Origin of the sequence: Facklamia lactis, from assembly GCF_015863205.1 — a bacterium.
Lineage (GTDB): Bacteria > Bacillota > Bacilli > Lactobacillales > Aerococcaceae > Facklamia > Facklamia lactis.
This window is the reverse complement of sequence record NZ_JACBXQ010000001.1, coordinates 403,701-623,380: the sequence shown is the minus strand read 5'-3', so window position 1 is coordinate 623,380 and position 219,680 is coordinate 403,701. Positions and strand designations below refer to the sequence as shown.

Here is a 219,680-nt window from a genome sequence, read left to right as displayed (position 1 = left end):
CATTGGATCCGCCAACGGATGACGATGACGATGAAGTGCCAGGTACACCAACTCCAGCCATTGAGCTCGTGAAGGAATCCGATGAAGATGCCTTTGTCAAAGAAGGCGACGTGATTCATTATGTCTTTACGGTTACCAATACAGGTAACGTTGCCTTAAGCGATGTGAAAGTAACTGACCCAATGTTGAATGACTTAGGAATTGAGATTGTCTTAGATAAGACAGACTTAGCTCCAGGAGAATCTACAACGGGTCGTGCCGAATACACTGTCACTGCAGCGGATGTGGCAGCTGGTAAGATTTACAATACAGCGACGACAACTGGAACACCGCCAGATGATGGAGATGAGTCAACGCCACCATTGGATCCGCCAACGGATGACGATGACGATGAAGTGCCAGGCACACCAACAGAAACAACTGAGGAATCAACCGAGGAATCGACTGAGGAATCAACTGAAGAAACGACTGAAACGTCAGAAGAGTCTACCGAGACCACAGAAACAACAGAAACAACGGAAGTGGTAGATCCTCCAGCACCAAAAGGGGATGTGACTTTAAACAAAGTAGATTCAGAAACAAAAACAGCGTTATCTGATGCTAAATTCAGCTTAATTCAAGAATCGGCGATTCTTTCAATTTACTTGGAAGATAAGACAAAAGATCAAAGTGCTTCAAATCTGGATGTTACTCTGACAGGTGGTGGACAAGGCCAAACTGTTGCGATTCAAAGTAATATCGTAAATAAAGTTGAAGTCACCCAGGCTGGCGATTACCAACTAGATCTTCCAGAAATAGAGGGGTATCAGTTATTGTATCGACTTGCTGATGATCAAAACGGCTTTATTGTGAGTATCGAAAGTGTGGCGGAGGAGACAACAACTACTCAAGAAGAAACGACTGTTTCTTCAGTTGACAATTCCGAATTAGAGGCACAAATTCAAGCGAAGCAAACTGAGATACAAGAGTTAGAAACAGAGCTTTCGACTTTGACAATTCCAGATGTTCAATACTCAGAGCCAGTCGAAGAAACGATTCTTCATGAGATTTTACCTGAATCGACGAATGAATTAGGTGAAGTAATTCCTGCTGAAACATCAATCGAAACGATTACAACAGAGCCGACGGTTGTTAATCAGGAAGAAATTGATGCTGTAACAGCTGAAAGACAAGCTTTAGAAGAACGAATAGCACAAGCGAAGGCAGAACTCAATACTCTGGAAGAGCAAAAGAACTCTGTTTCTGAAGAGGTATTGACCACGCTTGAGATGACTGCGGAAGAGGGTGAACAACTTCTCGGAGAAAGTAATGAGGTTAGTCCTGTGCTTACTATTAGCTTTGTTTCTGAAGAGCATATCACAGATCAGAGCGGACAAATCGTCCTTACTGGCCTTGATCTTGGGAAGTATTATTTCCAAGAAATTGAAGCTCCAAAGGGATATGAATTCGATACGGAACAAACATATCCATTTGAAATCATTGAAGGAGCATCTCAAACAGTAGTGGTGGAAGTGGAAAATACGCCTTTAGAGCCAGTCACATCAACTGAAGAGACGACAGAAACTTCTGAAGAAACAACCGAAGAAGAAACCGAAGAAGAAACGACTGTGACAACCGAAACTTCTGAAGAGACAACAGAAGAGGAAACGACTGAGACGACTGAAACTTCTGGAGAAACAACCGAAGAGGAAACGACTGAGACGACTGAAACTTCTGAAGAGACAACGACAACCATAACTAATCCAGGTAATCCTGGCACTCCGGGAAGCCCGGGACAACCAGGAAAACCAAGCAACCCAGGAAGTCCTTCTTCACCAGGTGGAAGTCCTTCTAAACCAGTAGGTGGTAGCCCAAGCAAACCGACTGGTAAAGGTAACTTGCCGACCACCGGGGAGAAAAAATCGGTTTATATCACCTTATTAGCCGGGACTTTAATATTAGCGGGAACAGTTCTTGTTGGAGAACGTCGAATGAATAAGTAAACTTTGATAAAGTGCTTTAACAGTCTTTGAATAGCGATCTATCCAAGATACAAGTCTTGGGTGGATCGTTATTTTGTATTTTATTAAATAAAAAGAACATTAAGTTTAGAATGTTATTTCTTATTAGTAGTAATACTTTGCTTTCGTAGAACAAGGTTGTAGAAGATTTCGTTTAATTTATTTTATAAACATTGACAACTGTTATGTGGTGTTATGTACTGTTATACATAAAGGAGATGCCTATGAAAATAATCTTAATGAATGGCTCGAGTATCCCGTTATATGAGCAAATAAAAAATGCTATAAAAGAAAATATTATGACTGGTATTTTACATGAAGATGAACAATTGCCATCGGTCAGAGAACTTTCCAAGGATCTTAAAGTCAGCATTTTAACTGTCAAAAAAGCTTATGATGGATTGGAAAAAGAAGGCTTTATCGTCAGCAGGCAGGGACTAGGAACCTTTGTTTCCAGTCATAATTCAAGTCTGCATCGTGAGGAAAAGTTAAAAAAAATAGAAGCTCACCTTTTAGAAGCGGTGCTTATCTCCAAGGCCATCGAACTTTCTGAAGAAGAATTTAAAGAATTAGTGGATTATTTATATAGAGGGGAAGATCAACGTGAATAAAATGGAAGTGGCTCATTTAAATAAATCATATGAAACATTTAAACTTGATGAGGTGTCATTTGAAATTCCACAAGGCTACGTGACAGGATTCATTGGTAGAAATGGGATGGGAAAAACGACGACCATTAAGGCCATGTTAGGTTTAATAAAGTATGAAGGAACAATCAGCATTGATGGAAAGAGTGCCTATGATTTGCAAGACATTGGCATTATTATGGATGATTCCTTTTTGGCTAAAGATTGGACAATGGAACATGTGAATGAAGCGATGAAGATTGGTTATAATCATTGGGATGAGGCCTTGTTCTTTTCCTATTTAGATCGGTTTAAGATTAATAGACACTTAAAAGTAAAAGCCTTATCGCGAGGGATGAAAATTAAAGTGATGTTGGCAATTGCCCTGGCGCATGAAGCGAATCTCCTGATTTTTGATGAACCTACCAGCGGTCTCGATCCTAGTATGCGAGAGGAATTTAAGGAAATCATTCTTGACTATATGGAAGATGACCAGAATACGGTTCTTTTCTCTTCACATATCACTCAAGATCTTGAAGATATTGCCGACTACATCTTATTTATTGATAACGGAAAAACAGTGCTATCTCTTCCTAAAGAGGAGTTTATGGATTATTTCATGATCTTAAAAACGGACAAAGCACAAATAGAGACCATTGATTCCTCTCTTATTTTAGGAAGAAAAGAAAACAAATACAGTGAGGAACTATTGGTAAAGAAAGCCGATTTCAATACTATTCCAGAGGGATTTATTGAAGACCAGGTGACGCTAGATCAGATCATGATTTTATATGGGAGGGAACAATAATGACGATACAGAAAGTGATGAAGTTAGATATTCTATCAATCAAGCCCTATCTAACCATAAAAAATTTAGTTCTTTTAGTAGGCTTGAGTATTCTTTATTCCGTGCTCTCACAAAATATACTTTTTGTCGCGAGTATGACTCAAATCTTTTCGATTATGTTTGCTTCTTATCCTTTTCTAGTTGGGGAAGAATCGGGAATCGATCCTCTCTATAAGATGTTTGGCATTAAAGCAGATGAAGTCGTAAAGGGAAGATATGGGGTGGGTATTCTGTTTGTATTAACAATGCTCTTAGTAGGTGCCTTACTCTTGTTTTTCATTTCAATCTTTTATCCGCAAGAACACTTATTGGAAAGTTTACTTGTCATCATTCCCTCCACCTTTATTCTTTCTACCTTGGTTATCTTTATCCAGTATCCTTTATATTTTAAGTATGGGTATACAAAAGGGAAACAATTAGCCATGATTCCTTTCTTATTAATTGCGATTATCATGCTGGTTTCAAATCTCTATCAGAAAGAAATGGTATCCTTTGTTGGGTATCTAGCAGATAAGAAAATACTTTTGATGGTCATAGTAGTGGCATTCTGGTTGATTAGTTTAGGAATATCATTTAAACTTTCCAAAAAGTATTATACTCAAAGAGAATTTTAAGAGGTTAGTAGAGAGTGTGTTGGATCTTTACTTTCAAGCGCTTAGCAGGTAATGTTAAGCGTTTTTTACTTTGAAAAAGGTTCTGCGAATTTGCTTCTTGGTCTGGAAACGAAAGATTGATGAGAATCTAATGATAGGTTTAATTTAAAATTAAAATATGCTAAAATTTAATTATAAAAATTTGTTTCAAATTAGAAGGTTATTTCATTCAAAAAGAGAAAGGGTTGTTAAAATGAAAAAAATTGCTTCTTTACTTCGCAGGTTAATGGTGGTGATGTTCTTGTTTGTTCTTGGAATGGGGCCAAGTGTGAGGGCAAATGATTCTGAGATTTATCAAGCGAGTGATGAGAAGAGTCCGATTAGCCAAATTGTGTTCCAGAATGATCAAATATATCTCACGATCAATGGGGAATCTGATCAAGCCCATGAAACAATTTTATTCCTCTCTAAATTTATAGAGACGACGGTTGGAATGCCAAACCCTGAAACCGAAAATGTCGGTCAAGTATCTAAGGATTTAGGGCTTGACTACGGTACAGTCAGCGCAGACATTGAGCTAGAAGAGGACTCAAGTGTTTATGCGGTCATCTCTCAACTCCAAGAAGCGACCCCCGGAATTTATACAGAAGTCGATGGCATGGGACAGTTGGTGTTTATGATTTCCCAAGCTGAAAAAACTGAAAAAGAGGACTCATTGGATATTAAACTTTTTGAAGAAACCTTATTAAGTCTGGGACGGAAAGATGAAAAGACCTTGACTTATGAGGGATATGACTTCAATTTAAAATAAGGATTTGTTAACTTTTTACCCCCTAACGTTACTTGTTAGGGGGTTTTTCATTGATAGAAGTTACCTTACTTGATCTCAGGAAGAATAAAATCAAACTGGGATAAAAAATTTGTTTATAATCTTGGATTAATTCCAGTTCAAGTGAGGTCATATATTTTTAGTTTACAAGGAAACCTGTTATCCACAGAAGAAAAGCATAGAATCTTAAGTTCAAGCGTATTATTAAATCGTTTAAGAATTCCAAAAGGATTACAGCTAGCCATCAAAGAATCACGCGATTGGTTCATTGATTAAATAAATTTTTCTTTTTCTCTAATAATATGAATGAACAATTATTTTTAGTAATCCTTTGAAATAGGGTAAATCTTTTGGATAGCCGTCATTTTTATAACGATATCGCTAAGAGTTCTGCTTTGATTGATACTTTTTGTAATAAAAAATGAAAGATAGGACCTATTCTATAACAAAATAGGCCTACCTTTCATTAGGTACTAAGTATATGTAAATTTCATTTGCTTAACTATTACGTTTAAGAGATCAGTTTTAACAAATACAATATTCCAAAAATTACAATCATAATAAAGGATAAAATATGATGGTGATATTTATTGTTTTTATAAATTTTTTTATATTGTATTGATAAGTAGACTACTATACCCCATGTAATTAACTGAAGAATCAAACAGAATATTGCTATCATTAAAAGTATTTGAAATAATAAACTGGGCGCAGAAATATTCATAATCCATATTGATAAAAAGCATACAATAAATATACTTGTTAAAAGAAATATGACATAACTTAATTTTTTTATTAATCTATCCATTTTATTTTTATCCATTTTACCTATCCTTTTAAAATCTCCAATCTATTGTTTCTTCTTGTACATAAAAATTGGGGGAGAAGTATTACATTTAATTATTTTCACTTATCAATATTATAATTAAATTAACTTCTAATGTAAACGGTTCATTTTTATAGCTATTACTCTTATTATATGGATTGATATTCAAATGATAAATTTTAAATTTTTATTGTTTTAATCCTAACCATTTTTGTTGGAAATATTCTGGCGCAATAATGGTATTTATTTGAGAGTATTAATTTTTCTTTGATTTTTATGAATAAGAGAAGAAACTTTTTTTGGATTAAAAGATCCGTATACATTTCTTCGATCTTCTCGAACTCATCCAAGAATGGCTTTAGTATTTGTTAGGTAAATTGTTGGATAAACTTTTTATTAAAGATAAGAGTTGTCAATAGAAACCATACTCGATTAACCAATCAAAAAGAAAATTTTTACCACGATAGAAGGCAAGGGTTTGAATTAAAAGAATCTAGCGATTGGTTCATTGATTAAATAAAATTTAATCAAATTAAAATTTTCTTTTTCTATAAAAAAACGTTAAAATGAACTTAATAGAAAAATAGGGAAGTGGAGTGAAATTCTCCCGCGGTCTCGCCACTGTGATACAAGGAAACTTGTTAAGCCAGAGCACTTATTAATTGTCTTTATCTCTACGATGTATAGAGAAAGATTCTGTCTCCGGTTGGAGCATAGATTCTCTCTATGCTTCATCCGGATTTTTATTTCTCTAAAAGGGGGATTTATGAAACAAATAATGATCGCTGGGGTTTCCAGTGGAGTAGGGAAGACCATTCTAACGCTCGGAATAATGAAAGCGCTTAAAAACAGAGGGTTATCCGTACAACCATATAAAGTAGGACCAGATTATATCGATACAGGCTTTCACCGGAGAGTCTGTCAGCAACCGTCTATTAACTTGGATGAATTCTTAATCACTGATGATGATGTATTGCGTTCCTTATATTTGAGAGCTTTACAGGGAAAGGATATTAGTGTCATTGAAGGGGTCATGGGCTTGTATGATGGGTTTGGCGTGGATAAACGTTACGGTTCAAGTGCGGGAATGGCCTATAAGCTCAATGTGCCAGTCGTCTTGGTAATCGATGGAAAGGCGACTTCGACGAGTGCAGCGGCTGTGGTCAAAGGCTTTCTAGCATTGGATCCAGCTATTAACATTGCAGGCGTCATTGTGAATCGTGTGGCTTCAGAAAGTCATTATCAATTAATAAAAGAAAGTATTGAAAAATATAATGCGATTAAAGTTTTAGGTTATCTAAAGAAAAACGTTAACCTTGAGCTTCCTTCTAGGCATCTTGGTTTAGTGCCAGAATCTGAATTATTCGATCTAGATGAACGATTAGATAGATTAGCGATTGAAATTGAACAAACGATTGATTTAGATAGTTTATTAGATCTTTCAGAAAGTATGACGATGGATGAAGCTTCTATTGATGACTATGTTCATCATCACTTAGCTCCTTTTGAAAAGAGCGACAGAGGTCAGAATTTGACCTTAGCTTATGCTTTAGATTCAGCTTTTTCGTTTTATTATCCTGATAACTTAAGTTTATTTGAAAGAAATGGTATAAAGTTGATCTCTTTCAGTCCACTGTTTGATTCAAAATTACCCAAAGCGGATGCCTATTATTTTGGTGGAGGTTTTCCTGAGCTTTTTGCCGATCAGCTATCCATTAACAAGACCATGAGGCAAGAGATTTGCTTAGCCTTCGAGCAAGATATTCCTATTTTTGCAGAATGTGGGGGACTGATGTACTTAGGAGAATATTATGAGAATCAAGAAGGTGATGAATTCTCAATGGTGGGAGTCATTCCCGGCAAAAGTTATATGACTTCTCGATTGAAGCGTTTTGGTTATTGTAGCTTTACACCCCAGACAAATATTGTGATTGGGAAGAAGGATTGGCTAATCAGGGGACATGAATTTCATCATTCTGAATTTGAAAGTAGTCAAGCCTATGCGGGTTATTCAGTAAAAGAAAGAGAAGGACAAGTCATTCAGCAATGGCCATCAGGCTTTGCCTCACAATCAATGTTCGCGAGTTACTTACATGTTCATTTCTATCAAGATCCACAATTAATTGATTGCTTCATTAAGAATATGAAAGAGAAAAAAAGCTAATGAACGTTCTGCACTTTTACTTGATGGATACCTATTTTTCAGTGAAATGTTTGAACAGGGAAGTATTTGAAAGTTCTGGGATTAGCAGATGTTGTGGGTGCTTTAGGCATTCAATTAGGAGGAGGCATTATGTGATAAAGATCATCCCCACGATTGGAGGCTTTAGTAAAGAAGTAAGTCAAGTAGTAGTTCGACGTGCAGGACGTATCTTATAGGTTGCTTTTGCACTTGGATTGACATGAGGGCAGTGATTGACATTTTAGGAGGATTGTATGGATCAATATATTAAAGTTCCACACCAGATAACGGATAAAAGTTTTGAGATTATTAGTGATGAAATTAAGGAGTTGGACCCAACTTTTCAATTTCAAACGCCTCTGCAAGAAGACATTATTAAAAGAGCCATTCATACGTCAGCTGATTTTGATTATTTAAAGAATTTAGTGTTTACCGGGAAGGCAGAAATACTAATACAAGAGGTGATCAAACAAGGGGGGCATATTATAACCGATACCAATATGGCTTTAGCCGGTATCAACAAAAAAATATTGGATCAATATGGTTGTCACTATCATTGTTTTGTGAATGATGAGCGTGCATTTAAGATTTCGAAAGAGAAGGGGATCACACGCTCCATGGCTGCCATTCAGCTAGCAAGTCAATTGGAAGGTCCAAAAGTGTATGTGATTGGCAATGCGCCGACAGCGATTTATCAAATCCTGGAAAGTGTTGAAGCAGGAAAATTTGAAATCGAAGCGGTTATTGGGGTGCCAGTGGGCTTTGTGGGTGCTGCAGAATCTAAAAAAGCCTTACATGAATCTGAAATTCCAAGTATCGCTGCTCTAGGACGTAAAGGTGGAAGTAATGTAGCTGCAGCTATTGTCAATGCGATTCAATACAATATTAAAGGAATCATACACCAGCATTAGGGAGGGAGGCGCGATGGAAGAATTTGTATCATATAATGGCAAAAAGTTAAGGAAAGGTTATACCACAGGATCTTGCGCAACAGCCGCCACCATCGCAGCTGTTAAGATGCTTCTTTATCAAAAAGCGGTTGACCAAGTTAAGCTGATTCCGCCAGCAGGTGTCGAATTGGTCATTCCAATTCATCATGCTCAATTTAATGCTCAAGAAGCTTCGTGCTCTGTCATTAAGGATGGCGGAGATGATGCGGATGCGACTCATGGACTTCATATTTATTCAACCGTTCGTTGGCGAGAAGATGGAAAAGTCAAGATTGACGGTGGCGAAGGAGTCGGAAGAGTAACCGAAGAGGGGTTAGCCGTTGCGGTCGGAGAAGCCGCCATTAATCCAACACCACGAAAAATGATTGAAGCAGAAGTTAAACAATTATTAAGTGAGGGTCAAGGGGTTGAGATTATTATTTCAGCTCCTGGCGGTGAAGACGTGGCCCTTGGAACCATGAATCCACGACTGGGTATTATGGGCGGGATTTCTATTTTAGGGACTTCGGGCATTGTAACACCGATGTCAGAAGAAGGTTGGAAACAAGCGATCTCCATTGAAATGGAGCAGAAACAGAAATTAGGCTTCAAACAAATTATTTTAACGCCCGGAAATTATGGTGAAGATTTTATTCTTGAGCGTACGAAACTTAACGAGAAATATATGGTTCAGATGAGTAATTTTGTGGGTTATGTGTTACTTGAAGCGATGCGGTTACAATTTGAGAAAGTATTATTGGTGGGACATTTAGGTAAGTTTATAAAAATTGCCGGCGGTATTTTCTCAACACACAGTAAAGATGCAGATGCTCGAAATGAAATAATGATTGCGAATCTAGCGCTATTAGGAGCTCCTTTAGCATTACTTCAAGAAGTTGAAAAGGCACTCACGACCGAAAAGCAGGCCCAGTTGGTGATAGAGGCGGGATATTCGCAAGTCTATCAAAGAATTGTCGATAAAATAAAAGAAAGGGTACTAAAGTTATACCAATTTAGAGCCCCTGATATTGAAGTTGAAGTCATCACATTCTTAACGAAGCATGATGTAGTGGTAAGTACAAAGGCCTTAAAGGAGCTAGAAAAAGAATGGCAATGATTAATGTATTCGGAATTGGACCTGGCTGTCCAAGGTTTGTGTTGGCCAATCTTGAAGAGCTTTGTCAAGAAGTCGATCTTATTATTGGGAGCCAGAGACAATTAGAAATAGTAGAGCCTCAATTTGAAGATAAAAAAGTCGCCTTACCTCGCTTAAAGGAGTTATTAAAACTAATCAATGAAGCGTTGGCGTCACAACAAAAAATCTTATTGTTAGCTTCTGGCGACCCGATGTTTTATGGCATTGGAACGTTTATTTTACAGCATTTTGATAGGAAGTTGGTGCAAATTTATCCTGGAATATCATCGGTTCAATATCTGTTTAGTCGCCTAGGTTTGACCATGAATGATTGTTATCTGACAAGTAGTCATGGTCGACAACCTGATTTTGATCGATTAGCCAGAGAGTCTTGTGTGGGGATGGTCACGGATGAGGGCTGTGGGCCTTATCAGATTGCACAGGCTTTACTGGAACGGCAAGCCGTAAATAAGGTGATGTACATTGGAGAAAATCTATCTTATCCCAATGAAAAAATGATGAAATATAAACTTCAAGAAGTTCCCAATCAAAAATATGAGATGAATGTGGTGATACTAAAAGATGAAAGATGAGATGTTTATACGCGATAAAGTCCCCATGACTAAAGAAAGCATTCGTTCAATTTCAATCGACAAATTAGAATTAAATAAGGCGCAAAGATTTTTAGATGTGGGGGCCGGGACAGGAAGTGTTAGTCTCCAAGCCGCAAAATTATATCCTGAAATAGAAGTGGTAGCCATTGAAATGAAGGAATTAGCCATTGATTTAATTCAAAGAAATTGCCAACATTTTGATCTAAATAATATAGAAATTATCCAAGGAAAAGCCCCCTTGGATAAAGAGTTAGGAAAGTTTCAAGCAATATTTATAGGTGGAACGGGTGGGAATTTAAATGAGATGATTGATTGGTCTTATCAACTGTTAGAGGCAGAGAGACCTTTAGTGATGAATTTCATTTTGATTGAAAACGCTTTAGAAGCCTTTGATTATTTAAATGACAATGATTGGACAGATATTGATATGATCTCAGTTTCCGTGTCAGATTATACGTCATTAGGCAAAGGGCATTATTTTAAGCCACAAAATCCAACTATTATATTAAGCGCAAAGAAGGGAAGAGATCAATGAAAGGTAAAGTAACTTTTGTAGGAGCAGGGCCTGGAGATGTTGAGTTAATTACTTTAAAAGGATATAAGGCTTTAAAAGAAGCCGATATGGTTATTTATGCTGGATCACTGATTAATACGGACTTATTAGATTATTGTAAAGAAGGCTGTAAACTTCATAATAGTGCCACTTTGGACTTAAAAGAGATTCTTGAATTAATGAAGCGAGGGACAGACTTAAATTATTCAGTGGTTCGCTTACATACAGGGGATTTTTCTCTCTATGGCTCGATTCGTGAACAAATTGAAGAGTTAAAAAAATTGAACATTGAATTTGAAGCGATTCCTGGAGTGAGTTCTTTCTTAGGAGCGGCTTCCAGTGTGGGGACAGAATATACCGTTCCAGAAGTGTCACAAAGTTTAATTATTACACGAATGGCTGGACGCACGCCTGTACCAGAAAAAGAATCATTGAGATTATTAGCACAACATCAAACCTCGATGGTGATCTTCTTATCGATACAAGGTATTGATGCGGTGGTATCTGAATTAAAAGAGGGTGGCTATTCCGATGAGACGCCCGTGGTAGTGATTTATAAAGCAACTTGGCCAGAAGAAAAGATTGTGAAAGGAACTTTAGCGGATATTGCTGAGAAAGTGAGAGCTGCTAATATTACCAAAACCGCCCTGATCATGGTGGGGGATTTTCTCGGAGAAACCTATTACTATTCAAAGCTCTATGATAGCGAGTTTAAACATGAGTATCGTCCGTAATATTTATCATAAATATGAAGCTGTGAAAGCACCTAAAGTCGCCATTATTTCGTTGACAACAGAAGGACGAGCATTAGCTCAACGTCTTCAAAGTACTATTTTTCCTGAGGGGATTTCTTATGTGAAGGAAAGTAAGCAGCAGAAATTATTAGACAAAGAAAAAATGCTGATTGAAGAGAGTGCTTTTAAAACGATTCAAACAATGATGCAAGCGTCTTGTGATTTAATCATCAGTATTATGGCAACTGGGATTACAGTCCGTGCCATTGCTCCCTTCATTCAAGATAAAACGATCGATCCAGCTATTATTGTGATGGATGATCAGGGTGAATTCGTTATTTCGCTATTAAGTGGGCATATTGGACATGCTAATCAGTGGAGCCGTGAGATTGCAGAGACGATCGGGGGTCAAGCAGTGATTACCACCGCCACTGATGTTAGAAAGCGAATGGGGCTTGATGATTTAGCCAAGAGCATTAATGGCTATTACCGGCAATTTAAAGTAAAAACACGTCAATTTAATCAAATGATTGCAGACAATCAAAAAATTGCCTTGATGAATCAGGCAGGGATTAGTTTACCAGAGAACAGTCAATGCTTTTGTGAACTTGATGCGATCGAGTGGCAAAATCATTCTCAAGATTATCAAGGTTTAATCGTCATTAGTTATGAACCCTTAGCTATTGAAAAATATTGTTTAAATGTTTCACCCCACCAGAAATACGTTCAAATCATACCAAGAAAGTTCGTAGTGGGGGTCGGATGTAGAAGAAATACTTCCATTGAAGTTTTGGAACGCAATTTTCAAATTTTTATGAAAGAAATGAATTTAGATACCTTGGGTGTCCAGAAAATCGTAAGTATTGATGTAAAAAAAGACGAACTAGCGATTATTTCTTTAGCTAAAAGGATAGGAGTTAACTTTGAGACCTTTAGTAAAGAGGAATTGCTAGCTTATGAACCTTTATTTGAAGGATCAGATTTCGTCAAGAAGGCAGTCGGAGTGGCCAGTGTGGCTCAAGCATCTGCATATCATGAAACGAATGGAAATATTATGAGCGAACGTTATGCCAATGAGGGAGTGACTTTTGCTCTCGCAAAATATGAATAGGGAGTCGATAGGATGTTATATATTGTAGGATTAGGACCGGGGTCACTTGACCTAATGTCTCCAATGGCGCAAGAAGTGTTACAAAAGGTAGATACCATTGTGGGATACACGACCTATATTAAATTAGTCAAAGACTTTATTCAGGACAAGGAAGTCATTAATACCGGAATGAAACGAGAGATTGACCGATGTGAGAAGGCAATTGAGTTAGCTCAAGCGGGGAAAGAAGTTGCGGTCATCTCGAGTGGAGATGCTGGGATTTATGGAATGGCAGGGCTCATTTTAGAGCTTTTATCAAGTCAAGGCAGTGATTTAGAGGTCAAAGTGGTTCCGGGAATTACTGCTAGTATTGGAGGCGCCGCCTTATTAGGGGCCCCTTTAATGAATGATTTCTGTCATATTAGTTTAAGTGATCTGATGACACCATGGGAAATGATCGAGAAACGGTTACATGCGGCAGCACAGGGAGACTTTGTCATTTGTTTATATAATCCTAAAAGTAAAGGCCGGCCTAAGCATTTAGAGAAGGCTTTAAAGATCATTGCGGGCTATAAAGGGGAAGAAACGATTGTAGGGATTGCCAAAGATATTGGACGTCCAAAAGAAGAGACGATCATCACCACGATTAAAGATTTAGATGATCGCTTAGTAGACATGACGACCACTGTTATTGTGGGGAATCGCTTTACTAAAGTTTACAACGGAATGATGTATACCCCACGAGGTTATAAGCTATGATTTTATTATTGGGTGGGACGTCAGAAAGTTTGGTCTTGATGACTAAATTACTAGAAAAGAAAGAAGAGGTGGTGCTATCCGTTGCAACGGAATATGGGAAAGTTTTCTCGAAACAATTTGAACCCCATGTTGTTCAAAAAAGAATGGACCCGTTTGAAATGGAAGCCTTTATTTTTGAGAAAGGTGTCCACTTGGTCCTGGATGCCACTCATCCATTTGCTGATTTGGTATCTAAAAATGCGATTCAAGCTTGTGAAAAAACAGCGGTTCCTTATATTCGTTTTGAAAGACCTCAAATAAAATGGAATGACAAGGTTGAGTTAACTGATTCGGTGGAGGAGGCCTGTCATTTAGCTTTGGAAAAGATCCAGTCAGAAGAAACGATCTATTTAACCACTGGAAGTAAGACCCTGTCAGAATATTTGACCTATATTCCCGTTGAAAAACTAATGATTCGTGTCTTACCAACTGCTGAGGTTCTAGCGAGTTGTGAAGCGCTTGGTTTTGAAGCACAGCAGATTCATGCACTAAAAGGGCCTTTTAGCACTGAATTAAATCAAAGTCTCTATCAGAAGAATCACTCGCGTGTATTGATCACAAAAGAAAGTGGATTACGCGGAGGAATGGAGAGTAAATTAGCGGCCGCTCAGGCGTTGAATATGACAGTTATCGTCATTCGGCGTCCTAAAGTCAATTATCCCATCTTCTTTGAAGAGGTGTCTGACCTTCTTACCTATCTAGAATCATTAAGAAAGCGAGATAAACATGATGAGTCAAAGTAGAGTATTTATTGTTGGAGCAGGAACAGGTCGAGTAGAGAATTTAACGGTGAAAGCGAAGCGTTTAATAGAAACGGCGGACATTATTTTTTATGATCGCTTGATAAACCAAAATATTTTGATGTTAGCTCAATCAACATGCAAAAAAGTTTATGTGGGTAAAGAACCAGCAGGGCATTTTACCCCACAAGATCAAATCATTCAGTATCTAAAGGAGGCAAGCCAAGAGTATCAAACGATCGTACGTTTAAAAAGTGGCGATCCTTATGTATTTGGCCGCGGGGGAGAAGAAGCGATGGCATTAGCTCAAGAAGGGATTTCGTTTGAAGTTGTACCAGGAGTGACTTCTTCAATCGGAGGTTTATCCTATGCTGGAATTCCGATGACCTATCGCGAGGTGGCTCTAGATTTCCACGTGTTTACAGCTCGTTCTAAAGAGGGGGATGCTGAACATGATTGGGGAGCCATCAGTCGCTTAAAGGGAACACTAGTATTTTTAATGGGGGTAAAAAATTTACCTAAAATCACCCAAGCCTTGATTGATAATGGCAAGAATCCGGCTACCCCCGTAGCGGTTGTTGAATGGGCAAGTCGTAGTCAACAGAAATTAGTAGTAGGGACGCTTGAAACTATCTATCAAAAAAGCCTCGCTGCAACGATAAAACCGCCCTCATTAATCGTGGTGGGAGATGTGGTGAAATTTAATGAATCGTTAAATTATTTCATGAATAAGCCCTTATTTGGTCGGCATTTTGCTATTCCGCAATCCCAAGCACAATTATTACTACCTCTTTTAGAAGATTTAGGAGCTGAAGTTATTTTATTCTCTTCGCCCACCAAAGTAAAAGCAGAACTTTCCTTGCCTTTATCTGATGAAGAAATGGATGTTTGTTTGTTAGATGGATCGGCGCTTACTGCCTTTATCAATTGGATGAATAAACATCAAACCGATTGGCGTCATCTAAAACTTAAGAAGTTAACTGTTGTGGGCGAACATACCCAATCGGCCTTAGAATCGATCGGGATTCATCCGGATCAGTATTATAAAAATTTTGATGTACTATCCCATCAGTCTATGAATCCGGATCAGATCTATATTGGTAGTCAAGAATCCTTTAAACAATTGATTAGGATGAATCAAGTATTTGAAAAGGCTGAATTTTATTCCTCAAGTTCAGAAGTGTTTGAGAAGTTAGAGAATGAGTCCTCTCTTGAAGCGTTAGACGGCATTATTTATTCCAATACCAAGGCGGTCAGAAGTATTGAGCAGTATTTTAAAGATGAAAAACTAAAACGTCAACTTCAACAAACGACCGCCTATTGTTTAGGTGAACAAGCCTATCGCGAATTAAATCGATTAGGATTTCATTCGATTATTCAGACGCAAGAACCTCATTATCAAAGTCTTCAAGCCTTATTAATTCAAATATTCAACAAATAGAAGGGATGAGCAAATGAAAAAAGCAATTATCGTGACAAGTTTTGGAACGACCCACCAAGATACACGTGAGAAAACAATCAATGCCTTATGTGCTGATATCCAACAAACTTATCCAGAATATGAAATGAGACAAGTCTTTACATCAAAAATTGTTCGGCAACGAATTTTAGAAAATGAAGGGAAGACGATTAATAATTTAGGGGATGAATTAGAGCGGCTAGTGTCGGAAGGCTATCAAGAAATCGTGGTTCAATCGACGCATATTATCCCTGGGAGTGAATTTCATAAAATTTACATGTTTATGAAACGGATCAAAAAAGAAAACGTCAAAATCAAAGTGGGTAAACCGCTCTTAACGAGTCTTCAAGATTACGAAAAGGTGGTGGAATATTTAACCTCAACCTTTACGCCTGAATCAGCCAATGAAATCACATTATTTATGGCACATGGAACAGAACATGCTAGCTTTACTTCTTATGTGACCTTAGCCTATATGCTTTCTGGTTCTTCAATTTATATGGCGTGTGTTGAGGGTTATCCGAGTCTATCCACCTTATTACCGCAGTTAAAGGCGGCTAAGGTTGAGAAAATAAATTTACGTCCCTTTATGTTGGTTGCGGGAGATCATGCCAAAAATGATATGGCTAGCGATGAAGGGGATTCATGGAAGACACAACTTATTCAGGCTGGCTTTGAAGTTGAAACGTATGTCCAAGGTTTAGGAGAACTTAAACCGGTCAGAGCGATCTATCTTGAACACTTAAAAGAAGCGATTCAAACGGAGAGACGGTGTAAGCATGCTCGGTAAATTATTTGCGATTGGAGTCGGACCTGGCGACCCCAAATTAATGACGGTAAAAGCGATTGAAACGATTCAAACATTGGATGTTATCTATACACCCCAGGCAGATGTAGCCAAAAAAAGTGTTGCTTTGACGATTGCGGAAGCATACTTGCCTGAAGAGATTCGGATTGAGGCTCGCCATTTTCCAATGGTCAATGACTTGAAAAGTAAAATGCAGCAATGGGAATCAATTAGTAAAGAAATTCAGGTCGAGTTAGAAGAGGGGTTTAATGTAGGTTTCTTAACCTTAGGTGATCCCAGTACTTACAGTACCTTTTCTTATTTACTTGAACGAATGGATTTTAAATTCAATGTGGAAGTTATTCCGGGTGTTACTTCTTTTGCACAAATTGCTGCGATTAGTCAGAAACCACTTGTTTTGGATCAGGAGAAATTATGCATCTTGCCAGCTACTGCAAGTCAAGAAGAGATTCATCATTGTATCGAACTGTATGAAAATCTTGTGATTATGAAAGTTAAGCGTCATTTAAAGAAAATTCTTCCAATATTAAAAGCCTTTGATTTGTTGGGAGCGTCATATTTAATAAGTGATGCGAGTATGCCCAGTCAAAAAATTTATAAAAATTTAGAAACCTTTACAGGCGATGAGAAGTTGTCCTACTTTTCAACCATAATCGTTCAAAAGAAAAGAGAGGAGGCATCGATATGAAAGCGAAAAGATTAATGATTCAAGGCACTTCTTCTGATGCTGGGAAAAGCTTGATCGTTGCTGGATTATGTCGAGTTTTTGCTGATCGAGGGCAGAAGGTTTTTCCCTTTAAGTCACAAAATATGGCACTCAATTCTTATATTACAGCTTCAGGAGACGAAATGAGTCGAGCGCAAGTGGTCCAAGCAGAAGCCTCTAGACGCTTACCTGATCCACGGATGAATCCCATCTTATTGAAACCTGTTGGAGAAGCGCAGTCACATGTTGTTATTAAGGGTCAGTTTGTAGCGAGCACCACTGCTGCGGAATATTATGATTACAAAATTAAGTTAAAACCAGTCATTCATGATATCTTTCAGGAAATCTCTCAAGAAAATGAGGTCATTCTGATTGAAGGAGCAGGAAGCCCTGCTGAGATTAATCTTAACGACCATGATATTGTGAATATGGGGATGGCGCGCATTGCAGATGCTCCCGTGCTCTTAGTGGCAGATATCGATCGTGGCGGCGTTTTTGCTCAAATTTACGGCACCATTGCCTTGATGAATGAAGAAGATCGTGCGCGAATTAAAGGGGTCATTATCAATAAGTTCCGAGGCGATATTTCCTTATTGCAAAGTGGGATTGAAATGATTGAAAATTTAACCCATGTTCCGATTGTCGGGGTGGTTCCCTACATCGACTTAGCCATTGATAGCGAGGATTCGATCGCTTTAGAAAGTGTCTCCACTCAAATGGATCCACAAAAAGCCATTGATGTTGCCATTCTGATGCTGGATAAAATGAGTAATTTCTCTGATTTTCAAAGTTTGACTGTCTATGAGGATGTTTCGGTACGCTATGTAAAGCATATCCAACAGCTAAAAAACCCAGATGTATTGATTATTCCAGGGACCGAGGATATTCATTCAAATGGTCAGAAAATACAAGCGTACAAGGAAGCGATGGGTCAATTGCTCGCGCAAGGAACAAGAGTGATCGCCTTCAATACTGGAATGTGTTTCTTAGCTGAATCCGTGCAATTGAGTCACGATCGTGTGATTCCAGGGCTAGGTCTAGTATCAGGACAAGCAACATTATTAGAGACGGTTGAAATCACCCAAGTGGATCCTGATGATAATCAACAAGCTTTAGGAGGATCTATCACGCAAAGAGTGCAACTTGATCATGATGGAGATGGGGAACCCTTTATTCAAGCGGACGATTATCAAGAAGGTTTAAATTATCACAATCACTTAATCATGGGCACACAGTTAAATGGTCTCTTTCAAAATCTCTCTTGGTCTCGGCACTATTTTAACCAAATTCGAAGGACCAAAGGTTTAGAAGAGATGGAACAACCTAAGCTGTCTTACATGGAATTTAAAAATCGTGAGTACGATAAGCTAGCTAATCATTTATTAGAACACTTAGATATGAAAGTAATTGAAGAGATGATGGAATGTTCAGAGGAGGGATAAGATGAATTATTATACAAGAACTGGAGATCAAGGTCAGACGCGAATCATAGGGGGACATGTGTATGATAAAAGCCATATCCGGATATCCACTTATGGCAAGACAGATTCGCTCAATTCTTTAATCGGCTATACCGTGAGTCTACTTCAAGAGGAAGATCTTATTCAAGAGATTCAAGAAATACAACAAGATGTTTTTGATTGTGGGAATGACTTAGCGCAAATCAATCAAGAACGTGAGTATAAGGTGAAGGCAGACCGGATAGAATGGTTGGAAAGATTAATTGACCAGTATGCTGAGGAATTACCTGCCTTGGAAAGATTCATCATTCCAGGAGGAAGCGCACCGGCTTCATTACTTCATATGTGTCGAACAGAGACGAGGGAAGTAGAGCGTCATATCGTGCAATTATTTCATGAACAGGATTCTGAAATAAATAATGAACAAGTACTTAAGTATATCAATCGATTATCCGATTATTTTTTCGTTATTGCTCGTTTAATGAATCATCGTTTAAATGTTGAAGATGTTCAGTATCGAAATAGTAAGCCGGTCTTTAGACAGGGAATTTTAAGAAATAAAATGCAGGCCAAAAAAAGCAAAGAATAAGGAAGTGTTCTATGTACCCTGTTTTATTAAATTTAAGCAATAAGTCAGTTTTAGTAGTGGGTGGAGGAAAGGTCGCTTCCAGAAAAATAAAAGCCTTGTTAGAAAATAATGCCAAAATAACGGTGATCTCGCCAGAATTAAATCAAGCGATTGATAGAAATCAGATTCATTGGATTCCACGAAAATTTAAATTGGAAGATGGCAAGAACTTTGACTTAATTTTTGCTTGCACGGATGATCCGCGCTTAAATTCAGCAATTTACGAACGAGCCGAAGTTGGGCAATTTGTCAATAATGCCAGTGATAAAGAACATTCTGATTTCTATAATATGAAAGTTATTGAATCGAATGATTACCTATTTAGCGTGTCCAGCCTTGGAAAAGACTATCGAAACACTAAGAAAATTGGAAACAACTTAAAACATTGGTTAGATCACCATTTCAATCAATTACTAAAGTAGGGAGAATATATGAATATTGTATATGTTGGGATAACGCATGATAATACCCCCCTCTATTTGAGAGAAAGAACTTCTTTTGCGAAAGACAATTTGAATGAAGCTTTGCTAGCCTTGCAAAGAGAAAAATCTATTCTGGAAAATGTCATCGTATCAACTTGTAATCGAACCGAAATCTATGCATTATGTGACCAGATTCATACGGGGCAGTATTATATTAAGCATTTTTTGGCTAAATGGTTTGATTTAACGTTTGAAGAAATTAAGCCCTATATTGAAATAAAAATAGCAGAAGATGTGATTGAGCATTTATTACTATTATCGACGGGTATGAAGTCACAAATAATGGGTGAAACACAAATTTTAGGGCAGATTAAAGAGGCTTATCAAGTGGCTTTAAATAGTGGAACCACGGGGATCTTCTTGAATCGACTGTTTCAACAAGCACAAAGGTTTGGTAAGAGACAACAAACCGTTCACCAGTTAAATCAGAAACCGCGATCCATTTCTTTTCAAACGATGAAAATGATTCAAAAGGATCCCTTATTAGCGAAGAAAAAATTGCTACTAATAGGCTTAGGTGAGATTGGACAATTACTGCTGAAATATGCTCTAGCAAGTGATCTTCAAACGATCTATCTGCTTAATCGGACGTTTGACAAAACGGTAAAATATTCAAGGCAAGATCCTAATCGGATTATAGCGGTTCCGATGAGTCGCTTAGAAGCATTGCTGCCTGAATGTGATTATATTGTGACGGCTGTTGGGACTACAACCCCCATCATTACCGAAGAAATGGTAAAGGCAGAGAAACCACAAGCATTCTTTGACCTAGGATTGCCGCGAAATATAAAAGGGATCAAAACAGATAGTAATCATACCTACTATAATGTCGACACCATCAATCAATGTATAGAAGAGAATCGAGCAGAGCTATCAGCTCTCTATGATGATATTAGAGATGAGGCTTACAAGGAAATTATCGAATATTACAAATGGAAAGCCACCCTAAATGTTACGCCAGTCATTGATGCTCTCCGACACAAAATGGGGACGCATTATGATCAAGTTCAAGCGAGTTTGTTTAGTAAAGTCCATCATTTATCCCCCCATGATCAGAAAGTTATCAATAAACATTTGAAGAGCCTAGTAAACGCGATGCTTAAGGAACCGATTATGACGATCAAGGAGCTGGATGTTGATGCCTATGGTTCTCATAAATTAGATTTTGTAAAAACCATGTTTCAATTAGAAAAAGAGAGTGATCAATTAATGGATACAAATAATCAAACGAACATTATTACGGTCGGAACTCGTGGGAGTAAATTAGCGACCATTCAAACTCAAATGGTGATCGATCAATTACAATCTATCTTTCCTTCCTATCATTTTGTAACCAAAATTATTACGACAAAGGGCGATAAAGATCAGACCTCCTCCTTATCAAAAATTGGGGGTAAGGGAGTATTTATGAAGGAACTAGAACGTGAATTGTTAAATGGAAAAATTGATATGGCAGTTCACAGTTTAAAAGATGTACCGAGCCAATTGGCTGAAGGAACGATGATTGCTTGTACTCCTAAAAGAGCATCAGTACAAGAATGCTTACTGATGAAAGAATATAAATCGTTCCAAGATTTGCCATCAGGGGCTCGGATTGGAACAGGGAGTTTGCGGAGGGTAAGACAACTCAGACAAATGCGACCTGATTTGGAATATGTTGATATTCGAGGCAATATTGATACACGAATCAATAAATTAACCACTGAAAATCTGGATGGTGTAGTCCTAGCGGTCGCTGGACTTGAAAGAGCAGGATTCTACAAAGACAATTTAAACTTACACACAGAAATTTTCAATGAGCATCAGATTATTCCTGCCGTTGGTCAAGGCTCACTAGCGATTCAATGTCGCAGCAATGAAACAGCCTTGATTCAGTTATTACGCGCGATCAATCATGAATCGACCGAGACATGTATTCAGTTGGAAAGGCAGTTTCTTGCTTGTTTAGGTTTAGGATGCAACTTCCCTATCGCTTGTTATGCCAGAATTGAAAATGATGGCCAGATTACCATTACGGGAATGTTAGCTTCAAGGCAAAGCGAATTAATGGTGGTTGAACAGTTAAAAAGTGACCCTCAAAAAGCCCAGAATTTAGGGAGAGACTTATATCAAAGAATGATGGCCAAGGGTGGACTTGACATCATGAAAGAATATGCGCAAGAGTCTGGTGAGATTCATGAAGGGTAAATATGTTTGGTGGTTAGGATCGGAAGTGCCGAAAGACTACCTACAAATGTGGAAGGAACTCCCGCATCTATCCTTATCGCCTTTATCACTCATTGTGACTAGATCGCTGCAAAAGGATGAACCATGCTCACTTTCAAACATTGACAGCATATATTTTGTCAGTAAAGCGGCCGTAAAAGCGATGTTTGAAAATTATTCAATCACAAACTTATCGAAGCTAACCATCATAGCGACAGGGGAAGCGACTGCTAAATACATTGAGCAACACTATCCACTATCCGTTGATTATATTAATCCATACTCCTCTTCAGAAATGTTTTTTAAGAATTTTAATGATTCCCCCCTTAAGATTAGCAAACTATTCATCCCAATCAGTCAAGAAAATCAAGGAAAGTATCGAGGTTTTATTGAACGATATCAAGTAAATGTTGAGCTTGAAGAGGAGGTGATCTATCAAAAAATAGAGTCAATCAAGGCGCGAGAAGACCTCGATTTTTTCGGTCGAAATTATCAAAGGGGTGATTATTTAGTCGTGACCAGTACCACAAGTTGGAATTATTTTATCTCAAAATTAAGCAAAGAAATTCGGTCACACCTATTCCAGCAAGTGCAAATTATTTCGATCGGACCGGTTTCCAGCCAAGCCATTAGGGAAGTATCACCAAGCGGATTGATCGAAGCTAACCCATCCAATTATAAAGCTATTTTTCAAATGATCATGCAAAGAGAGAGGGAAGAAAAATGTCAGACTACAGACGGAATAGACGGACAAGATTAAATCACACTATTAGAGAATTGTTTCAGGAACATCATATTACAACGGCAGATTTAATTTATCCCTTATTTATTTCTGAAGAAATTGAGGAGCTCCAAGCCATTAAAAGTATGCCGGGTATCCATCAAATTCCCATCCATTACTTAGCGAAGGAAATTGAAGAAATACAGTCTTTAGGGATTAAAGCTGTTCTTTTATTTGGAATTCCGAAAGTAAAAGATGCTGAAGGCAGTCAAGCTTATGCCCAAGAAGGCATTGTTCAACGAGCAATCCGCCATATTAAACAAATCGCACCGGATTTAATTGTGATTGCAGATACTTGCTTATGTGAGTATACAGACCATGGACACTGCGGCCACATTGATGGTGAAGGCTTCTTGGTTAATGACGAGTCCGTTGAGCTGAGTGTGCGAACTGCTGTGTCTCAAGCTGAAGCAGGAGCGGATATCATTGCACCTTCAAGTTGTTTAGATGGGGTTGCCTATGAAATTAGGAAAGCATTGGATGCAGCGGGTTATGCTAATGTGTCAGTGATGGGCTATTCGATTAAGTTTGCCTCAGCCTTTTATGGCCCTTTCCGAGATGCAGCGGATAGTGCTCCTAAAAAAGGAAACCGAAAGACTTATCAAATCCCTATTAGTAACCAAAGAGAAGCCTTAAGAGAGTTATCCAGTGACTTAGAGGAAGGCGTGGATATGGTCATCGTGAAACCAGCTATGGCATTTATGGATATGATTTATCAAACGCGTCAAATGACTCATTTACCACTTGTGGTGTATAGCGTCTCAGGGGAATACTCAATGATTGAGGCGGCATCAAATAACGGCTGGATTAGTAAAGAACAAATTATTATGGAATTAATGTTGAGTTTCAAACGGGCAGGGGCCGATTTAATTATCACCTATCATGCCAAAGAAATCGCGAAGTGGCTTCAATCATAAAGGTAAGGGAAAGGAGGGAATAGATGGCGAGTGCGCTGATTGTTTATGCAAGTCTGACGGGCAACACAGAAGAAGCAGCTGAAATCTTTGGCCAGGCTTTAGTTGAACAAGGAATCGAGGTGACGATTAAAGAAATTGGAAGCACTGAAGTGATAGATTTTTTAGCCTATGATGTTTGTATTGTCGGTTCATATACTTATGGGCCGGGGACTAAAGGTGAATTACCAGAAGAAGCACAGGACTTCTATGAAGAGATGATGAATGTGGATTTATCTGGCAAATGGTATACCATCTTTGGCTCAGGGGATGATTGCTATCCAGAATGGTGTACGGCTGTTGATGATTTTGACCAGCAATTTCAAAAAACTGGGGCAAAATTGGCGGTTCCTAGTTATAAATTTAATTTGAATCCAGAAGAGCAGGAAATGGAAGATCTATATGAGCGAGCAAAAATTTTATCAGAAGTCATTAATCAAAAGGAGCGATCATAATGAAGAACAAGATGTCGTTAGCTTTATGCATAGTAGGGGTAGTCAGTTTGGTCATTGTCCCAACTGCTCATGCGATGCATATCATGGAGGGTTATCTCCCTTTAAAACATGCCTTGATTTGGGGAGCCTTGTGTATACCGTTTATTGGGATGGGTATTAAGAAATTATCGGATGTCCTTGCTAATAATCGAAAAGTTATTATTGTTTTAGCCATGGCAGGCGCTTATGCATTTGTGCTTTCCGCTTTAAAAATTCCTTCCGTTACAGGGTCCTCCAGTCACCCGACGGGGACAGGTCTAGTGACGATTTTCTTTGGACCGAGTATTGGGGCCGTTGTTTCATTCGTTGTCCTTATATTCCAAGCCATTCTATTGGCGCATGGCGGATTGACCACTTTAGGTGCCAATACATTCAGTATGGGGATTGTAGGTCCCTTGGTAACCTATGCCATTTATAAAATAGGGAAAACTTCAAAATTGAATAAACATTTTGTGATTTTCTTAGCAGCAGCTTTAGGTGACTTAATGACCTATGTCGCCACAAGTATTCAATTAGCTTTAGCGCATCCAAGTGCTGTAGGTGGAGTGATGGAGTCCTTTACAAAATTTGCAAGTGTTTTTGCGGTCACTCAAGTTCCGATTGCAATAATCGAAGGAATTCTAACGGTCGTTGTGATTATGAGTTTAGAATCCGTAGCAAAATCTGAATTAACTTTATTAGGTTATAGCATGGAGGGATAAACATGAAAAAAACAAGTAAAATGATCCTATTATTACTTTTATGTGTAGTGATTGCGGTGATTCCATTATTAATGATTCAAAATTCTGAATTTGGTGGCGCAGATGGTGCGGCGGAAGAGCTTATTACCGAAATTAATCCGGAATATGAGCCTTGGTTTGAAAGTCTGATCGAATTACCTGGCGGGGAAACAGAAAGTTTACTATTTGCTCTTCAAGCGGCCTTAGGTGCAGGCGTTATTGGAGCAGGCTTTGGCTATTTTGTGGGACGTAAAAAGGGAGCGTAGTCAACGATGTTGGTCTCAATTTTAGGGATAATCTTTTGGCTCTTAGTAACTTATGGAAGAGTCTCTGAACTTTATATAATCTTGGGAGTTTGTGTACTAGTGGGGGAAAATATAGTCCAATGGCATAAACCGTCACAGCAGCATGGAATGATGACGATGGAAGTCCTATCGTATCAATCAAAGCTGCGAAGGATTCATCCCACTATAAAAGTTATCTTTACTTTGGTGATGCTAGTGCTTGTGATTGGCTCTAAACAGCTGACGGTCAGTGGCTTAGTGCTCGTATCAGTGCTTTTGTTTATGACACTGTATCACAAGTTACCCTATCAAAAAATAAGAACTTTATTCACAGCGCCTTTAACTTTTATCTTAATGAGCACGATTGGGCTGTTGATTGCTATTTCGACCTCTTCTCAACCGAATGCTTTGAGAATTGGAGCATTCTATTTATCAATCAATCATCCGTCTCAAGAACAAGCGCTCAATTTAGCGATGGTCTCGATCTCCAGTGTGGCTTTATTACTGCATTACGCTATTTCGACTCCTATTGGTGATGTGATCTTCTCTTTAAAACAACTTCATGTGCCAAAGGTTGTCATAGAGATCATGTATTTTATTTATCGTTATATTATTACGCTTTCAATTCAGCTCGATCATTTACAACGAAGTTCCAAGTCTCGCTTGGGATTTATTAACCAAAAAAGAACCTTGCGAAGTTCTTTATGGATTGCGTCACAATTATTTCGTCAATCCCTAAAATTGTCCTTAGAATCATTTGATGCCATGGAGTCTCGCATGTATCAAGGAGAGTTAAATTTTATTGAACGAAGCTTTGAAGTTAAGCATCATGTCATCACCCATGTTTTACTAGTGTTGCTTGTTTGGGTCGTTCATTATTTAGGAGGTGTATAATGATGAATTTAAACATGAAAAATATCACCTTCAAATATGAAAACAATGACCAACCTACAATTCAACACTTGTCATTTCAGGTATCCAAAGGTGAAAAAGTCGCAATGTTGGGAAAGAATGGTATGGGGAAATCGACCTTGTTTCTCTTGGCCAATGGCGTATTAACAGCTCAATCGGGAGATCTTTACATCGATGACGTCAAGATCAAAGCCCATTCCAAGCAAATCTATTTACTTCGCCAAAAAGTGGGTTTAGTTTTTCAAAATCCCGATAGTCAATTTATAGCCCCCACTGTGATGGAAGAAATATCATTTGCCGCATTAAATCGAGGGCTCACGAATGAAGCCACTTTAAAATTAGTCATGGAGATTATGAAGGCTTTAAAGATTGACCATCTAAAAGATCGGCCTCTGCATTCTTTAAGTGGTGGAGAGAAGAAGATGGTGAGCATTGCCAGCATTCTCTCTTTGGAACCTGAAATTATTTTTTTGGATGAACCAACTGCAGGGTTAGATTATATCAATTCCCAGCAATTATTATCAGTATTAGAGCAACTTCATCAAGATGACTATGGCCTTGTGATTTCAACGCATGATATTGATTTTGCATGGGAATGGGCGAGTCGAGTTGTGATTCTAGAGAAAGGTAAAATTGTAGCCGATGGGGCAACGGAAGAGATTTTAACCAATCAAACGTTGATGGAAAAGGCGAGTCTTAGATTACCATATCTGGTCGAATTTATGCAGATGAATGGGAAAGAATGGGAACATGATCAATATCCCAAAACCGTTCAAGAGTTAGGCGACCTATTAAAAGAACAAAAATAGAAGGAGTGTTTAGAAGATGATACAAATACGCAAATTAACGTTAATCAGTCTTTTGATTGCCATGTCAGTGATGGGGGCTAATATCAAGATCTTAGGTTCCATTGCCCTTGATTCATTTCCGGCTTTTATTGGAACTGCTTTGCTGGGACCTGTTTGGGGCATGGCGTTAGCCTTTATTGGCCATATGCTATCGGCCTATTTAGCAGGCTTTTCTTATTCGTACCCAGTTCATCTCTTAATTGGCATCATGATGATGGTCACCATGTTTGCATATGGTTTGATTCGAAAGAGACGCATCCATCTCGAGATGAAAACGATGATTTTTAGTAATGTGTTGGCTTATATTTTTAATGTTCCTGTGTCTTTAATGACGCTAATACCCTTTTATGGCCTAGCAGGGGTCCTGCCTCTTGTGATACCATTAACCATAGCAACTGTTGCAAATTTATTATTAACCGAGTTTGTATTTATGTCTTTACCAGAAACATATAAGAAGAGAGTGGCCACATTATAAGTTATCTTAATAGAAGGGGAATCAAAAATGAATCATTATAAATCAAAACAAGCGTTTGAAGAAGCGAAAGGATTATTTCCAGGTGGTGTAAACAGTCCGGTTCGAGCTTTCAATGCTGTAGAGCTAACACCACCTTTTATCAAAGGAGGGAAAGGTGCTTACTTATATGATATCGATGATAATCGATATATTGACTTTGTTTTATCATGGGGCCCCTTAATTCTAGGCCATGGCGATTCAAATGTGGTTGAGTCGATTTGTCAACAAGCACAGAAGGGTGTCACTTATGGAGCTCCGACCTTAATGGAATCAGACTTGGCGAATCTTCTTTGTCAACGCTTTAAATCAATTGATAAGATCCGTTTTGTTAATTCAGGAACAGAAGCAACAATGAGTGCGGTTCGATTGGCGCGAGGCTATACTCATCGTCCCTATATCTTAAAATTTACAGGCTGTTATCACGGTCATGCGGATACTTTTCTTGTAAAAGCAGGATCTGGGATTGCGACCTTCGATTCAGCTGATTCAGCAGGAGTTCCAGAATCCTATGCCAAACTTACCCTGTCCTTGCCTTATAATGATAGATCGGCAGTCGAATCAATATTTGATCAAATTGGCGAACAAATTGCGGCAGTGATCGTGGAACCTGTTGCGGGAAATATGGGATTGATCCCAGCCGACAAAGAATTTTTGGTTCAATTAAGGGCAATCACCGAGCGGTATCAATCCCTATTGATTTTTGATGAAGTGATGTCTGGCTTACGCTGTGATTTTGTGGGAGCTCAAAATTATTATGAGATTGAGCCAGATTTAACCACTTTAGGTAAAGTGATCGGTGGCGGGATGCCTGTAGCTGCCTATGGCGGGAAAAGCAAAATTATGAATGCGATCGCGCCATTAGGTGATGTTTATCAAGCCGGAACTTTATCAGGGAACCCACTAGGAATGGTTGCAGGTGCTACGACCTTAATGAGTTATGATGAAGAACAATTTGAACGAAGTGTGGCTTTGTTAGAAGATTTCTGTCAGACGATTTCAAATCTGGCCGATCAATATCAATATGAGGTCCAAGTTCCGCATATGGGCACAATGTTTAGTATTTTCTTTAGTTCCAAGCCCGTTAAGAATTTTGACGATTCTAAAGCCTGTGACCAAGTCTTATTTAAACGCTTCTTTACTAAAATGTTAGAAAAAGGAATCTACTTTGCTTCTTCACAATTTGAAACGAATTTTATCTCTTTGAAACACACTCAAGAAGATCTTCAGACAACGGCACAAATTATTGAGCAAGTATTCTCTGAAATGAGGCTAGAAGATGGCGCTTAATCATCGTAAATATCGAGATTTGTCCTTAGAAGCCATTTCAACAACTGAGACATTAGTCATTGCTTGTGATATTTCGGCTTCGATTGGATTAAAACCCCATGACTACTTACAAGTCGATCCTTATATCACTGCGAGATATGCGATGCGAGTCCCTATGCTAGAACTATTAGCGGTGAATGCCCAACCTTTTTTGGTCATGAGTTTATGTAGTAATGAGTGGGAAAATACCGGAAAACAATTTGATCATGGTATTAAAGATGAGCTGAAACAGGCCGGATTCTCGCATTTGCCGGTTTCTGGTAGTACTGAAGAGAACATGGAGACAAGCATGTCGAGCATTGGGATTACATTGATAGGACGAGGGCACTATTCTCAATTGCTCATGAATAAGGTACAAGTGGGGGATATTTGTTACCAATGTGGCTATCCTTATGTTGGAGCAGAAATGTTGGAACATCAAGAAGAACTACCAACATATGAAGACATCGCATACCTTCACTCATTGCAATCAGTCGTTAATGAAATGGTTCCGATTGGTTCGAAGGGGTCATTGAATGAAGCCCAGCAAGTTGCAGAAGTGAACGGCTGCCAATTTATCGTCAAAGAAAGCGATAAATGTCAAACCGTTGGCAAGTTATCGGCAGGTCCTGCGACGTCCCTATTAGTGGTGGGCCAAGAGGATCTTTTACCCCATTTACAACAACGCTTTGACTTTGTCATGGAAGTAGGACATATGCAATAAAGTGAAAAAGGAAAAGTGGAGCTGGTGGTTTATAGTTTAAATATTATCAGATACTTGTTAGTTGTCTGCTCTAAATTTTGGGTAGTTTTCTTGTGAGGATGTTTTTCTATTGATATAATGAGCCTTAACAAACGACTAAGGAGGAATAAAAATGAAAAACCTATATAAGAAAAATATGTCTAAGAACAATGTGAGAGGTGGCAGATTTTTCTAAGCTTTATCCCTTGAACATAAGAAGAGGTATTATGCCACCTATATAAAAAGCCAACTGAAATATAGGAGAAAATAATATGAATAATACCCAAGTAGAATTAGTAAAGTTTAATGATGATTTATTAGCTGAAATTTGGAAGCAGGGGTTCTCAGAAGAGAAACCTGAATGGAAAAATTGGGATGGACCATATTTTGAAAATGACTATCGTTCTTATGATAGCATTGATCAGTTTATTCAGTCAGATAAATATTCTTTTTTTATGGATGATCAACGAAGATGCATTCTATTCAATGGCGATCCAGTGGGGATGGTTGGACGCTATTGGAAAGATGAGAACACGCGTTGGTTAGAAATAGGGATAACGATTTATAATCCTCGTTTCTGGAGTGGTGGGATTGGAAGCCTAGCACTGAAATTATGGATCAGCGAAATATTTAATCATCTATCTGAACTTGAGCATATTGGTCTAACTACTTGGAGTGGTAATCAGAGGATGATGCGAGCAGCTGAAAAATTAGGAATGAAGAAAGAAGCACATGTTCGCAAAGTCCGCTTCTGGAAGAATCACTATTTTGATAGCCTTTCTTATGGAATATTAAGAGAGGAATGGGAGGCAGAGTTACTTAAAGATTCTGAAATAATGCCTCGAGAAACTGAGATAACTGATTTAAATTAACGATAAGGCTAACCCTCTCTTAAAGTTAAAAGATTGCAAGCTATTTCTTCAACCCCTCTCGTCTCTATTCGAGAGGGGTTTTTGAGTGTTGACCGTTAAGGTTAGGTAGAGCGTATAAATAGGCGGGTTATTATAATTGGATGATAAAGAGGGGGGGTTCTAGCAGCCTGTTTATTTTTGTTTGGCATTTTGTATGTGGTTGAACTCTAACTTGTATTTATACTTGAGTCTAATATAAAATTCGTTGTCTCTATTGATGATTAAGCAATACATCAGTGATGCTGTTGTTTTTGGATTAAGTTTCTCCAATCAAAATTATAAGTATAAGTTATAGAAGCGATAAGCTAAACGTATTTGTAAACGGTTCCATTTTAGATTAAACTTTTACTCATAATATCGAGATGTTGCTCTTAAATTAAGTTTGAGGTGATGAAAGCAAAACGGATACCGAAGAACTTGTAATGCACACTGAAAAAAATTTAAGTGAGGTAAATTATGGAGAAAAAAGTGAATCGATGGATTATTTTGTTGGCTGCGATTATTACGAATTTATGTTTAGGTGCCGGTTATGCTTGGTCAGTCTTTCAAGCTGCTTTGTTAGAGGCTAATCCTGCTTGGGCACAGACTCAAACAGCGATTGCGTATTCTATTTCATTTGCGATGGTGCCGATTGGAATGATTATTTTTGGACCGAAATTGGATCAATTTGGTCCAAGGCGTTTTGTTTTTTTAGGAGGTATCTTGTTTGGACTAGGAATGTTCTTAACAGGATTTGTTAACTCGGTTCTAATGCTTTATATCACGTATGGTTTGATTTTGGGATTGGGGATTGGAGCGGCTTATGGAGCGGCGACTTCGGTTGCTTCCAAGTGGTTTCCAGATAAGAAGGGCTTAGCAGGAGGCTTAACGGCAGCTGGATTTGGCTTAGGTCCTTTGATCTTTGCGCCAGTAGTAAAATGGATGTTACAGACACAAGATATCTATTCGATCTTCAGAATTCTGGGGATCATTCTCTTAGTGGTGATTTGCTTAGCCTCTATCTTGATGTCTAAAGCACCTGAAACTGAGACAAGTTCAGGTCAGACTCTTGTTGAAGGAAAAGATTATAAAGAAATGATTAAAGAGAATAAATTCTGGTTACTATGGTTCGTCTATACACTTGGGGCGACAGGGGGCATGATGATTATTTCCTCGGCTGCCTCCATTGCAAGTAATTATCAATTAGGTGATCCAGTCGCGGTGGTGATGGCGGTTTCGATTGCCAATACTGTGGGCCGTATTTTCTGGGGATCGGTTTCTGATAAGCTTGGACGCTATACAACCGTGATTGCCATGTTTTTAGTAGTGGCAGGAGGATTATTCTTAGCGATCAGTAGTGGTAAGATGGGAGCCTTAGCGGGTACGATTGGTCTCATGATGGTCGGTTTATCCTTTGGTGGCTTCTTAGGTTCCTTCCCGGGTATCACTGCAGAGAATTGGGGAGTTAAAAATGTAGGAACCAACTATGGCTGGATGTTTACGGCATATGGGGTAGCAGCTGTCTTTGGTCCAATGATTGGCTCGATGATATTAGATGCAACAGGTTCTTATTCTACCGCCTTTATCATTGTGATTGGCATGACCTTAGTAGGGATTTTGTTACAGCTCTACTATATGAAGAAATATAAAAATGGCTAGTCGATAAATACATTAAGTTAACATATTAAAAACGTTGTGGGGGTCTGAAGACTTTTGAAAAATCCCACAACGTTTTTTTGTAAATGAAATATAAAAGACTTGTTTAGAAGAGTTTTCTTATTGGAAATTTTCTGAAAAAATGGTTTTAAGTTGATCTATTTGCTGATAATCAAATCCCATTTCTAAAAAATAATGATTAATTGATTTAAAATTTGTTTTTAAATATGAAAGGGCATTTTGCATTAATTCTGGATTAGAATTAAGAAGATTCATATTTAAAGTTTCATTTTGACCATTAGATGTGTTTAATAAAACGGGGTCATATGAGGGGTTGGTGAAACTAACTTTATAATTGGTTATAATATTTTGATCTTCAATACCGCACAGAGCTAGAATTAACATGGAAATGATGTCAGTTCGATCTTTCCCAGCTGTACAATGAAATAAAACTCTATTTACTGGATGCGACAGAAAAATATCAAAGACTTTTTGATGCCTAATAAATTATTCACTAATAAAAAGAAAAGCTCTTGGATAAAATTTTCATTATGATTAATGTTATTTTAAGATTACCAAATTTAGTAGGTAAATTATAAATCACTTCGCTCCCTTTGGGTTCTAATAAGTTAATTGAGCAATTTAAAAGGAGAGAGTTTTTAGATTGTAAGTATGACGGGAAGTTATAATAACAAGCTATATAAACTTTCTATTCATAATCTGGTGGTCAATAAAACCAATTCGATGGAAACAGTTGTTAATAATACGAATGACCTTATCTATAAAGTCTTTTTAGATGTAATATGCATTTATGTGGACTATAAAATGAAAAATGCAAATAGAAGTTAATAAATAAAAGCAAATTAGTTCAAAAATGATGAGTATTACTACTTCTTAAAGACTGATTGGAAGGAGGAAAGATTTTATTAATAAGAAAAGTTAAACTTATAGTGAAACATTGGTGGCTGTAAAATCTATGAATGGACGTTTGTATCTGTCTCAGAGTTCAAACTCTTTTTGACTGGGATCGCTTAAATTTACAGGTTATTGATGAGGCAACTTGTATAATTGATTAATAGGAAATGAGTAGAGCTTTATGATTATAATGTATGAATTGTTTACATTATTTAGAAGTATGCTATTCTAATAAAAAAGAAAAGAAAGCTGTTTGGGGCACTCTTATCAAAAAGGTTATGCAATAGCTTTGATAAATAGCTTAATACAGTAAAGATGAGCAATACTTTAGGGTGCATCTAGTAGCTTAATAGAGGAATTACTAAATGAATAATTATTTTAACCAAACAAAAGAGTTTATTCATCACAATTTATTATTTATAATTGTGCTCTTTCTTATGATTATTTTCAGATTATTTGTTTTCCCCATTTATCAAGTAGATGGCGATTCGATGGAACCCATTCTCCACCATCAAGAAAAAATACTTTCAACTAATTTTTCTGAGTTAGACAGATTCGACATTGTGATTGCTAAAGATAAACGTATCAATAAATTATATGTGAAAAGAATCATAGGGCTCCCTAACGAAGTGGTTGAGTATAGAAATAATAAATTATTTATTGATGACAAGTTTGTAGCGGAAGACTTTTTATCTTCCGATTCTATTACGGAGGATATGACTTATCAACTAGCAGATAATCAATATTTTATTGTTGGTGATAATCGCAATAATTCACGTGATAGCAGAGATTATGGAGGGGTTGATAAAGCTCAAATTATCTCTGAGGCTAAATTGAGAATTTGGCCAATAAATGAATTTGACTCTTTTGCAAACGAGCATTAAAAGAGTAGATGAATAGCTGACAGGTAGAGAATACCTTGTGAGCTTTTTTTTGTTGAAATTATTTAGGCGCAATAATTGTGTTTATTTGAGAATATTAATTTCTCCATTGATTTTCATGAATAAAAAGAAGAAACATTTTTTAATGTTAAAAGATCCTTATATAATTTTTCAGCCCCTCTCGAACTCATTCGAGAAGGGCTTTTGTATTTACTAAATAAATTGTTGGACAAACTTTTTGTTAAAGATAAGAGTAGTCAATAGAATCCAAACCAGATTAACTAATAAAAATGAAAGAATATTTGATTCGCCACGATAAAAGGTGAAAGCCTGAATTAAGGGCAGAAAATTCCCGATTAAGTTAAAGAAGGGTGAAACCATTCGTAATTGGGCAATGATTAAAGGGATAATATAAGAAATAAAGATAAATATTCCAGTAGCTGCAATTTTATTTTGGGTAATGGACTGAAGTCCGTACAACAATGAAATACTCGTAAAAATTAAGAGTAGGATCACTCCCATCATTTGGAGGTAGTTAAGTTCTGTAATATAGGCTGTTTCTTGAGTAAGTTGATTGTTCATTTGAAAGAAGATCCTCGCAAATATACTACTCGATAAGTAAAAAATGATGAGATAAGTAAAGGCTACTAAGCTTGATAACAGGATATCTGTTAAAAAAATATTCTTAGGAAGGATATCGTTTGAAATGATTTGATAATTAAGTGGTTGAGATTTACTGATATGTCCAGTGATAAGAAAAGGGTAAATGAGATAAAAACCTACGAGAAGTAGCATTAAACAAGCATAAAGATAATGATTTCCGTACATAGTAAAGTCTTGAAGTTGTGCGATACTTTTGAAAAAGAATCCAATACAAAGAGTAGTCAAAACGGTGGCAAGAGCTAAAAAATAAAAGAGTTTAATTTTTGTAATACGGAAGAGTTCAGATTTAAGATAGGTGGTCATCTTTCTAGTGTTCCTCCTTCATGAGATTTAAATAGTATTGTTCAATGTTTTCATGGTCGAGTGCATGAATGAGATTTTCTTTTGAAATATCTTGAATGATTCTACCTTGCTTAAGGAAAATAAAACGATGGGCAATGGTATAGAGTTCATTTAAGTTATGACTACTGATAATTTGAGTGGTGTTTAATTTCTGATTCAAGCTTACAAAGACCTTCCGTAAATCTACTAAACCTTGTACATCAATGCCATTTGTAGGTTCGTCAAGAATCATGACTCTTGGTTGCCCTAGCATGGCTAGACCTACTGCTAGTCTTTGCTTCATTCCCATAGAATAATTTTTGTACTTTAAATCTTTTGCAGATTCGAGATTCACCTGTTGAAGAATTTGCGTAATTTGATTCTGATCATAAATTTGTCTTTGAATCGCAAAATATTGAAGTATTTCATAGCCAGTAAGATAGGGGAAAAGATCAGGATTTTCAATAATATTGGTTTTAAGTGTTGCTTGAGCGGAAGATTTTCCATTAAACGACCAGGTATAAGTTCCGGAGGAAGCTTTAGCTAAATCACAGATGATTTTCATAAGAGTGGATTTTCCAGCACCGTTGGGTCCAATTAAGGCAATGATCTCACCTTGCTTAATTTGGAGATTTATCTCATGAAGGGCTTGTTTCTTGGGATATATTTTTGACAGGTTTTTGATGGATAAGATAGTCATATAAGAGTTCCTCCTAGTCGTCCAATTCAAATAACTGCTCTATTGAGCGATTAAGTGATCGTGCTAATTTCATTGCTAAAGGCAATGAGGGATCATATTTATCATTTTCAACCATATTGATGGTTTGTCTGGAAACGTCACATAATTGTGCTAATTCCTTTTGTGACAAGTTAAGTGCTAGCCGTATTTCTTTGATATTATTTTTCAAAGCAATCACCTACTTATCCGAAGAATTGATAGTGTGCTTTAACTTAATAAGGTGATACAGATAGGTGATAGTCGCAATGATTAGATACTTGGCATCATGTTTAATGGCAACTAGTAAGGTTTCTTTGGGGATGTTTCCATGATAGGTATTGAGAATTACTAGATTGATAAAAAGCGAAATGCCAATAATAACCATGAGAATAATCCCTATTTTTTTAAAAGTATTTCCGTAGAAGAAACGATACATCTCATCTTTATTCTGGTAGCCCGAAAGTTTAATAATCGAACGCGCGTAGAAGTAAGCAATGAGTATAAGAATAACGTTAAAGATAATAATAAAAACAAAATCCATTTTAATCCCTCCTTGATATGTCAAGAGCTCTTGACACAAAAAGCGTAACATCTTTTTGAATTGGTGTCAAGAACTCTTGACACCAAGGTTAGATTTTATGTTTTTCTCTAGGATGTTTATTTAATTTATGAAGATACAGAATCAGTAAATTAAAATTTGCTTTTAAATATGAAAGGTGGTTATTTTTATTCAAAATATTTGTGTACATAGTGGCGTTTTGTGCATGATATCGAAATTTCTTTTGAGGAAACTATTTATCCGCATATCAACGATAAAGAAATTTAATTTCCTATTCATAAACCATATAATATAAGTAAAGGAGGGGAAATCATGAACATTGGCGAAAATCTATATAAATATCGAACCCAATTAAATATGACTCAAGATGAGCTAGCCAATTATTTGAATTTAACCAAAGCGACTATTTCAAAATGGGAGAATAATCTCTCGATACCAGATGTTCCATATTTAGTTACATTAGCAAAGCTTTTTAACGTGTCAGTTGATGATTTAATTAATTACCAAAAAATGTTGACTCATCAAGAGAGAATAACATTATTCAGGCGTCTGCGTTTAGAATTTATGAAGGATGAACCTCAAGCTCAATATGAAGAAATCCAAAAGCTTTTCAAAATGTATGCTAATGATTACAAGACTTTAATGATTCTGATTCAATACTTAGCTAATTATTACTTATCACTTGAAGATTATGGGTCTCAAGTGTCAGACTTCTGCATAAAATGGTTAAATCATATTATTGAACATTCTAATGCTGAAGTAGATTTACAGATGGCCATTAGTCTTAAATTGATGTTTTTATTTAACAGACAGGATTTTGATACTATCATCAAAATATGCAATCCTCGACCTTATAAATTAGGTGAAGAACTGATTTTGTCTAAAAGTTATGCCATGAAAGGGGATTTGACCAAAGCTACGGAAGTATTGCAAATTGAACTCTATCAACAAACAGTCTTGATCGTACAATATTTATATTCATTGATCGAGATGGGAGGACTCCGTGACAATCAGGTAGCAATTGGTAGGTCCCAAGCACTCATTGATGCGTTTGATTTGGAACATTTGCATCCACTGACAGCCTTAAATTTCTACTATGTAGCTGCTAAACAATCAGTAAGTCATTCTGAAAAGTTAACGTTGAAGTATCTCAATAAGTATCTTGACTGTGCTGATAATTTATTAACGTCATTTGAGTTACATGGGGATGAGTTCTTTGATGCAATTGATGATTGGCTCGTTAATTTACCGACAGGCAAGGAGGCCCCTTTTCGACCGAATCAAATGATTAGTGCGGTTAGAGACAGTATCCTTGGTCATCCCTGCTTTGATCGGTTGAAAACTCAATCAGAATACCAAAATATTTTGGATAGAATCACTGAGATAGAGAGGAAGTTTAACCATGATGAATTTAGAATTCAGTGAATATTTACCTTTTTTGATCCCTTTAATTGTTTTGCAGATTATTCTTGTTGTGATAGCGATTCGGAAATTGATAAGTATATCGCACACTAAATATCTCAATAAGTTGTTATGGGGAGTGATTATTGTTTTCATAAATATAATAGGTCCCATCCTCTTTATAGCTGTGGAGGGTAGAGAGTCATGACCATACTCAAATTAGAAAATTTAAGTAAGTCATTCAGCAATCATCAAATTATAGATGGAGTAAATTTAGAGATTGACGCGCATAAAATTTATGGTTTTATTGGTCCCAATGGTTCGGGTAAAACGACTACCATCAAAATGATTCTGGGCTTACTCAAAGCAGATCGAGGTTCTATTTCTCTAATGGGGCAAAAGGTCAAATATGGTGATATGGTTACCAATCAAGAAGTTGGTTATTTGCCGGATGTTCCTGAATATTATGCTTATATGAATGCTAGAGAATATTTAGAATTGTGTGCTGGTCTGATTGTTCAAGGAAAGCAGACGGCTTCAATTGATGACTTATTGAATAAAGTTGGGATTACGGATGATAAATTACTGATTTCTAAGTATTCACGCGGGATGAAGCAACGTTTGGGGATTGCTCAAGCTCTCATTAATCAGCCGAAATTACTGATTTGTGATGAACCGACTAGTGCACTTGATCCAAAAGGGAGACAAGATATTTTGCAGATTCTTCAAGAAGTGAAAAAGGAGACGACTGTGATCTTCTCGACACATATACTATCTGATGTTGAACGAATTTGTGATGAAGTGTTGGTCTTGACTCATCAGAATATCAGAAATTTGAAAGATATCGAGCAAGATCTTGCAGATCGAAAGAATCGAATAATGATTTCTTTAATGGTAGAGCCCGTTGATGAAGAGCGACTAGCAAAGAAATATAAACTGAGAAAGGCTAATCAACTGGTCACCATTGAAATTCCTATTCAAAAATTTGAAAAAACAGAGATTGCTGTTAAAGCTTGTTTGAATGATTTGATAGAGATGGAAATATATCCGAGTTATTTTGAAGTGGTTGATCGTTCGCTAGAAGACCTATACATTGAGGTGGTATCATGAGTTCATTTCAAGTGCTGTTGAAGAAAGAATGGATGGAAAATTATCGGACACACAAAATCATTTCACTTTTACTACTCTGTATTATTCTGGGGATTATGGGGCCACTGAATGCTCTCATCACTCCAGATATTTTAAAGAATTTATTACCAAGTGATGCACAGATTAGCATACCGGACCCCAGCTATATTGATTCGTATATGCAGTTCTTTAAAGGGATTAACCAGATAGGTTTAATCGCATTAGTGATTATTTTTAGTGGAAGTCTAACCAATGAATTGACAAATCAAACTTTAATTAATCTTGTAACGAAAGGATTATCTCGAAGAATAATTATTTTGGCAAAATTTATAATGATCATCAGTATTTGGACGGGATCATATTTTATCAGTTCATTAGTTCAGTATGGTTATACATTGTATTATTTTTCAGCTGATGGTACGAATAAAGTATTTACTTACATTTTAACTTGGGGATTTGGAATTTTTTTAATTAGTTTATTGCTATTATTCTCAAGTTTATTTAAAAAAAATACAGGTGTGCTGCTTGGTGTGTTAATTGTTGTAGTGATTTTGTTCATAATAAGCCTTTTCAATCCTTTGAAGAATTATAATCCATTATTTTTGATTCAAAATCAAAGTGAAATTTTATTAGGGAAAGTAGACCTTGAAGCTTATTTCAAGCCGCTAATGACCACCCTGATTCTTATTGTAATTAATTTATGGGCAAGTATTAAGATCTTTGAAAGAATTAATTTGTAGACAAAGGATTATTTGTAAAGATGCCGATGCAGATCATTTGATTTCTTTTACAAACATATCGAGTCAATAGTAGCTGCTAGATTACACAAAGCAGAAGTATCAATATCTTTCAAAATGAATAAACCTTATGCACTTAACTAAAAATGAACTGGTTAACAGAAATAGGTTTTAAGCACTTCAAATGATGGGCTTCTTTATTTATTCTATCCTTACCTATAAAATATTATGTTTTTACTTATCATCTGGAAGAATACGCTTTCTTGTGCTAAGCTAAAGGTAATATTAAGAACAAGTGATGGAGATGACGTAAAATGAATCTGTTAACGGAAGGTATGTTTGGCAACGAAGTGATGGGGGAGATCAACATTGGTGAGGAATCGGAGAGCCTCTTGATGGATCCTGATTGCACCTTGATTACGATTTACCCTGCTAAGGTAAATGGGAAAGCCTGTAATTATCTGTTACTAGATTATAAGGGGGAACTTCAGGTCTGGATGACAGCCGAAGCGAATATCGGGGTCATATTAGACCGATATTTCGTGGGGAATGGTGAAATTCAGAAATTTTATGAGGAAACCCATGCTTCAGACTCTAACCGGTCGTCAGGAAATTATTAATAGAATCACGTGTTAAACAACCCGGTCATTTTTTGATCGGGTTGTTTGTTATATACATTACCCCTCCATAAGAGTATTCTTTTTCTGATGTAAATTATGACGAGAACTTCATAGAGATCCTTAAAGATAAGAGTGTTAAGCAGATGGAAATAGAATATTAAAAAAGTTGAAGCGCTGAGTCCAGATATATCATCGAGACTATTGAAACAAGAAGTTAAAGAGGTTAAAAAATTTATAAACTGAGTTTTGCTACATGACAAACGAATGATTATAAAATTGATTTAGGATTGTATTAATATTGTGAGTAAAATTAGATTGAAGCACTTCATGTCTGAAGTGTTTTCTAGTTTGTTGTCTATTAAATTTAATGAATGACTATTTTACCGCTATCCATCTCCTTTATAAGGAGTAAAATGGTAGGTAATTAAACAGGCAGTGATAGAGATTGTTTTATTCTCATAATTGTTTTGAAACTCTGCAATTAGATGCAGTGTTCTGGGGCTATTTTAAGAGAAATGTTCAATCAAAACGAGTAACCGAAAAATTGGGATTCCAATATTTGTTGGATCACTCTATAAGTACTAGATATGGAACTGAAGAAGATTTAATATCATCCGTTTTGTATAAAGAAGAATGGGTGAGACGATAAATTTTTTCAAGAGGATTATCTTAATTAGCTGCTTATAAAAGTTTAGATAACTCTTTATGAAGAAGACTAAGAACACCAGAACATAAACTAGAGATTATAATTTATCTATTACTGTGAGAGATTTAACGAAGAGGGAAGAATGACTGTGGGGAAGTTTCTGTCTATTAATCGTGTCTATTTAGGGTGTCCGAAGCTTTCAAAACGATCTTATTTTTGAATAAGGGGAAATAAAATGAAAATGCAGTTATATATGTTCATGGTAAAGGAGGTAATGCTGAGGAGGCTAACTACTATAAAAAGTTTTTCAGTAATGATTTTGAAATGATTGGATTCGACTATAAATCAGGTAAACCTTGGGAGGTAAAAATAGAGTTTACCGATTTTTCAACTATATTATTCCCAATTATAATAAAATTTTATTGATTGCTAATAGTATAGGAGCCTATTTTTCGCTAATATCTTTATCAGATAAAAGTATTGAAAAAGCGATGTTTATTTCTCCAATTGTTGATATGGAAAGATTGATTTTAGATAGGATGGCTTGGGAAAACATTTCAGAAGATGAGCTCAGTATTAAAAAGAAATTCAGACTTCATTTGGAGAAATTTTATCTTGGGAATATTTGATCGATGTAAGAAAAAATCCTATTCATTGGGATACACCTACTCATATACTTTTCGCTGAAAACGATAATATGATTAATTTTGTGAATCATACAAATTCAACTCTAACAGTAATGAAGGAAGGGGAACATTGGTTTCATACAGAGGAGCAAATGAAGTTTCTTGATAATTGGTTTAAGAACTTTATCAACTAATTAGAAGTTCACTAGGTTATAAAAGTTTTGCGTTTTAGAGAATTAGATAATGGATGTTTATGACAACGGCAAATAGTAACGAAGAACACTGGCTTTCAAGCCTTCTACTGGAAAGTAATAAAAAGAAAATGGGCAATATTTTAAAGTACAACTTGAAAATAATGCCCAATTTAGGAGAGAACATGGATATTAGCTTTATTCACAATAATGAAAAATTTAATTATATGGTATGTGCTGTCATAATAAATGACAACAATATTTTGGCAATGAAAGATGAAAGGTCTCCTTATTATTATTTGCCAGGTGGCAGAGTTATGATGGGGGAAACAGCAGAAGAGGCAGTTATACGTGAAGTAAAGGAAGAACTTAAAATTAAAGTTTCTATAGATAGACCTTTGTGGCTTAATCAAAGTTTTTTCACGGAAGATGGTGATCATCTTCAATATCACGAGATTTGCATTTACTTTTTAATAAATATTGAGGATACCATACTTTTAGAGAGAGGAAATAAGTTTTATTTACAAGAAGATGTACATTTCCATCAGTTTGAATGGTTAAAGTTTGATTCATTAAAAGATTTATATTTTTATCCGTTGTTTTTAAAAGAGGAAATTTATAACCTACCAGAGGTATTTACATTACGAACAGATATGGAGTAGTAGATGTTCATGTTAGATACATGGCTAATAACCTACCAGCAAAAAATATATATCAGAACCCTACCGCTTGATAGTGCTTGGGACTTTTACCCGAGTTTCGTATAATAATGATGTCAACGGCAGATAGTAGTGATAGATACGGGATTCAAGCCCTCTATTAGAGAAGTAAAAATTAATTTACAACTTATATGGGCATTATTTTCAAGTTCAACTTGAAAATAATGCCCGTATTTTGTATTGTATAATGAGTTAGGGGGAAAGTATATGATTAGAAGAAATATTTCACAAAAGTTAATTTCTTTAAGTAAGCAAGTGCCTGTTGTAACCATTATCGGGCCAAGGCAATCAGGGAAAACGACTTTGGTAAAAAAATGTTTTCCAGAATATAACTACGTAAACTTAGAAGATCCTATAAATAGAATGTTAGCAAAAGAAGATTACAAAGGTTTTTTTGAAACATACAAAGAACCATTAATTATCGATGAAGTCCAAAGAGTACCAGAACTTCTTTCTGCCATACAAGTAATGGTTGATGAGAATAGAGAAGAGAATGGTCGTTTTATACTTACAGGGAGCCATCAACCAAGTTTACAAAAAGGAATTGCTCAATCGCTTGCTGGAAGAACAAGTATTATGACCTTACTTCCTTTGAGCATGAATGAACTTATTCAGGAAGGACTATTAGAAGACTTATCTACTGATGAATTATTACTTAAAGGCTTCATGCCTGAATTATACAAAGAAGGATCTAGAGAGCCTTCAATTTATTATCGAGACTATTTAAATACCTATGTTGAAAAAGATTTGAGAGAAATGTTAGAAATCAAAAATCTAGATAGATTTTTACGATTTTTAACTTTACTAGCAGGCAGAGTAGGACAAGTAGTTAATTTGTCTACTTTGTCGGGTGAAGTAGGTGTTTCATCTACAACTTTATCTGAATGGTTATCTGTGCTAGAAGCCTCTTATATCATATATCGACTTAGACCCTATTTCTCTAATGTTACAAAACAACAAATTAAATCCCCAAAACTTTATTTTACAGAGGTAGGATTGGCAGCTTATCTTTTAGGAATAGAAACTGAGAATCAGGTTAATAGAGATCCTCTACGTGGTAATTTATTTGAAAATTTAATTGTTACAGAAGTCTTAAAATCACGATTAAATGATAATAAAGATCCGAATATCTATTTTATGAGAACTGCCAAGGGAGTTGAAGTGGACTTAATTGTTAAGAAAGAAGATAATTTATATCCTTTTGAAATAAAAACATCAATGACGCCAAACAAAACATTTGCTAAGCATTTACTATCTTTTGTAGAAGCAGAAGAAAATGCAAAGAATCCAAGGATTATTTATGGAGGGGACTCCTATCCAAAATTTAATGGTGCTGAGTATGTGAATTTCAGGGAGTTGGATAAATATTTGGAATTGTAAATGAATTATATTTCATATCCGATTACCATAATTATACCAACGGCAGATAGTAACGATAGAATAAGAACTTTAGGGCACACTATAATAGTGGAAAAGGAAAATTATCATGTTAGAAACAGATAGATTAATACTGAGAAATTTAAAAGAAAGTGATTTGGATTTCATATTTGCATGGGATCAGACGAAGATGTTACAAGATTTTTAACCTTTCCTATTCATAAAACTAAAGAAGATACAAAAAAGATATTAGATATTTGGTTGAGTAAATATAACGAAAAGGGCACAAATCGGTTCGCTATAGAGAACAAAAAAGCATCTGAAGTAATAGGGATGATCGTTGTAGTAAAAATCACACCCGAGAGACATCCTGAAATAGGTTATGTTTCATCTAAAAAATTCTGGGGCATGGGTTATATGACAGAAGCTTGCAAAGCCATGGTGAATTATTTGTTTGGACTAGGATATAAAAAAATATTAATAAGAATAATGACTGAAAATACAGGCGCTAACAAAGTTATAGAAAAAGGCGGATTTTCTTTTATAAAAATGAAGAAAGTTTATTGTGAAAAATTAGATAGAAATGTCCCTTTAAATTTCTATGAGATAGTCAATAAAAACTAGACTTTATACTTGGATTTCGTGCCATAATGATGACAAGAGCAAATAACAATCTTTATGGCTGGGTTTCGGGCATTCTAATAGAGGAAGATCACTTTGAATTTGCGGAGATGAGGATGTTGAGAATTCTGTGTGATGATAGATGCATTGCCACAAGAAAGAAAAGCTTATAGTTGGAAGTGGAGTTTTTTTAACCAGGTTACTGGATGAATTATCAATAACTATATTTCCTAAAAGCAAAGATTGGTTTGCAAAAATAAGAGGATTAGTTCAGACTGTTGATGGAGTACATTTTAGCTCAATTACGGCAAAATTACTAGCAAAAGAGATTGAAGGAAAGATGATCAAGAATTGGAGCTAAAAGTGATGCATAAATTTCAGTTTGTAGGGTTAATAATTCTACTTAAACAATAGAAAATAAATACAATATTTACTCCTAAACATGAAACCTGCTCTTCTTATTCAGAAGGGCTTTTCTTCTATACTCAAGACAAATCTTTTGGTTTGACTTATAATGATATCAAGCTGTTTCAATAGAAAGAGACTTGCATCCTTAAACTGCCAAGCATACAAAATTGAGTATAAGGGGAGCTTGTATGAAAATATTAATCGTGGAAGATGATAAGGTAATTGCAGATCGTATCAGAAATCATTTAGAAAAATGGGGCTATGATGCAAAAGTGGCCATGGATTTCAGAAGGATTCACCATCTTTTTATTGAATATGATCCTCAGTTAGTTTTGATGGATGTGACCTTACCTTTTTATAGTGGTTATTATTGGTGTGAAGAGATTCGGAAGCTTTCTAGTACGCCGATTATTTTTGTTTCATCTGCTATTGATGATTTGAATATTGTCAGAGCTATTGACAATGGAGCAGATGATTATATTACCAAACCTTTTAATTATGAGGTGTTGATGGCTAAAATCCAAGCTATTCTGCGTCGAACGTATGATTTTGGTGAGAATGTCCATTTGTTAGAGCATCCACAATTGTTTTTCAATATGGATACTTTTACCATTCGAGCCGGAGATCAGACAATAAATTTGACCAAGAATGAAGCGATTATCTTTCAGAAATTAATGGAACATAAAGGTAAAATTGTTAAACGTGAACAATTAATGAGAAGTTTGTGGGATTCGGAGAGTTTTGTAGAAGAGAGTGCACTTTATACTAATATCAACCGCTTAAGAAAAAAATTACAGACTCTCGAGCTTGATGATTTTATTACGACCATCAAAGGTGAAGGCTATATGATTGAGGTTTAATATGAATATTTTCTTAAAATATCTATCGGATCGAGTAGTTTTTCTTCTTTTTTTGCTTGGCTTGTTTTTAGTCAATATCATCATTGATTTTCTTTATCGTGTCAGTTTGGAAAGAACCATCCTCTGGCTCTTGCTGTGCTCTTTTGTGGGAGCGATTTTGATGGTGGTTGATTACTTTCATTACCGGAAAAAATATTTAGCATTGAACAAATTAAAGGAAAAGGTCCATCTTCTTAGTACGATCCCATTACCTGCGACACGGAACAAAGTAGAAAAAGGATATAGTGAACTGATTTCCAAGCTGGCCGCTTTGCTTGTCAAAAATGAGACCGCTTCTCTCGCCAATGAACAAAGTATTCTGGAGTATTTTACGATCTGGGTTCATCAGATCAAAATCCCCATTTCTGCGCTCTATCTTATTTTGCAAGATCAGGAAGTGGATGACGAGTCTAATGAAGAGATGAAAACACAGTTGTTTGAAGTTGAAAAATATGTCGAGTCTGTTCTACAGTATATTCGACTTGAAAGTTCCACGACAGATTATATCTTTCAAGAAACTGACTTAGATGACATTTTGGTCGAAACGATCAAAAAATATGCACTGTTTTTTATTCGTAAAAAATTGCAGCTTCATTATACGAAAGTCGATTATCAACTCATTACGGATTCTAAATGGTTATCATTTGTCATCGAACAAATACTGTCGAACGCGCTAAAGTATACTGAACAAGGAAGTATTTCTGTCTATATGGAAGATCCTGATAGGTTAGTGATAGAAGATACGGGGATTGGCATTAATTCAGAAGACATTCCAAGAATTGGTGAGAAAAACTTTACCGGTTTTGTGGGCCGTCAACACAAAAGTGCGACGGGTATCGGCTTGTATTTGAGTAAAAAAATCTTAGCCAAATTGGGTCATAGCTTAAGGATTGAATCTGAGCCAGACAAAGGGACGAAAGTCTTGATACAATTCAATTCTCCAAAATAAATTATGCTATCTAACAAAAATGTTAGAAACTCTTGAGAAATGATAGATTCAAATATAGAATCGCATTTCTCTTTTTTGTTATGCTTAATTCATCAATGGAGGAAGTCACTATCAGAAATGAGGGAATAATATGAATATACTCCAAGTCAATCATCTTAAAAAAATTTATAGTACCCAATTAGGTGGGAACGTCGTCGAGGCACTTTCAGATGTTTCTTTTACAGTTGGAGCGGGAGATTACGTTGCGATTATGGGTGAATCCGGTTCAGGTAAAACAACATTGCTTAATATTCTAGCAGCATTAGATCACTCCACTAGTGGGGACGTGATTTTAGATGACCAAAGTTTGGAAGAAATTCCAGAAAAAGACTTATCCCATTTTAGACGAAATAATTTGGGGTTTGTGTTTCAAGACTTTAATTTGTTAGACAATCTGACGCTAAAGGATAATATCTTTCTTCCATTGGTCTTATCGGGAATCAAAGTGGCCGAAATGAAAGAAAGGGTGGAACCTCTGGCCACGAAATTAGGGATTTCATCTCTATTAGATAAGTATCCTTACGAGGTGTCAGGAGGGCAAAAGCAGCGAACAGCTGTCGCAAGAGCCTTAATCAATGATCCGAAACTTGTCTTGGCAGATGAGCCTACTGGGGCATTAGATTCAAATTCAGCAGAAGGACTTTTAAAGATCTTTAATGAAATTAATCAAGAAGGACAAACCATTTTAATGGTGACACATAGTGTCCATGCAGCGAGTAAAGCGCGCAGAGTTTTATTTATCAAAGATGGTTTAGTCTTCCATGAGATGTATAAGAAAGAACTGACGGATGAAGAGATGTTCCAAAAAATATCGAACACTCTGACAGTCATGGCTTCGGGAGAGAAAAATTATGTTTAACCAACTCTATATCAAAATAGCCTTTAATAATCTTAAGAAGAATCCAAAATTGTTTCTGCCCTTTATCATATCAGGTGTTTTTACGATTATGACAACTTATATTGTCATGTCGCTCTCAGTCAATCCAGGTTTATCAGAGATTCCAGGAGGGGATAATTTACAAACGATCCTGTCTTTGGGAAGTGTTTTACTGATATTCTTTGCAGTCCTTTTCCTTCTCTATATCAATAGCTTTATGATCAAAACGAGAAAAAAAGAATTTGGGCTCTACAATGTTCTGGGCATGGACAAAAAACATATCATGCATGTCCTTTTCTATGAAACGACTTTTTTATACCTGATCAGCATGGTATTGGGGATTATAGCGGGTATCCTGTTAAATAAAGTGACGATTTTATTCATCAGATATCTCATGAATGCTCCTGTATCATTTGGTTCGGAATTTTCTTTCCAATCGATGATCTGGACCCTGATCTTTTTTGTGGCGGTTTTTATTTTTGTCTTTTTAGGCAATATCTTCCAAATTCATAGGTCCAGCCCCATCGAACTATTAAAAGGCGGAAATATGATTGAGAAAGAACCCAAAGCCAATAGCTTAGTCGCTTTATTGGGAGTATTAGTGACCATAGTGGGTTACTATTTATGTTTTAAAATTATTTCTCCTATTACAGAAATTCAGAAAGTTTTTCTGGCTGGTTTACTGATTATTGTTGGAACCTACTTTATTTTTACTTCTATCAGTATTGCTGTTTTAAAATTGATGAAAAATAGGGAGAAATTTTATTACCAAACCAATCACTTTATTCCGATTTCAGGCATGCTTTCTAGGATGAAAAAGAATGGGGTAGGCTTAGCCAATATATGTATTATGCTATTTGGCACGATCATGCTTCTTTCAATGGGCTTATCCATGCTTTCGACCCCCAAAGATCAGATTGAGACCCAATATCCTAGTGATGCTTTTATCGAATTACAAGTTGATGAAGGCGAGAACGTTGAGGCTAATGAAGCACAATTAAAAGAAGAAATGCATCAAGCGAGTGAAGAAGTGGCCTCAATGGTTAATGTCACTTTAGAAAGCGTTCGATCCTATGCTTACCTCTCCATATTTGCCAAGCCTACTGAAAAAGGATTTGGTGTGAAAGAGGGAATGTATGAAGGTGAAAAATTAACCAACTTAATTTTAATTGATAAAGCTAATTATCAAGACTTAACAGGCGAGAAAATCGAGATGAAGGAAGGAGAAGTATTGATCTATGGGGTCAATGAAGCTTATCCGAAGAGTGAAATAGAGATCATGAATACTTCTTACCAGGCGATCCCTAAGGATAATATGGAGAAGTTTTCACTAGGAAATGAAGTTACCTCTTTAATGAACGAGGTATACTATGTTATTGTCAATGACCTTCATAGCTTAACTGAGATAGCTGCTAGCCATAATAGTGTAGTAGGGAAAAACTTCGCTCGAAATATGGTCATCTTTAGTGAAATAAATTTAGCAAAAGATACGACTAAGGAAGCAGAATTGAAATATGGTGAATCGCTTCAATCATACCTAGAATCAAAGAATCGAAATGCCATCGTTGATACCAAGACAGCCGGATCAAGTGAATTATATGCGCTTCACAGTGGTGTTTTATTTTTAGTTCTAAACCTTGGTTTACTTTTATTGTTAGCAACCATTCTGACAGTCTATTTCAAACAAATTTCAGAGGCGTATGATGATCGGGAACGTTTCAATTCGATGAAGAAAATTGGTTTAAGTCGAATAGAAATAAAAGCTCTTATTGAGAAACAAACCCTCTCAATCTTTTTCTTGCCTCTGATTGTATGTGGAATCCATGCTGTAGCTACGTTTAGTTTACTGAAGAAATTCATGTTTATTATTCTGTTAAATTATGTGGATGTGTATCTTTTATCAGTCATCGCTTCATTTGTAGTATTCTCATTGTTATACTTTGTGATATACAAAATTTCAGCCAAGTCCTATTATGAGATTGTCAACCAATAAAAAAGGAGGAGAAAAATATGCCATTAAAAATGACTGATTTATTACTCATTATCATCGTCATTTTTTCAGTCTTGGGTTTGCAAGTATTCTTGTCAATGAAAAAAGAAAAATACTTTGGGCTAATTTTACCCATCCTAATAGGGATTTACTCCGTTTACAATGTATTAACCAGTGATTTCTATTCGGAAATGACTTCCAGGTATTACCGTTATAGTTCGATTGTTCAAGCCTGTATACCTAGTATCCTGTTACTTGTTGTCTATTTTATCTGTCGTTTTGTTCGAAACAAAAAGGAATAGGAGTTAGAAAGACACTCGCGGTAGAAGTGAAAAGTCTCCATTTTGAAAGGTGAAAATTCACCATCCCTTGGCTAATGAGCTGGGGGATTTTTTATAGACTTATAGAAAATGTGAGCGGTGGGGTGTCGATTTGGGATTTATGCGGCTTATAAAGTTAAGGATTTTGTCATGATAAATTGTTATAACTTAAAAAATATTGATAATTTAGAATTATATAGGGTTACCGTAGATTGTGTTAAAAATATGAATGATCATTCTCAGTTGCTAGAATGGCTAAAAGAAAATGTGTATTACACTACAGAAATTTTAACAGTGGAAACTTTGAATAGATTGTTGGTATAATAAACAAAAGGAGGTTCTTTTATTAAAACTATAAAAGTGAACGTCATTAATAATAGTAAATCTGGTAAGATTGTAAAAAGTCGTACAAGTAAAGTGATAAGTTCTTCAAAAACAGGAGATCGACTTCCTCTTTCGACAAAACAGAGAGTAACTTGTATAGCTGAAAGTCCTACAGTAAAACCATCTTTGTTAAAATTGGCTGGTGAATAATTTAGTCCTATATTCTCTGTATAAAATTTTCTTATTTCTTTAATACACTACCTCCTAAATTTGGAGGTGCTTTTTTGTATTTAGGACCTGAAGATTGATCGTTAAAAGAATTGGCAAGTGAATTAGGAATAAAAACTCCTTCCCTCTACAAACATATCAGAAATTTAGATGACTGACATGATATGATGGCTCAATACAGTCTTCATTTTCTCTATCAAACTTTATCAATTGCACTAAAAAATACGGAAGAGGAGATTGGCTTGTCATCCTTGATGCATGAATATAGTCGGTTCGTTAAGCATTATCCCAGTCTATATGAATACTCGTAAAATACAATTTATTGGTTATCGGATGATTCTTATTTGTTATCAAATAAAATTGTTTAATCGATTGTCGATTTATTAAGTTTTATTGAGAAGGAAGAGTCTAAAATTCACTTAATTCGCTTAGTGAGAAGTTATGTCACAGGCTTTGTAGATTTGGAAATCCATAATGGATTTGAAATTCAGAAGATATTGACCAGTCTTTTGAGTACGGTATATCTATTATCATAAATGCATGTATAAGGGAATAGATAAAAAGATAGATCTCTAAAATAGCAATTTTATACTAATGATTGGCATTTTTAATTTGGGTGTGTTTAAATTTGAGAAAACATAATTGCATTTATGTTTATAAACAAAGTAGGATTTGATTGAAATTTGAAAGGAAGTATTTTATTCACTCTTAATAAAAGATGCTATTGAGTAGTAGTTGTTTTGTGATCAGGAGGGAACCATGCAAATAGGCTTTGCTAGAAAGACAATAACACCGAATGGTTCTGAATTGATGGGGGGCTATTCGGTTGAGAATCGCTATTCAGAAGGAGTAATGGATGAATTATATGTGAAAGTCGTGATCCTGCAACATCCAGATGCAACGGTTGTGTTAGTCAATTATGATTTGGTGGCTGTCGATGATTTATTAGTGCAACCGATCGTGGAATATTTAAAGCAATACCAGATTAGTCAGGACTTGGTTGTAGTCACCGCGACCCATACTCATGCTTCAATCGGGGGGATCTTAGAGACAAGGTCAGGGATTTTGCAGGGGAGCCGCGAGTGTTTTATGTTGACGAATCTTGAGCTGATTGATCACCTATTAGACACAACTTATGAAGCCATAGAAGAAGCCCTGCAAGGGTTGAGCGAGGGAAAGCTGGCGATTGCTTGTGATCAGATGAAGGGCATTGGCTCAAACCGGAATAATCGTCAGCAGTCAGGAGACAGTGATCTACTAGTAGTAAAATTAATCAATCAAACGGGCTATATTTATTTAATTAAGTTTGCCTGTCATCCGACGGTTCTGGATTCGGACAATCGTTATTTTTCAGCGGACTTTCCAGGGGTTGTTTCGCAAATGCTTGAGGAGGAGGGGGCTTGTTTTTCTTGTTTTCTAAATGGAGCAGCGGGAGATCTTTCAACGAGGTTTACAAGACAGGCTTCGAATGCTCAGGAAATGAAGCGATTGGGGCGTTTGATTGTTGATAAAATTTCACAACTTCATTTGAAAGTGTGTCAAGTTAAGGAAATCGAGAGTCGAAATTTCTCACATTCTCTCAGGGTCAAGTCCTACTTACCCGAAAAGCAAGCGCTTATGCAAGTTGAAAAGTATCAAATGCTTATTAACAGTGAAGACTTTAGCCAGATGGACCCGCCAAAACAGAGACAGGTGGAATCAAAGTTAGAAGGAGCTATCTGTCACTATCATTTAACTCGCAATCAGCTAAACAAAGACGAAATCACCATAGACTTTAAAATCATACGCTTTAATGAGATGTATTTTATCTTGATTCCAGGAGAATTGTTTTCTCAATTAGGACATCAATTAGAAAGGAAGCAAATTCAAGTCATCGGTTATGCGAATGGGTATTATGGTTATTTTCCAGATGAAAGAGCTTATGAAGCAGAATACTATGAAGCCAATGCCACTCACTTTGCGCCAGGAGAATCGGAGCAAATGGTGCAAGAAATTGCAGATTATGTACAGGACATAAAGGAGGAAAGAGATGTCAATCGTAGAAAATTATTTTAAATATGTTCATACGATCTTGGACAAGACTTTAGAACCTCAGGTGGAAAGCATTGAAATGGCAGCAAATTTAATCGCTGAAAGCATCTTGAAGGGGAAGAGTTTCTATGTGTTTGGGTCAGGACACTCTCACATGATTGCGGAAGAATTATATTTAAGAGCGGGTGGATTAGCTTATGTGAATGCGATTCTACCGCCAGAATTAATGCTGCATGAGATGGCGAATAAATCAACGGCTATAGAACGATTAGAGGGTTACGCCAAGGAATTATTGAAACTATATGATTTTGCTTCGGGGGATGTGATTCTTATTGTGTCCAATTCAGGTAGAAATGCTGTGCCGGTTGAGATGGCATTGGAAGCCCAGAATCTAGGTGGAAAAGTCATTGCCATGACCTCTTTATTGCATTCTCAAGCCTATGAATCGAGACATCCTTCGCAGAAAAGGTTGTTTGAAATCGCAGATGTAGTATTGGATAATGGATCGCCGATCGGGGACTCAGGTTTTTATCTGCCGAATTTTGAGACGCCGATGGGAGCTAGTTCAGATGCTGTGGGAATCATATTGGCACAAGCGATTATGTGCCAAGCGGTTCATCTTCTAGTGGAGCAAGGGCATGTTCCACCTGTGTTTAAATCTTCTAATGTGGATGGAGCGGACGAATATAATCAGCAAATTTTTGATCAGTATTATCGTTATCCCAAACATTAAGAGAAGCGGGTAAGGAACGAGATAATGAACTGAACGATAGAAGATAGACTTGATCGAAAGACAAAGACCCATGTGGTGCTTTGTCTTTTTTTCTTTTAATCAAGGCTCAATGAACGGATAAAATAATGCTCAAATCGTTGTATTAAGTTACCATTTTTCATTAAGTTGAGTGAAGAACAGAAAAATTGGAAAATCAATCAAAAAGTTGTCAAGAAAGCGTTGACATTTGATTTTGCTTCGTATACTATTATTTTAAACTGGTAGTAACCAGTTGGGCACATGTGTTAGGAGATGTAAAAATGAATCATTCATCCCATCTATATATTGATTTAAGCAAGGAGATTCATAAATATATTCAAAATAAATTATCAAAAGGTGAATTCTTGCTATCAGAGAGAAAATTAGCGGTGAAATATGATGTCAGTCGAACCACTGTTAGATTAGCCCTTCAAAGGCTTGATAAATTAGGGGTTATTATGAATGTTCCTGCCAAAGGCTGGTTGGTAACGGGCTTTGATGAAGGATCCTTTAATTTAAAAGGCATGGTGAGTTTTAGCGAGAATATGCTAGCCCTTGGCAAAGTACCTTCCGATCGTATTATTGAGTCGGAACATTCGGTTCAAGATTCTCAGATTATGAAGAAGTTTGAAACCAATCAAGAAAGCTTTATCAAATTTGTCCGGCTAAGATTAGCGGATGAGACCCCACTCTTGTTAGAGACCACTTATTTACCCGAATCGATTTTTGGAGGATTTGAGGCGGCTCGACTTCAAACAGAGTCCATGTATGACCTTTTTAGAGATGAGTATTCACAGGTGATCAGTCACTCGGTGGAAGAAATTTCAGCCGAAATTATTAATAAAGAAGAAGCTGAGTTACTCGATTTGCCTAAGGAGACCGCCATCTTATTGGTCGAACAGAAAACTTATAACAACCAGAATAAAATCATTGAATATACGATTTCTAAATTTCGATCGGATAAATTTAAGTATAAAACGATGTATAGCAATGTTTAAGAGCGTGTTGAAGTTAACGGGTTAGAGATCATAGAGAGGGAACAAATGAAAACATATATTAAAGCAAAAAAAATTATTCTGAGTCATCAAGTCGTTGAAGATGCCTACCTGGAAATTAATCAGGGTCAATTTAATGGGGTTCATCAGACGATCCCTGAAGAAGCTTCTTATCTTGATGGGACTTCCTATACTTTGGCTCCTGGCCTAGTGGATACGCATATCCATGGTTTTATGGGGAGTGACGTGATGGATGGGGATCCTGAAGGACTTCGTAAAATTTCCGAAGGACTCTTGTCGTGTGGCGTGACGTCTTGGTTACCCACAACCTTGACGGATTCTACGGCTCGGTTAGATCATGTTTGCCAATTAATCGGCGATCATTACGATTCGATGCCGGGGGCAAAAATGCAAGGAATCTTCTTAGAGGGGCCTTTCTTTACTGAAAAATATAAAGGGGCACAAAATCCAAAGTATATGATGGATCCTTCCATCAATCAGCTTCAGAAATGGAATGAAATGTCGGGAAATCGCGTGAAGAAAATAGCAATCGCTCCTGAGCGTGAGGGAACGGAAGCCTTTATCAAATACGCTTTGGATCAGAATATCAAAGTAGGCCTCGCGCATTCGAATGCAACTTATCAAGAAGCCAAGACAGCCGTTGAGGCTGGAGCAGATATCTTTATCCATACTTTTAATGGGATGAGTGGTTTGCATCATCGGGAACCAGGCATGGTTGGATCCGCTTTATCTTTGGACAATGTTTATGCGGAAGTCATTTGTGATGGTTTCCATGTTCATCCTGCGGCTGCAAAAATTATTCTCAAGGCCAGAGGAGTTGATGAAACCGTCTTAATCTCGGATTGTATGCGAGCGGGGGGACTCGGAGATGGCAAATCTAGCCTAGGAGAATTTGAAGTAGAGGTAAAAGAAGGGGCTGCGAGACTTGTCTCCAATGGTAGTTTGGCAGGATCTGTCTTAACTTTAATGGCTTCTGTTCGCAATCTCGTGGAATGGGGAATCGCGACGCTAGAAGAGGCTGTGACAATGGCCTCCTTAACGCCGGCTAAATCAGTCGGTATCGATAACCTTTGTGGAAAAATTGAAAAAGGCTTGGCAGCTGATTTTATTGTACTGGATGATCAGCTAAATCTTATCGGTACATTTATTGATGGGCAACAAAAATATGGAGCAATACTTAAGGAGGAGATTATTTGATTGGAATCGTTGTAACGGGGCATGGGGCATTTGCGAGCGGAATGGTTGGATCCTTTCGCATGATCGCTGGGAATCAGGAGCATGTTTGTGAATTAGCCTTTGAAGAAGGAGAGAATTTACAAGCCTTTGATGATAAGATTCGTCAAACGGTTCAGGGAGCGATCGATAAGTATGGACAAGTGATTGTCTTAACCGATCTTAAAGGGGGAACACCCTTTAATCATGTCATGCTAGAGTATTCAGAGCATCCAGCCGTTAAAGTATTGGCAGGAACCAATTTATCGATGCTGTTGGAAGGCGCCATGCTGGCTCTAAGTTCTGATGATTTAGAGGGTGTTGTTCAACAGATGGTCGCGATTGGAAAAGAAAGTGTTCAGGATTGTGCTCTTTCTAGCGAATCAGAAGAGACAGAGAATGGAGAAGGAATCTAATGAAGCAAGAATTGCTTCAAGTTATTTTAATTGTTTCGATAGTGGTTGTCACCATGATCTTACTGATCGGGTTGCTGACGTATACCATTTATCGAAGAAATTATAAAAAACATCAGAAAAACTTTACAGATTTACAGTTGAATTTAAAAAATGGGGATCGTGTTGAATTCTCAAATGGATTAATTGGGACCCTTGTCCAAGTGGGTCCGGAATATTGTGATATTAAGATTAAATCCGGTGCCGTTATGACGGTAGGAAGATATGCCATCATTAGAAAAATAAATGATAAATAAATGGAGGAAAATGTATGCCAAATATATTGTTGACTCGTATTGATAACCGCTTGTTACATGGACAGGTAGCCACACAGTGGACCTCTAGTCTAGGAGCTAATTTAATATTAATTGCGAATGATGAAGTTTCAACGAATAAAACTAGACAGAAATTAATGGATATGGCTGCGCCACAATCAGCCCAAACTCGATATTTCTCCTTGCAAAAAACGATTGAGATTATTCATAAAGCATCAGAGCGTCAGAAGATTTTTATTGTGTGTGAAACACCTCAAGACGTTCTAAAATTAGTAGAAGGGGGCGTTCCGATCAAGAAAGTAAACATTGGAAATATGCATATGGATACTGGCAAAAAACAAGTGGTAGGATCTGTGGCAGTTGACGAAGCGGATGTAGAAACATTTAAACAATTAAAAGCATTAGGAGTTGAACTAGAGATTCGTAGAGTTCCTTCAGAGGGTACGGATCCAATTAGTAAAATTCTTGAAGCATATTAAAAATAGGAAAGGATAAAGACTAATGGACTATTCAATTATTCAAATTATACTGGTTTTTTTGGTAACCTTTATTGCAGCAATTGACCAATTTAGTTTATCAGAATCATTCTACCAACCGATTATTATGGGGCCGATTATTGGAGCGATTCTAGGAAACTTAGAAATTGGTTTAGTTGTCGGAGCGACCTATCAATTGATGACAATCGGAAACATGCCTGTTGGAGGGGCTCAACCACCTAATGCAGTGATGGGAGGAATTATGGCAACCGTTCTGGCTATTTCAATCAATCTTGAGCCAGGTGCAGCGGTAGGAGCCGCAATTCCTTTTGCGATGCTAGGTCAATATGGAATCACGATTTTATTTACGGCTTCTACTGGATTTATGAAAGCTTTTGATAAGGCAGCTGAAGATTCTAATCCTTCTGCTATCGTTCGAGGAAATTATATGACCATGGCGTTGTTGGGCTTGATTTTTGCTTCAATTGTTATGTTGTTCTTTATTTTTGGTGCGCAATTTGGAGAAAGAGTCTTAGCGGTTGTTCCTCAATGGATCATGGATGGGCTTAATGCTGCAGGTGGCATGATGAAGTATGTAGGTTTTGCTACCTTGCTTAGAGTGATGATTTCGAAGCCATTATGGGGATTCTATTTCTTGGGATTTGCCCTTGCGATTATCGTGGGTGCTTTGGAAACTTTAGGAAGTTCTGCCTTATTGGTGCTTTCATTGATCGGATTTGCGATTGCCCTTTGGGATTACCAAATCAATACGAATATTAAGAGACAAACAGCCAATCTTCAGTTAGAGGGGGATAGTGATGGAATCTAATCAAACAAGCTATGTAAATCAACAAGCAGCTGATAAATTAGATAAGAAAACACTTAATAAAATGGTGTGGAGATCTTATAATTTACAAGCAAGTTTTAACTATGAACGGATGCAAGCAGGGGGTTGGCTCTATTCCATCCTTCCTGGTTTAGAGAAGATTCATACAAACAAAGAAGACTTATCGACTTCGATGAAACACAACCTGGAATTCTTTAATACGCATCCTTTTTTAATCAATTTTGTAATGGGAATTATCTTATCACTTGAACAGAATAAAGCAGATGTGCAGACCATTCGTGCAGTCCGTACGGCTGCTATGGGGCCATTAGGTGGGATTGGAGATGCTCTGTTCTGGTTTACGCTTGTTCCAATCCTAGCGGGAATTACTTCACAAATGGCGCTTTCGGGAAGTGTCTTAGGACCCATTCTATTCTTTGTGGTCTTTAATCTTATCCAATATGGAATCAGATATTTCTTAATGCATTGGTCTTATAATACAGGAGTCGATGCCATTGAAATACTGACAGAGAATGCGACCGAATTTACTCGTGCAGCTTCTATTCTAGGGGTCTTTGTAGTAGGAGCTTTGACTGTAACCTACGGAAATACTACAGTAGATGGAATTAATATCCCAAATGGTGAAACAGAAGAAACACAAGCCATTACAGAAATCGTGTCGGCTGATCAGTTACCAACTTATCAGGATATTATTTTTGAAGATCAAGAAGAAAGTACACCTCGCCTGGGGCAGGAAGATGCTGTCATTAAGGAATTACCGAGTGGCCAATACGAAGTGACTTATAACGAAATACAAACCGTTCCAGTTACGATTAAAATTCAGGAAATTTTAGATGGTATTCTACCGAAATTAATTCCATTAGCGATTACTATGATGCTTTATTTCCTTCAGATTAAAAAAGGTTGGACTCCTCTAAAATGTATCCTACTCTTATTAATCATTGGACTGATTGGTGCAGGACCATTTGGATTATGGCCAAACATTTGGGCGGCACCTATGTAAATGATGTATCATAACATTTAAGGCAAGGAATATCTGTTTAGCAATGAAGGAAAAGGGGAAAAAGATGAAAAAAGTTAAAATTTCTGCAAAAAAATATGAAAAATTAAAAAAACTTTCAACGAACGAGGAGATTATTGCTGCTCTAGCGATTGATCAACGGGGCTCTTTAAAAAAAATGCTTCAAGGCGACCATTCTAGTGAAGGAATGGGGGACGTGATTGTTGATTTTAAAAAGCTTGTGTCCAAAGAGTTAACACCTTTTGCAAGTTCAATTCTTTTAGACCCTGAATACGGATTAGCTGCTTCAAAAGAAAGAGATAAGGATGCAGGTTTATTACTTGCTTATGAGAAGACCGGCTATGATGCAACTGAACCCGGTCGTCTCCCAGACTTGTTAGAAGAGTGGTCAGTATATCAGCTTAAAGATCAAGATGCAGATGCGATTAAGTTTCTTCTCTATTATGATGTCGATGAGGCGAAAGAAATTAATGAATTCAAACATCGCTATATGGAAAGAGTTGGAGCTGAATGTCAGGCTTTAGATATTCCTTTCTTTTTAGAAATTGTGACTTATGATGCTAAGATAGAGGATGCTAAAGGCAGAGAATATGCTAAAGTAAAACCTCACAAAGTAATCAAAGCAATGGAAGAATTCTCTAAAGATCAATACTTTGTCGATGTTCTTAAAATGGAAGTTCCAGTTAACATGAATTATGTGGAAGGCTATACTCAGGATAGTGAGGACGCTGTTTATAGTTTGGAAGAAGCAAAAGCTTACTTCTATGAGCAGTCGAACTGTAGCCACATTCCTTATATTTTCCTTAGTGCAGGTGTCAGCATGGATCTGTTTAAAGAAACATTACAAGTTGCTAAAGATGCTAAAGCGAATTTTAATGGTGTTTTATGTGGTCGTGCGACTTGGAAGGATGCCGTAGGCATCTATGCTCAAGAAGGTGAGTCTTCAGCCACTTCATGGTTACAAAGTCAAGGAAGAGAGAATATTGAGTCATTGAACCATATTTTATTCCAAACAGCCACACCATGGTCAGATAAATTTGAAGTCAGCGAATAAACATCAAAGAGAAAGGTGATTAAGTGATACATCTAATATGTCCTAATCCGGCTGTTGATCGGACCCTCCTTTTAAATCGTCTAGAACCTGGTAGCCCGAATCGACCAATTGAAGTCAGAGATTTTCCCGGTGGAAAATCTTTCAATGTAGCTTATGCATTGGAATTATCAGGGAAGGGTCAAGAGGTTACGATTCATACGATCTTAGGAGGACATAATGGAGAAAGGGTCCGCGACCTTTCTGAGCGTTATAATACGAGCATATCCGCTTTATCGGTGACACAAAATACGCGAGAATGTAATATTCTGGTGGATCTTTCTAGCAAAGAGATTTTCCCTATCTATGAGAAAGGGTTCGAGCTAACCCCTGCCTTATTAGATAGCTTTACTCAACAACTTATCCGTTCAATTTCGGATCATGATCTTGTGGTATTCTCCGGTTCGTTAATGAAAGGGATGCCGGAAGATTATATTGTGAAGATTCAGGAGAGCGTTGAAGCTGAGGATGTTAAATTTATTATTGACACAAGCGGGGAACCATTGAAAGCTGTTTATCAGAATGGAAATCCTCATGTCATCAAGATTAACGATGAAGAATACAATGAGTTATTGCAGCGAGATTATCACTCGCCTGAAGCCTTTATTCACAGCTTAAAAACTGAACAGGAAGCTTCCGCTCCTTATTTTATTATCACAATGGGTGGCAAAGGAGCCGTGGCCAAGATAAAAGATCGCTATTTTCATCTGTATTTAGATCCGATTGAAGTAAAGAATCCAATCGCCTCAGGAGACCATTTCTTAGGGAGACTCGTTCAAGGGGTCGCTGAAGAGGAAGACTTTTTGGAAAGTTTGAAACGTTCAATCGCGTACTCAACTTCAAACTGTCTCTATTGGTATCCGCATATTGAATGGACGGATGTTGAGAAATTTTATCAGCAAGTTAAATGGATTGAATATTAAATTGGAGGGTAAGAATGTTTAATTATAGTAAAGATAAGTTAGAAGCTTTAGGAGCCAATGTGACGACTGAAGAAATCAAACAACAACCAGAATTATGGATGGAAGTGATTGAAAATTATCGAGAAAATGAAGAACAAATTCAGCATTTTATCGATCAGATTCAATCCAAACATGATCACTTACGGGTGATTTTTGCGGGTGCGGGCACCTCTGCTTTTGTAGGGGAAGCCGTTCAGCCCTATTTATCTAAAGTTCATGAAAATAGTTCGATCACCTTTGAAGCCATTCCTACTACAGAAATTGTGGCCAAACCAAGAAATTATTTTTTCAAGGATCAGCCGACTCTATTAGTGTCTTTTGCACGGAGTGGTAATTCGCCTGAAAGTCTTAAGACGGTTGAACTAGCGGAAGCCATCATTGATGATCTTTATCATCTGTCCATTACTTGCAATCCTGAAGGAAAATTGGCCACACAGGCGAATACAGCGAATCATTTACTCATCTTACAGCCTGAACGTTCAAATGATAAAGGCTTTGCGATGACAAGTTCTTACACCTGTATGTTATTAACGAGCTTGCTGATTTTTGATCAAAATGATCTTGCGACAAAGCAAGCTTACATCGAACAAATGGTTGCGATGGCAGAAGACATCTTTGGACGTTATGAGCAGATAGAAGAGATCGTGCAGTTAGACTTTGAACGAGTGGTCTATCTAGGGGCTGGAAGCTTATTTGGCTTAGCGCATGAAGCACAATTGAAATTATTAGAATTAACAGCCGGCCAAATTGCTACCTTGTATGAAACACCTTTAGGTTTCCGTCATGGGCCTAAGTCATTTATTAATGACAAGACGCTTGTTTTGCTCTTTAATTCAAATGATGACTATGCAGATCTTTATGATTCAGATCTTCTTAATGAAGTTTACCATGATCAAATTGCTCAAGAAGTTCTTAGTCTATCAGTTGGAAAGAATGAGAAGCATGAAGCAAAGCAATTTGTCTTGGATGAGAAATTTAAAGCCCTACCGGATGCTTACTTAGTGTTACCATATGTGATTTGGGCTCAAATTTTTGCGGTAATGACAGCGATCAAAGTTGGGAATACACCGGATACCCCTTCTGCTTCAGGAACCGTTAACCGAGTAGTTAAAGGTGTGATTTTACACCCCTTTGAAAATAATTAATCAGTAGAGATTCCCCTTTTTTAGCACAGTAACGATAGTATTTTACTTGGTTACTGTGCTTTTGTGATCAAATTTTGAAGTGAGAAGGATTCATCTTTTAATAAAGCAAACCACTCTTATTGGAATCAATAAGAGTGGTTTTTTGAGTCTTATATTATGGAGTTAGTTCAGTTTTGTCTGATTTATTTGTTTGTTTTTCAAACGTTTCTTCGTCCAAAGGTTTGCCTGAACAACACTTGCCATAATGGACGTGATGTTTTTTCTGGGTGTCATTAATGAAAATAGTGAGTCCAATAAGTAGGGCAACCACTAAGAGGGTGATGAACCATTCTAGGATAGGACTTCCTCCTTCACTAAGGGACTCTCCTCAATTAAGATTGTGTCCTCAGCTTCTGACTTGAAATCAGTGCGTAGGAAGAGGAAGGTACAAAGAGACATCAGCGCAATTCCTAAGCCTAAACCGACTTGTTCTGCTAAGACGGTATTCTCTCCCCATACAGCACCAAACCCTTCCGGTGCGATGGTAATGTAAGAGGTCACTACGACTGTCATGAACATAGCGGGGATCACGGTCACCCAGTAATTACGATCATGTTTTTTCAAGTAAGCAGCCGCCGCCCAGAGAGCAATCATCGCAAGGGTCTGGTTCGACCATGAGAAGTAGCGCCAGATAATATTGAAATCAATGAACAAGAGACCAATCGCTACTGCAAAAAGAGGCAGGGAGATTAGATAGCGAGCTTTGGCATCCTTCTGTGGAATTTTAAAGGTATCAGCGATAGTCAGACGAATTGAACGGAAAGCTGTATCACCAGACGAGATCGGGAGAGCAACTACTCCTAAGATAGCTAAGATCATTCCAACTTTACCCATGAGACCAGATGAAATTTCATTGACAATGACAGCTGCTTTCCCTCCTTGAGCAGCTAATCCCTCTAAACCACCAAAGAAAGTCATGGTAGCTGCTGCCCAGATTAAGGCAACAAATCCTTCCGCAATCATCGCGCCATAGAAAACTTGACGGCCTTCCTTTTCATTCTGAATGGTACGAGCAATCAAAGGGGATTGGGTGGCATGGAAACCTGAAATGGCACCGCAAGCAATCGAAATGCAGACGTAAGGGAAGACTGACACGCCCTCCACATGTGGATTATGGAAAGAGAATTCAGGAATCTGAGCAAAGTCTCCATTGCTGATCATTCCAACTACAATTCCAATGGCCATAATCACTAAAGCAACCCCAAAGACTGGATAAATTTTGGCAATAATGACATCGATCGGGAGAATCGTGGCGATAATATAGTAGAACAGGATGATCCCGATCCACCACCAACGATTAATGTGCGTCAAGTTAGCTAAGAGATCAGCAGGTGAGGAAACAAAGACGACCCCTACTAATAAAAGCAAGATAATCGAGAAGATCACCATGACCCACTTAGCGGTTTGGCCTAAGTTTTCTCCTACGAGTTCTGAGATTGAAGCGCCTTTCGATCGAACCGACATCATCCCGACCATGATATCGTGTACCGCTCCGGCAAAGATATTACCGAAGACAATCCAGATAAAGGCCCAAGGCCCCCACATGGCTCCGGCCACGGCTCCGAAAATTGGTCCCGTTCCAGCAATGTTTAAGAACTGAATCAGGAATGACTTCCAGAGGGGCAGGGGAACGTAATCGACCCCATCATATTCAGAATTGGCAGGTGTTGGACGGTCAGGATCAATGTTAAAGACCCGTTCCGCGAACTTACCATAAATAAAATAACCAAGCGTTAAGGCAATACAGGATAGAATAAAGCTAATCATAAGAGACTCCTTTCAAAATTCTGACCGCTTACTTAGCCTATCTAAGTAATGGGTGCATAATATTGCATCTCATCTAATAAATAAGACGCATTATATTTTCGTTAGAATCACTTTATCATATTATTTCACAAAAATCTATTGAATTTTATGCTTATAACAGTTATCTGAAGTGTGATATAGAGGGATTCATGGGTCGAAGTTCGTTTGATATTGCGATCTTATGGCTTAGAGAATTCACAAAGATTACAAAAAAACTTTGTACTAGTACAGTTTGGTTTTTCCTGTATTGATTCGAATAGTACAGCGCGGAATTGGCCTTCAAATGTTTGAAAGAAGGGGAGGGAGAGGTTTTCTATCTGAAAATTTAAAATCCCCTTCCATGAGGAAGGAGATTAATTTTTTCTAATGGAAGACGGATTGTGTATATTGATGATAGATTTGGTGGATCAGGGGATGATTGTTTTGGTAGGTGGTGTCTTCGATTTGTTGGATGGGTCCGATGCCTATCAGGCAGTTAGTGACAAAGGCTGCTTGGAAAGTACGCCTTTCTTGCCAAGGAATAGGACAAACCTGGACTGGGAAATGATCGAGAATCCACTGGCGCATTAAGCCAGGAAGGATGCCCGCTTCAAGCGGGGGCGTGTAGATGTCTGATCCTTGGATCAAAAAGAAGTTAGTAAAACTTCCTTCGCAAATTTCCTCTCTTTCGTTAAGAAACAAGCATTCAAAGGCTCCTTGTTGATGGGCTTGTTCTAAACTCAGTTTATTGGCTAGATACATGGTTGTTTTATGTTGAAGTAACCAATTAGATGAGTGACGATGGATTGGGGACAGCACCACATATTTTGGACTCGGGAGGTTTACTCCATAAGGATCTGATCGATCCATTAGCAATAAATTCTCAGGTGAAATGAGGATTTTCAGGGCGGCGTGGTTGAGTTGTTTTTCTCTTATATAGTTGTCAACGGCTTCTCGATTCGCTAGACTCTTGAAGGACAAAGCCTGGGCCGATGATTCTAATCGCTGCAAGTGGCGGTCGAGGAAAACGGCTTGCCCATCTCTAATTTTAAGGGTGGTAAAGACACTCCGACCAAAGAGAAAGCCTTGGTCTATTTGGATACAATCCATGGCTGACACTCCTTCATGAGTTGGTGAAGACTAGGATAGTCAATTATTTGTGCGGCATCCGTCCAAGCTTGATCAGGGTTGTGATGAACTTCGATCATTACTCCTGCTAAACCTCCGGCTAAGGAAGCTTTGGTGAGGGGAAGAATGAGGTCGCGTCGACCACTGGCATGGCTTGGGTCGATAATTACTGGTTGGCCGGTTCTTGTTTGCATGAGAATCGCTCCTGCTAGGTCCAAGGTATTTCGTGTTTGGTCTTGGAAACTACGAATGCCTCGTTCGCAATAAACAACGGGAGCTTTTCCTTCAGTCATCAGATAGAGACCAGCCATTTCCCACTCGTGTAAACTAGCGGATAATCCCCGTTTGAGTAGAACTGGCTTGCCAGTTTTAGCCAATCGTTTAAGCAATTGATAATTATACATATTGCGGGCTCCCACCTGGAACATATCGACCCAATCAGCCATAAGATCAATATCGTATTCGCTGACGACTTCTGTCACCATGGGGAGGTTGACTTCATCAGCTGCTTGACGGAGAAATTTAACGGCTTCAAAACCTAGCCCTTGAAAATCGTGCGGGCAAGTTCGGGGTTTATAGGCGCCAGCTCGTATCATATGAACGCCAGCTTTTTTAAGGGCGTGGGCTTCTTGATAGATATGGTCTTCTGATTCAATGGAACAGGGACCGGCAATGATGACTGGCTGCTGGCCGTCGAAGATAACTTGTTTAACTTGAACTGGATTAATTGGCATGGATTTCGTCTCTTTCTATTTGACTTTGAAATATTAATGAGAATGACTTAAATAATTTTTAAGAAATGTTAAGGCTTGTAAATAGCCCTCAAAGCCTTGGCCTTCAATCGTTTTGAGCGCAAGATTTTCAATATAGGACCATTGGCGATAACTTTCTCGTAGGCTAACGGAACTGATATGGACTTCAACAAATGGCAGTTGAACGGCTGCGAGGGCATCATGGATAGCCAATGAAGTGTGGGTATAGGCGGCAGCATTCAGAACGAGACCGTCACAAGTATAATAAGCTTCCTGAATTTTATCGATAATTTGACCTTCATGGTTTGATTGATAGATTTCTAAATGGACCTTGGCGGATTGGGCCCAGTCTTCTAACAGTTGGACTAGATCAGAGTAGGTAGCGTGACCATAGATCTTAGGCTCGCGCATTCCTAGTAAATTTAAATTGGGACCATTAATAACTAACAAGTTCATTTGCTTTCAGACCTTTCAATATCTGCTGACAAGTAATGTTTGGATCATGATTAACTTTAATAGTAAGATCAGCTAATGTTTGATAAATCGCTTGGCGTTCTTGCCATAATTTTTCTAAGTCTTGAAGACTTTTGGCTAAGGGACGATCCTTTGTGGTGAGTTCTTCAAGAGGACGTTTTAGCAAAATTAGTCGTCCATTTTGTTTCATGGCTTGGCGATTCTCTGGTTTTAAAATGGCTCCACCTCCGCTGGCAATGACCTGTCCTTTTTCTTTGGTGATTTGGGCGATCACCTTTGCTTCTAGTTCACGAAAGGCAGGTTCTCCAATTTGAGGGATGAGTTCCTTGAGTTTTTGTCCCGTTTGAGCTTCGATCAGGTGATCGGTATCGACTAAAGGTCGGCCACTGATCTTGGCAAGGTGTCGAGCTAGTGTTGATTTACCGGCGCCAGGCATCCCGATTAGGATCCAATTTTCAGTAGTAGCATGAATTTGTTGGCATAATTTTTCTAAGCTTTGTAAAGGAATGGTTTCACCTTTAAAAATTTGACTCGCATGGAAAGCTTGCGCGATGAGCATATCTAATCCACCTGCCCACTGGCACTGGATTCCTAAGGCACTTGCTTGTAGAAGGAGTTCTGTTCGCAAGGGATTGTAAATAAGATCAATGACTGTTTCTAGGTAGGGAAAGTCTTTTAAATTCAGCCGTTGGTCTAAATTGTGAGGATACATTCCGACAGGGGTGGCATTCACAATGATTTGAGCTGAACTAAGGTTAGAATTAAGGTTGGGATTAGCTTGGCGGATGCTGAGATGTTGCACCCATTGGCAGTCATGATCTTGGGCATATTGCCTAATCATTTTAGCAGAGCCACCAGAACCAAGTATTAAGACTCTTTTATGCTTCATAGAAAGATCCCGTTGATTTAATAAATAGGCAAAACCAGCATAATCAGTGTTATAGCCATAAAGACGCCCTTGATCGTTCAAGATCGTGTTGACTGAACCGATCGCTTGGGCTAGCGGATCTATGTGATCGAGATAGGGGATGACACTTTCTTTATATGGTAGGGTGACATTGAGACCTCGAAATTTTTTTTGAATAAGAAAGGGTCCTAATTGGTTAGCTTCCAATTCAATCAGTTGATAGGGCGCACTGCCTAATTCTTGATGAATGGTTTGTGAATAGCTGTGTCCCAACTTGCGACCTAAGAGGCCGTAGTGTATTGGGGAATGAGCAGCTTGTAGGGGTGACATCTTATAACCTTCTTTCTTGATAGAATTAAATCATGAGTTATTAAACTGGAAATTTTCCCGCCATTATCAAGAGATCGAGCAGACAGATCGCGGTCATACTTTCAATGACCGGAACGACTCGGGGTACAATGCAGGGATCGTGTCGTCCTTGGATGGTTAGTTCTTGGTGACATGATTGGTCTAAATTAACGGTTTGTTGGCTTTGGCCGATGGAAGAGGTGGGTTTGATAGCGACTCTCATGATTAATGGCATGCCGGTGGTTAAGCCTCCGATGACGCCACCATGGTGATTGGTAGAGGTTTTAATCGTTTGGTCTGTATCGAGATAATATGGATCATTATGTTGACTACCTCGCATTAAGCTCGCAGCAAATCCCGTTCCAAATTCAATGCCCCGAATAGCGGGGATTCCAAACATGGCATGAGCCAACTTGGCCTCGCAGGAATCATAGAGAGGTTGCCCTAAACCAACAGGGAGACCCGTGACCACTGTTTCTACTTGACCTCCGACTGAGTCCTTTTCTTCCTTGGCTGCTAAAATAGCGGCTTGCATGGCTAGGCCTTGGTCATCATTGAGAACAGGAAAGTTTTTCTCTTTAACTTGAGCAAGACTATCGAGATCGGGTTGGACAGGATCGATGGTTTGATCTTTGATGTCGGAAATTGCATAAATATGACTATTAATATGAATACCTTCTTCTATTAAAAGATTGTTGGCAAGACTACCAGCCATAACAATGGGGGCCGTCATCCGTCCAGAGAAGTGGCCTCCACCGCGAATGTCGTGGTGGCCTTGATACTTAACATAGGCAGGGTAATCAGCATGGGATGGACGAGGTAGATGATCATGTTGGGCATAGTCTTTTGATCGTTTATCATGATTGACAATTTCTAAGCAAATGGGAGCACCACAGGTTTTTCCGGCGACGATACCGGATTTGATCTCAAACAAGTCGCTCTCGCTTCGACGACTGGTCCAGGTTTGTTTGCCAGGACGACGTCGCTCTAGAGCTGATTGAATGGCTTGGTGCGGGAAATTGATGCCAGCTGGTAAGCCATCGATAATCACACCAATCGCTGCTGCATGAGATTGGCCATAGACGGTTAAACGGAAATTTTGGCCGATACTAAAGGACATGGTAGATACCTCCTAATTTTTTGAAATCTTGGAAAAAATGGGGATAAGACTTAGCCACGCATTCAGCATCATGGATGGTGACGGGGCCCTGAGCTAAAGAGCCCGCAATGGCAGCAGTCATGGCGATTCGGTGGTCTTGGTAACTATTGATTGCTCCGCCCTGTAGGGAGGAACCGCCTCTAATAAGAAAGCCTTGTGCTTCTGTTTCTACTTCGACTGACAAAGCGCGTAATAAAGCGAGAGTAGACTCGATCCGATCGCTTTCTTTGAGTCTGAGACGTTGGCCATTTAAGATACGAGTGGGTCTGGCTTGCCTAGCAGCGGCTAAGCTTAGAATAGGGATGGCGTCTGGCAGTTGACGGGCATCAATGGTTAATTCTTTGTTCTGGTTGGTTGGGTTAGGTTTAAAAGTTAGCCTGAGACCGCCTGATTTAGTATTTAAATCAGAGCCGGAGATTATGTGAGCCGGATTCTGATTTTCAAGCGCAAAATCGGAGGGGATTTGATGCCCCAATTCATGTAAATAAGTTAAAGCTTGTCGGTCTGCCTGTAAACTCCTTGTTGAAAGGTTGTTGATTTGAGCCCCTCCTACTAGAAAGAAGAGGGCATTTGACCAGTCGCCTTCAACTATATAGTGGCAAGCTTGATAACCTCCTCCAGGAATTTGATAGGTCCGACTTAAGGGGTGGTAATCGACTGTTTGACCAAATAGCTGCATAGAATGACGGGTCATTTCGACATAGGCAGCGGATTCTAGGGGTGATGTCAAGGTTAATTTGCTAGCTTGCTTAAGATTACCTAGTGCCAGCAATAAGCCAGAAACAAATTGAGAGGAAACATCACCAGTTAAATGATAGTGTCCAGCTGTTAATTGTCCTGAAATCCAAATCGATAAGTCTTCTTCTCTCCAGCTTAATCCATGAGCTTGGAAGAGTTGACGGTAAGGCAGATTCGTCCGTGTGATAAGACTACCTTGCCGAACAATCTCTATTTCTTGTTTGGATGTAATCTGGCTAGCAAGAATAGGCAGCAAGAATCGAAGGGTGGTGCCCGATTCTCCAACTAAGAAGGGCCCTTTTAAGGGGTTAACCCTAGGTTGGATTTGATAGGTTTGATTGTTATTTTGATGAATCACTTGGCACCCTAGTGCTTCTATGCAGGACAAACTAGCTTCTATGTCTTGCGAAAGTTGTCCAAGCTGCAGGGTAGTCCTTTGATCAGCTAGGGCAGCGAGCCAGATAGCTCGGTGGGCATCTGATTTGGAAGAGATAGCGGCTAGATTCCCATTAAGGGGATGGTTGTTAATTTGGATGTCCATTTATTTTCCTCTTCCTGCTTGAATCCAAGACATTAATTCAGAGGTCGGGATGGCCTCGCGAATACAGTGACCGATTTCGATAGGGATAATAAGGTGGATCTTTTGCCCCAAGCTCTTTTTATCGTGGGTCATGGCGTTTAGTAAGTCAAAGCTGTCTCCTACAAAATCATGGCTTAAACCATGTTGTTGGTAAACGGATTCTAAAAGCGGTTTCAAATCGGTGTGAGTCCATCCTAACTGGTAGCTCGCTTGTGCTATCCAACTCAAGCCAATCGCAACCGCTTCTCCATGGTGGATTTGGTGGTGGCTGACCGCTTCAATGGCATGGCCAAAAGTATGACCTAGGTTGAGAAATTGACGTTGACCTTGATCATAGGGATCCTGGGATACATAATGGTGTTTGATCTCTAAGGATCGGCGAATGATCGAGAAGTAGTCTAACTGGTCTTTGGAAACTTTTATTTGTTCGAATAGGTTTGGATCACAGAGTATGCCATATTTGATGACTTCTGCTAGGCCGTTATTTATCTGGCGATGGTCGAGTGTTTTAAGATAAGCTGGATCAATGTGAACCCATTGAGGTTGGTAAAAACTTCCAATTTGGTTCTTGTAGGTCGCAAAATTGAGACCGGTTTTTCCTCCAATAGCTGAATCCACCATGGCTAACAGAGTGGTTGGCACTTGGATAAAAGGAATTCCTCGAAGATAAGTAGAGGCAATGAAACCACCTAAATCTCCAATGACACCGCCGCCCCAAGCAATGAAACAGTCAGATCGGGTAAAATCTAAAACGGCCATTTTAGTGAGGACCTCTTGATAAGCGGACAAGGATTTTGATTCTTCACCTGCTGGCAGGGTATGCACATAGACTTGTTCAATGCTTTGAAGTTTCTCCAATTGTTCTGAATAAAGTTGTGCAACATGTTGATCAGTCAGAAGAAACTTTTTCCCGATCTGACGACTTAAACGATCAATTAAAGATGGAAAACTCTGTTCAGCAATATAAATGGGATAGGGAAAGTGATTAAATTGGATGTCCACTGGTTAGTCCTCCTCATCAAAAATAGGAGCTCTGATCGTTGTCAGAGCTCCCGCAAAAATAAGATAAACAGCGGAAGATAGAAGGCATCGCATGAATCATCATTTCGTTTTACAGCAACTTCCCATCTGTAAAAACTTTACGCACCTTCGATACTCTGTTTATAGTTCTTCTTCATTATAGGGGAAGGAATATGTTTGTCAATCGCTGTTTTAAAGGTTTAGTCGAAGAACAAGAAAAGAAGAAATTCAAGTTAGGCATTTTGGCGCTGAGGTAACTGTGATAAGATAGGTTTGCAAGTAGAACTGAGCTAATTTGTATTTGAAAATTGCTGAAGAAGGAGTTCCAGTTATGAAATGCCTAATAATCGATAACTATGATTCGTATACTTATAATCTCTATCAATTAATTGCTAAGGTTACACAAGAAATGCCTCTCGTTGTGAAGAATGATCAACTATCTTATGAGGATTTGTCCGACTTAGATTATGATGCCATTGTGATTTCTCCTGGACCGGGGCGACCAGAGAATCCTAAAGATTTTGGGCTATGTCGAGAAGTAATTGAGAAAAGTGATCGTCCCATCTTGGGGATTTGTTTGGGTCAACAAGGGCTCTATTATCTCAATGGTGGAACGATTGGCTTGGCACCTGAACCGATTCATGGTCGTTTGAGTGAAATCCAGCACCAAAATCGGGGGCTTTTTGCTGATATACCACAAAATTTTAAAGTAACTCGTTATCATTCTCTGATCTGTAAAGAAGAAGAGTTAGAGAATATTCAAGTAGATGCACGCACTTCTGATGGTTTGATTATGGGGATTTCTCATCGGGCTAAACCACATTATGCGGTCCAGTTTCATCCCGAATCGATTGCTTCTGAAGAAGGAGAAGCCATTATTCGGAATTTTATGCGGTTGGTAGTGGACAATCAGCTTGAGACGTTGCCACTTTATTATCAGCAACATGATTTTCGGGGCTCAGCACTTGCCATCTTTGATCAACTTAATCAGCAAAATCCACAAACGCATTGGCTTGATTCTAGCTTAGTAAGTCCAGGTTTGTCACGTTTTTCAATTATCGGTCAGGCGGGTCCTAAACGAGGGCATCGTTTGGAATATTCAGTCGAAGAGAATCGAGTGATGAAGAGGGTGGGTCTGGAATCTCAAACGGTGATTAATCAAGATATCTTGACCTATTTAGACCAACATCAGCCAAAATGGCCAGTTCATCCTGACTTGCCTTGTGATTTTCAATTAGGTTATGTCGGTTATTTGGGATATGAACTGAAGGCGCTGACTGAAGGGGTTAATCGCCATTCCTCATCTTATCCTGATGCTTTATTGGATTATATTGATCGGGCTGTGATCATTGATCATCAAGAAAACCAACTATACTATTTATCTTATTTTGATGACCGTGATTGGATGATGTCGATTCAGTTGGAGAAGAAAGTAGAAAGTTTAACTTACCAAGCGGAAGAGGAAATTAATCAATTACCTACGATTAGTTGGTCAATGAGTCATCAAGATTATCTGCAAGCTATTCACCAATGTCAGGACTGGATTCGTCAAGGTGAATCCTATGAAATTTGCTTGACAAATCGTTTAACGATACAGGGACATTTAGATCCTTACCGTTATTATCAATGTTTACGTCAATCCAGTCCTGGTCCTTATGCCGCCTTTTTACAGTTTAAGGAATTATCAGTAGCATGTTCTTCTATGGAAAAGTTTTTAACGCTTGATCGCAATCGGATGGTTCAAAGTAAGCCGATAAAAGGAACCGCCAGAAGGGGACAAACGGAGGCGGAAGATCAAAGGATCATTCAGGCGTTGGCTAACGAAGAGAAAACAATAGCCGAAAACTTAATGATTGTGGATTTATTAAGAAATGATTTAGGGAAAGTATGCCAAGTAGGATCCGTAACGGTTCCTCACTTAATGGTAGTGGAAACCTATTCGACTCTCCATCAATTAGTGACCACTATTCAAGGTGAATTGGAAACTGATCAGAGCCCTATTGATCTCTTCCGGGCTTGTTTCCCTGGAGGATCGATGACGGGAGCACCTAAATACCGGACGTTGGAATTAATTGATCAACTAGAAAGTCATGCACGCGGCATTTACTCCGGTACGATTGGTTACCTTGCTAATAATGGTTGTATGGATTTGAATATTGTGATTCGAACAGCTGTCATTGAAGAAGAGCAAGTAACGCTAGGAGTGGGGGGAGCGATTATTGCCCTTTCTGATCCTGAGGATGAGTTTCAAGAAACTTTGGTGAAGGCTCAGGGAGCTTTGAATGCTTTGAAACATTACTATCAATTGGATACTGACTTCCAATTTGATATCCATGGGTCTTAGCAAATGTTGCTATTTTACTGGTAAACTTATCTAGTGAAAACATAAGAGGATTGCTTAAGAAATAGACTGTTTACTTAGATAAATTATTTTCAACACCTTTCCGTTTGGGAAGGTGTTTTTGGTGATTAACAATTATTATTAGATCAAAAGAATGAAGGCATGAATTTAGTGGTTAGGAGATTTAACATCAACCTATTGACCATATCGGTCGATAAGAGTATAATGAAATTATAAACCGATTTGATCGATGAGCTTAAGAAAGGAAATGGGATGTACGAGAATTTTTATAAAATTGATGAAGACAAGCAACAACGAATAGTGGAAGCCGCCATGTTGGAATTTTCTAAATATGGTTATAAGAAAACTTCTACTGAACAAGTCGCAAAGGCGGCAGGGATCTCTAAGTCGATGATCTTCCATTATTTTGGCAGTAAGGCATTACTTTTTAACTTTTTGGTCGATTATACTTGTGATCTTCTCTTAGAACATTACGAGGATTTCCTGTCTCAGATTAGGGAATTGGATTATATCGAACGTTATCATTTAGCTTCTATGTACAAGCAGCAATCCTATAAAGAAAATCGAAATTTAACGGAATTTTCTTTGGTGCTCTTTTTATCACCAGATGAGGTTTCCTTAACGGAGGAGGTGGCTGAAAAATTTGCAAGATTGCAACAACTTCAAGTGGATTATGCCAAAGATATGCATGCTGAGAAGCAAGATAGCCGATTACGTAGGGATTTACCTAAGGAGGTCTCACTAAAATATATTAAGTGGATTATGGATGGTTATAGCCAAGAGTTAATAATGAGGTTGAAAAATCAAGATGTGACACAGATGGTATTTGACGATGATTGGAAGGATTTTGATCAAATTTTAGAAAATTTGAAGCGACTCTTTTATCGCAGTGAAGGAGATAATAATGAAGGATACAATTCTTGAATTAAATAATGTCAGAAAATCGTACGGTAATTTTCAAGCCTTAAAAGGGATCGATCTTACCTTGAATGCTTCAGAAATATTAGGCTTTATCGGTCCCAATGGTGCGGGAAAGACTACCACGATTAAAGTCATCCTAGGCATGATTAAAGCTCAAGGAACTAGTAGGGTCTTTGACTTAGACAGTTGGAAGGATGCTGTGGAGATTCATAAGTATCTATCGTATGTTCCAGGCGATGTTAATCTTTGGCCCAACTTGACAGGAGGCGAGGTGATTGATTTCTTCTTGATGTTAAAGAAGCAAAAGGACACCTCTTACAAGCATGAATTAATCAAACGATTCGACTTGGATCCTACCAAAAAATGTAAAACTTATTCGAAAGGAAATCGCCAAAAGGTGGCTTTAATTGCAGCCTTAAGTTCTGATGTGAGTTTATACATTTTTGACGAGCCTACTTCAGGATTGGATCCTTTAATGGAGACACTTTTTCAAGAGGAAGTAAGACAGTTGAAGGATCAAGGGAAATCGATTCTACTATCCTCTCACATTCTCTCAGAAGTGGAACAGCTTTGTGATACGATCAATATCATTAAAGAAGGCAAAATAATTGAGAAGGGCAACTTGCAAGATATGCGACACTTAAGCATGTCTAATATTAGAGTCTCCACGGAGAAAAACATTTCAGGCCTCGATCAAGTGGATTACATTAAAGATTATCGACTAATTGACGGTTACCATGAGTTTAAAATTGAAAATCACAAGATTGGAGAAGTGATCGCTCAACTGAGCCAATATGAGATTAAGTCTTTTGAATCACGTCTATCTACTTTAGAAGAATTATTTATGGGTTATTATGGAGAGGAGCATTAGGATGGCTAAAGCACTCAAAAATACTTTTGCTCTGGTCAAATTTATCTTTAAAACAGAGAGAATCGTCCTCCCTCTTTATTTGTTATCCATGACTGTTTTCTTGGTGGGCTTGTGGCCAGTCTTTGATGAAATGTTAGCTTCAGCATCTAATATGGAAGTCCTAATTGAAACTATGCGTAACCCAGCCATGATTTCTATGGTGGGGCCGGTCTTTGTTGAAGATACCTATACGACGGGTTCTATGTATGCTAACTATATGACAGTCTTCGCGGCGATTATGGTGGCCATTTGGAATATTCTGTTTATGGTGAAACACACCCGGCAGAATGAGGAGCAGGGGCGGTCAGAATTAGTTCGTTCTTTACCTGTCGGCAGGTATGCAAATGAGGTAGCGAGTTTGATCATTGCTTTTCTAGTCAATTTGGTCCTGGGACTTTTGATGATCATTGGTTTTAAAGTCCTTTCGCCAGATGCTTCCCTTAATAGTATTGTTAATTTATCTCTCTCGATTTTTGCTTTTGGTTTTTTGTTCGCTGTTATGACCTTATTGTTTGCCCAGCTAAGTAATACGGCCAGAATTGCAAGCTCTTTATCATTTTTGACCCTCTTAATTTTTTACTTGTTAAGAGCCATGGGAGATGTTTCGAAAGAAGTCCTTTCCTTGATTTCACCCCTTGGTTTGATCACTCGAACTGAAACTTTTGTGAATGACTATTATTGGCCTTTGCTAATATTGGCCTTTGAAATTATAGTGATCTTGATCTTGGCAATCTTTTTATTAAGTCGACGGGATTTGGATAGTGGACTTCTTAAAGAGCGACCAGGACGTAGAGGAATTAGTCCTTTCATCAAAGGGGTTCCGAGTTTTACTTTGAAGTTGTTAGCCGGTCAACTCGTGATTTGGGCCTTGGTGCTTTTAACTTTTTCAGCCATGTATGGGAGTACCCTTGGTGATTTAGAAGGGTATATCAATTCTTCGGAAATTGTCAAACAAATGCTGGTGGTGAATTCTGACTTTTCCTTAACGGAACAGTTTGTAGGATTGTTAGTGCTAATTATGTCGATGATTGCAACGATTCCTGTTATTAATTTTGTGAAGCGAATTTTAACAGAAGAACGTCATTTTCTGAGTGAGGAGATTTTAAATCAACCCGTTTCGCGCTACACTTATTTTGCTTCCTTCATTCTCGTTTCGGTCTTGGCAGCGATTGGCTATCAAGCCCTGGTGGCTACAGGATTTTGGCTAGTGGGCCGTCAAGTGATGGAAGATTTACCCGATTTAGAGGTTTTTATGGTTGCTTGTTTTAATTATTTGCCGGCTATTCTCGTAACACTGGGGCTTGCGATCTTTCTGATAGGCTGTCAGCCTCGTTTATCTTGGTTAGCCTATCTGTATTTGGGTTATTCTTTCATGGTCATCTATATTGGTCGTATGTTTGATCTTCCTGAATTCATGGAGAAATTAACACCTTTTGGTTTGCTTCCCAATTACCCTATTGATAAATTAGATTATGGGATGTTAGGGATATTGATGGGGATCTTTTTACTCCTGACGTATCTAGGTCTTAAATTCTATCGTCATCGCGATCTGAATTCTTAGTTTGAGAAGTGTTACCTCAATTGAGCGAAAGCATTTGCTTAATTGAGGTTTTTTGTGTCTTTTATTGTAGAATAGAAGAAAGATTAAAAGAGAATCTATTTTACGTGTAAGGATCGTCACTCGGGGAGGGATAGGCTTGAGAAGTGAAAAAGAAATAATGGACTTAACGATTCGAATCGCGATGGCTGATGATCGCATTGAGGGAGTGCTCTTGAATGGTTCCCGTGCTAATCCCAGAAGTCGTAAGGATCGCTTTCAAGATTATGATCTTGTCTATATTACGCGTTATGTCAACGAAATTGCCCAGGAAAAAGACTGGCCTCAACAATTTGGCGATGTATTAATCATGCAGACACCTGATAAACAACCAGGTTTAACCGATTATTCAGTTTTTGCTTTTTTGATGCAGTTCAAAGATTTAACGCGCATTGATTTGAGATTGATTCATCCTGAGGTTCTAACAGATCGATTAGATGATGCCTATTCGCAGGTCTTATTAGATAAACAGGGCTCTTATGGAGCATTTAACTTTAACCGTGAGTTAGAACTTTACCATACTTATATCGCGAGTGAAGAAGAGATCAAGCAATGGCTGAATGAAATTTTCTGGGTCAGTACGTATGTGGTAAAGGGAATTGCGCGGCAAGATCGTCTCTATGCTGAGTCCCTTTTAAGTCATGTATTGAGGAAAATGTTGATAGAGTTGATAAAGCAAGAACAATTAATTGATTTACACCGAGCGCACTATAATTTTGGTAAGTTTGACCAGGGGATTTTGGAACACTTAAAGGATCAGCAAACGTTTCTATCACTTTATGGTAATACGAGTTTACAGGAGATAGAAGAGCATTTAAGGATTATCATCGAGGAAAGTCATGGCATTGCTCAGCGACTGGCTTCCTATTATGGTTTTCACTATGATTCGTGTGAATATGAGGCGGCTAAGACCTATTTTAGCCAAGTGCTAGGTCCATTCGAATCCTGATTAAAAAATCTGTCAATAACAAGTACAAGCAACCTGCTAGGGAGGATCCATCGTGTCCTCCCTAGTTCTTATTTCTTGAATTGGGGAGCCAGTTCCTATAAATTGAGAGTGTCAAAATAATGAAAAAAGACAAAATTTTGATAGGTTTAGTAACCATTTTGAAAGGATTAAACGATATGAAAAATTTCGAGTGGCTAAAAGTCAGAAAATCATCCTGGTATTATCCGGCTATTTTCGGGATTTTGAGTGCTGCTTTGGCTGTTGGTCTTACGTTTTTTGATCATCAATTTGATGATGCAAATTTACCATCAGCTATTAAGCCTTTTTTTATTTCGGTTGAGCTGGCTGTTCAGATTCTCAATACTGTTGTGATTGTTTCATCTACAATATTAACCTTTACTTTCTCGACAACCATGGTGGTTCTGACTAATTTTTCTTCGCAATATTCTGAAAGTTTGGTCGAGAATTTCTTGGATAATACGGTGACCCTTAAAGCTTTCGGTATTTTTTTTGGGGGCTTTACTTATACGATTACCAGTCTTTTATTATTCGATATGAATATTGATAATGAAAAGGTCATTGTGGCGAGTGTTTGTATTGTCTACGTGCTCGTTGATTTGATTTATTTCAATGGCTTTATTCGAGCAGTGATCAATTATATTCAGCCCAATGGTTTAGTAATAAGGCTTCAACGGGAGGCGGAGGAACATTTAGATATCTATGAGCGTTCGATTGAGGGAAAAGAGATTTTGGATGAACCAGATTTACCTTCCGAACACTATGCTTATCAATATTCTGTGCTGGCTGATAAGGATGGTTATATTCAAGAGGTTGATGTCAAGAAGGTCTGTCAACGGGTGACAGAAGCAGAAAAATCAGCGATTTTCCATCATGTGGTAGGAGTCTTTATCACCTTAAATACCCCGATGTTTACGATCTTGTCCCATGAAGAGATCCCTTCAGAAGAGTTGGAACGATGGGAGCAAGACTTGTTAGCGTGTGTGTCGATTGGCTATATTCGAACTGGGCACCAGGATTTTTTCTTTTCAATCCAGAAGATTATGGATATTGGTATGAAGTCGATCACGTCAACTATTTATGCTCCCAATTCGACTTTATCTTCCATGAATGTGATCATGGTTCTTTTACGACGTATTGTCCAGTTTAAGGATGGCTATCTCATCGAAGGTGAGGATATTGATCGATCGTTTGTGGCCTTCAAGACCCTTGATTTCTCGGAAGTCATTCAGGATATTTATGATCCAGTCTTGAATTATGGCTTTGATAACGGGATTATTATTAAATATATCTTTCAATCATTGGAGACAATTAGCCAAGGAGCTTCGGAAGAGAACCGTGCCAAAGTTGTGAAATACGTAGAGAATATACAGAAGTATTTAGAAAAGCATAAGGAAGATCATGTAAATTATCATTACGAGAAGGATTATCAGCACTTTGTCGATAAAAATTGTTAATAAAATAATCTTTGAATCAATCAAGCAGGAGAAGTTCATTCTCCTGTTTTTTTGGTGGGCATGATTGATAGAGGATTTGGAACAAGACCATTGATCATAAGTTGCAGAATCGTTAACTCAATTTAAGGAATGTCAACGTTTCGGAACTATAGTTAATGAAATAGAAATTATATAATAGAATCAAATGTTAAAGCGTCTTAACGGGAAGTCTTAATGAGAAAGGTGCAGACATTTTGCTCTTGATGCGATTTGTATTGAGGGACAATCTAATAGAAAAGGGTGAAAAGAATGGTATTATGGTTATCTTTTGCAGTCGTGATGTTAGCTGGACTCTTTGCTTGGAAATACAACGAAGAAAAGAAAAATAAAAGATAGATTGTATTGGAAAGATCATTAAAAAATGGATTTTTAAAGGATTCAGTTTACGATGCAGATTTCATGTACTGAGTAGATGAAGAAGGAAAAGCTTTTGTTAGAAAAATGATTAATGAGAGGGATATCTATCTAGAGCACGAATGGCTACTGATTAGATTTGATTAGAGAAAAGATGCATAATAGATGAGAGAGAATATAGAAATTAAAATAATCAAGGATTGTTCAAGTTAAGGAGCGACTAGATGAATATTGGAGCAAATATCCATAAATATCGAATCATTCAAGGCTGCACGCAAGAAGACTTAGCCCAATACTTAAAACTCAATAAAGCGACTATCTCAAAATGGGAAAATAACCAGTCCTATCCCAATATTCAGTATTTAATGCCTTTGGCTAGTTTTTTTAATGTAAGTGTGGATGATTTGTTAGGGTTTGAGAAAATCTTAAGCCATGAGGAAAGGAATGAGTTGTTTCTCCGCCTTAAAGAACAGTTTTCAGTCGAGTTGGCAGAGGAACAACTAGCGGAAATTCAATCCTTATGTCAGACTTATGCGAGTGATGATAAGACTTTAATTATGCTCTTACAGTATATCGCTAATCAATATTCTCTCCAGGAAGATCCCCAATTGCTTGAGTGTTGCTTACATTGGACGGATCATATTATGGAGAATTCGTATGATCCTGTTAATTTGGAACTAGCAAGCAATTTTAAAGCGCTCTTTCTGTTCTATAAGCAAGACTATGACACAATTATTGAAAGTTTTAGTCCGGCTTCTTATAAATTAGGGATAGAAATTTTATTAGCTCAGAGTTTTGCTATCAAAGGACAATTAGACAAGGCAAAAGAAGTCCTTCAGGTTGAACTTTATCAGGAAATATCGCTGACTCTCTCTTCTCTGACTGTTATGATCCAATTGCGGGTAGGGGATGTTCAGCAAGCCATTCATTGTGGGCAAGAGATGATTTCTATCTTTGATATTAAATATTTGCATCCAACTTGTGCAGCTGATTTATTTTATGAGGCCGCTAAGTACTATATGGAAGTGGATGAAAGTGTAGCATTGAAGTTTTTAAATGATTATCTCGATTGTATCAGCAATTTTTTAGCTATTTTTGAATTACATGGGGATCAGTTCTTCGATGCGATTGATACATGGTTGGATAATATTCCATCTGGTAAAGAATCACCATTAAAGTATCCGCAAGTCCTCATGAATGTTCGCGCTAGCATTCAAGAGGAAGGTGTTTTTGCTAGCTTGGAGCAGTCAGCTGCATACGGCTCGATTCTTAAACGACTCGACCAATTTGAGCAAGTGTATGGCAATAAAGTTGATTAAAATCATTTCAAAAATAAATTTTGTTAAGAAATGGAAGCTGAGATCACTTATTATCAAATGTTTGGAGCTGAGAGGGTTCAATCGGAAAGCTTAAAAGCTGAGGAAGCATGTTAAACAACTCCTATGCTTTAGAGGTTATTGCAATAATTAGCTTTCAATGTTGTTAAAAAAGATTGAGGTTGTGACATAAGTGATTTATTTTTGAAAAAACGATTAATCCTTCGAATATTTCCCTCGCAAGAGACCACTCTACAAAAGAGTAGGCCAGTTCTTCAACTGGCCTACTCTTTTTCGGTCTAGATCTACAAGGCAGACTACGTCGATCTTCTTTCGTCTTGGAGTGTAAAAATTCGATGGTCGTTTGGCAAAAACATTAGGGGATATCACCCCTTAATGTGATTTTTAAGAACCAAAGATTCATGACTAATACTTAAAATTTTTGTTAGTTATATTTATACAAGAAGATCCAAAAGATATAGAATCAATAATGTATTTTAATGGAATTTTATTTATGTGAAATTACAAGAAAACGAACATTGACAGCGGTTTCAACGTATGGTATTTTTGAATTAAATAGTTTAGGAAGGAGGTGGAGTATGGAAAAGGCGATATTAAGTGAAAGCAGCTCACTGGTTTCTTTTGAACAAACTATCGAAGATTTAAAAGCATCTTTGCTAGAAGAAGGTGATGTAGAGATTTTTGAAGAGAAAGAAGCTGAACTTGGCTTTATGTTTTCAAAAGGCGGTGGAAGTAGATTGCGGCAAAGAATGTCATAGAATATTTGTAGAAAATATAAGCTTCTTTACTTCCATAGTTGAGTAAAGAAGTTTTTTTAGGAGCATGGATATGGCTGTTTTATATATTAATTCAAAAAAAGAAAAAGCATTTTTGTGGGATTATCTTAAAGGCTTAAAAAAAGAATTATCTATAAGTGAATGTAACGAAATAAAAAAGTTATTAACTTCAGATACTAATGAATATCGGTACTGTTATGAAAATGTTTTTAATGAAATTATTAAAGAAAAGGAAAATAGAAAAAGTATATTCACTATGTTTGATTCCGATGAAGTATTTTTGTCAGACATTATGTTAGAAAAAACAGAAGCAGAATATATATTTGTGGGATTTCCGTATGATTTAGGTGCGTCACAGTATCGTGGTAGTAAATTTGGCCCTTCAGTCTTAAGGTATAATAGTACATCTATTTTGGAAAATGAGACTTTAAGACGTAAAGGAATATTAGTGGGAGATCTAGGAGATCTAAAAGGAGAAGTGTTTAAAAGCAACGGCAAAGAATTTTATTATTTAATAAATGTAATAGAATATTTATTATGTAGTAATAAGTTTCCAATTATTTTAGGTGGAGATCATTCGATCAGCTATGCAACATTAATGGGGATGTGCGAATCAATAGAGGAATTTGGAATTATACATTTAGATGCACACCAGGACTATAGTGGAATTTCAAGAAATGATTGGGAAAGAGATTTAAATCATGCTAATTTTTTAGATTTTTTAGTGGAGCGCAAAGAGATAAAGAGCATTACTCAGTTAGGGATTAGAAATAATATCTTATCTGTATCTCATGCTAAAATAAATAGTTTTAGTGTAGAAGAAACGATATCAAATATTGATCAAATAATTGATAGTTTAGATAAAAGTATTCCGTATTTTATTACTTTTGATGTGGACTGTTTGTCGACTTCAATAATGCAATCAACAGGTACACCATTGCCTGGGGGATTTGAATTTCGAGAAATCTCAAGTGTTTTGATAAAAATTATTAATAATTTAAAAATTTTAGGTATTGATATAGTTGAGCTAAATGATAATCAGAAATTAGATGCTATGACAGTTAATCAACTTTTGATATTAATTTTATTAGAGAATAAAAGGTATAAAAATGAACATAGAATATATTAAAACTGATACTATATTAGAAACAGAAAAAATTAGTCTGAATTATATAAGGTTACATAGAGAAGATTTTAGAAAAAAAATTATCAAAGATAAATCGTATTGGGAAAGTTTATGGTATAAATCCCCTTCCAAAATAGCAAATAGTATTGAGGAACAAAATAAAATTTTGGGAGATAATTTTGTCTATGAACGTAATTTAAGATATCCTAACATAGAAAATTATTATGGTGAAACATTTGCTGTTCCTGATGGATTGACATATAAAGCTCTTTTATATAATTCAGGAATTGGAGCAATAGTCAATTCTATTAGAACATATATGGATGGATATTCTAGAAAGAAAATTCAAATACTTTGTTCTAGGGGCTATTTTGAAACTTTTTATTATATTTCAGGTCTACCTTATGTTTATGTTACAGAATTAGAAAATTATGATGTGCTAATTGATTATGATGTTTTGATTGTTGAACCTGTATTGTATTCTGAGAAAATGCAGAGTATTGATTACTTTCAGATAATGGATAAGTTCGTTTCAAATGATACGGTAAAAAAAATTAAAATGATTATAATTGATTGTACATTAACTACCCACTTACATTTAGATATAGATAGACTTTATGATTTTATGCGAGTTAACAAAGAAGTTATACTAGTTATAACAGAATCGTTATTAAAATTGCATCAGTTAGGATTGGAAATTAGTAGTGCTGGCTTAACTCAAATCATTTTTTCTGAAGCCGGAAAGTTTACTCAAAGTATGAAAAATTTTTTAGACAAATGCGAAAAAAACCGAGAGCTATATAGTATAAATTTAAGTTTAAATAATTTGAGAGGTATTTCACATCCTTTTATGTATAGCAATGAAGTTTTATCCATATACTCAAGTGCAATATTTAATAATAATGGATGGGTGGCACAAAGGTTAAATAGTGAAAAGTTTGAGGTTTTTCATCCAATTCTGGATGATTGGAACTATTTGTGGAGTGTATCGCCTATGATTATAATAAAATTAAAACCAGATAGAAAAGCACGCTATATTGAGGCTTTGAAATTTATTGAAAATAGAGTTTCGGAGATGAAAATAGAGTTTTATAATGGGGCGAGCTTTGGTTTCTTTGAATCAAGATATGAAATTATAAATTATTCAATAGAGAGAGATGAGTGGTTTTTAAAGTTGGCAATTGGGTTTAATAATAAAGATTTAGAGAAAATAATTGATATAATAAATAATTTGTGAGGTGATGAGGGGGTGAAATTTTCTAAAACATTATATCCTAGATATTCGGAAAAGTTAAGGGAAAAAATAATTGCTTTGGACACTAGTCCAGCTGTGATTTATGACAAGCAATTCATTACTGAAACTGTAAAAAATTTGCAAACTGATTTAAGAATTAATGAGAAAAATCAGCTTTTTTTTGCTATGAAAGCTAATCATAACACGGAAATCTTAAAAATATTCAAAGCATTAGGTTTAGGGATTGATATTGCAAGTGTCCAAGAATATAATTTAGCAAAGAAGATAGGGTTTAAAAGAATATCAGCAATGAATCCCACATTTACACAGAGCGATTTCTCAAAATTTGATGATGATACTTTGGTTGATATTGATTCTTTGTCTCAGCTTAAAAGATTTGTTAGTTTTCAAAAAAACAAGACTTTTGGGTTGAGAATCAAGACTGTAGGAGAATATTGTTCATTTGGAATCTCGTTAAGTGATCATTTGTTTAAATACATAAATGAAAATAGACTGCAGAGATATTTTAAAAGGATTCATTTCCATAATTCAAATCGAAGTTTAGTGGAATTACGTAAGCAACTAGAGATTGCGATAAATTTGATAGATAGATATCCTGCTATAGATACTATTAATCTAGGTGGAGATATTCTAGGCTTCTATAGATCAGGAAGACACGAATTTCTAAAAGAGTTATTTCGAATTAAAGCTGATCCTGTTTTAAGTAAAATTAATTTTATTTATGAACCAGGAGATGCACTAATTAAATATGGAGGTATGCTATTGACTTCAGTAATTGCAATTAAAAAGAATGCTGATGTTAACTATGCTTTTTTAGATTCATCTAAATGGATTTCTGGGCCGTGGCATATGGGGAGTCCAATAGTTTTAAATAACAAAACATTAGATGATTCTTTTCAGAAAAAATATTACTTTTTTGGAAATACTATGTTTTCTGGAGATACATATTTTGACGATCCAATTACTTTACCAGAATTATATGAAAACGATAGATTATTATTTCCAGAATATGGTGCCTATACTTTGTCGAATTATAGAGGATTCCATATGCTTCCAAAACCTACAGAATATATGTATATTGATGGGACACTATTGAAAATTTAATATTGGAGGATGGCTCAGTGATATTTTTAAATAAAGTGGTAAAAGCATACGTTGATACAGAAGAGCAAGCAAATAAACCGATTTGGAAGAGAATGTTTTTACCTAAAAGCAAAAAGAATGTGATCAAAGAATTATCTTTTGCTGTGAATCAGGGAGAAATCGTGGGATATATTGGAGAAAATGGTGCGGGTAAGTCCACTACGATTAAGATGATACTTGGAATTATTCCATCCGATTCAGGGGATATTTCTGTATTTAGAAAGAATCCATTTACTAATAGGAAAGAAAATGCGCAAAGAATTGGAGTATTATTTGGACAAAAATCGCATTTGTGGTGGGATTTACCCTTGATTGATTCCTTTAAGTTTCTTCAAAAAATTTACAGTAAAAATACTAAAGAAGATGATGAATGGATAGAATGGTTAATGAAAGAATTAGAAGTGGTAGACTATGCAAATGAACCTGTTAGAGAGCTGTCATTGGGACAGAGAATGAGAGGCGAATTTATTTGTGCGATGCTACATTCGCCTGAGTTAGTGATTTTAGATGAACCTACCATCGGATTGGATGTTAAAACCAAGCAAAAAATAATGGAAATTATTCTAAAAGTGAATCAAAGCAAAGGAACGACGTTTTTGATTACAAGTCACGACTTTCTTGAAATCGAAAAAGTATCCCATAAAATTATTCTTTTGAATGATGGCAAGAATGCATATCAAGGAAGTGTCTGTAATTATAAAGAAGAATACATCTACCTTAGAAAAGTGGTCCTTCATGATACAGTTGATGCCGATATTTCAATTGAGGGTCTTAAATTATTCACTCAAAATGTGTCCTCGTTAGAATATTATTTCGATGTAAGGGAAATTGCAGAAGAGGATGTATTGCGCCAAATTAAAAAGTCGAGACAAGATTTACAAATAGAAGTATCTGTTCTGACTTTTTCTGAAATTATGATTATCAAGGGCAAGGAGATGAAGAATGAATCATATAATGACTTACGCCTACTATCAATTCAAGGTGAATAGTAGATACAAAATGAATAATGTTTTTAGCGTTCTGAGTACTTTTGTTGCGGTTTTAGTCCAATATTATATTTGGAAATACGTTGAAAGGGTTGAAAACTTCAATACGAATGCGATAGCGATTTACATTTTATGTGCTTTAACCTTTTCATTAATTTTGCCGATTTTCTCTGCTGCTGATTTTATTTCGAGTAAGGTATTAAAAGGAGACATTATTAATTTTCTACACCGTCCCCAAAGTTTATTTTTTATTAATTTTGGGGTACAAATGGGAAATGTGGGTTATAAATTATTGTACCGACTCATTCCTGTCTGGCTATTATATCTAGTGTTTTTCCGTGAGAGTTTTACGGATTGGCAAGGACCCGACTCTTTATTAATCGTGCTTGTATCTGTTTTATTGAGTTGGATCTTAGCCTTCATTTTAGGCTATATGATTGGTTTGTTATCTACCGTTTTAATTAGTATCAATGGATTAAAAAGTCTGATGGCCGGTTTGCTGTTGTTCTTAGGTGGCAGTCTTTTACCGCTTAATTTGTATCCTGAATTTATTCAACGAATTGTAATATTGTCACCCTTTGCCTCAATTAGCTATTATCCGGTTGCGATGATAAGTGGTATAGCCTTTTTTGATCCTTTAACTTCAATTTTTGTTCAGTTAGCTTGGATCGGTGTCGCAAGTTTAATTTTATTCAGGATGTATCGCTATGTATCGAATAAACTGGATGTTATGGGAGGCTAACGATGATCAAAAAAATTAAGTTTCATTTATCTATCTATAAGTATTTCGTTAAGATGGATGTGAAAAGAATAGGGCTATATCCGGTTGATTTCGTGTTAGGAAATTTAGGCTTTTTTCTAGATACGATTTCTAACTTGTTTGTACTTTATATCATCATGTCGACAACAAAAGTTTTAGGTGAATTTAATGGGTATCAAATGTTGTTTTTCTATAGCTTTTTAATGTTGTCAGGAGCTTTGTTTGAAATGTTTTTTGTGACGGTCTTGGAAGTCCCGTATATGATTCATACGGGTGAGATGGATATCTTTTTGTTAAGACCTTTAAATATTTTGTTTCAATTTGTTGTGTTTGAATTGGATGAAGAGACTGTGTTTGAAGCGATATTTGCTGCGGGATTGCTCGCATTTGCAATTAGTCAAATGGAAAACACTTGGCATCTTGTATTTTTTATTAAATTGATCGGTTATTTAATATCGTCTGTGCTGGTGAGGTATGGAATATATTTGATGTTAAGTAGTCTATCTTTTTGGTGGATATCGACTGATGGGTTAAAAAGCATTTTGTGGGAAATATCTCAGCTTTCGAATTACCCCTTGTCCATTTATCCAATGCTATTAAAAGTTCTGTTAATTGTTGTACCATTTAGTTTCGTAGGCTATTTTCCCGTTAAGGATCTCTTATTTAGTCATAATTTATATACTATGGCTACTTTTGTTAATTTGTTTGTGGGAATCTTTGTTTTTTCGATTGTTTACTTGACAATTTGGAGATGGGGATTGAGTAAGTATAGAAGCGCAGGAGGCTAGCATCATTGTGGGTGATCTATCATTTTGCTTCGTGAATTTAATTAAATAGTATCTCATTTCGGATAGGTTGGACAAACCTCGTCAATGCTTTCTTACATTGATGGGTGTTTGTCTTTTTATGTTCTCAAGTAAAAGAAAGATGACTTTCTATTGGATATGTTTTACCTATTCTTATACAATTGGATGATTCACATATTTTTATCATTAGATTCTTAGTGAAAATCACCTTGATAACTTTAGTATGTCATTTACTAAAAGCCCTTTCTTATCTATAATAGAAGGTATTAATATGGGATGAAAGTAGGTTGGTATTGTGAAAAAAATCGTCAATTCTTTGTTGTTAGGAGTCATCTTAGCGGGGAATTTTGGGCTTGCACCTGTTTTAACAGCTGTTCAGGCTCAAGAAACTATTCCTGAGGCGTCGATTGAAACAACGGTGACGTCACCAGAGAACTCCGTCAGTATTCCGGAGGTCTCAACGACTATTGAGGTCGAGACAACGGTTGAGGAAACGACAGAAAGTGAATCAGATTCTCTTCCAGAAGCAGGTTCAGAGAGTTTTTCAAATGATGAGACCAGTTTGGAAGTCAGTGAAACAACAGTTGAAGATTCGATATCTTCAGCAGCGATGAATATAGAAGTCACAGAAACGACCGTGGCAGAACAAGACCTCGATGAGACGAGTCAAGCTTTAACCTTGGAAGACTACCGTCAGGCATCTGCTGTGGAATTAGCCCAAGCAATCCGTGAGGGGAGAACGACTCCGGAAGCTTTAATTGATTTTGCTTTTGAAATGATTGAAATGACTAATCCAGAATTAAATAATGTGATTAGTTTAAGAAAAGAAGCAGCTTTAGCAGAATTAGCAGCGATGACCGATCAAGGACAAGCTTTTTATGGAGTGCCAATCTTAGTGAAAGGTTTGGGACACTCGATTGAAGGAGGAAGCAATTCACTGGGAATCGGCTTTATGGAAGATCAGATTTCGCAGACAACTGGCAGATACGTAAAAGCTTTACAAGAAGCAGGCTTTATTGTGATTGGACAGACCTCATATCCTCAACTAGGCTGGATCAATGTGACGAATTCTGATCTTTATGGAGATACCCATAATCCTTGGTCTTTAGACCATAATCCGGGTGGGTCATCTGGAGGATCGGCTGCAGCCGTAGCCGTTGGTCAAGTTCCCGTCGCAACAACCAGTGATGCAGGGGGCTCAACACGAATTCCTGCTTCTTGGTCGAGCTTGATTGGACTTCATCCTTCACGCGGGATTTTGGAGGCGAACTCTGGTAGTTTGAGGAGCCAGACTAGTCACTTTGTCACGACCCAAACGATGGAAGACACCATTCAGCTTTTTGAGACCCTTCTAAAAGATCAGGCAGCTTCACAAGTGGGGCATGACTTGTTAAATCCGAGTCTCCCGATTGCCTATTCACTCAAAACACCAGCAGGAACGCCAATGGATCTGGAAGCAGAGGAAGCGGTGTTGAATGCAGTCGATTTCCTGAAAAATCAAGGCTATCAATTAGTCGAAGTCGATTATCCAATCGATGGCAAGAAAATGATGGAAAGCTATTACACCATTGCAGCGAGTGGGTCGGGGATTGCTAATTATCAAGCACAAAAGTTAATGGGTCGCAATCTGCAAGCGTCAGATGTGGAATTGTTAACGTGGGCGCTCTATCAAACGTCACAAGTTTTAGACCCAGAAGATGTGGATCAGGCTTGGGAATATGTGCGCTTCATGGAAAGGGAAATGGAGAGTTTTTACCAAAAGTTTCCGCTTTTTCTAACACCAACAACGGCTACTACAGCGCCAGAAGCAGATTATCTTCATATTCCTGAAGAACTGAAAGATACGATGCTCGATATGTCTCACTTATCAAAAGAAGAACGACTCGACTTGATTTACCAACAATGGTTACCTGCTTGGACTAAGACGCCTTTCACTCAATTAGCCAATTTAACCGGCACGCCAGCTCTTAGTCTACCCGCACATTTAGCAGATAATGGTTTACCTTTAGGGATTCAATTTGGAAGTGCCTTTGGGAATGATCGTTTACTCCTCCAGATGGGACAGCTATTTGAAGACCATGATTTATTGTATGCCTTCTATCGCAACCAAATAGAGGAAGTTTATCAATGGACGCCGTATGACGTACAATATGTTTATAATGATCAAGTAGAAGCAGGGCAAGAAAATGTCTTACAAATCGGCTCAGACGGATTGACAATTCAACAGATCATGAAATACTTTGCTGGAAATAATGTTTTAAGTGAAGACATTCAATCCGCATTATCGATTAGAGAAATGATTCCGATGATTATCGAGATTGGAACAAAACCTGTTGCCAGTCAACCGGTTGAAGAAGCTCCAATTCAGGAGGAGGTTCAGCCTGAAGTGGTTGATGCAGAAGAGGAGGAAAAGGGACTAATTCCTGTCCAAGAAACTTCAGCTGTCTCAGTCTTGCCTGAAACGGGAGAGCTTTCAAATCAAGCTCCTTATATTCTGATTCTGGTTTCATTAGGAACCTTCTTAATAGGGATTAATGATCGCAAGACCAAAGCTTAAGCTTTAATATAAAGATTTTGAAAATAAACAGTCTGTCTAGGGCTGTTTATTTTTTTGGAATGGGAAAAGAAATTTTAAAAATTAACCATTTTCTGAAGAATCAGAAAATGCACCAATTGTTTCCTTTGTTATTTTCCTCTAAAGAAATGTGGAATAAAAATATCCGTGATCTTTCCGGTGGAGAACAAAGAATGATTCTGTTTATTATAAGTCTTGCTAAAGAGGCAGACTTATATCTATTAGATGAACCTTTTACCAATATTTATCAATCATTGATCGTCTTTATGGAAGAAGCAATCGCTGAATTAGTTGCCCAAGATAAAATAGTGGTCTTGATCAGTCACGGACCTTTGACATTTCTTAAAACAAATGAGATTGAGATTCAATAAAAGGAAAATAATTTTTAATTTTTAACACACTTTATAAGGGGGAAGTTAATAATAGAAGACATACTAGTTGGGAACAATTATTTTATCATCTAACATTATTCAATGACAAAAGCATATTAATGTATTTTAGAAGCAGGTTGCTATATTCTATCTTATGAAAGGTTGAATACTTATTCAAGTGAATAAGCAAATTGTTAGCCTCAATAGAGACAAGCTGATTATGGTTAGTTTGATCAGTGAACAAAAGTTACAAATATTATGTCAAGGAGTGTTAGAATGACTAAAAAATTAACGGATACCATTATTTTACGTCACGGTGCACAATTAAAAAGCCGAATCGCGATGCCGCCGATGTTATCTTATTCCGGAAGTGCAGGAGGCTATGCCACGGAAGATACATTGAAGTATTATAGCGCTCGGTCCCAAGCAGCGAGTCTGTTAATTACGGAATATCATTATGTATCCGAAACGGGTGGGCCATGCTCTCAACTAGGATATCCTGAACAATTAGGGATTCAAGACGATCAGCACATTGAATCCATTCGATCCATTGCGAAGGCTTTGAAGAAAGATGGCAATAAAGCTATTCTTCAAATCCATCATGGTGGGCGTGAGGCTGGCATACGAGCAAGCAGAGGACAAGAAGTATTAGCCCCTAGTGCTATTGATTTTCCTTTTCTTAATTATTCATTACGTGAAATGACTCATGAAGAAATTGAAGAGATTATCAAAGACTTTGGACGAGCAACCAAACGGGCGATTGAGGTCGGATTTGATGGTGTTGAAATTCATGGCGCTAATCATTATTTAATTCAACAATTTTTCTCTGAAACCTCCAATGTTCGTCAAGATAAGTGGGGCGGAACGCTTGAAAAGCGCATGAACTTTGCTCTTGAAGTGATCAAAGAAGTTAAAAGAGTGATGACTGAATACGGACCTGAAGACTTTATCCTAGGTTATCGTTTGTCGCCAGAAGAAGTTCATGGCAATGTAGTCGGTTATCGCTTCCAAGAATCGAGCCAATTGATAGCAGAAGTGGCTAAATATGGATTGGATTATCTCAGTCTTTCTTTATGGGAGGGCTATGATTCTAAACCAGAAGGTTATGATCAATCTTATGGTCAGCTTTTTAAAGAAATTGTTGGTGATGAAACAATGATTATCGTGGTAGGATCAGTCTTTGATGAGAAGGCAGCTCAAGATGCGGTCGACAATCATACAGACATGATCGCAGTAGGGCGTGGAAGCTTGATCGATCCACTCTTTGGCCAAAAAATATTAGACGGAAAAGGTGAAACAATTGTGTCAGAGATTTCACCTGCACAAGTGAAGAATACTCATTGGACTACAGGACTTCATGAAGCATTTACTCGAAAAGATTCCCTAGGCTTGCCACCATTACCTGGACATGAAAGTATCTTAGCATTACATCAAGGACTCTACGATGATGAATAATTAGAAAGCCAGCCTATCAAGAAATGTGGGTTGGCTTTTTATTTTTTATAATTCAAGAGAGGTTTTTGAAGATTTAAATAATTAAACCACTTGACTATCACCTTACGTGACCCTTTATGCTAGAAATTAGGAACAAGGAGGTTTTTTTGATGACGAGGTCTTGATAGGTATTGCGGATACTTATGTAGATGATCCACGTTTTAGTGATTATTTTGATCGCTTTGGTAACGGTCAGTTAACAGCCTTTATTGCTCAAGCTGTTGAGGGATATTTGAGTTTAGACTAGTTTTATAAATGAGGAAGCACTTGAGTTTGTCAGTGTTTTCTCTTTTTATTTTGTTTTAAAAATGTAGAATTAAATCGCTTTGTTTTGTGGCTAATTTCCCATAAATAGGAAGAATTAAATTATTTATTGAAAATTATAATAGCATAAAAGTCTGTTAAGCCGCATAAAAAGTATCTACTTATCTCTAGGGAAAGAGTATTAATTAATAACGCTGATTGGTAAAAAATAATAATTATATTAAAATTAACGTTTAGAAATATGAATATTTTAAATTAAGATTAATTAATGATAGGGCATGAGAATGGGAAGGCTTTTTTCAAGGAGAGGGTTAGATGTTTGCCAATATTATAGAAGCTAATGAATTGGGCCAAAATTTTCGAGATTATATTGTAGTAGATATACGTAGGAGTGATCATTTTCTTGGTTATGAAAAACAAGGAGTCAAAGGGCATATTATGGGGGCAATTAATTTTCCTATAGAATGGATTCCCTATATAAATGTAGAGAAAAAATTAAGTTTTGCTCAACAAAAGGGAATTGATTTTACGAAAAAAATACTAATATATGACTCTGATAGAAATAGATTAAATCAATTCATAGAATATTTTTCGGAATATATTTCAATTGATATATTCTTTCGATTGAGCAATTTAAAGGAATATTATGATTTATATGCAGAAAATTTTTATATTTTTCCTGGATACCAATTTATAGTGAGTCCTGAATGGGTTATGGACCTCATTAATGAGGAAAGCCCGGATACTTATGATGGAAAAGGTTATTTAATTTTTGATGCAAATAGTATTGTTAATGATGGTGAAATTGAAGGAGAAGTTCATTCTTACTATCAACAGTTTGAGAATGAACATTTGCCTCAGGCAACATTACTTGATATTAGTCAAATAGAGGATGAGACCCTTCTAAATATTCGCTCTTTTGATGAAATTAAAAATTATATTGAATTTAAAGGAATATCTAAGGATATAACAGTTATTGTCTATTCTAATAGTATAACTGCCTCTTATAGAGCAGCCTTTATTTTATATTGGGCTGGTGTGGATAAAATAAGAATTCTTGATGGAGGAATTAAACTGTGGAAGCAATTAGGCTATCCTATAGAATCAGGTCCTAGTAAAGAAAATAAAAAAGGAGTCTTTGAAAGAGAGTTCCCTCTACATGATGACAAAGTGATTATAACAGGAAAAGAAATTTATGCAAAACAGCATAAATCAAAACTTAAATTGGTAAGTATTCGTGCTTGGGAAGAACATGTGGGTGATATCAGTGGTTATGAATTATTGGATTCACTGTCAGATGAAATAGTAGTAGGTGAACCGGAAGGGAGTATTTGGGGATATTGTGGAAGACGGATCAAAAAAATGGATGATTATTATTCGCCAGATGGTAGACTAAGGTCTCCGTATGAGATTGCTTCTATTTGGAAGAAACAAGGAATTAATCAAAATGATCCTATCGCATTCTATTGTGGTACAGGTTGGCGAGCATGTACCCCTTTATTTATGACTTTTATATTAGGTTGGGAACACACCTATCTTTATGATGGCTGCTGGATTGAATGGAGTCGGGATGACTCATTGCCAAACAGAGTTGAACCTTCGTGTAAATTGGTAAAACCAGATTCATATAATGATTATCAATAATAGAGAATAGATGGTGCAAATGGGAGAAATTAATATGATAACCGTAAATAATTTATCCAAAAACTATCATAATAAGAAAATTCTAGATCAAATATCATTTTCTGTTAAAAAGAAAGAAATATTCGGCATAATGGGCAATAGTGGTTCAGGGAAATCGACCTTATTACGATGTATTAATGGTTTGATTCCCTTTGAAGAGGGTCAAGTAGTGGTTAGTGGAACGGATATCTCAGCACTTAATAATCGGGAAATGAATGAGTTTAGATCTCATATTGGGATGATCTTTCAAAACTTTTCCTTAGTGGAAAGGTTAAATGTTTTTGAAAATATAGCCTTACCTTTGAAAATCAAAAAAATTTCGAAAAGTGTAATAAAAGAGAAAGTGGAAAGAATTACTCAACTCATTAACATTGAAGATAAATTATATGCGTATCCCCATCAATTATCAGGGGGGCAGAAGCAACGTGTTGCCATTGCGAGGGCTCTTGTGACTGAGCCAGAACTGATATTATCTGATGAGGCAACCTCTGCATTAGATCCTGAGACGACTGCATCTATTCTAACCTTATATGAGAAATTAAATCATGAATTAGGGGTTACATTTATGGTAGTATCGCATGAAATGAATGTTTTGAAATTAATTTCACATCGAGTTATGGAGATAAGAAATGGAAAGGCAATCAATTTAAGCGATCCGTTGACTCAATATAAGCAAAAGCGTCTCCTAAGTATGTCTAAAGAATGGCCGAACCAGCCTCGAATTCAACTATTATTATTTGTTGATTTAGAAGCACAATCTAATGTTATTAATCAATTAATTATTGAAGATAACAGTCTAATAGTAATGGCGACTCAATCTACTAAGTTTAAATATAAAACTTTAAGTGAATTTGAAATTGAGATTGCTTTTGAGCACTATCTTGATATCAAAAATATTTTAGAACTAAATCATATCGAATGGGCTGTTAACTATGAATAGTGAAATGTTATCTGAAATGTATGATCGGCTATCAAGCTTAATTTTACCTGCTACATGGGTGACTATAGAATTAGTAATGATTGTTGTTGTGATTGGGATGGTGGGAGCTTTGGCGGTAGGTCTAACTCTTTATTATTATGCACCCAATGGTTTGAAACCTCATCCAAGAATTTATTCAATGATCAGTTTATTTGTTAATCTTGTTCGGAGTATTCCTATTTTGATATTGATTATTGCTTTATCACCTGTAGTGAGAACCATTGTGGGCACTTCGATTGGTCCTAAGGCAGTCATTATTCCTTTGATATTAGCCTGTACCGCGAATATTGGTCGGTATTTGGAAAATTCATTTAGGTCAATTAATCCGCAAACGATTGAAGCCGCTCGATCTTATGGGGCAAGTGATTTAAATATTATAAAAGAAATAGTCATTAAAGAGTCTATTCCATCAATAATTTCGGCTACAACCATTGCGTTTGTTAATAATATTGCGGGTTCTACGATTGCTGGAGCCGTTGGAGGAGGTGGGATTGGATCTGTAGCGATTAATTATGGCTACCAAAGTTTTGATGATTTTATTTTATACAGTTCAGTAGTGATTTTGTTCTTTATGGTACAAATTGTTCAAACAATTGGAAATAAAATATATGATCATAGTATGAAAAAATAGGAGGAAATTTAGAATGAAAAATATGTGTAAAAATTTATTGTTATTGATTATGGCGGTTACGATGTTTGCTATGAGTACAGATGTGGCTTTTGCGAAAGAAACGATTAAAATTGGTACCGTTGGAACCTCAAGCCCCTTGGTCGAACACTTTAAAGAAGTGATGGAAGAAAAGGGAGAATATAAAGTTGAAGTTATCTCATTTGATGGAAATCATCTACCTGCTGTAGCGTTAAGTGAAGGTGAAATTGATGGTGTTATTGCTAATCATAAAGTTTGGTTAGAAACATTCAACCAAGAAAATAATGCAAAATTAGAAATGGTGGAACCATTTATTGCTTATGGACCTCAGGCACTCTATTCAGAAAAGCATGAAAAGATTGAAGATATTCCTGAAGAAGCTGTTATTGCGATTGCAGGTGATCCGGCCAATATGGAACGATCATTAATTTTATTAGAGGACATTGGATTAGTGACTTTAGGAGAAAAGAAAGGTGAATTTTATAATTTAGGAGATATTCAAGAAAATACTAAAAAAATTGAAATCTTGGAGACCGAAATAACAGCGACTGTTCGTAATATTAAGGATGTAGATGTAATCATCACACCGCCAATGATGCTACAACAAAATGATATGGACTTTGAAAATTATTTAGCAGTAGAACCTTCAGAGAGTGCTCAAAATTTTGCGATTGGGCTTATTGTCAATACAGAAGATGAAGAAAATTCTGAATGGTTAGATGCTGGCAAAGAAGTTGTTGGATCAAAAGAATATATGGATAAAGTAAAAGAGACCTATGGAGGAGCTTATTTTTATGACTTTAATGAGTAAAATTTGATCAGCTAAAAAAGGCTGTGATATAAAATTATTATTTTCTTTATCATTTCAATAGCTGCGAATGAAGATTAAGAACAGAGTATTATATTTTTTCAAAAACAATTTACTTATATCACAGCCTCTTTTTAATAATACATCGCAAGCCATTGCTTAATATGGAATGGTTAACTCAGAAATGGCTTTTTTAATAAATTCAAGAAGCAACCTTGATTCTTTGTGATGTTTATTTTCTTTTTTATAAAGGACATAATCAATGACTTGATTTTGACTAGAGACAACTTTTCGTTCAGTCAAATCATACATTTCAATAATTTGAGGGTGCGTGGCTGTCGTCCAAGTATAACTATTGTCAATATTAGAGACGAAATCTAAAAGAGTCCCTCTTTCATAGACATACACTTTATGTTTATGATTTTCTTTATCCATGCTATTTACTTCAAAGTCACCATGAATAATTTCGATAAATCCTTTTAAATCTTCCAAAAAAATATTTTTTTTGTAGGCGAGGGGATTCTTTTTGGATATTAAAATAACCCGTTGAGTTCGTTGTAATTCATACCATTCAATATTTCTGGCAGTCAGTTGATTGACAAAATGATTTTGATACATATCATCAAAACGGATAATTCCAATGTCAGAATTGGCGGTATAGATATTATTGATGACTTCCTGGTTCGTACACTCTGAAAAACGAACGGAAAGCGCAATGTTTTGTGCTCTAAGGTGGTTGATTAATGAACTGATAGCAATTGAAATATAGGAAGATCTCCTTGCAGATATTAATAACAATTCTAGTTTACTTGTCTCTCCAATAAACATTCTTTCGAATTCATCGTATTTTAATAGAATTTGTTGGGCTTGGTCAATGAATAACTGTCCCAAGTCAGTTAAAATGACACCATCATTTGTTCTTTGAAAAATATTGAATCCAATTTCTTGTTCAGTTTCCTTTAATACATTACTAAGATAGGGTTGAGAAATAAACAAATTATGAGCAGCTTTACTAATTGAACCTGTTTTAGATATTTCTATAATTCTTTTTAAATTGTCTACATTCATGGTTTTCTCTCCATATAGTTTTGACCTATGCCCCTTATCAATAATTCTAGCATACTCAGATCCAAAGAAACATGTTAAAATCCTATTAAATGAAAGCGCGTTCATTTTAAGGTGTTGTTAATTTTTGGGAATATTAAGGAGGTCAATTTATGGAAGGTCATCTTCACTTAGCAAATCATCCATTGATGTATTTAGGTTCATCAATTGGGATTATATTAGTTGTGATTCAAGGAACGTATATGTTGAGGAAAGCATTGAAAACAACCAAAGAGTTGAACATGGATAAAGAACGAGTGAAAAAAGGGATGAAAGTTGCAGCCATGAGTAGTATTGGGCCTGCGTTAGGAATTATGGGAAGTATACTCTCCCTAATTGTATCATTAGGTGCTCCGGTTGCAGCCTTAAGATTGGCTGTAATTGGAGGAACTAATTATGAGACGATGGCCGCGACTTTTGGGGCTAAGGCTGCAGGAGGAGAATTGGGGCCCGTAATGGATCCGACCGTATATGCCAATGCGCTTTGGACACCTGCTTTAGGGGTGTTGGGATGGCTGATCGTGACCTTTTTATTTGCTCATAGAATGGAAAAAATTAATGACGTTATGACCGGCGGAAGAAAAGAATTATTACCAGCAGTGAGCTTAGGGGCTATGTTAGGGGCCTTCGCTTATTTTGTGATGAACAATTCGGTTAATATTCAGATAAATCCTGCGCATGCAGCTGCTACCATTGGTGGGCTAGTCATTATGATTATTTGCCACTATATTGGGAAAAATATTGAGTGGATTGGATCCTGGTCACTCACCATTGCAATGTTTGGCGGAGCCTTTATTGGAATGTTCTTTGTATAGGAGGAAAAATAATGAACACATATGAAAAATTCACTAAAAATATCGTACCATTTGGAAGAATCTCTATATTACTTGGGATTATTGCGGTTTTAATTCCTCCTTTTATTATGACTTTTGTTTGGGGATATAATCCGGGATTATCAGCCATTATAGCAGGGGCAATTTCTCAAATTTCTGTTTCAGGAGCCTTCTATATTAGTGAACCGATTAGTTATTATCCGATTGTCGGAACCTCTGGACTATATATGACCAATTTATCTGGGAATGCTGTTAATATGAAAATTCCTGCAGCTGCTGTGGCGACGGAAGCTTCAGGATATAAAGCAGGAACTTCAGAAGGGCAATTAATGGGAACCATTGGTTTAGCCATGTCAATTTATGTAGCGGTTTTCTTTGTAATCTTCTCAACGATTTTAGGCCAGACCGTGGTGACCACTTTACCTGAAAATTTGTCCAAGTATTTTGAATTAATTATTCCTGGAATCTACGGAGGTATTTTTGGTCAGTATATGGTGAAATCTTATAAAACAGGAATTTTTGCCTTGTTAGTAGCAGGTTTAATGATTTTTATCGTCAAGTTTATTCCAGGGAATCCATCCTTTGTTATCACATTAACCTCTGTCTTCTCGACGATTTATTTTGCAAGAAGTCAGATGGTCAAAAATAATAAGTAGAGGAGATAATGATTATGAGAGAAAGAACTTTACAGATTCTGGAGGAAATGTTGTTGATCCACTCACCCAGTAAGCAAGAAAGTAAAATGACGGAATATATTATTCAATTTCTAGAAGAGTTAGAAGCGGAAATATATCTAGATCATAATCAAGCACAATATGGGGGAGATTCTCCCGTTGTGTTTGCCAAGATAAAGGGAAATATACCTGGAGAAGGTGTTACCTTAAACGGTCATACTGATGTGATTCAGCCAAATGAGAATCTAAATATTATAAAAGAAGAGAAGATCTGGAAGACGGATGGCACGACAACTCTTGGGGGAGATGACAAGGCAGGATTAGCAGCGATTCTATCTTCAATTGAGTATCTTAAGAAACATCATCTTGATCATCAAGATATTTACGTTATCATTACTCCGGGCGAAGAGCAAAGTATGTTAGGAGCTCGCCATATCGACTGGGAAAATGTTTATAAACACATTCAACCTGCTAAAAATATCATTGTAGTTGATAATGCTGGTAAGGCTGATAAAGTGGCTTATCAAGCTCCTACTTGTTATAAATTTTCTGTCACAATAAGAGGAATTAAAGCACATGCTGGGATCGAACCAGAAAAGGGAAAAAATGCGATTAAACTTGCTAGCCAAATCATTTCTGAAATGGACATCTTACGCATTGATGACTTCACAACAGCAAATATTTCAACGATTCATGCTGAATTTCCTAGCAATGTGGTGCCAGATGAATGTACCTTTACGGGTGAGATAAGATCTCATTCTCAAGAAAAAGTAGAAAATATTTTGTCGAATTTTGAAACAATTATTAAGAAATATGCGGATGATTATGAATTTAAGAATCACTGTGAATACCCTGAGTTAAGATCGCAAGATGAGTTAAAATTTGTGAATGAAATGATCGATGCTTATCAAGAAGTTGGAGTTAAAGCAGAAGATCAAATTATTGGTGGAGGATCGGATGCGAATTTCTTTGCGGGTGAAGGTTTTAATGCCGCGATCATTGGGGTTGGAATGCAAAAGGTCCATACCACAGAGGAATATTTAGAAATAGATGAGCTGATGAATACCACTCAAGCGCTCATTAAATTTCTAAGTGAATAGGTGCAAACGAATGGAAAAGGGTCAGATAGATGATTTATTTTTACTTGAACGAGAAATAATTTGCCATCGAAGAGAGTTACATCAGATACCAGAAATTGGCTTAGAGCTCCCTAAAACGATTGCCTACGTCAAAAACCACTTACGAACCTTGGGCCTGTCTGTTGAAGAATATATCAATGGCAATGGTTTAAGTGTGGTCATTGAAGGGGAAAAAGGTGGAAAAGAGAATGACAAGGTAATCGGATTAAGAGCCGATATGGATGGATTACCAATCGTGGAAAAAACGGGTTTAGCTTTTGCTTCGCATAATGACAATATGCATGCGTGCGGTCATGATGGACATACGGCAGTATTATTAGGGGTCGCTTCTTTTCTCAACCAGCATAGAGAATTATTTAAGGGAAAGATAAAGTTAATCTTTCAACCAGGAGAAGAATATCCTGGTGGAGCTTTACCCATGATTCAAGAGGGGGTTTTAGAACAACCGAAAGTGACACGAATGTTGGGGTTTCATATCGGTCATTTGGATACCAGCATCCCTCCTGGAAAAATCTCTTATAAAGAAGGCCCTATGATGGCCTCGATGGATCGTTTTGCTATAAAGGTGTGTGGCAAAGGATATCATGGTGCTTATCCAGAGAATGCTGATGATCCTATTATTGTAGCGAATCAAATTGTGGGGGCTATTCAGACGATAAAAAGTCGAAATATTAAAGCGAGTGAACCTGTGGTGATTTCTGTGACGCATGTTTCAGGGGGCTTTAATCAGAACGTGATTCCGGATGATGTTTTTATCGAAGGAACGGTTCGAGCGATTAGTGAGACCACTAGGCAATTTATTGAAAAAAGACTGCAAGAAATCTGTCGAGGAATGTCAATTGCTTTTGGGGTTGAATGCTGTTTAACTTATGATTACAAATATCCTGCCTTAGTAAATGATTCATCCGTTACCTTTGAAACGGTACAATCATTAACCCAATTTTGGGGGGAGTCTAAGATAGAACAAACGAAAGAGTGTATGATGGGAGGAGAGGATTTTGCCTTCTTTTCTCAGAATATTCCGAGTTGCTTTTTATTTATGGCAAATCCAAGAAGTATTAAGGGTCAATTTAATGGTCATCACCATGCCATGTTTGATTTTGATGAAGATGAATTAATAAATGTAGCTGCTTCATTTGTAGTAGCAGCCTTTGATTATTTAAATGCTTAGTTAATAACCACCTCCTTTAAAAAAGGAGGTGGTTGTTATTGATTAGATGAAGTTCAATAGAACGTCTGGTCTTTTTGAGCTCTCCCTTATCTTATCCAGCTTGACAGAGGCAAGCTTCGGAATGGATAGTGCCTATGTTTTCTAAAGCATAAAATAAAGATTTCCTATAGTTAATTATTCTTGGATTTCATCGCTTTCTACATCTACCTTATTACCTGCTTCATAGTTAAGACATCTCCTAAAGTTGCGTGAGGCCTTTCAAGTTTTGAAGAAAGAACTGCTTCTTGATTGATAGTAGGAGAAATTAAAAATATGGGATTTATTATCGAAGTCAAAAGCCGCGATAAGTATCTATGGCCCTACTATATTGTGCAAGTAGTGGTACTAGTACGGGGTCAGATAGAAATTATACTGTATTTATGCTGTAGTTACTTATGTGAAAGTCATCTTGTTAGCTTCTCTAAATAACGTACTTGTAAATAGGTAAAACCGCTGATTAGTAAACCTGCCCAACCAATCAACTTCATCCATTCCAATAAAGTAAGGGAAATATCAGGAAATTGATTATTCATTGCTAGACTGATATTAGCTGCTCCGAAGATATATTGGACTTCAACTAGTTTGTTTTGAGCGCAACCTAGATAGGTGACGATTCCAAAGATCAAAGAAAGTAGCACAGGGATTGAAAAATTCTTAATTTTTAACGAAAGATAAGATTGGAAAGACACTTGGACCAATGATAGTAAAGTGATGATGATCATCCAGAAACATAAACTAAAAGGAGGATTTTGCTCGAAAGACAAAAAACTTCCTACTAAGAAATAGAGACTAATGAAATAAATTTGAATGACAGTCAAAGCGCTCAGAGCCACTAACATTTTAGTCATTATGATTTTTTTATAAGAGTAAGCTGCAGTCAACAATAACTGGAGACCATTTCGTTTATGTTCATTATGCCAAATAAAAGCTGTGACGATCCCAATAATAAAGGGATAAAAGAATGCCCCATAGAATAGAAAGACTTGAGTCCATAAGCTTGCCCATTCTCGAGCAAGAACTTCTTTATTCGCAACATAATTAATTGTCCCATAACCCACAGAGAGAATAGGAAGGAGCGCTAAGGGAATCCATAGGAGTGAGCCTTTCAGTTTAGTTATTTCTATTTTGAAAAGAGACATATTATGCTTCCACCTCCACTTTTTGGCCTAATTGATAAAAGATGATTCCTAATATGATACTGGCTAGCAATGGGTATATATTGGGAGAAATTAAATGTTGAGTCAATTTGCCGTCAACAAAATTATGTTGGATTCTAATTAAGAAAGAATACCAAGAGTATGGAACAAAATACGTGAGCATTTTGGATATTAATGAAAACCCTATTCCTGATAATGCTCCAAATACAGCAATAGCCATTCCTAACATTGGATTTTCAAAGCGTAAAGCCAAGTAATAATGAACCGCACTTAAAGCGAAATTAATACCAATAAGGGAGAGGGCGTAGAATCCAAGATCTAACCATGGAATTGGAAGTTGAATTCCTAAGCTCTTACCCACAATGATTAGGGTTAACAATTGTAATAGGTATAGGGCGATTAATTTTTTCTGTATAAACCAAAATTTGATGTGAAAAACACGATTCAAGTCAATACCACTTGATTTGATAATTTTCCACATATTGTGTTTATTTTCTACTTGAACACATAAGGTGTATAGTGAAGCAATGACTAATGGTGCTAAAATTAACTGGAAGAAAGCGAAAGCATCCATTAAAGAGAACCAAATATGTTCAGACTCAACACCGTTTCCTAATATAGGAATACAGGCTCCCACATTTACTATTAAGATAATAACGGAGATGATAATGAACATCACACTCGAATATTTAGAACGCTCGAGTTGATTTAAATCAATATTCATCACTATTCACCTCCTGTTAAGGTTAAATCATGGGTAAATTCAATAAATAATTCTTCGAGGCTTTTATGTTCTTCATATATACGATAAACTTCAATATTAGCTGTTATTAAACGTTTGAGATAATCTGCAATTATTTGATCATTTACATAAGAAAACTTTAGTATGTTGTCCGTTATAATGGCATTTGGCATCGAGAGCAGGGAAGCGGCTAATTGATTATCTGACGTTTTCATAAGAATGGCTCGGCTTTGGTGCCGTTTGAAATCCTCGATGGTACCTTGATAAAGCATTTCTCCGTGCCCAATAATTCCAATTTGAGAGACCATTCGTTCAATTTCATCTAAGGCGTGGGAAGATACCATCACCGTCGCATCGTATTTATCCGGCAAATCACGGATCAGATGACGAATTTCTTCTTTTGCTTGGGGATCTAATCCATTAGTGGGCTCATCAAGAATTATAATAGGAGGACGGCCAATTAGCGCCATGGCGACTCCTAAGCGTTGTTTCATTCCTAAGGAATAATGTTTGATTTTCTTGTCTTTATGTTTTCCTAAACCGACTTCTTCTAAAGCACTATTTGCTTCTTCAATTGTTAACTTCTTCAATTGACTAACTATTTTCATATTTTCGAATCCGGTTAAATGTTCATAATAAGAGGGTGCTTCAATTAAAGAGCCTATTTGACTGACTATTTTTCTTCGATTCTTGTGTGAGAAAGGCTGCCCCTGGATGCTTACTTGACCACTACTAGCTTCTTGTAAGCCACAAATCATCTTCATAATGGTGGACTTTCCTGCTCCATTAGGACCAATCAAACCATAAATTTCTCTTTTATTGATGATTAATTCTGTAATATTGACGACGGGTTTCTTGTCATAAATTTTTGCGACTTCTTCAAATCTGATTATTTCTTTCATTATTATCACCTCAATTCCATCATAATGAATGAGCCTTAAGCCTCGATGATGTCTTCCTTAATTCTCCCTTAAATCATGACAATATCATCCGTCTCTTCTTATATGCATGATATAATGGACAGGAAAAGAGGTATTAAGATGTCTATTTATCAAAGAAAAATACTGATTGTAGAAGACCATGATGAAATTAGAATGTTAATTCAAAATATTTTGTTTGAAGCAGGTTTTCAGTCGCTGACTTTGGCTTCAAATTTTCAGATGGCCTTAGAATGTTTTGCACAAGATGCTTTTGATATAGTGATTCTCGATATTTTGTTACCGGATGGGAATGGGTTTGATTTATTAAAAGAAATAAGGCAAACGTCACGTTTGCCAGTGCTCTTTTTATCAGCTATTTCTGACCTACAGAAACAATATCGAGGTTTTGAATTAGGAGCCGATGATTATATTGTTAAACCTTTTCAAACAAAAGATTTGGTTTTGCGTGTCACCTCTATTTTGAAGAGGGCTTACCCCGATAATCAGGAGACCGTTCAATTAAGCACGAGTCTAATCGATTTTAGTCGAGCAGTGGTTGTGAGAAATTCTGAAACATATCCCTTAACAGCAAAAGAATATGCGATTCTCCGTGTATTACTCGACCAAAAAAATAAGATTGTCACCTTTGATAGTTTAATGGCGAAAGTATGGGGGCAAGCTTTTGATGGGTATAATAATTCGTTAATGGCACATATTAGTAAAATTCGTCAAAAGATTGAAAAAGATCCTTCGAATCCTAAACACCTGATGACTGTTAAGGGCTTAGGTTATAAATTAGAGGTATCAGATCATGACAATGTTTAAATTTTTTGCACGCCAGTTATTGATATATATTGCTGTAATAGTCGGTTTAACATTGCTAGGAATAGTGTTGTTTGTTGGCTATTTAGTTTTTTTTGAATATGAACAGAGTCAAAGTGAAACTTATCCTGATGCGGTTTTCAATGAATTAATAAACAATGATAATGAGTTTGTTTTAAACGATCAAAACAAAGCGCTTTTGGAATCAGAACAGATTTGGATGATGGAGCTAGATGATCAAGGAGACATTAGGCAATCCTATTTGTTACCTCAAAAGTTGAATCGCTCTTACTCTAATCGCGATATCGTGAGATTTACTCGCTGGTATTTAGAGGATTATCCTGTGTTTACCTTTCCAAGTGAGAAGAGTATTCTTGTTCTGGGCTATCCAAAACGTTCTTATGATAAACTGCCAGATAATTTTTATAAGTTTGATCTGATGCGTAGAATCTTTATAATGGCACTTATTCTCTTCTTGGGGATGTTAGCGATGATATTTATCATCTATTTTAGAGGACGTTTTCGTTTAAATGAAGAATTAAAACCAATCAATGAAGCGGTTCATTGTTTGAAGAATAATCAATTTGTTAAGTTGGATGTCCAAGGGAACTTCAGCGAAATCAAAGAAACCTTAAATCAAGCTTCAGAAACGATGCAGGAGAATCAAAAGGATCGAGATCATTGGATTCGTGGTGTTAGTCATGATTTACGGAATCCCTTGACGCTGATTATGGCGAATGTCCATCGTTTGGAGTGGTTGGAAGGATCAAAGAAAGAATTATCTCTCATTCAGTCTCAAGTGCAGCGAATGCAAGAAATTATTTCGAATCTCAATCTCATGTATCTTTTGGATAATCCAAGTGGACTCAAGAATCTGGATGAGATTTTGGTCGATCCCTTTATTCGTCAATGTCTAAGTGAGTTTATGAATACTTATTCCGACGTCGATATGGAGATAAATCTTGAAGAAACGAAAGCGACGATTTTGGGTATTCCTAGCTTACTTGAACGGGCCATTAATAATTTATTGTTGAATAGTATACAACATAATCAAGAAGTTCAGCTTAAAGTAAGTATAACTGCCAATGAAGAAGGTATTGTCTTGGTGGTGAGTGACAACGGAACGATTGAGCTTGGAATGATTGAAGAATTGAATACTAAAGAGAGTAACTATGCGGCTCATGGAATGGGGATTATCATTAGTAAGCAAATAATTAAATTGCATGGGGGGAAACTTCAATTTTCTTTCGGTGATCCAGGTTTGATCGCAAGTATTCAGTTGCCATTAGAAAAAGTTGAAGGAGAAGTATTTTAACGTGACGTTGAAGGTTGAAAAAAATATAAATTAGGAAAAGAGGTTACTTGTTGTCGGGATTGTCCGAGAATAAGTAGCCTATTTTTTAACCTGATTATGTGATTTTATCGAGAGACATCAAGCGAAGGGAATGACTAATCAAAAGAGTTTGTTTCGAAATATTGACAAGACAACATCATATTGAAAAATCTTTAACTTTTTCATTTACATAAAATTTACAGTAAATTAACAAGAAATTTACGCTGTATGTGTATAATTCATGTAAGTTCGTACAAAATCTTGTTTGGGGGGAATGAAAGATGAGAAAAGTTTTGACAAAAGTATTAGCTGGGATCTTAGGATTAAGCACATTAGCAGGTGGCTTGGGGGTTCAAACCGTAGCAGCTGAAGAGAAAGTGACCGTCAATTATTGGCATGTGAATGCGGATACTCAAGGCGGACAAACCGTCACAGAATTAGTAAAGAAATTTAATGAGTCGCAAGATACGATTGAGGTAGTCGCAACTTATAATCCAGATATGTATAAAGGATTAATGCAGAATATGCAGGCTGCGGTTGCGGGAGATAATACGCCAGATGTGGTTCAAATCGGATGGCAATTTGTTGATTATTTCTCTGAAAATTTTGATTATGTTGAACCACAGACTATTATCGATCAATTTGATTCAGAAAATGCTGATTATCTGGAAAAAACATTCTTACCCAACGTATTAGAGTTGGCCAAAAATAAAGAAGACTCTTTAGTAGGTTTACCATATTCGGTTTCCAATCCTGTGCTGTATTTGAACCGAGATCTTTTACGTGAAGCGGGCTTAGATGAAAATGGTCCCAAAACATGGGAAGAAGTAAAGGAATTCGCTGCAACGATTAAAGACAAAACAGGTAAGTATGGTTTCTATTTACAACAACCTGCTGATAACTGGGGGACGCAAGGTTTGTTAGAATCCAATGGCGCTAAATTTATCGAAGACGGTAAAGCGGCTTTTGCTTCGCAAGAAGGAATCGATGCTTATCAACTATGGGCGGATATGGTGTTAAAAGATGAGACAGCCGTTAATTTACCATGGGATCAAGGGGTTCAATCGTTTATCCAAGGGGAAATTGCGATGGTGTATACGACCATTGCTCAAAGAACTAATATTCAGTCCAATGCCAAATTTGATGTTGCGACCACGACTTCACCTGCCTTCGAAGGGAAAGAATCTCAAATTCCTGCGGGAGGTGCCATGTTAGTAATGACAGCACAAGATGAAAAAGTTCAGGAAGCGACTTGGGAATTCTTGAAATTCCTATATGAGAATGAGAATGTCTTAGCGTGGACAGAGGGGACAGGATATGTTCCTTCGACAAGTTCTGTAATGGATTCAGAAGAAATGATGAAATTTCTAGAAGAGAATCCAATGATGGAAGCTGCGATTAATCAAATGGACAAAGTGAATAAATGGGCTTCTTTCCCAGGAGATGCAGGTCTGGAAGCAGAACAATTATTATTAGATATGCGTGATTCAATCTTAACAGGTAGTGAAGAACCAGCTGATGCTTTACCGCGTGTTCAAGAAGAGATTAATAATTTACTACAATAATCCATTTAACAATCTTAATGAGAAAAGTTGTTGGTAAATATATCAACACTTTTCTTTTTGTTTAGTGAGAGTTTAGGAGAGTGTATTATGAAATTTTTGCATTTATCAGATACTCATTTTTCATTAGAGTATAAAGATCCAGAATTAAAAATGACCTTAATGGCCCAACGTCCTTTAACAGAAAAATTAGACATCATTCTTCAACAAGAAAATCTGCCATCGATTGATTTTATTATTGTCACAGGTGATTTGGTTCATGATGGAGTGGCAGAAGAATATCAAAAATTAAACGAGTTATTAAGGGATAAATTTCAGAATAAAACCATTTATTATACCTTAGGGAATCATGATGATAAGCAAGCTTTTTATGAAGGAATTTATTCTGAAGCAAAGTCAGACTGCTTAGATTATGACCAGGTTCTGGATGGTTTTCACTTTATCTTTTTAGATAGTTCGAAGCCTTATAGTCATAGTGGCATCCTTGAGGATCATCAAATTGAATGGTTAAAAGCATGTTTGGCTAAGAATGACCATCCCAAATTGATTTTTATGCATCATCCTGTGATTGGGGGGCATTATTTTGATCAATTTACATTTGAAGAGCCACTACCGTTCTTAGAAACGCTAAAACCTTATGACGTAAGGGGAGTCTTTACGGGGCATACGCATTCACCTGCTGTGAATTTTTATCATCAGGTGTGCCAATATACGAATTATGCCATGGCTTTTGGTTTGGAAAAAATGTCAGATTATTCGCAAGCTTTCTCGAATGTGAATGGCTATACCATGGTGGAGTATACAGAAGCTAGCGGTTTAACGATTGCTCCAAGAATGATTCAGCCTGACTATCAAATTTATAAAATAACGGATCCGGTTCAAATGAGTGATTTAAATAAGTCTTATGAGAAATAGGGAGGATCTTATGAAAATTAAGCAACAAAATAACTTTCAAAGTGTTCTCTATCTGTTACCGACGTTGGTCTTGTTTGGTGTTTTTATTGTTTGGCCATTGATTTACACCATTTATTTAAGTTTCTTTAGGTGGAATATGATTTCTGCTGATAAAGATTTTGTTGGGTTTGATAATTATATGAAATTATTCTCGAATCCCTTAACCAGTAAAATCATGTGGAATAGTGTGCAGTATATCCTTTGGATTGCTTTATTTGCCTTTGTGATTCCTTATATCTTGGCCTTTATTCTGGATCGCTTGGTTCCTCGTTTTATTGATTTCTACAAAGGGGCCTTGTTTGTACCCGCTGTAATGTCATTAGTCGTGGCCTCCATGTTATTTGCTTGGATTCTGAACCCCTTATCAGGACCTGTGGCTTTAATCTTGAGAAGTGTGGGCGTTGCTATGCCTTTCTGGTCCAATACAGATGGCTGGGTGATCTTTGTGATTGCTTTAGTCGTGATTTGGAAAGTGTTTGGCTATAATTTTATTCTGTTATATGCTGCCGTTTCTGGGATTGATCAAGAAATAATTGAATCGGCTAAGGTAGATAATATTTCCAATTTTCGTATTTTTACGCAAATGGTCCTTCCTTTATCCAGTGCGACCGGGATTTACGTCTTGATCATTTCGGTGGTTCAAGCCTTACAATATGTCTTTACTCCGATTTCTGTTCTAACACAGGGAGGACCGAATTACGGCAGCTCTAATATTATTTATGAATCCTATCGTTTAGGTTTTATTACTTTTAAAACGGGAGAATCGGCTGCTTTATCGGTGATTACGCTTTTGATCTGCGTGGTGTTATTGGTCATTGAATATGTCTTTGTGGAAAGAGGGGTCTATTATGAAAATTAAAGATGGAAAATCCAATGCATTTCACCTCTTATTTATAGGGATAATTATTCTATCGATCTATCCCATTATCTTTGGGATTAGTAATTCATTTAAGACGTTACAAGATGCATATAATTCGATTCTTAATTTAATCCCTCATCCTTTTACCTTTGAAAATTATCAATACTTAGCAGAAACTTTACCGATTGTTAAAATTACGCTCAATACTTTTATTGTAGCAAGTGTTACGACTTTCGTCAGGATGGTGACGTCCTATTTTGCTGCTTATGCGATTACTTTCTTTAAATTCTATGGTTACCGTCTATTATATTTTGCTTTGATTTCAACGATCTTCATCCCTTTCACAGTCACGATGATCCCTAACTATTTATTGATGTCAGAGTGGAATTTTTTGGACAGCAATTGGGGAGTCATCTTGCCACAATTGGCCGATGCAACCGGAATTTTCTTGTTGGTTCAGACCATGCGACAAATACCTAAGCCCATTATTGAGGCAGCTAAGCTCGATAATGTTTCTGATCTTGAGATTATTAGAGGCATTGTTTTTCCCATTACGCGCCATGCGGTGACATCAGTCAGTATTTGGTATTTCATTACGACTTGGAATGAATATGTTTGGCCGAAAATTATTCTAAGTTCGGTTGAACATTATACTTTGCCGATTGCTTTGCAAAATTTTATTTCGGCAGAAGGTGGGACGAATTTTACAGTAGCAATGGCAGTCACAGTGATTACGATTATTGTTCCGCTAAGTTTATATTTAATCTTTCAGCGATATATTATTGGAAGCTTTACCTCTTCCGGTATAAAATAAGGAGGGTAATTTATGGTAGGAATTGAATTGGAAGATGTTTCTAAATGTTATGGCTCAACAAAAGTAATTGATAAAATTAATCTAACGATTAAGGAAGGGGAGCGTGTCATCTTCTTAGGGCCTTCTGGATGTGGAAAGTCGACAACCTTACGCATGATTGCCGGTTTAGAAGAAGTAACTTCAGGTCATATTTATTTGGGCGGCAAAGAGGTCACGCCATTACCGAGCGGTCAAAGGGACATTGCCATGGTGTTTCAAAATTATGCCCTCTATCCAAATATGACCGTGCAAGATAATATTACCTTTGCTTTAAGGGCTAATAAAGTTGCTAAATCTGAAATACAAGAACGCTTGAATAGTGCTTTAGAAATGTTAGACTTGGTCAATTATCGAGATCGTTTACCTAAAGACCTTTCTGGAGGGCAGCGTCAGCGAGTAGCTTTGGCGCGAGCCTTGGTTAAGCGCTCAAAGTTTTTCTTACTAGATGAACCTCTGTCTAATTTAGATGTGGCGCTCCGCCAATCGGCGAGAAATCAACTGATTGAAATTCATGATCGCTATCAACAAACTTTTGTCTATGTGACTCACGATCAGGTAGAGGCGATGACGATGGGGCACCGAATTGTTTTAATGAATAAGGGTGAAATTCAAATGGTAGGAACACCTGATGAAGTATATAATCATCCTGCCAATGTTTTTACTGCTACTTTTATTGGTTCGCCTAAAATGAATATTCAAGAAGTATCCAGACAAGGGAACCTCATTACCGTTGGAAAGCAAGAATTACATTTAAGTTCTGAATGGGGGGAGCATCTTTCTCAATTTACGAGTCAAAACTTTTTACTAGGAATTCGACCGGAACATATTCATATTTATCGTGAGAAAGTTGATAATTCTTTTCTTGCGCATGTAAGTAAAACAGAAAACCTTGGCCCCAATTATGCGATTTATGTTGAAACAAATTCTACTCAATGGGTGGTGATTAGTGACATCCGTAATTGGCAGCCGGGAGAAGAATGCTACCTTACTTTTGAAATGGATAAGATTCATTTATTTGATGTTGAAAGTAAAGAGTCCATGGGCTATCCGTCATTTAGTTAAAATGTGGGTTTGATTGTGTGTGACCAAAACTAATGGATAAAAAGCCAAGCCGCAAGGAGTTTCCTTGCGGCTTGGCTTTTTAATTATAGATGGAGACGATCGGTCTCGAACCGACGACCTCAACACTGCCAGTGTTGCGCTCTCCCAACTGAGCTACGCCCCCGAATGAATCACGATTAATTTACTTTATCACAGTTTATCGCGTCTGTAAAGGTGTGGTTTCCAAAACTTAGAAATAATATTTTGTTTTTATAAAATTAAAAAGAAATAATATTTCAAAATAAACGAAAATTATGTTATACTATCTCTGAAAACACTTACAAAACAGGGAGGGATAGTGTGGAAGAAATTATATTTGAAATTATTGCGAATGGTGGGAATGCGAAGTCTTTAGCCTATGAGGCGATTATGGAGTCGGAAAATGGCCATTTTGAAAAGGCAGAAGCTTTGTTGAAAGAGGCAGATGAGTCTTTGAAACTAGCTCACAATACTCAGACTCAGCTTATCACGGATGAGGTCAATGGGAAGCATATCCAAGTATCGGTTCTATTTGTACATGCACAAGATCACTTGATGTCAGCGATTGAAGTTCGTTCTTTAGCCGAACGTTTTATTCATTTGAACCAACGCTTAGCCAAATTAGAAAATAGGGAGGAAAATTAGCATGAAAGTTATTTTAGTTTGTTCAGCAGGAATGTCGAGTGCGATTGCGGCTAAATCATTGAGAGAAGCTGCTACAAAAGAGGGGATTGCTATGGAAGTCCATGAGGCTTCGTCTCAAATGTTTGAAGAAATGGTGGCAAAAGGGAATTATCAACTTGCTCTAGTGGCTCCGCAGATTCGTCATCGTTTTGATACTTTAAAGCCGATTGCCGATCAAGCAGGGATGCCGATTTTACAAATCGCCCCCAAGGGCTACACCGGTATAGGTGGAAAATACTTGTTACAACAAATTAAAGATGAAGCCGGACAAGTGCTTGATCTGACATAGGAGGGATATTATGTTTGAAAAGCTGGCCGATTTTCTCGATCGGAAATTATCCACTCCCATGGCTAAAATGTCTGAACAACGACATTTGAGGGCCGTAAGAGATGGGATTGTTGCAACACTGCCGATTATTATCGTGGCATCGATGTTTATGGTGGTTGCCTTTCTTCCGGATTCGTTGCCAAATGACTGGGCTTTTGTTCAGTGGATTGCTAAATATCAAGATAAAATTTTATTACCTTATCGTGTTTCGATGTATATCATGACCTTGTATGCTGTCTTTGGAATCGGTCATTCTTTGGCAAAGTCTTACCAATTGGATCCTCTATCCGGTGGGATTTTGGCTGAATTAGCTTATCTTCTAACGATCGTTCCAACGATGGTACCGGAAGTGCCAGAATCAGTAACCCAATTAGCGAAGTCTAACCCTGAATTAGCAGAGTATATTGGGCAAGTTCCACTGGGTTTTCAATTACCGATGGCTAATTTGGGTGCGAAAGGAATGTTTATTGGGATTCTAACAGCTATCTTGGCGGTGGAAATTTATCGGATGACTGAAAGATCTGGTTTCAAGATTTCGATGCCTGAACAAGTTCCTGCTTCAATTGCGCGTTCTTTTGAGTCGTTAACACCCACTGCTATTATCTTGTTTATCGTGGCAGCTATTACCATGTGGTTAGAAGTGGATGTACATGAGATGATGACGACACTGGTCACGCCTTTAGTTTCAGCCTCTGATTCGCTTGTTTCAGTCTTATTGTTAACGTTTCTCAATTCTTTCTTTTGGGTCTTTGGGATTCATGGTGCCTCGATTGTGGGAAGTTTAGCTCGGCCAATTTGGTTGATGTTGTTTGATGGGAATACGGAAGCCTTAGCAGCAGGAGCGACGATTCCGCATGTGGCAGCTGAACCTTTTTATCAGTGGTTTATCTATATTGGTGGAGCAGGAGCCACTATTGGGTTAGCCCTTGCTTTGTTGATAACTAAATCGGAATATGGCAAAACATTAGGTAAAACAACGATTATTCCGGCCATCTTTAATATCAACGAACCTCTTATCTTTGGTGCACCGATTGTCTTAAATCCTGTTTTGATGATTCCGTTTATTGTAGCGCCAATTGTAAATGCACTGATTGCATGGTTTGCAACGTCAATGGGATTAATTAACCGGGTAGTTGCCTTGCCAGCTTGGACCTTGCCAGGACCGATTGGGGCCTTTTTGGCGACCGGTGCGGATTGGCGTGCTGCCGTATTGTCGATTATCTTAATTCTACTTTCAACGGCTATCTACTATCCATTTGTAAAGCTATATGATAAGAAGTTGTTATTAGAAGAGCAGGGTGAAGAAGTGGTCGAGGAAGCGAAAGAGCGGTAATGGTAACCGTCGATTAAGGAGGAAAGCATGCGTCAATTAGGAGTATCAATCTATCCCGAAAAATCTGAGATAGAAGTTATAAAAAAATATTTAGCTGAAGCTGCTGAATTAGGCTTTCGTCGTATTTTTTCATGTTTGTTGTCAGCGGAAGAAGAGAAAATGGCTATTATTGAGCGGTTTTCGCAGATCAATGATTATGCTCATCAGTTGGGTTATGAAGTCATCGTAGACGTCTCTCCAAAGGTATTTGATAAGTTAGAAATATCTTATCAGGATTTATCCTTCTTCCAAGCGATCGGTGCAGATGGTTTGCGTTTAGATATTGGGTATACGGGGATGGAAGAGTCTTTGATGACTTTTAATCCTGAAGGGTTAAAGATTGAAATTAATATGAGTAATGATGTTCATACCCTAGATACCATAATGGATTTTCAACCGGATCGTTATCATTTATTAGGTTGCCACAATTTCTATCCTCATCAGTACTCGGGATTAGGTTTGGATTTTTTCAAGCGGACGAGTCGTCGTTTTAGGCAATATGGTTTGCGAACAGCGGCTTTTGTGACGAGTCAGAATGAAGATACTTTTGGTCCATGGCCGGTGACAGATGGTCTTCCAACTTTGGAGCGTCACCGATATCTACCACTGGATGTTCAAATCAAGCATTTGATTGCGATGGATGAAATTGATGATATCATTATATCCAACTGTTTCCCATCAGATGATGAAATGGCTTCGCTTAAAGGATTAGATTTAAATATCGTCACGTTTGAGGTGGAAGTTCATCCAGAAATTCCTGAAGTTGAAGCGAAGATTTTGTTCGAAATGACTCATTTCAATCGAGGGGATGTAAGTGAATACTTCATTCGTTCTACTCAATCGAGGGTGATTTACAAAGATCATCATTTTGAAGTTTTTAATACGCCTGAGCTTATTCGTCGCGGAGATATTATCATTGAATCAAGTGAGTATGGCCATTATGCAGGTGAGATGCAGATTGCTTTGCAAGAAATGAAAAATTCCGGTCGCTCCAATGTGGTGGGATATATTCGTCCGGAAGAAATGTTTATTCTGGATCATATTAAGCCTTGGCAGAAGTTCCGCCTTAAGAAAAGTATTTAAACTTTGAGGGGGAAAAGCAAGTGAAATATATGATCGGAATTGATGCCGGTGGAACCTCAGTGAAAGGCAAGGCATTTGACAAGCAAGGGCAAGAGCTTTGGATATGTCAGGCAGGTTTTGGCAATCTGGTGATGGATTATCCTCGGGCTAAGACTCATCTTAAACAGGTTGTGGCTCAGATCCAAAAGGAATTAGGTCGTGAGAATTGCCAAGGCTTGGTCTTGGGTATTGCAGGTTTGGAAGCAAGTCCTCACCAGGAGGATTTAAAAGCGATGTTTGTCGGAGAATATCCCGTCTATTTATTGAATGATGGTCAGCTTGCTCTTTATGCGGCGCTTCAAGGAGAAGAGGGAATCTTAGCGATCGCAGGAACAGGTTCGATTGTGTTAGGATATTTTAACAACGAAATGACGAGAGTCGGTGGTTGGGGTCAGCTTTTAGGTGATGAAGGGTCGGCGTATAGTATCGGCATCCATTTATTAAAGTCAGTATTGAATCGTTATGATAAGGCTTGTCTTTATTCTCAATTAGAAGTGAGTCTCCTTGCAGAGAAAGTTTGGCAAGATGTTTTTGATTTGTCGAAGTGGGTTTATCAAGCGACTAAGGATCAGATTGCTGATTTAGCTCGTTTGGTTGCTGATCATGCAGACAAGGGAGATGCTCAAGCAGAAGCCTTGCTTTATCACGCAGGTTTGGAGATAGCCGAACAAATTATCGTTTTATTAAACCGTTATGAGATCACTTCGTCAGTAGATTTTAAAGTCTATTTAGCCGGGAGTTTAGTTCAGAAGAATGATCAAGTTTTTGAGAGTGTATGCCAACAGTTAGAAACTTATAACCCTCGGTTAAAAGTTCAGAGATTAGAAGAAGAGAATGTTAAAGGCGCTTATTATTATTTTGTACATAAAGAAAGAGAACAGATCTAGCGGGGTGAAGTATGGATAAGGAAACCGAAAAGCGAAATTGCGCTTCAATGAATTTAGATCAGATGTCTGTGCGGGAAATGATTCAATTAATGAATGAGGAAGACCAGTCGGTCATTGTCGCCATTCAACAAGTTTTGCCAAAAATTGAGCAGGTCATTGAAGCGGTGATTGCTACTTTTCAAGCCGGAGGACGTTTAATTTATGTTGGGGCTGGTACGAGTGGTCGTTTAGGGATTCTGGATGCAGTCGAGTGTGTCCCAACTTTTGATATTGAGCCGGGTCAGGTGATTGGCTTGATGGCGGGAGGAGACACGGCGATTAAGTCGGCAGTTGAAGGAGCAGAAGATTCCTTAACGTTAGCTCAAGAAGAGTTACAGGCGATCCAGTTATCGGAGCATGATTTTTTAATAGGTCTTTCAGCTTCGGGCTCGACTCCCTATGTAAAATCCGCCTTAGCTTATGCAAAGGAATGTGGAGTTAAGACAGCCAGTATTGCGAATAATCCTTCTTCAGATATTTCCGCTTTAGCAAATATTGCCATTGAAGTGGTGACAGGTCCAGAGGTTTTAACGGGCTCGACTCGGTTGAAGGCGGGAACAGCTCAGAAATTAGTCCTAAATATGATTTCGACGGCTAGTTTGATCAAAACGGGGAAGGCCTATCAGAACTTGATGATCGATGTTCAAGGGACGAATCAAAAATTGATCGATCGTTCTATACGGATTATTTCCGAAGCAACGGGTCTTTCGTATCGTCAAGCATCAGAAGCTTACGAATTGGCAGGATCAGTCAAGCTGGCGATTGTGATGGTCTTGGCCAAGGCTACGAAGGAAGAGGCAGAGGATTTATTGGTACAAAGCCAAGGATTTGTGCGTCAAGCTTTAGAGTTAGCGGATAAAAAGTAAAGAAATTGAAAGCAATAGAAATTAAGAGACGAGAGAGGGTGAAAGATGAGGAAGAATAAGATTTTAGCTTTAATTGAGAGTTTGAAAGATGACTTGCCGAAGGCTGAGGCTCGGGTAGCAGAGCAAATTGTGCAACAACCTCAAAAGATCATTCGGATGACAGCTGCTGAATTAGGTCAACTGGCCGATGCCTCTGCTGCAACGGTGATCCGGCTCACTAAGCGTCTTCAGGTGGAAAGTTTTACGGATTTAAAAATGCTAGTCATGAGTGATTTGGATGCAGAGACGACCGAAATTGATACAAGCATTCAAGCCGGAGAAAGTATTGAACAAGTTTCAGACAAAATTTATTGGAATTCGTTAACAGCCCTTGAAAGTACGCGCGCCATTTTGGATGAAGGGAGTATTTTAAAGGCGATCCAGGTAATTCATCAGTCAGATGTAATGTATGTTTTTGGGATTGGTGCTTCTAGCTTAGTTGCAGAGAATTTGGCGCAGAAATTCAATCGAGCTGGTAAAACGTGCTTAGCTTTGCAGGATGCTCATATTTTAATCGCAAGCATGATGGCTAATGACAAAAAGGCATGTTTTATTGCGGTTTCTAATTCAGGCGAGACTCATGAAGTGCTGAAAATTAATGAAATGGCTTTAGAACAGGGTTACTATTCGATTGCAGTGACGCAATTTGGTAGTTCTTCTCTGACCAAACAGGCAGAAATCAACCTACATCATGTTCGATCGGATGAAGCCAAAAATCGTAATGCTGCTACGACTTCGCTCCATGCTCAGTTCATGGTGGTTGATATTTTGTTTTACGCTTATCTTTCAAGTTATTATCAGGAAACGATGGACAAGTTATCATCAAGTCGGTCGGCCGTTCAGGATTATAATCGGAATGGGCAAATTGAAATAAAGTAAAGGCAGTCTGTGGACTGCTTTTTTTGATTAGGAGGGTGACTTGTCTGATCTAGTGGTGACGTGTAAGATAATGATAAGGAATCTTAAGGGAGTGATGGGATGTTCATTATTTTATTGCATTTAATTCAGCGTGCCTCTTTAATTGTGATTTTAGCTTACTTATTAATGACGACGGCTCCCTTACAGAAAGCAATGCTGACTCGCTATCAGGTTCGATCAAAATTAATCTTATTTTTAGTTTTGGGGATTTTCGCGATTATCTCCAATATGTTTGGGATTGTTGTTGAAAAAGGGCAAGTTCTCACGTCACCCCCGATTTGGGTGATCCCTGAGCAGGGCTCTTTGGCTAACTCACGGGTATTGGCTATCTCTGTTTCAGGCTTGGTTGGAGGCCCCTTGGTGGGACTTTCAGTAGGGCTGGTGACAGGACTTTTCCGGTATTTACAAGGCGGTTTGTCTCCTCATATTTATTTCATTTCTTCAGTTACCATCGGTTTTTTATCAGGTTTGTTTGGTCGGCAAGCAATCAAACGCCAAACTTTTCCGCAACCCTTTCAAGGATTTATTTGTGCTGCTACGATGGAGCTCTTGCAGATGGTGCTGATTTTAGTGCTGAGTCATGACAGTCAGGCTTCTTGGAATTTAGTCAAAATGATTATTATGCCGATGGTACTGGTGAATTCAATCGGAGCGGGACTTTTTCTATCGATCATTCAATTAAACCTTCGACAAGAAGTCTCGACTCGAGCGATTCAGACTCATCATGTTTTAGACTTAACCAATGCCACACTGTCATATTTTTCGGCTGGTTTAACGCAAGATTCTGCTCAAACCATTGCCCAATTGATCTATGATGCTGTCAATGTTTCTGCTATTTCAATTACGAACCAAGAGGAGGTTCTGGCTTATATTGGACAAGGAGCTGATCATCATCTGGTAGGGCAAGCGGTGACGACTGATTTAACGCTTGATACTCTGCAGTCAGGCCACGAACACTTGGCTCATAGTAAAGCTGAAATTGGTTGTCATCAAATCGACTGTCCTTTAACAGAAGGGATTATTGTCCCCCTACAAAACCATCATGAAACTTTAGGAACGTTGAAATTTTACTTTACTGAAGAGATTCAAATGACAGAAATAGAGGAACAATTGGCAGTCGGTTTGGGGCGCATTTTTTCGATGCAATTACGTTTGGGCTTAATTCAACAGCAGAAAGATTTATTGAAGCAGGCTGAATTGAAAAGTCTTCAGGCGCAGGTCAATCCTCATTTTTTCTTCAATGCCATTAATACGATTTCAGCGATCATGCGATTTGATACCGAGAAGGCTCGTCGTTTATTATTAAAATTAAGTGATTATTTTCGGGCTAGCTTGCAAGGGAATCAAGCCACTTTGATTAGTCTTGCTGAGGAACTAAAGCATGTTCAAGCTTATCTTGAAATTGAAGAAGCTCGATTTCCAGATCGTGTTCAGGTTGATTTTGAAATTGAAGAGGCTTGTCAGGATCTTGAATTACCCCCTTTTACCTTACAAATATTGATTGAAAATGCTATTCGTCATGCTTTTCCTCGTTCAGATCAGGCACAAGCTCAGATCCAAGTCAAAATCTACCAAGTGGATGAAGGGGTGCGAATAGAGGTGGAGGACAATGGCAAGGGAATTCCTGCTAATCTCTTGAGCATTTTAGGACAAGAACCGATTACATCGGAAAAAGGTTCTGGAACGGCTCTCTATAATTTAAGCCAAAGAATAAAAGGGCTTTATGAAATGGATCCAGCGATTAACATTACGAGTCAGGAACATCGTGGGAGCAAATTTTCTATTTTACTGCCTAATAAAAGGAGCGGACGTTGATGAAGTATTTATTAGTGGATGATGAGCACCTAGCGATTCAAGAACTAACCTATTTGATTCAAACCATTGAGCCTTCCATTCAAATTGAAAGTGCTCAGTCTATCAAAGAGGCCTTAGGAATTCTTTTGACCCAATCGATTGATGTTGCCTTCCTTGACATTCAAATGAATGATGAGTCGGGGATGGAGTTAGCCCAGCATTTACAAGCGATGGTGCATCCGCCGTTGATTGTATTTGCAACGGCATATGATGATTATGCGCTTCAAGCTTTTCAAGTGAATGCGGTGGATTATTTGGTGAAACCTTTTAAAGAAGAGGATGTTGACCGGATTATTCATAAGCTTCAACAACGGTTAAGTGAGAAGGGGGAAAAGCTAGGGGATGTTCAAGGCCAAGAAGCAATGCTTGCACTGAATACAGATGATCGAATTGTCATGTTGGAAATGAATCGGATTGAATTTTTGACGGCAGTAGCGGGTAGGGTTGAAGTACATACGGATCAAGCCATTTATCAAACGAGAGAAACCTTGAAAGCGCTCAAAGATAAATTACCAGACCCGCCTTTTATTCAAGTACATCGTTCCTATGTGATTAATCGGCATGCGATTCAAGAGATTCAACCTTGGTTTAATCAGACTTATCAATTGACGTTACAGAATGGATCCAAGGTGCCCGTTAGTCGATCACAGATGACTGAATTCAAGCGACAAATGGGAATTGATTGAAACGGATTGACATTCAGGTCAGTATGTTTGCATTTCAGCTGCGAAATGAAGCATTTCATCTCCAAAGCCTCTGGAAGAGGCTTTTTTTGTATATTATGAAGTCATTAAAAAGGAGATGATACCATGTTGAGTTTATTGGGAGGAATCGCTTTATTACTAGTAGGCTATTGGGTATATGGTCGTTATATAGAGAAGAATTTTCAGATTGAGCCTGATCGTCAAACACCGGCAGAAGTGTTGCGAGATGGGATGGATTTCGTTCCCATGCCTAAATGGAAAAACGCAATTATTGAGCTCTTGAATATTGCTGGAACAGGCCCGATTTTTGGTCCGATTATGGGAGCCTTGTATGGACCCATCGCCTATGTTTGGATTGTGTTAGGGTGTATCTTCGCAGGTGCAGTCCATGATTATATGATTGGAATGATTTCTCTACGAAATGATGGCGCCCACTTACCGGAATTGGCCTCAAAATACTTAGGCAGACCTGTGCGGCATGTGGTGAACATTTTTATCATGTTACTTTTAATGTTAGTTGGGACTGTTTTTGTGACTTCACCGGCAAGTCTCATCGCTGATATTACTCCTGATTTTATTGGAATGGGTTTAATTACTCTTTTGATTTTTGCTTATTATATCATTTCAACCTTTTTACCAATCGATAAGGCGATGGGGAAAGTTTATCCTTGGTTTGGTGCTATTTTAATCTTATCGACATTGGCTATGGGCATTGCCTTGATCTTTGGTGATCATCAGATTCCTAATGTGACATTGGCCAACTTAAAGAACGTTCATCCAGAAGGGACGCCGATTTTTCCCGCTTTATTCTTTACCATTTCTTGTGGGGCCATGTCAGGCTTCCATGCTACTCAGTCACCGATGGTAAGCCGAACGATTACGAATGAGCGAGAAGGACGTTTCACTTTCTATGGTATGATGATCGCTGAGGGTGTGATTGCGATGATTTGGGCGGCTGCTTCGATGTCACTCTTTGATGGGCAGACACTCGCAGAAATGATTAACAACGGAACGCCTTCACTTGTGGTGAACCAGGTATCGGTTATGCTGCTTGGCAATCTATTTGGGACAGCTGCGATCATGGGAGTCATTGTCCTTCCGATTTCGTCTGGCCTCTCTGCCTTCCGTAGTCTAAGAAATATTCTTGCGGATTATATTCATTTCAAACAAGATAAGTTGCGCAATGTATTGATCCTAACGTTACCGATTTTTGCAATTTCTTTTATTTTAACGCAAGTTGATTTCAATTTATTATGGCGTTACTTCAATTGGGCTAACCAAGTAACAGCGGTTATTGCGATGTTTGTAGCGACTCGTTACTTATTCCTGAAAAATCGTAATTATTGGGTGACTTTCATTCCAGGAGCTTTGATGTTGTATGCCTGTGTGGTTTATATCGCTAGCCAACCGATTGGTTTTAACCTAGGTTTGGGATGGCTAACGTATAGTCTTTCTCTCCTTGCTTCTCTAGCGATTTTAGCTGTGTTTATCCTTTCCGGACGGAAGCAAAAAGAAGCCTTAGATCCTTATTCATTTTTATTAAATGACCAATTACCGATTGGACAGTTGGCTGAAATGAAACAATAAGATGGCATTGACAAGATACAACTTCGTGTCTTGTCTTTTTTATTTGTCTTTTATGATCAGGATTAATGAAATCATTCGTCCATTAGGGTAAGATAGGAAAGTAAAGAGTCTGTAACTTAGGACTTTCGGGAGGGATCATATGTTAGATCAATATCAATTTCATCAAATGACACTGACTTGGTTAGAAGGGGCTAGTTTTCTAATGGATGGTGGGACCAACTATGGACCTGTTCCGCGGGCTGTCTGGGGACGATATTATCCTTATAATGATAATAATCAAATACCAGTCCTAGCGGATCCAATACTGATTCAATATCAAGATAAAAATTATCTGATCGATACGAGTATTGAGGTAGGCAAGCTTGATCAAAAAATGAAACGTAATTTGGGCATTGTGAGTCCAGCTAATCTAACGGGGAGTCTGAACGAGCTTAATCTTCGCCCTGAAGATATCGATGTGGTTCTGATGACTCATATGCATAATGATCATGCGAGCGGATTGACTTATATGGAAGCGGGTCAGCTTCAATCACGTTTCCCTCAGGCGAAAATTTATATGAGTCAGATTGAATGGGAGGAAGTACGAAATCCTAATGCGAGAACACGGAATACTTACCGTAAAGAAAATTGGGAAACCATTCAAGATCAAGTTGTAACCTTTGATAAAGAAATAGAGCTTGAAAAAGGGATTCGGATGGAGTTAACGGGCGGGCATTCGCGAGGGCATGCGATTGTTCGTCTTGAACAAGCAGGGGAGACCTTGATTCATCTCGCGGATCTTCTCTTAACTTGTACCCATACCAATCCACTCTGGGTCGGTGGGGTGGATGATTATCCAATGGATTCGATTGCGGCTAAGGAAAAGTTAATGCCAGAAGCTTTAAAAGGACATTATCGTTTTCTCTTTTATCACGATCCTTTCTATCGCATGATTGAGTATAGTGAGGATGGCAAAGCCATTATCGATGGTTTAAAATCTAGTCATACTTCACCCTTACCGATCACAGGGCACCAAGATAAGTTTCCACGTCGAATGACCTATTTTGCATAATGAAGGAGAGAATTATGATTCAAGAAATTGCAAAGAATATTTATACATTTAATGTTAGCTTACCCAACACGGCACTTAAGCAGTTAAACGTTTATGTGATTAAAGGGGAAGACCGCAATGTAATTTTTGATACGGGGTATAATTTACCAGAGTCTAAGACAGATTTACTGCAAGGAATTAAAGAATTAGGACTGGAAGTGAAGGATTTTGATCTAGTCCTTACGCATCTTCATTCTGATCATACAGGTTTGGCTTCCCTTTTTGAGGAGGCGGGTTGTAATATTTATGCAGGTAAGATAGATGGCGATTTGCTTAATCAGATGGCAACCGAAAGTTATTGGGATCATTTCTCTGACCGTCATGCCTATTATGCTACTGAGAAAGGCCAGTTTTCGAGAGAGGATAATCCTGGTTATGCTCTTCGACTTGGCCGAAAACTAGATTATATTGAACTGAAGATAGGAGAGCTTTTTCAGGTGGGAGAATATACCTTTAAAGTGATGGATTTGAAAGGACATACGCCGGGGCACATTGGTTTATATGATGCAGAGAACGGCCAAATTTTCTCAGCTGATACGGTTTTGGATCCGATCACGCCGAATATCACCTATTGGGGGGAAGACTACCCTAATATTCTAGGTTCTTATCTTGATACTTTAAGATCATTGATCCAATTGGATTTAAAAGTCATGTATGCGACTCATCGTAAAATAATTGATAATCCTCGTCAACGAATGGAGGATTTAATCCAGCATCATTATGAACGTTTACAGGAGATTCTAGATGCAATGAATCCAGAGGAATCCTATACGGTTGAAGATGTTTCAGCTAAGATCACTTGGCGGGTAAAGGTCAAATCTTGGTCTGATTTCCCGAAATCGCAGAAATTTTTTGCGACGGGTGAGACGATGAGCCATTTGGATTATTTAGTGCATTCAGGTCACGTTGAACAAAGGGTGGAAGATGAAACTTATTATTTCACAAAAGTGAAAGATCAATTATTCTAAACATTAAAAGTTCTCAAACGAAATGTTTGAGAACTTTTTTATATTTATAGTTTAGTATAGATATTATTGAAAACTTGCTCCCCAAAAATTAAGTTTATGAAGAGGTGTTCCAGGTATATAAATACCACCTATCGATACTCCAGCACCTATTGTTTTTAGTGTAGGACCACTTATCCAAACTCTAACACCCCACCAATAGACTTCTACTTTATCTACACCTTGATTAATTTCTTTAGCTGAATAAGTATCAAGATCTTCCTCTGAATCGCTTGAGTACCGTGTAATAGTAATTTGTTTATCCACTATCGATAATCTTTCGTTATCACTTAATTGATTAACCTAAGCTTAACGAAAAATAAATAGATTCAAATTTGTTTATAAATTTTTTAAATAAACTAAATTGCATTTTTAATAGAATAATTGTACATTCAAATTAAACTAATGAAAGAAGGGGTAAAATGAAATACAAATTATTAAACACTATCTTAACCCTCGTTGTTCTTTTAATTATTTTATATATCCCAGATGATTTAATATATATAAAATATATTGTTTCAATTATCTTTATTTTATGGATTTGGTTTGGAGAAAAAATCATCAAAAAACTTTAATGTTTTTCCCCAATGATATCAGCTAAAATATTATTTTATCTTAAGAAGTATGATTGTATTCTAGTGATTAAGAGCTACTAATCATTTTGAAGTATTCACTTTATTTTAGATAATATCCTATGAACTTAGTAAAATTTATAAAAAAATATTTTTTATAACTATAAGTGTTCACTAGTCTTCCTCATACTCATTAATTAATTTATACTTTTATAGTCAGAAAAAAGGGCTTAATATGTGATCGGATTTTGTCACATATCAAGCTCTTTTTATCTATAAGAGGGTTATTCTGCGCTTGTTTCTTCTTCGGCAGCTTCATTAGAGTTAGCGTCTGCTTCAGTAAACTGAATGCTGTAAATAAATTCTTCTGGTTTGTAGAAGTCAATAGCTTTACCATCTACTTCAGCATATGGATAACCGAAATTATTGATCGGTCCTGCTTCTTGCTCAGGGACTAACATTAATTCACGACCGGTTGAGAATCCCACACGGATGGGATCTAAGTTACCCCAATAGTAATCTTTCAGGGCAAGTGCTTCTTCGCTATCTTTGTCTAATTCATCATTCAGTACGGCTTTTAGAACGTCCGCAATATCGATTGCTACCCAGCCAGTTCCTGGTTGATAGTATTCTGCCCAGCAATGTTGCGCTGTTGTAACATCAGCTTCTGGGTCTTTACTTAAGCGAACCCCGAAGGTTTCACGGGCAGGAATTCCTACCGAACGTGCAAGGGCAATAAAGACAGAGTGAATATCAGTACATTTACCATCTAAATCAACAAGTAAGTTCTTAACATCGCCTAAACCACATCCCACGACATCATTGTCACGTTCCATATTGTCATAGATCCAGTCATAGATAGCTTGGGCTTTGTCCTTGACTGTTGTTTTACCTTCTATGATGCTTTCGGCTGTTTCCTTGACTTCACCATCAATCGGCATTAAAGAGTTACCTTGTAAGAATTCATCGAATTCAGCTGGATCAAAGTCTTCTTCCTCTTTGAAGTCAGGACGTAGTACCTCTTGACGTTCGACGTCAAAAGAGTAAGTTAAAGTACGATCAGTAGCTTCGGGTGACCATTCAACATAAAGGATTTGGTTGCCCTTATCATCTTCTGTGATTTCGCTCTTAGCATTCTCTTCGTCAAACGTCACTTTAATATTTGATATTTCTTGAAAGTCATCCGATTGAGCATAAGGGATCCAAAGACGTACCTCTTCTCCTTCGTGGTGTGATAGATCAAAGTCAACTGTAAAAGTTCCTGCCCGACTTTCTCCTGCGCTACTAGCTTCTTCAGCATGAGCTAGACCGGATCCAATAGGGGCTAATAAGCTTAGTCCCATGACAAGAGTAGAAAGGCGTTTCAATATTTTTCTCATTTCTTTTCCTCCAATGATAATAAATTTAACATGTTGATATTATCACATGCGCAAATCACCACCAAACGATGGAAAATGAAAGAAATGATTTATTTAATAAATTGCTAATAATAAAAGTGGATAGACTAGGCTTTGAAGAGGATCGAAACAGCAAGCAATATTATTTATAAGTTTTATCAATAAAAAACCCTTCTCTAAATAATTGAGAAGGGGATAAAACTATTCTTCAATCAAGCCTAAGATTAAGTCTTTATAGAGATCAGAGAATTTCAAATAGAAATCCTTCCATACATACTCATTGACCTTATGAGCCATTTTAGTTTCACCAGGTCCAAACATCATGAAGGGGAAGTCTGGTCCTTTATCACGTAACAAGTTCGAAGCATCTGTTACACCAGTTGATCCTTCAACAGTCACTTCTTTATCAAAGTATTTCTTAGCTAATTCTTTGGTTAAGTCAATCATTTTGGATTGGCCGGTTGTGAAGACAGAAGGGAGAGACATGGTGACTTCTACCTCGATTTTTGATTTTTTCTCTTCATTATATTTTTTGGCTAAGTCTTGGAAGATTTGGATGACTTCCTCATTATCAAATTCAGGAATGGTTCGGCAATTTATTTGGGCGACTGCTTTATCCGGGATCGAGTTGACTTGGCTTCCACCTTCAATGATGGTGGTCGACATAACTAAACGGTTGAGGATTTCATTGGTTCGAGGATCTGTATTGCAAATCTTATCGACTTCTAAGAGATATTCCATCAAAGGATTAATTGCGTTATATCCTTTTTCTGGCATGGAAGAGTGAGCCGCTTCTCCCAGAGAGGTGATTTTGAAGTTCAAGGATCCTTTATGTGAATAAATAATCACATCAACAGAAGGTTCTGCCACCCAAAGGTAGTCGACATCATCCATATAGCCTTCCTCATATAATTTCTTCGAACCAGCTGCTCCTACTTCTTCACCGGTTGTCGCCAAGAAGCGTAAGGTTCCATTAGTGAGAGCTTGGCTTTCTTTTAGTTCGATCATCGCGATGGCTAAGTTAAGCAGCCCTCCCTTCATATCATTGGTTCCTCGGCCGAAGAGTTTTCCGTCTTTTTCGACTAACTCAAAGGGATCTGTTTCCCATTCGTCAAGGTTACCTGGTGTCACCACATCCATGTGGCCAGAAATACCAATGACTGGGCTTCCTGATCCGATTTCAGCGACTAAGTTAACCCGCGTATCTGTGACGGGAATAATTTGTGATTCAATTCCATATTGGTTAAATAGATCTTTTAAATAGTTAGCCACTTCAATTTCATTTTCATTGACCGATTTCATGGCAATAATGTCCGTCAGTAGGTCTATCTTTTCTTGGTCGGTAAATTTTTTCATATTCATTCCTCCTTTAGGATAATCTTATTATAACGAGCAAGTTGATGACCATCAATTAATAAGATTAGTGATGGCTATAGAAAGTCTAAAAGATGACAAGACGAGGTCCTTTTAAGCGACATTCAATTGTCTTAACATAAAATTTACAATATCTGTAGAATATTTACATAAATTTTACGCTTAATTTATCTCTTATTAATAATAGAAGTCTAAACTGTTGAAGAGTGTTGTGAATTTTGTCATAGCCGAATAAATTCTTACGACCATCAAAAGGAAAGAAGGGCCATTTTATGAATAAAAAGCAATTATTTAAACAAGATTTTGTCCTTTATCAGTCGAGCCACCAGTCACACATTACTTACGAGTTCTACCTGCCAGCAGCTGTGGATCAGTTAGAGATACGTTTTACTTATGATCCCTTGGTAGAGTCTAACTATGATCATTTAATTCCTTGTTTTGAAAGAGAGGGTATTGCCAGAGATAAATTACAAAAAGGTGATGCTTTTCGTAATTTGTTGACTTTATCCGTCAATGATCCAGAGCGTTTTCGGGGGGCTCACCATTATTTTAATCAAGAGCAAGAAATTCGGATAGGCGAGCAGGAGGCTTCACTCGGTTTTGTAGAGGGGCCCTTGCTTGCTGGAAACTGGCAAGTGGTGATCTCTTGTCATGGATTATTCTCACCTGAGCTGAAGGGGAGTCTAGAGGTGGTGGGCTACTCAAAAGAGGATTGGCAAGTGAAGCGAGCGGAAGTATTAACAAAAGTAGTCTCAGGTCAACGTCAACGTGAGCGTCCCTTAAGTGATCGTTCGTGGACGTTTGCTAAGGCGGAATTACATGCACATACGATTCATTCTGATGCTGATCAGACGGCAGAGGAAATTATGACAGAAGCTCAAGCTCGAGCACTTGATTGGCTAGCGATTACTGACCATAATACGATCACAGCCATTGATGAAATACAAATCAATGATTATTATCAAACAGATGTCCAGCTCATTCCCGGTTTGGAATTTACCACTTTTTATGGTCATTTTCTTTTACATGGGCGTCCAGAATATCTTTTCCATAATTGGACGGAGGTTAATTTGGGAAATTTTGAGTCTTATATTGCGCAACTCAAAGACTGGCCAGTCAATATCACCATTGCCCATCCCTTTGATCAGGGAAATCCTTGGTGTACGGGCTGTCATTGGGACTATCAGGTGACGGACCTCTCGAATGTTGACGCGATTGAGGTATGGAATTCTCCTAATCCTCACTTATCCGAATCGAATAAGATGGCATATCAAGCGTGGACAGATTTGTTAGCACAAGGATATGAATTGAGCGGACATTGTGGTCAAGATTGGCATCGAGCTTCTCATCCTGATGAAAGGCTGGCCTACACTTACTTTTTGTTACCTAACCAGGCTAGTTTAGAGGAGGTCTTATCGGCTCACCGTCTCGGACGCTCATATGCAAGCTTACGACCTAATTTGGAAAAGATGGTAGTCAACGATTGCTACCAATTAGGAGATCGAATAAATCATGCTTCAACTTGGCAAGTCGACATTGTCCTTACTAAATTAGAAGAAGGAGACCAAATCTTTTTGAAGTCAGCCAAGGAGAATTTAAAAGTGTTTATTAGTGACAATGATAAATATGTGATCAATACCTCTGTGAAGATGGAAAGTTTTTCACTATTGAGACTTGAAATTCGCGATAAAAATAATTTTTTAATCATGTTTACTAATTCGATCTATCATCAGTAAGAAATCAGATAGCAAGAGCTTAGCCTGCACGAACCCGTGAGGTGAAAGCTCTTTTTTATTTTGTGTTTTATCAAAAAAATGTTTATTTACAAAATTCGATTAAAAATATTCTTTTTTCTAGTATAAGTTTATATGCCAATAATTTCCCAACTTTACTAAAACTTTACGCAAAATTTACATGTTATTTACAATCGCCTGTTAAGCTATATTTTGTCGAATGAGTAGACAAGAAATATGCTGAAGGAGGGACCATGTGTCGGGTATTGAATTACGTAATATATATAAAGATTACCTTCCTGGGATCCATGCCGTGACGAATCTCAATTTAACGATTGAAGATGGAGAATTTGTCGTATTTGTCGGGCCATCAGGCTGTGGGAAATCCACAACCTTGCGAATGATAGCAGGATTGGAAGATATTACAGCCGGTGAAATCTATATTGATGGGGAGAAAGTGAATCATATTCATCCCAAGGATCGAAATATTGCGATGGTGTTTCAGAATTATGCCCTTTATCCTCATATGACCGTAGCGGAAAATATGGGATTTGGTCTAAAAATGAAAAAGATGGGTCAGAGTGAGATCGATCAGCGGGTGGAAGAAGTAGCCAAGAGTATTGGGCTTGAAGATTTTTTGGAGAGGTTACCCAAAGAATTATCAGGAGGACAACGTCAAAGAGTCGCTCTCGGACGGGCCATTGCGCGTAAACCTAAAGTATTCTTAATGGATGAACCTCTTTCTAATTTGGATGCGAAATTGCGGGGACAAACGCGGGCCGAAATCATACAATTAACCCGTGATCTAGGCATTACGACTGTTTATGTGACGCATGACCAGGTGGAAGCCATGACGATGGCGGATCGAATCGTGATTATGAATAATGGCTTTATTCAGCAAGTAGGAAGTCCAAGAGAGCTGTATTTAGATCCGGATAATAAGTTTGTAGCTGGCTTTATGGGATCTCCTGCGATGAATTTTATCGAAGTTGAGATTACTCCTCAGGGACTCATGCGTGAGAATTGGGGGTTGCCCATTCCAGAAACGATTTTGGATGATTTAATCAATAAGGGGTATTTACACAAAACCATGACCCTCGGTATTCGTCCAGAAAATATTCACCTAGCTCGTGAAAGGGATCATTCAGAACAGAGTTATTCTTTCTCGAGTGAGATAAAATTAGCGGAAATGCTAGGAAGTGAGACCTTGGTTCACTTCGATATGGCTGGTCAGCCTATGGTTGCGAAGCTCTTTACCTTAGAAGCCTTTGATCGGGGACAAGCAGAAGATTGGGTGTTGGATTTTGACTATGTACACTTTTTTGATGGTGATACAGAACAAAGAGTCCTCTTGACACCTGCTAAACAGCCTGCTTCGATTTCGATATAGGGAGGGCTGAATTTGGAAAAAGAAAAAAATGTCTTTAAACTTTTTACTCGATATTCAGGCAAAGCGACAACAGAAATCAGTCATTCGGAAGATCCGAACTTTCGTCCTAATAAGCTTTCTTTTAAAGAAAGATGGCGCAAATATGGTGTCTTCTACTTAATGTTATTACCGGCTATTATTTTCTTTTTATTGTTCTCATATTGGCCGATGACAGGGATTGTTTTGGCTTTTCGAGAATTTAGTTTTACTTCTGGTATGTATGGTGATGAGTGGGCAGGTTTGGACTATTTTAAAGATTTTTTTGCGGATCGAGAAACAGGCATGTACCTTCGGAATACTCTGATCATTTCCTTGATTAAGTTGTTTCTCTACTTACCTTTTCCGATCTTATTAGCCTTGATGTTGAACGAAATTAAGCAAGCACGGTTACGAAGCCTCTATCAATCGATCTCATATTTACCTTATTTTATTTCTTGGGTGGTAGTTGTAGGGATTGTTAATCGTTTGTTAGCGCCTGATACGGGCCTAATCAATGTGCTTTTGCGCGATTTGAATCTATCGGATGGCTCTAAATTCTGGATGATGGATACGCAATTTTTCTATCCAGCTGTGTTTATGTCCTATTTATGGAAGAATATTGGCTGGGATTCTATTATTTATTTTGCTGCGATTATGGGAATTTCTCCTTCACTTTATGAGGCAGCAGCGATTGATGGGGCAAGCCGGTTGAAGCAAACCCGTTTTGTGACTTTGCCGGGAATCAGAGGCACGATCATGATATTATTTATCCTCTCTTTAGGAGGGATTTTGACGGCTGGCTTTGATCAAATTTATTTAATGCAAAATCCAGGTAATTACACCGTATCTGAAACCATTGATACCTATATTGTGAAGACAGGACTGGAGCAGGCTAAGTATGGACCTGCCACGGCAGTTGGCTTAATGCAAGGAGTGGCGGGCTTAGTCTTGACTGTGATAGCTAACAAAGTAGCTGATAAATATGGAGATAATGCCGTTTGGTAGTACTCAAAAAAATAAAAAAGGGGATAGAAAAATGTTAATGAAAAAAATGTTTCAAAAGGGGCTAGCATTGCTTGCAACTAGCTCAATGCTTTTATCAAGTGGGACACCGATGATTAGTGCCCAAGAAGAGTCTGATGCCTTTATTGCAGATCGTGAGATTACGGGCTTAGTCTTCCAGTCGGCAGGAGATGCTGGAGTAGATTCTATGTCACCAGAAATTGCTGAATATATTAAGAAGCGTACAGGTATTACATTAAAATTAGAAACTGTAACCAGTGAAGACTCTGTTCAGGCTTTAGCAGCTGGATTAGCAGCAGGTGATTTACCTGATTTTATTGCATTCTATTTAAATCATTCTGGCCGACCAGAATTTCCATTGTTATTACAAGCTTCTAATCAAGGCATGTTCCATGATATTGCTCCTATGTTGAAAGAGGGCACAACTTATAGCAAGTATTTCGAAGAAGGCTACCTTCCTCGTGATACGAAAGAGAATATTATGATGCGAGAAGATCAAGAAGGCGCGACTTACCTAGTGCATATGTCAATTGATCAAGAAGCCGCTGATCCAGGTACTAAACAAGTAGGGGGTCCTTATATCCGTCGTGACATTGCAGAAGATTTAGGAATTGATCCTCAAGAAATTAATACTACGGAACAACTACGCGACCTTTTAGAAAAGATTGCAGCAGGGGATTATAAAGATGATAATGGGAGTCCTGTCATGCCATTAGGCCCAACTGTCTGGGGTGGATCAGAACGTCCATTCATTTATAATGATTTGGTATGGCAAGGTGAAGGTGGCGAGAAGTTCTGGAAAGATGGCGAAGAAGTTAAACATGAATCCATGACGGATTATGCTGAGAAGCGTGTGGAATATGTTCATGGTTTGATGGAAGATGGTTTGATGCATCCAGAATTCTATACAATGGAAGAAACACGTGCAGCAGAAGGGGTTGTGAATGGTTCGTTTGCGATTACAGCTGATATGCATAGCTATCGTCCAGAAGTAGGCGATCTAAAATATGTTCCATTAGGTCCAATCAACCGTATAGATGGAAGTAATCACATGGTAATGCCATATAAATCCGGTTACGCAGGTTGGGCAGTTCCTTCTACAACTGAAAATCCAGAAGAGGTAGTGGCTTTTGCAGATTGGCTAGCAGGTCCAGAAGGGAAGTTACTCTACTTATATGGTTTAGAAGGAGTTCATTACGATTTAGACGAAGAAGGAAAGCCTGTTCCGAAGGAAGAATTAGTGAAACTTCAAGAAGAGAATCCAGAAGAAGCAAACAAAGAAGGATTCCGTGGAGTTCGTGCTTGGTGGGGAGAACACTTGGCTTATACGGATTTAAATAATTTGGAACAATTTGGTGAAGCGGCTTGGGGTGATAAAGTGCGTGGCGATGATTCCAATACAGCTGCTAAGAAAATTATAGAACTTTATGACTATGATAAGCGTTACGAAGAGAAAGAAGTTATTGATGGTTTATATGCTCGCGCTTATCTGAATGAGTATGAAGGTGAGGAAGGCGACCTGAATGCGGCATTAGATGGTTGGGAAGAAAGTGTCATTAAAGCTTATTACGCAACCTCTGAAGAAGAAGTAAAAGAAATTCTTGAAGCGGCACGTAAGGATCTAATCGATGCTGGAATTGAAGAATACTGTGATTTATTAGAGGAAAAAGAGGCAAATGGAGAAGTCATTTTCTATTAATCCATTTTAGAAATTGTCGTCGAACTAATAATGAGGATCATGAGACTAGCCTTGGCTAGTCTCTGCTATTTAGGAGGTATATCATGTCTGAAAGTATGCAGACAAGTAAATGGGCGCGTTTGGGCTTTCATGTTTGTCTCTTCTTATTATGTTTAGCAATTATTTTACCTTTCATGCATATTTTGGCTTTAGCCTTTAACTCAGGAAAAGATGCAGCGACAGGAGGAATTTGGTTCTGGCCCCGCGCTTTATCGTGGGAAAATTTCCAAGAAGTTTTTAAACAAGATAACTTAATAACCGGTTTAGGGATCTCTGTCTTTCGGACGGTTCTAGGAACCTTGTTAGGGGTTTTCTTAATGGCAATGTGTGCTTGGGCCTTAACAATTCCAGGTCTTCCTTTTTCGAGTCAAATTACTTTTTTTATTTTTTTTACTATGTTGTTTTCAGGGGGAACCATTCCTTATTATTTAGTCCTTAGTGAACTGAAGTTAACCAATTCTCTCTGGGTCTATATCTTGCCAAGTTTGTATTCGGTGACGAATATTCTCTTATTGAGATCTTCTTTCAAGCAACTTCCTATGTCAATTGTCGAAGCAGCTAGAATTGATGGAATGAGTGAATTTAAAATTTTTATGGATATTGTCTTACCTATGTCTAAACCGACGATTGCCACAGTTTCTTTGTTTACGGCGGTTGGACATTGGAATGATTGGTTTGCCGGATCTTTTTATGTTCGAAAAGCAGAATTGAAACCTTTGGCTACCATTTTACAAGAAATGTTGACTCGACAAGCAAATTTAGCGGATGTTCTATTGAAGGCTGGATCAGGTTCTTCAGCTTATCAGCAGTTAGATTCCGTGGAAATTACGGGTCAATCACTTCAGATGGCAACCATTATTGTAGTGATTTTACCTATTGTATTGATGTATCCCTTCATTCAGAAGTATTTTGTCAAAGGAATTACGATTGGTTCGGTGAAAGAATAATAGGAAAGAAACTTGCTTCCTTTTTTGAAGAATTGGGAAGGATGCAGGAAAGAGGGAGAGAGATTATGCAATTAAGATATCGTGCGGATGGGTCATTCAAGATTATACAATTTACGGATACGCATATTGGCAATATGCCATTCCATGATGATGACCACCGAACATTTAAGTTAATTGAAGATGCTTTAAATTATTTTGATGCGGATCTAATCATCCATACAGGTGATATTATCTGGTCGGAAGGGGTCAAAGATGTTTACCAAGTTTATCAGCAGACTTTAAAGGTTTTTGATCAGGCTAAAATTCCAATGGCTGTTACTTTTGGAAATCATGACAGTGAAGAAGTGATCACTCGATCTGACTTACGTTCGATTTTTGATCGAGAGGTTGAGAAGAAGGCAGATAAGAAACACTCTTTTATTGAAGATGATCGGGAGTGCTATTGTCTAGAGATTTTGGCGGCGGATTCAGATCAAGTGGAGAATGTCTTATATGTATTAGATTCAGGGGCGGCTAGTCCTTTGCCGATCGGGATTTATGATTGGAATCAACCTCAGCAAGTAGAATGGTTTAATCGGACTGCTAACCTCTATCGTAAAGGCGACCGAGTTAAACGAAATCTTGTTTTCCAGCATATTCCTGTGCCTGAATACTGGCAAGCCGCTCAGCATATTCTGGAAGGTGTGAATCATGAGACCAATGAGGCCATCTCTGCTCCTTATCTTAATACAGGCCTCTTTGCGAATATGTATTTAGATGGTGAAGTATGGGGGATGTTCGTGGGGCATGATCATGATAATAATTTTGAAGGCCTGCACCATGATTTGCATCTCGTTTATGGTAATGTCTCAGGTTACCAAACCTATGGTGATGAAGAACGAGGCGTTCGAATCATTGAATTGAATCAAGAGTTCCAAACGATTAAGACTTATCCGGTAAAAGTTCATGAGTTTACAAGTTAAAGCAATTCGCCAAGACTATTTGTCTTTATTGTGGCCCCTACTGGTGGAGCAAGTTTTTATGATGCTAATTGGGAATGTCAATGTCTACTTGTTTTCCCTATATAGTGATCAAGCGGTGGCGGCTATTGGAATTTCTGATCAGGTGCTGGTGATTGGAACGATGTTCATGGGTATTATTTCTCTGGGTTCGACAATTCTTTTTTTGCAAAATGCTGAAGAGCGTCGAAAGCTACAAGTTCAAGGGATTGCCCGTCAGACCTTATTTTTAAATCTGACCTTAGGTTTTATGATCATTATAACGACGAGTCTTTTTGCGGATCAGATTATGAAATGGATGAATACACCAGAGGATATTTATGATTTGGCGGTTCTTTATTTGAAAATCGTCTCCTACTCCTTGGTTTTTCAAGCGATTTCGACGTCCGTTTCCGCTTTATTACGTTCCTTTGGTAAGGTACAAGCTGCGATGTTGCTGTCGATTGCAACGACGCTCTTAGTGATTGCTGGGAATGCCTTGGTGGTTTTGGCTCCTTTCGGTTTGGTGACGAACACCTTGCTAGGAATTGCGGTGGCGACCGTGATGAGTCGGTTGATAGGGGCTATTTTATCGATTCTCTGTTTGCGCCACTTATTGCCAAACATTTGGCAAGGAATCTTCCGTCACCATCAAAGGGACTGGGCTTATGCCAAAGACATCTTAAAATTAGGAATACCTTCTGGCATGGAAAATGTTTCTTATAACTTTTCCCAAACCATTATTACTGCCATTATTGCTTCTCTCGGCTCAGTAGAAATTAGTGCTCGAATTTATACCACTGCCATCACTTCTATTGTCTTTACCCTTTCGGTAGCAGCTGGACAAGCAGGGCAGGTGATCATTGGAAGATTAATGCGCAAAAATTTATTTAAAGAAGTGAAGCGGTTCTCGCTTGAGAATCTTGCTTGTTTCATGGGCTTGGCTTTTGTTCTGAACCTGGGAATTGCTTTGGCGAGTAGCTGGATTCTAAACATTTTTACCTCCGATCCCAAGATTATTGGCTTGGTAACCAGTTTGCTCTGGATGAATGCGATCTATGATCCTTGTCGAGTAGGAAATGAAATTATTATTGCCAGTCTTAATGTGATGGGAGATGTTCGTTATCCTGTTGTAATGGCTTTGATTGTGACTTATTGTTTTACGATTCCAGCTGCATATTTGTTCGGCAAGGTGTGGCAAGTTGGCTTAATGGCGATTTGGATTGTCTTTATTCTTGATGAAGGATTGCGATTAGGATTGTTTATTCGGCGTTGGGTGCGAGGTGATTGGGCGCAACAGGCATTAAATTTCCAAAAGGGTGAAGCAGAATGAATTTAATGGAGAGTAAGTGGCAAAAAGCTTTTGCACAAATTTATTTGATGGTTCTCAGTCAACTATTGTGGATAGTGGGCTGTGTATTAGGACTTGGTGTGTTCGGTTGGTTACCCGCCTCTATCTTAGTGTTTAAACTCTGGGAAGAGGTGAAATCGGTGACAGATGTTATTCGTTTTCGTCCCTTTCATTTTTTCAAACAACACTACTTTATTTTATTGAAAAAATATGCGATCCCAAGTGGTTTGTTATCCTTGAGCATAGGGATCTTATTCATTAATATTATTTATTTTGGATCTTACGGAGGCGGTTTGAGGCTCATTGGGGTCGTCATGAGTCTATTAATTTTACGTTTACTTTTCCAAGTAAGTGGTTTATTTGCGTATTTATTGACTCATTTTGATGGATATTCTCAGCGTGATTACTGGCAAAATGCTTTTGCCTATAGTGTAGCGAGATTGGGAGAAGTTATCGTATGGGATGTGGTGATCTTTGCCTTGTTTTTGCTTATTTGGCAATGGGTTCCTGGATTGCTTGTATTGGTGGGAATGGGATTCCTCTTTGGAGCTTTTCATTTTTTCTATACTTGTTTGGTAGAGGGGAAAGATTTTAGTCGGCTTCGTTATTATTGGCGCCAGCAAGATTAAAGAGGAAGAGCGGTTGCTCTTCCTCTTTTGTATTAAGTCTTTAAAAATAAATTTATTCAGCCGGTTTTTCAGGAACTTCAATTTCACCATTGATAATTTGTTGTTTATAATCTTCAACGGCTTTTTTAACATCTTCTGCTAAATGTTCAGTTGTCAAATCAACGCCACCATCTGCAAGACCGAGTGTTTGAATACCCCCTTCGAATCCTTCTTTTGCTGTTTTGTCTGTAAAGGATTTAACGGATTCTCCGACTTGTTTAAGGGTAGAAGCGAGTGTTAAATGACGCTCTTCACCGTCGACTTCAACAAGCCCTTCAGCATCTTGGTCTAAGTCGACTCCAATGACAAATAGTTCACGAGATGGGTCGTTAGAGACTAAGTCTTTAGCTTCTGAGAAAATTCCTTGGCCAGTTCCACCTGATGCGTGATAGATGATGTCAACATTATCAGCATACATTGCGGCTGCTAATTGTTTACCTTTAGGAGCATCTGCAAAGTGTCCTGCATATTCTACCGAAATTTCAATATCTGGTTTAACGGTTTGAGCACCCGCAATAAAACCAGCTTCGAAGCGGTCAATTACTTCAGACTCAACGCCACCCACGAAACCGATATGGTCTGTCTTAGTCGTCATAGCGGCTGCGACTCCTGCTAAAAAGGCTGCTTCATTATCTTTGAAAGTAATGGAAGCGACATTTTCTTGTTCAACTACTGAGTCGATGATAACAAAGTTTTTGTCTGTATATTGTTGAGCGGCTTCATCGATTGCAGGTTGTAATTTATAACCAATCCCAAAGATCAAGTTAAAGCCACCTTGAACAGCTGTGTTAAGGTTTGTAACATAGTCAGAATCTGATTTGGATTCTAGGTAATCATAACCGCCGACCCCTTGTTCGACACTATTCTCTTCACCCCATGCTGATAAACCTTCCCAAGCAGATTGGTTGAAGGATTTATCATCCACACCTCCGACGTCTGTAATAATAACGGGTGAAACCGCATCTTGAGCTGCCACGGTTGCAGTGGGTAGAGTAGCAGCGAAGAGAGAAAGGGCTGCCATTGATAGGGAAACATATTTACGCATAAAATACCTCCATTATAGTTTGACTTAAATATACGCCGGATTTTCGAATAAAGCAAGCGTTTTCTGAAAGGGCGCACAATGATATATAATAGTCTATTTTGAAAGGTAATACAATAGAAAAAGCAACCATTTTAAAAATGGTTGCAAGATCCTTCTATTATTGATGGTAGGCTTGGGCAATTTGAGCCCCTACTTTAGCATTGTGATAGACCAGTTGAATATTGGTTTCTAATGAGCGTCCTTCAGTGAGTTCTACGATTTTAGCGAGTAAGAAAGGGGTGGAGTCTTTGCCGTGAACGCCTGCAGCTTTTTCTTCTGCAAGAGCTTGGTCAATGATTTGTGAGATTTCTTCATTGGGAATCTCATGTTCTGTTGGAATAGGGTTGGCAATCAACATTCCTCCTTGGAGTCCTAAAGCATCTGCAGCTTTCATGCGGTCAGCGATTTCTTGTGGACTATCAGCGCGGGAGGTTAATTTGAATTCTGATTGAGCAGAGTAAAAGGCTGGTAGGTAATCAGTTTGATAGCCGACAACGGGAACGCCTTTGGTTTCCAAATATTCTAGGGTTCTGGGTAGATCAAGTATAGCTTTGGCTCCGGCACATACGACAGTGACTGGTGTCATTCCTAATTCTTCCAAGTCAGCTGAAACATCCATATGTTCTTGGTAACCACGGTGTACGCCTCCGATTCCACCGGTAACAAAAACTTTGATTCCTGCTAGATGGGCTCCAATCATGGTTGTGGCAACCGTCGTTGCACCGATCTGTTTCTTAGCAATGACTTCTGATAAGTCGCGACGGGATACTTTCACAACATCTTTAGCGGTGGCTAAGAGTTGGAGATCTTCTTCTTCAAGACCGATTTTAAATTGACCGTTCATAATGGCGATTGTAGCAGGAACCGCTCCATGGTCGCGGATAATTTGTTCGACATTCTTAGCCATTTCAACATTTTGAGGATAAGGCATGCCGTGAGAAATAATGGTGGACTCTAAAGCGACTACTGGTTGCTGGTTGGCAAAGGCAGCTTGAACTTCTTGTGAGATAGATAATAATGGATGGGTCATTTATTTCACTCTTTCTTTTTGATTATTTTGATTCTGATAAAGTTGTTGTGCTTCATGCTCCAATTGTTGAGCGTTTAAATCTTTGCGGACGGTCGATGGAGATTGGACGGTTTGATAAGCATTGGCCATCCCTAGGTAGATGGCATCTTGTGGGGCATACCCTTTAGCTAGACCATAAATGATGCCGGCAGCGTAAGAGTCGCCTGCACCGGTGACATCCACGACTTTGGGATTGATAGGCGGTTGATAGAATTCCAATTGACCCTCTTGATTAGCATAGAGAGTCGTATCGGTTCCACGAGTCATGAGAATGTTCTCGACTCCGCGTTCTAACCATTGCTGAGCAAGTTGGATAAAATCTGCTTCATTTTTTACCTTTTGTTGGAAATAAGCTTCAGATTCATCCTGATTCACGATTAGCCAAGAAATTCCCTTGAGTTGATGAGGAAGGTGCTTCATTTTCGGGCCTGAAACGGGAATCATAATCAGAGGAATCTGATGGTTAGCAGCCAGTTGAATCAAAGTTTCTACTGCCTGTTTCTGTATGTTGAGATCTGCTACTAATAGTTTAGCAGTTTGTAGAATGGCTGTATATTCCTCGATCCAGTGATGGTCCATTGCTTCACAGATCGCCATATCTGCGAAAGCTACTTGCATTTGGCCCTGAGGATCCAAGATCGCCGTATAAGATGAGGTTACCGCCTCAGTGATCAGTTTGACATGATCAAATTTTACAAAAGCTTGGCTCTGTTCTTTGATCATCTGATAATCGGCATCATCTCCTGCTAAGGAGAGTAGGCTGACCGATTGTTCAAGTCGACCTAAGTTCTCGGCAATATTTCGTGCAACACCTCCTATAGTAACAGAAGAAGTAACCGGATTAGAAGTTGAGAGAATCAGCTCCTCTTCTAATTGATAAATTCGATCCACATTCATGGCCCCTATACAATAGATATCAGAGGTTGGATGAACAATATAAGCTCGTCCCTGAATATATTGTTTCTGGATCAGAGAAGAGATGATCCCAGCAACAGTGGATCGGCTGAGATTGAGTTGTTTAGCAATCACTGCTTGGCTGAGAAAGGGATCGTGGTTAATCTGGTTTAAAACCTTTCGTTCATTTTCACTGAGCAAGATAGAAGGACTCCTTTCATAAGGATGGTAACAAACAATTGTTCTTAAATAGAACATTTGTCTTGTTTCTATTATAACTTTTTTTAAATAGATCACAAGTTAAATTTTTTTTCAATATTAATTATAAAATATTCATTAAAAAGAACTTATTCTAACTTAATTTTTCGAAAAAGACTTGTTAAAAAATTGCAAGGTCGATATAATATCCTTGTAATGAAAACGGTTTATGTTCATCTTACGCGTGTGAAAGAAACAAAAGGCAGCAGAATAGGAGCAATGGGATGCAACAAGAAGAATTCATAATGGCAATCGATCAAGGAACCACTTCGTCACGGGCAGTTCTAATTGATCGCAAAGGGAAAGTTAGGGCTTCTTCGCAGAAGGAATTTCGTCAAATTTTCCCTCATTCAGGTTGGGTAGAGCAGGATGCTCATGAGATATGGCTTTCTGTTCAATCCGTCATGGCGAGCGCTTTTATTGAGGGAGGAATTCAACCGAAACAAGTCAAAGGCATTGGCATCACTAATCAACGAGAGACCACAGTGATCTGGGATCGGAAAACCGGACAACCGATCGCTCATGCGATTGTCTGGCAATCGCGTCAGTCAAATGATATTTGTGAAATTCTTAAGGCGCAAGGTCATGAGCAAATGATTCAGGCCAAGACAGGATTGCCGATCGATCCTTATTTCTCAGCTAGCAAAATTCGTTGGTTATTGGACCATATTCCAGGGGCTCAAGAACGTGCTGAACGAGGAGAACTTGCTTTTGGCACGATCGATAGCTGGTTGATATGGAAGTTATCAGGGGGAGAATTACATCTTACGGATTATTCGAATGCATCCCGAACGATGCTCTATAATATTGTAGATTTGGAATGGGATCGCGAGATACTAGAACTTTTAAATATTCCAGCCAGCCTTTTGCCTCAAGTTGTTTCGAACTCGGAAATTTATGGCTACACAACGGATGAACATTTCTTTGGTCATTGTATTCCCATTGCTGGGATTGCAGGAGATCAACAGGCTGCTTTAATAGGACAGCTGGCCTTTAATAAGGGACAAGTAAAATCCACTTATGGTACGGGGGCTTTTATTCTGATGAATTTAGGTCAAGATTGTCAACTATCTGAACAAGGTTTGACGACTTCGATTGCTTATAAATTACCGAATCAACCGGTGACTTATTGTCTCGAAGGATCAATCTTTGTCGCTGGGTCGGCAGTTCAATGGTTAAGGGATGGCTTAGGAATGTTATCGGATTCTGCTGAATCTGAAGTCTTAGCGAGACAATCGGGGGATCATAATGAAGTTTATTTGGTTCCAGCCTTTACGGGTTTAGGAGCACCCTACTGGGATCCTGATGCAAGAGGAGCTGTGTTTGGCTTAACTCGTGCTACGAACCGTGCCGATTTTGCTAAGGCTACCCTCCAATCCATTGCTTATCAAGTTCGGGATATTATTGAGTGGATGGAAGCTGAGACTGGAGTCCCCATTTCGAGTTTAAAGGTCGATGGGGGAGCAGCTCAGAATGAATATTTGATGCAGTTTCAAGCAGATATCATAGGAAGAAAAGTTTCCCGCCAAGCTAATCTCGAAACGACTGCTTTGGGAGTGGCATATCTCGCGGGTCTGGCGGTTGGTTATTGGGAGAATGTGGAAGAGATTCAGATCTTGATCGAAGAGACTGAAGATTTTCAACCACAGATGAATCAAGGTCAGAAGGAACAACTTTACCAAGGCTGGAAGCGAGCAGTCAGAGCGACACGAGTCTTTAGCCAAGACATAGACTAGGAGGTCAACATGAAATTTACTTATTTAAATCGTCAAAGTACTATTAAGTCTTTAAAAACTGAACAATTTGACTTGGTGATTATTGGGGGCGGTATTACGGGTGCAGGCTTAGCCATGCAAGCGGCAGCTTCTCATTTGAAAGTCGCCTTAATAGAAATGCAAGATTTCTCTCAAGGAACTTCTAGTCGATCCACAAAATTAGTTCACGGTGGCATTCGCTATTTGAAACAGTTTGATGTGGAAGTGGTAGCAGAGACGGTTGCTGAGCGAGCGATTATTCAGCAAATTGCCCCACATCTTCCCAAACCAGAAATGATGTTACTACCTATTTATGATGAAGAAGGCGCGACTTTTACTCTTTTTAGGTTAGGAGTGGCGATGGAATTGTATGATTCCTTAGCAGGAATTGATGAAACTTCTCCTTATGCTAATCGTATACTCTCGAAAGAAGAGGTTTTACAAATTCAACCCGATATTAGTCAAGAAGGCTTGTTAGGGGGAGGTTTGTATTTAGATTATACAAGCAAAGATAGTCGTTTAGTGATCGAAAATATTAAACAAGCTGTAAAGGATGGAGCCATTGCGGTACCCCGTCTAAAGGCAAAGGCCTTTAACTATGATACTAAAGGTCAAATTGCAAGTGTCGAAGTGGAAGATTTGCTGACGAATGATTGCTTCTCAATAGAGGGGAAAGTATTTGTCAATACTACCGGGCCATGGTCAGATCAGGTGCGTGAATGGGATTCATCCGATCAAAAGCCAGCACAGATGCGTCCCACAAAAGGAGTTCATTTAGTGGTAGACCGTTCGAAATTAGCTGTTTCTCAACCTACTTATTTCGATTCAGGACAAGAGGATGGCAGAATGGTTTTCGTAATCCCCCGAGAAGATAAAACATATTTTGGAACAACGGATACGGATTATGAAGGAGATTTAATGGATCCTAAGGTAGACCAATCAGATGTTGATTATTTATTAGGAGTGATTAATCATCGGTTCCCAGAAGCTACGCTTGAACAGGCAGATATTGAGTCTTCCTGGGCGGGACTTCGACCTCTAATTTCTTCTAATCATTCTTCAGATTATAATGGAGGAAATAATGGGAGCTTATCGAATGAACATTTTGATAACTTAGTGAGAAGCGTACAAGATTATGTAGTAGGTAAGAAAACACGTCAAGAAGTTGAGAGAACTGTTTTTGAAATGGAGCAACAACGGTCGGAAGCAATTCTATCCCCTTCTCAGATTTCGAGAGGATCGGATTTGTGGCTGTCACCCGCTGGTCTCATCACAGTCGCGGGAGGTAAACTGACGGATTATCGGAAGATGGCAGAGGGAGCGATGAAGGAGATCAAAAAATATTTTACTGATCTGGGTCGCCCGTTTGAATTAATAAATTCTAAAACATATCCTGTATCGGGAGGTTCCTTTAATCCCTACCAAGTCGAAGAATCGATGGAGCGTTTTGCGAAGATCGGCCGATTAAAAGGCTTAAGTCATGATGCTGCATTAGATTTGGCTTGGCTTTATGGATCGAATACGGAGAGAGTTTTAGATTATATAGAAGAAGCTAAAAATTATGCAGACCGATATAACTATCCACTTGAAACAGCTGTCAGCCTTATATATGCCATTGAGCATGAGGCGGTCTATACGATTAGCGACTATTTAACACGCCGTACCGCTTATTCTCTTTTTAATTGCCAAGAAGTCAATCAAATTTTAACAGGAGTAGCGAAGACACTTCAAGGAAAATTCCTCCTATCTAAAGAAGAGATGGAACAACAAATGGCTCAGTATGAACTTGAAAGATCGGAACAATCGCTTGGAAAACTTTAAACATACTATTTTATAACAGAACCCATTTGAAGGGTTCTGTTATTTGTTTATATAAATTTAATGATAATTAAAATAAAAATGTGAATAAAATTTGAAATTTTAATTAAAAAAATTTAAACCCATACCAAATGAAACGCTTTTGTTGAGCTGTTTGTAGCATTTATATTGGATGGGCGGATATTTTTGTTAGGAAAAACTTGAGCGTTTTGATGGCATATTTTTAAAACCTTGTGTATTATGAAACCATACTTAAGAAAAAGGAGAGATTTATTTTATGAAGAAGTCCTTAAAGAAATTAACTTTAGTAACAATTAGTGCATTAGCATTAGGTGCTGTCGCACCATCTGTCGTAACTTTCGCTCAAGAAGAAACAACTGTTGAGGAAACAGCAGTAGAAGAAGAAACTTCAGCAGAAGAAGAAATGTCAGAAGAATCAGCTTCAGAAGAAGAATCTTCAGAAGAAGCAACATCTGAAGCAAGTGAATTACAAACAGCTTTAGAAGATGCTGTTAAGAAATTTGAAGAAGAATATCCAGAAGTTGGAATTACAGAAATTGCTGTAGCTCCACTTGAAGAAGCAGAAGAATCATCAGAAGAAGAAACAACAGTTGCTGAAGGTGAAGAAGCAGCAGAAGAAGAAACAACTGTAGCTGAAGACGCAGCAGCAGAAGAAGAAGAAACAACAGTTGCGGAAGACGCGGCAGCTGAAGGTGAAGAAGCAGTTTCAGAAGTAGCTTCAGAAGTAGAAGAGTCTGCAGAAGAATTAGTAGATTCAGCTTCAGAAGAAGCAGAAGGTTTAATGGCAGACGAAGGAGCAGAGGCTTTCGAAATCGCGATTACTGGTTTAGACGCTGCATCTCAAGAAGAAGTAGCTGTATCTTATGATTCAACTACAGGTGAAGAAATTCCTGCTGAAGGTGAAGAATCAGCAATGGAAGAAGAAACAACTGTAGCTGAAGGTGAAGAAGCAGCAGTAGAAGAAGAAACAACAGTTGCTGAAGGCGAAGAAGCAGCAGTGGAAGAAGAAACAACTGTAGCTGAAGGCGAAGAAGCAGCAGTGGAAGAAGAAACAACTGTAGCTGAAGGTGAAGACGCAGCAACAATTGATTTTGCTTCATTAGCAGCATTTGATGAAATCAAAGCAGCAGCTGAAACAGAAGCAGGATTTGGTGAAGCACGTGAATTCACTTATACTATTAACGAAGAAACTCAATTACCAGAAGTTGAAGTTGTAGTTTATGAAAATGTTGAAATGCCTGAAGAAGGTCGTCAAGCGACAGTAGTACTTGATGCAACATCATTAGAAGTATTAGATATTTCAGGTGATGTAGAAGCTGGTGAAGCAGCAGAAGGTGAAGATACAACTGCAGCAGAAGGTGAAGACACAACTGCAGCAGAAGGTGAAGATACAACTGCAGCAGAAGGTGAAGATACAACTGCAGCAGAAGGTGAAGACACAACTGCAGAAGAAACAGTTGAAGAAACAACAGCTGCTGAATAATTTAAATTTTCGAATTTAATTTAACAGCTAAGCACATGCTTAGCTGTTTTTATTTTTGCTGTATATGCAAAATATTTGCAAAGAATATTAAAATATCTTATGATTTTGCTATTCTGTATGAGAAAGAGGGGAAAAGAATGTCAGAAAATACGAATAATCGAACTGTTTCACAAACTGAAATTAAAAAAGTGAATTCCTATGCCTGGGTCACTTATGCGATTTTAGCAGTGATTTATATGTTTGTTGCTTTCCATCGCAATAGTCCCGGGGTGATGCGAAATTCGCTTGAGGAGGCTTTTAACGCTAATGCTCAGCAGTTCGCCATGATAGGATCGAGTTTTTTCTATGCGTATCTAATCATGCAAGTGCCGGCTGGAATTTTAAATGATAAATTTGGTCCGAAAAAAATCGCTTTGATTTTCACCACAATTACGGCCATTGGATCCGTGCTGTTTGGGTTGGCGCAGTCATTAACGGTTGCGTATATTGCACGTTTTCTTGTTGGTTTTGGTGTATCAGTGATGTTTATTTCCTTGATTAAAATCCAAAACACTTGGTTCCCATCGAATAAGCAAGCTTTAATGGTAGGAATCACAGGAATCGCTGCTAACCTGGGGGCAATGTTTGCTCAAACGCCCTTGGTTTGGTTATCGAATACAATTGGTTGGAGAATGACTTTTATTGCGCTAGGAATTTTAACAGCTGTCTTTGTGGCGATGATTGCTTTTTTTGTGAAGGATAAGCCAGAAGACATCGGGCTTCCAAGTATGGCGGATATTGAGGGCCGTGAGGTCAACCGTCAACCGGTTAAGGTTACTACGGCTTTAAAATCTGTTTTATCGAATAAATACACTTGGATATCTGCGGTGGTTTTCTTTGGTCTTTATACAGGCTATATTATGTTATTGGGAACTTTTGGAACATCATTTGTGGTAGAACGTTATGGAGTGTCCGTTTCGCAAGCAGCTAACTATATGATTGTGGCTTCGATTGGAGCCTTGATTGCGGGGATTGTGATTGGTTCTATGTCAGACAAGATGAAGAATCGAAAATCAATGCTGATTATCTATACGATTCTTACAGTTCTTGCGTGGGCTATCTTTGTCTATGTTAAATTGCCTAATATGCTCTTAATCCCCTTATTATTTATTTTAGGTTTTGTGATGTCAGCATTTGCTTTGTGTTGGACGATTTCTAATGAAACCAATGATCCACGTTTTGGCGGCATTTCTTCTGCGGTCGTTAATACCATTGGTTATTCAGGTTCAGCTATTGCTCCTGTTATTATGGGGAATTTCATTGATCAAGACCCCACTTTTGCTGGCTATCAACGTGGTTTCTTAATTGTGATTATCCTGATTGCGGTAGGAGCCCTCGTTGCTTTCATCTTACCAGAAACTCATGCAAAAAATATTTCAGCAGAATTAAATACTAAATAAGGAAAAAACCACCGTTCTAGAATTGGACGGTGGTTTTTGTTTCTTCTAGGAATGTTTGAAGAGAGTCTGATAAGTATTCGGCATTTTCTACAATTTTTAATTTGGCATCTTGATAAGGAGCTGGATGTTGGTGGACATTGAGATAGAGAGCATACCATTGGTTATTGAGAGAGGCTTCGATATCATTGGTCCAGTCATCTCCAATATAGAGGATCTCTTCAGCTTGATAGCCTAAGCGTTCTGTTACTTTTTGGAAGATTTCATTGTCCGGCTTAGAGCAATTTAATTCTTCTGACACAAAAATACGCTTTTTAGAAAAATAGTTTTCTAATTGTAATTCTTGAATTTTAGGCCATTGACCTGAGCTAGCACCATTGGTTAAGACGAAAAGATCAAAGCCTTGAGCTTGTAGAGATTCCAACAAAGGACTAAGACCAGGTCTTAAGCTTAATTTACTTTTATAGTGGTTATAGAGATCTAGGAAGCGTTGGGCTGCTGGGCGGTCAATCTTGCACTCAAACGTATCAAAGGCATCGATCGTTCGTTGGAGCTGGTAATGTTCCTGTGAACAGTTGCCGTTTATGAAAGCTTGATAGTATTTCTTAGAATAATCTTGATAAACCGGATTGAACTCTTCAAAACAAATCTTGTGTTGAATATATTTTTTCATTTCTTCAAAGACTTGCTGATAGATAAGATTACGGTCGTACAGGGTATCATCCAAATCAAAACCAATTGCTTTAATCAATTTATTATCTCCTTTTCAAATCACTATTTGTCATCATAGCATATTTTGGCAGGAGGGTCATTCTCTTTTTGGACTATTTGAGCTAGACTTTTAGCTACTGACTTTATTATGATTGTTGATCAGGCTAATTTAAAAGCAACTTTTCTTAATGGAGAATGTGTTTATAGTTTGTAGACAAAAAGCTTTGAGACTTCTAAGGAAATCTCAAAGCTTTTTTATTTCTCTTGTAATTGCTTGAGGGTCAAGTCAATTAGTTTGTCAGCTAACCAGGTATTACGCACGAGAAGCGGGCCATGGAAGTAGGAACAGAAAGTGTTCAGGTAGTGAGCGCCTTCAGTTTGATCTTGGCCATTGTTGCCATAGCCGTTTAGAACTTTTCCGAATGGTTTTACTTGGGAACCTAGATGGGTCACGCCGTTGTGATTCTCGAAGCCGTATAGTTCTTGCTGGAAATATTCTGAATAAATTGTGACATCCCCTGTAAAGCGGTGATTAATTTGTCTTTCGGTATAATGGTCTAAGACGCCTAAGCCGGGGAGCTTTTCTCCTGCTGTGTTGACGTAATAATGGCCGAGTAGTTGGTAGCCTCCGCAGATAGCGAGCAGAACGCCTTTGTTTTCGATATAGGATTGGATGCCATCATGTATTTCATGAATTTGCTTGGAAATCACCTTTTGTTCATAGTCCTGACCTCCACCGAAAAAGACTAAATCATAAGCATCAGGATCAAAATGATCACCAATGGAAATAACTTGACTTTCTGTCTCGTAGCCTTTCTGTTTAGCAATGTATTGAAGCATTAATAGATTGCCATTATCTCCATAGGTATTGAGTAGATTGCCATAGAGATGACCAATCCTAATTCGTTTCATCTTATCCCTCCTTGATCGCTTTAAGATAGCCTGACTTGGTTAAAGCTTCTCTTAATTGAAGCATAGCCGTATAGGTTGCTAGGATGTGAACATGTTCCGTTTCAGACTGTTTAATCGTTTCTATCACATCAGATAAATCATCAACCTGTTTAATTTGTTCTGCTGGTAGGCCCGCAACTGTTAGACGTTTTGTCATTTCTTCGGCTTTAGATCCTGCAGTAATGGCGGCTTTAACAGGGAAGTTCTTTATTTGTTCAAAGTTCCCATCCCAAATCCAAGACACATCTGTGCCGTCAGCATACTGGTTATTGAGAATCGCCACTAGAGTAAAAGGTTCTGAATCTAAACCGATCAAGGACAAGACTTGATCTAATCCAACAGGATTTTTGACGAGATTTAAAAGGACTTTTTTACCGTTAATTTCAAAGCTTTCTTGGCGACCGAAGACTCTTTGAGCTTTCTCAAAGCCAGAACGGATTTGTTCAACGTTGAGTCCTAATTCTTTGGCAACTGAATATGCCGCTAAGGCATTATAGAGGTTATACTTTCCAGCAACAGGTAGATGGAAAGGGTGCCCATCAATTGTGAAATCAGAGTGAGTCAAAGCTTCTTCTTGGATCTCATCCACTTGGTAAGAGAGCGCAGGACGTTCAAATCCACATTCCGGACAATAGAAATGTCCTAAGTTGGCATAGGTTAATAAATGATAAGCTAACACATGGTCACATTTCGGACAAAGCAGACCATCCGTATTGTAATGAGGAACGACTTCACTGGCCTCCTCATGATTGAATCCGAAGTAGACTTCTTCGTTAGGTAGGTCAACCGAATGGAACATGGGTAGGTCACCGTTCGCAATGATTTTGGCGGTAGGTACTTTTCTTGCGGCATCTGTCATGAGCTGGTAAATGGTGTGAATTTCCCCGAATCGGTCTAGTTGGTCACGAAAGACATTAGTAAAGACAAAGTAATCCGGTGCTAAGGCTTCCACCACATGTTTTAATGAGCCTTCATCCACTTCAAGAACAGCAATCCCTTTTTCTCCTTGATGCATTTTAGGAGCATTGAGGAAAGTGGAAACAATTCCTTGACGCATGTTTGAGCCTGAAGGATTAGTTAGGACATAGGGGTAAGCTTCTTTTAAGGCTTCCACCGTTAAGGCTGTGGTTAAGGTTTTTCCGTTTGTTCCGGTGATCACTACCACTTGGTAATTTTGACTGAGTGTCGCTAAAATTTGGGGATCTAAGTTAAGGGCGAGTTTTCCTGGTAGGGAGGATCCGCCTTTGGTAAAGTTAGTTAAGAACCAGCGGCTTGCCTTACCAACGCTAATGGCTAATTGACTACGTAATGACATTCTTTCCACCTCGTTATGTATATCGCTATAAAAATCAAACTCTATTTTATCAGTCATTTCAAGGAATGAAAAGCAAGAATCACTTTTGACCCTCGCGACTCTATGATAGAATAGGCATAAAGGCTGATTAAACTGGATAGTTGACGCTGATTTGATTTTGCAATATTATTAATAGGTTGAAAGTAAATAAGAGTAAGGAGTCAGCACATGGCACAATTTTACTTTAAATATGGCGCAATGAATTCGGGCAAGTCGATTGAAATTATTAAAGTTGCCCATAATTATGAAGAGCAAAATAAGGCTGTTAAAATTTATACATCGGCTCTGGATAATCGGGAGGGAATTGGAACGGTTTCTTCAAGAACAGGCTTTAATCGAAGTGCAATTCCAGTAGAAGATAAGGATAATTTGTTTGAGATGATCGCAGCTTCTGCTCAAGAAGAAAAATTGTTTTGTATTCTAATCGATGAAGCACAATTTCTTAAAAAGCATCACATTATTGAATTGGCACGAGTGGTGGATGAATTGAACATACCGGTTATGGCCTTTGGCTTAAAAAATGATTTTACAAATGAATTGTTTGAGGGCTCTAAGTATTTACTCTTATATGCGGACAAGATTGAAGAGATTAAAACAATTTGTTGGTTTTGTCATAAGAAGGCTACGATGAATTTGCGTTTTTCAAATGGGAAACCAGTGTATGAAGGAGAACAAATTCAAATTGGAGGCAATGAAGCCTACTTACCAGTTTGCCGTCGTTGCTACCAGAAACCAGGTAAAATTGACTAAGGATAGATTGAAGTAGAGGAGATATGTATGTTTGAACAGTTAGATCATTTAATATTTCGTTTTGATGAAGTCATTGAATTAATGAGTGACCCAGAAGTTATTTCGGATTCCAACCGTTTGCGTGAATTATCGATTGAAGAGTCCGATTTACGACCAAAAGTAGAGAAGATCAAGCGTTATAAGCAAGTTGTAAGTGAAATAGAGGACACAGAAGAACTATTGGCTGAAAATCTTGATCCTGAAATGGCAGACCTAGCTAAAATTGAATTAGGCGATTTGAAATCTGAGAGAGAAAGTTTGGAAGATGAGATCAAATTGATGATGATTCCTGAAGATCCAAATGATGGTAAGAATATTATCATGGAAATTCGGGGAGCTGCAGGGGGCGATGAGGCTCAATTGTTTGCTGGCGATCTTCTAAATATGTATACCCGTTATGCTGAATCTCAAGGTTGGAAGGTTGAGGTAATGACCGCCAATATTACAGGTATTGGGGGTTACAAAGAAGTGACCATTATGATTACGGGACAGAAGGTTTATTCCAAATTGAAATTTGAGAATGGGGCACACCGTGTTCAACGCGTCCCTGAGACGGAGTCACAAGGTCGGGTTCATACTTCAACGGCTACGGTTGTCGTGATGCCAGAACAAGAAGAGCTTGATTTCGATTTAGATGAGAATGATATTCGTGTGGATATTTACCATGCTTCTGGAGCAGGGGGACAACATGTTAATAAGACCGCTTCGGCAGTCCGAATGACTCATGAACCTACAGGAATTGTGGTAGCGATGCAAGATGAGCGTTCCCAGTTAAAAAACCGTGAGAAAGCAATGAAAGTTTTGAGGACACGTGTTTATGATGCCTTGCAATCAGAGAAGCAAGAAGCTTTTGACTCTGAGCGTAAACTAGCAGTTGGAACAGGGGATCGTTCTGAACGGATTAGAACTTATAATTATCCGCAAAATCGAGTGACGGATCATCGGATTGGTTTAACGATTCAGCAATTAGATTCGATTATGCAAGGGAATATTCATGAGATCGTGGATGCTCTGGTATTATATGATCAAACGCAAAAATTGGAGGAGTTAAATGGCTCTCAAGGATAGGACAAATATCACTTTAAATGAAGCGCTTAGAGAGGCTTCATTTTTTTTGAATCAACATGATTGGGATGGCGATTTGGCTCGAAATTATTGGATGTACTTATTTGATTGGGATCTGACACAATTGGTTAGTCAGCTACACCAAATTCAGGATGAAGAACGAATTCAACGCTATCAGGATGCTCTTTTGCGTTTAATTAATCATGAGCCTATTCAGTATATTTCAGGTTATGCTTATTTTATGGGAGACCGTTATCAGGTGACGCCTGCCACTTTGATCCCACGTGAAGAAACCCAAGGTCTAGTTGAAAGGGCCTTGAAGGTTCTTGAAGATGGGGAAGCCTCTCAGAGAGTATTAGACATTGGAACGGGAACCGGCATTATTGCCATTGAATTGAAGAAAGCATTTCCTGAAATGGAAATATGGGCTTCTGATCTAAGTACTGAAGCTTTGCAAGTAGCGAAGGCGAATGCCGAAGCCCGTCACTTGGAAATTCGTTTTATTCAATCAGATCTTTTTCAAGAATTGGATCCAGAAAAGCAGTTTGATGTGATTGTTTCAAATCCACCCTATATTGGGGAAGAAGAATTAGATGTTATGGATATGAGTGTGAAGAAGTATGAACCGTCTATGGCTCTCTTTGCTGAACAGGATGGGCTTGCGATTTATCGGGGGATTGCTCAGGCATTACCTCAGTATTTAGCGGTGGACGGACAAGCCTTATTTGAGATTGGATATCGTCAAGGGTCCGCTTTGATTGAGCTATTTCAAAAGGCTTTACCTCAAGCAAAAATTTGGGTCGAACAAGATTATTTGGGTAAAGATCGTTATCTATGTGTCGACAGACGAAAGGAGTGGAAATAGAATGGAAACTATTATTTTTAATCGTGACGGAATTGATCGAGCTGCTCAATTGCTACAAGAGGGTGAGCTGGTCGCTTTTCCTACAGAAACGGTATATGGTTTAGGAGCTAGAGCCGATCAAGCAAGCGCTGTCGCAAAGGTTTTTGAAGCGAAGGGACGGCCAAGTGATAATCCCTTGATCGTTCATATTGCAGATCGCCAGCAGTTAGAGGAACTGGTGGAGGAAGTATCAGACCTAGCAATCCAATTAATGGATCACTTTTGGCCTGGGCCTTTGACGATTATTTTTCCTCTTAAGTCGGGTGCAGTTGCAGATAATGTGACAGGAGGGAAAACGACGGTCGCGATCCGTATGCCAAACAATGCATTGGCATTAGAGCTTATTCGGAAGACTCATTTGCCTTTAGTGGGACCTTCTGCTAATCTCTCGACGAAACCTTCGCCCACGAGTGTGGAGCATATCCTAGCTGATTTCAAGGGGTTGATTGCGGGTGTTTTGGCGGCTGAGACGGATTTGACAGAGATTGGGGTTGAATCAACTGTTGTTTATCCTCATGATGGACAAGTTGATATCTTGCGACCTGGGATGATTACGAAATCGATGATTGAAGAGTTAGGAATTTCAGCAAATTATCTATCTGAGGCGACGCAGTTGAGTCATTTAGAGGTTGCCTCGCCAGGAGTGAAATATTCTCATTATAGTCCTAAGCAACCTGTGGTCTATGTAGCATCTCCTTGGACAGTTCAAGAATGGCAAGAACATATTGGTGAAGTATCAGATAAAATTGGCCTTTTAGCAGGAGAAGATTTAGTGGAAAACTTATCTTCGCTGCCTCAAGTAGTGGCAACTTATTCTTGGGGAGAGGCGGAGGATATTCGGAATGCAACCAGAAACCTGTATGCCGGTCTGCGCTATTTGGAGCGAACTAATTGCGATAAAATCTATGTACAAGGATTAGAAAATAGTGAAAAAGCAAGCGCTTTTATAAATAGGGTTACGAAAGCGTCTTCAATTGTGCTATAATAACCATGCAACTTAGGTTGTATATAAAATATATTGTGGAGGTTATTTAGATGACAGAAATAAATGCAGAAGTTTTTGACTTGATTGAGAAGGAACGTCAACGCCAGACACATGGTATCGAGTTGATTGCTTCTGAAAACTTTGTTTCAGAGGACGTAATGAAAGTTCAAGGATCTGTTCTGACGAATAAATATGCAGAAGGTTATCCTGGTAAACGTTATTATGGTGGATGCGAATTTGTAGATGTATTGGAACAATTAGCCATTGATCGTGCCAAAGAATTATTTGGAGCGAAATATGTAAATGTTCAGCCGCATTCTGGCTCAAGTGCTAACTTAGCGGTTTACCGTGCTTTCTTAGAACCTGGTGATAAGGTATTAGGAATGGATCTTTCACAAGGGGGACACTTAACTCATGGATCTCCAGTCAACTTCTCAGGGCAATCTTACGATATGTATGCTTATGGAGTTGATCCAGAAACAGAACAAATCGACTATGATGCACTAGAAAAAACAGCGCGTGAAGTAAAACCAAAAATGATTATTGCTGGAGCGAGTGCTTATTCACGGATCATTGATTTTGAAAGAATTAGCAAAATCGCTCAAGAAGTTGGAGCAATTCTAATGGTAGATATGGCGCATATTGCTGGATTAGTAGCAGCTGGTTTACATCCAAATCCAATGCCATATGCAGACGTCGTAACCACTACTACACATAAGACTTTACGTGGTCCTCGTGGCGGAATGATCTTGACAGCTAAGGAAGAATATGCTAAAAAGTTAAATAGTGCCATTTTCCCTGGTATTCAAGGTGGTCCTTTAGAACATGTAATTGCTGCTAAAGCAGTTGCTTTTGGTGAAGCGCTTCAACCTGAATTCAAGGAATATGCAGCACAAGTGATTAAGAATGCACAAGCAATGGCTGATGTCTTTAATGAGAGTGATTTACGCGTGATTTCTGGTGGTACAGATAATCATGTCATGTTATTAGACTTATCTAAACTTGATATTTCTGGTAAATGGGCACAAGAGCGCTTAGAAGAAGTGGCAATCACCGTGAATAAGAATTCTATTCCAAATGATCAACGTTCATTTGTGGAAACATCTGGTATTCGTGTAGGTTCTCCAGCGATTACTTCACGCGGTATCAAGGAAGACCAAGCACGTGAAATTGCAGAAATTCTTGTTAAGGCACTACTGGCTGATGAATCAGAATTACCAGCTCTTCGTCAACAAGCAGAAGCCATTGTAGCAGACAAACCACTTAATGCTTATCACTAAAACTTAAGACTATTAGGAGGAAAAATAATGGCAAAATTGACGGTTGTAGACCACCCACTGATCCAGCATAAGTTAACAATTATTCGTGATAAAGATACCTCTACTAAGGTGTTTCGTGAAGTAACGAATGAAATTGCGATGTTAATGGCTTACGAAATCACACGTGATTTACCTTTAGAAGAAGTGGAAATTGAAACACCTCTCGTGAAAACGAGCCAAAAACAAATTGCCGGTAAGAAAATGGCGATTGTGCCGATTTTACGTGCCGGTTTAGGAATGGTTGACGGGATTACGAGTTTAGTACCTGCAGCGCGTGTGGGACATATTGGTTTATACCGTGAGCATGAGACATTAGAAATTGTGGAATATTTTGCAAAATTACCTCTTGATATTAGTGAAAGACAAGTTTTTGTTGTGGATCCAATGTTAGCGACGGGAGGGTCTGCTATTTCAGCTCTTACCCAGTTAACAGAAAAATATGGTGTAGATGTGAATCATATCACTTTTGTCTGCCTAGTTGCAGCACCTGAAGGGGTTAAAGCCTTACAAGAAGCTTTTCCAACTGTCGATATTTTTACAGCAGCTCTGGATGAACGTTTAGATGAGAATGGCTATATCCTACCAGGACTTGGTGATGCAGGAGACCGTATTTTTGGAACAAAATAGATGGATTTAGTAATAACATTGACCTACACATGGAAGTCGTTAAGACTTACCATGTGTAGTTTGCTTTAAGGAGGATCAGAATGAATTTTTCTAAGTTTTACCGTCGAACGCTTGAGGAGAGAAGGCAGATTCTATCAGACTTTCAAGCTAAGGATTTTCAGCCACCAATTTTGAGGGATGATCTTGCTAATCAGATGATCGAAAACTTTGTTTTCACCTATGATCTGCCTTTAGGCTTGGCCATGAATTTCCTTATTAATCAGCGTGAATATGTTGTTCCAATGGTAGTTGAAGAACCCAGTGTGGTTGCTGCTGCTTCGAATGGGGCTAAGTTTTTAGGGGATATTCAGGCGGAAATGGAACAAAAACAGCTGGAAGGTCAGATTATCTTGACGGGATTGAGGCATCAACAAGCCCAATTGTTACTTGATCAACATCAGGAGAAATGGATGGACATTGCCAGACAGGCATCTCAGAGTATGGTAAAGCGTGGAGGAGGTCCTCGTGGTATCCGCTTAGCAGAATTCTTAGGAGCGACTACGTCTTATTGTTCTTATTATATTGCTTTCGACCCCTGTGATGCGATGGGGGCTAACGCCTTGAATACGGTTTTGGAAGCCTTGAGTCCGGTCATCGAAGCGGATAGTCAAGGTCAAGTTTTGATGGCGATTTTATCTAATTATAGTCCCGATTCTCTCGTTAAGGTCAGAGCGGAAATGCCCATTTCTCGATTAGATTTATCGAATAAAAAAGCGGCGAAAATTGCTGATGCCATAACCCGGGCCAGCGAATATGCCCATTTAGATCCTTATCGAGCGGTGACTCATAATAAAGGAATTATGAATGGGGTGGATGCTGTTTTGCTCGCAACGGGGAATGATTGGCGAGCGGTAGAGGCGGGTCTGCATGCTTATGCGAGTAGAGAGGGATCTTATCAAGCGCTGAGTCAATGGACTCTATCAGAGGACCCACAACATTTAATTGGAGAAATGGTTTTACCGCTTCAAGTCGCAACAGTAGGAGGGACCCTGGGAATGCATCCAGGAGCTCAGTGGTCTTTAGAACTTTTGGGAGATCCAACCGGTAAGGAATTAGCAGAGATCATAGGAGCTGTCGGTTTGGCTCAGAATTTCTCTGCACTCAAAGCTTTGGTGACGGATGGCATTCAAAAAGGTCATATGGCTCTGCAAGCGCGCTCTTTGGCCATTCAAGTCGGAGCACGTTCTGAAGAAGTTGAGACTTTGGTCCAATTACTTCGACAGAAAAAAACATATAATCGAGATGTTGCAATAGAATTACTAGACAAAATCCGTCATTCATAAGATAATAGCATTTACGTTAAAGAAAGTTTCTGGGAGGTAAGAATGGAACAATTAGTTGGAATAGATCGTATTAATTTATATATTCCTCCTCAATATATTGAGATGGAGGAGCTAGCCAAAGCGAGAGGGGTAGATCCTGCAAAATTTACAATCGGAATTGGCCAAAATCAGATGGCTGTAACAGATGCCATGCAAGATATTGTGGTATTAGCGATTAATGCAGCAGCTCCCATTGTGAAAGATCAAGACCGTGAATTGATTGACCAGGTGATTGTCGCCACCGAATCGGCTTTTGATTATTCTAAGGCAGCTTCGACTTATGTTCATGAAGCGTTAAAGATTAATCCTTTTGCCAAATCGTATGAAGTAAAAGAGGCCTGTTATGCTGGAACAGCTGCTCTCCAGTCTGCAGCGGATTATGTGCGTTTGCGACCAGATCGTAAAGTTTTAGTGATTATGACGGATATTGCGCGTTATGGTCTAAATACAGGCGGAGAATCGACTCAAGGGGCTGGAGCAATTGCTATGTTAATTACAGCCAATCCGGCTATCTTAGCGATTGAGCAGGAAAGCATTGGTTTTACGAATAATCAGTTTGATTTTTGGCGTCCTCAATATGCAGATTATCCTATGGTAGAGGGACGATTTTCAACCCAATTATACAATCAAACCTTTATTGAGGTGATGGAAGAGGCTTCTCGTCGCTTGCCCGAAAGTGTAGGGTCTATAGAAGCTCTGGCCTTTCATTTACCTTTTACTAAGATGGGACGTAAGGCGATTAAGGCATATCGAGACCACTTAGTTGACAAAGAAGGTTCTCAAGTGATTCTATCTAAACTGGATCAATGGGAAGAACATTATGATGCGGGAACCATTTTTAGTCGTCATGTGGGAAATATCTATACAGGGTCCCTCTATCTGTGTCTCCTTTCGCTCTTGATTAACGATCGTAACTTATCAGCAGGAGATCATGTTGGTTTGTTCTCATATGGGTCAGGTGCAGTCGCGGAATTATTATTTGGTCAACTTCAACCAGGTTATCAAGATGCTATTGAAATTCGTGCCCTCCAGGATCTTTTTGGTGATCGTCAAAAATTGTCAATTCAAGAATATGAAGAAATCTATCAAGAAAAGCTAACACAATCAGATGAGAAGGTAGAGTATCCTGTGACCGTAGAAGCCGGACGCTTTTATTTAGCAGAAATTGATCACCATCGACGTTACTATCGTCAGGCGCCTCAATAAAAACTTGTCAATGATTTGTAAAAAAATCATTTAAATGTAATTGGACTGTTATAAAATCGTTTAAGTGTTGATAGATGACAAAGTGTCAAAGAAATATGACGCTTTGTCATCTGTTTTTTTGATATAATGATTTTACTTCATTTTTTTTTATGCTATGATGTAATAGAACTAGAAAGGTTGGATAGAATGCTAGCAATCGTAAATGGTATGGCAGTACTAATGATTCACATTCTATTTGTAACTGTTGCCTATTTTACTTTGTCAAAGGTCAATTGGCGCAAGTTTTTACATCCCAATCATCAAACGATGGACCGGATGCTTTGTCTCATTCTAAGCATTAGTGTGGGATATATGACTAGTTCATTCTTTATTACAATCATTGAAATTTTGCAACAAATTTTGTATGCAATCTTTCTCTAATCAAAGTGTGTCAGTTGACCGTCCGCTCCAAAACGGTTAACTCAAAAAGGGGATTAATTTAATAATGGAAGAGATAATTGTACAAGGTGGCAGCCGTTTGGAGGGTACAGTTCGTGTTGAGGGTGCAAAGAATGCTGTATTACCCATTCTAGCAGCTTCTATTTTAGCTTCTGAAGGTCAAACACATCTAAGTAATGTTCCAGTTTTATCTGATGTGTTTACAATGAATGAGCTTTTAACGAATATTAAGGTCACCACAAATTTTAATGAATTAACGAATGAAATGACATTGGATGCTAGCGGAAAAGTCTTAACGATGGCAGATTATGATTTTGTTAGTAAAATGCGTGCCTCAATTGTCGTAATGGGGCCTATGTTAGCTCGTTATGGCCATGCACGAGTAGCGATGCCTGGTGGATGTGCGATTGGAACACGTCCCATTGATTTACATTTAAAAGGCTTTAAGGCGCTTGGAGCTGAGATTACAACGACAGCGGGTTATGTTGAGGCAACAGCCGACCGTTTAGTGGGAACTGAAATTTACTTAGATTTCCCAAGTGTGGGAGCAACTGAAAATATTATGATGGCTGCTGTGATGGCAGAAGGAGTTACCATCCTTGAGAACGTTGCTCGTGAACCAGAGATTGTGGATCTAGCTGACTTCTTAAATGCAATGGGAGCAAAAATCTCAGGAGCAGGATCTGAAACGATTCGTATTGAAGGAGTCGATAAATTAATTGGAGTGACTTATTCCATTATTCCTGACCGAATTGAAGCTGGAACTTTTATGGTGGCTGCTGCTGTTACACAAGGTGACGTCGTGATTGAAGGAGCGATTGCTAAGCATAACAAGCCATTGATTAATAAGTTACAGGAAATGGGGACTATCTTTGAAATTTATGAAGATTCTGTCCGAGTGATAGGCCCTAGTCGTTTAAAGGCAACAGATATTAAGACAATGCCATATCCTGGATTCCCAACGGATATGCAAGCCCAAATGTCGATTGCGCAGTTGTTGGCAGATGGAGATTCCGCTTTAAATGAAACAGTTTTTGAGAATCGCTTCATGCATTTCGAAGAGTTACGTCGTATGAGTGCGCAATTTAAGATTGAGCGTCAAACGGTGGTGATGTACGGCCCTTCGGATTTGAGTGGTGCACAGGTGAAGGCTACTGACCTTCGAGCTGCTGCAGCCTTGATCATCGCAGGTCTTTGTGCCAAAGGATTGACGCGTGTGTCTGAACTGAAATATCTTGATCGTGGTTACTATCAGTTCCATGATAAATTGGCAGGTCTCGGTGCAAATATTGAACGGGTGAACATTCAACCGATTAAACCGCCTAAGCAAACAGCTCAAACAGCTGTATATGCTTAATTCCTAATAAAGGAACGGATCAACATGAGCAGAGATATCGGAATTGATTTAGGTACTGCGAATGTCTTAATCCATCTAAAAGGGCGGGGGATTATCTTTAATGAACCTGCAGTTGTTGCTGTTGACGCTAGAAGTCAAGAAGTAATCTCAGTTGGTCGTGAAGCTTATGAGATGCGAGGAAGAACGCCAGAATCGATTGAAGTTGTTCAACCCCTAAAAGGGGGAGTGATTTCTGATTATGACTTAACCGAAGCAATGTTGGTTTTGTTCTTTAAGCGTTTAAACATTCATCGAGGTTTACGGCGATTGAACGTTTTGATTTCAACGCCTACCAATATCAGTGAGATTGAACAGTTATCACTTTATGAGGCTGTTCAGAAAGTCTCGTCAGGCAGAGTTTTTATAGAACCCGAACCCTTGGTAGCTGCTGTGGGATCTGGTCTGGATGTGTTAGGTCCAGCTGGAAGCATGGTAGTTGATATCGGTGGAGGGACAACAGATATAGCGATTATGGCGAATGGAGAAATTCTGTTTGCCGATTCTATTAAGATCGCTGGTGATGATTTTGATGAGTCGATTGTCCAATATTTTAAGGATCATTATCAGTTACTCATTGGGATTCAATCAGCTGAAAAAGTTAAAAAGGCAGTTGCTTCGGCGATTAAGCAAGATCCCGCTCAGGCTAAAAATACGGAAGTAAAGGGTCGGGACCTTGTAACGGGTCTTCCCAAAGCTATAAATGTAAATTCCAATGACTTGCATGATGCTTTGGATGAGCAGATTAATCAAATTTCACGAGCCATACGTCGTGTGTTAGAACAAGCGCCACCTGAAATTACAGCAGATGTATATGATCGTGGTATTGTATTAACAGGTGGAGGTGCCTTGATTCAAGATTTGGATCAGATGTTGAGTGAATATTTGAAGGTGACCGTTGTGCCCGCTGATCAACCGATGAGTGCTGTAGCGATTGGAACGGGAATCATGTTAGAATGGATTACCAGTGGCAAATTAGACCGAACCCCACCGTCCAAGAAGCAGAAACGTCGCCGTTTTTGGACTAAATTTTGGCGTCGAATCTGGGGGAGTTAGATAGGAGTAGGAAGATATGACAGATACTGATTATTTAGAGTATCCCTTATTGAAGCAAATTTTGAAAAGTATAGGTAAGTTTATTCTTTTTTTAGTTTGTTTTATTCTCTTATTTATTTTAGGGCTTTTTATTGGATATGCTGTAATGGGTGGAGGACATTTTTGGGAAGTACTCAATCGTGACACTTGGATGCATATTTTTGATTTCTTGAAATAATTTACTTGAACCTGAACCACTTACATTTGTGAGTGGTTTTTTATTAGGTTCTATGTGCATTTCAGCATGAATTTGGTACACTATAAGTATTCTAAATGAGAGGAGGCAAGAATCATGCCAAGTGCCAATTTAACTTTTGCAGAAGTAGTAATGTATGGGATTGCCATCCTGATGGTTATCGTCATCAATCGCTATTTCCGATCTTATTTAAAATATTTTGAACATTGGCCCTTAAACTTGGCGATCATTTTGCTTCCTACTTGTCTGGTGCTGATTTATAATTTGGGTTGGATTATTTATGGACTAAACATTTTGCCTGTTATCATTCTTTTAACAGCTTTTGTGCTTGGTTTACAACTTTATTATTATATTCGGCAGGTTGAGGTTTTTTATTTTCAAGCTTATTATTTACCAGCATCGGAACTAGTTTTTATGATTTTTTCTACGTTTTTGGTGGGCTTATTGATGCTAAGAATTTGGTTATTGTTTAAATAGGGAAAATCCCCCATCTATCTCCCACTTTTATTTTGGAGTCTAAATCATTGATAGAATCGTTTTTTTGAAGCTATTGCCTTTTGGCAATAGCTTCTTTTTTATTGAAAATAGGTAAAAAAGTGGTGAAAAGTGGGAGAATGTGGTAATATAAACTTAACTTAGGAAAGGAGTGTGATTGTGTCGTGCTTATTGGTGAATATCAACATAATATAGACACTAAAGGCCGCTTAATCATGCCCGCTAAGTTTCGTCCTGATCTGGGTCAGCAATTTATTGTGACGCGAGGTTTGGATGGTTGTTTGTTTGGATACCCTAAGGAATCTTGGGAAAAAATTGAAGAGAAATTAAAACAGTTACCTTTAGCAAAAAAAGACGCTCGTAAGTTTACTCGTTTCTTCTATTCAGCTGCCACTGAGGTTGAAATTGATAAACAAGGGCGCATAAATTTACCTAAAAATCTTCTAGAGTTTGCAAAGATCGATAAGGAATGTCGTGTGATTGGCGTATCAGACCGGATCGAGATTTGGAGCAGCGAACTTTGGGATGATTTTGCAGACGATGCGGAAGAGAATTTTGAAGATATAGCAGAAGATATGATAGATTTTGGATTTTAGTGATCGCTTATCGGGGGTGAGTAAATGGTGTTTGAACATGAAACAGTTTTGTTGCGTGAAACGATTGAGGGACTCGATATTAATCCTAATGGGAAGTATGTAGATTGTACGTTGGGGGGAGCTGGACATGCTCGCTATTTACTGACCCAATTAGCACCTTTTGGTCATTTGTATGCTTTTGATCAAGATCAGTATGCAATTGAGAACGCTCAGAAAGTGCTTAAAGAAGCGCATGATGCAGGACAAGTAACCTTTATACAAGAGAATTTTCGTAATCTGGGACAAGCCTTAACAGAAGAAAATGTGAAATATGTAGATGGCATTTACTATGATTTAGGAGTGTCTTCTCCTCAACTGGATATTGCAGAGAGGGGTTTTTCTTATCAACAAGAAGCACGACTCGATATGCGGATGGACCAAAGACAGCAACTTGATGCTTACCAGGTTGTAAATCAATGGTCGTATGAGGATTTAGTCCGCATTATTTTTCGTTATGGTGAAGAGAAGTTTGCCAAGAGAATTGCTAGAAATATTGAGCAAAATCGCGAGAAAGCTCCAATTGAGACAACGACTCAGTTAGCAGAGATAGTGAAAGAAGCGATTCCAGCTGCCACTCGTCGAACGGGTGGACATCCTGCTAAAAGGACTTTTCAAGCAATTCGCATTGCAGTAAATGATGAATTAGGTGCTTTAGAAGAATCGCTTGAAGCGGGGTTGAAGCGATTAAAAGTAGGAGGCAGGATGGCAGTCATTACTTTCCATTCTTTAGAAGATCGGTTAGTGAAACAAATCTTTAAGCAAGTTTCGAGTTTGCCAGACTTACCTCCTAATTTACCGATTATCTCCAATGAACGTGCAGAGTATCAATTGGTCAATCGTAAGCCGATTATGGCTAGCGAAGAGGAATTAGAGCACAATAATCGTGCGCGATCAGCAAAGTTAAGAATTATCGAAAGACAGACAATTAAGGATTAGTGAAAGTGAGGGAGACAGTTGAACCAGAAACAGCAGTCCTACCAATCGCAATATTTTGAAAAATCAAGCTATCAGGGAAGAGTTTACGCTGATGAGGATGCCTATGATGGTTCGGCTGCTCGAGAGCTTTATCAGCCGCTTCCGAATCAGAAGATTTATGAAGAGCCGCAGATAGAAGCTCCTCGTCGTGCCTTATTTGGTAAAGGAGAAAAAATGTTGCTTGCAGGCTTTGGCTTGTTAATCTTAAGCTTGGTATTTGTTAATTTGTTTTTTCAATGGCAAAAACATCAAATGACGGTTTCTTTAAACGAATTTCAAGAAGCCCAGTCTGAATTAACTCAGGAATCAGATATCATGTTAAATGAAATCGCACAAAATTATGATTATGAACAAATCAAAGAAGTAGCAGAAGCAAATGGAATGGTACAAGATCGGAATCGGGTGAAGGATATCGCTCAATGATGAAAGATAAAAAAGAACAACAACGAATCGAATATTCAGTGCAAAATTTATTAGCCCTCTCAATTATTGTCATTATTATTGGAATTGTATTGGTGCTTCGTTTTGGTCAGTTAAGTCTCTTAAAAACCGTTAACAAAGTCGATTTAAGTAATTATCAGCATGAAATACCTGAAAATAGAAGTAGTATCGCTGAAGCAAGAAGGGGAAATATTTATGACCAGCACGGTCAGCCTATTGCCATGGATACTACTTCTTATTCTATGTATGCTGTTTTAGGGGGAGACTGGGCAGAAGGGGAAGTGGTTCAAGATATTGAACAAACGGCTACCGTGTTAGCCCGGTATATTGATCTATCTGAAGAGGAAATCCGAAAGCTTCTGTCTACAGAGGGGAGCGATCAGGTTGAATTTGGTCCAGCAGGATCACAATTAACTCCCAAGGTGAAGGAACAAATTGAAGCTGAAGGGTTGATAGGTATTCAGTTCAAAGGATCCACCCATCGGTATTATATTAATGATTATTTTGCGTCGCATTTAGTAGGATATGTCCAAGAAGTAAAGCGTGAATCAATTCTCCAACCAGCCTTTAAAGGAGAACTGGGAGTCGAGGCTACTTTTGATGACGTATTGTCAGGGACAAAAGACTTTGGTGAAAAAAAGAATCAGAAACAAGCCAGTCAAGGACAAGATATCTATTTGACCTTGGATACGCGCATTCAGAATATTCTTGAAGATGCGATGGAGAAAGTCAATCAGACTTATCAACCCAAAAATCTAGGGGCTTATTTGGTGGATGTCAAAACTGGTAAATTGATCGCAGCAGGTCAACGTCCTTCCTTTAACCTCAATACGCGGGAAGGTATTGATGATTTATGGTCGAACCTATTAGTAGAAACGGCCAATGAACCTGGCTCTACGATCAAAATCTTAACAATGGCATCGGCAGTAGAGCGCCAGGTGTTTGAACCAGGCGAGAAATTCATGTCTGGTAAAGTTGAGGTTTACGATCAGTTGGTAAGAGACTATAATTTATACGGTTGGGGAGAAATTACATTTGAAGAAGGCCTTGCCCGTTCAAGTAATGTGGGGATGGTTGAACTCGTCAATCGAATTGGTGATCAGGAATGGGTTCAACAATTAGAGAAATTTGGTTTTGGTCAGTCGACTAACAGCCTTTTAGCAAATGAAACAAGTGGATCACTTGATTTCTCGAACCCGGTATCACGAATTATGTCTGGCTTTGGTCAAGGATTTTCAGCGACGCCTATACAGTTGTTACAGGCCTTTACGACAATTGGTAATCATGGTGAAATGCTCAAAGTTCAATACATTGATCAGATAGGCAAGGGAGAGAATTCCTATCAAGTTCAAAGTATGGGGCAAGTCATTGATCCTAAAGCAGCTGATTATGTTTTGGATATTATGGTGGATACTGTCCATGAGCCTTATGGAACGGCTCAATCATTTAAATCGAATCAAGTCACAGTTGCAGCCAAAACAGGAACGGCTCAAATCGCGAATCCGGATGGTGCCGGTTATTTAACAGGAGAAAATGATTACTACCATTCAGTGGTGGCTTATTTTCCTGCAGAAGATCCACAATATTTATTTTATTTATTTTTGAAACAACCAACAGAGAATCATGGTAAAATAGGTTCGCAGATGATTGCTGAAATGTTCCATCCCGTGGTGGATGCAGTTATGATCAATCAATAGGAAGGTGAAGAAATGTTAGCGAAAGACTTAGTTGCCCCTCTCATTAATTATCAACTTAAGGGTGCCCCACTGGGGGATAAGGATATTACAGCGCTTAGTAATGATACGCGAAAAATTGAAAATGGGGGGGCTTTTATTGCGATTCGTGGCCAACGGTTTGATGGTCATTCTGCAATAGATGACTTATTGAAGTCAGATCTTAATCTTTTAGTAGTGGAGGAAGTGACAGAAGAACAGAGCCAGACGGCAAAAGAATTAGGAAAGTCAATCCTTCTTGTGGAATCAACTCATCGTGCTCAAGCGATCTTGGCTCATCAATTTTACCAGCAAGCTTCTAGTCAACTTGATTTAGTAGCGGTGACCGGTACAAATGGTAAGACAACTACTACGACCATGATTAGTGAGATTTTAGAAGAACTTGGACATCGAACAGGTTTGATTGGAACTATTCATTATAAGGTAGGAGAGGAAATTCTTCCGGCTGTCAATACGACACCCGATGCCCTGACTATGCACCGCTTATATGCTGATATGTTAGCAGCAGGCTGTCAAGATGCTGTGATTGAGGCCTCTTCGCATGCTCTTGCTTTAGGGCGACTCTGGTATTCTGATGTTGATTGTGCGATTTTTACTAATTTAACGCGGGAACATTTAGATTTCCATAAAACGATGGATCAATATGCCTACGCCAAAAGTCTTTTATTTGCTCAACTTGGTCAGTCCTTCCATGAAGGAAAAGCCAAGTTAGCGATTATTAATGAAGATGATGTTTATGCGGATATTATGATTCAGGCGAGTGGGGCGGCGCTTGCCACTTATAGCCTCATTAATCCACAAGCAACGCTCTATGCAAAAGATATTGATCATTTAGAATCTTCTCTAGCTTTCACCTTATCTTATCAGGAGGAAGAGTACCGAGTTGAAATTCCGATGCTTGGAACCTATAATGTAAAAAATTACATGGCAGCCTTTCTGTGTTTAACGCTCTATTATGGCTATTCACCGGAAGAAGTCATTGAAGCAACACGCAGTTTTCAAGGGGTTGCAGGCCGGATGCAAATTATTGATGAGGGTCAAGATTTTACCGCAGTGGTTGATTTTGCCCACACGCCGGATGCTTTACGGAGTGTTCTAACAGAATTGCGTCAAGGCAACCAGGGGCGCCTATTGGCCTTGTTTGGTCATTCCGGAGGTAATCGGGACAGTGCAGCCCGACCAGAATTAGGTGATATTCTCTTTGAATTAGCGGATGAAATTATTTTCACGGCAGATAATCCTCGTCATGAGCCCGTTGAGAAGATTGTAAATGAGATGGTCAGACACCACCAGGAGAAAAAATACAGCTTAGTAGAAGATCGACAGGCTGCTATTGAATTTGCCTTGAATCAGGCGCAAGCGGGAGATACCATTTTATTTGCTGGTAAAGGTGGCGAACTCTATCAAGTTTTAGGAGATGAGTATGTGCCTTATGATGAATTGGCAGTGGTTCGACAGGCACTGCAAAAGCTAAGGAGGGTAAGTCATGGAAGATAATTATATGGAATTGTTTTTAGCTTTTATCGGTTCATCAGTGCTCACCTTAATTTTAGTGCCGTTTTTTATTCAAGTCTTTATCAAAAAGAAAATTGGGCAGACCACTCGAGAAGAGGGACCAAGTTGGCATCAAGTGAAGACAGGAACTCCTACAATGGGGGGGACAGTTTTTGTTACAGTGAGTATTTTGGTGGTTCTATTAGCTGCTTTTCTCTTTAATTTAGTCGATGGAGCAGTTCTGACTATTGCTGCCACTTTAGCCTTATTTGGTGGGATTGGTTTTGTAGATGATTTTATTTCAGTCTTTCGTAAACAGAATGAAGGACTTACGGCCAAACAGAAGTTTTTAATTCAATTAATCTTTTCAGGAATAGCGGTATGGATCGGTTATCAATTTGGGCATTATTTTTCATTGCCTTTCTTTGTATGGGAGATTCAAAATATTCTTCTTGTGATTCTTTTCGCCTTCTTCTGGATTACTGGCTTTTCAAATGCGGTGAATTTAACTGATGGCCTAGACGGTCTAGCGACAGGGTTGAATATTATTGCTTATGGAGCGTATTTTATGATGGCTGTTCAACAAGAAGCAAAGGGCATTGCCTTAGCTTGTCTGGTAATCGTGGGTTCCCTCTTGGCCTTCTTGGTCTATAATCGGAAGCCAGCCAAAATCTTTATGGGGGATGTGGGGTCCCTTGCTTTAGGTGCTGGATTAGCGATTATTTCGATTCTACTGCATCATCCTTGGTCTCTTTTGGTGATTGGTTTAGTTTTTGTGGTGGAGACGGCGAGTGTGATTTTGCAAGTAACTTCCTTTAAAACAACTGGTAAGCGGATCTTTAAGATGAGTCCTATTCATCACCATTTTGAAATGAGTGGTTGGTCAGAAGAAAAAGTGGTAACCATTTTTTGGTTAGTAGGAATGCTTGCCAGCCTTGTCTATTTCATTCTATAATAGAGGATGTATGTAATAGATAGAGGAGCTAAAAGAATGACAAATCGATATCAAAATCAAAATGTTTTAGTATTGGGGTACGCTCTCACAGGGAAGAGTGTTGTCGATTACTTATTAAGAGAAAATGCGAATATTACGTTAAACGACCGAGGGGATCTTTCGCAAGACCCGTCGGTTGATTTACTATTAAAAGCAGGGGTTAAGGTGGTAGATGGGGGTCATCCAATTGAACTCTTGGAAGGCATTGATATGGTTGTTAAAAGCCCTGTTATTCCATATTCCATCGAAATAATTCAAGAAGCCATCCATCAAAAGATTCCCGTATATACGGATGTGGAGCTAGCTTACTTGCATAGCCAAGCTCCGATTATTGGGATTACAGGTTCGAATGGAAAAACCACTACCACTAGTTTAATTCAAGAGATATTAAACAAGGGAATTGAGGGACAAGCTTTTCTAGCTGGAAACATTGGAATTCCAAGCTTAGAAGTCGCTCAAATGGCGAGTGAAAATGATCGAATTGTAATGGAATTATCTAGTTTCCAATTAATGGGGATTGAAAACTTCCGACCCAAAATTGCGGTGTTTACAAATATTTACTCAGCTCATTTAGACTTTCATGGGTCGCGGGAGGAATATGTTCGAGCCAAGTTACAGTTGATAAAAAATTTAACTGCTGAAGACTACCTAGTTTATAATGCTGATCAGGAGGAATTAGTGGAGCTTCTAGCTGATTCACCCGCTATTAAATGTCCTTTTAGTCGGAAAGAATACCTTGAAAAGGGAGCTTGCTTAGCAAACCAAGGCCTCTACTATGATGGTGAACGAATTTTAGAGCAATCGTCGATTGCTATGCCAGGGGACCATAATATTGAGAATGTTTTAGCTGCTATGGCAGTTGCTAAGATTGAAGGAGTCGCTAACGATGACATTGAGCAAGTGGTGAGTCAATATCATGGCATGCCCCACCGAATTCAATATTTTGCGACTTATCAGGGAGTAAAATATTATAATGATTCTAAGGCGACGAATACAACGGCTACCATTACTGCGTTAAAAAGCTTTGAACAGGATCTAATCTATATTGGGGGTGGATTAGATCGTGGGAATGATTTTAAAGATTTAATCCCTTATTTGAAAACAGTGAAAGCAGCTTATCTATATGGTGAATCCAAAGAGAAGATGGCTCATGATTTTCAAGCAGCAGGTGTTCCCCGCATCGAAACAGTAGAAAATTTAGCAGAAGCCAGTCGGCGTGCGATCGAAATGAGTCAACCAGGACAGGTTGTTCTTTTCTCACCGGCTTGTGCTTCCTGGGATCAATATCAAAATTATGAAGTACGTGGACAAGAATTTATGGATCAAGTTCACGATTACTGCCGAGGGCTGGAATAGGAGGCCGTTATGAAGGAAATAAAAAGAATTATCCTATCAGGAGGAGGAACTGGAGGACATATCTATCCTGCTTTAGCCCTTTATCGAGCGCTAAAAGCTTCCTATCCTGATGTCGAGTGTTTATATATTGGGACAGAGCGTGGCTTAGAATCTACGATTGTGCCACGCCAAGGAATTCCTTTCCAAGCGATAGAAATTTCAGGGATTAAACGTTCTTTGACATTAGAAAATTTAAAAGTAGCGTGGCAAATGTTAACGGCTACTCGAAATGCCAAAAAATTAATTCGGGAGTTTGAACCCGATTTAGTATTAGGGACTGGGGGTTATGTTTGTGGACCTGTTCTTTTGGCAGCTTCTCAACTTAAGATTCCAACGATTATTCATGAGCAAAATTCTGTAGCGGGTATTACAAATAAATTTTTAGCACGGTCGGTAGATCGGATTGCCACTTGTTTTGAAGAAGTAAAGGATGATTTTGGAAAATTTTCAGATAAGGTTGTCCTGACAGGAAATCCTCGTGGACAAGAAGTGTTACAAACAGAAGCTTCTGGGAGTATCTTGTCAGAACAATTTGACTTAGATGATCAGCTAGCGACGGTTTTAATTTTTGGTGGATCGCGAGGAGCACCTGCCATTAATCAAGCTGGTTTAGAGGGGCTAACGCATTGGCAGGAACAAGACTATCAGATCATTTTGGCAACGGGTCAAAGTCATTATGATGATTTGGACAAAAAGTTGTTAGAACGTTATAATACTAGTTCCAATATTCGAATCGTTCCTTATATTGAGAACATGCCTGCAGTGTTTCAGTCCATTGATTTAGTAATGTGTCGATCAGGAGCAACAACTCTGACGGAGTTAACCGCTCTCGGATTACCAAGTATTTTAATTCCAAGCCCATATGTTACGAATAATCATCAAGAACAGAATGCGATGGCCTTGGTTCAAAGAGGGGCAGCTGAAATGATTCGGGAGTCTGAATTAAATGCTAATCTTCTCATTGAGAAAATCGAAGCTTTAATTCACGATCCAGCCAGTCTCGAGAGAATGCGTCAACAAGCTCAACAGATGGGGATAACGGATGCTTCACAACGTCTGATCCAGATGATGGAAGAATTAATTAATTAATGAAGAACATCTTGTAAAGAGAAGGGGGGAGAAAATGGCTAATTATCGTTTAGATGATCACTTGAGTCAACAGTACCGAACTAATCAACAGACAATTTCTGAACGGGATTCTCAGCCAGTCTCTGCTCCACTAGGTAATTACCGTATTGATAAGGGGGGACGTCTGGTTCTTCCGCCAAATCAGTTGTTAGAAGGTGATGAAAGCTTTGCGAGTCATTCGCGTAAAGTTTATCATCTTGATGACTATACACAAGCGAATGTTCAAGCTCCGATTCGCGGAGACCATCCTTTTTATGAGCATGACCGGAGTCTTCATCCAGCTCGTTCTTCAAATTATCGAATGGACTATGCGAATGATTATCAACTTTCTGATTATCCATCTGAAGAAGGTCAACCATGGCCCAATCATCTTCAAAATCATGTCCATCGTTGGACAAAGATGCATCGAAAACGTTCGTTTACAGCAGGGCTGCCTAAGGGGAAATGGAAGCTGCTATTTATTTATTTATTAATTTATAGTGCGATGGTTTGGGCCGGATGGCAAATTATGCCTTTTAATAAAGTCAATCAATTGGCGATTGTTGGGAATCGTTATCTATCCCCTGAAGCGATTTTACAAGGGATCAATATTTATCCGATGGACCGTGTAGAGGATGTTTTAGAGGAACGAAAGGCGATTGAAGATCATATTCTGGCTAATAATCCTTTAATAGAAGATGTCACGATTAGTCGTGAGCAGTGGAGTGCTTTGACTTTTACGATTGTGGAACATCAAGTCGTTGCACGTTACCAAAATGAAAATGGAACGTACGCCCTTTTAAGTAATGGGAGCTTCTCTGAAGGTGAGAGCAATTTAGAACAATTGGATCCAGAACGATTAGATACTTTACCAGTGGTGAAGGGTCAGTATCAGGAAGAAAAACTAGCCAAATTAGCAGAAAGTTTAAAACAAATTGATGATAATATTCTGAAAGAAATGGAGACCATTTATCCTGCGAAAGATCCAAGTAAGACAGGGCATATTCTGGTTCAAATGAAAGATGGAAACCAGATTCAAGCGGTTATTGCAACATTTGCTCAAAAGGTTAACTATTATCCTAATATTGTCAAACAATTAGAGGGAAGAAAAGGTATTATAGATATAGAAGTGGGAGCATATTTCACTCCTTATGAAGAAAATACTGATTCTGTTAAGCTTGATAATAATTAAGACAAGTACAGATTACGAAATGATAACAGAGACATTTTTTAATTTCCAAGAAAATTTCTTTGTGCTAATATTAGTGTAATGTATTGTGGAGTATCACAATAATTGTGGAAATGAAGGGGGTTCATCACCTTAATGAGGAATCAAGAAATAGTAGTCAGCCTTGATATTGGAACAACGTCCATCAAGGTTGTAGTTGCAGAATATATGAATGGACAAGTTAATATCATTGGTGTTGGGAATGAAAAGTCGCACGGCTTGAGTCGTGGAGTCATCGTCGATATTGATGAGACGGTCTTTTCAATTCAAAAAGCAATTGAACATGCGGAAAGAAAAGCGAATGTAAAGATTAATGAGGTAGTTGTCGGGGTACCAAGTAATAAACTTGCGATCGATGACTGCCATGGCATGATCGCAGTAGCGAGTGAGAACCGCGAGATCACATCGAAGGATGTAGATAATGTCATTTCTGCGGCAAAGGTTCGTTCTGTGCCACCAGAAAGAGAAGTAATCGCAATTCTTCCTGAAGAATTCATCGTGGATGGTTTTAGTGGTATTCGTGATCCGCGTGGGATGATCGGGGTACGTTTAGAATTATATGCACGTTTGTTAACAGGACCTCGGACGATTATCCATAATATAAGACGTTGTGTCGAGAAAGCTGGCTTGCAAATTGCTGAGTTTGTTTTACAACCTCAAGCGATTGCATCCGTTGCATTGAACCATGATGAGCGAGAATTTGGAACAGTCATTATTGATATGGGAGGCGGTCAAACGAGCGCTTCTATTATTTATGATAACCAATTAAAATATTCATTTGTAGATCAAGAAGGTGGCGATTATGTCACCAAGGATATTTCTGTTATTTTAAATACTTCACTTGATTCGGCTGAAAGGATTAAGCGTGAGTTTGGTTATGCGGTTTCGAGCCAGACTTCACCAGAAGAGTATTTCCCGGTGGAAACGGTTGGACGTAAAGAACCCGTTCGAGTAGACGAGCGTTATTTATCAGAAATCATTGAAGCCCGTTTGACTCAAATTTTTGAAACGATTCGAGAAGATTTACAAGCCATCGATGCGATGGACTTACCAGGTGGTTTTGTATTAACAGGAGGAGCTTCCTCTTTACCAGGTGTATTGGAATTGAGTCAGAAATATTTTGGTTCCCAAGTTCGTCAATATATTCCCGAGCAAATGGGAATGAGAAATCCGGTTTATACGACAAGTATGGGAATGGTCGAATATGTTGCTCAATTAGATGAAGTTCACCGCATTGCGCAGTCTACTTTCCGTTCACAACGAGCGCGTCATGCTGTTCAACCGGAAAGACCGATGCCGAATAGAGGACCTAACATTGAACCGAGTCGTCCTGCTAAAACAGAAGTAACTTATGATGGCGACTATTTTGAAAACAAAGATCCGCGAGATCGTAGTTATGGTCCAAGTATTACTAAAACAGAAGCCCCAGTCAGAAGAGAGAATAGTCAGTCAGGGCCATCTCAATCTAAAGGTCGTTTATTCCGTGAGAGTGAGATGCCAGCACAAGGACATGATGAATACTATCGTTATGATGCCAGCAATTCTTCAAATCAACCGCATTATGAAGAAGCAATGTACTATGAAGAGGATCAAACAACCGATCAAGAGGTAACCTACGAGGAAGTATATAGACCCAGTCAAGACTCAGGAATTACCAATAAAGTGCGGTCGTTTTTCCAAACGTTTTTTGATTAGAATGAAGGATCTGAATTTATTAGGAGGAATACATACATGGAATTATCGTTTGATTCAACAATGAATCCCGAGGGAGCCATTATTAAAGTCATTGGAGTAGGTGGAGCAGGTGGTAATGCGGTTAACCGTATGATTGCTGAAGATGTTAAGGGTGTTGAATTTATTGTCGCTAATACTGACACACAAGCTCTAAAAGACTCTCAAGCTGAGACCAAAATTCAATTAGGACCAAAAGTGACCAAAGGCCTAGGTGCAGGCTCTGTTCCGGAAATTGGAACACGTGCGGCCGAAGAATCTGAAGAACAAATTCGTCAAGTTCTAGAGGGATCAGACTTGGTGTTTGTAACAGCCGGAATGGGTGGTGGAACAGGGACAGGAGCTGCCCCTATTGTGGCTAAGATCGCTAAAGATATAGGAGCCTTAACGGTCGGAGTCGTGACACGTCCTTTTACTTTTGAAGGACCAAAGCGTGGGCGTTTTGCCGCAGAAGGTTTACAGAATTTAAAAGATGCGGTTGATACCCTAGTGGTTATTTCTAATAACCGTTTATTAGAAGTAGTGGATCGCAAAACTCCGATGCTAGAAGCCTTTAGTGAAGCTGATAATGTATTACGTCAAGGGGTTCAAGGGATCTCTGATTTAATTGTGTCGCCAGGATATATCAATTTGGACTTTGCGGATGTTAAGACGGTCATGAAAGACCAAGGAACAGCCTTGATGGGAATAGGATCAGCTTCAGGCGAGAACCGAACAGCAGAAGCAACGAAAAAAGCGATCTCTTCTCCATTATTAGAAGTATCGATTGATGGAGCAGAACATATCTTATTAAATGTAACGGGTGGACCAGACTTAAGCTTGTTTGAAGCTCAAGATGCAAGCGAAATTATTGCTTCTGCTTCTAGTGATGATGTCAATATCATCTTTGGTACTTCAATCAATGAGAGCCTAGGAGATGAAGTGGTCGTAACCGTCATAGCAACAGGGATTGATACTGAAAGAAATACCATTAATAAGCAACAAACGATTCGTCAACAACGTCCTAGCTTCTCACAGAATAATTCAGTTCATTATTCTGAACAACCTGCGAAGAAAGCGGCGCCTTCTAAGCAGAATACACCCCCTAACCCAGAACGTCAAATGAATGTGAAACCTGCTCAGCCACAGGCTGAACCAGAGCGTAATTTGTTTAGTGATTGGGATATTAAGCGGGAACAAATTACTCGTGATGTTGAAGAAGTAAATCCAAATGAAGTGAAGTCTGAGAGAACTTTTGAACGTCCTGAATCAGAAAGTAAAGTTCGTCAGAGCGATTCTGAAGACCATGATGAATTGGATACACCGCCATTCTTCCGTAAACGCAATCGTCACTAATCGAATTTTTAATTAAAAGAGGAAGCGAGATCGTTTCCTCTTTTCCAAATAGAACAGAAGGAATGATGGAGGCTTTATGAATTTATTTTCTTTATTGAAAGTTATTAATTATGCTTTTCAAATTTATCAGTGGTTACTGGTGATTTATGCTTTAATGTCATGGCTTCCAGGAGCTAGGGATTCTGCTTTAGGGCGCTTTATTGATAAAATGGTTAGCCCATACTTGGATATCTTTGATCGTCTGATCCCTCCCATTGGGCCAATATCGATTAATATTATCATTGCACTATTTGTTTTGAATTTGATCCAACGTGGTTTAATCACTTTGCTTTTAGCCTTGTTAGGATAATGAAATGAACTCAGATATTTATCAACATTATCGTAAAGAAGAAGCTCCTTTTATTGATCAAGTATATTCTTGGTTAGAGCAGGTTGAATCTACTTATGCTCCTTTGATTAGTAAGTTTCTGACGCCGCGTGAAGCCAGTATTATTGAGCAGATTGTGAACGGTCAAGATGAGGTAAAACTAATCTTAAAGGGTGGATATGAGGGCGCTGAACGGCAACGAGCCTTACTTTTTCCTTTATATTATCAATTTGAAGAAGCTGATTTACAATTAGCCTATCTGGAAGTAAAGTTTCCGGTAAAATTTGCCGAAATAACACATGGCAAGATTTTGGGAACTTTGTTGGGAACTGGTATTGAAAGAGATCGAATCGGTGATATTATAACTGATGGCAACGATTGGCAAATCATTGTAGATGCGACCATGGTTGAGTATCTAAAGGCTCAGGTAGATAAGATTGGGAATGTAGGAGTTCGTTTAATTGAAATCACTTCAGCTGATCTCTTAAGGTCGCAAGAAGAATGGGAAGTCATCAATGTGATCGCTTCTTCGTTGCGATTAGATACTCTCTTAGCTAAGATTTATCATATTTCAAGACAACGCGCAAAAGAAGCAATACAAGCTGGATTGGTTAAAGTAAATTTTATGCAAATGGAACGCACAGATGTTATGATAGGTGAAGAAGATATTGTTTCCTTACGGCGTTTTGGTCGTTTTCGTATACGAGCAATTGAAGGCATGACTAAGAAAGAGAATTATCGTTTGTCTGTCGAAGTATTAAAAGTATAATTTTAGATAGAAGGAAGGTCATATAAGATGGCAATTACACCAGATGAAATCTTGATGAAAGAATTTAATAATAAATTTAGAGGTTATGATCCCGAGCAAGTGAATGACTTTTTGGATATTGTGAGAGTCCAGCTTGAAAAGTCATTAGAAGAGAACCGAATATTATCGAAGGATTTATCGGATGCTAATGACAAGTTAGATTACTTTGGTCAATTACAAGAATCATTAAATTCTTCAATTATTATTGCCCAAGAAGCGGCAGATCGTTTGAAGCAGAATGCTCGTAAAGAAGCAGAGTTAATTCTTTATGAGGCAGAACGTGAGGCGGATCGATTAATTAAAGATGCTTCTGATCAATCGCATAAAATTTACGAAGAAACTGAAAACCTACGTCAATCGACTCAACGATATCGTGAGAAAATGCGTCAATTGATTCAAAATCAATTGGAGGTTGTCAATAATGAAGAATTTGAAGAATTATTCGAAGGTTCTGCCTTGACACCTGCTCAGGCTCAAAGTCCGGTGCAAGTGAATAATGTTAAAACTCAAGATAAAGTAGATGCATTAGTGGAACAAGCAGAAGCTGAAATGCAAGTAGGTTTTGATGCTATCCCAGAAGATAAGCATAATTACTTAGGTCAAACAGAGAAAATTACAGAAGAAGAAATTGTTTTTCCATCAAAGGCTGAGACAGAAGAGGAAGATTTAGATTTAACTCAAATTTTCACCAAAGAAAGTCTTGAATTTGAACGTCCAGCAGATGAAGAAAAATTTAATACTATCCCTTTAAGTCGTGAAGAACTTGAAGCCTATGAGCGTCATCAAAAAGAACAAGCCAATCAGCAAAATTCTTCAACATCACAAGAAGAAGCTTCCGATGAGGATTTATATGGCGAAACAATTCGCATTGACCTTCCGCGAGAAGAATAATATAATGTGATCAATCATTAAATATTACAGATAGAAACAAGGTCCTATTATGATATATACAGCGAGTTAGGCAAGGTGAGAGTCTAGCAATCCCTCATAATTGGATTATCCTTCTATCCTTACGGCTAGTGAACAATAGTAGCTAGTTCCGCTTCAATAGCGTTAACATGGAGAGAGAATAGTTACTGATGCTATTAAATTTGGGTGGTACCACGTTTAAACGTCCCTTCGTTGAGAAGGGGTGTTTTTTTATTTAAAAGGAGTGAGGAAATGAAATTAAAGGAAACCCTAAACTTAGGAAAAACAGACTTTGCGATGAAAGCTAATTTGCCTCAAAAAGAAGTCGATCTACAGGCTGAATGGGAAGCGGTTGATATATATCGTCAAATTCAAGACAAGAATGCGGAGTGTGAACCGTGGATCTTACATGATGGACCTCCTTATGCAAATGGGGATGTTCATATGGGGCATGCTTTAAACAAAATAAGTAAAGATTTTATTATACGTTACAAAGCGATGAGTGGTTTTCGAGCTCCTTATGTGCCGGGCTGGGATACACATGGTCTTCCGATTGAATCAGCCCTGCAAAAGAATGAAGGGATTAACCGGAAAGAACATTCGCAAGTTGAATTCCGTCAACTATGTGAAGAGTACGCTATTAAGCAAGTAGAAGGGCAAAAAGCCACCTTTAAAAGATTGGGTATAACGGGAGAATGGGATCACCCTTATTTAACGTTAGCTCCAGAATATGAGGCACAACAATTACGTATTTTTGGTCAGATGGCTGATAAGGGATATATTTATAAGGGAGCCAAACCTGTTTATTGGTCATGGTCTTCGGAATCGTCATTGGCAGAAGCAGAAGTAGAATATCAAGACGTTACTTCGCCTTCTATTTATGTAGCTTTTAAGGTTCGAGAGGGTAAAGGGGTTGTTCCTGCAGAGGCTGAATTTGTGATCTGGACGACGACCCCTTGGACTTTACCGGCTAATCTCGGTATTTCCGTCTTAGCAGATGCTCATTATGTTCAAGTGGCAGTAGAGGGACGTCATTTTATTGTAGCCGAAGATCTTTTAACAAATGTTGCAACAGCGATTGGATGGCAGGATTATGAGATAGAAGCTCATTACCAAGGGAAGCAATTTGATCGCTTAACTGCTCAACATCCTTTTTATGATCGTGAATCACTCTTAATGTTAGGAGACCATGTCACCTTGGAATCTGGTACGGGGCTGGTTCATACTGCGCCAGGTCACGGGGAAGATGACTATTGGATTGGACTGGAGTATGGTTTAGAAGTTCTATCACCAGTAGATAGTCGTGGGCATTTTACTGAGGAAGCTCCTGGTTTAGAAGGTGTATTTTATCTTAAAGGGCAGAAGCAAATTGTAGAGATCATTGAAGAAAATGGGGCCCTACTACATTATTCTGAATTCGTTCATTCCTATCCGCACGACTGGCGGACTAAGAAACCTGTGATCTATCGAGCTACTCCTCAATGGTTCGCTTCGATTGATAAGTTCCGTGATCAATTATTAGATAATGTTGAGAATGCTGTAACTTGGCATCATCCATCAGGACAGAGAAGAATCTATAATATGATCCGCGATCGTGGAGATTGGGTGATTTCACGGCAAAGAGTCTGGGGAGTTCCTTTACCGATTTTCTATGCTGAGAATGGAGAAGCCATCTTGACCTTAGAATTAGTGAATCATGTGGCAGACTTGGTAGAAACACATGGTTCAAATATCTGGTTTGAATGGGATGTAAAAGACTTATTGCCAGAAGACTATAGTCATCCTGGATCACCAAATGGTAACTTTACGAAAGAAATGGATATTATGGATGTATGGTTTGATTCTGGTACTTCTTATGCTGGAGTGCTTCAAACTCGGGATGATCTAGTCTTTCCTGCCGATATGTATCTAGAAGGTTCTGACCAGTATCGTGGCTGGTTTAACTCTTCCTTTACCACTTCAGTGGCTGTTTATGGCCATCCTCCTTATAAGGAAGTGTTGTCTCAAGGTTTTGTGAATGATGGAAAAGGTCAGAAAATGTCGAAATCAGTGGGGAATGTGATTGATCCTCGCAAAGTGATGGAGGACTTAGGGGCAGATATTATCCGACTATGGGTAGCTTCTGTGGATTATGAATCGGATGTGAGAGTGTCCAACGAAATCTTGAAGCAAATTTCAGAATCTTATCGGAAGATTCGTAACACAATTCGCTTTATGTTAGGCTTGGTTAATGATTATGATTCGAGTCAAGATCAAGTAGCATTGAGTGATTTAACTTCACTCGATCAGTATATGATGGCGGAATTTAACTTATTTAAAGCCGATATTCTTAAAGCTTATGATAGCTATGATTTTCCAACGCTTTATAAGCGGATCGTTAATTTTATTTCAACTGATTTGTCAGCTTTCTATTTAGATATTGCGAAAGATATTGTGTATATTGAAGCAGCGAATGATCCTAAGCGTCGTTCGATGCAGACCGTTGTTTATCAAATTCTACACGATCTGTTGATTTTATTGACGCCAATTTTACTTCATACGATGGAAGAGGCTTGGAAGTCTTTACCGAGTGTAGAAGGATTTATCCAATTGCAGTCAATGCCACAGGCTGAAGCGATTGAAGAATCTCAAGCCTTAGTGGATCAGTGGGCGGTTTTCTTTAAAGTTCAAACAGGTGTCAATAAAGCTTTGGAAGAAGCCAAGAATGATGAAGAGCTTGCGATTAAGAAGTCTTTCGAGGCAGCTGTTGATCTATATCTTACTGAGAAAGATATGACTGCTCTTCAAGCTTTATCAGATGATTTGGCTCAATTGATGATCGTGTCACAATTAGAAATGAAGCCTTTGGATCAAGCCGTTGAAGGAGCTCATCAGTTTGAAGATTATGCCGTCAAAATTCATCCTGCAGAAGGGCATGTGTGTGATCGTTGCCGAGCAGTGCGACCAGAAGTAGGAACAATTGAAGAGGCACCTGAATTATGCCAGCGTTGTCATTCTATTGTGAAAGAACATTTCCCAACCTATTTTATGGAAGCTGAATAGAGAGAAAAAGCCTAGCGATTTAATCGCTAGGCTTTTCATTATGAAGCGGAATCTTTGTCTGTGACTTGTTTCTTTTGTTCTTCGGAAATGGCGATCAGTCGCTCTCTTAATTGATTTTCCATCGATTCTAATTCAAGTTGAGCGGCCTGTCTCTGCATTCGACCATCGGCTTGAATTTGTAGTGTCGTTTCAATTGTTTCAATAAGGTCACTTTGGGTTTTTTGTAAAGTTTCCAAATCAATAATGCCGCGTTCAGTTTCACGTGCCGTATCAATAGTGGACTGTTTCAACATATCGGAGTTCTTACGTAAAAGATCATTGGTTGTTTCAGAAACCATGCGTTGGGAAGTTGCGGCATCTTGCTGACGTAAGAGGGCAAGTGCAATTGTGATCTGGTTCTCCCATAAAGGAATGGAAGTATGAATGGAGGCTTGGATCTTCTCAGCCAAAGATTGGTTGGTATTTTGAATCATACGAATTTGTGGTGCTTGCTGGATCGTCATTTGACGGGTTAAACGTAAATCATGTGTTCGCTTATCCAATCGGTCTAAGAATTGGTTCAGATCGTGAACTTCTTGAACATCCATTTGACTATTCGATTCTTGGGCTTTTTCAATCGCAGCAGGGATCGTTTCGGTTTGAAGTTCTTCTATTTTTAATTCACCTGCTGCTATATAGATATTCAGGGCTTCAAAGTAGTCTTTATTCTTTTGATAGAGTTGTTCTAACATCATATTATCATTTAACAATTCATTTTTTTCTCGATCAAGACGGATCACAACTTTATCTAACTGGTTACCAATTTTCTGATACTTCATCTGTGTTTCGGAGATTGAGGTCTTGACCTGTCCGAAAACTTTTTGGAAAATATTAGGTTTAGCAGTCAGTTCTTTGGGGTCGGATTCTTGTAAAGTGGTCATCAAGTCGGTTAAGACATTTCCGACTTCTCCAGTATCTTTTAATTGTACATTGTGGAGCATGGTATGAGAGAAATCACTTAATTTTTTTTGAGCTTTGGCTCCATAGGTAATCACTGCTGCGATATTATTCTCGTCAATTTGATCTGCTAATTTTTGCGCTTGAACTTTTCGATGTTCGGGTAGGCGATCAATGGTTCTTTCATTGGTGACTTTGCGTTGAGATAATAAAGAGGCTTTAGCTAAGTCACTTTGAAAGGTTGGACTCGCTTCTTTGTCTTGGTCTTGATCAAAAGGATCACTTAGTAGTTGATCAATTTCATCAAAACTAGGGGATTCTTGAGTGTTGAGTGAATCTTTTTTCTCTTCGGTCATGCTTATTCTCCTTTACTATCTTCTTGATTAATTTGGGCATCAATGGCATCAAAAGGATCGTCATCAAAATAGTCGGACATTAGGGAACTAGCAGGTGTCGTTTTTGTCCATGTGGTTTCTTCTTCTGAGTTTGATTGATCGCCTCGTTTAAGGGTACGATCGGCTAACTTGAGTCCATCTTCTAATTCCTGATAGGCTTCTTCATGGAAGGCGATATAGTCCTCCACAATTTCTTGGCTAATTTGATCAATAGTTTGAGCACTCTTTTCAAGAATGAGATAAGTCTGTTTATTCTTAGCCACATGAGCATTGATTTCGTTATATTTTTCTAAGAGATCATCTAGTTGCGGCAAGAGCGTTAATAAGAAGTTTGAAGCAGCTAGCTGACGCTGAGGCTCTTCGACAATATCTTTGAAATAATTCTGTGAGACTTTAACGACATTATGACGAATTTCAATGGCACGCATCTTAGCAGTCAGTTGGAAATTATGGTCGATACGATTGATATGGTCACGACTAATGGCCATTTGCTGACGGAAAGATTCGATTTCATGTTTGGATAGGCCAGCTTCTTGATAATGAGCCATTAGATTTCGTTTAGGTTTTTGCTTATAGTGAGCAATTGAAAAACTTGGGGCAGGATGTTGCCCTCTTTTAGAGATTAAGGCCAACGCCCCTACAATGGTGGAACATACGATAACCGCTCCTGAGATGGCATAGGTCATGGAGAACATATGAGCTAGATTGTTCCAATAGTGATGATAAGTAGGATCTTCGAGTGTAGCGACCATCGATAGCGTGATAATAAAGAAGAGCCCTAAATAATAGAAGAGCCAAATCCAAGACCGCTCTGATTGTTTTCTAATAAAATAGAAAATACTCGATAAGAAATAAGTTCCTACAATTACAGGTAAGGCTCCGCGACATAGAGAAGCGGTATAAGGTGGAAGAAAGAGTCCTTGAGTAAACAGAGCGGCCACTAACATTAAGAGAACAATTCCCACTGGTTTGTTGATCTGAGGACTAAAAATTTCTAAAAATGAAGTTGATTGCTTGGCAAATTGGTAAAATTGAATGAGGGCTTTTATAATGAAAGCGCCCATTACGATTAGATATACAGGTCCGATAAATGCGAACATAATGTTACCTCCTTTTTCTTATTCATAGAATAACATATGGGGGTCTATGGCTAATCAGACTTGAGGCCTATTCTTAAGATCGGGATAAAGATAGAATTATTTGCGAAATATTGGGGATAGGCTTGAAAGGGTTCTAAAGAGTCGATACAATTTGAACCAAGAGAGGGTGTGCTAGGATGCAAATTAATCCTGAAGGAATTAAATTTATCGATAAAAATCAGACAATTAAGCAAGATGAAGTTTTTGATGGAGCAATTATGCGGATTTATGCGAATACGATTAAGTTACCGAACGGGAGTGAAGTGGTTCGTGAGATGATCCATCACTTACCTGCGGTTGCCGTATTAGCCAAATTGGATGACGATCATCTGATCTTAGTTAAGCAGTATCGGCCGGCAGTGGCTCAGGATGTGTATGAGATTCCAGCAGGAATTATTGATATTGTAGAAGGAAAGCTGGAAGATCCCCTGATCGCTGCTCAGAGAGAGTTAGAAGAAGAAACAGGTTACCAAGCTAAATCATGGCGAGAGGGAGCAAGTTTTTACGTTTCACCTGGTTATTTAGATGAAAAGATTACTCTTTTTGAAGCGGAGGGTTTGTATCCAATCGAACAGCCACTTGAACAAGATCTGGATGAAGAAGTAGAAGGGATTAGTTTTAGCCGCCAAGAATTGATAGACTTAATGGAAAGCGGACAAATTATTGATTTAAAGACGCTCTATGCAATACAAGTATGGCTGAATCAGTCTTAGAAAAGGAGCTTTAAGCATGAAACTATTTAAAAGTCGAAGAAAAAAACGTCAAGATCAGTATCAGGAATATGTGAATTATCAGGAAAACAATGAGGAAGAAGTGGCATCAAATTTGTTTGAGAGTGAGGTTGAGGATACGATCGATTCAGAATCTAGTGATTCCTTCGAGGGGTACGAGCAAGAGGATAGGAGAGAAGCCTATTGGGAGGAAGATCATTATGGAACAGCTTATTTGCAGCAGGAAAGTCATGTCGATGAAATAGACGATTCGATTCTTGCGGATCCTGCTTCGATCGAACAAGAGGCTAGCGAACAGGCACCGCAGAGACGGGCTAAATATTCCGCTAAGATTGATCATTTTCTAAACAACGGTATTATCATTGTCGGGGCCCTTTTGGTCATGGTCTTGTTAATTGCTTTTTTAGCATAGAAGGAGGAAACAATGTATCAAAAAATCGGTGTGATTGGTGCGATGGAAGAAGAAATTCGTCTTCTTCGTCAGCAAATGCAAGAGGTTGTAGTGACAAACAAGTACCAATTTGTGTTTTATCAAGGGCAGTTGAACCAGCAGAATATTGTATTGGTTCAATCCGGAATTGGCAAAGTGAACGCCAGTCTCTCAGTTGCCTTATTGGTTGAGTTATTTAATGTAGACTTTGTGATTAATACGGGAACTGCTGGAGCAGTCGATCCTGGTTTAAAAGTGGGGGACTTGGTGATCGCTCAATCCCTCATTCATCATGATGTAGATGTAACAGCTTTTGGCTATAAGAAGGGGCAAATGGCCGGAATGCCGGAGCAATACTATCCGGACAGTCAGGCGATTCAGATCACTAAAGAAGTTGCTCGTCGTCAAGGTTTAGAACCCATTCTGGCTCAAATCGCTTCGGCAGATGAATTTGTTAATAATCAAGCTCGCATTGAAACGATTCGTAAAGAATTTCCGGTTGTTCGAGCAGTGGAAATGGAATCCGCGGCGATTGCTCAAGCCTGTCATGTGTTAGAAAAACCTTATCTGATTATTCGTTGTATTTCGGATTCAGCAGATGAAGAAGCGAACATGAACTTTGATGAATTCTTAGTATTGGCTGGAGGAATATCAGCTAAAATAGTGGTGGAACTCCTTGGAAAGTTATAATTATTAAAATAAAATTAAAATAGTTGACATTTATAGCTTTTTTTATTATCATATTCTTAATAAATCAACTTGTTGTTGTTGTGCTAGGCATGATGAGGCAAACACAGGAATCGAATGTTGAAAGAGACTTTGCGGTAGCTGGAAAGCAAGGCTTCATTCCCTGTCGACACACTCATTAAGCATAACCTAATGAGCGTTATGGTCGATATCCCATTCAGTCTACCCCTAGTAGACTGGCAGAGTTTATTATCGTGAGATAATATTACAAGAAGGTGGCACCACGTTAAAAACGTCCTTTAGTCGTTAAGACTAAGGGATTTTTTTATTAAAAAAAGTTGAAATGTTATAAAGAAGAGGGGAATAAGAATGAAGAAAGCATTAACGATAGTATTAGTAGTAGTGGGACTTAGTATCTTATTTGGACCAGGTTTACGCTCAAATTTAGCGGCGGAAATTCAGCCAGATGAGAAGGTCATAATTGGTTTTGATAGTACGTTTGCACCTTTTGGATTTAAAGATGAGCAAGGTAATCATGTTGGATTTGATCTTGATTTAGCGGAGGAGATTTTAGGGCGGATGGGAATGGAATATGAGTTTCAACCTATCGATTGGACAATGAAGGAGACAGAGTTGAAATCCGGACAGATTGATATGATCTGGAATGGTTATTCCGTTACACCTGAACGTCAAGAAGTGGTGACTTTTTCCGCTCCTTACATCCAGAATCGTCAAGTGATTATGACAAAGAGGGATTCGAACATTCAATCGAAAGCAGATTTAGCTGGGAAAGTAATTGCTACTCAAGAGCAATCCGCTTCTTATGAAGCAGTGATGAGAGAGTCTGACTTTGCAGCAAGTCTCGATGGAGGGGAACCAGTGACTTATGCAACTTTTGTGGAGGTGTTCTCAGAATTAGATAATGGTCGTGTCGAGGCGATTGTGGTTGACGAGTTATTGGCCCTCTACTATATTGAGCAGCAGGGAGAGAGTGATCAATATCGTACTTTAGATGATCACTTTGGAACGGAAGACTATGCGGTTGGGTTTAGACAAGACGACCAAGCCTTTGTTGAAAGCTTTAATAAGGTTCTGAAAGAAGTCATTGATGATGGGACAATGGAAGCCATTGAAGCAAAGTGGTTTGCTGGAATTGAAAAACCAAACCAAGCTAACTAGAAAGAAACGGGGAGAGAGTGGATGGATTTAGCAAGGATGTTACCCCCATTATTAGAGGGGCTTCAGACAACAATGTTGTTTTTTGCCTGGACGCTTGTGTTGAGTATTCCTTTGGGACTTGTGATATCTTTGATAGATTATTTTAGTCCGAAAGTGCTTCAACTCCTGATTCGTATGTATATTGTTGTGTTTAGGGGGACACCTCTTTTGTTACAAATGATGTTTGTTTACTATGGCCTACCTTTAGTGGGAATTAATTTTGATCGTTTTAATGCTGCACTTGTCACCTTGATTTTAAATTATGCTGCCTATTATGCTGAAATTTATCGAGGGGGCTTACAGTCAATTCCACAGGGACAATATGAAGCGCTCCAAGTTCTATCGATTCATCCTTGGTTAGGATTGAGAAAGGTGATTATTCCTCAAGTTCATCGGACGATTTTGCCGTCACTTGGGAATGAGATTATTTCTTTGATTAAAGATACTTCCTTAATTTATGTGCTAGGTTTGGAAGAGCTTTTAAAAGTAGGTCGAACTTTATCGAATCAAACAGCAAGTTTAATTCCTTTTGTTTATGTCGGATTCCTTTATCTGGGCATGACGGCCGTCGCGACTTGGGGACTAAGGCTCATTGAGAAACGTGTGGACTACACAAGAAGTAAGGAGGGATAAGATGTCATTACAAGTGAGTCAGCTAAGTAAGCAATTTGGGTCTGACCCTCTCATTGATCAGTTTGATTTAAAAATGGAACCAGGAGACATTACACTGATAATTGGAGCGTCTGGTTCAGGTAAGACCACTTTTCTAAGGATTTTAAATTACCTGGAATCGGCAGACCAAGGTGATATCTCCTTAGGTGGTTATGCTCTAATGAGAAAGGGGCATTACGCAAGTCCGAAAGAAATCAAAGCTTATCAGCAACAGTTGGGATTGGTTTTTCAAGATTTTCAACTTTTTCCTAATTTGACGGTTCTGGATAATTTATTGTTACCAGTTCAAGCAAGTGGTGGGGGAAATCAAGATTTAAACTGCAAGAAGGCTGAAGATTTATTACAAAAGATGGGTTTATCTGACAAGGTAGATTTTATGCCGGGCCAATTATCGGGTGGTCAAAAACAAAGGGTCGCTATTGCACGAGCGATGATGTTGGAGCCGATTTTATTGTGTTTTGACGAACCAACCTCGGCTTTGGATGCCCAGTCTGTACAGAAGATGGCCGACTTATTGACCCAATTAGCAGATCAAGGGATGATGATCTTAATTATTACGCATGATCCTCAGCTAGTTGAAGCCTTGCCTCGTCGCACTCATACAATTCATACCGAAACTTTTAAACCTTCTCATTAGATAAGATAGGCTTGACGAAAGCAGAATTACCTGTATAATAGACTAAGTGTAAAATAATGCAGCGTAGAAAAAGAAAGCGCGTCAACAGTTCACAGCTTAAGAGAGCGATACCAGTAACCGCGGCTGCAAAAGGTGAAGGTTGGACTGCACGCATTCGGTTTTCTAAACAGTTATTTTACTCCAATATAGATTTAAATGGAGGAATTTATTAATGTCACGTTATACAGGACCATCTTGGAAACAATCACGTCGTTTGGGAATTTCCCTAACAGAAACTGGAAAAGAATTAGCAAAACGTCCATTCCCACCAGGACAACATGGTAAAGGTCGTAAGAAATTATCTGAATATGCTATTCAAAAGAACGAAAAGCAAAAATTACGCTTCATGTATGGATTAAATGAGCGTCAATTCCATACTTTATTTAATAAAGCTGGTAAAATGAGTGAAGGTAAACACGGTGAGAACTTCATGATCTTATTAGAACGTCGCTTGGATAATCTTGTTTATCGTTTAGGTTTAGCGACTACTCGTCGTCAAGCTCGTCAATTAGTAAACCATGGTCATATTACGGTAGATGGCAAGCGTGTAGATATTCCATCATACTTAGTAGACCCAGGTCAAAAGATTTCTGTTCGTGAACGTTCACGTGATCTTTCAATCATCAAAGAAGCGATCGAGAATACTTTGACTCGTTTAGAATTTGTTAACTTTGATGCAGAGAAATTAGAAGGAACTTTAGTACGTTTACCTCTACGTAGTGAATTAAACGCTGAAGTGGATGAAGCCTTGGTCGTAGAATATTACAACAAATTAGGCTAATCTTAATGATCAACAAAATGATTGGATTGGGATTTACTCCCAGTCCTTTTTTGTCAATAAAGGGTCTGAATGCTTGAGAATGTCAACTTTCTATTAGATATTTACTTTCAAAGATAAGATGATAATGCTATAATAAAAGTTGATAATTTATTAAAATGGCCCTTTGTGGCTTAGATATGCAAAATCGGTAGAGGAGCGAGACAAGTATGAGTATAAAATTCACAGACATCTTATTCTTAATTGTTGTGATTGTACTCGTCGTGTATGGGTTGATTTATTTTTTCCGTACGCAGCGAAACAAGGAGATTAAAGAATTAGAACAACGTAAAGATGATATGATGTCCGTTTCGATCGCAGACCAGCTCTTTACTCTTAAGAATATGAATCTATCAGGGCAGACTAAGCGTAAATATGAAAGTTTAGTAGCAACTTGGCAGACAATTACAAATTTTCAGTTTACTGAAATTGAAGCGGCCTTAGTAGGTTCAGAACAGTTTGTTGAACAGATGAATTTAGTCAAGGCTAAGAATGCTTTGAATCAGGCCAGAGAAATTCTGGATGAAACGGAAATTCAAGTGCATAACTTACATGAAGAATTGACCGAATTGTTAGCAACTGAAGGTGATAACCAACAACGTTATGAAGGACTATTGGAACGATACCAAACTGCTCGTAAGAGTGTAATGAATCATTCCTTTGACTATGGTCCTGCTATCGAGACCCTAGAGAAAAACTTACAATATTTAGAATTAAATTTCACTAAATACAATGAATTTACGGCTAATGGGGACCACTTAGAAGGTCAAGATATATTAGATTCGATCGATACAGATTTAACGAGTTTGGAAGAAATTTTAGATAAAATTCCTGCGATGTATGAGAAGATTAAGCGTGAATATGAAGATTCGTTAGAGGACTTGCGTGATGGTTATGAGAAGATGCTAGCAAGTCGCTTTAATTTTGAAAATATTGATGTTCCAGAAGAAATAGAGAAGATTCAGGAACAATTGAATGATGCCAAGAATGAAATTAAGAATGCCGATTTAGCTGATGCTAAGACCTTAATGGATAAGGCAGAACGTGAGATTAATTCGCTTTATGATCAGATGGAATCTGAAATAGTGGCGAAAGAGTATGTGAACGGTCATATTAATCAGCTACGCGATCAAATAGAACGGGTAAACGAGAATAATCGATATGCAGGCATAGAAGTAGATCGTATTTCTCAATCTTATATCCTTCATAACAATGAACTCGAACAGGTAAATGACTTGACTGATCAAATTCGATTAGAATATCAAAAGTTTAAGGATCTTAATAAAGACATTGAACAGAACCATGCAGTCTTTACAAATATTGAATCAACTATGCGGAAAATTGAACGCAATGTGGAAGAAATCTCAGACAAACAGAACCAATTGGTGAAATCATTAGCCGGTTTGACAGGACGAGAGAAGGAAGCGAAATCTAATCTAGATCTTTATGAATTAGATTTGCGGAATTTAAAACGCAAGATTGAAAAAAATCATTTACCAGGTTTACCAGAAATATATTACCAGCAATTCTATAAAGTGACTGATGAAATCGAGAATCTTTCTCAACAATTAAATCGAGTTCGCGTAGATATGAACCAAATTGAAGAGACAGAATTGAAGTTACAGCAAGATCTCGATGACTTAGAAACGATGACAGAAGAATTGATTGATTCTGCAATGCTGACTGAATATATGATTCAACATTCCAATCGTTTTCGCTATGATTATCAAGAGATGGATCAAGCAATTAAGGAAGCTCAGTATTATTTTCATCAAGAATTTCGTTACAATGACGCCTTAGCAGTCATTGAGAAAGCTTTACGGCGTGTTGATCCTGATGCTCCAACTCAAGTTAGAAGGATGTATCATCAAGAGAAACAACACCGTATCTATTAGAGCGTAATCCGAATAGACCCTAAAAGTGATTTGGGTTCTGTTCGGATTTTTATGTCAAAAGAAAGTAAGAGTGCAATAGAGAATGGCGCCTCTTAGTGACGTCAATTAGGAAGGATATTATTTATGTTATACTTTGATCATTCGGCTACCACACAACCAAGTCAGCCAGTCTTGGATACGATGCTTCAAGTGGCTCAAAATTATTATGGCAATCCCTCAAGTGTACACCGACTTGGAGAAGAAGCTCGTAGACTTTTAGACCAGGCTCGTTCGCAAATAGCAGAATTATTGCATTTTGATAACCAGGAAATCTTCTTTACGAGTTCTGGCACAGAATCAAATAACTGGGTTCTTCAGAAAATTGTTAAAGCTCAGCAAGCCTATCATCCTCAGCGCAATCAAGTTCTTCTTTCAGCAGTAGAACACCCTTCTATTACGGCTCAAATTCCTCTTTTGCAACAAATGGGGATTGAAGTGCTAATGATCCCGGTAAGTGGTGAAGGGCAGATTGATATCGAAGCCTTTAAAAAACTGTTATCCGATCAAGTCCTGCTTGTTTCTACCATGGCTGTGAATAACGAAATAGGAGCGGTTCAACCTTTAGCGCAGATTGCAGATTGTTTGGCAGATTATAAGCAGATTTTATGGCATGTGGATGGGGTCCAGGCGATTGCATGTCAGATGGACTTGCTCCACCAAAAGCGCATGGATTTATTAACATTAACGAGTCACAAATTTCATTCTGTTCGTGGTTTAGGTCTTTTAGCGATTCGTAACCGAGTACCTAAGGCTGCTTTACTCCATGGCGGAGGCCAGGAATCAGGGTGGCGGTCATCTACTGAGAACTTACCGGCCATTGTGGCTACTGCTAAGGCTCTGCGTTTAGCATGGGAAGGGCAAAAACAAGCGAAACTTGCTTTAACTCAATATCGTCAACAAATTGTGACCCAGCTTGAAACGAATCACTGGCAAATTTTTGGGGGAGAAAAGACGAGTGCCCATATCATTTGTGCCGCGTTACCACCGCTGCCTGGCGAAGTGATTTTGCATGCATTCTCAAATCATGATGTGATGATTTCGACGAGTTCGGCTTGTTCGAGTCGTAAAGCGGGGCATCATCCGACCCTGCAGGCTATGGGAATTTCAGAGGCGATTGCTCAATCAGCTGTTCGAATTTCGATGTCTCAAATGACGAGTCAGGATCAAGTAGATCAATTATGTCAAGTGATTGATCAAGTGAGTCAGACTTTTAATCAAGATAAGAAAGGAGTTAAATAATGAAACAAATTATGATCCATTACGGGGAACTGTCGACGAAGGGACGTAACCGTAAAATGTTTCAAAATAAGATGGCCGAACATATTCGTTATAAGACCCGTGATATAGAGAAACTTAAGATTTTACCTCATCATGATTTTATGCATTTATTCTGGGAAGAAACTCCCTATGAGGTGATTATTGAAATACTTCAGTCCGTTCCAGGTATTCAACGCTTTGAGCCTGTTTATCCAGTTGAAAAGCATTTAGAGGCTATCCAAGCGAAGGCATTAGAACTCTTTCAATCGATAGAATTGGCGTCGGGAGATAGCTTCAAAGTAGTGGCGAAACGTTCTGATAAGAGTTTTGAATATGAGACGATTGAGATTCAACGTGAAGTAGGAGGTTATTTGTCCGATGCCTATCCGGACTTAATCGTCGATTTAAAACATCCAACTCATAAATTGGTCGTTTCGATCCAACAAGAATCAGCTTTTCTTAGTCTCCAATCCTATCCTGGTATGGCGGGGCTTCCTTATGGATCAAGTGGTAAGGGACTTTTAATGCTATCGGGTGGTTTCGACTCACCTATCGCAGGCTATGAAGTGATTAAAAGGGGAATGGCGCTGGAAATGGTTCACTTTGCCAGTCCTCCTTATACGAGTCCCCAAGCATTGGAAAAAGCCAAACGTTTAACGGCTGTTTTAGCTAAATATGGCACCTCTATGACCTTCCATGAAGTGCCTTTCGCGGAGATTCAACTCGCCATTCGCGACCATGTGCCTGATAATTTATCCATGACCGTGATGCGACGCATTATGTTACGGATTATGGAAATGTTATTGAAAGAGCGTAAAGCTATGGCTATTGTCAATGGAGAATCATTAGGACAAGTTGCTTCTCAGACACTACAGTCGATGAGTGTGATTAATGAAGTGACTCATTCTTTAATATTAAGACCTTTAATTACGGTTGATAAAAATGATATAATTGATTTGGCAGAAAAAATTGGAACCTATTCGATTTCCAATGAGCCTTTTGAAGATTGCTGCACAGTTTTTGCTCCTAAATCACCATGGACCAAGCCGCGTTTACATACGGTGAAAGAGTATGAAGCGCAAATGCCAATTGATGAATTAGTAAAGGATGCGGTGGCGAATATCAAGTCCAGTCAGATTGATGCCAACTATCAGAGTGAAGCCAGGGCAGCATTCGCGGATTTATTATAGTCGTTTGTCGCTTGAGTCATAATAGAAAGAGGAGTTAAAAATGTCAGAAATAAAAACTGTCAATACTGAAAAAGCACCTGCAGCTATTGGGCCATATTCACAAGCAAAAATTATCGGCGATTTAGTATTCTGTTCTGGTCAAATCCCAATTAATCCAGCTTCTGGTGAAGTGGAAGCAGAAGATGTAGTCGGGCAAACTAAACAAGTCATCGCTAATGTGGATGCTTTATTGTCTGCAGCAGGATCTTCAGTGGATAAAGTCATCAAAACGACGTGTTTCCTTGCTGATATGGGTGATTTTGCTACTTTTAATGAGATTTATGGTGAGTACTTTACAAGTAAGCCTGCACGTTCTGCAGTAGCAGTCAAGACATTACCTAAGAATGTTTTGGTAGAAATTGAAGTCATTGCCAGTCTATAGATTAGGATTGACCGCTCCGTTTTTAGGAGCGGTTTTTTTGTTGAGAAAGCTTTGAAAAGGCTGAAGGTTTTCTTCAAGTTAAAGGGAGACCATACATATTGTTTAAATCCTATCTTTAGCTCTGAACTCTCTTGCGTGATATACTGATGCTAAGATCAGATGAAAGGAAGATGACAATGGAAGTTAAATTTTTAGGAGAACCCATTAAAGTCAAAGGAAATCAAATTAAAGTTGGAGATAAGGCTCCAGATGCAATTCTACAGAATGGCGAAGGTGAAGAAGTACAACTTGCTGATATCTTGAAACAGGTGACGATTTTAAGCATTGTGCCGGATGTGACAACGGAAACTTGTCATTTACAGACTAAAAAATTTGCTGAATTGGCTAAAGAGGCAGCGTGGGACTTCTATACGGTCTCTCGTAACACACCCGTTCAATTTAAACAATGGAATGCGGATAATGAATCTGATATCAAGAGTTTAACCGACCACAAACAAGAATTTGGTGATAAATATGGTTTAGAAATTGAACTAAATGGTCATGATCATCTGACTCGTTCAGTCATCATTATTGATCAACAAGGAACGGTTCAATATACTCAATATGTTGAAGAAGTATCTGAACAGCCAAATTACGATGAGGTTATGAACGCGGTTAATCAACTTATTTAACCGGTTAAGAATAAATGGAAACCAGTGGCAGCGTCACTGGTTTTTTTGAAAGGAAGAAAAGAATGGCGGTAGATTTAGTCAAGGTTCAAGAATTTGCCCGAGCGATTCAGGAGAGTCATAAGATTGTCTTTTTTGGTGGGGCAGGCGTATCGACTGCTTCTGGAATTCCTGATTTTCGTTCTGCAGATGGCATTTTTCTTCAGGAAACGGGGACTCAATATTCAGCGGAGCAAATGATTTCACGGTCTTTTTATGAACAATTTCCCAGTCTCTTTTTTGATTTTTATTTTGATAAATTAGTTTATCCAGAAGTGGAACCTAGTTTATCACATAGCTTTTTAGTGGATCTCGAAAGAAAGGGGAAGGACGTCTCTGTTGTGACGCAAAATATTGATGGTCTCCATCAAAAAGCAGGGTCACAACAGGTTTATGAATTGCATGGATCGGTTTTAAACAATTATTGCAGTCAGTGTCACGCTTTCTATTCTTTGGAGGAGTTAGAGAAAGACCCAGAAGGGATTCCGCGGTGCCCTGTAGATGGCGCAATCGTGAAGCCAGATGTCGTGCTCTACGAGGAGCAGTTGGATCAAGCAACGATCATGATGGCGATACAAGCGATTAGTCAAGCAGAGATGATGATCATTGCAGGAACGTCCTTGAATGTTTACCCAGCCGCAAGCTTTATTCAATATTTTAAGGGACGATATTTAGTCGTTATTAATAAGACAAGCCTGCAAGTGATGTATCCGAATGTTTTGGTCTTCGAGCATCCGATTGAGGAAGTGTTTGCAGAAGTGGCGGATATTTTAAATTAAGAGGTTCTGCTTCAAGGGTGTCTTGTTTATCTGCATCAAACATGGTAAAATGATCCCAACTTAACCTAATAAACCGACTGTGAAGAGAAGAGTAGTTTGTCAAACTAATAGAGAGGGAATCAAGTGGTGAAAGTTCCTAGACAAATGAATGTAGCTTGGAGTTATGAAGCATGAGAAATGTAAATTAGTGCTTCACGGAGAGAAGAACTCTTCGTTACCAAATGAGAGGTTCACTTTCGAAGTGAATAAATATTAGGTGGTACCACGTAAATCACGTCCTATGCGCAGGCATAGGATTTTTTTATGGGTTAATTTGATAAAGGAGTGGTAAGATGAAGCGACAAGAAATGCCAACTAAGTACCAGCCCCAAGATGTTGAGGCAGGTAAATATCAAGAATGGTTAGAGAAAGGGGTCTTTGAACCCTCTGGTGATCCCGAGGCGGAGCCGTACTCAATTGTGATTCCGCCACCAAATGTTACCGGTAAACTGCACCTAGGTCATGCCTGGGATGTCACTTTACAGGATATGATTATTCGTTCTAAGCGAATGCAAGGTTATGACACCTTATGGCTACCTGGAATGGACCATGCAGGAATTGCCACCCAAGCGAAAGTAGAAGAGAGAATGCGTGAGGAAGATGGTATCAGTCGCCATGACCTAGGGCGTGAGAAGTTCTTAGCGAAAACTTGGGATTGGAAAGAAGAATATGCTTCAATTATCCGTCAACAATGGGCAAAAATGGGAATTTCGGTGGATTATCAGCGTGAGCGTTTCACTTTAGATGAAGGTTTAAATCAAGCGGTAAATAAAGTTTTTGTTGATCTTTATAACAAAGGGTTGATCTATCGTGGCGAATATATTATTAACTGGGATCCTAAAGCCCAAACCGCATTATCTGATATTGAAGTTATTCATAAGGATATTGAAGGAGCTTTCTATCATATCCATTATCCAATTGTGGGTTCAGAAGAAATGGTGGAGATTGCTACGACTCGACCGGAAACTATGCTGGGGGATACTGCGATTGCTGTTCATCCAGAAGATGAACGTTATCAACATTTAATAGGTCAGAAGGTTCTCTTGCCATTGGTAAATCGTGAAATTCCAATTGTGGCAGATGAATATGTAGATCGCGAATTTGGAACGGGCGTGGTTAAAATTACTCCGGCTCATGATCCAAATGACTTTGAAGTTGGAAATCGTCATGATTTACCTAGAGTGAATGTGATGAATAAAGACGCTACTATCAATCAAAATGGCGGTAAGTATCAAGGGATGGATCGTTTTGATGCGCGTAAATTGATCATTGAAGACCTTAAAGACTTAGGATACTTAGTGAAAATTGAAGAGATGATTCATAGTGTTGGACATTCTGAACGCTCTGATGCGGTAGTAGAACCTTATCTATCTACTCAATGGTTTGTTAAGATGGAAGAATTAGCAAAGCAAACGATTGAGAATCAAAGTACTGAGAATGCGGTAGAATTTTATCCTACTCGCTTCAATCAAACCTTTATGACTTGGATGGAAAATATACACGATTGGGTTATTTCACGTCAATTATGGTGGGGTCACCAAATTCCAGCCTGGTACCATAAGGAAACAGGTGAAATATATGTAGGAATTGAAGCTCCTGATAATGCAGAGGAATGGGAACGTGATTCGGATGTTTTAGACACTTGGTTTTCTTCTGCTTTATGGCCATTTACGACCATGGGTTGGCCAGAAGAAACGTCTGATTATGAGCGCTATTTTCCAACGGACACTCTTGTGACGGGTTATGATATCTTAACATTTTGGGTAAGTAGGATGATATTCCAGTCTTTAGAATTTACGGGTCAACGTCCTTTCAAGAACGTTTTACTTCATGGTTTAATTCGGGCTGAAGATGGCCGTAAGATGTCTAAGTCACTGGGAAATGGGATCGACCCGATGGATGTGATTGATGAATATGGGGTAGACTCTCTACGTTGGTTCTTATCGACGGGGTCCACGCCAGGTCAAGATGTTCGTTACTCTACTGAAAAGATGGGAGCGGCTTGGAATTTTATTAATAAGATTTGGAATGCTTCTCGTTATGTTTTAATGAATGTCGATGACTTAACTCTGGATAACTTAGCCATAGGAGACGATTTGACTTTGGCAGACCAATGGATTCTTTCTAAATTGCAGACGACTATTTCAGAAGTAAGCCGCCTTTTTGAGAAATTTGAATTTGGTGAAGCAGGTAAAATTTTATACCACTTTATTTGGAATGATTATTGTGATTGGTATATTGAAATGACCAAGGAACAATTACAAGATCAAACGGCTGAACATAAAACGACAAAATCTGTTTTGATTCATGTACTAGATCAATTCCTTCGTCTTTTACACCCGATTATGCCATTTGTAACGGAAGAAATTTGGCAGCAAATCGCTATGCCTGGTCAATCAATCGTAACGGCCGCTTATCCTCTGGTAGATTCTAACTATCAGAACCCTGATGCTGAGAAAGCTATGGAACAATTGATTGAAGTGATTACAGCCGTTCGTCAAATTCGTAATGAAATGAATACCCCATTATCAAAAGCTTTAGCAATTACGATTAAGGCTCACAATGAGGAAATAGTGGAGCGACTTGAAGCTAATCAAGCGTATATTAACCGCTTCTGTAATGCGTCTAGCTTAAGCATTGGAACGGAACCTCAAGTAGAAGAAGAAATGGTCATCCAAACTTTAGCTTTTGCACAAGTCATGATTCCTTTGGCAGGACTCGTTAAGATTGAAGATGAAATCAAACGACTCGAACAGGAAGCTGATAAATTAACGAAAGAAGTAGACCGAGTAGTCAAGAAATTAGCAAATGAGAAGTTTGTGGCCAAAGCACCTGCTGAAGTAGTAGAAGGGGAGCGTGCTAAACAAGTAGATTACCAACAACAATTAGCCGCTGTTCAGCAACGAATTATTGAATTAAAAGAATTGATATAATCATTTTCGTTTAGAAGGAGCAGTTTATGAAATTTACTAAGGTAGAAGAGGCAACAAATTGGCTATTAAGTCAGGTGAATCCAATCCCTCGACCTGATATGACTAAGATGTATCAAGCACTCGAATATGTGGGCAATCCTCATCGAGATTTGCCTGTTATTCATATTACAGGAACGAATGGGAAAGGATCGACCCTTGCTTACTTGAGAGACATGCTCTTGAGTCAAGGGGTAAAAGTAGGGACTTTTACTTCGCCTCATATCATGCGCTTTAATGAACGAATTGCTTTTAATGGTGAGAATATATCTGATCGGGACTTGATTCGTTTGACCAACCAATTAGTGGAATTAAATGAATACATGGAAGCAGAATCCGAATATGGCCGTTTAATTTATTTTGAATTATTTACGATTATGATGGCTCTTTATTTCCAAGAGAAAAAAGCAGAAATTTGTTTAATCGAAGCTGGCATTGGTGGGATGCAAGATTGTACAAATGTTCTGGATGGAGAAATAGCAGTTATAACCTCTATTGCCATGGATCATGCGGACATGTTGGGCGATAGTTTAGAAGCCATTGCCCTAGAAAAAGCAGGCATAATTAAAACCAGACGTCATGTGGTAACGGGCCAAATACAAGCTTCTCCCTTAGCGGTGATTGACAAATGGGCACAAGCAAGACGGGCTCAACATGACCGTTTTAATCACGAATTTTCTATTTCAGAGATTCAACGACAAGGAGCTCAGGGAACGTGCTTTAAATTTAGTAATCAGGAAGGTTTAGATTTAGATGTGACGATCTCGATGATTGGAGATCACCAGATCCGGAACGCAAGTCTAGCAATTCAGGTTTTTCATCAGTGGATGAACATGAGAGGGCAATCAATTGATTGGAGACTTGCCTTGAAAGCTATGAATGAGACCCAATGGCTAGGTCGGTTGGAACAAGTTCACCAAGCTCCCTATATTTATCTGGATGGGGCCCATAATCTGGAAGGGCTTGAGGCTTTAAAAGCAGTGGTTACTGAGTATTTGCAAGCGTATCACCTAACGGTCATTTATGGTGGGCTCAAAAAGAAAAATCAAGCAGAGCAAGTTCCTTTATTGTTAGATTTTGAAAGTCAGAAAATCTTTTTAACGTCATTTAAGCATTTTGAATCCATGCAAAAAGAGGATTTTGAAGAAATTCGATTCAGTTTAGATTCTGAGAAGGCTAAGAAAATGACTTACGTAAGCGATTGGCAGGAATGGTTGGATACTTATATTCATGACCATCAAGGACAAGAAGAAGCCTTGCTCTTGATCACAGGCTCTCTATACTTTGTTTCGGAAGCAAGAAATTATTTATTAAATTAAGAACAGAATAGCGCATCCTCCTTTAATATGGGTAATTATATTAAAGGGGGATTTTTGGTGGGTAAAAGTATAGTATCACAATTTCAAACCATTCCAAGGGAGGAGCTCCCACGTGAACGATTGCTTCAATATGGAGAAAAGAGTCTATCAAATCAAGAATTATTAGCCATTCTCTTTCGAACGGGGAGTCGTCATGAGAGTGTTTTGGAGCTAGCTCGCCGATTTTTACAGAAATTTGACCATCTGAATGCTATTAAGCGAGCTTCTATTGAAGAATATCAGTCAATCCAGGGGATTGGTCCTACGAAGGCGATTGAATTAAAGGCAGCCATTGAATTAGGAACTAGAATTTCATCGTCAACGATTCCTCGATATGGCCAATTGTCTTCAACCCAACAAGCCGGAGCATGGTTCGTACAAGAAATGAGTGATCTGCAACAAGAACATCTCATGGTGCTTTTTCTGACAAGTAAGAATGAAGTCATTCGTAAACAAACAATCTTTATGGGATCGGTCAATACTTCCGTGGCTCATCCTCGAGAAATCTTTAAGGAAGCGGTCAAATATCCAACTGCAAGAATGTTGATCGCTCACAATCATCCTTCAGGCAATTACGAGCCTTCGCCTGCAGATTGGGCCTTTACTAGGCGGATGATTGCCTGTGGTGAAATGATGGGAATTGAGCTTTTGGATCATTTAATAATTGGCGAAAATGCTTATTATAGTTTACGCGAAGAAAGTCGTATTTTTGATGAAATTTAGATTAAATTGAACTTATTTTAATAAAAGGGTTTGCTAAATATAAAGAACTTTGCTAGAATAAACTTATGTTTTTGTAAGCGGTATTATAGTTTGGAATTATCCACTTCGTACCAGTAACAGAAATATAAATTAGTATGTGCTAAGGCACGAGGAGGAAATTTGTAAATGGAACAAGGAACAGTTAAATGGTTTAATGAGTCTAAAGGGTTTGGTTTTATCGAGCGCGAAGGAGACTCAGATGTATTTGTACATTTCTCAGCAATCCAAGGTGATGGATTCAAGACTTTAGCTGAAGGTCAAGCAGTTAGCTTTGATGTAGAGGACGGCGCACGTGGACCTCAAGCTGCTAACGTTGAGAAAATCTCTTAATCATTGATTAAATAAATATTTAATAGCCAACCAAATTTTTGGTTGGTTTTTTTGTTGTATTAAAGCAAGTTTATTGTTAAATTATGAAGGCAAGTTAAATAAGAGTGGTAGTTTTTATGAGGCATTTTTGCTATAATTTATGGAGTTATTGTTTAGGTGAGGAGGAATAAAGATGGCAATTTTTGGAAAGCAGGCATTAGGAATTGATTTAGGAACTGCCAATACCATCATTTATATTGCCAATAAAGGAGTCGCATTACGAGAACCCTCCATTGTGGCTTTGCGCAAAGAAACGGGCGAAGTGGTCGCCTATGGTAAAGAAGCTTCAAAGTTAGTCGGGCGGACTTCTGATACGTATGAAACTCTTCATCCAATCCGAAATGGTGTAATTGCTAATTTTTCTTTGACCAAGCAGATGTTAGGACACTTTATTCAACAAGCGGTTAATCATTCTTTTGGGAAGCCAGAAGTTGTGATTTGTGCACCGAGTAAGATTTCAAAAGTAGAACGAAAAGCAATCATTGATGCCATCAAAGCCTTAGGAATCAATCGGGCAATGATTATTGAAGAGCCTTTTGCAGCAGCAGTTGGTGCTGAATTAGCGATTGAAGAACCACGAGGAAAGATGGTCGTTGATATAGGTGGAGGGACCACTGACATTGCCACTATTTCCTATGGTGAAATTGTGCACTCTTTGACTTTGATAGCAGGTGGAAATAGTATGAATGAAGGAATAGCGGCTCATGTTCGTCAAGAGCACCAATTGGTCATTGGAGACTATACCGCTGAAACCTTAAAAATGGTGATTGGAACGGCTATGCCAGAGCAAGGTGACTTAGAAGATCACTTAGTTGTTAAAGGTCGTAATGTCGCCCTGGGTGTTCCAGGTGATGCGAAGGTCTCATCTAAATTAGTCTTAGAAGCAATTGATGAAGTCATTAGTCAGATAATTGTCGGCATTAAGCAAGTGCTTGAGCAAACTCCGCCAGAATTATCAGCAGATATTATGGAAACAGGTATTGTATTGACAGGAGGAGGCTCGCTGCTTAAGCGAATGCCTAAAAGAATTGAAAAAGAAATCGGAGTGCCGGTAGTTTTAGCGGACTTACCTATGGATTGTGTCGCTATCGGTGCGGGCAAAATGATTAAAGAACTAGATCGTCAATCACGAATAATTGAGAAAAAATCTCGCCTATAGTAAGAAAGAGGGCTCGATATGTTTAATAATAAAAGATTAATTGGTATCCTTTTGGGTGCGATTGCAATAGTAAGTTTAATTTCCTATTCACTTTTTAATCGTACAAATAATATTGTCAAAAGTGCAGTCAACGAAACGGTTTCTTGGACGGGACGGGCTCTATCAGAACCAGTCAATGTTGTGGTGCGCTTTGTTAATTCGGTCGATGACTTGGTCAATACATTTGAAGAGAATGAGGCTCTAAAGTCTAAGATTGACCAAACTTATGAAATGCAGGTTCGAATTGCTGATTTGGAAACAGAGAATGGCAAGTTACGTCAAGAACTTAAATTATCTGAAACCCTATCAAATTTTTCGAGTTTACATGGTACTGTTATTTCCCGTAACCCTGATCAGTGGACTGAAACATTGATGATTAATGTTGGTTCTAAACAAGGTGTTGAAGAGAACATGGCGGTAATGGCGGGGAATGGTTTAATTGGACGAGTGATTGAAGTCAATCCGACTTCATCGAAGGTTCTCTTATTAACCTCTACTCAATCAGCGGATGGTATGGTTTCAGCTCGTATTCAAATTGATGAAGAAGAAGGAAACTCAGCGATCGGGATTATCAGTGACTACGATCCAGCCACTAAAGAATATGTGATGACTCAAGTGAGTCCTGATGCTAAAGTAAAGAAAGGCAATATGGTGATCACTTCTGGTTTGGGTGGCGTTATTCCTTCGACCCTATTAATTGGGGAAGTCACTTCTACCGAAATGGATGCTTATGGTCTTTTCCAGACAGTTCGAGTGAAGCCAGCTGGAGAAATGACGGATATTCGTTTTGTTACGGTGATCTTACGAGAGGGTGGAGAGAGTGAGTAGTATTTCAACAGGTAAGCTATATAGCCGAGAGCGAAATATAAAGGGGATTGTCCCACTAATCTTATTAATAGGCCTAGTCATTGATTCTGCTTTACCTGCAATGTTTCCTAATCAATTTATTGGGAATGAACAAACGATTGTGTCTCATTTGCTCGTCTATTTCATTGTTACCTTTGCTTTTTATTTGAGAAACTCTTATATATCGTTTTATAGCTTTATCTTTGGCTTATTACATGATTCTTACAACACTACTTTATTAGGATTTTATGCGATCGTTTATTTTCTAATTACCTGGTTAATTCTTTCCATTCGACGCTATTTCCCAAGAAATGCGATTGTTCATTTTATGCTATTTATTGTGATGGTGACGATTGTTGAATTTGTGACTTACTTTTTCTATTTAAAAGTAGGGATTGCCGAAGTAGACTTACAAAATTTTATTATTACTCGTCTAGGACCGACATTAATCTTTAATACGGCTTTGTCTTTCTTTATGTATTTACCGACACGAGGCCTCTTGCAATGGTTGGGTTATGACGATCATATTATTTTTTAATGGTGATACTCCTTCGGGAGTATTTTTTTATTTTATTTAGTAAGCGGATTCAAGACTTGTGGTATAATAAGCTTATTAAAATAAGGAGATGATCGAATGTCAGTAAAACTTGAGCTTGTAAAAGATGATTTATATCAAGCGGTAAACGGAGAATGGTTAGCGACGGCTGAAATACCTGCTGATAAATCAGCGGCTGGGGGCTTTTCTGAATTAGGAAAAGAAGTAGAAGAATTATTAATGGCAGATGCTGAGGGAATGGCAGAAGGAAGAATAGAAGTTGATGATCCCAGTCTGCAAGAGTTTATAAAATATTACCAACTTGCTCGAAATTTTGAGCAAAGGCAGAAAGCAGGGGTTCATGAAGCCAAAGACTTGTTAGATCAGATCCTAGCAGTTGAAAACTTTGACGAAATGGCAGAACTGCTTGCTTCAATAACTTTGCGTAGCCTTTCATCTCCTATTCCCATGTATGTAACCGCTGATATGAAAGATGCGGAACATTATGCCTTACATATCGATGTTCCCGAGCTAATTTTACCGGATGTTCCTTATTATCAGGAAGACCATCCGACTGGAACTAAATTGTTGGAATTATATGAGAAACAATCCATTGAATTATTGCAAGCGTATGGTTATGATTTAGACCAAGCTAAGAGGCATCTTCAAAATGCGATGGAACTGGATCAAGCTTGGTCCGCTTATCAGAAGACAAAAGAAGAATTAGCAGATTACACGAAACATTATCATTCACATACACCTGAAGAATTTAGAGCCTATAGTCAAAAAATTGACTTATTAGCAGTCGTTGAGAAGGTTGTGGGCCATATTCCAGAAAAAATTATTTTGGTTCAAGTGGACCTATATCAGCATTTTGATTCATTAATTGGGGAGACAGTGGACAAACTACGATCATGGATCTTAGTGAATGTCGCTAATGGGATCTCCGCTTACTTTACTGAAGATGTTCGACAAATTGGGAGTCAATTTCAATTGGCATTAACTGGTAATCCCGAAACGGATAGTCCAGAAAAAAGAGCCTATAATCAAGCGCGCATGATGTTCAATCAGCCTTTTGGTATTTATTATGGAGAAAAATACTTTGGGCCAGTCGCCAAAGCGGATGTTCATGAGATGGTCAGTAATATGATTCAAGTGTATAAAGAACGTTTAGATGCGAATACGTGGCTCAATCGTGAAACGATCGATAAGGCCATCACTAAACTTAATGTTATTGAAATAATGGTGGGGTACCCAGATCATTACCCTGAATTTTACCAGCAATTAAAAGTCGATTCTAATTTGTCTTATTTCCAGAATAGTCAACAATTGGTGCTCTATCATATTAAAGCCGATATGGAAACAGTGGGGCACAAGGTAGATCGAACAAAGTGGGAAATGCCAGCCGATATGGTCAACGCTTACTTTGATCCACAAGCGAATGTGATTTGTTTCCCAGCTGCTATTTTACAGCCACCTTTTTATAGCATTAAGCAATCACGTTCTGCTAACTATGGCGGAATTGGAGCGGTCATTGCACATGAAATTTCCCACGCTTTTGATAATAATGGAGCTAAAATTGATGAAAAAGGAAATTTAAATAACTGGTGGACAGAAGCAGATGAGGCCGCTTTTTCAGAAAAATCGCAAGCCATGATTGACCAATGGGATGGTCTTCCACATGCTGGGGGTCAAGTGAATGGAACACTGACTGTATCTGAAAATATTGCTGATGGAGGTGGTTTGACTGCTGCTTTAGAAGCACTGAAGAAGGAAGAAGAAATAGATCTTAAAGAATTCTTCTATAATTGGGCACGAATTTGGTGTATGAAGGCACGACCAGAATATGAAGAGCTATTACTTCAAATCGATGTTCATTCACCTGCTCTCTTAAGAGCCAATATGCAAGTGAAAAACATGGATGATTTCCATGAGGCGTTTGGAATTCAGGAAGAGGATGGAATGTGGTTGGCTCCAGAAGACCGGGTCATCATTTGGTAAACTTTTAAGAGCTTGCTAAGCAGGCTCTTTTTTGTTTGGAAATAGAAATAAAGATTGACCTTAGGAATAATCTTTGATAGAATACCAATGTTGTATTTGTGTAGCACCACAACTGCAACCGCTCATTCTTAAGTATAGAAGTGTTGATTAAACCACTTAAGTTGGCGAGTCTAAGTGTAGGTAATTACTGGTTACCGAAAATCTATTATATAGGAGGTGCTTGAATGTACGCAATTATCAAGACTGGCGGCAAACAAGTTAAAGTTGAAGAAGGACAATCGATCTTCGTTGAGAAGTTAGATGTTGCTGAAGGTGACAAAGTCACTTTTGATGAAGTAGTTCTAGTAGGTGGCGAAGGTGAAACTAAAGTTGGATCACCATTCGTATCAGGAGCTTCAGTTGAAGCAACTGTTGAGAAGCAAGGACGTGAGAAGAAAGTGGTTACTTTCAAATATCTACGTCGTAAAGATTCTCATCGCAAACAGGGACACCGTCAACCATATACTAAATTAGTCATCGATTCTATTAAAGCATAGACAATGATTCGTATTAAAGTTGAGATAGCAGACAAGGACATCGTTCAGGCAATTGAAGTGACGGGACATGCAGATTATGCGGAACATGGCCAAGATATTGTCTGTGCAGCAGTTTCTAGCCAAGTCATTTCGATTGAGAACTCATTATATCAACTGCTTCATATTCCCGTTAAGACGAAAGTCAATGAAAGCCAAGGTGGCTATCTAAAGATTGAACTTCCTGAGATTGAATCAAAGCAAGTTTCTCATGATGCTCAACTATTAATGAAGCATCTAATCTTTGCTTTAGAAGTCACTGCAGAAGCTTATCCAGAATATATCCAGATAAAACAAGTTAAATTATAGGAGGTGCAGGCAGATGTTGAAGTTAAACTTACAACTATTCGCAACTAAAAAAGGTGGAGGTTCTACTCAAAACGGTCGTGACTCGATTGCTAAGCGTTTAGGCGCTAAAGTTGGAGACGGCGAAGAAGTACATGGTGGAACAATTATTTACCGCCAACGTGGAACCAAAATCCACCCAGGAAATAATGTTGGACGTGGTGGCGATGATACATTATTCGCTAAAATTGATGGTGTTGTTAAATTTGAACGTAAAGGTAAAAAACTAAAACAAGTTTCAGTTTACCCAATTGCAGCTGAAGCATAATAACAAGTAAAAAAACCTCCTGCTCCGTGCAGGAGGTTTTTTAGTTGAATCATTTTAGAAAAATCTGTTGAGAAGTTAACAGCTTACTCGCTTGAACAAGTTTTTTTATTAGAAATCTTCTTCGTATAAAAGATAAGAAGCATAATTAGGATGAAAATTTATTTTTCCTAAATAGTCTTTTTGGCCTGTTTTAAGATTATATGCCAACAGATATTGTCTTTGATTTTGATTGATGAGTAATTGTAAACAGCCGTCTGAACTAATATGACGAATCAAGTAACGAGGCTCATTGTGTTTAGGTCTAGAGGATGAATCAATCAGGTCTTTTGATTTCAGGTTGATAAAATCATAAGAAGGTTCTATATGTTCTTCTATTAAAGAATAAGGAACGATTTGATTTTGTGTATTGAGAAAATAGAGACTCTCCTTACTGGCTGCAAAGAATTGATTTCCTTCGGGAAGATTGACCATCTTCCATTTTTCTTCTTCGAGATCAAAGTAAAGATATTCTAGCGTTTTTTTGTCTGGATCCTGCCTTTTTAATAAAGTAAAAGGGGCATCAGTCGAACTATTATGAGGGATGTTATTATACTTAATTGTTGTTTGGGATTCATTCGTCGAATAAAAGTTATGATACATATTATCAAGGGGAAAATATTGGTTGGATTGGTTAGATAGTAGCTTAAATTCAGCTTGTTGATCAAGATAATTTAATTTATAAATACTGGTATGGCTTAATTCTTGTTCACTTTCTTCATTTTTCAGACCAGTTTCAGAATAGTTTAACATTAAATAGATTTGTTGATCGACGATTTTTAGATCAATTATCCAATCGCTCGTTTCTTGGGAAGAAGAGATTGGTTTATTCGGAAGGGGAAGTGTTTTTTCAAATAGTTGATCATTGGCCTGATCAAAAAATTTTACTTCAACTTCTTCAACTTGGCGATCTTTAGATTGATGATTTACGATGTATGCCCAGAGATATAATGAATCTTGATGAAGAATATCTTCTGAATCTTGCAACGATTGTTGGATGTCAGAATCGAATGCTGATAAGTCAGGTAATGATGAATATTGTTCAAATGACCACTGATGATCAGTTGTTAGTATTTTATTTTGTTTGAGGATAGCAGGACGATTGGCAACAAATTCAGCCTCGGCGTTTAAAAGGCTTAAGCTGCCACTTTTATCAAATTCTTCCGGCATTTGGCCATGGATATCCTCGACTTCTGCTTGAATAGGTGGGTTCCATCCATAATAAGAGATTCCCATAAGTAAGAGAAATCCACAAAGGATGATGAATCGAATGAGCATTTGTTTTTGATAGCGCATAGAAATCCTCCTTAAATGTGTAGTTTTTTAATCATGAATTTTATACTGATAAATTGAGTGAGACATCCCATTCCTATTATCGAAATTGGAAGAACGAGATCATAATGATAGGTATTTGGAATAAGGCACCTGCTTATAAGCTGGGTGAAGGCGAAAAGGATGAAAAATAAGGTAAACACTAATGGAAGGGTGTAATACCAAGCATAGATTCTCTCTAATAAAATAGCTAAAAAAGCGATCGGGACGAGTGAAAACCAGGCTAATAAATAGATGAGACTATTTATGGGACTTTCATTGATAAAACTTGAAAATAACTGATGAAAGTTAAAAATTAAGTATAGAGGCATCTGAGCCTCTGATGAAGTAGAGACAAGCCCTTTAAACGCTAGATGAACTAGGTAAATAGAAAAGTAAACGACAGAAATTGTTAATAAATAATAATATAGTAAGGTTAATAATTTTGCCCAATAGAGATCGCTTTTACGGATGGGGGCAGAGAGCCATCGATTAATCATCTTTGCTTGGCCAAACCACTCTTGATACCAGATTTTGATAGTCAAGAGAATCATGGTGGTGATGCCGATGAAGATTCCAAGAGATAATAAGGAATTTAATAGAGTTAGGATGCTATTGTTGTCAGTGTTCCAATTTAAAAGAATGACTGAAAAGCCTATGATCAAATAAATAATCAAAGAAAAGACCCAAAGTGCCTGTAATCTTTTAATATTGAAATAGCATAATTTGATTATATTTTGCATGAATGTATCTCCTCTCTTACCCATTCAACTAATGATTGTCCTGTAGATGCTCTTAGATCTTCAAGATATTCTGAGCGTATAATTTTTCCATTTTCCATCATGAGGGCACGATCAATAAAAACTTCTACATCATATAATTCGTGAGTTGACACTAGGACTCCACATTGCTCTTGAATAAAATGGCCAAATAATTCGAGTGTTTTTTCTCGACTAAAAACATCAATGGCAGCGAAAGGTTCATCTAAGATGAGATAATCTGCATCAATTGATAGACCTAACATTAAATTTAATTTAGCTTGATTCCCTTTGGAAAGCTCTTTGATTTTTGTTTGGTTATCTAATTCAAAGAATTTCTGAATTTCTATTGCCCGTTTCTGGTTCCAATTAGGATAGAAATGCTGCATAAAATCTTTACATTCTTTGATGGTCATGGAAAAAGGTAGGTTGAGTGAGTCGTTGACGTGAACAATCCTTCCTTTGGATTTTTCGATAGGTACTTGATTAACAGTAATTTCTCCTTGATAGGGAATTAAACCAGCAAGACAGTTTATGAGTGTTGATTTACCAGCTCCATTATGGCCAATTAAGCCTGTGATTTCTCCTGGCTGAATTTGACAGTTGATGTCTGTGAGCACCTTCTTATTTTTAAAAGATTTGTTGAGTCCTTGGATATCAATCATGATGGCGTTCCTCCTTTGCTTCGTGATAGCGTGCTTGTATTTCATCCAAGACTTTCTGAATATCTATATCCATTGGCACAAGAGTTGTTACCAGAGAATGGATCGCAAGATCGATACTCTCTGATTTGAGTTCATTTATTAATTGTCTATCCTCAGTAATAGTGCTTGGGCGTTGTGGCAACGTGTTGATCATGCCTAATTCCTCCATTTCTTTAAAAGCTTTTTGGACGGTGTTGGGGTTTACTTTCCATTCGTCCGCTAACTGACGGCGTGAGGGCAGTTGGAATCCGGGAGGATATTCACCAATAACGATTTTTTGTTTAACGATTTCAACAATTTGCGTATAAATGGGAATATTGTTTACAAATTTCATGGCTTCACCTCTTTTTTTGTATTAATACCCTAGTACACATTTGTATTATATATATAAGACAGTTGGAAATCAAGCTCAAAAAAACTGCAAGTGAGACTTGCAGTTTAAGTAAATGTTTTTTCCATATAATAGGAATTTTGTTTAGGATGATTCCCGATTGTAAGGAGAGATCCCTCTAAAGATGAATAGGCTAAAGCATTCATAGGTTCGCATTGACAGTCTTGCAGGGAGGGGTTGGGGAGAAGTTGCCATTCAAGTGGGAATGATTGAACTTGGCCAGTTTGATTTTTAATCTTCAGGCTGATGACACTGGGATGCTTGGCGAGGAGATATTCCTGAAGACCTGCTTCCGTTAGGTTATCTTTAAGGAAGGCATGGGCTGTGACATAAGCTGGATCAGTGATTTTCGTATAATCGAGACTTAAATGATAGGTATGGATTTTATTTTCCATAATATCATAAGAAAAATCTTTGATGATGGGTGTTTTAAAAGTCAGTTCTTCTAAATCTTGGAAAATTAGACTAATGGATTGATTCATTAAGGACCTCCTATAAATTTGATGACTGTTGAAAATTAGTACTATTTTGACTAGAAAATATAATTTGAGCAATTTGTTCTCGGAAACGGTTAAACTATGGTACAATATTAATATAATAGAAATGATATGTAAAGAAAGAGGGACTAAAGAGCTTATTAACTTATCGTCAAGGTTAATTTCTTCCTTTTTTATCATATGTTGATAAGGTTGACCTCACTCTATTGTTGATGAAGTTTTTCTAGTTTGTTCGAGCATTTGAAGGGACATATTGGGGGTCTTTCTTTGGATGACACCAAAATTAAATATTTTTATTAAAAAATTGAAAAAATTTTGTCAACAATTTTGTAGTGGAGTTGCTAATTTTTGATCAGTTATTTAAATATTCAAAGGAGGTAGCGATGGAACTATTAACAGATAAATTGAAAGAGGTTTTGGCCTCGGTTCTACCCATAGTGGTGATCGTTCTTATTTTGTCATTCTTTTTTGTGGATGTTTCTCAAGATATGATGTTACGTTTTGTGATAGGGGCCATTCTTTTGATTCTAGGTCTCACCATTTTTCTTTTTGGAGTCGATGTCGGAATGGCTCCGATAGGGGAACATATGGGAGTTTTGGTGGCGGAATCAACGACGAGAAAGGTCGTTGCATTATTAAGTTTTATTCTTGGTTTTAGTGTGACAGTCGCAGAGCCTGATCTCTTGATATTGGGACAGCAAGTGTCGGATGCCTTTGGAGGCACTATTTCGACCTATTTAATTGTGTTCTTAGTATCGATTGGTGTCGGGATTATGATTGCATGGGGTGTAGTAAGGATTCTAGCTTCTTTCCCCATTAAATATTTCTTTCTAATTTTTTATGGAATTGCCCTGTGTTTAGGCTTATTCGCTTCAAATGATTTTATTGCGATTGCTTTTGATGCTTCAGGGGCAACAACCGGTGCCCTCACGACACCATTTATCCTTTCACTAGGTGCAGCTGTTTCTGCCCAAAAAGGGGGACGGATGGCGGAGGAAGACTCATTTGGTTTAGTAGGAGCTATGAGTGTTGGCCCGATTTTAGCCGTGATGTTATTGTCCATTTTGATGGGAAGCGATTTTCAGGGATCTGAAGCAGAGTATCTTTATACAGAAGGCATCATTCAGCCCTTTATTCAGGCGATTGGTCATACACTAGTGGAATCGGCTTTAGCCTTAGCTCCTTTGGTGATTTTCTTTTTCATTATGAATGCTTGGCGGTTGAAAATTAAAAAGTCAGGCTTAATGGATATTGTAAAAGGGGTTATCTACACAATGTTGGGCTTAGTTTTGTTTCTGATCGGAGTAAATCAAGGATTTCTGGATATGGGCCGTTTCTTAGGAACACACCTAGCTGAAAATTATTCGACTTGGTTGCCTTTGTTAGGCTTTATGATTGGGATGGTCGTGGTGTTAGCAGAGCCAGCGGTCCATGTTCTTGGAGATCAAGTGGAAGAAGTAACCGGTGGCTATATTAATAGTAAGCTTCTCTTAGGCGCTTTGTCGATAGGGGTCGGTTTGGCAGTAGGGGGATCCATTCTAAGGATCATGAATCCTTCTATTCAGATTTGGCACTATCTCTTGCCTGGATTTATTGTCGCAAATCTTTTATCATTCTTGGTAGACGATCTCTTTACAGGGATTGCTTTTGATGCGGGAGGGGTAGCTTCAGGCCCGATGACCGCCACCTTTATTCTGGCTTTCGCTCAAGGCGCAGCAGACTTTTTCCCGCAGGCAAATGTCGTGACCGATGGATTTGGAATTATTGCGACGGTTGCCATGGCTCCGGTGGTAATGATACAATTGCTGGGTCTGATCTTTAAACTTAAAGTCAAACGCGTCGGTTAGGAGGAGGTCATTTCATGAAAACAGTATTATTCATAGCAATTGTCAAGAAAGGGACAGCTTCCTTCTTTCTGGAAAAGGCACGGGAGGCAGGAGCGACGGGAGGAACCATTCTTCGAGCAGAAGGAACCATTTCCAGTCCTTTAACGAATCTATTAGGCCTGCACGATAGTAAAAGAGAAATGTTGATCATGTTAGTCAATCAGGACCATGAAGCAAGAATTCATCAGGTTTTGGCGGAAGAATGTCAGCTAGCCAAAAAAGGAAAAGGCGTGTTGTTCTCATTTGCTACAAGTAGTGTGTATGGCAGTCATCTATTAAATCATCCATTTGATAAGGAGGATCCTGATATGAGCGAATACCAATTAATTGCCACCATTGTGGACCGTGATTCTGGAGACGAAGTCGTCAAGGCTGCTCGGGAAGAAGGAGCAGGTGGTGCGACCATTCTACATGGACGAGGACTGGGAAGTGAGAAAGCATCAAAAATTTTTAATATTCAGATTGAACCAGAGAAAGAAATCGTGATCATGATTGTTGAATCTCAAAAAGTTCATGAAATTGTCCAACAAATTAATGAAGCAATGAATATTGATCGTCCTGGTAAAGGAATTATTTTCACCCTAGATGTTAATAATGCAACCGGTCTCTTCCAACAAAATTAATAATTATTAGAAACATCTCATAAGTGAGCGCTTACGAGATGTTTTTGCTTGAAAAAAGTAAATATTTTTTTCATTTCTAATAGACATTTAATATCTTTCCTATTATAATAGTGAAATCTAGGAGGGATTATTATGGAAGAAATGATGGAAGGTATTCACCAAGTGGTAAGCCAATTGAATGGTTGGTTATACTATCCCATTTTAATTATTTTATTATTATCTGTTGGACTTTATTTCACTATTCGGACTAAATTTATTCAAGTAACGCTGTTAAAGGAAACCTTTAAAGTGCTGACAGAGTCACCTGATCGGGCAGATGGGGTGTCTTCTTTCCAAGCTTTGATGGTCTCGACTGCTTCCCGTGTAGGAACGGGGAATATTGTGGGGGTTTCAGCGGCTATCTGTTTGGGAGGTTATGGAGCAGTCTTTTGGATGTGGATTGTTGCCATTATCGGTGGAGCTTCTGCCTTTATTGAATCGACTCTTGCTCAAATTTACAAGAAGCGAGATGAGGAGGGGGACTCTTATGGAGGACCCGCTTATTACATTGAAAATGGTTTAAAGAATCGTTTCGTCGCTATAATTTTTGCTTTATCAATTATTACTTGTTATGCGGTTGGCTTCAATATGCTGGCTTCTTATAATATTCAGAGTTCATTCTCCAGTTATGACTTTTATGATGCCGAATTAACGCCAATGTTGATTGGTGGATGCCTAGCCTTGTTGACCGGTATGGTGATCTTTGGTGGAGGCAAACGCATTATCAAAACGACAGAGAAAGTCGTACCTGTGATGGGTGTGATTTATGTTCTCGCTGCTGTTATCATGATAGTGATTAATTTCCGTCAAATGCCCCAAGTTTTTGAAAATATCTTCAGTGATGCTTTTAATTTTAAAGCCATTTTTGGTGGATTAGCGGGATCGAGTATGATGCACGGGATTAAGAGGGGACTGTATTCGAACGAAGCAGGGATTGGATCGGCGCCGAATGCTGCCGCCGCCGCAGATGTTTCTCACCCTGTTAAGCAAGGACTTGTTCAAATGTTCTCAGTATTTTTAGATACCATCATTATTTGTTCGGCCACTGCTTTTATGGGGCTTAGCTCTGGAGTTCAGCCAAGCGAAGCGTTATCGGGGGCTCCTTATATTCAGGAAGCCTTGTCGACTGTCTTTGGACCTTTTGGTTTTTATTTTATATCTTTATCATTGGTTTTATTTGGTTATACCACTTTAGTGGGGAATCTGTATTATGTTGATTCAAATATTGCTTATATATTTGGTAAAACACCTGGGAAAATGTTTCAATTGTTCTACCGCGCCTTGTGTGTGGGGTTGATTTTCTTTGGAGCGATTCAAGAACAAACATTCTTGTGGGATCTGGCTGATTTATTAATGGGCTTAATGGCCTTGATTAACCTGCCATCCATTCTCTTATTAGGACACCAAGCCTTAGCTGCTTTGAAAGATTATCTCCAACAAAGAAAAGCAGGAAATAATCCGATCTTTAAAGCTCAATCAATTGGAATGGATGATCAAGTGCTAGATTATTGGCAATAAGAATATATCCGCTATTCAAGACCCTTTTAAGAGGGTCTTTTTTTGAACCCTAAAAGGAATGATATATAAATATAACGATATTTATATATTTTTTCGATTTGCTAAGAACATGCTATAATAAAGTCATTACTAGATTAATAATATTGATCTTTTTAATTAAGGAGTGAAAATAATGGCAAAATTAAAAGGTGCATTTGGTGCAATTGTTGGAGCAGCAGGAGTTTATCTTCTAGCGAATACTTTATTCCCAGAGGAAACACAACGTTACAAAGAAAAAGCAGCACAATTGAGTAAAGAGGCCATGGATCAAGCTCATCAATACAAAGATCTAGCGGTGGAAAAAGGTCAAAACATGACAGAGGTGGCTAAATTAGCCTCTGAAGAAACAAAAGGATCTTTCTCAGGAGCCAGTGAAGACATAAAGTCTAGCTTAAACGATGCGAAGGAACAAGTTCTTTCATTAATTGAAAAGACTCAAAATCGTTTAAATGAAGACCATGGTGAGTATGATAAGAAAGAAATTATTGCTGAAGCGATTGCTGAGTTAAAAGACGAAGTTGGAAAATCTTTTGGAGATATTACATCTAATTTTTCTTCTCTAAAATCTGATTTAGAAGATACAACTGAAGCAACCATTCAATTGACTAAAGAAGAAGTAGGTAACGAATTAGACCAGCAAGACGAATTCGCTACAGACTATTAATTAAAAGTTAGGCCAGCAATCATTTCTTGATTGCTGGTTTTTTTGTTTGAAAAATAAAAAGTTGAGCTAGTGGCATTCATTTTATAGGAGACAAAACACTGTGATATTAACTTTTAATAATATTTGTTTAATTTTATAATATGATTATGTAATAGTCCTTTATCTTTTTAATTGAGTTGAATGGATTTAAAAACAGTAGTAGAATTTTTAAAAGAATTAAATATAATTAGAAAGCTGTATCTCACAAGGGAAAAGATTTTAGAAGGGTCTGGTCTAGAGCTTAAGTTGATTTTACCGAGAAAGGGATGACGTAGTGCAAAACAAATTAATCAGTAATAAGATTTGGAATAAAAAGATTTTTATATATGTAATTCAACTTGTTTTACTTGTTTATTTGTATAAACTAACAAATTTTAGTAAAGTTACTGATACCATAGTTTTTGTAGGGTTCTCGCTTTTGTTTTTGAAATCAATCGTACATTTTTTGACTAAAGAAGAAAACAGTAAATGATAAAATTAAGAATCAATATCTACTTAATTTAGAAAAATTAGTTTCCTTTTGTAGGCATTCTTTAAATTTTAGGTTTTTCATCAAAGAAAACGATAATGGTCTAATATATATTATGATGTGACTTCGAGTAAAGAAGACCAACAAATAAAGTAACAGAAAAATGTAGTCGATTAAATTTATTCCAACATAGATTCATGTTAATTCTAAAGATGAATTTAGTAGATTAAATGAGAAAAAGCAAGTTACTCATGGTAAAGGAAGCAATCAAAACTTAAGTATCAAAAGTCTCTGTTCTAAAAAAATTGAACAGGGGCTTATTTATTGCTAAAAAGCATTAAAATAAAAAGCTATTTTCTTGCTTAGTAAAGAAATGTCAAGTACTATCAAATATGATTAATTTTTTAAAAGGGGAGGTTGCTATGAAGTTTATATTGAAATATTTAAAGAAATTTCCCAAGGAAATTTTGGCCGTTGTTCTATCGACCATTGTCACTTGTCTTTCAATTTTAGGTATTCCCACTATGCTGGCCGAAATGATTGATAAGGCGATTGTGGTAAATCAAATTTCGAATGCTTGGCCTTATATTTGGGGGATCGTATTATTCACTGTACTAGGATTTATTTCACGATCTATTAGAATGTATATGGCGAGTCGAGTGGTGAATCAAATGACGATGGAAATTCGAAATGATGTTTATTCAAAAATGTTAAATTTATCGCATCATGAGTTCCAGGAGTTTGGGGTTCCCTCCCTGACGAATCGGATTACGAATGATGCTTTTGTTATTCTACAATTTACTGAAATGCTGTTGAAACAAGGAATGATGGGACCAGTCATGATTGTCTTTTCAGTTTTTATGATTATGAAGATTGCCCCAAATCTTGGCTTTAGGATTACTCCGGCCGTGTTTATGATTTTGGCTTTTGTCGTTATTATCGCGTTAACAACTAAACCCTTATCCGAGAAACAACAAAAATACTTAGATAAGCTCAATCGGATTTTGCGTGAATCGATTACAGGATTGAGAGTAATTCGTGCGTTTAATCGTGAAGCCTTTCAGAATAATCGGTTTATGGCAGTAAACCATCAATACCGGAAGACTTCAGGCAACTTATTCAAAATTATGGCTGCAGCCCCTTCTCTTTTTTATTTAGTGGTGAATGTGACGATGATCGCTATTATCTGGATGGGGGCTAAGATGATTGCGGTTGGTGAACTACAGGTTGGAACCTTATCAGCTTTTATCGAATACATATTCCAAGCTTTATTCTCCTTGGTTGTCTTTGCTAATATCTTTATGATGTATCCTCGAGCAGCGGTTTCAGCGAATCGCTTGGGTGATGTTCAGAAAGCTCCTATTACAGTTCAAAACCCTAAAAATCCAGTTAAAGAGGTAAAAGAAAGAGGAACTTTAGAATTTAAGCATGTTGACTTTGCCTATCCTGATGCAGATGAACCGGTTTTACGAGATATTTCCTTTAAATCACGCCCTGGCGAAACAGTTGCTTTTATTGGATCGACTGGTTCGGGCAAGTCAACGATTGTTAAATTGATTCCGCGTTTTTATGATGTTACCAGAGGGCAAATTTTGGTGGATGGCGTTGACGTTCGAGATTATGATCTGAGGGATTTGCGGAAGAAAATAGGGTTTACTCCCCAGAGTGCTCTGCTCTTCAAGGGAAAAATTGCTGATAACCTCCGGTATGGAAAGCATGATGCTGACACAGCAGATATGGATCATGCTACAGAAATATCTCAAGCTCGAGATTTTCTTTCTAAATTAGAAGAAGGTTATGATTCAGAACTGGCTGAGAAAGGTTCGAATCTATCAGGGGGCCAAAAACAGCGTCTGTCAATTGCGCGTTCCATTATAGAAGATCGTGAGATCTATATTTTTGATGATTCATTCTCAGCCCTCGATTATAAGACGGATGCGAAGGTGAGAGCAGCACTTAAGGAAGAGACGAAGGGAGCCACGACCATCATTGTGGCACAGAGAGTCGGAACGATTATGCATGCGGATCAAATTGTAGTGCTGGATCGGGGTCGAATTGATGCGATTGGGACTCATGAAGAGTTGTTAAGGAATTCAGATATTTACTACAAGATTGCTTCGTCACAATTGAGTGAGGAGGAATTAAAAATTGAAAAAGAATAGAATGTTTGTGATCCGTCGTCTGTGGCATTATATGAAGCCTTATAAACTACAGTTTTTTGGGGCGATGTTAGCAACGGTCATTATGATGGTTTCGAATGCTTTGGAACCTTATATTTTTGGTTTAGCTATTACAAGATTGACTGAAAATGTGGTAGATATGTCTCATAATGTGCCAGGGGCGGGAGTTGATTTTGCCTATATACGATATGTTTTGATTGTTTATGCAATTCGAGGGGTCTTTTTCTATGGATCTAGTTATTTGGGACAATTTTTTCTAACGAATGTTGTTCAGAATTCAATTTATGATTTAAGGAAAGATTTATCTGATAAAGTGAATCAATTACCGGTTTCTTACTTTGATTCAGAAGAAACCGGAGATATCCTTTCTAAGATGACCAATGATGTGGATTCAATTTCGAATGCTTTACAGCAAAGTTTCATACAATTGGTCAATGGCGTGCTAGGAATCAGCTTTGCGGTTGTCATGATGTTCTGGATTCATTGGAAGTTAGCCATTGTTCTCGTCCTGATTATGCCATTATCAATGTTTGTGGCTCGCTATATTTTGAAAAAATCACAGCCTGCCTTTAATGAACAGTCACATACCTTGGGACATTTGTTTGGTTTTGCTCAAGAGCAACTTTCAGGTTTTACGGAATTGAAAGTCTTTGGTATGCAAGATGAATCGATTGATGTTTTTATCGAACGGAATTTAAATTTACGAAATATTGGGTTTAAGGCAAGTTTTATTTCAGCGATGATGATGCCTTTTATGGTTTTGATTGCGAACTTGGGTTATCTGGCTGTGGCAATTGTAGGACTTTTCCAAGTTTTTGCTGGCGCATTAACTGTAGGGAACTTAATGGCCTTCATTTCCTATGTTTTTCAAGTGAATCAACCGATTCAAATGATTTCACAATTAACAGGTGTGATTCAGTCAGCTTTTTCAGCTTCTTATCGGGTATTTGACTTTTTAGATGAAGCAGAGGAAACTAATCGAGAGGTGATTCAAACACTTCCTGAGAAGGTCAGAGGAGAAGTGGAATTTCGAAATGTCCGTTTTGGTTATGATCCGGAAAAGCCACTCATGAAGGATATCTCTTTTAAAGTTGAGCCCGGAGAAACGGTGGCAGTGGTTGGCCCAACAGGAGCGGGTAAGACGACCCTAATTAATCTGTTAATGCGTTTCTATGAAATTAACAGTGGAGCAATTTTAATTGATGGAGTAGATATTCAAGATGTTTCTCGTAATGAATTACGGAAGCACTTTGGAATGGTGCTTCAGGATGCTTGGCTTTATACGGATACTATTATGGAGAATATCCGCTTTGGCGATTTAGAGGCTCAAGATTATCATGTTCAAGAGGCTGCTAAGATTGCGAATGTGGATCACTTTATTAAGACCCTACCGAATGGGTATCAGATGGAAATTAATGAGGAGGCGAATAACATTTCGCTCGGTCAGAAGCAGTTAATGACCATTGCCCGTGCTGTCCTTTCGGATCCAGATATCCTCATTCTGGATGAAGCAACATCATCCGTCGACACTCGCTTAGAGAAATTAATCCAAGAAGCTATGGATAAGGTGATGGAGGGCCGCACATCCTTTGTCATAGCCCACCGTTTATCGACAATTCGGAATGCCGATTTAATTCTAGTTATGCAAGATGGAAATATTATTGAAAAGGGGACTCATGATTCCCTACTAGCAGCAGAAGGATTCTATGCTGATCTCTATAATAGTCAATTTAATGAACATACCCCTGCTGATATTCATATGGAATACTAGTGTTTTGTGCTGCAAGTCTGATTGGCTTGCAGTTTTGTTATTAAAGTCATGTGAGCGGATGCAAAGATTTTGGGAATATTGTTTACGATTTCACTAATTACATGTTATAATTAACCCATATGATCAAAAAAGAAATGGGGAATTGTTCAATGTCAAAAACAATGGCGATTAATGCTGGTTCTTCTAGTTTGAAATTCCAAATTATTGAAATGCCAGAAGAAACAGTTATTTCTAAAGGTTTAGTAGAACGTATTGGTTTAGCTGAAGGAAATCTAGAAATTAAATATACAGATGCTGAAGGACAAAGCCAAAAATTCACTTTAACTGAAGAAATTGCAGATCATTCACGTGCAGTTGAATTGTTATTAAGTAACCTTTTAGAATTAGGGATCATCCAAGACTTTGAAGAAATCAAAGGGGTTGGCCACCGTGTTGTAGCAGGGGGAGAAATCTATAAGGAATCTACTTTAGTAAATGAAGAATTAATTAAAAATGTTGAAGATTTAGCAGAATTTGCACCCTTACATAATCCTGCTGAAGCAGTCGTAATGCGTGTCTTCCAAGAAAAATTACCTCATGCGACAATGGCTGCTGTTTTTGATACGTCATTCCACACTACCATGCCAGCTGAAAATTACTTATACAGCTTACCTTATGAATTTTACGAGAACTACTCAGTGCGTAAATATGGTGCGCACGGAACCAGCCATCAATTTGTAGCACACCGTGCGGCAGAAATCGTTGGCAAACCAATCGAAGACTTGCGTATTATTACTTGTCATTTAGGAAATGGCGCTTCGATTACAGCGGTTAAGAATGGTGAATCAATTGATACATCAATGGGATTCACTCCATTAGCTGGAGTTACAATGGGAACTCGTACGGGTGATATTGATGCATCTGTGATTCCATTTATTATGGAAAAAGAAGGCATTTCAGATATTAATGAAGTAATCAATATCTTCAATAAAAAATCAGGTTTATTAGGGCTTTCAGGCGTGTCTAGTGATATGCGTGATGTAGAAGAAGCAGCGGAAGCAGGTAATGAACGTGCACAAACTGCCTTAGATATTTTCTATAACCGCGTGATTAAATATGTGGGACAATACGTTGCGATTATGAACGGAGTGGACGTTGTTGTCTTCACAGCAGGAATTGGAGAAAACTCTAAAGAAACGCGCGAAATTGTAATGAAAAACTTTGAATACATGGGTGTTAAGATTGATTCAGAACGTAATAATACACGTGATGAAGCCATTATTTCAACCGATGATTCTACCGTAACGGTTATTAATATTCCAACGAACGAAGAAATTGCGATCGCTCGTGATGTAGAACGTTTAAAAGCTAACTA

The 219,680-nt window shown here is 38.2% G+C and carries 210 protein-coding genes, 1 tRNA gene, 2 riboswitches and 1 other annotated feature (1 of these 214 only partly in view); of the genes, 176 read left to right on the top strand and 35 right to left on the bottom strand.

The features are described 5' to 3' along the window. From HZY91_RS02885 to HZY91_RS02725, 33 genes are all read left to right on the top strand, one after another. A partial coding sequence (locus HZY91_RS02885) for a CLIPPER-2 domain-containing protein (RefSeq protein ID WP_197114517.1) occupies positions 1 to 1,982 on the top strand: 1,982 nt, incomplete at its 5' end. A gap of 242 nt (positions 1,983 to 2,224) precedes the next feature. Beyond that, positions 2,225 to 2,611: a GntR family transcriptional regulator gene (locus tag HZY91_RS02880; protein WP_197114515.1), complete on the top strand. Its 387-nt coding sequence runs from the start codon at positions 2,225 to 2,227 to the stop codon at positions 2,609 to 2,611. Between the two features lies 1 nt (position 2,612). Further along, positions 2,613 to 3,434 carry an ABC transporter ATP-binding protein gene (locus HZY91_RS02875; protein ID WP_235991586.1) on the top strand — a complete coding sequence of 274 codons (822 nt, stop codon included), beginning with the start codon at positions 2,613 to 2,615 and terminating at the stop codon, positions 3,432 to 3,434. Then, a complete protein-coding gene (locus tag HZY91_RS02870; protein WP_197114510.1) occupies positions 3,434 to 4,087 on the top strand; it encodes an ABC-2 transporter permease in 654 nt (217 codons plus the stop codon). Before HZY91_RS02875 ends, HZY91_RS02870 begins: the two co-directional genes overlap by 1 nt. Before the next feature lie 232 nt (positions 4,088 to 4,319). Next, positions 4,320 to 4,877: a hypothetical protein gene (locus tag HZY91_RS02865; RefSeq protein ID WP_197114508.1), complete on the top strand. Its 558-nt coding sequence runs from the start codon at positions 4,320 to 4,322 to the stop codon at positions 4,875 to 4,877. 1,413 nt (positions 4,878 to 6,290) lie between these two features. Then, positions 6,291 to 6,421, top strand: a riboswitch (adenosylcobalamin (AdoCbl) riboswitch). Between the two features lie 66 nt (positions 6,422 to 6,487). Further along, the gene (locus tag HZY91_RS02860; RefSeq protein WP_197114505.1) at positions 6,488 to 7,885 is read left to right on the top strand and encodes a cobyrinic acid a,c-diamide synthase CobB; all 1,398 of its coding nucleotides are present in this window, start codon (positions 6,488 to 6,490) and stop codon (positions 7,883 to 7,885) included. Positions 7,886 to 8,157: 272 nt separating this feature from the next. After that, positions 8,158 to 8,814: a cobalt-precorrin-8 methylmutase gene (locus HZY91_RS02855; RefSeq protein ID WP_197114503.1), complete on the top strand. Its 657-nt coding sequence runs from the start codon at positions 8,158 to 8,160 to the stop codon at positions 8,812 to 8,814. Positions 8,815 to 8,827: 13 nt separating this feature from the next. Then, the gene (gene cbiD, locus HZY91_RS02850; RefSeq protein ID WP_197114501.1) at positions 8,828 to 9,949 is read left to right on the top strand and encodes a cobalt-precorrin-5B (C(1))-methyltransferase CbiD; all 1,122 of its coding nucleotides are present in this window, start codon (positions 8,828 to 8,830) and stop codon (positions 9,947 to 9,949) included. After that, positions 9,940 to 10,560, top strand: coding sequence for a precorrin-6y C5,15-methyltransferase (decarboxylating) subunit CbiE (gene cbiE / locus HZY91_RS02845; RefSeq protein WP_197114499.1), 621 nt, complete (start codon positions 9,940 to 9,942; stop codon positions 10,558 to 10,560). The genes cbiD and cbiE overlap by 10 nt, the downstream gene beginning before the upstream one ends. Next, a complete protein-coding gene (locus HZY91_RS02840; protein WP_197114497.1) occupies positions 10,550 to 11,116 on the top strand; it encodes a decarboxylating cobalt-precorrin-6B (C(15))-methyltransferase in 567 nt (188 codons plus the stop codon). Before cbiE ends, HZY91_RS02840 begins: the two co-directional genes overlap by 11 nt. After that, entirely contained in the window at positions 11,113 to 11,868 is a 756-nt protein-coding gene (locus HZY91_RS02835; protein ID WP_197114495.1) for a cobalt-precorrin-4 methyltransferase, read from the top strand. The genes HZY91_RS02840 and HZY91_RS02835 overlap by 4 nt, the downstream gene beginning before the upstream one ends. Continuing rightward, complete coding sequence (locus tag HZY91_RS02830; protein WP_197114493.1) at positions 11,852 to 12,979, top strand: cobalt-precorrin 5A hydrolase; 1,128 nt, start codon at positions 11,852 to 11,854, stop codon at positions 12,977 to 12,979. The genes HZY91_RS02835 and HZY91_RS02830 overlap by 17 nt, the downstream gene beginning before the upstream one ends. 12 nt (positions 12,980 to 12,991) lie before the next feature. Then, positions 12,992 to 13,717, top strand: coding sequence for a precorrin-3B C(17)-methyltransferase (gene cobJ / locus HZY91_RS02825; RefSeq protein WP_197114492.1), 726 nt, complete (start codon positions 12,992 to 12,994; stop codon positions 13,715 to 13,717). Then, a complete protein-coding gene (gene cobK / locus HZY91_RS02820) occupies positions 13,714 to 14,499 on the top strand; it encodes a precorrin-6A reductase (RefSeq protein ID WP_197114490.1) in 786 nt (261 codons plus the stop codon). The genes cobJ and cobK overlap by 4 nt, the downstream gene beginning before the upstream one ends. Continuing rightward, complete coding sequence (gene cobA, locus HZY91_RS02815) at positions 14,486 to 15,937, top strand: uroporphyrinogen-III C-methyltransferase (RefSeq protein WP_197114488.1); 1,452 nt, start codon at positions 14,486 to 14,488, stop codon at positions 15,935 to 15,937. The genes cobK and cobA overlap by 14 nt, the downstream gene beginning before the upstream one ends. A gap of 13 nt (positions 15,938 to 15,950) precedes the next feature. Further along, the gene (locus tag HZY91_RS02810; RefSeq protein ID WP_197114486.1) at positions 15,951 to 16,745 is read left to right on the top strand and encodes a sirohydrochlorin cobaltochelatase; all 795 of its coding nucleotides are present in this window, start codon (positions 15,951 to 15,953) and stop codon (positions 16,743 to 16,745) included. Next, complete coding sequence (gene cobI / locus HZY91_RS02805) at positions 16,735 to 17,451, top strand: precorrin-2 C(20)-methyltransferase (RefSeq protein WP_197114484.1); 717 nt, start codon at positions 16,735 to 16,737, stop codon at positions 17,449 to 17,451. Before HZY91_RS02810 ends, cobI begins: the two co-directional genes overlap by 11 nt. Continuing rightward, a complete protein-coding gene (locus HZY91_RS02800; protein ID WP_197114482.1) occupies positions 17,448 to 18,911 on the top strand; it encodes a cobyric acid synthase in 1,464 nt (487 codons plus the stop codon). The genes cobI and HZY91_RS02800 overlap by 4 nt, the downstream gene beginning before the upstream one ends. Before the next feature lies 1 nt (position 18,912). Continuing rightward, a complete protein-coding gene (locus HZY91_RS02795) occupies positions 18,913 to 19,518 on the top strand; it encodes a cob(I)yrinic acid a,c-diamide adenosyltransferase (protein ID WP_197114480.1) in 606 nt (201 codons plus the stop codon). 11 nt (positions 19,519 to 19,529) lie between these two features. Continuing rightward, positions 19,530 to 19,979 (top strand): precorrin-2 dehydrogenase/sirohydrochlorin ferrochelatase family protein, encoded by a 450-nt coding sequence (locus tag HZY91_RS02790; RefSeq protein ID WP_197114478.1) that lies wholly within the window; start codon positions 19,530 to 19,532, stop codon positions 19,977 to 19,979. A gap of 9 nt (positions 19,980 to 19,988) precedes the next feature. After that, on the top strand, positions 19,989 to 22,226 hold the full coding sequence (gene hemC, locus HZY91_RS02785) for a hydroxymethylbilane synthase (RefSeq protein WP_197114476.1): 2,238 nt from the start codon (positions 19,989 to 19,991) through the stop codon (positions 22,224 to 22,226). After that, positions 22,216 to 23,004, top strand: coding sequence for a uroporphyrinogen-III synthase (locus HZY91_RS02780; RefSeq protein WP_197114474.1), 789 nt, complete (start codon positions 22,216 to 22,218; stop codon positions 23,002 to 23,004). The genes hemC and HZY91_RS02780 overlap by 11 nt, the downstream gene beginning before the upstream one ends. After that, positions 22,968 to 23,942, top strand: a complete 975-nt coding sequence (gene hemB, locus HZY91_RS02775; RefSeq protein WP_197114472.1) for a porphobilinogen synthase — start codon at positions 22,968 to 22,970, stop codon at positions 23,940 to 23,942. Before HZY91_RS02780 ends, hemB begins: the two co-directional genes overlap by 37 nt. Positions 23,943 to 23,965: 23 nt before the next feature. Further along, complete coding sequence (locus HZY91_RS02770) at positions 23,966 to 24,433, top strand: flavodoxin (RefSeq protein WP_197114471.1); 468 nt, start codon at positions 23,966 to 23,968, stop codon at positions 24,431 to 24,433. Beyond that, complete coding sequence (locus HZY91_RS02765) at positions 24,433 to 25,173, top strand: energy-coupling factor ABC transporter permease (RefSeq protein WP_197114469.1); 741 nt, start codon at positions 24,433 to 24,435, stop codon at positions 25,171 to 25,173. Before HZY91_RS02770 ends, HZY91_RS02765 begins: the two co-directional genes overlap by 1 nt. A 2-nt stretch (positions 25,174 to 25,175) precedes the next feature. Next, on the top strand, positions 25,176 to 25,457 hold the full coding sequence (locus tag HZY91_RS02760) for an energy-coupling factor ABC transporter substrate-binding protein (protein WP_197114467.1): 282 nt from the start codon (positions 25,176 to 25,178) through the stop codon (positions 25,455 to 25,457). Between the two features lie 99 nt (positions 25,458 to 25,556). Then, positions 25,557 to 26,369 (top strand): energy-coupling factor transporter transmembrane component T family protein, encoded by an 813-nt coding sequence (locus HZY91_RS02755; protein ID WP_197114465.1) that lies wholly within the window; start codon positions 25,557 to 25,559, stop codon positions 26,367 to 26,369. Further along, positions 26,369 to 27,196: an energy-coupling factor ABC transporter ATP-binding protein gene (locus HZY91_RS02750; protein ID WP_197114463.1), complete on the top strand. Its 828-nt coding sequence runs from the start codon at positions 26,369 to 26,371 to the stop codon at positions 27,194 to 27,196. Before HZY91_RS02755 ends, HZY91_RS02750 begins: the two co-directional genes overlap by 1 nt. A 16-nt stretch (positions 27,197 to 27,212) precedes the next feature. Continuing rightward, positions 27,213 to 27,710, top strand: a complete 498-nt coding sequence (locus tag HZY91_RS02745) for an ECF transporter S component (RefSeq protein ID WP_197114461.1) — start codon at positions 27,213 to 27,215, stop codon at positions 27,708 to 27,710. Between the two features lie 27 nt (positions 27,711 to 27,737). Continuing rightward, positions 27,738 to 29,036 (top strand): glutamate-1-semialdehyde 2,1-aminomutase, encoded by a 1,299-nt coding sequence (hemL, locus tag HZY91_RS02740; RefSeq protein WP_197114459.1) that lies wholly within the window; start codon positions 27,738 to 27,740, stop codon positions 29,034 to 29,036. Further along, a complete protein-coding gene (locus HZY91_RS02735; RefSeq protein ID WP_197114457.1) occupies positions 29,026 to 29,778 on the top strand; it encodes a hypothetical protein in 753 nt (250 codons plus the stop codon). The genes hemL and HZY91_RS02735 overlap by 11 nt, the downstream gene beginning before the upstream one ends. Before the next feature lie 290 nt (positions 29,779 to 30,068). After that, complete coding sequence (locus tag HZY91_RS02730; RefSeq protein ID WP_197114455.1) at positions 30,069 to 30,668, top strand: GNAT family N-acetyltransferase; 600 nt, start codon at positions 30,069 to 30,071, stop codon at positions 30,666 to 30,668. 495 nt (positions 30,669 to 31,163) lie between these two features. Then, a complete protein-coding gene (locus HZY91_RS02725) occupies positions 31,164 to 32,345 on the top strand; it encodes an L-lactate MFS transporter (protein WP_197114453.1) in 1,182 nt (393 codons plus the stop codon). Between the two features lie 117 nt (positions 32,346 to 32,462). On the opposite strand, the gene HZY91_RS11185 is transcribed toward HZY91_RS02725, so the two are convergent. Continuing rightward, entirely contained in the window at positions 32,463 to 32,846 is a 384-nt protein-coding gene (locus HZY91_RS11185) for a tyrosine-protein phosphatase (RefSeq protein WP_197114578.1), read from the bottom strand. A 776-nt stretch (positions 32,847 to 33,622) separates the two neighbouring features. Here HZY91_RS11185 and lepB point away from each other — a divergent pair. Beyond that, positions 33,623 to 34,141: a signal peptidase I gene (lepB, locus tag HZY91_RS02715; RefSeq protein WP_197114451.1), complete on the top strand. Its 519-nt coding sequence runs from the start codon at positions 33,623 to 33,625 to the stop codon at positions 34,139 to 34,141. A 210-nt stretch (positions 34,142 to 34,351) separates the two neighbouring features. Here the strand turns inward: lepB and HZY91_RS02710 are convergent, their stop codons facing one another. From HZY91_RS02710 to HZY91_RS02695, 4 genes are read right to left on the bottom strand one after another with little or no spacing between them, the layout of a single operon-like run. Then, positions 34,352 to 35,104, bottom strand: coding sequence for a hypothetical protein (locus tag HZY91_RS02710; RefSeq protein ID WP_197114450.1), 753 nt, complete (start codon positions 35,102 to 35,104; stop codon positions 34,352 to 34,354). 4 nt (positions 35,105 to 35,108) lie between these two features. Next, positions 35,109 to 35,822 carry an ABC transporter ATP-binding protein gene (locus HZY91_RS02705; protein ID WP_197114448.1) on the bottom strand — a complete coding sequence of 238 codons (714 nt, stop codon included), beginning with the start codon at positions 35,820 to 35,822 and terminating at the stop codon, positions 35,109 to 35,111. Between the two features lie 13 nt (positions 35,823 to 35,835). Further along, positions 35,836 to 36,030, bottom strand: coding sequence for a helix-turn-helix transcriptional regulator (locus HZY91_RS02700; RefSeq protein WP_197114446.1), 195 nt, complete (start codon positions 36,028 to 36,030; stop codon positions 35,836 to 35,838). A gap of 9 nt (positions 36,031 to 36,039) precedes the next feature. After that, the gene (locus HZY91_RS02695) at positions 36,040 to 36,381 is read right to left on the bottom strand and encodes a hypothetical protein (protein WP_197114444.1); all 342 of its coding nucleotides are present in this window, start codon (positions 36,379 to 36,381) and stop codon (positions 36,040 to 36,042) included. Positions 36,382 to 36,711: 330 nt separating this feature from the next. Between HZY91_RS02695 and HZY91_RS02690 the strand changes: the two genes are divergently transcribed. The 26 genes from HZY91_RS02690 to HZY91_RS02565 all read left to right on the top strand — a co-directional run bounded on the left by HZY91_RS02690 (position 36,712) and on the right by HZY91_RS02565 (position 61,777). Then, entirely contained in the window at positions 36,712 to 37,824 is a 1,113-nt protein-coding gene (locus HZY91_RS02690) for a helix-turn-helix domain-containing protein (RefSeq protein WP_197114442.1), read from the top strand. Beyond that, complete coding sequence (locus HZY91_RS02685; RefSeq protein WP_328751628.1) at positions 37,802 to 38,008, top strand: PLDc N-terminal domain-containing protein; 207 nt, start codon at positions 37,802 to 37,804, stop codon at positions 38,006 to 38,008. Before HZY91_RS02690 ends, HZY91_RS02685 begins: the two co-directional genes overlap by 23 nt. Beyond that, on the top strand, positions 38,005 to 38,910 hold the full coding sequence (locus HZY91_RS02680) for an ABC transporter ATP-binding protein (RefSeq protein WP_197114439.1): 906 nt from the start codon (positions 38,005 to 38,007) through the stop codon (positions 38,908 to 38,910). The genes HZY91_RS02685 and HZY91_RS02680 overlap by 4 nt, the downstream gene beginning before the upstream one ends. Further along, complete coding sequence (locus HZY91_RS02675; RefSeq protein WP_197114437.1) at positions 38,907 to 39,668, top strand: ABC transporter permease subunit; 762 nt, start codon at positions 38,907 to 38,909, stop codon at positions 39,666 to 39,668. Before HZY91_RS02680 ends, HZY91_RS02675 begins: the two co-directional genes overlap by 4 nt. A gap of 311 nt (positions 39,669 to 39,979) precedes the next feature. Next, positions 39,980 to 40,285: a hypothetical protein gene (locus HZY91_RS02670; protein WP_197114435.1), complete on the top strand. Its 306-nt coding sequence runs from the start codon at positions 39,980 to 39,982 to the stop codon at positions 40,283 to 40,285. Positions 40,286 to 41,287: 1,002 nt separating this feature from the next. Continuing rightward, on the top strand, positions 41,288 to 41,560 hold the full coding sequence (locus HZY91_RS10865; RefSeq protein ID WP_218957716.1) for a hypothetical protein: 273 nt from the start codon (positions 41,288 to 41,290) through the stop codon (positions 41,558 to 41,560). A 250-nt stretch (positions 41,561 to 41,810) separates the two neighbouring features. Then, positions 41,811 to 42,410, top strand: coding sequence for an NUDIX hydrolase (locus HZY91_RS02660; RefSeq protein ID WP_235991575.1), 600 nt, complete (start codon positions 41,811 to 41,813; stop codon positions 42,408 to 42,410). Positions 42,411 to 42,674: 264 nt separating this feature from the next. Beyond that, positions 42,675 to 43,847 carry an ATP-binding protein gene (locus tag HZY91_RS02655; protein WP_197114433.1) on the top strand — a complete coding sequence of 391 codons (1,173 nt, stop codon included), beginning with the start codon at positions 42,675 to 42,677 and terminating at the stop codon, positions 43,845 to 43,847. Between the two features lie 171 nt (positions 43,848 to 44,018). Beyond that, positions 44,019 to 44,468 carry a GNAT family N-acetyltransferase gene (locus tag HZY91_RS02650; protein ID WP_197114431.1) on the top strand — a complete coding sequence of 150 codons (450 nt, stop codon included), beginning with the start codon at positions 44,019 to 44,021 and terminating at the stop codon, positions 44,466 to 44,468. A gap of 593 nt (positions 44,469 to 45,061) precedes the next feature. Continuing rightward, positions 45,062 to 45,733, top strand: coding sequence for a response regulator transcription factor (locus HZY91_RS02645; protein WP_197114430.1), 672 nt, complete (start codon positions 45,062 to 45,064; stop codon positions 45,731 to 45,733). Position 45,734: 1 nt separating this feature from the next. Further along, positions 45,735 to 46,721: a sensor histidine kinase gene (locus HZY91_RS02640; protein ID WP_197114427.1), complete on the top strand. Its 987-nt coding sequence runs from the start codon at positions 45,735 to 45,737 to the stop codon at positions 46,719 to 46,721. Between the two features lie 130 nt (positions 46,722 to 46,851). Further along, a complete protein-coding gene (locus HZY91_RS02635) occupies positions 46,852 to 47,619 on the top strand; it encodes an ABC transporter ATP-binding protein (protein WP_197114425.1) in 768 nt (255 codons plus the stop codon). After that, positions 47,612 to 49,630 (top strand): FtsX-like permease family protein, encoded by a 2,019-nt coding sequence (locus HZY91_RS02630; protein WP_197114423.1) that lies wholly within the window; start codon positions 47,612 to 47,614, stop codon positions 49,628 to 49,630. Before HZY91_RS02635 ends, HZY91_RS02630 begins: the two co-directional genes overlap by 8 nt. A gap of 17 nt (positions 49,631 to 49,647) precedes the next feature. Further along, positions 49,648 to 49,929 carry a hypothetical protein gene (locus tag HZY91_RS02625; protein ID WP_197114421.1) on the top strand — a complete coding sequence of 94 codons (282 nt, stop codon included), beginning with the start codon at positions 49,648 to 49,650 and terminating at the stop codon, positions 49,927 to 49,929. A 1,329-nt stretch (positions 49,930 to 51,258) separates the two neighbouring features. Further along, the gene (locus HZY91_RS02620) at positions 51,259 to 52,554 is read left to right on the top strand and encodes a neutral/alkaline non-lysosomal ceramidase N-terminal domain-containing protein (protein ID WP_197114419.1); all 1,296 of its coding nucleotides are present in this window, start codon (positions 51,259 to 51,261) and stop codon (positions 52,552 to 52,554) included. Next, on the top strand, positions 52,529 to 53,263 hold the full coding sequence (locus HZY91_RS02615) for an SIS domain-containing protein (protein WP_197114411.1): 735 nt from the start codon (positions 52,529 to 52,531) through the stop codon (positions 53,261 to 53,263). Before HZY91_RS02620 ends, HZY91_RS02615 begins: the two co-directional genes overlap by 26 nt. 299 nt (positions 53,264 to 53,562) lie before the next feature. Then, positions 53,563 to 54,279 carry a GntR family transcriptional regulator gene (locus HZY91_RS02610; protein ID WP_197114409.1) on the top strand — a complete coding sequence of 239 codons (717 nt, stop codon included), beginning with the start codon at positions 53,563 to 53,565 and terminating at the stop codon, positions 54,277 to 54,279. 45 nt (positions 54,280 to 54,324) lie between these two features. Beyond that, positions 54,325 to 55,494, top strand: a complete 1,170-nt coding sequence (gene nagA, locus HZY91_RS02605; protein ID WP_197114407.1) for an N-acetylglucosamine-6-phosphate deacetylase — start codon at positions 54,325 to 54,327, stop codon at positions 55,492 to 55,494. Then, entirely contained in the window at positions 55,491 to 55,925 is a 435-nt protein-coding gene (locus tag HZY91_RS02600) for a PTS sugar transporter subunit IIA (protein WP_197114405.1), read from the top strand. Before nagA ends, HZY91_RS02600 begins: the two co-directional genes overlap by 4 nt. Further along, the gene (locus HZY91_RS02595) at positions 55,925 to 56,218 is read left to right on the top strand and encodes a preprotein translocase subunit YajC (protein ID WP_197114403.1); all 294 of its coding nucleotides are present in this window, start codon (positions 55,925 to 55,927) and stop codon (positions 56,216 to 56,218) included. Before HZY91_RS02600 ends, HZY91_RS02595 begins: the two co-directional genes overlap by 1 nt. A gap of 14 nt (positions 56,219 to 56,232) precedes the next feature. Beyond that, the gene (agaB, locus tag HZY91_RS02590) at positions 56,233 to 56,715 is read left to right on the top strand and encodes a PTS galactosamine transporter subunit IIB (protein WP_197114401.1); all 483 of its coding nucleotides are present in this window, start codon (positions 56,233 to 56,235) and stop codon (positions 56,713 to 56,715) included. A gap of 22 nt (positions 56,716 to 56,737) precedes the next feature. Continuing rightward, positions 56,738 to 57,541, top strand: coding sequence for a PTS mannose/fructose/sorbose/N-acetylgalactosamine transporter subunit IIC (locus tag HZY91_RS02585; RefSeq protein WP_197114399.1), 804 nt, complete (start codon positions 56,738 to 56,740; stop codon positions 57,539 to 57,541). Then, positions 57,531 to 58,562: a PTS system mannose/fructose/sorbose family transporter subunit IID gene (locus HZY91_RS02580; RefSeq protein ID WP_197114397.1), complete on the top strand. Its 1,032-nt coding sequence runs from the start codon at positions 57,531 to 57,533 to the stop codon at positions 58,560 to 58,562. The genes HZY91_RS02585 and HZY91_RS02580 overlap by 11 nt, the downstream gene beginning before the upstream one ends. A gap of 64 nt (positions 58,563 to 58,626) precedes the next feature. Beyond that, entirely contained in the window at positions 58,627 to 59,634 is a 1,008-nt protein-coding gene (locus tag HZY91_RS02575) for a tagatose 1,6-diphosphate aldolase (RefSeq protein WP_197114395.1), read from the top strand. Positions 59,635 to 59,657: 23 nt separating this feature from the next. Next, positions 59,658 to 60,593 carry a 1-phosphofructokinase family hexose kinase gene (locus tag HZY91_RS02570; RefSeq protein WP_197114393.1) on the top strand — a complete coding sequence of 312 codons (936 nt, stop codon included), beginning with the start codon at positions 59,658 to 59,660 and terminating at the stop codon, positions 60,591 to 60,593. A gap of 14 nt (positions 60,594 to 60,607) precedes the next feature. Next, positions 60,608 to 61,777 (top strand): SIS domain-containing protein, encoded by a 1,170-nt coding sequence (locus HZY91_RS02565; protein ID WP_197114390.1) that lies wholly within the window; start codon positions 60,608 to 60,610, stop codon positions 61,775 to 61,777. 330 nt (positions 61,778 to 62,107) lie between these two features. Here HZY91_RS02565 and HZY91_RS02560 read toward each other — a convergent pair whose 3' ends face one another. The 8 genes from HZY91_RS02560 to aroB form a co-directional block, all read right to left on the bottom strand. Next, the gene (locus HZY91_RS02560; protein WP_197114388.1) at positions 62,108 to 63,583 is read right to left on the bottom strand and encodes a carbon starvation CstA family protein; all 1,476 of its coding nucleotides are present in this window, start codon (positions 63,581 to 63,583) and stop codon (positions 62,108 to 62,110) included. A 402-nt stretch (positions 63,584 to 63,985) separates the two neighbouring features. After that, complete coding sequence (locus HZY91_RS02555) at positions 63,986 to 64,711, bottom strand: aminotransferase class IV (protein WP_197114386.1); 726 nt, start codon at positions 64,709 to 64,711, stop codon at positions 63,986 to 63,988. Further along, positions 64,693 to 65,463, bottom strand: coding sequence for a 3-deoxy-7-phosphoheptulonate synthase (gene aroF, locus HZY91_RS02550; RefSeq protein WP_197114384.1), 771 nt, complete (start codon positions 65,461 to 65,463; stop codon positions 64,693 to 64,695). Before aroF ends, HZY91_RS02555 begins: the two co-directional genes overlap by 19 nt. 33 nt (positions 65,464 to 65,496) lie before the next feature. Then, positions 65,497 to 65,937 carry a type II 3-dehydroquinate dehydratase gene (gene aroQ, locus HZY91_RS02545; RefSeq protein ID WP_197114382.1) on the bottom strand — a complete coding sequence of 147 codons (441 nt, stop codon included), beginning with the start codon at positions 65,935 to 65,937 and terminating at the stop codon, positions 65,497 to 65,499. Next, positions 65,918 to 67,192 carry a shikimate kinase gene (locus HZY91_RS02540; protein WP_197114380.1) on the bottom strand — a complete coding sequence of 425 codons (1,275 nt, stop codon included), beginning with the start codon at positions 67,190 to 67,192 and terminating at the stop codon, positions 65,918 to 65,920. The genes aroQ and HZY91_RS02540 overlap by 20 nt, the downstream gene beginning before the upstream one ends. 40 nt (positions 67,193 to 67,232) lie before the next feature. After that, entirely contained in the window at positions 67,233 to 68,330 is a 1,098-nt protein-coding gene (gene aroC / locus HZY91_RS02535) for a chorismate synthase (RefSeq protein WP_197114378.1), read from the bottom strand. Further along, a complete protein-coding gene (locus HZY91_RS02530) occupies positions 68,320 to 69,648 on the bottom strand; it encodes a 3-phosphoshikimate 1-carboxyvinyltransferase (RefSeq protein ID WP_197114373.1) in 1,329 nt (442 codons plus the stop codon). The genes aroC and HZY91_RS02530 overlap by 11 nt, the downstream gene beginning before the upstream one ends. Then, on the bottom strand, positions 69,649 to 70,689 hold the full coding sequence (gene aroB, locus HZY91_RS02525) for a 3-dehydroquinate synthase (RefSeq protein WP_197114372.1): 1,041 nt from the start codon (positions 70,687 to 70,689) through the stop codon (positions 69,649 to 69,651). A 66-nt stretch (positions 70,690 to 70,755) separates the two neighbouring features. Further along, positions 70,756 to 70,849, bottom strand: a riboswitch (THF riboswitch). A 189-nt stretch (positions 70,850 to 71,038) separates the two neighbouring features. Here aroB and pabB point away from each other — a divergent pair. From pabB to HZY91_RS02415, 22 genes are all read left to right on the top strand, one after another. After that, the gene (gene pabB / locus HZY91_RS02520) at positions 71,039 to 73,051 is read left to right on the top strand and encodes an aminodeoxychorismate synthase component I (RefSeq protein WP_197114371.1); all 2,013 of its coding nucleotides are present in this window, start codon (positions 71,039 to 71,041) and stop codon (positions 73,049 to 73,051) included. 270 nt (positions 73,052 to 73,321) lie between these two features. Continuing rightward, on the top strand, positions 73,322 to 73,993 hold the full coding sequence (locus HZY91_RS02515) for a TetR/AcrR family transcriptional regulator (protein ID WP_197114370.1): 672 nt from the start codon (positions 73,322 to 73,324) through the stop codon (positions 73,991 to 73,993). Beyond that, positions 73,974 to 74,861, top strand: a complete 888-nt coding sequence (locus tag HZY91_RS02510; RefSeq protein ID WP_197114369.1) for an ABC transporter ATP-binding protein — start codon at positions 73,974 to 73,976, stop codon at positions 74,859 to 74,861. The genes HZY91_RS02515 and HZY91_RS02510 overlap by 20 nt, the downstream gene beginning before the upstream one ends. Position 74,862: 1 nt before the next feature. After that, on the top strand, positions 74,863 to 76,461 hold the full coding sequence (locus tag HZY91_RS02505) for an ABC transporter permease (RefSeq protein ID WP_197114368.1): 1,599 nt from the start codon (positions 74,863 to 74,865) through the stop codon (positions 76,459 to 76,461). A 136-nt stretch (positions 76,462 to 76,597) separates the two neighbouring features. After that, a complete protein-coding gene (locus HZY91_RS02500) occupies positions 76,598 to 77,446 on the top strand; it encodes an aminoglycoside 6-adenylyltransferase (RefSeq protein ID WP_197114366.1) in 849 nt (282 codons plus the stop codon). Positions 77,447 to 77,565: 119 nt separating this feature from the next. Continuing rightward, positions 77,566 to 78,921, top strand: a complete 1,356-nt coding sequence (locus HZY91_RS02495; RefSeq protein ID WP_197114364.1) for a DUF2254 family protein — start codon at positions 77,566 to 77,568, stop codon at positions 78,919 to 78,921. Positions 78,922 to 79,538: 617 nt separating this feature from the next. Next, the gene (locus HZY91_RS02490) at positions 79,539 to 80,633 is read left to right on the top strand and encodes a helix-turn-helix domain-containing protein (protein WP_197114362.1); all 1,095 of its coding nucleotides are present in this window, start codon (positions 79,539 to 79,541) and stop codon (positions 80,631 to 80,633) included. A 596-nt stretch (positions 80,634 to 81,229) separates the two neighbouring features. After that, positions 81,230 to 81,409 (top strand): hypothetical protein, encoded by a 180-nt coding sequence (locus HZY91_RS02485; protein WP_197114360.1) that lies wholly within the window; start codon positions 81,230 to 81,232, stop codon positions 81,407 to 81,409. A gap of 70 nt (positions 81,410 to 81,479) precedes the next feature. Continuing rightward, positions 81,480 to 82,556, top strand: a complete 1,077-nt coding sequence (locus tag HZY91_RS02480; RefSeq protein ID WP_197114358.1) for an arginase family protein — start codon at positions 81,480 to 81,482, stop codon at positions 82,554 to 82,556. Continuing rightward, entirely contained in the window at positions 82,537 to 83,790 is a 1,254-nt protein-coding gene (locus HZY91_RS02475; protein WP_197114356.1) for a hypothetical protein, read from the top strand. The genes HZY91_RS02480 and HZY91_RS02475 overlap by 20 nt, the downstream gene beginning before the upstream one ends. Before the next feature lie 12 nt (positions 83,791 to 83,802). Then, positions 83,803 to 84,912: a hypothetical protein gene (locus HZY91_RS02470; RefSeq protein WP_197114354.1), complete on the top strand. Its 1,110-nt coding sequence runs from the start codon at positions 83,803 to 83,805 to the stop codon at positions 84,910 to 84,912. A gap of 17 nt (positions 84,913 to 84,929) precedes the next feature. After that, complete coding sequence (locus HZY91_RS02465) at positions 84,930 to 85,940, top strand: ATP-binding cassette domain-containing protein (protein WP_197114352.1); 1,011 nt, start codon at positions 84,930 to 84,932, stop codon at positions 85,938 to 85,940. Continuing rightward, a complete protein-coding gene (locus tag HZY91_RS02460) occupies positions 85,894 to 86,679 on the top strand; it encodes a hypothetical protein (protein WP_197114341.1) in 786 nt (261 codons plus the stop codon). The genes HZY91_RS02465 and HZY91_RS02460 overlap by 47 nt, the downstream gene beginning before the upstream one ends. 2 nt (positions 86,680 to 86,681) lie before the next feature. Continuing rightward, positions 86,682 to 87,485 (top strand): ABC transporter permease, encoded by an 804-nt coding sequence (locus HZY91_RS02455; RefSeq protein ID WP_197114339.1) that lies wholly within the window; start codon positions 86,682 to 86,684, stop codon positions 87,483 to 87,485. 313 nt (positions 87,486 to 87,798) lie between these two features. Further along, on the top strand, positions 87,799 to 90,060 hold the full coding sequence (locus HZY91_RS02450; protein WP_197114337.1) for an amidase family protein: 2,262 nt from the start codon (positions 87,799 to 87,801) through the stop codon (positions 90,058 to 90,060). A 59-nt stretch (positions 90,061 to 90,119) separates the two neighbouring features. Continuing rightward, positions 90,120 to 90,449: an ATP-binding cassette domain-containing protein gene (locus HZY91_RS02445; RefSeq protein WP_328751590.1), complete on the top strand. Its 330-nt coding sequence runs from the start codon at positions 90,120 to 90,122 to the stop codon at positions 90,447 to 90,449. Between the two features lie 276 nt (positions 90,450 to 90,725). Then, positions 90,726 to 91,904, top strand: coding sequence for an oxidoreductase (locus tag HZY91_RS02440; protein ID WP_197114333.1), 1,179 nt, complete (start codon positions 90,726 to 90,728; stop codon positions 91,902 to 91,904). Positions 91,905 to 92,064: 160 nt separating this feature from the next. Beyond that, positions 92,065 to 92,190 carry a TipAS antibiotic-recognition domain-containing protein gene (locus tag HZY91_RS02435; protein WP_197114331.1) on the top strand — a complete coding sequence of 42 codons (126 nt, stop codon included), beginning with the start codon at positions 92,065 to 92,067 and terminating at the stop codon, positions 92,188 to 92,190. A gap of 332 nt (positions 92,191 to 92,522) precedes the next feature. Further along, positions 92,523 to 93,851 (top strand): rhodanese-like domain-containing protein, encoded by a 1,329-nt coding sequence (locus HZY91_RS02430; protein ID WP_197114329.1) that lies wholly within the window; start codon positions 92,523 to 92,525, stop codon positions 93,849 to 93,851. Positions 93,852 to 93,885: 34 nt separating this feature from the next. Continuing rightward, positions 93,886 to 94,830, top strand: coding sequence for a methionine ABC transporter ATP-binding protein (locus HZY91_RS02425; RefSeq protein WP_197114327.1), 945 nt, complete (start codon positions 93,886 to 93,888; stop codon positions 94,828 to 94,830). Next, on the top strand, positions 94,823 to 95,500 hold the full coding sequence (locus tag HZY91_RS02420; RefSeq protein WP_197114325.1) for an ABC transporter permease subunit: 678 nt from the start codon (positions 94,823 to 94,825) through the stop codon (positions 95,498 to 95,500). The genes HZY91_RS02425 and HZY91_RS02420 overlap by 8 nt, the downstream gene beginning before the upstream one ends. Before the next feature lie 13 nt (positions 95,501 to 95,513). Next, on the top strand, positions 95,514 to 96,329 hold the full coding sequence (locus HZY91_RS02415) for a MetQ/NlpA family ABC transporter substrate-binding protein (RefSeq protein ID WP_197114323.1): 816 nt from the start codon (positions 95,514 to 95,516) through the stop codon (positions 96,327 to 96,329). Between the two features lie 156 nt (positions 96,330 to 96,485). On the opposite strand, the gene HZY91_RS02410 is transcribed toward HZY91_RS02415, so the two are convergent. Next, positions 96,486 to 97,394: a LysR family transcriptional regulator gene (locus HZY91_RS02410; protein WP_197114322.1), complete on the bottom strand. Its 909-nt coding sequence runs from the start codon at positions 97,392 to 97,394 to the stop codon at positions 96,486 to 96,488. 149 nt (positions 97,395 to 97,543) lie between these two features. Here HZY91_RS02410 and HZY91_RS02405 point away from each other — a divergent pair, with 149 nt between their 5' ends. Genes HZY91_RS02405 through HZY91_RS02390 form a run of 4 tightly spaced genes read left to right on the top strand, consistent with a single transcriptional unit; the run spans position 97,544 to position 101,247 of the window. Further along, positions 97,544 to 98,245, top strand: coding sequence for a DUF5058 family protein (locus tag HZY91_RS02405; RefSeq protein WP_197114319.1), 702 nt, complete (start codon positions 97,544 to 97,546; stop codon positions 98,243 to 98,245). Between the two features lie 11 nt (positions 98,246 to 98,256). Continuing rightward, positions 98,257 to 98,919 carry a hypothetical protein gene (locus HZY91_RS02400; RefSeq protein WP_197114317.1) on the top strand — a complete coding sequence of 221 codons (663 nt, stop codon included), beginning with the start codon at positions 98,257 to 98,259 and terminating at the stop codon, positions 98,917 to 98,919. A gap of 14 nt (positions 98,920 to 98,933) precedes the next feature. Next, positions 98,934 to 100,037: a M20/M25/M40 family metallo-hydrolase gene (locus HZY91_RS02395; RefSeq protein ID WP_197114315.1), complete on the top strand. Its 1,104-nt coding sequence runs from the start codon at positions 98,934 to 98,936 to the stop codon at positions 100,035 to 100,037. A gap of 10 nt (positions 100,038 to 100,047) precedes the next feature. Further along, a complete protein-coding gene (locus HZY91_RS02390) occupies positions 100,048 to 101,247 on the top strand; it encodes a M20 metallopeptidase family protein (RefSeq protein ID WP_197114313.1) in 1,200 nt (399 codons plus the stop codon). A gap of 203 nt (positions 101,248 to 101,450) precedes the next feature. Here HZY91_RS02390 and HZY91_RS10910 read toward each other — a convergent pair whose 3' ends face one another. The 4 genes from HZY91_RS10910 to HZY91_RS02370 all read right to left on the bottom strand — a co-directional run bounded on the left by HZY91_RS10910 (position 101,451) and on the right by HZY91_RS02370 (position 104,087). Continuing rightward, positions 101,451 to 101,582 (bottom strand): Fic/DOC family N-terminal domain-containing protein, encoded by a 132-nt coding sequence (locus HZY91_RS10910; RefSeq protein ID WP_235991574.1) that lies wholly within the window; start codon positions 101,580 to 101,582, stop codon positions 101,451 to 101,453. A 108-nt stretch (positions 101,583 to 101,690) separates the two neighbouring features. Continuing rightward, positions 101,691 to 102,425, bottom strand: a complete 735-nt coding sequence (locus HZY91_RS02380; protein WP_197114311.1) for an ABC transporter permease — start codon at positions 102,423 to 102,425, stop codon at positions 101,691 to 101,693. Position 102,426: 1 nt separating this feature from the next. Beyond that, positions 102,427 to 103,170 (bottom strand): ABC-2 transporter permease family protein, encoded by a 744-nt coding sequence (locus HZY91_RS02375; protein WP_197114310.1) that lies wholly within the window; start codon positions 103,168 to 103,170, stop codon positions 102,427 to 102,429. Continuing rightward, a complete protein-coding gene (locus HZY91_RS02370; protein WP_197114308.1) occupies positions 103,170 to 104,087 on the bottom strand; it encodes an ABC transporter ATP-binding protein in 918 nt (305 codons plus the stop codon). Before HZY91_RS02370 ends, HZY91_RS02375 begins: the two co-directional genes overlap by 1 nt. A gap of 138 nt (positions 104,088 to 104,225) precedes the next feature. Here HZY91_RS02370 and HZY91_RS02365 point away from each other — a divergent pair, with 138 nt between their 5' ends. The 7 genes from HZY91_RS02365 to HZY91_RS02335 all read left to right on the top strand — a co-directional run bounded on the left by HZY91_RS02365 (position 104,226) and on the right by HZY91_RS02335 (position 111,550). Further along, on the top strand, positions 104,226 to 104,930 hold the full coding sequence (locus tag HZY91_RS02365) for a response regulator transcription factor (protein ID WP_197114306.1): 705 nt from the start codon (positions 104,226 to 104,228) through the stop codon (positions 104,928 to 104,930). Next, positions 104,917 to 106,242: a sensor histidine kinase gene (locus tag HZY91_RS02360; RefSeq protein WP_197114304.1), complete on the top strand. Its 1,326-nt coding sequence runs from the start codon at positions 104,917 to 104,919 to the stop codon at positions 106,240 to 106,242. Before HZY91_RS02365 ends, HZY91_RS02360 begins: the two co-directional genes overlap by 14 nt. Positions 106,243 to 106,541: 299 nt before the next feature. Then, the gene (locus HZY91_RS02355) at positions 106,542 to 107,825 is read left to right on the top strand and encodes an ABC transporter substrate-binding protein (protein ID WP_197114302.1); all 1,284 of its coding nucleotides are present in this window, start codon (positions 106,542 to 106,544) and stop codon (positions 107,823 to 107,825) included. An 87-nt stretch (positions 107,826 to 107,912) separates the two neighbouring features. Beyond that, positions 107,913 to 108,737: a metallophosphoesterase family protein gene (locus HZY91_RS02350; RefSeq protein WP_197114300.1), complete on the top strand. Its 825-nt coding sequence runs from the start codon at positions 107,913 to 107,915 to the stop codon at positions 108,735 to 108,737. Positions 108,738 to 108,747: 10 nt separating this feature from the next. After that, positions 108,748 to 109,635, top strand: coding sequence for a carbohydrate ABC transporter permease (locus HZY91_RS02345; protein WP_197114298.1), 888 nt, complete (start codon positions 108,748 to 108,750; stop codon positions 109,633 to 109,635). Further along, positions 109,625 to 110,449, top strand: coding sequence for a carbohydrate ABC transporter permease (locus HZY91_RS02340; RefSeq protein WP_197114296.1), 825 nt, complete (start codon positions 109,625 to 109,627; stop codon positions 110,447 to 110,449). Before HZY91_RS02345 ends, HZY91_RS02340 begins: the two co-directional genes overlap by 11 nt. A gap of 12 nt (positions 110,450 to 110,461) precedes the next feature. Then, positions 110,462 to 111,550, top strand: coding sequence for an ABC transporter ATP-binding protein (locus tag HZY91_RS02335; RefSeq protein WP_197114294.1), 1,089 nt, complete (start codon positions 110,462 to 110,464; stop codon positions 111,548 to 111,550). A 90-nt stretch (positions 111,551 to 111,640) separates the two neighbouring features. On the opposite strand, the gene HZY91_RS02330 is transcribed toward HZY91_RS02335, so the two are convergent. Continuing rightward, positions 111,641 to 111,713 (bottom strand) — tRNA-Ala (locus HZY91_RS02330). 176 nt (positions 111,714 to 111,889) lie between these two features. On the opposite strand from HZY91_RS02330, the gene HZY91_RS02325 reads away from it, so the two are divergent. The 12 genes from HZY91_RS02325 to HZY91_RS02270 all read left to right on the top strand — a co-directional run bounded on the left by HZY91_RS02325 (position 111,890) and on the right by HZY91_RS02270 (position 124,026). Next, complete coding sequence (locus tag HZY91_RS02325; RefSeq protein WP_328751573.1) at positions 111,890 to 112,213, top strand: PTS lactose/cellobiose transporter subunit IIA; 324 nt, start codon at positions 111,890 to 111,892, stop codon at positions 112,211 to 112,213. 1 nt (position 112,214) lies between these two features. After that, a complete protein-coding gene (locus tag HZY91_RS02320) occupies positions 112,215 to 112,541 on the top strand; it encodes a PTS sugar transporter subunit IIB (RefSeq protein ID WP_197114292.1) in 327 nt (108 codons plus the stop codon). Positions 112,542 to 112,551: 10 nt separating this feature from the next. Next, positions 112,552 to 113,913 (top strand): PTS sugar transporter subunit IIC, encoded by a 1,362-nt coding sequence (locus HZY91_RS02315; RefSeq protein ID WP_197114290.1) that lies wholly within the window; start codon positions 112,552 to 112,554, stop codon positions 113,911 to 113,913. 27 nt (positions 113,914 to 113,940) lie between these two features. Further along, complete coding sequence (locus HZY91_RS02310; protein WP_197114288.1) at positions 113,941 to 115,035, top strand: DUF871 domain-containing protein; 1,095 nt, start codon at positions 113,941 to 113,943, stop codon at positions 115,033 to 115,035. A 29-nt stretch (positions 115,036 to 115,064) separates the two neighbouring features. Further along, a complete protein-coding gene (locus HZY91_RS02305) occupies positions 115,065 to 115,961 on the top strand; it encodes an N-acetylglucosamine kinase (RefSeq protein ID WP_235991580.1) in 897 nt (298 codons plus the stop codon). Between the two features lie 11 nt (positions 115,962 to 115,972). Next, entirely contained in the window at positions 115,973 to 116,866 is an 894-nt protein-coding gene (murQ, locus tag HZY91_RS02300; protein WP_197114284.1) for an N-acetylmuramic acid 6-phosphate etherase, read from the top strand. A 45-nt stretch (positions 116,867 to 116,911) separates the two neighbouring features. Further along, on the top strand, positions 116,912 to 117,784 hold the full coding sequence (locus tag HZY91_RS02295; protein WP_197114282.1) for a MurR/RpiR family transcriptional regulator: 873 nt from the start codon (positions 116,912 to 116,914) through the stop codon (positions 117,782 to 117,784). A gap of 99 nt (positions 117,785 to 117,883) precedes the next feature. After that, positions 117,884 to 119,638, top strand: a complete 1,755-nt coding sequence (locus HZY91_RS02290) for a sensor histidine kinase (protein ID WP_197114281.1) — start codon at positions 117,884 to 117,886, stop codon at positions 119,636 to 119,638. Then, positions 119,638 to 120,363, top strand: a complete 726-nt coding sequence (locus tag HZY91_RS02285; RefSeq protein WP_197114279.1) for a LytR/AlgR family response regulator transcription factor — start codon at positions 119,638 to 119,640, stop codon at positions 120,361 to 120,363. Before HZY91_RS02290 ends, HZY91_RS02285 begins: the two co-directional genes overlap by 1 nt. Before the next feature lie 123 nt (positions 120,364 to 120,486). Beyond that, complete coding sequence (locus HZY91_RS02280; RefSeq protein WP_197114277.1) at positions 120,487 to 121,968, top strand: carbon starvation CstA family protein; 1,482 nt, start codon at positions 120,487 to 120,489, stop codon at positions 121,966 to 121,968. Between the two features lie 139 nt (positions 121,969 to 122,107). Next, positions 122,108 to 123,019: an MBL fold metallo-hydrolase gene (locus HZY91_RS02275; protein WP_197114275.1), complete on the top strand. Its 912-nt coding sequence runs from the start codon at positions 122,108 to 122,110 to the stop codon at positions 123,017 to 123,019. Positions 123,020 to 123,033: 14 nt separating this feature from the next. After that, complete coding sequence (locus tag HZY91_RS02270; protein ID WP_197114273.1) at positions 123,034 to 124,026, top strand: MBL fold metallo-hydrolase; 993 nt, start codon at positions 123,034 to 123,036, stop codon at positions 124,024 to 124,026. Between the two features lie 63 nt (positions 124,027 to 124,089). Here HZY91_RS02270 and HZY91_RS02265 read toward each other — a convergent pair whose 3' ends face one another. The 3 genes from HZY91_RS02265 to HZY91_RS02255 all read right to left on the bottom strand — a co-directional run bounded on the left by HZY91_RS02265 (position 124,090) and on the right by HZY91_RS02255 (position 127,387). Further along, entirely contained in the window at positions 124,090 to 124,329 is a 240-nt protein-coding gene (locus tag HZY91_RS02265) for a hypothetical protein (protein WP_197114271.1), read from the bottom strand. A gap of 589 nt (positions 124,330 to 124,918) precedes the next feature. Further along, complete coding sequence (locus HZY91_RS02260) at positions 124,919 to 126,013, bottom strand: transglutaminase-like domain-containing protein (protein WP_197114269.1); 1,095 nt, start codon at positions 126,011 to 126,013, stop codon at positions 124,919 to 124,921. 219 nt (positions 126,014 to 126,232) lie between these two features. Further along, positions 126,233 to 127,387 (bottom strand): ArgE/DapE family deacylase, encoded by a 1,155-nt coding sequence (locus tag HZY91_RS02255; protein WP_197114268.1) that lies wholly within the window; start codon positions 127,385 to 127,387, stop codon positions 126,233 to 126,235. 290 nt (positions 127,388 to 127,677) lie between these two features. On the opposite strand from HZY91_RS02255, the gene HZY91_RS02250 reads away from it, so the two are divergent. From HZY91_RS02250 to HZY91_RS02215, 8 genes are all read left to right on the top strand, one after another. Next, positions 127,678 to 129,141 (top strand): CehA/McbA family metallohydrolase, encoded by a 1,464-nt coding sequence (locus HZY91_RS02250; RefSeq protein WP_197114266.1) that lies wholly within the window; start codon positions 127,678 to 127,680, stop codon positions 129,139 to 129,141. Positions 129,142 to 129,394: 253 nt separating this feature from the next. After that, positions 129,395 to 130,528, top strand: coding sequence for an ABC transporter ATP-binding protein (locus HZY91_RS02245; RefSeq protein ID WP_197114264.1), 1,134 nt, complete (start codon positions 129,395 to 129,397; stop codon positions 130,526 to 130,528). Between the two features lie 12 nt (positions 130,529 to 130,540). Continuing rightward, on the top strand, positions 130,541 to 131,551 hold the full coding sequence (locus tag HZY91_RS02240) for an ABC transporter permease (protein ID WP_197114262.1): 1,011 nt from the start codon (positions 130,541 to 130,543) through the stop codon (positions 131,549 to 131,551). A gap of 31 nt (positions 131,552 to 131,582) precedes the next feature. Next, on the top strand, positions 131,583 to 133,268 hold the full coding sequence (locus HZY91_RS02235) for an extracellular solute-binding protein (RefSeq protein ID WP_197114260.1): 1,686 nt from the start codon (positions 131,583 to 131,585) through the stop codon (positions 133,266 to 133,268). An 83-nt stretch (positions 133,269 to 133,351) separates the two neighbouring features. Beyond that, entirely contained in the window at positions 133,352 to 134,254 is a 903-nt protein-coding gene (locus tag HZY91_RS02230) for a carbohydrate ABC transporter permease (protein WP_197114257.1), read from the top strand. Between the two features lie 65 nt (positions 134,255 to 134,319). Continuing rightward, entirely contained in the window at positions 134,320 to 135,216 is an 897-nt protein-coding gene (locus tag HZY91_RS02225) for a metallophosphoesterase family protein (RefSeq protein ID WP_197114255.1), read from the top strand. Further along, on the top strand, positions 135,200 to 136,564 hold the full coding sequence (locus HZY91_RS02220; protein WP_197114253.1) for an MATE family efflux transporter: 1,365 nt from the start codon (positions 135,200 to 135,202) through the stop codon (positions 136,562 to 136,564). The genes HZY91_RS02225 and HZY91_RS02220 overlap by 17 nt, the downstream gene beginning before the upstream one ends. After that, on the top strand, positions 136,561 to 137,211 hold the full coding sequence (locus HZY91_RS02215) for a YesL family protein (protein ID WP_197114252.1): 651 nt from the start codon (positions 136,561 to 136,563) through the stop codon (positions 137,209 to 137,211). Before HZY91_RS02220 ends, HZY91_RS02215 begins: the two co-directional genes overlap by 4 nt. Before the next feature lie 52 nt (positions 137,212 to 137,263). Here HZY91_RS02215 and HZY91_RS02210 read toward each other — a convergent pair whose 3' ends face one another. From HZY91_RS02210 to HZY91_RS02200, 3 genes are all read right to left on the bottom strand, one after another. Then, positions 137,264 to 138,295: a BMP family lipoprotein gene (locus HZY91_RS02210; RefSeq protein ID WP_197114251.1), complete on the bottom strand. Its 1,032-nt coding sequence runs from the start codon at positions 138,293 to 138,295 to the stop codon at positions 137,264 to 137,266. 157 nt (positions 138,296 to 138,452) lie between these two features. Beyond that, on the bottom strand, positions 138,453 to 139,364 hold the full coding sequence (locus HZY91_RS02205) for a pseudouridine-5'-phosphate glycosidase (protein WP_197114250.1): 912 nt from the start codon (positions 139,362 to 139,364) through the stop codon (positions 138,453 to 138,455). Continuing rightward, on the bottom strand, positions 139,365 to 140,498 hold the full coding sequence (locus HZY91_RS02200; RefSeq protein ID WP_235991573.1) for a carbohydrate kinase: 1,134 nt from the start codon (positions 140,496 to 140,498) through the stop codon (positions 139,365 to 139,367). It abuts the gene before it with no gap. A 281-nt stretch (positions 140,499 to 140,779) separates the two neighbouring features. Here HZY91_RS02200 and glpK point away from each other — a divergent pair, with 281 nt between their 5' ends. The 4 genes from glpK (at position 140,780) to HZY91_RS02180 (ending at position 147,070) form a co-directional block, all read left to right on the top strand. Next, on the top strand, positions 140,780 to 142,291 hold the full coding sequence (glpK, locus tag HZY91_RS02195; RefSeq protein ID WP_197114248.1) for a glycerol kinase GlpK: 1,512 nt from the start codon (positions 140,780 to 140,782) through the stop codon (positions 142,289 to 142,291). A 9-nt stretch (positions 142,292 to 142,300) separates the two neighbouring features. Further along, positions 142,301 to 144,130, top strand: coding sequence for a type 1 glycerol-3-phosphate oxidase (gene glpO / locus HZY91_RS02190; RefSeq protein ID WP_197114247.1), 1,830 nt, complete (start codon positions 142,301 to 142,303; stop codon positions 144,128 to 144,130). A gap of 274 nt (positions 144,131 to 144,404) precedes the next feature. Beyond that, positions 144,405 to 145,631, top strand: a complete 1,227-nt coding sequence (locus HZY91_RS02185; protein ID WP_197114245.1) for a hypothetical protein — start codon at positions 144,405 to 144,407, stop codon at positions 145,629 to 145,631. A gap of 137 nt (positions 145,632 to 145,768) precedes the next feature. Continuing rightward, positions 145,769 to 147,070, top strand: a complete 1,302-nt coding sequence (locus tag HZY91_RS02180) for an MFS transporter (protein WP_197114243.1) — start codon at positions 145,769 to 145,771, stop codon at positions 147,068 to 147,070. Between the two features lie 16 nt (positions 147,071 to 147,086). On the opposite strand, the gene HZY91_RS02175 is transcribed toward HZY91_RS02180, so the two are convergent. From HZY91_RS02175 to HZY91_RS02165, 3 genes are all read right to left on the bottom strand, one after another. After that, the gene (locus tag HZY91_RS02175; protein WP_197114241.1) at positions 147,087 to 147,818 is read right to left on the bottom strand and encodes an HAD family hydrolase; all 732 of its coding nucleotides are present in this window, start codon (positions 147,816 to 147,818) and stop codon (positions 147,087 to 147,089) included. Between the two features lie 215 nt (positions 147,819 to 148,033). Further along, complete coding sequence (locus HZY91_RS02170) at positions 148,034 to 148,690, bottom strand: type 1 glutamine amidotransferase (RefSeq protein WP_197114239.1); 657 nt, start codon at positions 148,688 to 148,690, stop codon at positions 148,034 to 148,036. A gap of 1 nt (position 148,691) precedes the next feature. Then, positions 148,692 to 150,044, bottom strand: coding sequence for a Mur ligase family protein (locus HZY91_RS02165; protein ID WP_197114237.1), 1,353 nt, complete (start codon positions 150,042 to 150,044; stop codon positions 148,692 to 148,694). Between the two features lie 207 nt (positions 150,045 to 150,251). Between HZY91_RS02165 and HZY91_RS02160 the strand changes: the two genes are divergently transcribed. From HZY91_RS02160 to ileS, 28 genes are all read left to right on the top strand, one after another. Then, entirely contained in the window at positions 150,252 to 150,833 is a 582-nt protein-coding gene (locus HZY91_RS02160; protein ID WP_197114235.1) for a thymidine kinase, read from the top strand. 27 nt (positions 150,834 to 150,860) lie between these two features. Beyond that, positions 150,861 to 151,940 carry a peptide chain release factor 1 gene (prfA, locus tag HZY91_RS02155; protein WP_197114233.1) on the top strand — a complete coding sequence of 360 codons (1,080 nt, stop codon included), beginning with the start codon at positions 150,861 to 150,863 and terminating at the stop codon, positions 151,938 to 151,940. Continuing rightward, on the top strand, positions 151,924 to 152,802 hold the full coding sequence (gene prmC, locus HZY91_RS02150; RefSeq protein ID WP_197114231.1) for a peptide chain release factor N(5)-glutamine methyltransferase: 879 nt from the start codon (positions 151,924 to 151,926) through the stop codon (positions 152,800 to 152,802). The genes prfA and prmC overlap by 17 nt, the downstream gene beginning before the upstream one ends. Position 152,803: 1 nt before the next feature. Further along, positions 152,804 to 153,826: an L-threonylcarbamoyladenylate synthase gene (locus HZY91_RS02145; protein WP_197114229.1), complete on the top strand. Its 1,023-nt coding sequence runs from the start codon at positions 152,804 to 152,806 to the stop codon at positions 153,824 to 153,826. A gap of 50 nt (positions 153,827 to 153,876) precedes the next feature. After that, on the top strand, positions 153,877 to 155,106 hold the full coding sequence (gene glyA, locus HZY91_RS02140; protein ID WP_197114227.1) for a serine hydroxymethyltransferase: 1,230 nt from the start codon (positions 153,877 to 153,879) through the stop codon (positions 155,104 to 155,106). A gap of 27 nt (positions 155,107 to 155,133) precedes the next feature. Beyond that, positions 155,134 to 155,772, top strand: a complete 639-nt coding sequence (gene upp, locus HZY91_RS02135; RefSeq protein ID WP_197114225.1) for a uracil phosphoribosyltransferase — start codon at positions 155,134 to 155,136, stop codon at positions 155,770 to 155,772. Between the two features lie 80 nt (positions 155,773 to 155,852). Continuing rightward, positions 155,853 to 157,094, top strand: a complete 1,242-nt coding sequence (locus tag HZY91_RS02130) for a hydroxymethylglutaryl-CoA reductase, degradative (RefSeq protein WP_197114223.1) — start codon at positions 155,853 to 155,855, stop codon at positions 157,092 to 157,094. Between the two features lie 42 nt (positions 157,095 to 157,136). Beyond that, the gene (locus tag HZY91_RS02125; protein ID WP_197114221.1) at positions 157,137 to 158,339 is read left to right on the top strand and encodes a hydroxymethylglutaryl-CoA synthase; all 1,203 of its coding nucleotides are present in this window, start codon (positions 157,137 to 157,139) and stop codon (positions 158,337 to 158,339) included. Positions 158,340 to 158,525: 186 nt separating this feature from the next. After that, complete coding sequence (locus HZY91_RS02120; RefSeq protein ID WP_197114219.1) at positions 158,526 to 158,759, top strand: DUF1146 family protein; 234 nt, start codon at positions 158,526 to 158,528, stop codon at positions 158,757 to 158,759. 64 nt (positions 158,760 to 158,823) lie between these two features. Beyond that, positions 158,824 to 160,134 (top strand): UDP-N-acetylglucosamine 1-carboxyvinyltransferase, encoded by a 1,311-nt coding sequence (gene murA, locus HZY91_RS02115; RefSeq protein ID WP_197114217.1) that lies wholly within the window; start codon positions 158,824 to 158,826, stop codon positions 160,132 to 160,134. Positions 160,135 to 160,158: 24 nt separating this feature from the next. Continuing rightward, a complete protein-coding gene (locus tag HZY91_RS02110) occupies positions 160,159 to 161,226 on the top strand; it encodes a rod shape-determining protein (protein ID WP_197114215.1) in 1,068 nt (355 codons plus the stop codon). A gap of 16 nt (positions 161,227 to 161,242) precedes the next feature. Continuing rightward, on the top strand, positions 161,243 to 161,443 hold the full coding sequence (locus HZY91_RS02105; RefSeq protein WP_197114213.1) for a DNA-directed RNA polymerase subunit beta: 201 nt from the start codon (positions 161,243 to 161,245) through the stop codon (positions 161,441 to 161,443). 114 nt (positions 161,444 to 161,557) lie between these two features. Continuing rightward, positions 161,558 to 161,938 (top strand): hypothetical protein, encoded by a 381-nt coding sequence (locus HZY91_RS02100; RefSeq protein WP_197114211.1) that lies wholly within the window; start codon positions 161,558 to 161,560, stop codon positions 161,936 to 161,938. Between the two features lie 182 nt (positions 161,939 to 162,120). Then, positions 162,121 to 162,552 (top strand): division/cell wall cluster transcriptional repressor MraZ, encoded by a 432-nt coding sequence (mraZ, locus tag HZY91_RS02095; protein WP_197114209.1) that lies wholly within the window; start codon positions 162,121 to 162,123, stop codon positions 162,550 to 162,552. A 24-nt stretch (positions 162,553 to 162,576) separates the two neighbouring features. After that, entirely contained in the window at positions 162,577 to 163,527 is a 951-nt protein-coding gene (gene rsmH, locus HZY91_RS02090; protein WP_218957717.1) for a 16S rRNA (cytosine(1402)-N(4))-methyltransferase RsmH, read from the top strand. 18 nt (positions 163,528 to 163,545) lie between these two features. Continuing rightward, positions 163,546 to 163,989 carry a hypothetical protein gene (locus HZY91_RS02085; protein ID WP_197114207.1) on the top strand — a complete coding sequence of 148 codons (444 nt, stop codon included), beginning with the start codon at positions 163,546 to 163,548 and terminating at the stop codon, positions 163,987 to 163,989. After that, positions 163,986 to 165,704, top strand: coding sequence for a peptidoglycan D,D-transpeptidase FtsI family protein (locus HZY91_RS02080; RefSeq protein ID WP_235991428.1), 1,719 nt, complete (start codon positions 163,986 to 163,988; stop codon positions 165,702 to 165,704). Before HZY91_RS02085 ends, HZY91_RS02080 begins: the two co-directional genes overlap by 4 nt. 12 nt (positions 165,705 to 165,716) lie before the next feature. Further along, positions 165,717 to 167,237 carry a UDP-N-acetylmuramoyl-L-alanyl-D-glutamate--2,6-diaminopimelate ligase gene (locus HZY91_RS02075; RefSeq protein ID WP_197114205.1) on the top strand — a complete coding sequence of 507 codons (1,521 nt, stop codon included), beginning with the start codon at positions 165,717 to 165,719 and terminating at the stop codon, positions 167,235 to 167,237. Between the two features lie 4 nt (positions 167,238 to 167,241). Beyond that, on the top strand, positions 167,242 to 168,189 hold the full coding sequence (mraY, locus tag HZY91_RS02070; RefSeq protein ID WP_197114566.1) for a phospho-N-acetylmuramoyl-pentapeptide-transferase: 948 nt from the start codon (positions 167,242 to 167,244) through the stop codon (positions 168,187 to 168,189). Positions 168,190 to 168,225: 36 nt separating this feature from the next. Then, on the top strand, positions 168,226 to 169,584 hold the full coding sequence (murD, locus tag HZY91_RS02065) for a UDP-N-acetylmuramoyl-L-alanine--D-glutamate ligase (RefSeq protein WP_235991430.1): 1,359 nt from the start codon (positions 168,226 to 168,228) through the stop codon (positions 169,582 to 169,584). A 9-nt stretch (positions 169,585 to 169,593) separates the two neighbouring features. After that, complete coding sequence (gene murG / locus HZY91_RS02060) at positions 169,594 to 170,712, top strand: undecaprenyldiphospho-muramoylpentapeptide beta-N-acetylglucosaminyltransferase (protein ID WP_197114201.1); 1,119 nt, start codon at positions 169,594 to 169,596, stop codon at positions 170,710 to 170,712. Between the two features lie 34 nt (positions 170,713 to 170,746). Beyond that, positions 170,747 to 171,922, top strand: a complete 1,176-nt coding sequence (locus HZY91_RS02055; RefSeq protein WP_197114199.1) for a cell division protein FtsQ/DivIB — start codon at positions 170,747 to 170,749, stop codon at positions 171,920 to 171,922. A 132-nt stretch (positions 171,923 to 172,054) separates the two neighbouring features. Beyond that, on the top strand, positions 172,055 to 173,653 hold the full coding sequence (gene ftsA / locus HZY91_RS02050) for a cell division protein FtsA (RefSeq protein ID WP_197114197.1): 1,599 nt from the start codon (positions 172,055 to 172,057) through the stop codon (positions 173,651 to 173,653). Between the two features lie 36 nt (positions 173,654 to 173,689). After that, positions 173,690 to 175,024, top strand: coding sequence for a cell division protein FtsZ (gene ftsZ, locus HZY91_RS02045; protein WP_197114195.1), 1,335 nt, complete (start codon positions 173,690 to 173,692; stop codon positions 175,022 to 175,024). A gap of 76 nt (positions 175,025 to 175,100) precedes the next feature. Further along, the gene (locus HZY91_RS02040) at positions 175,101 to 175,373 is read left to right on the top strand and encodes a YggT family protein (protein WP_197114194.1); all 273 of its coding nucleotides are present in this window, start codon (positions 175,101 to 175,103) and stop codon (positions 175,371 to 175,373) included. Between the two features lie 4 nt (positions 175,374 to 175,377). Next, the gene (locus HZY91_RS02035; protein ID WP_197114193.1) at positions 175,378 to 176,160 is read left to right on the top strand and encodes a YlmH family RNA-binding protein; all 783 of its coding nucleotides are present in this window, start codon (positions 175,378 to 175,380) and stop codon (positions 176,158 to 176,160) included. 27 nt (positions 176,161 to 176,187) lie between these two features. Further along, entirely contained in the window at positions 176,188 to 177,090 is a 903-nt protein-coding gene (locus tag HZY91_RS02030) for a DivIVA domain-containing protein (protein WP_197114192.1), read from the top strand. A gap of 270 nt (positions 177,091 to 177,360) precedes the next feature. Continuing rightward, complete coding sequence (ileS, locus tag HZY91_RS02025; protein ID WP_197114191.1) at positions 177,361 to 180,150, top strand: isoleucine--tRNA ligase; 2,790 nt, start codon at positions 177,361 to 177,363, stop codon at positions 180,148 to 180,150. A gap of 38 nt (positions 180,151 to 180,188) precedes the next feature. Here the strand turns inward: ileS and HZY91_RS02020 are convergent, their stop codons facing one another. Both HZY91_RS02020 and HZY91_RS02015 read right to left on the bottom strand, forming a co-directional pair. Further along, a complete protein-coding gene (locus HZY91_RS02020) occupies positions 180,189 to 181,442 on the bottom strand; it encodes a toxic anion resistance protein (protein WP_197114190.1) in 1,254 nt (417 codons plus the stop codon). A 2-nt stretch (positions 181,443 to 181,444) separates the two neighbouring features. Further along, positions 181,445 to 182,581, bottom strand: a complete 1,137-nt coding sequence (locus HZY91_RS02015) for a 5-bromo-4-chloroindolyl phosphate hydrolysis family protein (protein WP_235991431.1) — start codon at positions 182,579 to 182,581, stop codon at positions 181,445 to 181,447. A gap of 176 nt (positions 182,582 to 182,757) precedes the next feature. Between HZY91_RS02015 and HZY91_RS02010 the strand changes: the two genes are divergently transcribed. The 24 genes from HZY91_RS02010 (at position 182,758) to rpmA (ending at position 205,401) form a co-directional block, all read left to right on the top strand. Then, complete coding sequence (locus tag HZY91_RS02010) at positions 182,758 to 183,333, top strand: NUDIX hydrolase (protein ID WP_197114189.1); 576 nt, start codon at positions 182,758 to 182,760, stop codon at positions 183,331 to 183,333. Positions 183,334 to 183,349: 16 nt separating this feature from the next. Then, positions 183,350 to 183,763, top strand: a complete 414-nt coding sequence (locus tag HZY91_RS02005; protein ID WP_197114188.1) for a hypothetical protein — start codon at positions 183,350 to 183,352, stop codon at positions 183,761 to 183,763. Between the two features lie 12 nt (positions 183,764 to 183,775). Continuing rightward, positions 183,776 to 184,471, top strand: a complete 696-nt coding sequence (locus tag HZY91_RS02000) for a 5'-methylthioadenosine/adenosylhomocysteine nucleosidase (RefSeq protein ID WP_197114186.1) — start codon at positions 183,776 to 183,778, stop codon at positions 184,469 to 184,471. Positions 184,472 to 184,837: 366 nt separating this feature from the next. Next, complete coding sequence (locus HZY91_RS01995; protein ID WP_197114184.1) at positions 184,838 to 185,647, top strand: amino acid ABC transporter substrate-binding protein; 810 nt, start codon at positions 184,838 to 184,840, stop codon at positions 185,645 to 185,647. Positions 185,648 to 185,668: 21 nt separating this feature from the next. Beyond that, positions 185,669 to 186,319, top strand: coding sequence for an amino acid ABC transporter permease (locus HZY91_RS01990; RefSeq protein ID WP_197114182.1), 651 nt, complete (start codon positions 185,669 to 185,671; stop codon positions 186,317 to 186,319). A gap of 1 nt (position 186,320) precedes the next feature. Beyond that, positions 186,321 to 186,995, top strand: coding sequence for an amino acid ABC transporter ATP-binding protein (locus HZY91_RS01985; RefSeq protein ID WP_197114180.1), 675 nt, complete (start codon positions 186,321 to 186,323; stop codon positions 186,993 to 186,995). A 211-nt stretch (positions 186,996 to 187,206) separates the two neighbouring features. After that, a complete protein-coding gene (gene rpsD / locus HZY91_RS01980) occupies positions 187,207 to 187,815 on the top strand; it encodes a 30S ribosomal protein S4 (protein WP_197114178.1) in 609 nt (202 codons plus the stop codon). Positions 187,816 to 188,021: 206 nt separating this feature from the next. Beyond that, on the top strand, positions 188,022 to 189,746 hold the full coding sequence (locus HZY91_RS01975; protein ID WP_197114168.1) for a septation ring formation regulator EzrA: 1,725 nt from the start codon (positions 188,022 to 188,024) through the stop codon (positions 189,744 to 189,746). Positions 189,747 to 189,869: 123 nt separating this feature from the next. Further along, positions 189,870 to 191,024, top strand: a complete 1,155-nt coding sequence (locus HZY91_RS01970; RefSeq protein ID WP_197114166.1) for a cysteine desulfurase family protein — start codon at positions 189,870 to 189,872, stop codon at positions 191,022 to 191,024. After that, a complete protein-coding gene (gene thiI, locus HZY91_RS01965; RefSeq protein WP_197114164.1) occupies positions 191,024 to 192,232 on the top strand; it encodes a tRNA uracil 4-sulfurtransferase ThiI in 1,209 nt (402 codons plus the stop codon). Before HZY91_RS01970 ends, thiI begins: the two co-directional genes overlap by 1 nt. Positions 192,233 to 192,272: 40 nt before the next feature. Continuing rightward, complete coding sequence (locus HZY91_RS01960) at positions 192,273 to 192,653, top strand: RidA family protein (RefSeq protein WP_197114162.1); 381 nt, start codon at positions 192,273 to 192,275, stop codon at positions 192,651 to 192,653. Positions 192,654 to 192,829: 176 nt separating this feature from the next. Further along, entirely contained in the window at positions 192,830 to 193,324 is a 495-nt protein-coding gene (locus HZY91_RS01955) for a thiol peroxidase (protein WP_197114160.1), read from the top strand. A gap of 62 nt (positions 193,325 to 193,386) precedes the next feature. Then, complete coding sequence (locus HZY91_RS01950) at positions 193,387 to 194,139, top strand: NAD-dependent protein deacylase (protein WP_197114158.1); 753 nt, start codon at positions 193,387 to 193,389, stop codon at positions 194,137 to 194,139. 332 nt (positions 194,140 to 194,471) lie between these two features. Next, the gene (locus HZY91_RS01945; RefSeq protein ID WP_197114156.1) at positions 194,472 to 197,111 is read left to right on the top strand and encodes a valine--tRNA ligase; all 2,640 of its coding nucleotides are present in this window, start codon (positions 194,472 to 194,474) and stop codon (positions 197,109 to 197,111) included. Between the two features lie 26 nt (positions 197,112 to 197,137). Continuing rightward, entirely contained in the window at positions 197,138 to 198,466 is a 1,329-nt protein-coding gene (locus tag HZY91_RS01940; protein ID WP_197114145.1) for a bifunctional folylpolyglutamate synthase/dihydrofolate synthase, read from the top strand. 57 nt (positions 198,467 to 198,523) lie between these two features. Beyond that, positions 198,524 to 199,228, top strand: coding sequence for a RadC family protein (gene radC, locus HZY91_RS01935; protein WP_438940298.1), 705 nt, complete (start codon positions 198,524 to 198,526; stop codon positions 199,226 to 199,228). Between the two features lie 165 nt (positions 199,229 to 199,393). Further along, the gene (locus tag HZY91_RS01930) at positions 199,394 to 199,597 is read left to right on the top strand and encodes a cold-shock protein (protein ID WP_197114142.1); all 204 of its coding nucleotides are present in this window, start codon (positions 199,394 to 199,396) and stop codon (positions 199,595 to 199,597) included. A 172-nt stretch (positions 199,598 to 199,769) separates the two neighbouring features. After that, positions 199,770 to 200,795, top strand: coding sequence for a rod shape-determining protein (locus HZY91_RS01925; RefSeq protein WP_197114140.1), 1,026 nt, complete (start codon positions 199,770 to 199,772; stop codon positions 200,793 to 200,795). An 18-nt stretch (positions 200,796 to 200,813) separates the two neighbouring features. Further along, positions 200,814 to 201,662 carry a rod shape-determining protein MreC gene (mreC, locus tag HZY91_RS01920; RefSeq protein ID WP_197114138.1) on the top strand — a complete coding sequence of 283 codons (849 nt, stop codon included), beginning with the start codon at positions 200,814 to 200,816 and terminating at the stop codon, positions 201,660 to 201,662. Beyond that, positions 201,655 to 202,218, top strand: coding sequence for a rod shape-determining protein MreD (mreD, locus tag HZY91_RS01915; protein ID WP_197114136.1), 564 nt, complete (start codon positions 201,655 to 201,657; stop codon positions 202,216 to 202,218). Before mreC ends, mreD begins: the two co-directional genes overlap by 8 nt. Positions 202,219 to 202,314: 96 nt before the next feature. After that, positions 202,315 to 204,216, top strand: coding sequence for a M13 family metallopeptidase (locus HZY91_RS01910; RefSeq protein ID WP_197114134.1), 1,902 nt, complete (start codon positions 202,315 to 202,317; stop codon positions 204,214 to 204,216). Positions 204,217 to 204,322: 106 nt separating this feature from the next. Then, positions 204,323 to 204,398 (top strand) — a sequence feature (ribosomal protein L21 leader region). 42 nt (positions 204,399 to 204,440) lie between these two features. Continuing rightward, a complete protein-coding gene (gene rplU, locus HZY91_RS01905; RefSeq protein ID WP_197114133.1) occupies positions 204,441 to 204,752 on the top strand; it encodes a 50S ribosomal protein L21 in 312 nt (103 codons plus the stop codon). A gap of 3 nt (positions 204,753 to 204,755) precedes the next feature. Beyond that, complete coding sequence (locus HZY91_RS01900; RefSeq protein WP_197114132.1) at positions 204,756 to 205,097, top strand: ribosomal-processing cysteine protease Prp; 342 nt, start codon at positions 204,756 to 204,758, stop codon at positions 205,095 to 205,097. A 13-nt stretch (positions 205,098 to 205,110) separates the two neighbouring features. Further along, entirely contained in the window at positions 205,111 to 205,401 is a 291-nt protein-coding gene (gene rpmA / locus HZY91_RS01895; RefSeq protein WP_197114131.1) for a 50S ribosomal protein L27, read from the top strand. 108 nt (positions 205,402 to 205,509) lie between these two features. On the opposite strand, the gene HZY91_RS01890 is transcribed toward rpmA, so the two are convergent. From HZY91_RS01890 to HZY91_RS01870, 5 genes are all read right to left on the bottom strand, one after another. Beyond that, positions 205,510 to 206,733: a hypothetical protein gene (locus HZY91_RS01890; RefSeq protein ID WP_197114130.1), complete on the bottom strand. Its 1,224-nt coding sequence runs from the start codon at positions 206,731 to 206,733 to the stop codon at positions 205,510 to 205,512. A gap of 11 nt (positions 206,734 to 206,744) precedes the next feature. Next, on the bottom strand, positions 206,745 to 207,491 hold the full coding sequence (locus tag HZY91_RS01885; RefSeq protein ID WP_197114129.1) for a hypothetical protein: 747 nt from the start codon (positions 207,489 to 207,491) through the stop codon (positions 206,745 to 206,747). Next, positions 207,479 to 208,171, bottom strand: a complete 693-nt coding sequence (locus HZY91_RS01880) for an ABC transporter ATP-binding protein (RefSeq protein WP_197114128.1) — start codon at positions 208,169 to 208,171, stop codon at positions 207,479 to 207,481. The genes HZY91_RS01885 and HZY91_RS01880 overlap by 13 nt, the downstream gene beginning before the upstream one ends. Beyond that, on the bottom strand, positions 208,164 to 208,544 hold the full coding sequence (locus HZY91_RS01875; RefSeq protein ID WP_197114126.1) for a GntR family transcriptional regulator: 381 nt from the start codon (positions 208,542 to 208,544) through the stop codon (positions 208,164 to 208,166). Before HZY91_RS01875 ends, HZY91_RS01880 begins: the two co-directional genes overlap by 8 nt. Positions 208,545 to 208,648: 104 nt before the next feature. Further along, a complete protein-coding gene (locus HZY91_RS01870; protein WP_197114124.1) occupies positions 208,649 to 209,083 on the bottom strand; it encodes a hypothetical protein in 435 nt (144 codons plus the stop codon). Between the two features lie 398 nt (positions 209,084 to 209,481). Here HZY91_RS01870 and HZY91_RS01865 point away from each other — a divergent pair, with 398 nt between their 5' ends. The 7 genes from HZY91_RS01865 to HZY91_RS01835 form a co-directional block, all read left to right on the top strand. Further along, complete coding sequence (locus tag HZY91_RS01865) at positions 209,482 to 210,945, top strand: DUF1538 domain-containing protein (RefSeq protein ID WP_197114123.1); 1,464 nt, start codon at positions 209,482 to 209,484, stop codon at positions 210,943 to 210,945. Positions 210,946 to 210,959: 14 nt separating this feature from the next. Further along, on the top strand, positions 210,960 to 211,607 hold the full coding sequence (locus HZY91_RS01860; protein WP_197114121.1) for a P-II family nitrogen regulator: 648 nt from the start codon (positions 210,960 to 210,962) through the stop codon (positions 211,605 to 211,607). Positions 211,608 to 211,739: 132 nt separating this feature from the next. After that, a complete protein-coding gene (locus HZY91_RS01855; protein WP_235991432.1) occupies positions 211,740 to 213,164 on the top strand; it encodes an alanine/glycine:cation symporter family protein in 1,425 nt (474 codons plus the stop codon). Between the two features lie 172 nt (positions 213,165 to 213,336). After that, positions 213,337 to 213,867 carry a YtxH domain-containing protein gene (locus HZY91_RS01850; RefSeq protein ID WP_197114119.1) on the top strand — a complete coding sequence of 177 codons (531 nt, stop codon included), beginning with the start codon at positions 213,337 to 213,339 and terminating at the stop codon, positions 213,865 to 213,867. Positions 213,868 to 214,797: 930 nt separating this feature from the next. After that, positions 214,798 to 216,537, top strand: coding sequence for an ABC transporter ATP-binding protein (locus HZY91_RS01845; RefSeq protein ID WP_197114117.1), 1,740 nt, complete (start codon positions 214,798 to 214,800; stop codon positions 216,535 to 216,537). Position 216,538: 1 nt separating this feature from the next. After that, complete coding sequence (locus HZY91_RS01840; RefSeq protein ID WP_197114563.1) at positions 216,539 to 218,326, top strand: ABC transporter ATP-binding protein; 1,788 nt, start codon at positions 216,539 to 216,541, stop codon at positions 218,324 to 218,326. A 149-nt stretch (positions 218,327 to 218,475) separates the two neighbouring features. Further along, a protein-coding gene (locus HZY91_RS01835) for an acetate kinase (RefSeq protein ID WP_197114115.1) crosses the window boundary here: on the top strand, positions 218,476 to 219,680 show its 5' portion. It continues 1 nt past the right edge of the window; the window shows 1,205 of its 1,206 coding nt (coding positions 1–1,205); it begins with the start codon at positions 218,476 to 218,478; its stop codon straddles the right edge of the window (only 2 of its three bases are visible, at positions 219,679 to 219,680).

Coding starts and splice junctions, on each gene's coding strand:
- HZY91_RS02880 (WP_197114515.1), top strand. CDS start 2,225: ATGAAAATAATCTTAATGAATGGCTCGAGTATCCCGTTATATGAGCAA.
- HZY91_RS02875 (WP_235991586.1), top strand. CDS start 2,613: ATGGAAGTGGCTCATTTAAATAAATCATATGAAACATTTAAACTTGAT.
- HZY91_RS02870 (WP_197114510.1), top strand. CDS start 3,434: ATGACGATACAGAAAGTGATGAAGTTAGATATTCTATCAATCAAGCCC.
- HZY91_RS02865 (WP_197114508.1), top strand. CDS start 4,320: ATGAAAAAAATTGCTTCTTTACTTCGCAGGTTAATGGTGGTGATGTTC.
- HZY91_RS02860 (WP_197114505.1), top strand. CDS start 6,488: ATGAAACAAATAATGATCGCTGGGGTTTCCAGTGGAGTAGGGAAGACC.
- HZY91_RS02855 (WP_197114503.1), top strand. CDS start 8,158: ATGGATCAATATATTAAAGTTCCACACCAGATAACGGATAAAAGTTTT.
- cbiD (WP_197114501.1), top strand. CDS start 8,828: ATGGAAGAATTTGTATCATATAATGGCAAAAAGTTAAGGAAAGGTTAT.
- cbiE (WP_197114499.1), top strand. CDS start 9,940: ATGGCAATGATTAATGTATTCGGAATTGGACCTGGCTGTCCAAGGTTT.
- HZY91_RS02840 (WP_197114497.1), top strand. CDS start 10,550: ATGAAAGATGAGATGTTTATACGCGATAAAGTCCCCATGACTAAAGAA.
- HZY91_RS02835 (WP_197114495.1), top strand. CDS start 11,113: ATGAAAGGTAAAGTAACTTTTGTAGGAGCAGGGCCTGGAGATGTTGAG.
- HZY91_RS02830 (WP_197114493.1), top strand. CDS start 11,852: ATGAGTATCGTCCGTAATATTTATCATAAATATGAAGCTGTGAAAGCA.
- cobJ (WP_197114492.1), top strand. CDS start 12,992: ATGTTATATATTGTAGGATTAGGACCGGGGTCACTTGACCTAATGTCT.
- cobK (WP_197114490.1), top strand. CDS start 13,714: ATGATTTTATTATTGGGTGGGACGTCAGAAAGTTTGGTCTTGATGACT.
- cobA (WP_197114488.1), top strand. CDS start 14,486: ATGAGTCAAAGTAGAGTATTTATTGTTGGAGCAGGAACAGGTCGAGTA.
- HZY91_RS02810 (WP_197114486.1), top strand. CDS start 15,951: ATGAAAAAAGCAATTATCGTGACAAGTTTTGGAACGACCCACCAAGAT.
- cobI (WP_197114484.1), top strand. CDS start 16,735: ATGCTCGGTAAATTATTTGCGATTGGAGTCGGACCTGGCGACCCCAAA.
- HZY91_RS02800 (WP_197114482.1), top strand. CDS start 17,448: ATGAAAGCGAAAAGATTAATGATTCAAGGCACTTCTTCTGATGCTGGG.
- HZY91_RS02795 (WP_197114480.1), top strand. CDS start 18,913: ATGAATTATTATACAAGAACTGGAGATCAAGGTCAGACGCGAATCATA.
- HZY91_RS02790 (WP_197114478.1), top strand. CDS start 19,530: ATGTACCCTGTTTTATTAAATTTAAGCAATAAGTCAGTTTTAGTAGTG.
- hemC (WP_197114476.1), top strand. CDS start 19,989: ATGAATATTGTATATGTTGGGATAACGCATGATAATACCCCCCTCTAT.
- HZY91_RS02780 (WP_197114474.1), top strand. CDS start 22,216: ATGAAGGGTAAATATGTTTGGTGGTTAGGATCGGAAGTGCCGAAAGAC.
- hemB (WP_197114472.1), top strand. CDS start 22,968: ATGTCAGACTACAGACGGAATAGACGGACAAGATTAAATCACACTATT.
- HZY91_RS02770 (WP_197114471.1), top strand. CDS start 23,966: ATGGCGAGTGCGCTGATTGTTTATGCAAGTCTGACGGGCAACACAGAA.
- HZY91_RS02765 (WP_197114469.1), top strand. CDS start 24,433: ATGAAGAACAAGATGTCGTTAGCTTTATGCATAGTAGGGGTAGTCAGT.
- HZY91_RS02760 (WP_197114467.1), top strand. CDS start 25,176: ATGAAAAAAACAAGTAAAATGATCCTATTATTACTTTTATGTGTAGTG.
- HZY91_RS02750 (WP_197114463.1), top strand. CDS start 26,369: ATGATGAATTTAAACATGAAAAATATCACCTTCAAATATGAAAACAAT.
- HZY91_RS02745 (WP_197114461.1), top strand. CDS start 27,213: ATGATACAAATACGCAAATTAACGTTAATCAGTCTTTTGATTGCCATG.
- hemL (WP_197114459.1), top strand. CDS start 27,738: ATGAATCATTATAAATCAAAACAAGCGTTTGAAGAAGCGAAAGGATTA.
- HZY91_RS02735 (WP_197114457.1), top strand. CDS start 29,026: ATGGCGCTTAATCATCGTAAATATCGAGATTTGTCCTTAGAAGCCATT.
- HZY91_RS02730 (WP_197114455.1), top strand. CDS start 30,069: ATGAATAATACCCAAGTAGAATTAGTAAAGTTTAATGATGATTTATTA.
- HZY91_RS02725 (WP_197114453.1), top strand. CDS start 31,164: ATGGAGAAAAAAGTGAATCGATGGATTATTTTGTTGGCTGCGATTATT.
- lepB (WP_197114451.1), top strand. CDS start 33,623: ATGAATAATTATTTTAACCAAACAAAAGAGTTTATTCATCACAATTTA.
- HZY91_RS02710 (WP_197114450.1), bottom strand. CDS start 35,104: ATGACCACCTATCTTAAATCTGAACTCTTCCGTATTACAAAAATTAAA.
- HZY91_RS02705 (WP_197114448.1), bottom strand. CDS start 35,822: ATGACTATCTTATCCATCAAAAACCTGTCAAAAATATATCCCAAGAAA.
- HZY91_RS02695 (WP_197114444.1), bottom strand. CDS start 36,381: ATGGATTTTGTTTTTATTATTATCTTTAACGTTATTCTTATACTCATT.
- HZY91_RS02690 (WP_197114442.1), top strand. CDS start 36,712: ATGAACATTGGCGAAAATCTATATAAATATCGAACCCAATTAAATATG.
- HZY91_RS02685 (WP_328751628.1), top strand. CDS start 37,802: ATGATGAATTTAGAATTCAGTGAATATTTACCTTTTTTGATCCCTTTA.
- HZY91_RS02680 (WP_197114439.1), top strand. CDS start 38,005: ATGACCATACTCAAATTAGAAAATTTAAGTAAGTCATTCAGCAATCAT.
- HZY91_RS02675 (WP_197114437.1), top strand. CDS start 38,907: ATGAGTTCATTTCAAGTGCTGTTGAAGAAAGAATGGATGGAAAATTAT.
- HZY91_RS02670 (WP_197114435.1), top strand. CDS start 39,980: ATGAATCTGTTAACGGAAGGTATGTTTGGCAACGAAGTGATGGGGGAG.
- HZY91_RS02660 (WP_235991575.1), top strand. CDS start 41,811: ATGACAACGGCAAATAGTAACGAAGAACACTGGCTTTCAAGCCTTCTA.
- HZY91_RS02655 (WP_197114433.1), top strand. CDS start 42,675: ATGATTAGAAGAAATATTTCACAAAAGTTAATTTCTTTAAGTAAGCAA.
- HZY91_RS02650 (WP_197114431.1), top strand. CDS start 44,019: ATGGGATCAGACGAAGATGTTACAAGATTTTTAACCTTTCCTATTCAT.
- HZY91_RS02645 (WP_197114430.1), top strand. CDS start 45,062: ATGAAAATATTAATCGTGGAAGATGATAAGGTAATTGCAGATCGTATC.
- HZY91_RS02640 (WP_197114427.1), top strand. CDS start 45,735: ATGAATATTTTCTTAAAATATCTATCGGATCGAGTAGTTTTTCTTCTT.
- HZY91_RS02635 (WP_197114425.1), top strand. CDS start 46,852: ATGAATATACTCCAAGTCAATCATCTTAAAAAAATTTATAGTACCCAA.
- HZY91_RS02630 (WP_197114423.1), top strand. CDS start 47,612: ATGTTTAACCAACTCTATATCAAAATAGCCTTTAATAATCTTAAGAAG.
- HZY91_RS02625 (WP_197114421.1), top strand. CDS start 49,648: ATGCCATTAAAAATGACTGATTTATTACTCATTATCATCGTCATTTTT.
- HZY91_RS02620 (WP_197114419.1), top strand. CDS start 51,259: ATGCAAATAGGCTTTGCTAGAAAGACAATAACACCGAATGGTTCTGAA.
- HZY91_RS02615 (WP_197114411.1), top strand. CDS start 52,529: ATGTCAATCGTAGAAAATTATTTTAAATATGTTCATACGATCTTGGAC.
- HZY91_RS02610 (WP_197114409.1), top strand. CDS start 53,563: ATGAATCATTCATCCCATCTATATATTGATTTAAGCAAGGAGATTCAT.
- nagA (WP_197114407.1), top strand. CDS start 54,325: ATGAAAACATATATTAAAGCAAAAAAAATTATTCTGAGTCATCAAGTC.
- HZY91_RS02595 (WP_197114403.1), top strand. CDS start 55,925: ATGAAGCAAGAATTGCTTCAAGTTATTTTAATTGTTTCGATAGTGGTT.
- agaB (WP_197114401.1), top strand. CDS start 56,233: ATGCCAAATATATTGTTGACTCGTATTGATAACCGCTTGTTACATGGA.
- HZY91_RS02585 (WP_197114399.1), top strand. CDS start 56,738: ATGGACTATTCAATTATTCAAATTATACTGGTTTTTTTGGTAACCTTT.
- HZY91_RS02580 (WP_197114397.1), top strand. CDS start 57,531: ATGGAATCTAATCAAACAAGCTATGTAAATCAACAAGCAGCTGATAAA.
- HZY91_RS02575 (WP_197114395.1), top strand. CDS start 58,627: ATGAAAAAAGTTAAAATTTCTGCAAAAAAATATGAAAAATTAAAAAAA.
- HZY91_RS02565 (WP_197114390.1), top strand. CDS start 60,608: ATGTTTAATTATAGTAAAGATAAGTTAGAAGCTTTAGGAGCCAATGTG.
- HZY91_RS02560 (WP_197114388.1), bottom strand. CDS start 63,583: ATGATTAGCTTTATTCTATCCTGTATTGCCTTAACGCTTGGTTATTTT.
- HZY91_RS02555 (WP_197114386.1), bottom strand. CDS start 64,711: ATGGATTGTATCCAAATAGACCAAGGCTTTCTCTTTGGTCGGAGTGTC.
- aroF (WP_197114384.1), bottom strand. CDS start 65,463: ATGCCAATTAATCCAGTTCAAGTTAAACAAGTTATCTTCGACGGCCAG.
- aroQ (WP_197114382.1), bottom strand. CDS start 65,937: ATGAACTTGTTAGTTATTAATGGTCCCAATTTAAATTTACTAGGAATG.
- HZY91_RS02540 (WP_197114380.1), bottom strand. CDS start 67,192: ATGTCACCCCTACAAGCTGCTCATTCCCCAATACACTACGGCCTCTTA.
- aroC (WP_197114378.1), bottom strand. CDS start 68,330: ATGTCCTTTAGTATCGGCCAAAATTTCCGTTTAACCGTCTATGGCCAA.
- HZY91_RS02530 (WP_197114373.1), bottom strand. CDS start 69,648: ATGGACATCCAAATTAACAACCATCCCCTTAATGGGAATCTAGCCGCT.
- pabB (WP_197114371.1), top strand. CDS start 71,039: ATGAAATGCCTAATAATCGATAACTATGATTCGTATACTTATAATCTC.
- HZY91_RS02515 (WP_197114370.1), top strand. CDS start 73,322: ATGTACGAGAATTTTTATAAAATTGATGAAGACAAGCAACAACGAATA.
- HZY91_RS02510 (WP_197114369.1), top strand. CDS start 73,974: ATGAAGGATACAATTCTTGAATTAAATAATGTCAGAAAATCGTACGGT.
- HZY91_RS02505 (WP_197114368.1), top strand. CDS start 74,863: ATGGCTAAAGCACTCAAAAATACTTTTGCTCTGGTCAAATTTATCTTT.
- HZY91_RS02495 (WP_197114364.1), top strand. CDS start 77,566: ATGAAAAAAGACAAAATTTTGATAGGTTTAGTAACCATTTTGAAAGGA.
- HZY91_RS02490 (WP_197114362.1), top strand. CDS start 79,539: ATGAATATTGGAGCAAATATCCATAAATATCGAATCATTCAAGGCTGC.
- HZY91_RS02485 (WP_197114360.1), top strand. CDS start 81,230: ATGGAAAAGGCGATATTAAGTGAAAGCAGCTCACTGGTTTCTTTTGAA.
- HZY91_RS02480 (WP_197114358.1), top strand. CDS start 81,480: ATGGCTGTTTTATATATTAATTCAAAAAAAGAAAAAGCATTTTTGTGG.
- HZY91_RS02475 (WP_197114356.1), top strand. CDS start 82,537: ATGAACATAGAATATATTAAAACTGATACTATATTAGAAACAGAAAAA.
- HZY91_RS02460 (WP_197114341.1), top strand. CDS start 85,894: ATGAATCATATAATGACTTACGCCTACTATCAATTCAAGGTGAATAGT.
- HZY91_RS02455 (WP_197114339.1), top strand. CDS start 86,682: ATGATCAAAAAAATTAAGTTTCATTTATCTATCTATAAGTATTTCGTT.
- HZY91_RS02445 (WP_328751590.1), top strand. CDS start 90,120: ATGGGAAAAGAAATTTTAAAAATTAACCATTTTCTGAAGAATCAGAAA.
- HZY91_RS02440 (WP_197114333.1), top strand. CDS start 90,726: ATGACTAAAAAATTAACGGATACCATTATTTTACGTCACGGTGCACAA.
- HZY91_RS02430 (WP_197114329.1), top strand. CDS start 92,523: ATGTTTGCCAATATTATAGAAGCTAATGAATTGGGCCAAAATTTTCGA.
- HZY91_RS02425 (WP_197114327.1), top strand. CDS start 93,886: ATGATAACCGTAAATAATTTATCCAAAAACTATCATAATAAGAAAATT.
- HZY91_RS02420 (WP_197114325.1), top strand. CDS start 94,823: ATGAATAGTGAAATGTTATCTGAAATGTATGATCGGCTATCAAGCTTA.
- HZY91_RS02415 (WP_197114323.1), top strand. CDS start 95,514: ATGAAAAATATGTGTAAAAATTTATTGTTATTGATTATGGCGGTTACG.
- HZY91_RS02410 (WP_197114322.1), bottom strand. CDS start 97,394: ATGAATGTAGACAATTTAAAAAGAATTATAGAAATATCTAAAACAGGT.
- HZY91_RS02405 (WP_197114319.1), top strand. CDS start 97,544: ATGGAAGGTCATCTTCACTTAGCAAATCATCCATTGATGTATTTAGGT.
- HZY91_RS02400 (WP_197114317.1), top strand. CDS start 98,257: ATGAACACATATGAAAAATTCACTAAAAATATCGTACCATTTGGAAGA.
- HZY91_RS02395 (WP_197114315.1), top strand. CDS start 98,934: ATGAGAGAAAGAACTTTACAGATTCTGGAGGAAATGTTGTTGATCCAC.
- HZY91_RS02390 (WP_197114313.1), top strand. CDS start 100,048: ATGGAAAAGGGTCAGATAGATGATTTATTTTTACTTGAACGAGAAATA.
- HZY91_RS02380 (WP_197114311.1), bottom strand. CDS start 102,425: ATGTCTCTTTTCAAAATAGAAATAACTAAACTGAAAGGCTCACTCCTA.
- HZY91_RS02370 (WP_197114308.1), bottom strand. CDS start 104,087: ATGAAAGAAATAATCAGATTTGAAGAAGTCGCAAAAATTTATGACAAG.
- HZY91_RS02365 (WP_197114306.1), top strand. CDS start 104,226: ATGTCTATTTATCAAAGAAAAATACTGATTGTAGAAGACCATGATGAA.
- HZY91_RS02360 (WP_197114304.1), top strand. CDS start 104,917: ATGACAATGTTTAAATTTTTTGCACGCCAGTTATTGATATATATTGCT.
- HZY91_RS02355 (WP_197114302.1), top strand. CDS start 106,542: ATGAGAAAAGTTTTGACAAAAGTATTAGCTGGGATCTTAGGATTAAGC.
- HZY91_RS02350 (WP_197114300.1), top strand. CDS start 107,913: ATGAAATTTTTGCATTTATCAGATACTCATTTTTCATTAGAGTATAAA.
- HZY91_RS02345 (WP_197114298.1), top strand. CDS start 108,748: ATGAAAATTAAGCAACAAAATAACTTTCAAAGTGTTCTCTATCTGTTA.
- HZY91_RS02340 (WP_197114296.1), top strand. CDS start 109,625: ATGAAAATTAAAGATGGAAAATCCAATGCATTTCACCTCTTATTTATA.
- HZY91_RS02335 (WP_197114294.1), top strand. CDS start 110,462: ATGGTAGGAATTGAATTGGAAGATGTTTCTAAATGTTATGGCTCAACA.
- HZY91_RS02320 (WP_197114292.1), top strand. CDS start 112,215: ATGAAAGTTATTTTAGTTTGTTCAGCAGGAATGTCGAGTGCGATTGCG.
- HZY91_RS02315 (WP_197114290.1), top strand. CDS start 112,552: ATGTTTGAAAAGCTGGCCGATTTTCTCGATCGGAAATTATCCACTCCC.
- HZY91_RS02310 (WP_197114288.1), top strand. CDS start 113,941: ATGCGTCAATTAGGAGTATCAATCTATCCCGAAAAATCTGAGATAGAA.
- HZY91_RS02305 (WP_235991580.1), top strand. CDS start 115,065: ATGATCGGAATTGATGCCGGTGGAACCTCAGTGAAAGGCAAGGCATTT.
- murQ (WP_197114284.1), top strand. CDS start 115,973: ATGGATAAGGAAACCGAAAAGCGAAATTGCGCTTCAATGAATTTAGAT.
- HZY91_RS02295 (WP_197114282.1), top strand. CDS start 116,912: ATGAGGAAGAATAAGATTTTAGCTTTAATTGAGAGTTTGAAAGATGAC.
- HZY91_RS02290 (WP_197114281.1), top strand. CDS start 117,884: ATGTTCATTATTTTATTGCATTTAATTCAGCGTGCCTCTTTAATTGTG.
- HZY91_RS02285 (WP_197114279.1), top strand. CDS start 119,638: ATGAAGTATTTATTAGTGGATGATGAGCACCTAGCGATTCAAGAACTA.
- HZY91_RS02280 (WP_197114277.1), top strand. CDS start 120,487: ATGTTGAGTTTATTGGGAGGAATCGCTTTATTACTAGTAGGCTATTGG.
- HZY91_RS02275 (WP_197114275.1), top strand. CDS start 122,108: ATGTTAGATCAATATCAATTTCATCAAATGACACTGACTTGGTTAGAA.
- HZY91_RS02270 (WP_197114273.1), top strand. CDS start 123,034: ATGATTCAAGAAATTGCAAAGAATATTTATACATTTAATGTTAGCTTA.
- HZY91_RS02260 (WP_197114269.1), bottom strand. CDS start 126,013: ATGAGAAAAATATTGAAACGCCTTTCTACTCTTGTCATGGGACTAAGC.
- HZY91_RS02255 (WP_197114268.1), bottom strand. CDS start 127,387: ATGAAAAAATTTACCGACCAAGAAAAGATAGACCTACTGACGGACATT.
- HZY91_RS02250 (WP_197114266.1), top strand. CDS start 127,678: ATGAATAAAAAGCAATTATTTAAACAAGATTTTGTCCTTTATCAGTCG.
- HZY91_RS02235 (WP_197114260.1), top strand. CDS start 131,583: ATGTTAATGAAAAAAATGTTTCAAAAGGGGCTAGCATTGCTTGCAACT.
- HZY91_RS02230 (WP_197114257.1), top strand. CDS start 133,352: ATGTCTGAAAGTATGCAGACAAGTAAATGGGCGCGTTTGGGCTTTCAT.
- HZY91_RS02225 (WP_197114255.1), top strand. CDS start 134,320: ATGCAATTAAGATATCGTGCGGATGGGTCATTCAAGATTATACAATTT.
- HZY91_RS02220 (WP_197114253.1), top strand. CDS start 135,200: ATGAGTTTACAAGTTAAAGCAATTCGCCAAGACTATTTGTCTTTATTG.
- HZY91_RS02215 (WP_197114252.1), top strand. CDS start 136,561: ATGAATTTAATGGAGAGTAAGTGGCAAAAAGCTTTTGCACAAATTTAT.
- HZY91_RS02210 (WP_197114251.1), bottom strand. CDS start 138,295: ATGCGTAAATATGTTTCCCTATCAATGGCAGCCCTTTCTCTCTTCGCT.
- HZY91_RS02205 (WP_197114250.1), bottom strand. CDS start 139,364: ATGACCCATCCATTATTATCTATCTCACAAGAAGTTCAAGCTGCCTTT.
- glpK (WP_197114248.1), top strand. CDS start 140,780: ATGCAACAAGAAGAATTCATAATGGCAATCGATCAAGGAACCACTTCG.
- glpO (WP_197114247.1), top strand. CDS start 142,301: ATGAAATTTACTTATTTAAATCGTCAAAGTACTATTAAGTCTTTAAAA.
- HZY91_RS02185 (WP_197114245.1), top strand. CDS start 144,405: ATGAAGAAGTCCTTAAAGAAATTAACTTTAGTAACAATTAGTGCATTA.
- HZY91_RS02180 (WP_197114243.1), top strand. CDS start 145,769: ATGTCAGAAAATACGAATAATCGAACTGTTTCACAAACTGAAATTAAA.
- HZY91_RS02170 (WP_197114239.1), bottom strand. CDS start 148,690: ATGAAACGAATTAGGATTGGTCATCTCTATGGCAATCTACTCAATACC.
- HZY91_RS02165 (WP_197114237.1), bottom strand. CDS start 150,044: ATGTCATTACGTAGTCAATTAGCCATTAGCGTTGGTAAGGCAAGCCGC.
- HZY91_RS02160 (WP_197114235.1), top strand. CDS start 150,252: ATGGCACAATTTTACTTTAAATATGGCGCAATGAATTCGGGCAAGTCG.
- prfA (WP_197114233.1), top strand. CDS start 150,861: ATGTTTGAACAGTTAGATCATTTAATATTTCGTTTTGATGAAGTCATT.
- prmC (WP_197114231.1), top strand. CDS start 151,924: ATGGCTCTCAAGGATAGGACAAATATCACTTTAAATGAAGCGCTTAGA.
- HZY91_RS02145 (WP_197114229.1), top strand. CDS start 152,804: ATGGAAACTATTATTTTTAATCGTGACGGAATTGATCGAGCTGCTCAA.
- glyA (WP_197114227.1), top strand. CDS start 153,877: ATGACAGAAATAAATGCAGAAGTTTTTGACTTGATTGAGAAGGAACGT.
- upp (WP_197114225.1), top strand. CDS start 155,134: ATGGCAAAATTGACGGTTGTAGACCACCCACTGATCCAGCATAAGTTA.
- HZY91_RS02130 (WP_197114223.1), top strand. CDS start 155,853: ATGAATTTTTCTAAGTTTTACCGTCGAACGCTTGAGGAGAGAAGGCAG.
- HZY91_RS02125 (WP_197114221.1), top strand. CDS start 157,137: ATGGAACAATTAGTTGGAATAGATCGTATTAATTTATATATTCCTCCT.
- HZY91_RS02120 (WP_197114219.1), top strand. CDS start 158,526: ATGCTAGCAATCGTAAATGGTATGGCAGTACTAATGATTCACATTCTA.
- murA (WP_197114217.1), top strand. CDS start 158,824: ATGGAAGAGATAATTGTACAAGGTGGCAGCCGTTTGGAGGGTACAGTT.
- HZY91_RS02110 (WP_197114215.1), top strand. CDS start 160,159: ATGAGCAGAGATATCGGAATTGATTTAGGTACTGCGAATGTCTTAATC.
- HZY91_RS02105 (WP_197114213.1), top strand. CDS start 161,243: ATGACAGATACTGATTATTTAGAGTATCCCTTATTGAAGCAAATTTTG.
- HZY91_RS02100 (WP_197114211.1), top strand. CDS start 161,558: ATGCCAAGTGCCAATTTAACTTTTGCAGAAGTAGTAATGTATGGGATT.
- rsmH (WP_218957717.1), top strand. CDS start 162,577: ATGGTGTTTGAACATGAAACAGTTTTGTTGCGTGAAACGATTGAGGGA.
- HZY91_RS02080 (WP_235991428.1), top strand. CDS start 163,986: ATGATGAAAGATAAAAAAGAACAACAACGAATCGAATATTCAGTGCAA.
- HZY91_RS02075 (WP_197114205.1), top strand. CDS start 165,717: ATGTTAGCGAAAGACTTAGTTGCCCCTCTCATTAATTATCAACTTAAG.
- mraY (WP_197114566.1), top strand. CDS start 167,242: ATGGAATTGTTTTTAGCTTTTATCGGTTCATCAGTGCTCACCTTAATT.
- murD (WP_235991430.1), top strand. CDS start 168,226: ATGACAAATCGATATCAAAATCAAAATGTTTTAGTATTGGGGTACGCT.
- murG (WP_197114201.1), top strand. CDS start 169,594: ATGAAGGAAATAAAAAGAATTATCCTATCAGGAGGAGGAACTGGAGGA.
- HZY91_RS02055 (WP_197114199.1), top strand. CDS start 170,747: ATGGCTAATTATCGTTTAGATGATCACTTGAGTCAACAGTACCGAACT.
- ftsA (WP_197114197.1), top strand. CDS start 172,055: ATGAGGAATCAAGAAATAGTAGTCAGCCTTGATATTGGAACAACGTCC.
- ftsZ (WP_197114195.1), top strand. CDS start 173,690: ATGGAATTATCGTTTGATTCAACAATGAATCCCGAGGGAGCCATTATT.
- HZY91_RS02040 (WP_197114194.1), top strand. CDS start 175,101: ATGAATTTATTTTCTTTATTGAAAGTTATTAATTATGCTTTTCAAATT.
- HZY91_RS02035 (WP_197114193.1), top strand. CDS start 175,378: ATGAACTCAGATATTTATCAACATTATCGTAAAGAAGAAGCTCCTTTT.
- HZY91_RS02030 (WP_197114192.1), top strand. CDS start 176,188: ATGGCAATTACACCAGATGAAATCTTGATGAAAGAATTTAATAATAAA.
- ileS (WP_197114191.1), top strand. CDS start 177,361: ATGAAATTAAAGGAAACCCTAAACTTAGGAAAAACAGACTTTGCGATG.
- HZY91_RS02020 (WP_197114190.1), bottom strand. CDS start 181,442: ATGACCGAAGAGAAAAAAGATTCACTCAACACTCAAGAATCCCCTAGT.
- HZY91_RS02015 (WP_235991431.1), bottom strand. CDS start 182,581: ATGTTCGCATTTATCGGACCTGTATATCTAATCGTAATGGGCGCTTTC.
- HZY91_RS02010 (WP_197114189.1), top strand. CDS start 182,758: ATGCAAATTAATCCTGAAGGAATTAAATTTATCGATAAAAATCAGACA.
- HZY91_RS02005 (WP_197114188.1), top strand. CDS start 183,350: ATGAAACTATTTAAAAGTCGAAGAAAAAAACGTCAAGATCAGTATCAG.
- HZY91_RS02000 (WP_197114186.1), top strand. CDS start 183,776: ATGTATCAAAAAATCGGTGTGATTGGTGCGATGGAAGAAGAAATTCGT.
- HZY91_RS01995 (WP_197114184.1), top strand. CDS start 184,838: ATGAAGAAAGCATTAACGATAGTATTAGTAGTAGTGGGACTTAGTATC.
- HZY91_RS01990 (WP_197114182.1), top strand. CDS start 185,669: ATGGATTTAGCAAGGATGTTACCCCCATTATTAGAGGGGCTTCAGACA.
- HZY91_RS01985 (WP_197114180.1), top strand. CDS start 186,321: ATGTCATTACAAGTGAGTCAGCTAAGTAAGCAATTTGGGTCTGACCCT.
- rpsD (WP_197114178.1), top strand. CDS start 187,207: ATGTCACGTTATACAGGACCATCTTGGAAACAATCACGTCGTTTGGGA.
- HZY91_RS01975 (WP_197114168.1), top strand. CDS start 188,022: ATGAGTATAAAATTCACAGACATCTTATTCTTAATTGTTGTGATTGTA.
- HZY91_RS01970 (WP_197114166.1), top strand. CDS start 189,870: ATGTTATACTTTGATCATTCGGCTACCACACAACCAAGTCAGCCAGTC.
- thiI (WP_197114164.1), top strand. CDS start 191,024: ATGAAACAAATTATGATCCATTACGGGGAACTGTCGACGAAGGGACGT.
- HZY91_RS01960 (WP_197114162.1), top strand. CDS start 192,273: ATGTCAGAAATAAAAACTGTCAATACTGAAAAAGCACCTGCAGCTATT.
- HZY91_RS01955 (WP_197114160.1), top strand. CDS start 192,830: ATGGAAGTTAAATTTTTAGGAGAACCCATTAAAGTCAAAGGAAATCAA.
- HZY91_RS01950 (WP_197114158.1), top strand. CDS start 193,387: ATGGCGGTAGATTTAGTCAAGGTTCAAGAATTTGCCCGAGCGATTCAG.
- HZY91_RS01945 (WP_197114156.1), top strand. CDS start 194,472: ATGAAGCGACAAGAAATGCCAACTAAGTACCAGCCCCAAGATGTTGAG.
- HZY91_RS01940 (WP_197114145.1), top strand. CDS start 197,138: ATGAAATTTACTAAGGTAGAAGAGGCAACAAATTGGCTATTAAGTCAG.
- HZY91_RS01930 (WP_197114142.1), top strand. CDS start 199,394: ATGGAACAAGGAACAGTTAAATGGTTTAATGAGTCTAAAGGGTTTGGT.
- HZY91_RS01925 (WP_197114140.1), top strand. CDS start 199,770: ATGGCAATTTTTGGAAAGCAGGCATTAGGAATTGATTTAGGAACTGCC.
- mreC (WP_197114138.1), top strand. CDS start 200,814: ATGTTTAATAATAAAAGATTAATTGGTATCCTTTTGGGTGCGATTGCA.
- HZY91_RS01910 (WP_197114134.1), top strand. CDS start 202,315: ATGTCAGTAAAACTTGAGCTTGTAAAAGATGATTTATATCAAGCGGTA.
- rplU (WP_197114133.1), top strand. CDS start 204,441: ATGTACGCAATTATCAAGACTGGCGGCAAACAAGTTAAAGTTGAAGAA.
- HZY91_RS01900 (WP_197114132.1), top strand. CDS start 204,756: ATGATTCGTATTAAAGTTGAGATAGCAGACAAGGACATCGTTCAGGCA.
- rpmA (WP_197114131.1), top strand. CDS start 205,111: ATGTTGAAGTTAAACTTACAACTATTCGCAACTAAAAAAGGTGGAGGT.
- HZY91_RS01890 (WP_197114130.1), bottom strand. CDS start 206,733: ATGCGCTATCAAAAACAAATGCTCATTCGATTCATCATCCTTTGTGGA.
- HZY91_RS01885 (WP_197114129.1), bottom strand. CDS start 207,491: ATGCAAAATATAATCAAATTATGCTATTTCAATATTAAAAGATTACAG.
- HZY91_RS01880 (WP_197114128.1), bottom strand. CDS start 208,171: ATGATTGATATCCAAGGACTCAACAAATCTTTTAAAAATAAGAAGGTG.
- HZY91_RS01875 (WP_197114126.1), bottom strand. CDS start 208,544: ATGAAATTTGTAAACAATATTCCCATTTATACGCAAATTGTTGAAATC.
- HZY91_RS01870 (WP_197114124.1), bottom strand. CDS start 209,083: ATGAATCAATCCATTAGTCTAATTTTCCAAGATTTAGAAGAACTGACT.
- HZY91_RS01865 (WP_197114123.1), top strand. CDS start 209,482: ATGGAACTATTAACAGATAAATTGAAAGAGGTTTTGGCCTCGGTTCTA.
- HZY91_RS01860 (WP_197114121.1), top strand. CDS start 210,960: ATGAAAACAGTATTATTCATAGCAATTGTCAAGAAAGGGACAGCTTCC.
- HZY91_RS01855 (WP_235991432.1), top strand. CDS start 211,740: ATGGAAGAAATGATGGAAGGTATTCACCAAGTGGTAAGCCAATTGAAT.
- HZY91_RS01850 (WP_197114119.1), top strand. CDS start 213,337: ATGGCAAAATTAAAAGGTGCATTTGGTGCAATTGTTGGAGCAGCAGGA.
- HZY91_RS01845 (WP_197114117.1), top strand. CDS start 214,798: ATGAAGTTTATATTGAAATATTTAAAGAAATTTCCCAAGGAAATTTTG.
- HZY91_RS01840 (WP_197114563.1), top strand. CDS start 216,539: ATGTTTGTGATCCGTCGTCTGTGGCATTATATGAAGCCTTATAAACTA.